Annotated in this window: 182 protein-coding genes, 1 tRNA gene and 3 pseudogenes (1 of these 186 running past the window's edge); 105 read left to right on the top strand and 81 right to left on the bottom strand. The window is 73.7% G+C overall.

Translation table 11 applies throughout. The features are described 5' to 3' along the window. The 3 genes from B124_RS08615 to B124_RS08625 all read right to left on the bottom strand — a co-directional run. A protein-coding gene (locus tag B124_RS08615; protein WP_496502099.1) for an NHL repeat-containing protein crosses the window boundary here: on the bottom strand, window positions 1-786 show its 5' portion. The gene continues 243 nt to the left of window position 1, outside the view; 786 of the gene's 1,029 nt are visible here — the first part of the coding sequence; the start codon lies at window positions 784-786; the stop codon falls past the left edge of the window. A 54-nt stretch (window positions 787-840) separates the two neighbouring features. Continuing rightward, complete coding sequence (locus tag B124_RS08620) at window positions 841-2,166, bottom strand: helix-turn-helix domain-containing protein (RefSeq protein ID WP_496502100.1); 1,326 nt, start codon at window positions 2,164-2,166, stop codon at window positions 841-843. 337 nt (window positions 2,167-2,503) lie between these two features. After that, window positions 2,504-4,162: an acyl-CoA dehydrogenase family protein gene (locus B124_RS08625; RefSeq protein WP_496502101.1), complete on the bottom strand. Its 1,659-nt coding sequence runs from the start codon at window positions 4,160-4,162 to the stop codon at window positions 2,504-2,506. 18 nt (window positions 4,163-4,180) lie between these two features. Here B124_RS08625 and B124_RS08630 point away from each other — a divergent pair, with 18 nt between their 5' ends. Then, window positions 4,181-5,407: a YihY/virulence factor BrkB family protein gene (locus B124_RS08630; protein ID WP_496502102.1), complete on the top strand. Its 1,227-nt coding sequence runs from the start codon at window positions 4,181-4,183 to the stop codon at window positions 5,405-5,407. A 142-nt stretch (window positions 5,408-5,549) separates the two neighbouring features. On the opposite strand, the gene polX is transcribed toward B124_RS08630, so the two are convergent. Further along, complete coding sequence (gene polX / locus B124_RS08635) at window positions 5,550-7,292, bottom strand: DNA polymerase/3'-5' exonuclease PolX (RefSeq protein WP_496502103.1); 1,743 nt, start codon at window positions 7,290-7,292, stop codon at window positions 5,550-5,552. A gap of 280 nt (window positions 7,293-7,572) precedes the next feature. Between polX and rsgA the strand changes: the two genes are divergently transcribed. The 3 genes from rsgA (at window position 7,573) to B124_RS08650 (ending at window position 10,737) form a co-directional block, all read left to right on the top strand. Continuing rightward, window positions 7,573-8,691 (top strand): ribosome small subunit-dependent GTPase A, encoded by a 1,119-nt coding sequence (gene rsgA, locus B124_RS08640; protein WP_496502104.1) that lies wholly within the window; start codon window positions 7,573-7,575, stop codon window positions 8,689-8,691. A gap of 176 nt (window positions 8,692-8,867) precedes the next feature. Continuing rightward, the gene (locus B124_RS08645) at window positions 8,868-9,437 is read left to right on the top strand and encodes a TetR/AcrR family transcriptional regulator (protein WP_496502105.1); all 570 of its coding nucleotides are present in this window, start codon (window positions 8,868-8,870) and stop codon (window positions 9,435-9,437) included. Between the two features lie 94 nt (window positions 9,438-9,531). Beyond that, window positions 9,532-10,737 (top strand): GDSL-type esterase/lipase family protein, encoded by a 1,206-nt coding sequence (locus B124_RS08650; RefSeq protein WP_496502106.1) that lies wholly within the window; start codon window positions 9,532-9,534, stop codon window positions 10,735-10,737. 105 nt (window positions 10,738-10,842) lie between these two features. Here B124_RS08650 and B124_RS08655 read toward each other — a convergent pair whose 3' ends face one another. Continuing rightward, a complete protein-coding gene (locus B124_RS08655) occupies window positions 10,843-11,844 on the bottom strand; it encodes a helix-turn-helix domain-containing protein (protein ID WP_496502107.1) in 1,002 nt (333 codons plus the stop codon). Window positions 11,845-13,594: 1,750 nt separating this feature from the next. Here B124_RS08655 and B124_RS08660 point away from each other — a divergent pair. After that, on the top strand, window positions 13,595-14,677 hold the full coding sequence (locus tag B124_RS08660; protein ID WP_496502108.1) for a protein phosphatase 2C domain-containing protein: 1,083 nt from the start codon (window positions 13,595-13,597) through the stop codon (window positions 14,675-14,677). 37 nt (window positions 14,678-14,714) lie between these two features. On the opposite strand, the gene B124_RS08665 is transcribed toward B124_RS08660, so the two are convergent. The 3 genes from B124_RS08665 to B124_RS08675 all read right to left on the bottom strand — a co-directional run bounded on the left by B124_RS08665 (window position 14,715) and on the right by B124_RS08675 (window position 20,015). Beyond that, the gene (locus B124_RS08665) at window positions 14,715-17,849 is read right to left on the bottom strand and encodes an alpha-mannosidase (protein WP_496502109.1); all 3,135 of its coding nucleotides are present in this window, start codon (window positions 17,847-17,849) and stop codon (window positions 14,715-14,717) included. A 94-nt stretch (window positions 17,850-17,943) separates the two neighbouring features. Continuing rightward, entirely contained in the window at window positions 17,944-19,008 is a 1,065-nt protein-coding gene (locus tag B124_RS08670; protein ID WP_496502110.1) for a DUF2637 domain-containing protein, read from the bottom strand. 113 nt (window positions 19,009-19,121) lie between these two features. Then, complete coding sequence (locus B124_RS08675; protein WP_496502111.1) at window positions 19,122-20,015, bottom strand: (2Fe-2S)-binding protein; 894 nt, start codon at window positions 20,013-20,015, stop codon at window positions 19,122-19,124. A gap of 184 nt (window positions 20,016-20,199) precedes the next feature. Between B124_RS08675 and B124_RS08680 the strand changes: the two genes are divergently transcribed. Then, window positions 20,200-20,796: a GntR family transcriptional regulator gene (locus B124_RS08680; RefSeq protein ID WP_496502112.1), complete on the top strand. Its 597-nt coding sequence runs from the start codon at window positions 20,200-20,202 to the stop codon at window positions 20,794-20,796. A 75-nt stretch (window positions 20,797-20,871) separates the two neighbouring features. On the opposite strand, the gene B124_RS08685 is transcribed toward B124_RS08680, so the two are convergent. Both B124_RS08685 and B124_RS08690 read right to left on the bottom strand, forming a co-directional pair. After that, window positions 20,872-21,843, bottom strand: a complete 972-nt coding sequence (locus tag B124_RS08685; RefSeq protein ID WP_496502113.1) for an acetylxylan esterase — start codon at window positions 21,841-21,843, stop codon at window positions 20,872-20,874. 196 nt (window positions 21,844-22,039) lie between these two features. Continuing rightward, the gene (locus B124_RS08690) at window positions 22,040-23,038 is read right to left on the bottom strand and encodes a LacI family DNA-binding transcriptional regulator (protein WP_496502114.1); all 999 of its coding nucleotides are present in this window, start codon (window positions 23,036-23,038) and stop codon (window positions 22,040-22,042) included. A 139-nt stretch (window positions 23,039-23,177) separates the two neighbouring features. On the opposite strand from B124_RS08690, the gene B124_RS08695 reads away from it, so the two are divergent. The 3 genes from B124_RS08695 to B124_RS08705 are packed head-to-tail and all read left to right on the top strand — an operon-like array spanning window position 23,178 to window position 27,097. Next, window positions 23,178-23,930, top strand: a complete 753-nt coding sequence (locus tag B124_RS08695; RefSeq protein ID WP_496502115.1) for a sugar phosphate isomerase/epimerase family protein — start codon at window positions 23,178-23,180, stop codon at window positions 23,928-23,930. Continuing rightward, entirely contained in the window at window positions 23,927-25,036 is a 1,110-nt protein-coding gene (locus B124_RS08700; RefSeq protein WP_496502116.1) for a Gfo/Idh/MocA family protein, read from the top strand. The genes B124_RS08695 and B124_RS08700 overlap by 4 nt, the downstream gene beginning before the upstream one ends. A 33-nt stretch (window positions 25,037-25,069) precedes the next feature. Beyond that, window positions 25,070-27,097 (top strand): FAD-dependent oxidoreductase, encoded by a 2,028-nt coding sequence (locus tag B124_RS08705; protein ID WP_496502117.1) that lies wholly within the window; start codon window positions 25,070-25,072, stop codon window positions 27,095-27,097. Window positions 27,098-27,165: 68 nt separating this feature from the next. Here B124_RS08705 and B124_RS08710 read toward each other — a convergent pair whose 3' ends face one another. The 3 genes from B124_RS08710 to B124_RS08720 form a co-directional block, all read right to left on the bottom strand. Beyond that, the gene (locus B124_RS08710) at window positions 27,166-28,101 is read right to left on the bottom strand and encodes a LysR family transcriptional regulator (RefSeq protein WP_496502118.1); all 936 of its coding nucleotides are present in this window, start codon (window positions 28,099-28,101) and stop codon (window positions 27,166-27,168) included. A gap of 126 nt (window positions 28,102-28,227) precedes the next feature. Next, window positions 28,228-29,010, bottom strand: coding sequence for a hypothetical protein (locus B124_RS08715; RefSeq protein WP_496502119.1), 783 nt, complete (start codon window positions 29,008-29,010; stop codon window positions 28,228-28,230). 195 nt (window positions 29,011-29,205) lie between these two features. After that, complete coding sequence (locus tag B124_RS08720; protein WP_496502120.1) at window positions 29,206-30,882, bottom strand: PucR family transcriptional regulator; 1,677 nt, start codon at window positions 30,880-30,882, stop codon at window positions 29,206-29,208. A gap of 270 nt (window positions 30,883-31,152) precedes the next feature. Here B124_RS08720 and B124_RS08725 point away from each other — a divergent pair, with 270 nt between their 5' ends. From B124_RS08725 to B124_RS08740, 4 genes are all read left to right on the top strand, one after another. Continuing rightward, window positions 31,153-32,052, top strand: a complete 900-nt coding sequence (locus B124_RS08725; RefSeq protein ID WP_496502121.1) for an FAD binding domain-containing protein — start codon at window positions 31,153-31,155, stop codon at window positions 32,050-32,052. Continuing rightward, window positions 32,052-32,522 carry a (2Fe-2S)-binding protein gene (locus B124_RS08730; protein ID WP_496502122.1) on the top strand — a complete coding sequence of 157 codons (471 nt, stop codon included), beginning with the start codon at window positions 32,052-32,054 and terminating at the stop codon, window positions 32,520-32,522. The genes B124_RS08725 and B124_RS08730 overlap by 1 nt, the downstream gene beginning before the upstream one ends. Beyond that, on the top strand, window positions 32,522-34,912 hold the full coding sequence (locus B124_RS08735) for a xanthine dehydrogenase family protein molybdopterin-binding subunit (protein ID WP_496502123.1): 2,391 nt from the start codon (window positions 32,522-32,524) through the stop codon (window positions 34,910-34,912). Before B124_RS08730 ends, B124_RS08735 begins: the two co-directional genes overlap by 1 nt. Before the next feature lie 64 nt (window positions 34,913-34,976). Further along, a complete protein-coding gene (locus B124_RS08740) occupies window positions 34,977-36,155 on the top strand; it encodes an XdhC family protein (RefSeq protein WP_496502124.1) in 1,179 nt (392 codons plus the stop codon). A gap of 23 nt (window positions 36,156-36,178) precedes the next feature. Here the strand turns inward: B124_RS08740 and B124_RS08745 are convergent, their stop codons facing one another. Further along, window positions 36,179-37,411, bottom strand: coding sequence for an endonuclease/exonuclease/phosphatase family protein (locus tag B124_RS08745; protein ID WP_496502125.1), 1,233 nt, complete (start codon window positions 37,409-37,411; stop codon window positions 36,179-36,181). Between the two features lie 124 nt (window positions 37,412-37,535). Between B124_RS08745 and B124_RS08750 the strand changes: the two genes are divergently transcribed. Further along, window positions 37,536-38,648 carry a winged helix DNA-binding domain-containing protein gene (locus B124_RS08750; protein WP_496502126.1) on the top strand — a complete coding sequence of 371 codons (1,113 nt, stop codon included), beginning with the start codon at window positions 37,536-37,538 and terminating at the stop codon, window positions 38,646-38,648. Between the two features lie 19 nt (window positions 38,649-38,667). On the opposite strand, the gene B124_RS08755 is transcribed toward B124_RS08750, so the two are convergent. Then, window positions 38,668-39,039 carry an SAV_915 family protein gene (locus B124_RS08755; protein WP_496502127.1) on the bottom strand — a complete coding sequence of 124 codons (372 nt, stop codon included), beginning with the start codon at window positions 39,037-39,039 and terminating at the stop codon, window positions 38,668-38,670. Between the two features lie 214 nt (window positions 39,040-39,253). Next, window positions 39,254-40,420, bottom strand: a complete 1,167-nt coding sequence (locus B124_RS08760) for a methyltransferase (RefSeq protein WP_496502128.1) — start codon at window positions 40,418-40,420, stop codon at window positions 39,254-39,256. Between the two features lie 233 nt (window positions 40,421-40,653). Between B124_RS08760 and B124_RS08765 the strand changes: the two genes are divergently transcribed. Continuing rightward, on the top strand, window positions 40,654-41,004 hold the full coding sequence (locus B124_RS08765; protein WP_496502129.1) for a VOC family protein: 351 nt from the start codon (window positions 40,654-40,656) through the stop codon (window positions 41,002-41,004). 89 nt (window positions 41,005-41,093) lie between these two features. Here the strand turns inward: B124_RS08765 and B124_RS08770 are convergent, their stop codons facing one another. Then, window positions 41,094-41,948: a helix-turn-helix transcriptional regulator gene (locus B124_RS08770; protein ID WP_496502130.1), complete on the bottom strand. Its 855-nt coding sequence runs from the start codon at window positions 41,946-41,948 to the stop codon at window positions 41,094-41,096. Window positions 41,949-42,078: 130 nt separating this feature from the next. Between B124_RS08770 and B124_RS08775 the strand changes: the two genes are divergently transcribed. The 3 genes from B124_RS08775 to B124_RS08785 are packed head-to-tail and all read left to right on the top strand — an operon-like array spanning window position 42,079 to window position 46,143. Continuing rightward, complete coding sequence (locus B124_RS08775; RefSeq protein WP_496502131.1) at window positions 42,079-43,752, top strand: AMP-binding protein; 1,674 nt, start codon at window positions 42,079-42,081, stop codon at window positions 43,750-43,752. Further along, window positions 43,749-45,365, top strand: a complete 1,617-nt coding sequence (locus B124_RS08780) for an AMP-binding protein (protein WP_496502132.1) — start codon at window positions 43,749-43,751, stop codon at window positions 45,363-45,365. Before B124_RS08775 ends, B124_RS08780 begins: the two co-directional genes overlap by 4 nt. A 28-nt stretch (window positions 45,366-45,393) precedes the next feature. Next, window positions 45,394-46,143, top strand: a complete 750-nt coding sequence (locus tag B124_RS08785; protein WP_496502133.1) for an MBL fold metallo-hydrolase — start codon at window positions 45,394-45,396, stop codon at window positions 46,141-46,143. Window positions 46,144-46,150: 7 nt separating this feature from the next. Here the strand turns inward: B124_RS08785 and B124_RS08790 are convergent, their stop codons facing one another. The 5 genes from B124_RS08790 to B124_RS08810 all read right to left on the bottom strand — a co-directional run bounded on the left by B124_RS08790 (window position 46,151) and on the right by B124_RS08810 (window position 51,889). Then, on the bottom strand, window positions 46,151-47,155 hold the full coding sequence (locus B124_RS08790) for an MsnO8 family LLM class oxidoreductase (RefSeq protein WP_496502134.1): 1,005 nt from the start codon (window positions 47,153-47,155) through the stop codon (window positions 46,151-46,153). Window positions 47,156-47,179: 24 nt separating this feature from the next. Beyond that, window positions 47,180-47,806 carry a response regulator gene (locus tag B124_RS08795; RefSeq protein WP_496502277.1) on the bottom strand — a complete coding sequence of 209 codons (627 nt, stop codon included), beginning with the start codon at window positions 47,804-47,806 and terminating at the stop codon, window positions 47,180-47,182. Between the two features lie 409 nt (window positions 47,807-48,215). Beyond that, window positions 48,216-49,880, bottom strand: a complete 1,665-nt coding sequence (locus B124_RS08800; RefSeq protein ID WP_496502135.1) for a sensor histidine kinase — start codon at window positions 49,878-49,880, stop codon at window positions 48,216-48,218. Window positions 49,881-50,031: 151 nt separating this feature from the next. Then, entirely contained in the window at window positions 50,032-50,796 is a 765-nt protein-coding gene (locus tag B124_RS08805) for a hypothetical protein (RefSeq protein ID WP_496502136.1), read from the bottom strand. 178 nt (window positions 50,797-50,974) lie between these two features. Further along, complete coding sequence (locus B124_RS08810; protein WP_496502137.1) at window positions 50,975-51,889, bottom strand: 2-hydroxy-3-oxopropionate reductase; 915 nt, start codon at window positions 51,887-51,889, stop codon at window positions 50,975-50,977. A 420-nt stretch (window positions 51,890-52,309) separates the two neighbouring features. Between B124_RS08810 and B124_RS08815 the strand changes: the two genes are divergently transcribed. Both B124_RS08815 and B124_RS08820 read left to right on the top strand, forming a co-directional pair. Next, window positions 52,310-53,296 (top strand): sensor histidine kinase, encoded by a 987-nt coding sequence (locus B124_RS08815; protein ID WP_496502138.1) that lies wholly within the window; start codon window positions 52,310-52,312, stop codon window positions 53,294-53,296. Next, a complete protein-coding gene (locus B124_RS08820; RefSeq protein ID WP_496502139.1) occupies window positions 53,293-53,955 on the top strand; it encodes a response regulator in 663 nt (220 codons plus the stop codon). Before B124_RS08815 ends, B124_RS08820 begins: the two co-directional genes overlap by 4 nt. Window positions 53,956-53,965: 10 nt before the next feature. Here the strand turns inward: B124_RS08820 and B124_RS08825 are convergent, their stop codons facing one another. Together B124_RS08825 and B124_RS08830 are read right to left on the bottom strand one after the other, a co-directional pair. Beyond that, window positions 53,966-54,634, bottom strand: a complete 669-nt coding sequence (locus tag B124_RS08825; RefSeq protein WP_496502140.1) for a response regulator — start codon at window positions 54,632-54,634, stop codon at window positions 53,966-53,968. A 354-nt stretch (window positions 54,635-54,988) separates the two neighbouring features. After that, the gene (locus tag B124_RS08830; RefSeq protein ID WP_496502141.1) at window positions 54,989-56,122 is read right to left on the bottom strand and encodes an FAD-dependent monooxygenase; all 1,134 of its coding nucleotides are present in this window, start codon (window positions 56,120-56,122) and stop codon (window positions 54,989-54,991) included. Window positions 56,123-56,243: 121 nt separating this feature from the next. Here B124_RS08830 and B124_RS08835 point away from each other — a divergent pair, with 121 nt between their 5' ends. From B124_RS08835 to B124_RS08860, 6 genes are read left to right on the top strand one after another with little or no spacing between them, the layout of a single operon-like run. Next, entirely contained in the window at window positions 56,244-56,516 is a 273-nt protein-coding gene (locus tag B124_RS08835) for a hypothetical protein (RefSeq protein WP_496502142.1), read from the top strand. Beyond that, window positions 56,513-56,902 (top strand): helix-turn-helix domain-containing protein, encoded by a 390-nt coding sequence (locus tag B124_RS08840; RefSeq protein WP_496502143.1) that lies wholly within the window; start codon window positions 56,513-56,515, stop codon window positions 56,900-56,902. Before B124_RS08835 ends, B124_RS08840 begins: the two co-directional genes overlap by 4 nt. A 55-nt stretch (window positions 56,903-56,957) precedes the next feature. After that, window positions 56,958-57,470, top strand: coding sequence for a 2-oxo-4-hydroxy-4-carboxy-5-ureidoimidazoline decarboxylase (uraD, locus tag B124_RS08845; RefSeq protein ID WP_496502144.1), 513 nt, complete (start codon window positions 56,958-56,960; stop codon window positions 57,468-57,470). A 2-nt stretch (window positions 57,471-57,472) separates the two neighbouring features. Beyond that, complete coding sequence (locus B124_RS08850; RefSeq protein WP_496502145.1) at window positions 57,473-57,901, top strand: hydroxyisourate hydrolase; 429 nt, start codon at window positions 57,473-57,475, stop codon at window positions 57,899-57,901. Between the two features lie 3 nt (window positions 57,902-57,904). After that, window positions 57,905-58,972: a factor-independent urate hydroxylase gene (gene pucL, locus B124_RS08855; protein ID WP_496502146.1), complete on the top strand. Its 1,068-nt coding sequence runs from the start codon at window positions 57,905-57,907 to the stop codon at window positions 58,970-58,972. A gap of 42 nt (window positions 58,973-59,014) precedes the next feature. After that, window positions 59,015-60,391, top strand: a complete 1,377-nt coding sequence (locus tag B124_RS08860; RefSeq protein WP_496502147.1) for an 8-oxoguanine deaminase — start codon at window positions 59,015-59,017, stop codon at window positions 60,389-60,391. A 392-nt stretch (window positions 60,392-60,783) separates the two neighbouring features. Here B124_RS08860 and B124_RS08865 read toward each other — a convergent pair whose 3' ends face one another. The 4 genes from B124_RS08865 to B124_RS08880 form a co-directional block, all read right to left on the bottom strand. Next, entirely contained in the window at window positions 60,784-61,578 is a 795-nt protein-coding gene (locus B124_RS08865; protein ID WP_496502148.1) for an SIS domain-containing protein, read from the bottom strand. 82 nt (window positions 61,579-61,660) lie between these two features. After that, complete coding sequence (gene aceB / locus B124_RS08870) at window positions 61,661-63,262, bottom strand: malate synthase A (RefSeq protein WP_496502149.1); 1,602 nt, start codon at window positions 63,260-63,262, stop codon at window positions 61,661-61,663. 178 nt (window positions 63,263-63,440) lie between these two features. After that, on the bottom strand, window positions 63,441-64,082 hold the full coding sequence (locus B124_RS08875; protein ID WP_496502150.1) for a nucleotidyltransferase family protein: 642 nt from the start codon (window positions 64,080-64,082) through the stop codon (window positions 63,441-63,443). After that, window positions 64,079-64,672 (bottom strand): HAD family hydrolase, encoded by a 594-nt coding sequence (locus tag B124_RS08880; RefSeq protein WP_496502151.1) that lies wholly within the window; start codon window positions 64,670-64,672, stop codon window positions 64,079-64,081. The genes B124_RS08875 and B124_RS08880 overlap by 4 nt, the downstream gene beginning before the upstream one ends. A 173-nt stretch (window positions 64,673-64,845) precedes the next feature. Between B124_RS08880 and B124_RS08885 the strand changes: the two are divergent. Beyond that, a pseudogene (locus tag B124_RS08885) lies at window positions 64,846-65,483 on the top strand (HAD family hydrolase). A gap of 101 nt (window positions 65,484-65,584) precedes the next feature. After that, the gene (locus tag B124_RS08890) at window positions 65,585-65,959 is read left to right on the top strand and encodes a helix-turn-helix domain-containing protein (RefSeq protein ID WP_496502152.1); all 375 of its coding nucleotides are present in this window, start codon (window positions 65,585-65,587) and stop codon (window positions 65,957-65,959) included. A 125-nt stretch (window positions 65,960-66,084) separates the two neighbouring features. Here B124_RS08890 and B124_RS08895 read toward each other — a convergent pair whose 3' ends face one another. Further along, entirely contained in the window at window positions 66,085-66,864 is a 780-nt protein-coding gene (locus B124_RS08895) for an IclR family transcriptional regulator (protein WP_496502153.1), read from the bottom strand. A gap of 173 nt (window positions 66,865-67,037) precedes the next feature. Here B124_RS08895 and allB point away from each other — a divergent pair, with 173 nt between their 5' ends. Continuing rightward, on the top strand, window positions 67,038-68,399 hold the full coding sequence (allB, locus tag B124_RS08900) for an allantoinase AllB (RefSeq protein WP_496502154.1): 1,362 nt from the start codon (window positions 67,038-67,040) through the stop codon (window positions 68,397-68,399). Next, complete coding sequence (gene alc, locus B124_RS08905; RefSeq protein WP_496502155.1) at window positions 68,396-69,472, top strand: allantoicase; 1,077 nt, start codon at window positions 68,396-68,398, stop codon at window positions 69,470-69,472. The genes allB and alc overlap by 4 nt, the downstream gene beginning before the upstream one ends. A 231-nt stretch (window positions 69,473-69,703) precedes the next feature. Here the strand turns inward: alc and B124_RS08910 are convergent, their stop codons facing one another. Next, entirely contained in the window at window positions 69,704-72,415 is a 2,712-nt protein-coding gene (locus tag B124_RS08910; protein ID WP_496502156.1) for a glycoside hydrolase family 84 protein, read from the bottom strand. Window positions 72,416-72,589: 174 nt separating this feature from the next. Here B124_RS08910 and B124_RS08915 point away from each other — a divergent pair, with 174 nt between their 5' ends. Together B124_RS08915 and B124_RS08920 are read left to right on the top strand one after the other, a co-directional pair. Further along, complete coding sequence (locus B124_RS08915) at window positions 72,590-73,561, top strand: sugar kinase (RefSeq protein WP_496502157.1); 972 nt, start codon at window positions 72,590-72,592, stop codon at window positions 73,559-73,561. 94 nt (window positions 73,562-73,655) lie between these two features. Continuing rightward, a complete protein-coding gene (locus B124_RS08920; RefSeq protein ID WP_496502158.1) occupies window positions 73,656-74,276 on the top strand; it encodes a bifunctional 4-hydroxy-2-oxoglutarate aldolase/2-dehydro-3-deoxy-phosphogluconate aldolase in 621 nt (206 codons plus the stop codon). 71 nt (window positions 74,277-74,347) lie between these two features. Here B124_RS08920 and B124_RS08925 read toward each other — a convergent pair whose 3' ends face one another. Then, window positions 74,348-75,355, bottom strand: coding sequence for a Gfo/Idh/MocA family protein (locus tag B124_RS08925; RefSeq protein WP_496502159.1), 1,008 nt, complete (start codon window positions 75,353-75,355; stop codon window positions 74,348-74,350). A 98-nt stretch (window positions 75,356-75,453) separates the two neighbouring features. On the opposite strand from B124_RS08925, the gene B124_RS08930 reads away from it, so the two are divergent. The 8 genes from B124_RS08930 to B124_RS08965 all read left to right on the top strand — a co-directional run bounded on the left by B124_RS08930 (window position 75,454) and on the right by B124_RS08965 (window position 82,889). Continuing rightward, window positions 75,454-76,218 carry a GntR family transcriptional regulator gene (locus tag B124_RS08930; protein ID WP_496502160.1) on the top strand — a complete coding sequence of 255 codons (765 nt, stop codon included), beginning with the start codon at window positions 75,454-75,456 and terminating at the stop codon, window positions 76,216-76,218. A 170-nt stretch (window positions 76,219-76,388) separates the two neighbouring features. Next, window positions 76,389-77,390: a sugar ABC transporter substrate-binding protein gene (locus B124_RS08935; protein WP_496502161.1), complete on the top strand. Its 1,002-nt coding sequence runs from the start codon at window positions 76,389-76,391 to the stop codon at window positions 77,388-77,390. A gap of 136 nt (window positions 77,391-77,526) precedes the next feature. Then, entirely contained in the window at window positions 77,527-78,573 is a 1,047-nt protein-coding gene (locus B124_RS08940) for an ABC transporter permease (protein ID WP_496502162.1), read from the top strand. A 47-nt stretch (window positions 78,574-78,620) separates the two neighbouring features. Further along, entirely contained in the window at window positions 78,621-79,427 is an 807-nt protein-coding gene (locus B124_RS08945; RefSeq protein WP_496502278.1) for an ATP-binding cassette domain-containing protein, read from the top strand. Between the two features lie 177 nt (window positions 79,428-79,604). Next, window positions 79,605-80,726 carry an ROK family glucokinase gene (locus tag B124_RS08950; protein WP_496502163.1) on the top strand — a complete coding sequence of 374 codons (1,122 nt, stop codon included), beginning with the start codon at window positions 79,605-79,607 and terminating at the stop codon, window positions 80,724-80,726. 65 nt (window positions 80,727-80,791) lie between these two features. Further along, on the top strand, window positions 80,792-81,334 hold the full coding sequence (locus tag B124_RS08955) for a hypothetical protein (protein ID WP_496502164.1): 543 nt from the start codon (window positions 80,792-80,794) through the stop codon (window positions 81,332-81,334). A gap of 32 nt (window positions 81,335-81,366) precedes the next feature. Further along, on the top strand, window positions 81,367-82,011 hold the full coding sequence (locus B124_RS08960; protein WP_496502165.1) for an MBL fold metallo-hydrolase: 645 nt from the start codon (window positions 81,367-81,369) through the stop codon (window positions 82,009-82,011). An 80-nt stretch (window positions 82,012-82,091) separates the two neighbouring features. Beyond that, window positions 82,092-82,889, top strand: a complete 798-nt coding sequence (locus tag B124_RS08965) for an exodeoxyribonuclease III (RefSeq protein WP_496502279.1) — start codon at window positions 82,092-82,094, stop codon at window positions 82,887-82,889. On the opposite strand, the gene B124_RS08970 is transcribed toward B124_RS08965, so the two are convergent. Then, window positions 82,886-84,700, bottom strand: coding sequence for an SGNH/GDSL hydrolase family protein (locus B124_RS08970; protein WP_496502166.1), 1,815 nt, complete (start codon window positions 84,698-84,700; stop codon window positions 82,886-82,888). The genes B124_RS08965 and B124_RS08970 overlap by 4 nt on opposite strands. Before the next feature lie 177 nt (window positions 84,701-84,877). Between B124_RS08970 and B124_RS08975 the strand changes: the two genes are divergently transcribed. Further along, the gene (locus B124_RS08975; RefSeq protein ID WP_496502167.1) at window positions 84,878-85,324 is read left to right on the top strand and encodes a DUF6278 family protein; all 447 of its coding nucleotides are present in this window, start codon (window positions 84,878-84,880) and stop codon (window positions 85,322-85,324) included. A gap of 147 nt (window positions 85,325-85,471) precedes the next feature. On the opposite strand, the gene B124_RS08980 is transcribed toward B124_RS08975, so the two are convergent. Together B124_RS08980 and B124_RS08985 are read right to left on the bottom strand one after the other, a co-directional pair. Continuing rightward, window positions 85,472-86,218, bottom strand: coding sequence for a GntR family transcriptional regulator (locus B124_RS08980; protein ID WP_496502168.1), 747 nt, complete (start codon window positions 86,216-86,218; stop codon window positions 85,472-85,474). 178 nt (window positions 86,219-86,396) lie between these two features. Continuing rightward, window positions 86,397-87,140 (bottom strand): hypothetical protein, encoded by a 744-nt coding sequence (locus tag B124_RS08985; protein WP_496502169.1) that lies wholly within the window; start codon window positions 87,138-87,140, stop codon window positions 86,397-86,399. Window positions 87,141-87,289: 149 nt separating this feature from the next. Here B124_RS08985 and B124_RS08990 point away from each other — a divergent pair, with 149 nt between their 5' ends. From B124_RS08990 to B124_RS09015, 6 genes are all read left to right on the top strand, one after another. Then, a complete protein-coding gene (locus B124_RS08990) occupies window positions 87,290-88,870 on the top strand; it encodes a hypothetical protein (protein WP_496502170.1) in 1,581 nt (526 codons plus the stop codon). A gap of 119 nt (window positions 88,871-88,989) precedes the next feature. Next, window positions 88,990-89,832 (top strand): nitrilase-related carbon-nitrogen hydrolase, encoded by an 843-nt coding sequence (locus tag B124_RS08995; RefSeq protein WP_496502171.1) that lies wholly within the window; start codon window positions 88,990-88,992, stop codon window positions 89,830-89,832. Between the two features lie 65 nt (window positions 89,833-89,897). Next, a complete protein-coding gene (locus tag B124_RS09000) occupies window positions 89,898-91,130 on the top strand; it encodes an aspartate aminotransferase family protein (RefSeq protein ID WP_496502280.1) in 1,233 nt (410 codons plus the stop codon). A gap of 207 nt (window positions 91,131-91,337) precedes the next feature. Then, complete coding sequence (gene hydA / locus B124_RS09005) at window positions 91,338-92,738, top strand: dihydropyrimidinase (RefSeq protein ID WP_496502172.1); 1,401 nt, start codon at window positions 91,338-91,340, stop codon at window positions 92,736-92,738. Window positions 92,739-92,789: 51 nt separating this feature from the next. Then, on the top strand, window positions 92,790-93,809 hold the full coding sequence (locus B124_RS09010) for a TIGR03842 family LLM class F420-dependent oxidoreductase (RefSeq protein WP_496502173.1): 1,020 nt from the start codon (window positions 92,790-92,792) through the stop codon (window positions 93,807-93,809). 10 nt (window positions 93,810-93,819) lie between these two features. Further along, entirely contained in the window at window positions 93,820-95,391 is a 1,572-nt protein-coding gene (locus B124_RS09015; protein ID WP_496502174.1) for an NCS1 family nucleobase:cation symporter-1, read from the top strand. Here B124_RS09015 and B124_RS09020 read toward each other — a convergent pair. Further along, on the bottom strand, window positions 95,382-96,650 hold the full coding sequence (locus B124_RS09020) for a sulfatase family protein (protein WP_496502175.1): 1,269 nt from the start codon (window positions 96,648-96,650) through the stop codon (window positions 95,382-95,384). The two genes, B124_RS09015 and B124_RS09020, sit on opposite strands and share 10 nt — an antisense overlap. A 365-nt stretch (window positions 96,651-97,015) precedes the next feature. Further along, window positions 97,016-98,188, bottom strand: a complete 1,173-nt coding sequence (locus tag B124_RS09025; RefSeq protein ID WP_496502176.1) for an epoxide hydrolase family protein — start codon at window positions 98,186-98,188, stop codon at window positions 97,016-97,018. Between the two features lie 238 nt (window positions 98,189-98,426). Here B124_RS09025 and B124_RS09030 point away from each other — a divergent pair, with 238 nt between their 5' ends. The 6 genes from B124_RS09030 to B124_RS09055 all read left to right on the top strand — a co-directional run bounded on the left by B124_RS09030 (window position 98,427) and on the right by B124_RS09055 (window position 104,899). Next, complete coding sequence (locus B124_RS09030) at window positions 98,427-98,990, top strand: Uma2 family endonuclease (protein ID WP_496502177.1); 564 nt, start codon at window positions 98,427-98,429, stop codon at window positions 98,988-98,990. 135 nt (window positions 98,991-99,125) lie between these two features. After that, window positions 99,126-99,986 (top strand): inositol monophosphatase family protein, encoded by an 861-nt coding sequence (locus B124_RS09035; RefSeq protein ID WP_496502178.1) that lies wholly within the window; start codon window positions 99,126-99,128, stop codon window positions 99,984-99,986. Window positions 99,987-100,079: 93 nt separating this feature from the next. Further along, a complete protein-coding gene (locus tag B124_RS09040) occupies window positions 100,080-101,495 on the top strand; it encodes a phytoene desaturase family protein (RefSeq protein WP_496502179.1) in 1,416 nt (471 codons plus the stop codon). A 125-nt stretch (window positions 101,496-101,620) separates the two neighbouring features. Beyond that, entirely contained in the window at window positions 101,621-103,120 is a 1,500-nt protein-coding gene (locus tag B124_RS09045; RefSeq protein WP_496502180.1) for an AlkA N-terminal domain-containing protein, read from the top strand. Window positions 103,121-103,125: 5 nt separating this feature from the next. Then, complete coding sequence (locus B124_RS09050) at window positions 103,126-103,611, top strand: methylated-DNA--[protein]-cysteine S-methyltransferase (protein WP_496502181.1); 486 nt, start codon at window positions 103,126-103,128, stop codon at window positions 103,609-103,611. 160 nt (window positions 103,612-103,771) lie between these two features. Next, window positions 103,772-104,899, top strand: a complete 1,128-nt coding sequence (locus tag B124_RS09055) for a glycerate kinase family protein (RefSeq protein ID WP_496502281.1) — start codon at window positions 103,772-103,774, stop codon at window positions 104,897-104,899. 948 nt (window positions 104,900-105,847) lie between these two features. On the opposite strand, the gene pssA is transcribed toward B124_RS09055, so the two are convergent. The 9 genes from pssA to B124_RS09100 all read right to left on the bottom strand — a co-directional run bounded on the left by pssA (window position 105,848) and on the right by B124_RS09100 (window position 116,893). Next, window positions 105,848-106,696, bottom strand: coding sequence for a CDP-diacylglycerol--serine O-phosphatidyltransferase (gene pssA / locus B124_RS09060; RefSeq protein ID WP_496502182.1), 849 nt, complete (start codon window positions 106,694-106,696; stop codon window positions 105,848-105,850). After that, window positions 106,683-107,336, bottom strand: a complete 654-nt coding sequence (locus tag B124_RS09065) for a phosphatidylserine decarboxylase (protein ID WP_496502183.1) — start codon at window positions 107,334-107,336, stop codon at window positions 106,683-106,685. Before B124_RS09065 ends, pssA begins: the two co-directional genes overlap by 14 nt. Window positions 107,337-107,505: 169 nt before the next feature. Continuing rightward, window positions 107,506-108,723, bottom strand: coding sequence for an acyl-CoA dehydrogenase family protein (locus B124_RS09070; RefSeq protein ID WP_496502184.1), 1,218 nt, complete (start codon window positions 108,721-108,723; stop codon window positions 107,506-107,508). Continuing rightward, the gene (locus tag B124_RS09075; protein WP_496502185.1) at window positions 108,723-109,250 is read right to left on the bottom strand and encodes a MaoC family dehydratase; all 528 of its coding nucleotides are present in this window, start codon (window positions 109,248-109,250) and stop codon (window positions 108,723-108,725) included. Before B124_RS09075 ends, B124_RS09070 begins: the two co-directional genes overlap by 1 nt. Before the next feature lies 1 nt (window position 109,251). Then, on the bottom strand, window positions 109,252-110,226 hold the full coding sequence (locus B124_RS09080) for an HpcH/HpaI aldolase/citrate lyase family protein (protein ID WP_496502186.1): 975 nt from the start codon (window positions 110,224-110,226) through the stop codon (window positions 109,252-109,254). A 115-nt stretch (window positions 110,227-110,341) separates the two neighbouring features. After that, the gene (locus B124_RS09085; RefSeq protein ID WP_496502187.1) at window positions 110,342-112,399 is read right to left on the bottom strand and encodes a protein meaA; all 2,058 of its coding nucleotides are present in this window, start codon (window positions 112,397-112,399) and stop codon (window positions 110,342-110,344) included. Next, window positions 112,399-113,817: a crotonyl-CoA carboxylase/reductase gene (ccrA, locus tag B124_RS09090; RefSeq protein WP_496502188.1), complete on the bottom strand. Its 1,419-nt coding sequence runs from the start codon at window positions 113,815-113,817 to the stop codon at window positions 112,399-112,401. Before ccrA ends, B124_RS09085 begins: the two co-directional genes overlap by 1 nt. A gap of 368 nt (window positions 113,818-114,185) precedes the next feature. Continuing rightward, window positions 114,186-114,983: a TetR family transcriptional regulator gene (locus tag B124_RS09095; protein ID WP_496502189.1), complete on the bottom strand. Its 798-nt coding sequence runs from the start codon at window positions 114,981-114,983 to the stop codon at window positions 114,186-114,188. Window positions 114,984-115,066: 83 nt separating this feature from the next. Beyond that, on the bottom strand, window positions 115,067-116,893 hold the full coding sequence (locus B124_RS09100; protein WP_496502190.1) for a 3-hydroxyacyl-CoA dehydrogenase family protein: 1,827 nt from the start codon (window positions 116,891-116,893) through the stop codon (window positions 115,067-115,069). A gap of 440 nt (window positions 116,894-117,333) precedes the next feature. Between B124_RS09100 and B124_RS09105 the strand changes: the two genes are divergently transcribed. Further along, window positions 117,334-117,945 carry a HEAT repeat domain-containing protein gene (locus tag B124_RS09105; RefSeq protein ID WP_496502191.1) on the top strand — a complete coding sequence of 204 codons (612 nt, stop codon included), beginning with the start codon at window positions 117,334-117,336 and terminating at the stop codon, window positions 117,943-117,945. Between the two features lie 104 nt (window positions 117,946-118,049). On the opposite strand, the gene B124_RS09110 is transcribed toward B124_RS09105, so the two are convergent. Beyond that, window positions 118,050-119,141, bottom strand: a complete 1,092-nt coding sequence (locus B124_RS09110) for an Rv2578c family radical SAM protein (RefSeq protein WP_496502192.1) — start codon at window positions 119,139-119,141, stop codon at window positions 118,050-118,052. A 310-nt stretch (window positions 119,142-119,451) separates the two neighbouring features. Between B124_RS09110 and B124_RS09115 the strand changes: the two genes are divergently transcribed. The 5 genes from B124_RS09115 to B124_RS09135 all read left to right on the top strand — a co-directional run bounded on the left by B124_RS09115 (window position 119,452) and on the right by B124_RS09135 (window position 128,038). Further along, on the top strand, window positions 119,452-121,947 hold the full coding sequence (locus B124_RS09115) for an MFS transporter (protein ID WP_496502282.1): 2,496 nt from the start codon (window positions 119,452-119,454) through the stop codon (window positions 121,945-121,947). 259 nt (window positions 121,948-122,206) lie between these two features. Continuing rightward, entirely contained in the window at window positions 122,207-123,040 is an 834-nt protein-coding gene (locus B124_RS09120) for a M55 family metallopeptidase (RefSeq protein ID WP_496502193.1), read from the top strand. Then, window positions 123,033-124,385: a M20/M25/M40 family metallo-hydrolase gene (locus tag B124_RS09125; RefSeq protein ID WP_496502194.1), complete on the top strand. Its 1,353-nt coding sequence runs from the start codon at window positions 123,033-123,035 to the stop codon at window positions 124,383-124,385. The genes B124_RS09120 and B124_RS09125 overlap by 8 nt, the downstream gene beginning before the upstream one ends. 102 nt (window positions 124,386-124,487) lie before the next feature. Continuing rightward, window positions 124,488-127,481, top strand: coding sequence for a prolyl oligopeptidase family serine peptidase (locus B124_RS09130; RefSeq protein WP_496502195.1), 2,994 nt, complete (start codon window positions 124,488-124,490; stop codon window positions 127,479-127,481). A gap of 44 nt (window positions 127,482-127,525) precedes the next feature. Continuing rightward, the gene (locus tag B124_RS09135) at window positions 127,526-128,038 is read left to right on the top strand and encodes a DinB family protein (protein ID WP_496502283.1); all 513 of its coding nucleotides are present in this window, start codon (window positions 127,526-127,528) and stop codon (window positions 128,036-128,038) included. A 39-nt stretch (window positions 128,039-128,077) separates the two neighbouring features. On the opposite strand, the gene B124_RS09140 is transcribed toward B124_RS09135, so the two are convergent. Beyond that, window positions 128,078-128,956: a LysR family transcriptional regulator gene (locus B124_RS09140; protein WP_496502196.1), complete on the bottom strand. Its 879-nt coding sequence runs from the start codon at window positions 128,954-128,956 to the stop codon at window positions 128,078-128,080. A gap of 73 nt (window positions 128,957-129,029) precedes the next feature. On the opposite strand from B124_RS09140, the gene B124_RS09145 reads away from it, so the two are divergent. From B124_RS09145 to B124_RS09160, 4 genes are read left to right on the top strand one after another with little or no spacing between them, the layout of a single operon-like run. Further along, the gene (locus tag B124_RS09145; protein WP_496502197.1) at window positions 129,030-130,556 is read left to right on the top strand and encodes a pyridoxal phosphate-dependent decarboxylase family protein; all 1,527 of its coding nucleotides are present in this window, start codon (window positions 129,030-129,032) and stop codon (window positions 130,554-130,556) included. 10 nt (window positions 130,557-130,566) lie between these two features. Continuing rightward, entirely contained in the window at window positions 130,567-131,085 is a 519-nt protein-coding gene (locus B124_RS09150; protein WP_496502198.1) for an endonuclease domain-containing protein, read from the top strand. A gap of 7 nt (window positions 131,086-131,092) precedes the next feature. After that, window positions 131,093-131,464, top strand: coding sequence for a glyoxalase superfamily protein (locus B124_RS09155; RefSeq protein ID WP_496502199.1), 372 nt, complete (start codon window positions 131,093-131,095; stop codon window positions 131,462-131,464). A gap of 26 nt (window positions 131,465-131,490) precedes the next feature. Next, window positions 131,491-132,060, top strand: a complete 570-nt coding sequence (locus B124_RS09160) for a GNAT family N-acetyltransferase (RefSeq protein ID WP_496502200.1) — start codon at window positions 131,491-131,493, stop codon at window positions 132,058-132,060. 3 nt (window positions 132,061-132,063) lie between these two features. On the opposite strand, the gene B124_RS09165 is transcribed toward B124_RS09160, so the two are convergent. Further along, window positions 132,064-132,408 (bottom strand): VOC family protein, encoded by a 345-nt coding sequence (locus B124_RS09165; RefSeq protein WP_496502201.1) that lies wholly within the window; start codon window positions 132,406-132,408, stop codon window positions 132,064-132,066. Window positions 132,409-132,485: 77 nt separating this feature from the next. Continuing rightward, window positions 132,486-133,286 (bottom strand): methyltransferase domain-containing protein, encoded by an 801-nt coding sequence (locus tag B124_RS09170; protein ID WP_496502202.1) that lies wholly within the window; start codon window positions 133,284-133,286, stop codon window positions 132,486-132,488. A gap of 163 nt (window positions 133,287-133,449) precedes the next feature. Here B124_RS09170 and B124_RS09175 point away from each other — a divergent pair, with 163 nt between their 5' ends. From B124_RS09175 to B124_RS09185, 3 genes are all read left to right on the top strand, one after another. After that, complete coding sequence (locus tag B124_RS09175) at window positions 133,450-133,692, top strand: DUF6158 family protein (protein WP_496502203.1); 243 nt, start codon at window positions 133,450-133,452, stop codon at window positions 133,690-133,692. A 201-nt stretch (window positions 133,693-133,893) separates the two neighbouring features. Continuing rightward, a complete protein-coding gene (locus B124_RS09180; RefSeq protein WP_496502204.1) occupies window positions 133,894-135,237 on the top strand; it encodes an aminotransferase class I/II-fold pyridoxal phosphate-dependent enzyme in 1,344 nt (447 codons plus the stop codon). Further along, entirely contained in the window at window positions 135,234-136,265 is a 1,032-nt protein-coding gene (locus tag B124_RS09185) for an MBL fold metallo-hydrolase (protein WP_496502205.1), read from the top strand. Before B124_RS09180 ends, B124_RS09185 begins: the two co-directional genes overlap by 4 nt. Window positions 136,266-136,324: 59 nt before the next feature. Here the strand turns inward: B124_RS09185 and B124_RS09190 are convergent, their stop codons facing one another. Both B124_RS09190 and B124_RS09195 read right to left on the bottom strand, forming a co-directional pair. Further along, window positions 136,325-136,966 (bottom strand): DedA family protein, encoded by a 642-nt coding sequence (locus tag B124_RS09190; protein ID WP_496502284.1) that lies wholly within the window; start codon window positions 136,964-136,966, stop codon window positions 136,325-136,327. Window positions 136,967-136,968: 2 nt separating this feature from the next. After that, entirely contained in the window at window positions 136,969-137,751 is a 783-nt protein-coding gene (locus tag B124_RS09195; RefSeq protein ID WP_496502206.1) for an MBL fold metallo-hydrolase, read from the bottom strand. Between the two features lie 446 nt (window positions 137,752-138,197). Here B124_RS09195 and B124_RS09200 point away from each other — a divergent pair, with 446 nt between their 5' ends. Then, complete coding sequence (locus tag B124_RS09200) at window positions 138,198-140,411, top strand: phage holin family protein (RefSeq protein WP_496502285.1); 2,214 nt, start codon at window positions 138,198-138,200, stop codon at window positions 140,409-140,411. Window positions 140,412-140,447: 36 nt separating this feature from the next. On the opposite strand, the gene B124_RS09205 is transcribed toward B124_RS09200, so the two are convergent. Further along, entirely contained in the window at window positions 140,448-141,953 is a 1,506-nt protein-coding gene (locus tag B124_RS09205) for a S1 family peptidase (protein ID WP_496502207.1), read from the bottom strand. 191 nt (window positions 141,954-142,144) lie between these two features. Further along, a complete protein-coding gene (locus B124_RS09210) occupies window positions 142,145-142,345 on the bottom strand; it encodes a hypothetical protein (protein ID WP_496502208.1) in 201 nt (66 codons plus the stop codon). 174 nt (window positions 142,346-142,519) lie between these two features. Here B124_RS09210 and B124_RS09215 point away from each other — a divergent pair, with 174 nt between their 5' ends. Then, window positions 142,520-142,945: a hypothetical protein gene (locus tag B124_RS09215; protein WP_496502209.1), complete on the top strand. Its 426-nt coding sequence runs from the start codon at window positions 142,520-142,522 to the stop codon at window positions 142,943-142,945. Window positions 142,946-142,948: 3 nt separating this feature from the next. Here the strand turns inward: B124_RS09215 and B124_RS09220 are convergent, their stop codons facing one another. The 3 genes from B124_RS09220 to B124_RS09230 form a co-directional block, all read right to left on the bottom strand. After that, on the bottom strand, window positions 142,949-144,919 hold the full coding sequence (locus tag B124_RS09220) for a sulfatase family protein (protein WP_496502210.1): 1,971 nt from the start codon (window positions 144,917-144,919) through the stop codon (window positions 142,949-142,951). 326 nt (window positions 144,920-145,245) lie between these two features. Next, window positions 145,246-147,357, bottom strand: a complete 2,112-nt coding sequence (locus B124_RS09225) for a sulfatase family protein (RefSeq protein WP_496502211.1) — start codon at window positions 147,355-147,357, stop codon at window positions 145,246-145,248. Between the two features lie 148 nt (window positions 147,358-147,505). Beyond that, a complete protein-coding gene (locus B124_RS09230; RefSeq protein WP_496502212.1) occupies window positions 147,506-148,351 on the bottom strand; it encodes a helix-turn-helix domain-containing protein in 846 nt (281 codons plus the stop codon). Window positions 148,352-148,417: 66 nt separating this feature from the next. Between B124_RS09230 and B124_RS09235 the strand changes: the two genes are divergently transcribed. Further along, the gene (locus tag B124_RS09235; protein ID WP_496502213.1) at window positions 148,418-148,726 is read left to right on the top strand and encodes a 4a-hydroxytetrahydrobiopterin dehydratase; all 309 of its coding nucleotides are present in this window, start codon (window positions 148,418-148,420) and stop codon (window positions 148,724-148,726) included. A 15-nt stretch (window positions 148,727-148,741) separates the two neighbouring features. Here B124_RS09235 and B124_RS09240 read toward each other — a convergent pair whose 3' ends face one another. From B124_RS09240 to B124_RS09255, 4 genes are all read right to left on the bottom strand, one after another. After that, entirely contained in the window at window positions 148,742-149,467 is a 726-nt protein-coding gene (locus tag B124_RS09240) for a tyrosine-protein phosphatase (RefSeq protein WP_496502214.1), read from the bottom strand. Window positions 149,468-149,558: 91 nt separating this feature from the next. Beyond that, on the bottom strand, window positions 149,559-150,386 hold the full coding sequence (locus B124_RS09245) for an aldo/keto reductase (RefSeq protein WP_496502215.1): 828 nt from the start codon (window positions 150,384-150,386) through the stop codon (window positions 149,559-149,561). A 119-nt stretch (window positions 150,387-150,505) separates the two neighbouring features. Continuing rightward, window positions 150,506-152,329, bottom strand: coding sequence for an AMP-dependent synthetase/ligase (locus B124_RS09250; RefSeq protein WP_496502216.1), 1,824 nt, complete (start codon window positions 152,327-152,329; stop codon window positions 150,506-150,508). A gap of 328 nt (window positions 152,330-152,657) precedes the next feature. Continuing rightward, the gene (locus tag B124_RS09255) at window positions 152,658-153,518 is read right to left on the bottom strand and encodes an NAD-dependent epimerase/dehydratase family protein (protein WP_496502217.1); all 861 of its coding nucleotides are present in this window, start codon (window positions 153,516-153,518) and stop codon (window positions 152,658-152,660) included. Window positions 153,519-153,688: 170 nt separating this feature from the next. Between B124_RS09255 and B124_RS09260 the strand changes: the two genes are divergently transcribed. Continuing rightward, a complete protein-coding gene (locus B124_RS09260; protein ID WP_496502218.1) occupies window positions 153,689-154,528 on the top strand; it encodes a helix-turn-helix transcriptional regulator in 840 nt (279 codons plus the stop codon). Here the strand turns inward: B124_RS09260 and B124_RS09265 are convergent. Continuing rightward, complete coding sequence (locus B124_RS09265) at window positions 154,518-155,963, bottom strand: lipase maturation factor family protein (RefSeq protein WP_496502219.1); 1,446 nt, start codon at window positions 155,961-155,963, stop codon at window positions 154,518-154,520. The two genes, B124_RS09260 and B124_RS09265, sit on opposite strands and share 11 nt — an antisense overlap. A gap of 202 nt (window positions 155,964-156,165) precedes the next feature. On the opposite strand from B124_RS09265, the gene B124_RS09270 reads away from it, so the two are divergent. Next, on the top strand, window positions 156,166-156,747 hold the full coding sequence (locus tag B124_RS09270; RefSeq protein ID WP_496502220.1) for a M23 family metallopeptidase: 582 nt from the start codon (window positions 156,166-156,168) through the stop codon (window positions 156,745-156,747). 54 nt (window positions 156,748-156,801) lie between these two features. Here B124_RS09270 and B124_RS09275 read toward each other — a convergent pair whose 3' ends face one another. After that, complete coding sequence (locus B124_RS09275; RefSeq protein WP_496502221.1) at window positions 156,802-159,771, bottom strand: AfsR/SARP family transcriptional regulator; 2,970 nt, start codon at window positions 159,769-159,771, stop codon at window positions 156,802-156,804. Window positions 159,772-160,003: 232 nt separating this feature from the next. On the opposite strand from B124_RS09275, the gene B124_RS09280 reads away from it, so the two are divergent. Then, window positions 160,004-161,383 (top strand): SMI1/KNR4 family protein, encoded by a 1,380-nt coding sequence (locus B124_RS09280; protein WP_496502222.1) that lies wholly within the window; start codon window positions 160,004-160,006, stop codon window positions 161,381-161,383. Window positions 161,384-161,451: 68 nt separating this feature from the next. Here the strand turns inward: B124_RS09280 and B124_RS09285 are convergent, their stop codons facing one another. Continuing rightward, the gene (locus tag B124_RS09285; protein ID WP_496502223.1) at window positions 161,452-162,399 is read right to left on the bottom strand and encodes a sigma-70 family RNA polymerase sigma factor; all 948 of its coding nucleotides are present in this window, start codon (window positions 162,397-162,399) and stop codon (window positions 161,452-161,454) included. Window positions 162,400-162,662: 263 nt separating this feature from the next. On the opposite strand from B124_RS09285, the gene B124_RS09290 reads away from it, so the two are divergent. Continuing rightward, the gene (locus B124_RS09290) at window positions 162,663-162,992 is read left to right on the top strand and encodes a hypothetical protein (RefSeq protein WP_496502224.1); all 330 of its coding nucleotides are present in this window, start codon (window positions 162,663-162,665) and stop codon (window positions 162,990-162,992) included. A gap of 149 nt (window positions 162,993-163,141) precedes the next feature. Here the strand turns inward: B124_RS09290 and B124_RS09295 are convergent, their stop codons facing one another. From B124_RS09295 to fdhD, 3 genes are all read right to left on the bottom strand, one after another. Beyond that, window positions 163,142-164,008 carry a thioesterase family protein gene (locus B124_RS09295; protein ID WP_496502225.1) on the bottom strand — a complete coding sequence of 289 codons (867 nt, stop codon included), beginning with the start codon at window positions 164,006-164,008 and terminating at the stop codon, window positions 163,142-163,144. Continuing rightward, complete coding sequence (locus B124_RS09300; RefSeq protein ID WP_496502226.1) at window positions 164,005-164,619, bottom strand: TetR/AcrR family transcriptional regulator; 615 nt, start codon at window positions 164,617-164,619, stop codon at window positions 164,005-164,007. Before B124_RS09300 ends, B124_RS09295 begins: the two co-directional genes overlap by 4 nt. Window positions 164,620-164,699: 80 nt before the next feature. Continuing rightward, on the bottom strand, window positions 164,700-165,530 hold the full coding sequence (gene fdhD, locus B124_RS09305; RefSeq protein WP_496502227.1) for a formate dehydrogenase accessory sulfurtransferase FdhD: 831 nt from the start codon (window positions 165,528-165,530) through the stop codon (window positions 164,700-164,702). Window positions 165,531-165,728: 198 nt separating this feature from the next. Here fdhD and B124_RS09310 point away from each other — a divergent pair, with 198 nt between their 5' ends. The 17 genes and pseudogenes from B124_RS09310 to B124_RS09390 all read left to right on the top strand — a co-directional run. Continuing rightward, window positions 165,729-166,910 carry an ROK family transcriptional regulator gene (locus tag B124_RS09310; RefSeq protein WP_496502228.1) on the top strand — a complete coding sequence of 394 codons (1,182 nt, stop codon included), beginning with the start codon at window positions 165,729-165,731 and terminating at the stop codon, window positions 166,908-166,910. Between the two features lie 354 nt (window positions 166,911-167,264). Next, window positions 167,265-168,800 carry a sugar ABC transporter ATP-binding protein gene (locus B124_RS09315; protein ID WP_496502229.1) on the top strand — a complete coding sequence of 512 codons (1,536 nt, stop codon included), beginning with the start codon at window positions 167,265-167,267 and terminating at the stop codon, window positions 168,798-168,800. Next, on the top strand, window positions 168,801-169,823 hold the full coding sequence (locus B124_RS09320) for an ABC transporter permease (protein ID WP_496502230.1): 1,023 nt from the start codon (window positions 168,801-168,803) through the stop codon (window positions 169,821-169,823). 14 nt (window positions 169,824-169,837) lie between these two features. Beyond that, window positions 169,838-170,884, top strand: coding sequence for a substrate-binding domain-containing protein (locus tag B124_RS09325; RefSeq protein ID WP_496502231.1), 1,047 nt, complete (start codon window positions 169,838-169,840; stop codon window positions 170,882-170,884). A gap of 88 nt (window positions 170,885-170,972) precedes the next feature. Further along, window positions 170,973-172,178: a Gfo/Idh/MocA family protein gene (locus tag B124_RS09330; protein WP_496502232.1), complete on the top strand. Its 1,206-nt coding sequence runs from the start codon at window positions 170,973-170,975 to the stop codon at window positions 172,176-172,178. A 58-nt stretch (window positions 172,179-172,236) separates the two neighbouring features. Further along, a complete protein-coding gene (locus B124_RS09335) occupies window positions 172,237-173,238 on the top strand; it encodes a sugar phosphate isomerase/epimerase family protein (RefSeq protein ID WP_496502233.1) in 1,002 nt (333 codons plus the stop codon). Window positions 173,239-173,438: 200 nt separating this feature from the next. After that, window positions 173,439-175,898, top strand: coding sequence for a PQQ-dependent sugar dehydrogenase (locus B124_RS09340; protein WP_496502234.1), 2,460 nt, complete (start codon window positions 173,439-173,441; stop codon window positions 175,896-175,898). Window positions 175,899-175,966: 68 nt separating this feature from the next. Next, window positions 175,967-177,295 carry a ThuA domain-containing protein gene (locus tag B124_RS09345; RefSeq protein WP_496502235.1) on the top strand — a complete coding sequence of 443 codons (1,329 nt, stop codon included), beginning with the start codon at window positions 175,967-175,969 and terminating at the stop codon, window positions 177,293-177,295. Window positions 177,296-177,378: 83 nt separating this feature from the next. Then, complete coding sequence (locus B124_RS09350) at window positions 177,379-178,530, top strand: inositol-3-phosphate synthase (protein ID WP_496502236.1); 1,152 nt, start codon at window positions 177,379-177,381, stop codon at window positions 178,528-178,530. After that, window positions 178,527-180,134 carry an SCO3242 family prenyltransferase gene (locus B124_RS09355; protein ID WP_496502237.1) on the top strand — a complete coding sequence of 536 codons (1,608 nt, stop codon included), beginning with the start codon at window positions 178,527-178,529 and terminating at the stop codon, window positions 180,132-180,134. Before B124_RS09350 ends, B124_RS09355 begins: the two co-directional genes overlap by 4 nt. After that, the gene (locus B124_RS09360) at window positions 180,131-181,003 is read left to right on the top strand and encodes a sugar phosphate isomerase/epimerase family protein (RefSeq protein ID WP_496502238.1); all 873 of its coding nucleotides are present in this window, start codon (window positions 180,131-180,133) and stop codon (window positions 181,001-181,003) included. Before B124_RS09355 ends, B124_RS09360 begins: the two co-directional genes overlap by 4 nt. Before the next feature lie 127 nt (window positions 181,004-181,130). Beyond that, window positions 181,131-181,814, top strand: coding sequence for an EboA domain-containing protein (locus B124_RS09365; protein WP_496502239.1), 684 nt, complete (start codon window positions 181,131-181,133; stop codon window positions 181,812-181,814). Further along, window positions 181,814-182,671, top strand: coding sequence for a TatD family hydrolase (locus B124_RS09370; RefSeq protein ID WP_496502240.1), 858 nt, complete (start codon window positions 181,814-181,816; stop codon window positions 182,669-182,671). Before B124_RS09365 ends, B124_RS09370 begins: the two co-directional genes overlap by 1 nt. A gap of 3 nt (window positions 182,672-182,674) precedes the next feature. Further along, window positions 182,675-183,853 (top strand): metabolite traffic protein EboE, encoded by a 1,179-nt coding sequence (gene eboE / locus B124_RS09375; protein WP_496502241.1) that lies wholly within the window; start codon window positions 182,675-182,677, stop codon window positions 183,851-183,853. A 197-nt stretch (window positions 183,854-184,050) separates the two neighbouring features. Then, complete coding sequence (locus B124_RS09380) at window positions 184,051-185,439, top strand: alkaline phosphatase family protein (RefSeq protein ID WP_496502242.1); 1,389 nt, start codon at window positions 184,051-184,053, stop codon at window positions 185,437-185,439. Between the two features lie 206 nt (window positions 185,440-185,645). Then, window positions 185,646-185,729: transfer RNA gene (locus B124_RS09385), tRNA-Leu, on the top strand. Window positions 185,730-186,192: 463 nt separating this feature from the next. Next, window positions 186,193-186,360 (top strand): annotated as a pseudogene (locus B124_RS09390) (3-keto-alpha-glucoside-1,2-lyase-like domain-containing protein); the annotation flags it as partial. A 236-nt stretch (window positions 186,361-186,596) separates the two neighbouring features. On the opposite strand, the gene B124_RS09395 reads toward B124_RS09390, so the two are convergent. Beyond that, complete coding sequence (locus B124_RS09395) at window positions 186,597-186,962, bottom strand: hypothetical protein (protein WP_496502286.1); 366 nt, start codon at window positions 186,960-186,962, stop codon at window positions 186,597-186,599. A 908-nt stretch (window positions 186,963-187,870) separates the two neighbouring features. Here B124_RS09395 and B124_RS09400 point away from each other — a divergent pair. From B124_RS09400 to B124_RS09415, 4 genes are read left to right on the top strand one after another with little or no spacing between them, the layout of a single operon-like run. Further along, window positions 187,871-188,080, top strand: a complete 210-nt coding sequence (locus B124_RS09400; protein WP_496502243.1) for a DUF5988 family protein — start codon at window positions 187,871-187,873, stop codon at window positions 188,078-188,080. A gap of 40 nt (window positions 188,081-188,120) precedes the next feature. After that, complete coding sequence (locus tag B124_RS09405; RefSeq protein ID WP_496502244.1) at window positions 188,121-189,434, top strand: beta-ketoacyl synthase N-terminal-like domain-containing protein; 1,314 nt, start codon at window positions 188,121-188,123, stop codon at window positions 189,432-189,434. 15 nt (window positions 189,435-189,449) lie between these two features. Further along, on the top strand, window positions 189,450-195,971 hold the full coding sequence (locus B124_RS09410) for an SDR family NAD(P)-dependent oxidoreductase (RefSeq protein WP_496502245.1): 6,522 nt from the start codon (window positions 189,450-189,452) through the stop codon (window positions 195,969-195,971). A 29-nt stretch (window positions 195,972-196,000) separates the two neighbouring features. Further along, window positions 196,001-196,243, top strand: coding sequence for a hypothetical protein (locus B124_RS09415; RefSeq protein ID WP_496502246.1), 243 nt, complete (start codon window positions 196,001-196,003; stop codon window positions 196,241-196,243). A gap of 98 nt (window positions 196,244-196,341) precedes the next feature. Here B124_RS09415 and B124_RS09420 read toward each other — a convergent pair whose 3' ends face one another. Continuing rightward, on the bottom strand, window positions 196,342-197,820 hold the full coding sequence (locus B124_RS09420) for an NsdA family TPR-like regulatory protein (protein ID WP_496502247.1): 1,479 nt from the start codon (window positions 197,818-197,820) through the stop codon (window positions 196,342-196,344). A 1,830-nt stretch (window positions 197,821-199,650) separates the two neighbouring features. Here B124_RS09420 and B124_RS09425 point away from each other — a divergent pair. After that, window positions 199,651-199,995, top strand: coding sequence for a hypothetical protein (locus tag B124_RS09425; RefSeq protein ID WP_496502248.1), 345 nt, complete (start codon window positions 199,651-199,653; stop codon window positions 199,993-199,995). A 97-nt stretch (window positions 199,996-200,092) separates the two neighbouring features. Here B124_RS09425 and B124_RS09430 read toward each other — a convergent pair whose 3' ends face one another. Continuing rightward, window positions 200,093-201,193 carry a glycosyltransferase family 4 protein gene (locus B124_RS09430; protein ID WP_496502249.1) on the bottom strand — a complete coding sequence of 367 codons (1,101 nt, stop codon included), beginning with the start codon at window positions 201,191-201,193 and terminating at the stop codon, window positions 200,093-200,095. A 117-nt stretch (window positions 201,194-201,310) separates the two neighbouring features. Between B124_RS09430 and asnB the strand changes: the two genes are divergently transcribed. From asnB to B124_RS09450, 4 genes are read left to right on the top strand one after another with little or no spacing between them, the layout of a single operon-like run. Next, on the top strand, window positions 201,311-203,212 hold the full coding sequence (asnB, locus tag B124_RS09435) for an asparagine synthase (glutamine-hydrolyzing) (protein WP_496502250.1): 1,902 nt from the start codon (window positions 201,311-201,313) through the stop codon (window positions 203,210-203,212). Between the two features lie 6 nt (window positions 203,213-203,218). Continuing rightward, the gene (locus tag B124_RS09440; RefSeq protein WP_496502251.1) at window positions 203,219-204,376 is read left to right on the top strand and encodes a glycosyltransferase; all 1,158 of its coding nucleotides are present in this window, start codon (window positions 203,219-203,221) and stop codon (window positions 204,374-204,376) included. Beyond that, window positions 204,352-205,236 (top strand): FkbM family methyltransferase, encoded by an 885-nt coding sequence (locus B124_RS09445; protein WP_496502252.1) that lies wholly within the window; start codon window positions 204,352-204,354, stop codon window positions 205,234-205,236. Before B124_RS09440 ends, B124_RS09445 begins: the two co-directional genes overlap by 25 nt. A gap of 13 nt (window positions 205,237-205,249) precedes the next feature. Further along, on the top strand, window positions 205,250-206,227 hold the full coding sequence (locus B124_RS09450; protein WP_496502253.1) for an NAD-dependent epimerase/dehydratase family protein: 978 nt from the start codon (window positions 205,250-205,252) through the stop codon (window positions 206,225-206,227). 67 nt (window positions 206,228-206,294) lie between these two features. Here B124_RS09450 and B124_RS09455 read toward each other — a convergent pair whose 3' ends face one another. From B124_RS09455 to B124_RS09480, 6 genes are read right to left on the bottom strand one after another with little or no spacing between them, the layout of a single operon-like run. Then, the gene (locus B124_RS09455; protein ID WP_496502254.1) at window positions 206,295-207,494 is read right to left on the bottom strand and encodes a glycosyltransferase family 4 protein; all 1,200 of its coding nucleotides are present in this window, start codon (window positions 207,492-207,494) and stop codon (window positions 206,295-206,297) included. Window positions 207,495-207,498: 4 nt separating this feature from the next. Next, window positions 207,499-208,341, bottom strand: coding sequence for a class I SAM-dependent methyltransferase (locus B124_RS09460; protein WP_496502255.1), 843 nt, complete (start codon window positions 208,339-208,341; stop codon window positions 207,499-207,501). A gap of 21 nt (window positions 208,342-208,362) precedes the next feature. Beyond that, window positions 208,363-209,487, bottom strand: coding sequence for a glycosyltransferase (locus B124_RS09465; protein ID WP_496502256.1), 1,125 nt, complete (start codon window positions 209,485-209,487; stop codon window positions 208,363-208,365). Between the two features lie 32 nt (window positions 209,488-209,519). Continuing rightward, window positions 209,520-210,218 (bottom strand): WbqC family protein, encoded by a 699-nt coding sequence (locus B124_RS09470; protein ID WP_496502257.1) that lies wholly within the window; start codon window positions 210,216-210,218, stop codon window positions 209,520-209,522. A gap of 13 nt (window positions 210,219-210,231) precedes the next feature. Beyond that, a complete protein-coding gene (locus B124_RS09475) occupies window positions 210,232-210,900 on the bottom strand; it encodes a PIG-L deacetylase family protein (RefSeq protein WP_496502258.1) in 669 nt (222 codons plus the stop codon). Window positions 210,901-210,912: 12 nt separating this feature from the next. Continuing rightward, window positions 210,913-211,416, bottom strand: coding sequence for a GNAT family N-acetyltransferase (locus B124_RS09480; protein ID WP_496502259.1), 504 nt, complete (start codon window positions 211,414-211,416; stop codon window positions 210,913-210,915). Between the two features lie 179 nt (window positions 211,417-211,595). Between B124_RS09480 and B124_RS09485 the strand changes: the two genes are divergently transcribed. Further along, entirely contained in the window at window positions 211,596-212,987 is a 1,392-nt protein-coding gene (locus B124_RS09485; RefSeq protein WP_496502260.1) for an O-antigen ligase family protein, read from the top strand. Here B124_RS09485 and B124_RS09490 read toward each other — a convergent pair. After that, window positions 212,914-214,368 carry a polysaccharide biosynthesis protein gene (locus B124_RS09490; protein ID WP_496502261.1) on the bottom strand — a complete coding sequence of 485 codons (1,455 nt, stop codon included), beginning with the start codon at window positions 214,366-214,368 and terminating at the stop codon, window positions 212,914-212,916. The two genes, B124_RS09485 and B124_RS09490, sit on opposite strands and share 74 nt — an antisense overlap. 3 nt (window positions 214,369-214,371) lie before the next feature. Next, window positions 214,372-215,655 carry a nucleotide sugar dehydrogenase gene (locus B124_RS09495; protein ID WP_496502262.1) on the bottom strand — a complete coding sequence of 428 codons (1,284 nt, stop codon included), beginning with the start codon at window positions 215,653-215,655 and terminating at the stop codon, window positions 214,372-214,374. A 219-nt stretch (window positions 215,656-215,874) separates the two neighbouring features. On the opposite strand from B124_RS09495, the gene B124_RS09500 reads away from it, so the two are divergent. Next, window positions 215,875-216,939, top strand: a complete 1,065-nt coding sequence (locus tag B124_RS09500; protein WP_496502263.1) for an NAD-dependent epimerase/dehydratase family protein — start codon at window positions 215,875-215,877, stop codon at window positions 216,937-216,939. 53 nt (window positions 216,940-216,992) lie between these two features. Beyond that, window positions 216,993-217,589, top strand: a pseudogene (locus B124_RS09505) (glycosyltransferase family 4 protein); the annotation flags it as partial. Between the two features lie 322 nt (window positions 217,590-217,911). On the opposite strand, the gene B124_RS09510 reads toward B124_RS09505, so the two are convergent. After that, a complete protein-coding gene (locus tag B124_RS09510; RefSeq protein ID WP_496502264.1) occupies window positions 217,912-218,961 on the bottom strand; it encodes an NAD-dependent epimerase/dehydratase family protein in 1,050 nt (349 codons plus the stop codon). Continuing rightward, window positions 218,958-220,148, bottom strand: coding sequence for a glycosyltransferase (locus B124_RS09515; protein ID WP_496502265.1), 1,191 nt, complete (start codon window positions 220,146-220,148; stop codon window positions 218,958-218,960). Before B124_RS09515 ends, B124_RS09510 begins: the two co-directional genes overlap by 4 nt. A 136-nt stretch (window positions 220,149-220,284) precedes the next feature. On the opposite strand from B124_RS09515, the gene B124_RS09520 reads away from it, so the two are divergent. Further along, window positions 220,285-220,905, top strand: a complete 621-nt coding sequence (locus B124_RS09520) for an arsenate reductase/protein-tyrosine-phosphatase family protein (protein WP_496502266.1) — start codon at window positions 220,285-220,287, stop codon at window positions 220,903-220,905. Here B124_RS09520 and B124_RS09525 read toward each other — a convergent pair. Together B124_RS09525 and B124_RS09530 are read right to left on the bottom strand one after the other, a co-directional pair. After that, the gene (locus tag B124_RS09525) at window positions 220,887-222,704 is read right to left on the bottom strand and encodes a DUF4012 domain-containing protein (RefSeq protein WP_496502267.1); all 1,818 of its coding nucleotides are present in this window, start codon (window positions 222,702-222,704) and stop codon (window positions 220,887-220,889) included. The two genes, B124_RS09520 and B124_RS09525, sit on opposite strands and share 19 nt — an antisense overlap. A gap of 64 nt (window positions 222,705-222,768) precedes the next feature. Then, complete coding sequence (locus tag B124_RS09530) at window positions 222,769-223,320, bottom strand: hypothetical protein (protein ID WP_496502268.1); 552 nt, start codon at window positions 223,318-223,320, stop codon at window positions 222,769-222,771. 225 nt (window positions 223,321-223,545) lie between these two features. Here B124_RS09530 and B124_RS09535 point away from each other — a divergent pair, with 225 nt between their 5' ends. Next, window positions 223,546-225,000 carry a tyrosine-protein kinase domain-containing protein gene (locus B124_RS09535; RefSeq protein WP_496502269.1) on the top strand — a complete coding sequence of 485 codons (1,455 nt, stop codon included), beginning with the start codon at window positions 223,546-223,548 and terminating at the stop codon, window positions 224,998-225,000. A gap of 55 nt (window positions 225,001-225,055) precedes the next feature. Further along, a partial coding sequence (locus tag B124_RS09540) for a transposase (protein WP_496502270.1) occupies window positions 225,056-225,291 on the top strand: 236 nt, incomplete at its 3' end.

Below are 225,291 nucleotides of genomic sequence, written 5' to 3' on the forward strand. Positions count from 1 at the left end.
GACCGGGGGCGGGCCCTGTTCGGCGACGTAGAGGCGGGTGTCGGGGCCCGTGCCTGTGGCGCACACGGCCACCGCCTTGTGGGCGTGCCAGGTGGTGCGGAACTCGCCGGTGCGGGAGAAGACCTGGACGCGGTGGTTCTCGCGGTCGCAGACGACGACGGTGCCGTCGCCGTCGGCGGCGTCCGTGAGGGTCAGCGCGTGCGGGAGGCTGAAGCTGCCCGGGTCGGTGCCGGGGGTGCCCCAGGAGGCGAGGTGGCGGCCGGTGGCGTCGTAGTGGTGGACGCGGGAGTTGCCGTAGCCGTCGGTGATGAAGACGTCGCCGGTGCGCGGGCATATCGCCACGTCCGTGGGGCGGTTGAAGGGCTCGCCGCTCTGGAAGCCGCTGGGCTCGCCCGTGCCGAGGGTCAGCAGGGTGGTGCCGGTGCGGTCGGCCTTGGTGATGGTGTTGCCGACGTCGTCGACGAGCCAGAGGTGGTCCTCGTGGTCGACGGTGACCGCGTGCGGGCGGGTGAAGCGGCAGCCGCGCCAGCGCGGCTGGGTGTTGCCGTACGGGTCCTCGTACAGCTCGGTGCCGAGGTGCGGGGTGTCGTTGCCCCACATGTCGACAACGTTGCCATCCGGGTCGAAGACGAGCACCGGCATGTTGCCGCGGTTGAAGACGTAGACGCGGTCGGCCGAGTCGACGGCCACGGAGGTGGCTTCCCTGAGCCAGATCCCGTGCGGGATCCTCGCCCAGAGGGGGACGGGTTCGTAGACGGTGTCACTGGTCGCGGGCCCGACGGGCATCGCTTCCTCCCCTGCAGACGCGTGGGCCGGTGATCCTAACCCGCGCCGGTGAACTCAGCGGCGGGCGGCCAGGACCGCCGGGGCCGTGGACCGGGGGAGCAGGTCGGCGGGGCGGGCCGGGAGCAGGAGCTGGACGTCGATCTCGTCGGAGAAACGATACGGCCTGTGCGCCAGCAGCCCGCTGAACTTCCGGCGCAGCCGGGACAGCTCCGCCCGTACCGTCACCGTGCGCCCGGGGTCGCCGAAGAGCGCGTCGGCCAGCGCCGTGGAACTGAACCCGTCGCGGTGCACCGCCAGCAGGTACAGCAGCTCCGCGTGGCGCGGGCTCACCTGCTGCGACCACCGCCCCGCGCCGCCCTGCACCGCCAGGCTCGGCGACGCCGGCCGGGTCAGGTCCACGACCACCCGCGTCGGGGCCGTCGCGGACTCCTCCGGTTCGACCTGTACCAGCCACCCGCCGCCCGGCAGCGGCTCCAGCGCACACCGCCCCAGCCCCGGCAGCACGCACGGGCCGGCCGCCGGCGGCTTCGGCAGCGCCACCCGCTCCGGCGGCACCATCCCGGTGGCCCCCGCCGCCCAGCCGTGCTCGTCCACGGCCAGCGCCCGGCCCCCGATACCGGCCAGGACCGGCGCCGCGACCGCCCGCAGCCGCCCCAGCGCCGTCCAGTGCCGGTCGCGCAACTCGCCCTCCGCGACCCGGCCGACGGCGGTGACGAACGCCAGCGAGATCGTCGGCATCGTGCGCGCCGGGCCGGTCACGTTGACCACGCCCAGCAGCCGCCCGTCGCGCGGGTCGGTCAGCGGCGCGGCGGCGCAGCTCCACGTACGGCACGTGCGCAGGAAGTGCTCGTCGCCGTAGACGCCCACCGGGCGGCCCGTCGCCAGGGCGGTGCCGATGCCGTTGGTGCCCGCGGAGTCCTCGCTCCAGCTCGCGCCCTCCGCCAGCCCGATCCGGCTCACCGCCTTGAGCATCGCGCGCTCCCCGTCGCGCCAGAGCACCACGCCGTCGGCGTCGGTGACCACGACGACGTGCTCGGGCACGGTCTCCCCGCCCGGGATCAGCCCGTCGCGCAGCACCTCGCGCAGGACGCCGACACCCGCCGTACGCCGCCGCCACTCCAGCTCCACGCCGCCCACCCGCCGCGGCCGGCCGCCCTCGCGGTCCAGGCCGCGCTCCGCCGCGCGGCGCCAGGAATCGCCGATCACCTCGCGCGGGCCGTCGGCGGCCGGCGCCAGCTCCGGCAGGGGGACGGCGTACGCCTCGGCGGCGCGTCCGCCCGGGCCGGTCAGCGCGCGGCCCCAGCCGGCCCGCGGGCCGCGTGCCCGGCCCGGTTGCCGGTGCCCCAGCCCGCCGTCGCCCGCATTCGCGCTTTCCGGCACAACACTCCCCGCTGGCCTGTCCGTTCAGCCGGTCCTGGTCAATGGTGCCCGCGCCAGTGCCCCCGCGCCCACCTCTTGGACGAAACCGATTACACCGCAGTGGCGACCTGCAACGGTGTGCAACCTTTGCGCACACGCGTGCGGGAGGAGTTGAGTGGCCGGGGGGTGTTGAGCGGAGGGGTGCCGAGTCGGCGCGGCACCGCTTCCCGGCGCCCTGTCACAGCGGGAGGTCACCTCGCCACCCTGCGGGAGGGCCTTCCGCTGTCGCATCCGCGCACTCCCAGGCCGCGCCCCCTCAGCCGGGCACCTTCAGGCCGCGCACCTTCAGCCGGGCACCTCAGCCGGCGGGCACCGGCCGGGCCCGGTCCACCACCGCGCGCAGGTCCAGCCCGTGCGGCAGCGTCCCCAGCGCCGCGCCCCACTCGCCGCCCAGCCGCGAGGCGCAGAAGGCGTCCGCGACCGCCGCCGGCGCGTGCCGTACGAGCAGCGCCCCCTGCAGCACCAGCGCCAGCCGCTCCGCCAGACGGCGCGCCCGCGTCTCGACGCCCTCCAGGTCCGCCAGCCCGGTCAGCAGGTCCTTGACCGCCCGGTCCAGCCGGTGGTCCGCGCCCCGCGCCCGGCCGATCTCGGTGAGCACCGCGTCCACCGCCCGCGGCTCCCGCCGCAGTGCGCGCAGCAGGTCGAGCGCCTGTACGTTGCCCGAGCCCTCCCAGATCGAGTTCAGCGGCGCCTCGCGCAGCAGCCGTGGCATCCCCGACTCCTCCACGTACCCGTTGCCGCCCAGACACTCCAGCGCCTCCGCCGCCACCGGCGTGCACCGCTTGGTCACCCAGTACTTCGCCGCCGGCACCGCAAGGCGCAGGAACGCCCGCTCGTCGTCCGTGCCCGCGTCGTACGCGGCGGCCAGCCGCAGCGCCAGCGCCGTCGCGGCCTCCGACTCCAGCGCCAGGTCCGCCAGCACGTTGCGCATCAGCGGCTTGTCGGCGAGCGCCCCGCCGAACGCCGCGCGGTACGTGCAGTGGTGCACCGCCTGCGCCACCGCCTGCCGCATCACGGCAGCCGCGGCCGTCGCGCAGTCGACCCGGGTGGCGGCGACCATCTCGATGATCGCCGGGATGCCCCGGCCCTCCTCGCCGACCCGCCAGGCGAGCGTCGTACCGTCGAACTCGACCTCCGCGGAGGCGTTCGAGCGGTTGCCCAGCTTGTCCTTGAGCCGCTGGAGCAGAATGGTGTTGCGGCTGCCGTCCGGCAGCATGCGCGGCAGCAGGAAGCAGGTCAGCCCGCCGGCGCCGGAGCCGCCCGACGGCACCTGCGCGAGCACCAGGAAGGCGTCCGACATCGGCGCCGAGCAGAACCACTTGTGACCCGTCAGGGCGTACGCGCCGTCCCCGGCCGGCTCCGCCCGCGTGGTGTTGGCCCGTACGTCCGAGCCGCCCTGCTTCTCCGTCATCCCCATCCCGGTGATCGCGCCCGCCTTCGCGGCGGCGGGCGTCAGCCCCGGTTCGTACACCCGCGAGGTCAGCAGCGGCTCCCACACCGCGGCCAGCTCCGGCTGCGCGCGCAGCGCCGGCACCGCGGCGTGCGTCATCGACAGCGGGCACCCGTGCCCCGCCTCGGCCTGCGTCCACACCAGGAACCCGGCCGCCCGCCGCACATGCCCGTCCGGGCGGTTCCAGGCGTCGGTCAGCCCGGCGGCCACGCCGCGCTCCATCAGCCGGTGCCAGGAGGGGTGGAAGGCGACCTCGTCGAGGCGGTGGCCGTAGCGGTCGTGGGTGTGCAGCACGGGCGGCGAGGCGTTCGCCTCGACGCCCCACCGCTGCACCTCGGCGGAGCCCGCCGCCCGCCCGAGCGCGGTCAGCTCCGCGCGCGCCTCGCCGTGCCGCTCGGGCGCGACGTACCGCTCGACCGCCTCGGTGAGGGCCGCGTCCGCCGTGTAGACGTCGTAGCCGACCAGGGGTGGTGCCTGATTCGTCACCGTGTGAGTACCTGCTGTCATGACAGCTACGGTAGGCAGGTGGGAGCAGAACGGGAAACGGGTGCGGAACAGGGCGGACGGGGCGGACCCCGCAGCCGGCTGCGCCAGGCCCGCGCCCTGTACCAGAACCTGCCCAAGCGCCGGGTCGCCTGGCTCCTGCTGAAGGACACGGTCAACACCTGCATGCAGCACCGCGTGATCGGCCTCGCCGCCGAGGCCGCGTTCTTCAGCCTGCTGTCGCTGCCGCCGCTGCTCCTCGGCCTCCTCGGTCTGCTGGGCTACTTCGACCAGTGGCTCATCGACGTCGAGACCATCCGGCACAACATCATCGACGCCTCCGACGCGGTCCTGACGGACAAGGGCGTCGACGAGATAGTCCGCCCGCTGCTCGACGACGTCACCCGCGGCGGGCGCCCGGACCTCATCTCGTTCGGCTTCGCGCTGGCGCTGTGGTCGGGCTCGCGCGCCGTGAACGTCTTCATCGACACCATCACCATCATGTACGGGCTCGAAGGCCACCGCGGCATCGTCAGGACCCGGCTGCTGGCGTTCGGGCTGTACCTCGTCGCGCTGGTCCTCGGCGTGGTCGCGCTGCCGCTGATGGTGGCGGGGCCGGACGCGGTGGTGCAGTTGCTCCCGTGGAGCGAGACGGCCGTACGGGTGCTGTACTGGCCGGTCGTCGTGGTGCTGTCCGTCGCCTTTCTGACGACGCTCTACCACGCGGCCGTCCCCGTGCGCTCGCCGTGGCGCGAGGATCTGCCGGGGGCGCTGGTGGCGCTCGGCATGTGGCTGCTGGGCAGCGTGCTGCTGCGGCTCTACCTGCTCAACGCCGTGGAGGGCCCGACGATCTACGGGTCGCTGGCCGCGCCCGTCGCGGTGCTGCTGTGGTTCGGCGTCTCGGCGTTCGCGGTGCTGGTCGGCGCGGCGGTGAACGCCGCCTTCGACCGCGTCTGGCCGTCGGTCGCCACCGCCACCGGCCGGGCCGAGACCGCCCGCGCCCGGCAGGAGGCGGCGGCCAGGCTGGTCGCCGAGGCCTCGGCGGAGCGGCAGGCCCGCCTCCGCGGCCTCGACGGGGACGCCTCGGCGGCGGAGCGGGAGGAGGCGGAGGCGGAGCCGGCGCGGGCGGAGGAAGAGGAGGAGGCGGCGGAGGAGGCCCGGCGCTCCCGGGCCAGGGACCGGCCGGCCGCCCCCGCGGAGCGGGACGAGCAGGAGGGGCGGGAGGTCCCGGCCGGCCGGGAGGAGGGGGAGCGGCACGAGGTCCCGTGAGTACGGGGCCATCCCTCGCACGCCCGGGGGCGGCCCGCCTGGGTCCGTACGGGGGTCGCCGCGAACGCGTGCCGCCCGCCCCGACCCCCGCCGGACCCGCCCACCTGCCCCGCCCACCTGGCCGCACCGCCCGGCCGCCGCCTCAGGCGGCCCGCCCGCGCAGGAAGCGGCGCAGCCGCGCCAGCGGCCACGTGTTGATCACGTCCTCCGGCGTCAGCCACCCCCGCTGCGCGATGCCCACCCCGTAGCGCATGTTCGCCAGGTCCGTCACCGCGTGCGCGTCGCTGTCCACGGCGAACTTCACGCCGTGGCTCCGCGCCCGCAGGATCAGCTCGTCCGGCAGGTCGAGCCGGTCGGGGTGCGCGTTGACCTCCAGCGCCGTGCCCGTACGGGCGCAGGCCGCGAAGACCGCGTCCCAGTCCGCGTCCACCGCCGGCCGCTTGCCGGCCTTGCGCGCGGTGGGATGGCCGATGATGTGCACGTGCGGGTTCTCCACCGCCGCGAGGAAGCGGCGGGTCATCTCGTCCCTGGGCTGGGTGAAGTGGGAGTGGACCGAGGCCACGCACACGTCGAACGTCTCCAGGAACTCGCCGGGCCAGTCGACCGAGCCGTCCGGCGCGATGTTCAGCTCCGTGCCGTGCAGCAGCCGCAGCCCGCCGGTGCGCCGCCGGCTGCGCGCGTCCAGCCGTGCCACGGTCTCGCGCTGGGCGAGCATCTTCTCCCTCGTCATGCGCTGCATGCGCAGCTCGGGGGCGTGGTCGGTGATCGCGTAGTAGGCGTAGCCGCGCTCGCGGGCGGCGTCGACCATCGCCTCCAGCGTGTCGACGCCGTCGGTGAGGTCGGTGTGGGTGTGCAGGTCGCCGCGCAGGCCGTGCTCCGTCACCAGCTCCGGCAGCGCGCCGCGGGCGGCGGCCTCGATCTCGCCGCGGTCCTCGCGCAGCGGCGGCGGGATCCAGGGCAGGCCCAGGCGGGCGTAGACGTCCTCTTCGGTCTCGACCCGGACGGGCCGGCCGCTGCGGGCGTGGACGAGCCCGTACTCCGACAGCTTCAGCTTCTTGCGCACGGCGATCTCGCGGAGGCGGATGTTGTGCTGCTTGGAGCCGGTGAAGTACTGAAGTGCCGCGCCCCACGCGCCCGGCGGCACCACCCGCAGGTCGACCTGGACGCCGCCGGTGGTGCGGATGCTCGTCTTCGTCTCGCCGGTGCCGATGACCTCGCCGGTCAGCGGGAGCCCGGTGAACGCCGCCATCAGCGGCGCGGAGTCGTCCGCGGCGGCGAGGACGTCGAGGTCGCCGACGGTGCCGCGGCGCCGGCGCAGCGAGCCCGCGTACGCGCAGCGCTCGCAGCCCGCCACCGCGGACAGCCGCGCGACGATGTCGTCGGCCAGCTCCTGCGCGGTGTCGACGGGGATCCGGCCGGTGGCCGAACGCAGCAGGTCGATGCCGTGGAGGAGCTTCTCCTCGCTCTTCGGCCCGAAGCCCTTCAGACCGCGCAGCCGGTGCTCGCCGATGGCCGCGGCCAGCTCGTCCACGGAGGCCACGCCCAGCTCCTCGTACAGGACCAGCGCGCGCTTGGGGCCCAGGGCGGGGATCGCGATCAGCTCCCGGACCCCGGCCGGGATCCGCGCGCGGGCCTCGTCGATCGCCGCCACCCGGCCCGTACGCAGGTACTCGCCGACCTTGCCGGCGATCGAGGCGCCCACGCCGGGGATCGCCTTGAGCGCCTTGGCGTCCAGCCCGGCCACGTCGGCGGAGTGGCCGGCGACCGCGCGGGCGGCGCGCTCGTAGGCGCGCGTCTTGAAGGCGTCGCCTCCGGTGATGGACAGCAGGTCGGCGTACTCCTGGAGGAGCGCGGCGACCTCCTCGTTGGACGCCACGTCGGTCACCTCGGTCCACGTCGCGGAGGGTGCGGGGGTACGGGCGCGGCGCCGGCGCCCGGCGACGTTCCCGTGCCGACCAGCATGCCGCCGATCGCTGCCGGCCGCCCTGCGAGCGCAGCGGGCGCCCCGGGAAAACCCCTGGCGTGACACGTGCGCGGTTGCATACGCTTTCAGCGCACCACGTGACCGGTATCGACCAGGGAGGTGAGGGCCATGACCGAAGCCGTCAGGGGCGCAGTCCCCGCAGGACAGCCGCACGCCCGCTCCTTTCTGAAGGGTCGCTCCGTTGACACACCTCCCCGTACCCCGCCGCCTGATCGCCTACGGCTGGGATGAGACCGCCGCCGACGCCTTCGCGCCGTACGAGTCCGAGGGGCTGATCCCCGCCCGTATCGCGCGGGTGGACCGAGGCTCCTGCATCGCCCTCACCGACGCGGGACCCGTCCGCGCCAGCACCGCCCGCCTGGCCGCCGCCGACCGGGTCGCCGGCCGCACCGCCGACCTCACCCGGCTGCCCTGCACCGGCGACTGGGCCGCGCTCGAACCAGGCGAACGGTTCGCCGTACGGGCCCTGCTGCCGCGCCGCACGGCCTTTCTGCGCTCGGCGTCGTCCAAACGCTCCGAGGGCCAGGTCCTCGCCGCCAACGTCGACCACGCCGTCATCGCCGTCTCGCTGGCGGTGACGCGCGCCGCCGACACCGAACCGGCACGCCTGGAGCGGCTGCTGTCCCTCGCCTGGTCCAGCGGCGCGCAGCCTCTGGTCGCGCTCACCAAGGCCGACTTGGTCGACGACCCGGTCGTCCTCGGCCACCTCGTCGCCGACACCGAGGAGGTCGCGCCGGGCACCCCCGTCCTCGCGGTCAGCGCCGCCACCGGCGCCGGCGTCAGCCAGTTGGCTGCCGCGCTGTCCACCGGCACCTCCGTGCTGCTCGGCGCCTCCGGCGCCGGGAAGTCCACGCTGGCCAACGCCCTGCTCGGCGCGGACGCCCAGCGGGTCCACGAGGTCCGCGACGCGGACGGCAAGGGCCGGCACACCACCGTCTCCCGCGACCTGCTGCCCCTGCCCGGCGGCGGCGTCCTCATCGACACCCCGGGCCTGCGCGGCGTCGGCCTGTGGGAGGCCGACGACGGGCTGGGCCGGGTCTTCGCCGAGATCGAGGAGCTGGCCGCGCGCTGCCGCTTCCACGACTGCACGCACACCGCGGAGCCGGGCTGCGCGGTCGTCGAGGCACTGGAGCACGGCGGGCTGCACCCGCGCCGCCTGGACAGCTACCGCAGGCTCCAGCGGGAGAACGCCCGTATCGCGGCGCGCACGGACCTGCGGGTGCAGGCGGACCGGCGGCGGGAGTGGAAGCGCCGGGACGCGGCGGAGCGCGAGGCGCGGGCGCGTAAGGGGAAGGGCTGAGGCGGGGCGCCGCCAGCGGGAGCCGCGTCCACGAGGGCTGCCGCGTGACCCGCGGTCGGGGAGACCGAATCAGCTGACCTTCAAGATCGGGCTCATTGTCTCGTCAGTTTGCGTCTGCCTATAGTCTTTAGGTAAATAGATACCAGCTATAGGTAGACCGAGGGTGGGTGATGGTTGTGGCGCGGGCAGGGCTGAGCGCCGAGCGGCTGACGCACGCCGGTGCGGAACTTGCCGACGAGGCCGGTTTCGGCCAGGTGACTCTGTCGGCGCTCGCCCGGCGTTTCGACGTGAAGGTCGCGAGCCTGTACTCGCACCTGAAAAACTCCCACGAGCTCAAGACCCGGATCGCGTTGCTCGCGCTGGAAGAACTGGCCGACCGGGTCGCCGACGCCGTGGCCGGGCGTGCGGGCAAGGTCGCGCTGAGGGCCTTCGCCAACGCCTACCGGGACTACGCCCGAGCGCATCCCGGCCGGTACGAAGCAGCCCGGTACCGGCTCGATCCGCAGACGGCCGCGGCCAGCGCCGGTATCCGGCACGCGCAGATGACCCGGGCGATCCTGCGCGGGTACGACCTGGCGGAGCCGGACCAGACACACGCGGTCCGCATGCTGGGCAGCGTCTTCCACGGTTACGTGAGCCTGGAAGCGGCCGGTGGCTTCAGCCACACGGACGTCGACCCGGAGGACTCGTGGGCCTGGACCCTGGACTCCCTCGACGCCGCACTGCGGGCCCGGTCCACCTCCTGACCAGCGGCGCGCCGCTCTTCCCGCGATTCGCGCGCACCGACGCGATCCGCCACCCCTTCCCAGCACCAGTTCCCAGCACCGAAGGCTTGCGGCAATGAGCACAGAACAGAAACTGATCACCACCCCCCTCACCGCCGACTTCCTGCGCGGACACCTTGACGTGGAAGAGACCGCGCACGGTCTCCTGCCGCACCGGCTGCCCGCCTGGGCGCGCCGCCAGCTCCCCGACGACCGGCTGGCCGTGGCCGAGGCCCAGCCCTCCGGTGTCCGGCTGGCCTTCCGTACCCGCGCCACCGGCATCCAACTGGACACGCTGCCCACCAAGCGTGTGTACCTGGGCTTCCCGCCCCCGCCGGACGGCGTGTACGACCTGCTGGCCGACGGCCGGCTCACCGCACAGGCCACCGTGAACGGCGGAAACCTGCGCACGATCACCGACATGCAGACCCAGACCGCGGAATTCGCCGAGGGACCGCCGGGCACCGCCCACTTCACAGGGCTCCCCGCGGGTGAGAAGGACATCGAGATCTGGCTTCCGCACACGGAGATCACCGAGGTGATCGCCCTGCGCACCGACGCCCCCGTCGAGCCGGCCCCGGCCAGCGGACGCCGGGTGTGGATGCACCACGGCAGTTCCATCAGCCACGGCTCGAACGCCGTCTTCCCGAGCACCATCTGGCCTGCCCTGGCCGCGTCCGCGGGCGGCGTGGAACTGATCAATCTCGGATTCGGCGGCAGCGCGCTGGTGGACCCGTTCACCGCGCGTGCGATGCGCGACACCCCCGCCGACCTGATCAGCGTCAAGCTCGGCATCAACGTCGTCAACAGCGATGCCATGCGCCTGCGCGCCTTCGCCCCGGCCGTCCACGGCTTCCTCGACACCATCCGCGAGGGCCACCCGACGACACCCCTGTTCCTCGTGTCGCCGATTCTGTGCCCGACCCACGAGAACACCCCAGGCCCTCTCATGCCGGACCTCGAAAGCGGAACCCTCCGGTTCAAGGCCACCGGCGATCCGGCCGAGACCGCCGCCGGACGGCTGACCCTCACGGTCATCCGCGACGTACTTGCCGACATCGTCAAGGGGCGGGCCGCCGAGGACCCGAACCTTCACTACCTCGACGGACTCGACCTCTACGGCGAGGGCGACCACGCCGAGTTCCCGCTGCCGGACGGGCTCCACCCCAGCCCTGAAGGACACCGCCGCATCGGCGAGAACTTCGCGAAGCTCGTGTTCGCGAATCCGGGGCCGCCCGCGGCAGCCGCTCCACGCGGCGAAACCGCTCCTCGAAGGGTCTGACCGCCTCGCCCACCCGGCGGCCGGCCTTCGCCGGGCGGGCGGCTCGATGCGGTCGCTGCGGCAGCGGGCCGCCGCCGACGACGGGCGCGAGAGCGGCCCGAACGGTCACCGCTCCGGGGCCGGTTCCGTGACCCAGCCGCGTTCGTGGGCGTACCAGCCCAGTTGCAGCCGCGTGTGCACCCCGGCGATCTCCATCAGCCGCTTCACCCGCCGCTGTACGGTCCGCAGCCCCAGGTCCAGTTGCTTGGCGGCGCTCGCGTCCGTGAGGCCCGCCAGCAGCAGGCCGAGGATCTGCAGGTCAACCGCGTCCGGCCCGTCCGGTGGCTGCTCCGCCACCGCCGCCCCGCCGGCGTTCAGCCGAAGGGGCAGCGCCTGCCGCCACAGGCTCTCGAAGAGGCCCGTCAGCGACTCCAGCAGCCCGCTCGCGTGCACCACGAGCGCGGCGGGCTCGCCGGCCTCGGCGAACATCGGCACCATCGCGGTCGCCCCGTCGGCGATCACCAGCTTCGTCGGCACCACGTCCGCGACCCGCAGCTCCTCGTTCCGGCGCAGCGCCTCCGCCGCCTCTGCCACCGTGCCCGGGGTCAGCAGCCGGGAGCGCTCCAGCACCACCCGGAACCGCACGCCGCGGCCCGCGGCCTTCTCCTCCGCGGTGTTGTCCTGGCTGCGTACGGCCAGCGGCTCCCGCGTGACCAGCGCGCACACCTCCTGCTCGGCGCCGAGCTGAAGCTGCAGGAACCGGTGCGCCACCGCCCCCGCGCCGGTCACCACCTCGACCAGGTCGTGGACATCGGCCGGCTCGCCGGCCTCCGCGCGGTACTCCTCCGCGAGCAGCGCGGCGGCCAGCTCGGCGCGCTCCAGCTCGTGCCGCTGCTGGATCAGCAGCGCCCCCAGCGCGACCGACGGCGGCGCCGCCACCCAGCGCCCCGGCCGCGCCGACGACTGCGCCGCCAGCCCGTGCTGCTCCAACCGCCGCAGCGTACGCACCGCTTCCGGCTCGGGCAGCGTCAACCGCCGCGCCAGCTCGGGGACGTCGGCGGCGCCGAGCGCGACCAGCGCGCGGTAGGCCGACTCCTGCACGTCGTCGAGTCCGATGGCACCGAGCACCTGCACATCCTGACCGCACCGGTGGGTCGGTTGGAAGGCCCTTGCCGTGATCTTGCGGGTACGGCCCTTGTGGCGGAGGGCGGCGGGGAACAATAGGAATATGGATCGCCAGGGGGAGGCGGCGGGGGATCGCCGCACCGAGGACGAGTGGTGGCACGACCTGTACGACGAGGGGGCGCCGGACACGGGCCCGCAGGGCGCGGGGGACACCCTCGACGACCGCTTCGCGTCGGTGGCGCGGGCGGTGGACGAGGCGCTGCCTTCTGCGCCGGGTGCGGCGGGGGTGTCGCGGAGGCCGGCGGCCGAACCGTACGACCAGATGCAGGACCCCGACTACCCGCCGCCGCCCGCCTCCGGGGCCGCCCCGCCGCCGTCGGTGGCGGGGGTCCCGGGCTTCACGGAGCGCGCCCCGGCGGCGGGCCGGGACTGGGCGGACGACGTGTTCGCGGGCCTGCGGGAGGACCGGGGACCGGCACCGGCGCCCTCCGGGCCGGAAGCGGAGTCCGCCGGGGCGGAGGCGGAGTCCGCCGGGGCAGAAGCGGAGCCCGCCCGGGCGGAGGCGGAAGAGGCCGGGCCGTGGTGGGAGTCGGCAGTCCGCGACCCACGAAGGGCCGAGGCGGGTTCGCCGAGCGCGCGGGAGACGACGGAACGCGCCCCGGTGGATGGCGCGTTGCCGGGCTTGGGGGAGCCTGCGGATCGCGGGGCTGGGGGCTCCGGGCCGCGTGGTTCGTGGAGCGAAGGGTTGGCTGGTTCGGTCGGAGCCGTCGAACGCATCCCGGGGGAAGGGGCGTTGCCGGGCCCGCGGGAACTGGCGGAGCCGGCTCGGGGGGAATCCACGCCCGTGCCGGGGGAGTCCGTGGATTCTGCCCCGGCGGACGGGCTGTTGTCCGGTTCGGTGGATGCCCCGGAGTCTGCGCCGCCAGGCGCAGGGCAACCGGCGGAGCCTGCCGCCCCGGAGACCGAGTTGTCCGGTTCGTGGGAGGTCGGCCGTTCCGATGCGCTGGAAGCCGCGTCGGCCGCGCCCGCGGATTCCGCGGAGGCCGGCGAACCCGCTGAGGTGTCGCCCGTACCGGTGCCTCCTTCGTCCGCCCACACCGTGCCGTCTGCCGCCGCGGAGGTGGCGGAGTCCCGCTCCGGCGAGGCTGTGCCCTCCGCGCCGGCCCCACACGCCCCCGAGGCGCCGAAGCCATCCGCACCCGCGTCCTCTGCCCCCGCGGCGTCGCCCGATCCACTGCCGTTTGTTTCGGACCAGCCGGAGTCGTCGGTGCCGCCTGCGCGCGTGCCTCCAACTCCGGCCCCGCCCGCGGCCTCTGCGTTCAGCCCCGGGGGGCCGGGGGAGGCGGGTGCGGGGGACACGGCGTTTCCCGCTCCAGCGCCGGGCCGGGCGCCGTCCGGCCCCGTGCCTTCCGCCTCGCGCGGGCCGGGGCCGTCGGCACCTCCGGTGCCGGTGCCTCCGGCCCCGCCGGAGCGTCCTGCCTCCGGGCAGGCCGGTGCCGGCCAGCCGGTGTCGCCCGAACCCGGCGCCCCGCGTCCGGCGCCCCCTGCAGCCGGTGGCCCCGCGGGCGGTGACCCTGCCGACGGTGAACCCGGGGCCAGCGAACTCGCACCCCGTGACCCCGCCGCAGGCGACCCCGCAGCCGGTGGCCCCGCGGCCAGCGAACCCGCACCCCGTGAGCCCGCACCCCGTGAGCCCGCACCCCGTGAGCCCGCCGCAGGCGAACCCGCGTCTGCCACCATGCGGTTGCGGCACGTGTCCGTCACCGACACCCTCACCGACGCCGACTGGGCCGCCCGGCACGGCGCGTCCTACGTCGGCGGTGCCCCGCCCACCTACGAGGCCGAGCCCACCACCGTGACCGAGGTGGCGCCCGGGGCGCTGCACGAGCTGGTGCCCGACACCGTGCTCGACGGGGCGCGGTACGGGTCCTTCACGCTGCGGACCGCCGCCACCCGTGGCGACAGCCCCCGTTACCGCGGCGAGCAGCGCCGCGACGCTCTCCTCACCGCCCGTTTCGGCGGTGGTGACGACGCGCTGGTGTTCGTCGCCGTCGCCACCGGGGCGCGGGGCGTGCCCCGTACGGACCGGGCCGCCGTGTCGCTTGTGCGTTGGATGGGCGAGGCCGTCGGCAGGAGCCGGGCGCGGCTGTCCGAGGACATACGGACCGGGCGGCGTGCCGCGCTGAAGGGCGGGCTGCACCGGCTGGCCGGGCGGACGTACGGGCTGATGCGCGCGCAGGCCGAGGAGCTCGGGGCGGATCCCGGCGGGTACACCGCCGGGCTGCGCTGCCTGCTGCTGTCCACCGACCCCGGCTGCCGTACCCGGGTGTTCTTCGGCACCGGCACCGGCGGGCTCTTCCGGCTGCGCGGCGGCGAGTGGCAGGACCTGGAGCCCGCCGCCCTGGACGAGGAGCCCCGGCGCGAGGAGCCCCGGCACGGGGAGCACCGGCGGAAGGACGCGCAGCAGGGCGCGCCGCAGGAGGTCCGGCCCGCCGATCCGCGGCTCACCGTCGACCTCGGCGTCCAGCCCCAGCGCTCCGTCCCCGCCGGCCCTCCGCCGCCCGGCTTCGGCGCGCTCGTGGACACCCCCGACCCGGGCGAGCCCGCGCCCTTCGCCTTCCGGGCGACCGAGGGCCGGCCCGGCGACGTCCTGCTGCTGTGCAGCCCCGGGTTCGCCGAGCCGATGCGCGGCGCGCCCGGTCTTGCGGCCGAGTTGGGGGAGCGGTGGGGCGGCGCGGCGGAGCCGCCCGGGCTCGCGGCGTTCCTGGCGGACGTCCAACTGCGCGCCAAGGGCTTCGCCGACGACCGCTCCGCCGCCGCCCTCTGGGAGAGCTGAGCGCGGCGGGGCCCGGCGAGCCGGGCCCCGCCGCGTCTCACCGTACGGGCCGCATCCGCAGCGTGAGGATCTGGAACGGGCGCAGCCGCAGCTCCACGGAGCCGTCCGCCCCCGCCACCGCGTCCGGCGACTCGAGCGGGCGCTCCAGCAGATCCGTCACCCGTACGTCCGCCGCCGCGAACGACGTCGTCAGCGTCCCCGACGCCCGCCCCCCGCGCGACTCGTACACCCGGATCACCACGTCCCCGCTGCGGTCCTCCGCCGGCTTCACCGACTCCACCGTGATCGCCGGGTCGCTCACCGACACCAGCGGCGCCCGCGCGGCCGTGCGCGCCGCGCGCAGCGGCAGGTTCAGCGCCAGGCCCTCCGCCACCGCCGCGCCGACGTCCGCGCCCGGCAGCAGCGCGTAGCGGTAGCGGTGGACGCCGAGGTCCGTCTCGGGGTCCGGGAACTTCGGCGCCCGCAGGATCGTCAGCCGCACCGTCGTGCCGAGGCCCGCCTCGTGCGGCTCCCGCGTCACGTCGTGGCCGTACGTGGCGTCGTTGAGCACCGCCACGCCGTACCCCGGCTCGCCCACGTGCAGCCAGCGGTGCGCGCAGATCTCGAACTTCGCCGCGTCCCAGCTCGTGTTGGCGTGCGTCGGCCGGTGCACGTGCCCGAACTGGATCTCGGACGTGGACCGTTCCGCGTGCACGTCCAGCGGGAACGCGGCCTTCAGCACCTTCTCCTCCTCCCGCCAGTCGACCTCGGTGGTGAAGTCCACCCGCCCGCTGTCCGCCGCCAGGCTGATGTCCTGCACGATCCGCGACCGGCCGGTGGTACGCACGACCCGCACGGCGGCGCGCAGCGGCCCCGACTCGGTGACCTCCACCGACTCCGCGGCCACGAGGTCGGTGCGGGTGCGCCGGTAGAACTTGTCGATGTCCCAGGCGTCCCACTGGTTGGGGTGGTCGGGGTGGAGCTGGAGCAGGTTGGCGCGGGCGCCCGGCGCCAGCACCTCGCGGCCGGCGGTCAGGTCGCGTACGGAGGTCAGCAGCCCGTCGCCGTCGACGACGACCCGCAGCAGCCCGTTGTCCAGCACGACGTCCGTGCCCTCGGCGACCGCCGACACCCCGGTGCCGGCCGCTGCACCCGCTGCCTCCGCCGTGCCCGCGCCCAGCCCTGGCGCGCTCACCCGCGCCAGGGACCGGCCGTCGCCCAGCGGCTGCGTCACCGCGTCCTGCGGCAGCGCCGCCGCCTGACCGGCGGCCAGCTCCACGACCTCGCCCCGGTCGTACGGCGAGGCGTTCAGCACGGCGAGCCCGTCGCCGCCCAGCGCGGCCACCGCCGCCGCCGTGATCCCCGCCAGCTCCTCGGCCACCGCCGCGTACGTCTGCGCCGCCTCCCGGTGCACCCACGCGATCGACGACCCCGGCAGGATGTCGTGGAACTGGTGCAGCATCACCGTCTTCCAGAGCCGGTCCAGCTCCTCGTACGGGTACGCGTACGCCGGGTCCGCCAGCGCCGCCGCGGTCGCCCACAGCTCCGCCTCGCGCAGCAGGTGCTCGCTGCGCCGGTTGCCGTGCTTGGTGTCGGCCTGGCTGGTGTACGTGCCGCGGTGGAACTCCAGGTACAGCTCCCCGGACCACACCGGCGCCGCCGCCCCGTACTCCTCCTCCGCTGCCGCGAAGAACTCCGCGGGCTTCGCCACCGCCACCCGCGGCGAGCCCTCCAGCGACCGCAGCCGGCGCGCCTTCTCCAGCATCTCCCGCGTCGGCCCGCCGCCCCCGTCGCCGTACCCGAACGGCACCAGCGACATGCTCGCCCGCCCCTTGTCGGCGAAGTTGCGCTCGGCGTGCGACAGTTCGGCGGCGTGCATGGTGGCGTTGTACGTGTCGACGGGCGGGAAGTGGGTGAAGACCCGGGTGCCGTCGATGCCCTCCCACCAGAAGGTGTGGTGCGGCATCTTGTTGGTCTGGTTCCACGACAGCTTCTGGGTGAGGAACCAGCGGATCCCCGCCAGCCGCGCGAGCTGCGGGAACGCCGCGGTGTAGCCGAAGGAGTCCGGCAGCCACACCTCCTGGGTGTCCACGCCGAACTCCTCGGCGAAGAACCGCTTGCCGTGGATGAGCTGCCGCGCCAGCGCCTCGCCGCCCGGCATGTTGGCGTCGGACTCCACCCACATCGAGCCGACCGGCACGAACTGGCCGGTGCGCACGGCGGCGCGGATGCGCTCGTAGACGTGCGGCTGATGCTGCTTGACCCAGGCGTACTGCTGCGCCTGCGAGGCGGCGAAGACCAGCTCCGGGTAGTCCCCGGACAGCGCCAGCTCGGTGACGTTCGCGAACGTCCGCGACGCCTTGCGCACCGTCTCGCGCAGCGGCCACAGCCAGGCGGAGTCGATGTGCGCGTGGCCGGTGGCGTACGCCCGGTGGGCGCTGGCCGCCGCGGGCTGCGCCAGCGCGGGCGCCAGCACCTCGCGGGCGGCGGCGGCCGTGCCGGGCACGTCGTGCAGGTCGAGGACGTCGAGCATGCGGTCCAGGGTGTGCAGGATGTCGTGCCGGCGGCTGCGGTCCACCGGCAGCTCGTGCATCAGCTCGGCGAGCACCTCGATGTCGAGGATCAGGTGCCACACGTCCTCGTTGAGCACGGCCAGGTCGGCGGAGCGGAAGGTGTACAGCGGCGCGTCGCCCGCGGTGCGCACCTCGCCGAGCAGGGTGGGCGTGAAGTCCTGCAGCACCGCGGGGTTCGCCGCGGCCTCCAGCAGCAGCCGTACGGGCTCGCCGCCGGCCGCGGGGGAGGCGACCGGCACGTGCCGGTTGCGCGGGTGCACGCCCTTGACGGGTGCCCCGGCCGAGTCGTACACCATCCCCTCGGCCTGGAACCCGGGCATCTCGGTGCCGAACCCGGGGTCGATCACCGCCTCGACGCGCCGGCCCGCCCAGCCGGCCGGCACGGTGCCGGTCAGCCGGAACCAACTGGTCGACCACGGCGGCCCCCACGGGGTGCCGACGGCGAAGGGCTCGTACTCCTCCGGGGGGATCTTCAGCGCCTCGTCCGCCGGCACCGGCTCGCCGGGACGGTGCCACACCGACAGCTCCAGGGGGACGCGTTCGGTGTACTGGGCGGGTCGGATGAACTGGCGCAGCGCGCGGTCCAGCCGGCCCTCTGCCAGCAGTCGGTCGTCGTGCATCGCGGCTCCTCACAGTCGTCGCTGTGGTCTGCCTAACGTGCGCGCGGCCGACCCGGCAAGAGGACCCGCCACCTCGAATCGTCTCCGCAGCACGTCAGCGGAGCTGATTCTCCATGGCTGTGAGCTTCTGCTCCAGGGTGTCGAGCGGGGCCGCCAGCTCGTCGTCCCGGACACCGGCCGCAGCGGCGGGCTCAGCGGCGGCGCGCCCGGCCGGCTGCCCGCCGCCGGCCGCGGGCCTGTTCTCCCGCGCCGTACGGGACCGCCGCGGCAGGTGCGCCGCCCCCGCGACCGGCTCCGCGCCCGGTTCGGTGACCGGCTCCGGCGTCAGCGCCGCCGGCCGCTCGGCGCGCGGCGCGGTCAGCTCGCCGGGGGCCAGCGCGCGGTGATGCTTGCCCAGCGCCTTCAGCCGGGCCCGCTCCAGCCGGGCCTGCTCGCGCTCCTCGGCCCGCCGGCGCGCCTCGTCCCGGCTGTCACGCCGCACCTCGTCGACCGCCTCGTCCAGCGTGCGCACGCCTTCGAGCAGCATCAGCGACCAGGCCCTGAACGTCTCCCGCGGCGCCCGCAGCCAGCGTACGAACCGGATCTGCGGCAGCGGCCGGGGCACGAGGCCCTGCTCGCGCAGCGCCGCCCTGCGGGTCTGCTTCAGCGCCCGGTCGAAGAGCACCGCCGCCGACAGCGACATGCCCGCGAAGAACTGCGGCGCGCCCGCGTGCCCCGTACCGCGGGGCGCGTGCACCCAGTTGAACCAGGCCGCCGCGCCCGCGAACCCCCACACCAGCAGCCGGGAGCCGAGCGCCGCGTCGCCGTTGCTGGCCTCGCGGACGGCGATGACCGAGCAGAACATCGCGGCGCCGTCCAGCCCGAAGGGCACCAGGTACTCCCAGCCGCCGGACAGGCCCAGGTTCTGCCGGCCGAAGCCGACCAGGCCGTGGAAGGAGAGCGCGGCGGCGACCGCGGCGCAGCAGAAGAGCAGCACGTACGCGAGCGTGCCGTACATCGCCTCCTTGCGGCGGCGGCGCTGTTCGCCCGCCTCCCAGGAGTCCGCCGGCTCGCCGGCCCTCTGCCGGCCGCGCGCCACCACGGCCACGGCCGCGAGCACGCCGAGCAGCAGCACTGCGGCCGGGAGGGCCCAGGTCAGTGATATCCCCTTGAATGCCATCGGATGCCCCTTGCCTCGCCAGACGACGGGTGACTCGGGCACCGATACTTCGCGGAATCGCCGCGCGATTCCGGAGGAAACGAAATCACCCACTCAAAGGGGTGGCGTACGTGCTATGAGCTTGCGACGAGCCGGGCGACGCGCTCCGTGTCGCAGGTGCGCGGACAGGTGACGCAGGTGTCCTCGGGCCGCAGCGTGTAGTACATGCAGCAGCTCGCCCGGTCCCGGGTGGCCAGGGACTGCCCGTCGGGGCCCGTGAGGCTGCGGAAGGCCGCGCCGCCGGCGTACGGGGCCGTGGCCGGGCCGCTGCCGGGCAGGAGCCGCGCGGTCTCGGCCATCGCGCGCTCCTCCTCGCCCAGGAGGCTGCCCAGATACCACAGGCCCTCGACGATCTCGTCCGTCGCCGTCCCCCACAGGGCCCGCGGGCCGCGGCGCATCCGCGGCCCGAACGCGGCGAGCAGCGGCTCCAGATGCTGCGCCACGGCCGCCCGCACCTCGGCGCGCAGCGCCTCCTCGCCGGCGACGACGCGGGCGCCGGGCCGGCCCGCGGCCGGGTCGTCCGGCAGGCAGGCGAACCCGCCGGTGCGGACGGCGAGGCGCATGCGGCTGCCGTCGGCGTTGCGGCGCAGCGCCACGCCGTCCAGCGGGATGCGGGGCACGCGGCGCAGCAGGAACCAGGGGAGGGTGACCAGCAGGCAGGCGGACCAGGCGTAGCGGTGCAGGCCGAAGCTGGCGACGACGTCGGCGCGGGCATCCTCGCCGTACGTACGGCGGACCTGCTCGGCGTCCCAGGCGAGGAAGTCGTCGAGGGCGGGTCCTGCGGCGGCGAGGTCCGCGGCGGCCACCCAGCCGGAGGCGGTGGGCAGCGGGTCCGCGGGGCCGAGTTCGGTGACGGCCAGGAACGGCAGGACCTCGGTGAGCCGGGTGTACGCCGCGGTGAGGGGGGTGCCGGCGAACGGGGCGGACGGGGCGTCGTCAAGCGGCTGGGGCACTGCGGGCGCTGACATCGGTGCGGTGACCACCCTGGGCTCGGCGGGCATGGCGTGTTCTCGACCCGTCGGCGGGTTGAGGTAAGGCTAACCTTAACCCGCTTGATCGGGGAACAGGCAAGAGGCACCGGGTTACGGTGGGGCGCGAGCGTCGCCCAGGGGGCGCACTTCTGTCACGAAGCGGGAAGAAGCGGGAGAATCAGTGGAGCACGCGCCGCACACGCCGGCGGTTCCGGGCCGGCCGCGCACCCCGGCCCGGGTGGGCCGCCACTCCGTACGCGGCCAGGTGCTCGACGCGCTGCGCGCCGCGGTGCACGGCGGCGACCTGCGGCCCGGCGAGGTGTACTCGGCGCCCGTGCTCGGCGAACGGTTCGGCGTCTCGGCGACGCCGGTGCGCGAGGCCATGCAGCAACTCGCCGCGGAGGGCGCGGTGGAGATACTGCCGAACCGCGGCTTCCGGGTCCTCGCGCCCAGCGACCGCGACCTGGCCGAGCTGGCGGAGGTGCGGGCCATGCTCCTCGTACCGCTGCTGCACCGGCTGGCGGCCGGGCTGCCGCCGGAGCGCTGGGTGACGCTGAGCCGGCTGGCGGCGGACGACGCGGAGTTCCACGAGGCGCTGGTGGCGCTCTCCGGCAACCGCCAGTTGGTCCGCGTCGCGGGCGAGCTGCGGGCCAGGGCGCGGCGCCCGGCCGCGCCGCAGGCCCGCCGGCAGGCGCTGGCCGACGCGCTGACGGCGGGGGACACGACGGCGGCCGAGGCGGTGCTGCGCGAGCTGCTGGGCGCCCCGGAGCGGCCCTGACGGAGGCGTACGGGGCCGGTGCCCCGTACGCCCCAGGCCCCTGACGCCCCTGACGCCCCTGACGACCGCGGCCCGTTACGCCCGGAGCCAGGCGAGCGAGGTGACCCGGTGGTCGTTCCCGCCGCCCTCGTGGCCGTTCCACGGGTAGACCTCGATGTCCTTCGGCCCGCCCCAGTGGTTGTACGAGGCGAAGACCGTCGACGGCGGGCAGACCTCGTCCATCAGCGCCACCGAGTACAGCGCCGGCATCCGCGCCCGGGAGGCGAAGTTGAGCCCGTCGAAGTACGACAGCGTCCGGAACACCTGCTCCTCCGCGCCCCGCTGGGTCGCCAGGTACAGGACCAGCTCCTGGTACGGGTTCTTGTCGGTGATCGTGACCGCCCGGCGGAAGTGGTTGAGGAACGGCACGTCGATCATCGCCGCCCGCACCCCCGGGTGCAGCCCCGCGACCGCGGTGGCGATCGCGCCGCCCTGGCTGCCGCCGCTGACCGCTATCCGCTCGCCGTCCACCGCCGGATGCGCGGCGGCGGCGTCCACGGCGCACACGGCGTCGGTGAAGACGCGGCGGTAGTAGTACTCCTCGGGGTCGAGCACGCCGCGCGTCATGAAGCCGGGCGTCTGCGCGTTGCCCGTGCCGTACGGGTCGGGGGTGGCGCCGGCGTTGTTGCGGTGGGCGGCGCCCTGGCCGCGGGTGTCCACGACGAAGACGGCGCGGCCGGCGGCGGGCCAGAACAGGTGGTCGTGCGGCAGCCCGCGCCCGCCGCCGTAGCCGATGTAGTGGATGACGCACGGCACGGGCCCGTCGGCCCCCCGCGGCACGACGAGCCAGGCGGAGATCGGGTGGCCGCCCCAGCCGGCGAAGGACACGTCGTACGCGTCGACCGCCGTGAGGCCCGTCGGGTACGGGCGGAACTCCGGCGCCTGGCCGGCCGCGGCGGACGTGGCCTCGGCGAGGGTGCGCGTCCAGAAGTCGTCGAAGTCGGCGGGCTCCTCGCGCTCGGGGCGGTAGTCGCGCAGCTCGGCGAGGGGCAGGTCGAACAGGGCCATGCGGATGCTCCAGTCGGTCGTGACGGCGGTGCCGGCGGCGGGTGCGGGTGCCGGACGGGGCGTGGGGGAGGGGGCTCGGTGCGTACGGGAGGGGGCGGGACGGGACGCCGGTATCCGGAGTGTCCGGCGCGTACGGGACGTACGGGACGTACGGGACGTACGGAGACGGTGTGCGGGGCCGGGGCGCGGCCCCGGGTCAGCGGGCCGGCGGCGGGCCGGTGGACGCGCGGACCGTCAGCGTCGTCGCCAGCTCCACCTGCTCGGGCTGCGCCGCCCCGCCGTCGCCGTGCAGCCGGAGCATCCGGAACGCCGTCGCCGCCATCGCCTCCAGCGGCTGGACGACGGTGGTCAGCGGCGGCGCCGCCCACGCGGCGACCGGGGTGCCGTCGAACCCGGTGACGCTCATGTCCGCCGATGCCCGCAACCCCCGTTCGGCCAGCGCCTGCAGCACGCCGAACGCCTGCCCGTCGTTCGCCGCGACCACCGCGGTCGGCGGCTCGGGCAGGTCCAGGAGCGCCAGCGCCTCAGCGCGGCCGTCGGGTGCGAAGAAGTCGGCGTAGCGGATCAGCGACTCCTCGACCGGCAGCCCGGCCTCCAGCAGCGCGGCGCGGTAGCCGCCGCAGCGGGCGCGGGCGGACCAGACCGTCTGCGGCCCGGTGATCGTGGCGATACGGCGGTGGCCCAGCTCGATGAGGTGCCGGGTCGCGGCGAGGCCGCCCTGCCAGTTCGTACAGCCCACGGAGCGTACGCCCGCGCCCGGTTCGGCCGGCGGGTCGATGACGACCAGCGGGATGCGCTTGGCCGCCAGCCGCGCGCGGGTCTCCGGCGCCGGCACTTGGTGGACGAGCAGGACGCCGTCGCTGCCGCGCGCCATGATGCGCTCCAGGGTCTGGCGCAGGACGTCGTCGCTGTCGGGCACGCTGTCGATGACGATCCGGCAGCCGGCCTCCGCGCCCGCATCGACCGCGCCGGTGACCAGCGCGTCCGCCCACGGGCTGTTGAGGCTGCCGATGACGAGGTCGACGAGGCCGGCGCCGCGGGAGGGCCGGTAGCCGTGGTCGGCGAGCAGCCGGGCGATCCGCTCGCGGGTGGCGGGGGCGACGTCGGTGCGGGCGTGCAGGACCTTGGAGACGGTCGACACCGAGACCCCGGCGCGGGCGGCGATGTCGCTGAGCGTGGCTTGTTCGGGGGGCATGGTCAGCGTCCTTTTCGAAAACTCCGGTCAGCCTGACTGTCGACTTCCCGCCTTGTCAAGGGTGTTGACGAGGGTCACGCTGGCTTCTAGCGTCAACAACCGAGCGAAAAATTGTCGAAAACAACTGCCGGAGGAGATCATGAGCCCGTCCCTGGGCGTGCAGCTCTATTCCGTTCGCGACGAGATAGCCGACGACCGCCCCGGCACGTTCGCCGCGCTGGCCGGCTTCGGCTACCGCCAGGTCGAGTGCCACGACGTGGTGACCGACCCCGAGGCGCTCAGGGCCGACCTGGACGCGGCGGGTCTGACGGCCCCTTCCGTGCACGGGCACGTGCTCGCCGAGCCCGAGCGGGCCGAAGCCGCCTTCGCCGGCGCGCGTACGGTCGGCGCCGACACCCTCTTCGTGCCGTACCAGCCGCCGGAGCGGTTCGCGGACGCCGACGGGGTACGCGCCGTGGCCGGCGAGCTGGCCGAGGCCGCGAAGCGCGCCGCCGGCCACGGTCTCGCGCTCGGCTACCACAACCACGAGTTCGAGCTGGCCCAGCACGTCGACGGCGTCCCCGCGCTGGAGCTGCTGGCCTCCCTGCTCGACGGGCTCGACGCCCCCGTGCAGTTCGAGGTCGACACGTACTGGGCGGCGGTCGGCGGCCAGGACGTGCCCGCGCTGCTCGGCCGCCTCGGTGACCGCGTCACGCACCTGCACATCAAGGACGGGCCCCTCACCAAGGACGACCCGATGACCGCGGTCGGCGCCGGCCGCATGCCCGTCGAGGACGTGCTCGCCGCCGGCGCGGGGGCCCGCCGGCACATCGTCGAACTCGACCGCTGCGCCACCGACATGCTCACCGCCGTCCGCGAGAGCTTCGACTGGCTGGAAGGCAAGCGCCGATGAGCGCCGGGGAGCCCCTGGGCATCGCCGTGGTCGGCTGCGGCACGATCAGCGACCAGTACCTGACGAACCTCACCGCCTTTCCCGACCTGCGCGTGCTGTACTGCGCCGACCTCGACACCGAACGGGCCGCGGCGCAGGCCGCCGCCTACGGCGTACCGGCGCACGGGACCACGGAGGAGGCGCTCGCCCACCCCGGTGTCGAGCTGGTCGTCAACCTCACCGTCCCCGTCGCCCACCACGACGTCGCGGCGGCGGCGATCGACGCCGGCAAGCACGTGTGGAACGAGAAGCCGCTGACCCTCGATCCCGCCTCCGGCGCCGATCTGGTCGCCCGCGCCGCCGCGGCCGGCGTGCGGCTCGGCTGCGCCCCGGACACGTTCCTCGGCGCCGGGCTCCAGACGGCGCGCCGGCTGCTCGACGACGGCGCGATCGGGGAGCCGCTGAGCGGTCTGGCGCTGATGCAGACCCCGGGCCCGGAGTCCTGGCACCCCAGCCCCGAGTTCTACTTCCTGCGCGGCGGCGGGCCGCTGTTCGACATGGGCCCGTACTACCTGACGTGCCTGGCCACGCTCTTCGGCCCGGCCGAGCGGGTCGCGGCGGTGTCCCGCAAGGCGCGCGAGACGCGGGTGATCGGCTCCGGGCCGAAGGCCGGCGCCGAGTTCCCGGTCGAGGTGCCCACCCATGTCGCGGCGCTCCTCGACTACGCCGCGGGCCAGACCGCGTCGCTGGTGGTCAGCTTCGACTCCCCGCTGAACCGGCAGGGCTTCGTGGAGATCACCGGCACCGAGGCCACCCTCGCGCTGCCCGACCCCAACCACTTCGACGGCACGCTGCGGCTGCGTCCCACGGGCTCGGCGGAGTGGACGGAGGTCGAGGCGGCGGGGGCGACCGCGGGGCGCGGCATGGGCGTGCTCGACATGGCCCGCGGGCTGGCCGCCGGCGAGCCGCACCGCGCCTCCGGGGAGCTGGCGCAGCACGTCCTTGAGACCATGGCGGCGGTCGAGAAGTCCGCGAGCACCGGGGAGTTCGTGCCCGTCGGAGGCGAGGGCTTCACTGTGCCGGCGGCGCTGCCGGCCGACTGGGATCCGGGCGTACGGATGCGTTGACGACCCGTCGGGGCGCGGGCACACTCCGGAGTCATGGCTGAGAAAGCGCTTTCCAGACGTGGTTTGCTCGCCGCGGGCGGCGCGGGTCTCGCGCTGCCCGCCCTGGGCTCCCGGGCGTACGCCGCCGCCGTGGACCGCGGCCCGGTCCGGGCCGACCTGGTGGTCTACGGCGGCACCTCGGCCGGCGTGATCGCCGCCGTGCAGATGCGCCGGATGGGCGGCACCGCCGTGGTGCTGGAGCCCACCCGGCACATCGGCGGCCTCACCACCAGCGGCCTCGGCGCCACCGACACCGGCAACACCACCGCCATCGGCGGCCTGGCCCTGGAGTTCTACCGCCGCGTGTACGCCAAGTACCACGGCACGCCCGTCACCGACGACTCCCCGGCCCGGTACACCTTCGAACCGCACGTCGCCGCCGAGGTCTTCGCCGACCTGCTCGCCGAGCACGACGTGCCCGTGGTGACCGGGGCCCGGCTGCGCTCCGTCGACCGCCGCGGCGGCCGGATCCGCCTGCTCGCCACCGACGACGGCCGCGCCTACGCGGGCGGGGTGTTCATGGACGCGACGTACGAGGGCGACCTGATGGCCCGCGCCGGCGTCGACTTCACCACCGGCCGCGAGGGCAACGCCGCGTACGACGAGACGCTCAACGGCGTCCAGCACCGCGACAAGCACCAGTTCCTCCACCCCGTCGACCCCTACGTCACCCCCGGCAGCCCCGCCAGCGGCCTGCTGCCCGGCGTGGCCGCCGACCCGCTCGCGCCCGACGGCACCGCCGACGACGCGATCCAGGCGTACTGCTTCCGCATGTGCCTCACCCAGGCCGCCGACCGCATCCCCTTCCCGAAGCCCGCCGGCTACGACCCGATGCGCTACGAACTGCTCCTGCGCTACGTCCAGGCCGGCTGGCGCGGCCCGTTCTACACCACCACCCAGATGGGCGGCGGCAAGACCGACTCCAACAACAACGGCGCGTTCTCCACCGACAACATCGGCCTCAACTACGGCTATCCGGCCGGCACCCACGCCGAGCGCGCCCGTATCCACGCCGAACACGTCGACTACCAGCAGGGCCTGATGTGGTTCCTCGCCAACGACCCTCGGCTGCCGGAGTCCGTGCGCACCCAGACCGCCGCCTGGGGGCTGCCGCGCGACGAGTTCACCGACTACGGCGGCTGGCCGCCGCTGCTGTACGTCCGCGAGGCGCGCCGCATGGTCTCCGCGTACGTCATGACCGAGCACGACTGCCGCGGCACCGTGCGCGCCGCGGACTCCGTGGGACTCGCCTCGTACACGATGGACTCGCACAACTGCCGCCGCCTCGTCGTGGACGGCGTGGCGCGCAACGAGGGCGACGTGCAGGTCGGGGTGCGGGCGCCGTACGGGATCAGCTACCGCTCGCTGACGCCGAAGGCCTCGCAGTGCACCAACCTGCTGGTGCCCGTGGCGCTCTCCGCCTCGCACATCGCGTACGGATCCATCCGCATGGAGCCCGTCTTCATGATCCTCGGGCAGTCCGCGGCGACCGCCGCGCGGATGGCCCTGGACCGCGGCGGCGTGGTCCAGCAGGTGCCGGTCGCCGCGCTGCAGGCGCGGCTGCGCGCGGACGGGCAGTTCCTGGAGTGGCCGCCGGCCGAGCCCGGCGCGATCGTCGTCGACAACGTCTCCGCCACCGGCGTCACCTCCGGCGGCACCTGGGTGACCAGCACATCGACCGCCGGCTACTACGGCTCGGACTACGTCCACGACGACAACACCGGCAAGGGGGCCACCTGGATGCGCTTCCGGCCGGAGCTGCCGGACGCCGGGGCCTGGGACGTCGCCTTGTGGTGGACCGCGTACAGCAACCGGGCGACGAATGTGCCGGTGGACGTGGAGCACGCCGGCGGCACCCAGACCTACACCGTCGACCAGCGCTCGGGCGGCGGGAAGTGGGTGGTGCTGGGGCGGCACACGTTCGCCGCGGGGACGGCGGGGAGCGTGCGGATACGCAACGACGCCACCGACGGCTACGTGGTCGCGGACGCGGTGCGCTTCACGCCGGCGGGACAGCAGTAGCCCGCGACGGCAGCGGCCGGGACGAGTGCAGCGGCAGCACGCAGTAGTTACTGCGCGCGGGCGCCGGTTCAGCGGGACCAGGCCGGCGCCCACGTCCTGGCGTCCTCGGGCGCGTCCCGCGAGCGGCGGGCGGCGAGGTGCTCGCGGAGCAGGGCGAGTGCGGGGTGCGCGTTGTCGGCGTGCCAGTGCAGCAGGTGCGGGTAGACGGGGGTGGGGCCGAGCAGCGGGATGCGGCACAGGTCGTAGTCGACGGGCCAGACCAGCGGGGTCCGCTCGCTGAGGAAGGTGGCCACCGTCGCGGACTCGGCGATCGTGTCGAGGAGGTTCTCGACACCGAAGTCGGGGCCCACCGCGTCGAGTTGGAAGCCGAACTCCGCGGCCATGTCGTCGTAGTACGCGGCCCACTCGGTGCCCGGCGCGTTGCCCGGCATCCAGATGCGGCGCCCGGCGAGCTGCGCGGGGGTGACCGAGCGGGCCCGGGCGAACTCGTGCGCGGGGCCGGTGACCAACTGCACCGGTTCGTACGTCGGGTGCCCGACGGCGATGTCGTCGGGCAGCTCCCGGCCGGGCGGCGGCAGGGTGCGGAACGTCGCGTCGATGGTCCCGTCGCGTACGGCGTCCACCGCCCGCCCGCCGCCGTAGAGCGTGACGACGTCCAGCTCCACCTCCGGGTGGGCGCGGTAGAAGTCGCGCACCAGCCCGGCGGTCGCGACCCGCCGCCCGACGACGTCCACGCGCAGCGCCCGGCTCCCGGGCCGCACCGAGGCCGCGGCCCGCTCCGCGGCCTGGAGCAGGGCGCGGGCGTGCGGCAGGAACGCCTGGCCGTCGACGGTGAGCTTCGCACCCCGCGGGGTACGGGTGAACAGCCGCACCCCCAGGCCCTTCTCCAGCCCGGCGATGCGCTTGGAGACGGCCTGCTGGGTCAGCATCAGCTCGGCCGCCGCCTCCCGGAACTGGCCGGTGTCGGCGGCGGCGGTGAAGGTGCGTACGGCATCGAGGTCCACGCCCGGAACCCTAGCCGCAGCCGCGGCCCCGCCTCGGCAGCCACCCGAAGCGGAACCGGCCCGATACGAGCCGGGAAACGCGGCCGGGAAACGACTCTGCCCCTGTGCCCACCGTCCCGCGCCGCCTCAGTCCTCCGCCTCCGGGACCTGCCGCGGCGCTTCGCCCAACTGCTCCGCCAGCCACGACGGCACCCCGTCCAGCAGCCGCACCAGCCGCGTCGCCTCCGCCCGCAGCCGGGCCGCCTCCGGCTCCGGCTCGACGTCGGCCAGCGCCATCAGCGCCGGTGCCGTACCGACCAGATACCCCAGCTCCTCGCGCAGCCGCAGCGACTCGCGGAAGCCGTGCCGCGCCTGTGCCAGGTCGCCGTCGTCGGCCGCGAGCGCGGCCAGATGGCGCCAGGTGAACGAGCACAGCAGCAGGTCTTCCTGGTCCAGCGCGCCGGCGTGGGCGCGGCGGAACGCCGCCAGCGCCGCCGTCGCGTTCTTCGTCAGGTGCTGGGCGACGAGACCGCGCCGGAAGTCCAGCATCGGCCGGTATGGCGACGTGGGCGGCAGCAGCGCGGCGGCGCGGCCGAGCGCCGCGCGGGCCTCGTCGGAGCGGTCGCGCTCCTGGTACAGGGTGGAGGCGTACGCGAGGTAGCCCCGCTCGCACGCCGTGACGCCGCGGTTCTCCCCGTCCGTCGACAGCGCTTCCGCGTTCCGTACCGCGTCCTCGGCGCGCTCCCAGCCGGCGGCCGTGAACATGCACTGCTCGACGAGCAGCGCCGCGCGCCGCCGCGCCGCCTCGGCGTCGGTCCCGGCGGCGTCGTCGAGGAGCGCCGCGGCGTCGTCCCAGCAGCCGCGCGAACGCAGCCGCCAGATCGCCCGTTCCAGCGGATCCTCCGAAAGAGCCGTTTCCGACCGTGCCATGGCGGTATCCGCCACTCTTGCCTCCCCAACGCGCCGTCGAGCCAAGGAACAACGCAGCCCAGTGTGAGTCGAATCTCAGCACGAAGTCTGCCCTGGACCAAGGGCCTGCGTGAACGACTTCACAAGATCTTGCCCAAGGGATTACCACGGACGGGCGTGCGGCCGGGGGTGAACGCGCCCTGCGGGCGGCGGGGTTCACCGCATGCGCAGTGCGAGGAAGAAGTCGAGTTTGTCCTCCAGCCGGGCCAGATCCCGGCCGGTGAGCTGCTCGATCCGGCCCACCCGGTAGCGCAGCGTGTTGACGTGCAGGTGGAGGCGGGCCGCGCAGCGGGTCCAGGAGCCGTCGCAGTCGAGGAACGCCTCCAGGGTCTGCACCAGGCCGGCCCGGTGGCGCTGGTCGTACGCGTGCAGCGGGTCGAGCAGCCGGGCGGTGAACGCGCGGCGTACGTCGTCGGGGACGAAGGGCAGCAGCAGGACGTGCGAGGCCAGTTCCTCGTGGCCCGCGGCGCACACGCTGCCCGGCCGGGCGGCGGCGACCCGGCGCGCGTGCCGGGCCTCCTCCAGGGCGCCGCGCAGGCCCTCCGAGGAGTGCACGGCGGCGCTGACGCCGAGGGTGAGCCGGCCGTCGTCGGCCAGCCCGCGGGCCAGCGGCTCCTGTACGGCCGCGCGCAGCGCCGCGGCGCGCAGCCCGCCGTCCGCCGCGGCCCGCGGCGCCGGCGCCGGCAGCGGCACCAGCGCCACCGCCTCGTCGCCGGTGTGGGCCACCGAGACCCCGTCGGCCGGGTCCCGGTCCGGGCCCGCGAGCATCTCCTCCAGCAGCGCCTGCGCCACCGGTCCGCCGGGGATCCCCGGCTGCCCGTACGGGACCTGCCACTCGACCCGCGCCACCACCACCTGCCACCGGGGCGCCGCCCCGGCCCCCGGCAGCAGCACCGGCACCGCCACCCGCAGCCGGGCGTCGATCTCCGCGGGCTGCGCCCCGGCCTGCACCAGCTCCAGCACCTCCTGCGCCAGCCGCCGCCGCACCGTCCGCGCGGCGTCGCGCCGCTCCCGCTCCACGGCGATCAACTGCGTGACGCCGTGCACCAGGTCCAGCCGCTCCGGCGGCCACTCCCCGGCGTCCGCCGCCACCGCCAGCAGCCAGTCGGACAGCGCCGTCTCGCGCAGGTCCCGCCCGCCGCCGACGGGGAAGAGCGAGTACGTCACGTCCCCGCCCGCCGCCGGCAGCGTCACCCGGTGCGGCCCCGGCCGGCCGGCGCGCAGCGCCCCGAGGTGCGCGGCGGCCAGTTGTGTCCGCAGCGGTGCCGGCAGCCGGCCCCCGGCGGCCCCGGAGGCGGTGCCGGCGATCTGCCTGCCGGTGGGGGAGAGCACCCAGGCGTGCAGATCCAGGTCGGAGCCGAGGAGGTCGAGCACGACGTCGGGCCCGCCGCCGGCGGGCCCGGACGACATCAGCCGGCGGTGCCGCTCGACGACGGCCGCCAGGTCGCCGGCCCGCTCGCCGGAGACCTGCCGTACGACGTGCTCGGTGATGGTGGCGAACGCGACGTCCTCGCTCACCGCGAAGAGCGGCAGCCGGTGCCGTGCGCACGCCCGCACCAGGTCCTCCGGCACCCCCGCCCCCGACAGCTCCGCCTCGCCCGCGGCGAGCCCGGCGACGCCGGCCGCGGCCAGGATCCGGACGAAGGGCTCCGAGTCCTGCGGGCCGTGGCGCCAGGTGAGCCCGGTGAGCACCAGCTCACCGCCCGACAGGTAGCGGCTGGGGTCCGTCAGGTCGGTGGTCATCACGCCCCGCACCGTGCGGTCCAGCTCGTCCTCGCCGCCGAGCAGGGTGAGGCCCAGCGCCTCGGAGTCCAGAAGTGCCCGCAGCCTCATGCGCGTTCCCTTGCTGTCGGTCGTGCGTCGGCCCGCCCGCCCTCCCGTGCGCGCGGCCGGGCGTTGTGGGATGTCCCGCAGGGGGACGTCCCGCAGGGTGAAGCAGCCCAGGCCCTTCGTTCGAATCTACAAGAAGCGGGTTCTGGCCTGCCCCTTGCTTCATGGTTTCCGTGACTGCACCCGGACGGCGGCGATTTTGTGTACTTGAACCGCGTTCCGTCAACAGCTCAAGAACGCACTCGCACTTTCGAGGGAAAGCCGAGAGGATCCATGGACTTCCTGCGCCCCGCCCGCTGGGCGGAAGCGCTCGCCGCGAAGGCCGAGCACCCCGGGGCCGTGCCGATCGCGGGCGGCACGGACCTCATGGTCGAGATCAACTTCGACCACCGCCGCCCGCAGCACCTGCTCGACCTCAACCGCATCGGCGAGTTGCAGGAGTGGGAGACGGGCGCCGAGAGCGTGCGGCTGGGGGCCTCGGTGCCGTACGCGCGCATCGTGGCCCGGCTCGCCGGGGCGCTGCCCGGGCTGGCGCGGGCGGCGCACACCGTGGCGTCCCCGCAGATCCGCAACCGCGGCAGCGTCGGCGGCAACCTCGGCACCGCCTCCCCGGCCGGCGACGCGCACCCGGCGCTGCTGGCCGCGGGCGCGGAGGTGGAGGTGGAGTCCGTACGGGGCAGCAGGCGGATCCCCGTCGAGGAGTTCTTCACCGGCGTCAAGCGCAACGCGCTCGCGCCCGACGAGCTGATCAAGTGGGTGCACGTCAAGAAGGCCACGGGACCCCAGGAGTTCTCCAAGGCCGGCACCCGCAACGCGATGGTGATCGCCGTGTGCGCCTTCGGCATCGCCCTGCACCCCGACACCCGCACGGTCCGTACCGGCATCGGCTCGGCCGCGCCCACGCCCGTGCGCGCCACCACCGCCGAGGAGTTCCTGACCGCCGAGCTGGCCGAGGGCGGCTTCTGGGACAGCGGCCGGACCCTGCCCCCGGCCCTCTCGCGGCAGTTCGCCGAGCTGGCGGCGGGCGCCTGCAGCCCCATCGACGACGTGCGCGGCAGCGCGCGCTACCGCCGACACGCGGTCGGCGTCATGGCCCGCCGCACGCTCGGCTGGACGTGGGAGTCGTACCGCCGGGGCCAGACAGGGCCCGCCCGGGGGAAAGGAGCCGCGTGATGCGGGTGACGTTCACCGTCAACGGCCGCGAGCAGCAGGCCGACGACGTCTGGGAGGGCGAGAGCCTGCTGTACGTGCTGCGCGAGCGCATGGGCCTGCCGGGCTCGAAGAACGCCTGCGAGCAGGGCGAGTGCGGCTCGTGCACGGTACGCCTGGACGGCGTGCCGGTGTGCGCCTGCCTGGTCGCCGCCGGGCAGGCCGAGGGCCGCGAGGTCGTCACCGTCGAGGGCCTGGCCGAGGAGGGCCTGTCGGCGGTCCAGCAGGCGTTCGTCGACGCCGGCGCCGTCCAGTGCGGGTTCTGCACCCCGGGCCTGCTGGTCGCCGCGGACGACCTGCTGGAGCAGAATCCGTCGCCGTCGGACGCCGACATCCGCGAGGGCCTGTCGGGCAACCTGTGCCGCTGCACCGGCTACGAGACGATCCTCGACGCGGTCCGGCTCGCCGCCGCCCGCCTGGGCGAGGGGGCCTGATGCCTGACGTCACCCGCACCCCGGCAGGACTGGCCCAGGGCTCGCGGACCGCCGGCGGCATCGGCGAGTCCGAGCTGCGCCCGGACGGCACGCTGAAGGTCACCGGGGAGTTCGCGTACTCCTCCGACCTGTGGCACGAGGACATGATCTGGGGCCACACGCTGCGCTCCCCGCACGCGCACGCCGAGATCGTCTCGATCGACACCTCCGCCGCCCTCGCCCAGGCCGGGGTCTACGCCGTGCTCACCTACGACGACCTGCCGGCGGAGCAGAAGAATTACGGTCTGGAGATCGCCGACACCCCCGCGCTCGCCGCCGGCCGGGTGCGGCACCACGGCGAGCCGGTCGCGCTGGTCGCCGCCGACCACCCCGAGACCGCCCGCCGGGCCGCCGCGAAGATCCGCGTCGAATGGCGGGAGCTGCCGCTCGTCACCGGCGAGGAGTCCGCGCTCGCCCCCGGCGCGCCGGTGCTGCACCCCGGCCGCACCGACGCTCACGCGCCGCACGTACCGCACCCGAACGTCGTCCACCGCCAGCCGATCGTCCGCGGCGACGTCGCCGCGGCGGCGCGGCGGGCCGCCCACGTCGTCACCGGCGAGTACGAGTTCGGCATGCAGGACCAGGCGTTCCTGGGCCCGGAGTCCGGCCTCGCGGTGCCCGCGGAGGACGGCGGCGTCGACCTGTACGTCGCCACCCAGTGGCTGCACGCCGACCGGCGGCAGATCGCGCCGGTGCTCGGGCTGCCGGAGGACAAGGTGCGGATGACGCTCTCCGGCGTCGGCGGCGCCTTCGGCGGGCGCGAGGACCTGTCGATGCAGATCCACGCCTGCCTGCTGGCGCTGCGCACCGGCAAGCCGGTGAAGATGGTCTACGACCGCTTCGAGTCGTTCTTCGGCCACGTGCACCGCCACCCGGCCAGGATCCGCTACGAGCACGGCGTCACCGCCGAAGGACGGATCACCCACGCCCGCTGCCGCATCGTCCTCGACGGCGGCGCGTACGCCTCCTCCACCCCGGCGGTCGTCGGCAACGCCGCGTCGCTGTCCATCGGCCCGTACGTCGTCGAGGACGTCGAGATCGAGGCCGTCGGGCTCTACACCAACAACCCGCCCTGCGGCGCGATGCGCGGCTTCGGCGCGGTCCAGGCGTGCTTCGCGTACGAGGCGCAGATGGACCGGCTCGCGGCGGCCGTCGGCCTGGACCCGGTGGCGTTCCGGCAGTTGAACGCCATGGCGGAGGGCTCGCGGCTGCCGACCGGGCAGCGGGTCGACTCCCCGGCGCCGGTCGCGGAGCTCCTGCGCCGCGTCCAGGCCCGGCCGCTGCCGCCGGAGCGGCAGTGGGAGAGCGCCGGGGGCGCCGTGGACGTACGGGCGCTGCCCGGCGGGCTGTCCAACACCACGCACGGCGAGGGCGTCGTACGCGGTGTCGGCTACGCCGTCGGCATCAAGAACGTCGGCTTCTCCGAGGGCTTCGACGACTTCTCCACCGCCCGGGTGCGGCTGGAGGCCGTCGGCGGCGAGCCGGTGGCCACCGTGCACACCGCGGCGGCCGAGGTCGGCCAGGGCGGCGTCACCGTACAGGCGCAGATCGCCCGCACCGAACTGGGCGTCGCCCAGGTGGTCATCGCCCCGGCCGACACCCGGGTCGGCTCCGCCGGCTCCACCTCCGCCTCCCGGCAGACGTACATGACCGGCGGCGCGGTCCGCAACGCCTGCGCGGCGGTGCGCGAGCAGGTCCTCGCCCTCGGCCGGCGCAAGCTCGGCACGCACCACCCGGCGTGGGCGACGGCGGAACTGCTGCTGGAAGGCGGCAAGGTGGTCACCGACGGCGGCGAGGTCCTCGCCGATCTGGCCGACGTGCTCGACGGCGAGCCGCCCGTGGACGTCGAACTGCCCTTCAGGCACCGGCCCACCGAGCCGTTCGACCTCACCACCGGCCAGGGCTTCGGCCACGTCCAGTACTCCTTCGCCGCCCACCGGGCGGTCGTCGAGGTCGACACCGAACTCGGCCTGGTCAAGGTCGTCGAGCTGGCCTGCGCCCAGGACGTCGGCAAGGCCCTCAACCCGCTGTCCGTCGTCGGGCAGATCCAGGGCGGCACGACGCAGGGGCTGGGCGTGGCGGTGATGGAGGAGATCGTGGTCGACCCCGGGACGGCGCTGGTGCGCAATTCCTCGTTCACCGACTATCTGATCCCGACCATCCTCGACACCCCTGCCATCCCCGTCGACGTGCTCGAACTGGCCGACCCGCACGCCCCGTACGGCCTGCGGGGCGTGGGCGAGGCGTCCACGCTCTCGGCGACCCCGGCGGTGCTCGCCGCCATCCGCCAGGCCACCGGCCTGGCCCTGACCAGGACTCCCGTACGGCCGGAACACCTCACCGGCACCTGAGCGGGCGCCACCGCGGCGGACGGGTGTCACATAGGACCAGCGGCCCTGTGAGGAGCTGATCAGCATGCTGGACATCGCTGCCGACCTCGCCCGGTGGTGCGCGGAAGGGCGGTCCTTCGCCGTCGCCACCGTCGTGGGCACCACCGGCTCCGCCCCGCGCGGCGCGGGCGCGGCGCTGGCCGTGGACGCCGAGGGCACGGCGGTCGGCAGCGTGTCCGGCGGGTGCGTCGAGGGCGCGGTGTACGAGCTGTGCCGGGAGGTCGCCGACAGCGGCGAGGCGGTGCTGGAGACGTTCGGCTACTCCGACGAGGACGCCTTCGCGGTGGGGCTCACCTGCGGCGGGGAGATTGACATACTCGTCATGCCGGTCCCGGCCGGCGGTGTGCTGCGCACGGCACTGACCGCCGCCGCCGGCGGCGAGGCCGCGGCGGTCGCCCGGGTGGTCGCGGGCCCGGCCGCGCTGGTGGGGCAGGCGCTGCTGGTACGCCCCGACGGCACGTACGAGGGCCGCTTCACCGGCCCGCTTGCGGACCTGCCCGACTGGGACGGCACCGCGCTGGAGCGCACCGCCGCCGCCGAGGCCGCCGCGCTGCTCGACGCGGGGCGTACGGACACGGTGGCGGTCGGCGCGGCGGGCGCGCGCTGCGGGGAGCCGGTGACGCTGCTGGTGGAGGTGAGCGTTCCGGCGCCGCGGATGGTGGTCTTCGGCGCGATCGACTTCGCGCACGCGCTGGTGCGCATCGGCAAGTTCCTCGGCTACCACGTCACCCTCTGCGACGCCCGCCCCGTCTTCGCCACCGCCCGCCGCTTCCCCGAGGCGGACGAGGTGGCGGTGCGCTGGCCGCACGAGTACCTGGCGGACGCGGTGGCCGCGGGGGAGCTGGACGGGCGCACGGTGCTGTGCGTGCTCACGCACGACCCCAAGTTCGACGTGCCGCTGCTGACGGACGCGCTGCGGCTGCCGGTGGCGTACGTCGGCGCGATGGGCTCGCGCCGTACGCACCTGGACCGCAACCGGCGGCTGCGCGAGGCGGGCGTCACCGACCTCGAACTGGCCCGCCTGCACTCGCCGATCGGCCTCGACCTCGGCGCCCGCTCGCCGGAGGAGGTCGCGGTCTCCATCGCCGGGGAGATCGTCGCGGCGCGGCGGGGCGGCACGGGGGTGCCGCTGACGGGGGCGCACACGCCGATCCACGGGGAGCGGGAGGCGGCGGGCGTGCGGCGGGCCGGGGACGTGACCTGAGCCGGGGCCGTACCGGCGACGGCTCAGCGCAACTGCAGCTCCACGAGCACCGCGCGGTGGTCGGTGCCGGCCAGCTCCGGGAACTCGATGCCCGCGGGGCTCAGCCGGTCGCTCACCAGGACGTGGTCGATCTGGACGCCGAAGAAGGGCGCCGCCGACGCCGGCCAGGTGGGGGTGCGGGAGCGGCCGAGCAGCATGGCGCTGTCGCGGAGGCCGGTGTCCAGTATGTCGCGGAACGCCTCGTGGTCCTGCGAGGCGTTGAAGTCGCCGCCGAAGACGGTGGGCACCTCCCCGCGCGCCGCGGCGGCGTCGTGAAGCCGCCCCAGCTCGCCGCGCCAGGCGTCCATGGACCCGGGCGTCGGCGGCATCGGATGCACGACCTGGAGCCGCACCCGCTCGCCGGCGATCCGCGCGGTGGCCGCCGGCATCGACAGCTCGCCGCGCACGCCGGGCTCCCGGGTCAGCGGGTACCTGCTGAGGACGGCGGACCCCTCGGCGGGATCACCGGCGTCGATGACGCGGTGCGGGTACGCGGCACGCAGCGCCGGGCTGCGCAGGACGGCGACGCAGCGGGCGTCGCACTCCTGCACCAGGGCGATGTCCGGCTCGTGCGCGCGCAGCGCGTCGCGCAGGGCACCGGTGGCGTCGCCGAACTTGAGGTTGGCGGTGAGGAGGCGGAACTCGGCCCTGGGCGGGGAGGAGGGCGGATCGGCGGCGGACTGGTAGGGCCGTACGAACCAGGCGGTGGCGGCGACCACGACGAGCGCCCACACGGTGCCGGTGCGGCTGCGGGCGGCGGCCATGAGGACGAGCCCGGCGCCTCCGGGCACGAGCAGCCAGGGCAGGAAGGCGGCGAACTGCGGCAGGGGAGTCACGCCGTCACCCCCGCCGACGCGGAACGCGAGCACACCCGAGACGGCCAGGAGGGGCAGCCCCCCGGCAAGAGCGAAAACAACCCGCCACCGCCGCGCCGGCCGCCGGGTGGCACCCCCGGCCCCCCGCGGCCGACCGGCCCCCACAGCGACGCCCGGCTCCCCGGCCTCCGCCGCCCCGTCCGCGTTCCCGGCCTCCGCCGGCCCGTCCGCGTTCCCGGCCTCCGCCGGCCCGGACCCGGCGGCTGTGTCCTGGCGCGCGGCGCCCGCGGTGCCCCGCGGCCGATCGGCCCTCGGGGTGACGCCTGGCTCTCCGGCCTCCGCCGGCTCCGCCTCGCCTCCGGCGCGTGCCGCGCTCTCGCGTCGTCCGTCGAGCGTCCCCACCGTCTCCCCTGTCGTCGCCTCCGTGCCCGATCCTCCCTCAGTCCGTCCCGGGCCCCGCACCGACGTCCCGCACCGGGCTACTTGCGGACAGAAACTGACCGCAACGGTCCGTAGCGTGTGCGGCATGACAGCGACCAGGGGGCCCGTCACCCTCTCCACCCGCAGCCTCAACCGCGCCCTCCTGGCCCGGCAACTGCTGCTCGCCCGCGTCGACATGCCCCTCACCGACGCCGTAGCCCATCTGCTCGGGCTCCAGGCCCAGGCGCCCCGGCCGCCGTACCACGCGCTCGCCGCCCGGCTGCGCGGCTTCGACCCGGCCGCGCTGTCCGCGCTGCTGGAGAGCCGGGAGGTCGTCCGGCTCGTCACCCTGCGCTCCACCGTCCACCTGCACACCCCCGCCGACGCGCTGACTCTCCGCCCCTTCAGCACTCCCGCCCTGGAGCGCGAGCTGAAGACCTTCCGCGACCGGCTCGCGGGCGTCGACCTCGACCGGCTCGTGGCGCGGACCCGGGAGCTCGCCGAGCCCGGGCCCGTCTCGCTGCGTGACATCGGCGAGGAGCTGCGGCGCGAGTGGCCGGAGCACGACCTGCTCGCGCTGAAAGCCGCCGCGCGTATCCGGGTCCCCCTCGTCCAGGTGCCGCCGCGCGGGCTGTGGGGGAGGGGCGGGCAGGTCGTGCACGCCACCGTCCGGTTCTGGCTGGGCGCGGAGCCGGCGGCCGACCCGGACGTCGAGCGCCTCGTGCTGCGCTATCTCGCCGCCTTCGGGCCCGCGTCCGTACGGGATATGCAGGCGTGGTGCGGGGTGACGCGGCTGCGGCCGTACTTCGAGGCGCTGCGGGCGCGGCTGCGTACGTTCCGCGACGAGCGCGGGACGGAGCTGTTCGACCTGCCCGACGCGCCGCGGCCGGCGGCGGAGACCCCGGCGCCCGTGCGGTTCCTGGGGGAGTTCGACAACCTCACGCTCGCGCACGCGGACCGCACCCGCGTCGTGTCGGACGAGTTCCGCCGCCGCACCTACCGGCGGGACCACGCCTTCGGCAGCTTCCTCGTCGACGGCTTCGTCCGCGGGCTGTGGCGGGTGACGCAGGACGATGGCACGGTGACGATGCACCTGGAGACGTTCGCGCCGCTGACGAGCGGTGAGCGGGCGGAGGTCGAGGCGGAGGCGGCGGGAGTGCTGGAGCTGCTGGTGCCGGGTGGGGGGCAGGAGCTGCGGATCGAGGCGGCGCGCAGGTAGCGCCGCAGCGGCCGGGGTGTCAGTGGGTCGCCGGCTGCGGGGCCGCCGACGCGGGCGGCGGCGTGCGGCGCTGCTGCGGGGGCTCCGCCGCGGCCTGCGGGCCCGGGCGGTGGGCGTACGGCCGGCGGGCGGTGAGCAGGGGGTCGACGGTGATCCGGTCGGCGCCCAGCGGTGCGGTCAGCGCGCGCAGCGCCGGCTCCCCGAGGCGTACCCACTTCTGCTCCCGCCCGAGCGCGCGGACCAGCGCGGCCTGACTGGTGAAGGCCACCGCCGTGCGCGTGCCCAGCGGCGTACGGAACATCCGCAGCCGCATCCCGCTCCTGCCGTCCAGCACGGGAACGAACAACCGGTGTCGGGTCTGCGGAGCGAGGGCGGGGCCGGAGGTGTCCACGCTACGACGGTACGGGGCCCGGCCCCGGCTGGCACCTGTGTTCCGTCATGCGAGACAGCACCATGCGAACCACCTGGAACAACGGCCGGTCAGAGCCGTCAGCGGGGCGACCCGGCGCGCTGCGCGGTGTCCACATGCCGGACGAACGGCCCGGCTTCCGGCCACGGGGGCCCGCCGTTCGCCGTCCGTTCACCCGGCGGTCTCCCGTACCCGCTCACTCCGCCACCGTCAGCCGCCACAGCGACGTCACCTCCGCCGCCCGCGCCGCGTGCAGCGGGTCCGAGGTGTCCGTCGCCCTGCGGTGGCGGGGGCGCGTGTCGAGGCGGGACGCCACCCGCAGGCCGGCCGCTTCGATCATGGCCAGCAGCTCCGCGCGGCTGCGCAGCCCCAGGTGCTCGGCCAGGTCGGACAGTACGAGCCAGCCCTCGCCGCCCGGCTCCAGATGCGCCGCGAGGCCGGTGAGGAAGCCGCGGAGCATGCCGCCGCCCGGGTCGTATACCGCGTGCTCCAGCGAGGAGGTGGGCTTGGCGGGCAGCCAGGGCGGATTGCAGACGATCAGCGGTGCGCGCCCCGGCGGGAACAGGTCCGCCTCCACCACCTCGACCTGCCCGGTCAGGCCGAGCCGGCCGACGTTGTCGCGCGCGCAGGCCAGCGCGCGCCGGTCCGTGTCCGTGGCGACGACCGTCTCCACCCCGCGGCGCGCCAGCACCGCCGCGAGCACCCCCGTGCCGGTGCCCACGTCGAACGCCAGCGACTTCGCCGGCAGCGGGGCCTCGGCCACCAGGTCGACGTACTCGCCGCGCACCGGCGAGAACACCCCGTAGTGCGGGTGCACGCGGGCGCCCAGCGCCGGTATGTCCACGCCCTTGCGGCGCCACTCGTGTGCCCCTACTGCGCCGAGCAGCTCGCGCAGCGAGACCGCGCCGGGCTCGGTCACAGGACCGTACGCCGCGGCCACCGCGCCGGCCACGTCGGGCGCCCGGCGCAGCGGCACGACCGGGCCCTGCGGGCCGGGTTCGAGGGGGACGAGCAGCATGCCCAGGAGGCGCGCCCGGTGGCCCTGGGCCTGCCGGTGCCGGTGGAAGGCGTCCGCAGGGCCGGTCGCCCGGCCGCCCGCCGGTGCGGCCGGCCGCCGGCCCCGGCGGGCAGAGCGGCGGTCGATGCGGCGGCCCAGCGCGGCGAGGAGCTGGCGTCCGCCGTGGTAGTCGCCCTGCCACAGGACGGTCGTGCCCTCGCACACCAGCCGGTACGCGATGTCGGCGCACATCCGGTCGTCCGCGGGCACCACCCGCCGCGGCGGCGGGGTGCCGCCCGCGGCGTACCAGCGGGCGGTCTGCGCGCGCCCGTCCGCGATCCAGCTCAGGTTGGGGTGTTCGGCCACGGTTCCATTTTCCCGCCTGGCCGCCGCGACGTCGCCCTCGGGGAGGCCCGTGCTGCCGTGCGCCCCTGACGCACAGGGGCCGCCGCCCCCGCACGGCGGTGCGCGGCATGCCGGACGTGTGCGCCCCCGACGCCCCCCGGCGCTCCCCGGCGTTCCCGATGCGCGTCCCCCGACGCGCGCGCCCCGCCCGCGCGCGGGCGGCGGTGTCACCGGCGGCCGGTAGTCTCCGCGGCATGGGCATCAGGCGGGTCGTACCCGACATCAAGACCGGCTCCTTCGAGGCCAGCCGCGAGTTCTACCAGCGGCTGGGCTTCGAGGAGGTGATGAACCTGGGGTGGGTGATGGCGCTGGCCGCGCCCGGCAATCCCACCGCGCAGCTCATCTTTATGGACAAGGACGCCTCCGCCCCGGTGGAGCCGGACATGAGCATCGAGGTGACCGACGTCGACGCGGCGCACGAGGCGATGCGCGGCGCGGGTGCGGAGATCGTGCATCCGCTGACCGACGAGGAGTGGGGGGTGCGGCGGTTCTTCGTCCGCGACCCCAGCGGCCGGGTGGTGAACGTCGTCGCGCACCGGGAATGACGCCTCCCGCTTGCGGGGGGCGTCTGGAGCCGCAGCCCCCCGCTTGCGGGGGGCGTCTGGAGCCGCAGCCTCCCGCCTCCGGGCCGCGGCTAGGGCAGCAGCCCCGCCCGGCGGGCGGCGGTGACCGCCTCCAGCCGGGTGTGCGCGCCGAGCTTGCGCATCGCCGAGCGCAGGTAGCTCTTGACCGTCTCCGGCCGCAGCCCCAGCCGCTCGCCGGCCGCCGCGTTCGTCGCGCCGGTCGCCACGCACGCCAGCACGTCCAGCTCGCGCGGCGCCAGCACCGCCCGGTCCGGTCCGGCGGCGGACGGCGGTGCGATGGCGACGGCCGCCGAGGCCAGCCGGTCGCAGAGCGCCAGCAGTTCCGCGCGCAGCTCGTCGTCGCCTATACGCGGCGCCAGCGTGCGCAGGTCGCGGTGGGCGGTGCGGACGTTCTCCCAGGCCGCGGGGTCCGCCGCTCGCTGCGCGGTGGGCGTGGCGACGGCGAGCAGCCGGCGGGCCTCGTCGCGTACGGCGAGGGTCTGCTCCAGGTGGCGCGCCGTCTCCACCGCGGCGGTCAGCGACCGGTCGCCCAGCGGCAGCGAGTCGCGCAGCGCGCCGTAGAGCACGGCCCGCACCCGGCCGCGTACGACCACGGGCACGGCCAGCACCGAGCGCAGCCCTTCGGCGCCCACCGGGCCGTCGTACTCGTGGCTGATGGCGCGGGACGACGCGTAGTCGGTGACCGCGCAGGGCCGGGAGAAGGCGATGGCCTTGCCGCCCAGGCCGTTGCCCGTGGCCACCCCGAGTCCCTGCAGGGACAGCGTCACCGTCCCGCTCAGCTCACTGATCCGCAGCTTGCGCCCGCCGTCCGTGATCAGCCCGCCGAAGGCGACGGGCACGCGGCCGCTCCGGCGCAGCCGGGCCAGTGCGCCGCGCACCTCCGCTGCGTCCACGGTCTCCGGCATGTCGCTTGCTCCCTGGTGCTGACGGGGGATCGCCGGCGTGGCCGGCGCAGGGCACCCCCGTATGGGGGTAGTGAGGCGTACGTCACTCGCAGCACGATGCTAGCGAGCCGCCGCCGTACGAGGAGGACATGTGACGGCAACGAATCCGACCGAGGAGTTCCGGTCCGCACGGGACTTCCTGCTGGAGCACGGGGAGGACTACGCCGCTGCCCGCGCCGGCTTCTCCTGGCCCAGGCCGGAGCGCTTCAACTGGGCTCTCGACTGGTTCGACGCCATCGCCGAGGGCAACGGGCGCACGGCCCTCCACATCGTGGAGGAGGACGGCAGCGAGACGAAGCTGAGTTTCACCCGCATGAGTGAGCGCTCGAACCGCGTCGCGAACTGGCTGCGCACCCAGGGCGTGCGTGCCGGCGACCGGATCGTCGTCATGCTCGGCAACCAGGCCGAGCTGTGGGAGACCGCGCTCGCCGCGATGAAGCTGCGCGCCGTCGTCATCCCCGCCACGCCGCTGCTCGGCCCGGCCGACCTCGCCGACCGCATCGAGCGCGGCGGGGCCCGCCACGTGCTCGTACGCGCCGCCGACGAGGGCAAGTTCGCCGAAGTGCCCGGCGACTACACCCGCATCTCCGTCGGCGGCAGCGGGGCCGGCTGGCTCCCGTACGAGGACGCGTACGAGGCCCCCGCCGCCTTCGGGCCCGACGGCCCGACGGCCGCCGACGACACCCTGATGCTGTACTTCACCTCCGGCACCACGGCGCTGCCCAAGCTCGTCGAGCACACCCATGTCTCGTACCCGGTCGGCCACCTGGCGACGATGTACTGGATCGGCATCCGCCCCGGCGACGTGCACCTGAACATCTCCTCGCCCGGCTGGGCCAAGCACGCCTGGTCCAACCTCTTCGCGCCCTGGAACGCCGAGGCGACCGTCTTCCTGTACAACTACACGCGCTTCGACGCCGGGGCGCTGCTGGGCGCCATGGCCCGCGGCGGCGTGACAACTTTCTGCGCCCCGCCCACCGTCTGGCGCATGCTCGTGCAGTCCGACCTGGGCGCGCTTGCCACCCCGCCGCGCGAGGCCGTCGCCGCAGGTGAGCCCCTCAACCCGGAGGTCATCGAGGCCGTGCGGCGGGCCTGGAAGCTGACTATCCGCGACGGCTTCGGGCAGACCGAGACCGCGGTGCAGATCGCCAACTCCCCCGGGCAGCGCGTCAAGCTGGGTTCCATGGGCCGTCCCACTCCCGGATACGACGTCGTGCTCCTGGACCCCGTCAGCGGCAAGCCCGCCGACGAGGGCGAGATCTGCCTCGACCTGGCCGCGCGCCCGGTGGGCCTGATGACGGGCTACGAGGGCGATCCCGCCCGCACCGCCGAGGCCATGGCCGACGGCTACTACCGCACCGGCGACATCGGCACCCGCGACGAGGAGGGGTACATCACCTACATCGGGCGCGCCGACGACGTCTTCAAGGCCAGCGACTACAAGATCAGCCCCTTCGAGCTGGAGAGCGCGCTACTGGAGCACGAGGCGGTCGCCGAGGCCGCGGTCGTGCCCGCCCCCGACCCGCTGCGGCTCGCCGTGCCCAAGGCGTACATCGTGCTCGCCGCGGGCTGGGAGCCGGGCGCCGCCGCGGCGCAGGCGATCTTCGCGCACTCCCGTGCCGTGCTCGCCCCGTACAAGCGCATCCGGCGGCTGGAGTTCGCCGACCTGCCCAAGACCGTCTCCGGCAAGATCCGCCGCGTGCAACTGCGCGAGGCGACCGCCGCCGGATCCGCCGACGAGTACCGCGAGGAGGACCACACATGACCGCAGAGCCGTCCTACACCAGCGGCACCGGCACCACCGCGCTGCTGGGCGACACCATCGGTGCCAACCTGGACCGGGCCATCGCCGCCCACCCCGACCGTGAGGCCCTGGTCGACGTGGCCTCCGGACGCCGCTGGACCTACGCGGAGTTCGGTGCCGCCGTCGACGAGGTGGCGCGCGGGCTGCTCGCCCGCGGCGTCGCCAAGGGCGAGCGCGTCGGCGTCTGGGCGGTCAACTGCCCGGAGTGGGTGCTCGTGCAGTACGCCTCGGCCCGGATCGGGGCGGTGATGGTCACCATCAACCCCGCCTACCGGGTGCACGAGCTGGAGTACGTGCTCAACCAGGCCGGCATCTCCCTGCTCGTCGCCTCCCTGGAGCACAAGACCAGCGACTACCGGCGGATGGTCGAGCAGGTGCGCGGCAGTTGCCCGGCCCTGCGCAACGTCTTCTACATCGGCCACGCCGGCTGGGGCCGGCTGATCGAGGCCGGCCGCACGGTGCCCCCGGAGCGGGTCCGCGAGCGCGAGGCGCTGCTGTCCTGCGACGACCCGGTCAACATCCAGTACACCTCCGGCACCACCGGCTTCGCCAAGGGCGCGACGCTGTCGCACCACAGCATCCTCAACAACGGCTTCTTCGTCGGCGAGACGCTGGGCTACACCGAGGAGGACCGGGTCTGCCTGCCCGTGCCCTTCTACCACTGCTTCGGCATGGTGATGGGCAACCTTGCGGCCACCAGCCACGGCGCCTGCATGGTCATCCCGGGCCCCTCCTTCGACCCCGCCGCCACCCTCGCGGCCGTCGAACAGGAGCGCTGCACCTCGCTGTACGGGGTGCCCACCATGTTCGTCGCCGAGCTGGCCCTGCCCGACTTCGCGCTGTACGACCTGACGTCGCTGCGCACCGGGATCATGGCCGGCTCGCCGTGCCCGGTCGAGGTGATGAAGCGGGTGGTCAGCGAGATGCACATGGCGGAGGTGACCATCTGCTACGGCATGACCGAGACCTCGCCCGTCTCCACCCAGACCCGGCGCGAGGACGACCTGGAGCGCCGCACCGCCACCGTCGGCCGGGTGCTGCCGCACATCGAGGTCAAGGTCGTCGACCCGGTCACCGGCGTCACCATGCCCCGCGGCACCGCCGGCGAGCTGTGCACCCGCGGCTACAGCGTCATGCAGGGCTACTGGGAGCAGCCGGAGCGCACCGCCGAGGTGATCGACGCCGGCCGCTGGATGCACACCGGCGACCTGGCGCGGATGCGCGACGACGGCTGCGTGGAGATCGTCGGCCGGATCAAGGACATGATCATAAGGGGCGGGGAGAACGTCTACCCGCGCGAGATCGAGGAGTTCCTGCACACCCACCCCAAGATCGCCGACGTGCAGGTGGTGGGCGTGCCGGACGACAAGTACGGCGAGGAGATCCTCGCCTGCGTGATCCTCAGCGATCCGCAGCACGTGCTGTCCCGGCGCGAGCTGGCCCACTACTGCGAGAACCGGCTCGCGCACTACAAGATCCCGCGGCATCTGCGGATCATGGCGGAGTTCCCGATGACGGTCAGCGGAAAGGTGCGGAAGGTTGAGCTGCGGGAGCAGTTCAGTGCTGCGGAATAGCGGCGGTCCGCGGGTCCTTGGCACTGCCATGACGATCTTGCACTACGTCGGCGGCCCCACCGCGCTGCTCCGGCTCGGTGGCGTCCGGCTGCTGACGGACCCGACGTTCGACCCGCCCGGCGCGTACCCGGTCGGCGACCGGCGGCTGGTGAAGACCGCGGGCCCGGCGCTCGCGCCGGCCGACCTCGGCCCGATCGACGCGGTGCTGCTCTCGCACGACCAGCACCCGGACAACCTCGACCGGGCCGGGCGCGCGTGCGCCGCCGCCGCGCCGCTGGTGCTGTCCACGGCGTCGGCGGCGAAGCGTCTTGGCGGGCCGGTGCGGGCCCTGCCGGCGTGGGAGTCGTACGCGGTCGGGCCGGTCCGGGTCACCGCTGTGCCCGCGCGTCCGGGACCGCCCGGCAGCGAGCATCTGACCGGCGAGGTCACCGGCTTCGTACTGACCGGCGACGGCCTGCCCACGGTCTACGTCAGCGGCGACAACGCCTCGCTCGCGGTGGTCCGCACCATCGCCGCCCGGCTGGGCCCGGTGGACATCGCCGTGCTCTTCGCCGGCGCCGCGCGCAACCCGCTGCTCGGCACCACGCACGCCACGCTGACCAGCGAGCACGCCGCCGCCGCGGCGGCGGCGCTCGGGGCGCACGACGTGGTGCCGCTGCACTTCGAGCACTGGGAGCACGTCACCCAGGGCGCCGGCTCGCTCGTCACCGCCTTCGAGGCGGCTGGCCTCGGACACCGGCTGCGGCTGCCCCGGCCGGGGGAGGCGGTGGAGCTGTAGGCCGCGGTCAACCCGTCGCGGGCGCCGGGAGCTTCAGCCCGGCCAGCCGCCGGAAGGACTCCAGCCGGGCGTCGTCGTCGGGGGTGTGCAGGGAGATCAGCAGCTCGTCGGCGCCGCTGCGGGCGGCCAGGTCGCCGAGGGCGGCGGCCACCTGCGCGCCGGTGCCCCACACCTGCGACTGCCGGGCCTCGTCGAGATAGCGGGCCTCGCGGTCGGTGAGCGTACGGGCCCGTATCCGGGCCGCGTGCTCCAGCGGCGGGAACTCCCCGCGGGTGCGCGACCGGACCGTCGCCCACGCCTCCGGCAGCAGCAGCTCTGCGGCCTGCTCCGCGGTGTCGGCCACCGCGGCGGCGAGCGCCACGACGACGTACGGCTTCGCCTGCTGCGCCGAGGGCCGGAACGCCTCGCGGTAGCGCCCGACGGCCCGCAGCATCTTCTCCGGGCGCCGCCCCGCGCCGATCACCAGCGGCAGTCCGTGCGCGGCGGCGATGTCGGCACCGCCCTCCACGGCCAGCACGTACGCCGGCACCCGCAGCCCCTCCGCCGGTACGGCGTGCACCCCCGGATACGCGGGCTGCGTGCCCTCGAACCACCGCAGCAGCTCCGCCAGCGCCGCCCCGAAGTCCGCCGCGTCCGCCGTGCCGTGGCCCAGCGCGCGCCGGATGCCGTCGGTGAACCCCAGGGAGCGCCCGAGGCCCATGTCGATCCGGTCCGGGAAGAGCGAGCCCAGCACCCCGAACTGCTCGGCGACGACCAGCGGCCGGTGGTTGGGCAGCATCACGCCGCCGGTGCCGACCCGGATCCGGGAGGTGGCGGCGGCGACGGCCGCGGCCAGCACGGTCGGCGCGGAGCCGGCGACGCCGGGGACGCTGTGGTGTTCTGAGACCCAGAAGCGGTGGAAGCCGGACTCCTCCGCCTGCTGCGCGAAGCGGACGGTGCGGCGCAGCGCGTCGGCCGGGTCCTGGCCGGTGTGCCGCAGGGACCGGTCGAGCACGGAGAGCGGGATGTCCATGATCCGTACAACACCGCGGACGGCTCAGGATTCCCCGGCCGGTCCCCCGGTGGACTCCCCGGCGTCGTGGACGAGAAGGGCGATCTGCACCCGGTTGTTGAGGCCGAGCTTGGTGAGGATGCGTGAGACGTGGGTCTTCACGGTGGGCACGCTCAGGTACAGCTCGGCGGCGATCTCCGCGTTGGACCGGCCGCGGCCGACCGCCAGGGCGACCTCCCGCTCGCGCTCGCCCAGCGCGGCAAGCCGGCGGCGGGCGCGCTGGGCGGCCTGCCCGGGCCCGGTGCCGCCGGGGCCGGAGACCTGGTCGATGAGCTGCTGGAGCACCGCGGGCGACAGCGCGGGCTCGCCGGCGGCGACCTTGCGTACGGCCGCGACGATCTCCCGCGGCGGGGTGTCTTTGAGTACGAAGCCGGCGGCGCCCGCGCGCAGGGCCCGCAGCACGTGCTCGTCGGTGTGGAACGTCGTCAGCACCAGCACCTCCGGCGGCTGTGCGCGCCGCCGCAGCGCCTCCGTCGCGGCGAGCCCGTCGAGCCGGGGCATGCGGATGTCCATGAGGACGACGTCGGGGGAGTGTGCGGCCACGAGCGCCGGCACCTCGCTGCCGTCCGCGGCCTCGCCCACGACGTCGATGTCGCCGGCCCCGCCGAGCATGAGCCGCAGCCCGGCCCGTACGAGGGGGTCGTCGTCGACGAGGAGCACGGTGACGCGGGCGGCGGGGTCAGCGGGGCCGGCAGGGTCGGCGGGGTCGGCGCTCTGGTCGGGCACGCGCCCACCCTAACCGGGCGGCGCCCGGGGCCCGTTCCGCGGGGGACGCGGCTCGTGTGCCGGTCGGCAGGGCGGTCGGTGCGGCGTTTTCGGGGAGTGGGAGAGGTCCGTGCCGGAGCTGGTGGCGGGGGCTGGCGCGGGGTTCCGCGGCGGGTGGCTGCATGGGGAGCCGGGCGCGCAGGCGGAAGCTGTCCGCGTCCGGGGTGTGCGCCAGCGGTCCCCCGGTCGGCGTGGCGTGCTGGGGAGGCGGCTGGGCTCCTGACCGTCAACGGTGGTGCGGGGCGGGGGCGTGAGGTCATTCCGTGCCGGACGGGCGGCCGTAGGGGAGCCAGGCGTGCAGGTGGAAACCGTCGGCGTCGGCCCCGTGTGCCAGTCGGCCGCCGGCCAGTGCCGCGCGTTCGGTGAGCCCGATCAGGCCCTGCCCGGCGCCGGGGATGGGGCCCGCGGCACCGGGGGCACCCGCGGCAGCGCGGGCTGCGGTGCCGTTCGGAGAGCCGCCGGGTCCCGGGTCCGCGGCGGGCACGCTCGCGACGGCGCCGGACCCGCCGCCCGACGGCTTCGCCGCGGGCGCGGGCGCCGACGGGCCGGTGCCGGCGACAGCGGTACCCCGTCCGGCCGCCGTGTGCGCACCTGCCGCGGGGCGGCCGTTCCGGGGCGGGACGACGCCCCGCCCGGCGCCCGGGCCGCTGCCCCGTACCCTCCGGCCGCTCTCGACAGCACCCGGGTCCCACCTGCCTGCAACGAAGCCACCTGCCGCGGGGACGCCGTTCTCGGTCGCGTCCGGGCACTGCCCGCCTGCCCTGAGCCCGCCGGACCAGGGGCCTGACCGTGCATCCGCCCGCACGGTCAGGGCCCGGCCGCCGCTGTGGCCGGCGTCCGGCTCGCCGTCCCCGCCGGGCAGCGGGTTGCTCACCGCCACCGTCAGCCCCGTCTCCGCGCTGCCCGCCAGCGTCACCGTCACCTCCGTGCCCGCCGCGTGCTTGCGGGCGTTCGTCAGCCCCTCCTGCACGATGCGGTACGCGGTGCGCCCCGTCGCCGCCGCTACCGCCTCCGGTGCGGCGATGTCCAGCGCGTACGCGATCCGCATGCCCGCCTCGCCGGCCTCGGCCACCAGCCGGTCCACGTCCCGCAGCGTCGGCTGCGGACGCCCGGCGCCCGCGCCCGCCCCCGCCCCCGCCCCCGCGCCGGAGTCCGCGCCCGCGGGGGCGCGCAGCACGCCGATCACGTCCCGCAGGTCCTGCAGCGCCTCGTGGGCGCTGTCGCGGATCACGCCCGCCGCGCGGGCGACCTCCGCGGGCGGGGCGCCCGGGTTGAACTCCAGCGCCCCCGCGTGCACGCTCAGCAGCGACAGCCGGTGCGCCAGCACGTCGTGCATCTCCCGCGCGATCTCCTCCCGAGCCCGCCGCTGCGCCTGCTCCGCGCGCAGCGCCGCGTCGGCCTCGGCCTGCTCGGCGCGTTCCCGCAGCGAGGCGACGAGCTGGCGGCGGGAGCGCAGGAACAGGCCCCAGACCATGGCCGCAGTGACCAGCGAGAAGTACGCCACCCCGGTGCCGGTCCGCGGATCCTGCGGGTCGGGGGTGGCGGCGAGGAACCCCACGAGGCGGGCGAAGACGAGGGCCGCGACCCAGCCGGTGGTACGCAGCGGGCGGTGCGCCGCGACGGTGAAGAGCGCCACCAGCGTCGGGCCGATGAAGAAGTGGCCGAAGGAGTCGGCGACGAGCATCGCCACCGCGAGCGGCAGCGCCCAGCGGCGGCGCAGCAGCAGCGCCAGGCAGGCCACGCCGGCGGCCACCGCCTCGGCGAAGAGCAGGTTCTCCGAGGCGCCGGCGCCGTCCTCCGGCAGCACCGAGTCGGCGGACAGGAACGAGAAGGCCCCGGCGAAGAGGACGAGGACTGCGTCGGCGAGCCGGTCCCGCCGGGTGCTGCCGGCGGCACGGGGCTTCGGGGCGGTACGCGGCATACCGGCCAATCTACGGTCGTCCGCCGGGCGCGGTGCTCCCCGCGGACGGCGTCGAGACCTTCGTACGACCGCGGCGGCCCGGCCGCATACTTTGGTCGCCGGCACCCATGCCCCCGGCCCCGGCCCCGGTCGCCTGCCCCGGGCCGCCTCGTCAGCCGCGGCGCGCGGCGCCCGTGCGGATCAGCTCGTCCCCCGGGTCGTTGACCGGCTGCGGGGTGCCGGTGAGGTCCATCACGTACAGCGGGAGGCGCAGTTCGTCGGCCCGGCTGCGGGCGTCGCGGGTATAGCCGGCGAGGGAGAAGAACACGGCGAGCGCCGAGGAGTTCAGGCCGCTGAGCCACACGCACTCGACGTGCCGCAGCGCGGTGGGCGTCGTGGTCGGGTCGACGTGGGCGACCACGCCCGCGCCGCGCACGTCGACGCCGGAGGCGGGCCGGTCCTCGTTCTTCACCAGGTCCGTGAAGCCCAGCCAGCGCAGGTACTGCGCGGCGGCCGTGACCGCGTCGCCGGCGTTGCGGATCGTCACCGGCCGGAACGCCGGCCGCGGCGCCGCCGCCGGGCGGGGCGCGGAATCGGGCGCGGCCGGCGCGGACGGCGCCAGCGGACCCAGCGGACCCGGCGGACCCGGCGGCGCCGGCCGGGGGCGGCGGGACTGCGCGGGGGCCACCGGCAGCCGTACCACCGTGCCGCAGTCGCAGGCCAGTTCCGGGCGCGGCCACTCGTCGCGCCGGTCGCAGACCGGACAGCGCACCGTCACCCACGAGTCCCGCCACGTGCGGTGCTTCAGCTCCACCGGCACCCCGCCGCGCAGCAGCGGCAGCGTCAGCGGGGCGCCGCAGGCGCAGGGGAACGTGCTCGGGGTGTACGCGTGCTCGCGCCGGCAGGCCGGGCAGCGCACCGGCACGCTCTCTGCCATGGAAAGTGCTCCTGGTTCGGGGCTGACTGGTGGTCGTACGTGGTGCGTGGACGTGCGGGGGCGTACGTGGTCGTGCACTCCAGCATCCCCCACGCATCCGGCTCTTGACGCCGACTTGTCCATCGCCGGGCGCCACTCCCGTACCGCCCCGCGCCCGCACCGGCGCCCGGCTTGCGGATCAGACCTCGCGGCCGGAGAGCCGCTCCACGCCGCGCAGCAGCGCGGAGTGGTCCAGGCCGCCGTCGCCCTGCTCGCGCAGCGCGGCGAAGAGCTGCGCGACGACCGTGCCGACCGGCAGCGCGGCGCCGACGTTCCGGGCGGCGGCGGTGACGATCCCCATGTCCTTGTGGTGCAGGTCGACGCGGAAGCCGGGCCGGAAGTCGCGGTCCAGGAAGTTGTCCTTCTTGCGGGCCAGCACGGTGGAGCCGGCCAGGCCGCCGCCGAGCACCTCGAGCGCGGCCCGCGGGTCCACGCCCGACTTCTCCAGGAAGACCACGGCCTCGGCGCACGCCTGGATGTTGGCCGCGACGACGAGCTGGTTCGCGGCCTTGACCGTCTGGCCGGCGCCGTGCGGCCCGCAGTGCACGATCGTCGTGCCCAGCGCCTCGAAGACCGGCCGGGCCCGCTCGAAGTCGGCCCGCTCGCCGCCGACCATGAGGGACAGCACCGCCTCGACGGCCCCTGCCTCGCCGCCCGAGACCGGGGCGTCGAGCACCCGGATCCCGTACTCGGCGGCGTTCCTGGCCAGTTCCACGGAGGTCTGCGGGGTGATCGAGGACATGTCGATGAGGAGCGCCCCGCTCCGGGCGTTCGCCAGGATGCCTTCGGCCCCGTACGCGACGGCCTCGACCTCCGGGGACGCGGGGACCATCGTGATGATCACGTCCGCGTCCGCGACCGCCTCGGCGATCGAGCCGGCGATGGTGCCGCCGGCCTTCGCCAGCCGGTCGAGCTTGGCCTGCGTGCGGGTGTGGCCGGTGACCGGGAAGCCGGCCGCGATCAGGTTCTCGGACATGGGGGAGCCCATGATGCCGAGGCCGATCCAGGCGATCGCGGGGCGGTCGGCCCGGCGGGGTGCGGGGTCGTTGGTCATGGGGTGGTCCTGCCTTTCACGGGTGTTGCTCTGGCCGGGGGCGCGGGGGGCGGGGGTGGACCCGTGTGACCGTCGTACCCTGCGCGCGCGAGCCGGTCCAGCAACACGGCCGGCGGCAGCGCGCCGGTGCCCGGGTGCCGCGGCCGGCCGGCAACGGGCCGGGGCGGACCAGGGGTCACCGAACGTGCTGCCGCGCCTATCGTGCGTGAGGATGACCTACTTGAGAAGGAGGCGCATGGCACCCTGTGCCCCTTATGGTCCTTGCCGGACTCTGCGGCGCGCCGCGGCTGCCACGCGTCGGCAGCGCGGCCACCGCCGATCTCCGTCCGGGCCCGCGGACCCCGGGCCCTGAACCCGGGGGATGGTGACACCCACAGGCAGCGGGGGGGAAGCGATGGTGACACGGTGCAGAGTCATGCCGTGGCGGAGGAGCGCCCCGAGCCGGGCGCCCAGGCCGCGTTGCGATTATTCGCCGCACGCATACGCGACGACGTGCGGCCGGCGGAGGCGGCCACGCTGGCCTGCGAGCTGGCGGTCGCCCACCTCGGCGCCGCCGGTGCCGCCCTGCGCACGCTGCGGCGCGGCGCCGCGGCCGGCTGCCGGGCCCGGGCCGGCGAGTCCGCGGCCCCGGCGGTGCGCCGGCCGCTGGTCCACCAGGGCGAGGTCTACGGGGTGTTCAGTTGCTACGCGCCGCCGCGCGGCTGCGACCTGGACACGTACCTGGAGCAACTGTCCCCGATGGTCGCCGCGCTGGTGCTGCGCGAGGAGCTGCGCCGCCGCGGCGACCAGGTCGTCGCCGCCCGTGAGGCCGAGCGCCACCGGCTCCGCCGCGATCTGCACGACGGCCTCGGCGGCAACCTCGCCAGCATCCGGCTGCGGCTGGAGGCGGCGGCCGAACTGCTCGCGCACGAGCCCAGGGGCCGCCGGCTCGTCGCCGACGCCGCCCGCACGGCCGCCGGCATCAACGCCGAGATCCGCTCGGTCATCGACGACCTGCGCCCGCCCGACCTGGCCGAGTCCGGCCTCGCCGGCGCGCTCGTCCGCCTCGCCGACCGCCACGACGGCACGGGCGCCCGGGTACGGGCCCGGGTGCCGCGGCGGCTGCGCGCGCTGCACCCCGCGGTGGAGGTCGCCGCGTACCGTATCGCCGCCGAGGGGCTGACCAACGCGCTGCGGCACGCCGCGGCCCGCAGCGTCCAGCTCGGGGTGTGGACCTCGGCCACCGCGCTGCGCCTGGATATCGCCGACGACGGCCCGGGACGTCCGCCGCGGCGCCCCCTGGGCCTGGGCATCGCGTCGATGGCCCGGCGCGCGGAGGAGGTGGGCGGCACGCTGCGGATCCTGCCGCGCACGGACCTGCCGCACGGGACGCTGGTGCGCGCGCTGCTGCCGGGAGGGCCGGCATGAGCGTGGTGCGGGTGTACGTCGTGGACGACCACCCGGTCTTCCGGGACGGGGTGCGGGTGGCGCTGGAGAACGTGCCGGACCTCCAGGTCGCGGGCGAGTCGGGCGCGGGGGAGGAGGCGCTGGCGGCGCTGGCGGAGCCGGACGCGCGTATCGACGTCGTGCTGATGGACCTCCATCTGCCGGGCTGCTCGGGGGTGGAGGCGACCCGGCGGCTCAACACCCCCGGCCGCGGCGGGCCGTCGCCTCGGGTGCTGGTGATGTCGGCGTCGGTGGAGGACGACGCGGTGGTCGCGGCGCTGCGCGCGGGCGCGTACGGCTACCTGGACAAGGGCGCGTCGCGGGCGGAACTGCTGGGCGCGCTGCGGTGCGTGGCCGCGGGCGGCGCCGTCTTCAGCCCGGCCGTGGCCCAGCGGCTGAGCCGCTACTTCTCCGCGCTGCACACGGTGCCGGCGGGAGGGGCGTTTCCGCAGTTGACGCAGCGGGAGCGGGAGGTGCTCGACTTGATCGCGCGCAACTGCAACAACCGGAGCATCGCGCGGGAGCTGGTGCTGTCGGAGAAGACGGTACGCAACCACATCTCGAATATCTTCACGAAGCTCGGCGTCAAGGACCGGATCGCGGCGATGCTGCGCGCCCGGGAGGCCGGGCTGGGGGAGTGACCCGGGCCGGTCAGCGGCGGGAGGGGGTCACCAGGCCGGTTTCGTAGGCGGTGATGACCAGTTGGATACGGTCCCGGGCGTCCAGCTTCGTCAGCAGGTGGCTCACGTGCGACTTCACCGTCGGCAGGCTGAGCCCCAGCCGCTCGGCTATCTCGCCGTTCGCCAGCCCGCGGGCCACCAGCACCAGCACCTCCTGCTCCCGCACCGTCACCCTCGTCAGATCCCGCGGCAGGTCCGGCAGCGGCTCCGGCAGCCTGCTGAAGTGGCGGATCAGCCGCTGCGTCACCGACGGCGCCAGCAGCGCCTGCCCGCGGGCCACGACGCGGATCGCACGCAGCAGCTCCGCCGGCGGGGTGTCCTTGAGCAGGAAGCCGCTCGCGCCTGCGCGCAGCGCCCCGTACACGTACTCGTCGAGGTCGAACATCGTCAGGATCAGCACCCGCACCCCGGCCGTCGCGGGGGAGCCGCAGATCTGCCGCGTCGCCTCGATGCCGTCGGTCTCCGGCATCCGTACGTCCATCAGCACCACGTCCGGCTGCTCCGCCGCCGCCAGCGCGACCGCCTCCGCCCCGGTCGCCGCCTCGCCCACCACGCTGAGCCCGGGCGCCGTCTCGACCAGCACCCGGAAGCTGCCGCGCAGCAGCGCCTGGTCGTCGGCGACCACGACTCGGATCGACATGTGCACACGCCCCGTCCCTGGCCCCCTGCCGGCGTGACGATACCCGGCGGTGCGTCACCACTTCGTCACGGGGGGTGCAACTCAGGCCGGAGACAAGCCCCTTCCCCCGCCACGCGAAACGGGGGAAGGGGCCCGTACAGGCCGCGAGTGCCACGAGGCCGCGCGCCGTCTCGGACCGGCGTGCGGGTGTGGCGGGCCGGAGGCGGGCGGGGCGGGGATGCGAGGCCCAGTCGCACCGCCCGCCGGACCGCCGCCCGCCGGCCGCTCGCGGCCGGACGGCCCGGTGCCGACCGCCGGGCCGTCCGCCCCGGCGCCCCGCCCCCCACGACGGAGCACCGGAGTTCTGATATGCCGTCAGGTCGGCAGGTGTTCCTCGATGTCGTAGACCTGTGCCCAGGTGACGTCCGGCACGGCGGCCGGCCGGAAGGCGTTCGCGCGCGAGCCGAGCTGCACCCGGGCCGTGTGCGGCAGCCGCAGGGCCTCGTACCGGCGCAGGGCCTGCACGGGAGCGGGGGCCGTGGCCAGGTGGTGCGCGAGGGCCACGGCGTCCTCCAGACACTGGCTGACGCCCTGCCCGTGGTACGGCAGCATCGGGTGCGCGGCGTCGCCGAGGAGCGTGACGCGCCCGCTGCCCCAGCGCTTGAGCGGCGCGTGGTCGTACGGCGTCCACGATCGCACCCCGCCGGCCGCGGCCGTGATCGCCTTGACGTCCGGCGCCCAGCCGCCGAAGTCCGCCGCCAGCCCGGCAGCGTCCAAAGCGGTGCGGCCCCGGGCCGGTTGCTGCGGGAGCGTACGGCTCCGGGACGGCACCACGGCGACGAAGCCGAGCTGCTCGCCCTGCGCCACCGGCGCACCCACCACGCGGGCCTGGGGGCCGAGCCAGACCGTGACCCGGTCGCGGGCCACCCCCGGCACGTCGTCGGCGGGCAGCGCACCGCTGTAGGCGGTGGTGCCGTGGTAGACGCGCCGGGGCGTGCCGACCAGCCGGGAGCGCACCAGCGAGCGCATGCCGTCGGCGCCCACCAGCACGTCGGCCGTCGCGGTCCCCCCGTCCGCGAACTGCAGCTCCACGCCGTCCGCCGACTGACGGAACCCGGACAGCCGGCGGCCCAGCCGGATGCGCTCCTGCGGCAGGCGGGCCAGGAGCAGGTCGTACAGCTCGTCGGTGAGCAGCGTGCAGTACGGGGCCGCGAAGGCACCCGGGCCCAGTCTGCCGAGCGGCTGCCGCCAGGTGAGCGAGCCGTCGCTCCACTCGCGGAACTCCAGCGCGACCGGCTGCACGGCGAGCGCGAGCAACTGGGCGCCCAGGCCCCAACGCTGCAGGACGCGGCTGCCGTTGGGCGCCAGATGCAGCGCCGTCTCGTCCTCCGGCAGCCGGGGCCGCTGTTCGTAGACGACGGCCTCCAGGCCCTGCCGGACGAGCGCCGCCGCGGCGGCGAGCCCGCCGAGCCCGGCGCCGGCGACGGCCACCCGCAGGGTCCTTGTCATGGATTACCTCCCGGAATCACGCGGCTACGCTAGGCAACCCGCTGTCCCGGGCGCCTGGGAGCGGGGCCCCGGCGCCGCCCGGCCGGCGCGGCGCCGTGACCGGCGCACGTATGCTGCTCGGATGCGACTGAGGGTGGAGTTCACGACCGAACCCTTCGACCTGGAGGAGCCCCCGCCGCACGCGGTGGCGGCCCGGGACCTGGTGGAGTCGGCGGGGCTCGACGCCGTGGACGTCGGCCCGTTCGGCACCAGCGGGGAGGGCGGTGCCGAGGTGGTGCTCGACGCGGTGGACGAACTGCTGCGCAGATCGCTGGCGTCCGGGGCCACCCGTATCTCGCTGCAGGTGAGCGTCGTCGGAGACGCGCCGGAGGGGCCGGGGAAGGACAGCGTATGACGGTGCCCGCGGACCACCCGTTCGTCGCCGCGGTCAAGCCGCTCGTCGACGCGATGGGCGGGGAACTCCTCCCGCCCGAGGCGGCGGAGGGCGACGACGTCGTGCTGTCCTGGGAGGGCCGCGAGACGGTGGCGGTCCGGCTGCCGCATCTGGCGCACTCGCTTGACCACATGCTCGTGGAGCTGCAGCGCCGGCACGGGGTGCCGCTCGCGCAGCTCGACCGCAGGACGAAGCAGCAGGTCGTACGGGCCTTGGAGACCCGCGGCGCGTTCTTCGTACGGCACGGGGTGGAGACGGTGGCCGGCGCGCTGGGCGTCAGCAGGTTCACCATCTACAACTATCTGAACCGGGAAGGCCGGCAGGGGCCGCCGCCGCACGACGGCTGACCCGGTAATTCAACAAACTGTTGACGTGGTCCGCCGGGGCTCCTAACTTGCGGCTGTGACTTCCCGTGTGCCGCCGGGCCTCGCCCGGCTCAACTCCGCCGGAGAACAGGCCGTCACCGCGCTGCTGCGCGAGGTGTGCGCGGCCGGCCCCTGGATCGCGGCCGTCGCCGCCGGCCGCCCCTACCCGGACCCCGCCCGCCTGTACGCCGCCGCCGACGCGGCGCTCGCCGCGCTCGACGACGCCGCGCTGGCCGAGGCGCTGGCCGGGCACCCGCCCATCGGCCGGCCGACGCCGGGCGACCCGGCCGCGGCGCGCGAGCAGCGCGGCATGGCGGGGGCGCCGGAGGAGCTGCGGGCCGAGCTGGCGGAGCTGAACCTCGCGTACCAGGAGCGGTTCGGGCACGTCTTCCTGATCTGCGCGACGGGCCTGCGCGCCGGGCGGATGCGCGACGCGCTGCGCGCGCGCCTCGGCAACGCGCCGGAGCGGGAGAGGCAGATCGCGCGCGGCGAGCTGGGCAAGATCAACCGGATCCGGCTGACCCGCCTCGTCGAAGCAGAAGGAGCCTGACCATGAGCGTCGGCGCCACGTCCGTCTCCACGCACATCCTGGACACCAGCGTCGGCCGCCCCGCCGTGGGCGTCGCGGTCGAACTCTCCGTCGCGGCCGGCGGAACCGGCGGCGGCGGGGACAGCGGCGGGGACGGCGACCGGGGCACCGGCGGCTGGACCGTCCACGGCGCCTCCGTCACCGACGCCGACGGCCGCGTCCGGGACCTCCCGGCGCTGCCGGCGGGCACCACCCGCGTACGGCTGGTCTTCGCCACCGGCCCGTACCTCAGCGCACCGGCAGCCGGCAACGGGCCGGACGCCCCGGCGCACCGGGACAGCGGCGCGTTCTTCCCGGAGGTGGCGGTCGTCTTCGCCGTCGGCCCCGGGGAGCACTACCACGTGCCGCTGCTGCTCACCCCGTTCGGCTACTCCGTATACCGAGGGAGCTAGCAGATGGCAGACCGCCCCCAGCCCGCCCGCGCCGCGGTGCTCGGCCGCAACCAGTACGGCAAGGCCGAGACCCGCGTCGTCAAGGTCACCCGCGACGGCGGCACCCACCACGTCCGCGACCTCAACGTCTCCGTCGCCCTGGCCGGCGACCTGGACGAGGTCCACTACCGCGGCACCAACGCCCACGTACTCCCCACCGACACCGTCAAGAACACCGTGTACGCCTTCGCCAGGAGCCACGGCATCGCGTCCCCCGAGGCGTTCGCCGTCCACCTCGCCCGGCACTTCACCGACACCCGGGAGCCGGTCCACCGCGCCCGCATCCGCGTCGAGGAGTACGCCTGGGACCGGATCGACGCCCTCTCCCCCACCGGCTACGCCCTCTCCCCCACCGGCTACGCCCTCTCCCCCACCGGCTACGCCCTCTCCCCCACCGGCTACGCCCTCTCCCCCACCGGCTACGCCCTCACTGGCGGGGGCACCCCCACTGGCGGGGGCACCCCCACTGGCCACTCCTTCGTACGCCGCGGCCGGGAGACCCGCCTCGCCCAGGTCACCTTCGACGGCGAGCGCTTCGAAGTCCTCGGCGGGCTCAGGGGCCTGGTCGTCATGAACACCACCGACTCGGAGTTCTGGGGCTACGCCAAGGACGCGTACACGACGCTGAAGGAGGACTACGACCGCGTCCTGGCCACCGAGGTCTCCGCGTGGTGGCGGCACCGCTGGACGGGCGCCGCCGGCGAACAGCCGCCCGCCTGGGACGAGTCGTACGAGCAGACCGCGCACCACCTGCTGGCCGCCTTCGCCGACACCTACTCGCTCTCGCTCCAGCAGAGCCTGTACGCCATGGGCGCCCGGGTCGTCGAACACCGCCCGGAGATCGAGGAGATCCGCTTCTCCCTGCCCAACAAGCACCACTTCCGCGTCGACCTGGAACCCTTCGGGCTGACGAACGACGCCGCAGAAGGCGCGGTCTACTTCGCCGCCGACCGCCCGTACGGTCTGATAGAGGCGACCGTCCTGCGCCCCGGCGCGGACGCCCGGATCCCCGACGACATGACCAACCTCTGACCGCCGGCCCCCGTCCGGCCGGTCCAGGAAGCCGAGGAACCCATGGCAGCACGCCGCATCGTCGTCGAGAACTGCGCGATCGCCACCGTGGACGCCGCCGGCACGGAGCACGCCTCCGGGCACGTCGTCGTCGCCGGCAACCGGATCGAGTCGGTGGGCGCGGGCCCGGCACCGGCCGGACTCGACGGCGTCACACGCAGGATCGACGCCACCGGCCACCTGGCCACCCCCGGACTCGTCAACACCCACCACCACTTCTACCAGTGGCTCACCCGCGGCCTCGCCCAGGACGCCAACCTCTTCGACTGGCTCGTCGCCCTCTACCCGACCTGGGCGCGCATCGACGAGCCGATGTGCCACGCCGCGGCGCAGGGCTCACTCGCCATGCTCGCCCGCGGCGGTGTGACCACCGCGACGGACCACCACTACGTCTACCCCCGCGGCGCCGGCGACCTCGCCGGCGCCATCATCCGCGCCGCCCGCGAGACCGGCGTCCGCTTCACCTTCGCCCGCGGCTCCATGGACCTCGGCGAGACCGCCGGCGGCCTCCCGCCGGACTTCGCCGTCGAGACCCTGGACGGCGCGCTGACGGCCACCGAGGCGGTCATCGACGAGCACCACGACCCGTCGTACGACGCGATGGTCCAGGTCGCGGCGGCGCCCTGCTCGCCGTTCTCCATCTCCACGGAACTGCTGCGCCAGGGCGCGGAGCTGGGGAGGCGCAAGGGCGTACGGCTGCACACGCACGGCAGCGAGACGGTGGAGGAGGAGAAGTTCTGCCACGAGCGGTTCGGCATGGGCCCGACGGCCTACTTCGAGTCCACCGGCTGGCTCGGCGGCGACGTGTGGATGGCCCACTGCGTCCACATGACCGACGCCGACATCGCCGCCTTCGCCCGCACGGGCACGGGCGTCGCCCACTGCCCGTCGTCCAACGCCCGCCTGGCCGCGGGCATCGCCCGCGTCCCGGACATGCTGGCGGCGGGCGTCCCGGTCGGCCTGGGCGTGGACGGCAGCGCGTCGAACGAGTCCGGCGAACTGCACACGGAGCTGCGCAACGCGCTGCTGATCAACCGGCTGGGCGCGCACCGGGAGAAGGCCCTGACGGCCCGCCAGGCACTCCGCCTCGGCACGTACGGCGGCGCACAGGTCCTGGGCCGCGCGGACGCGATCGGCTCCCTGGAGCCGGGCAAGCTGGCGGACCTGGTGCTGTGGAAACTCGACGGCCTGGCCCACGCGTCGATCGCGGACCCGGTGGCGGCGCTGGTCATGGGCGCGCCGGCGCCGGTGACGCTGTCGCTGGTCGACGGGAAGCCGGTGGTGGAGGAGGGCAGGCTGGTCACGGTCGACGAGGAGTCGGTGGCGCGGGCGACGAGGGACCAGGCGAGAAGACTGGCGCGGGTGACGGCGGAGGGCTGAGGGGGAGAGGCAGGACCACCGCACGGCGCGGCTCCCGGGGGGTTCGGAGGCGGAGCCCGGAGGGCCAGGGGTAGGGGGGCGGAGCCCTTCAGGAGGGGGCTGGGGGCGGGAGCCCGTGGTGGGGTTCGCGGCGGAGCCACCGGGCTTGGGCCGGGGGCCCGCCTCAGGAGCCGAGGGGGTTGGGGGCGCAGCCCCGGGGGGTTCGGGGGCGGAGCCACCGGGCTTGGGCCGGGGGCCCGCCTCAGGAGCCCAGGGGGTAGGGGGCGCAGCCCCCAGGGGGTTCGGGGGTGGAGCCCCCCCGGGGTTTGGGGCGGAGCCCCGGCGGGGGTCTCGGGGGCGCAGCCCTCGAGTTTCGGGAAGGGGCGGGTCAGGGGAACACCCCCCGCCACCCCCTACAGCTCCGGGATCCGCCCCCCGTACCGCGTGAAGTTGCGCCGATTCGCCTCATCCCCGCCCGGCACATTCGCACTCACCCACCGCGGCAACTCCACCCCCCGCCCCGCCGCCCGCTCATCCAGCTCCGCCAGCAGCAGCGCCCACACATACGCCCCCAGCACCGTCGACACCGCCGCCGTGTGCGGCGCCCCCACCGGGTGCACCACGTCGCCCGGCGGTACGCACGTGTCCAGCACCACCGCCGCGTGGTCCGCCAGCCGCGTGCTGGCCCGCGCCGTCGCGCTCGCGGACGCCGGCATCGACGTCACCGCGACCACCGGCACCCCGCGAGCCGTGCACTCCTGCGCTATCTCCACCGGATACGGGTTGCGGCCACTGGTGGAGAAGACCACCATCACGTCGTCCGGCCCCGGCTTCACCCGATCCACCATCGCCCGCCCCGAGCCCGGCCGCCGCTCCGCGGCGGTGCTGGCCGTCGCCCCGTTCAGCGGCAGGATCTCCGGGTCCCACACGGGGCGTACGCAGGCCAGGCCGCCCGCCCGGTAGAACGTCTCGCAGACCATCGCCAGCGAGTGCCCGGCCCCGGCCGCGTACACCAGGCCGCCCGCGGCGACGGCGTCGAGGATCAGCGTGGCGGCGCCCGCGACCGCCGCGCCGGAGGTCCGGTCGAGGTCGTCGAGCAGGCCGCGGAAGCGGCCGGCGACGGCGGCACGTGCGGTGCCGGGGGCGCCGCCCGAGTCGGAGGCGCCGGCGGAGTCGGGGGAGTTGTGCTCGGTCGTCTCGTCGGTCATGGGCAGCATGCGACCACGTACCGCCCCCACTGCGCCAGAGGGGGCCCGCGGGCGGCCCGCGGCCCGCGGCGCCCCGCGCGCGTCAGTCCAGCAGCTCGTACGCCGGCAGCGTCAGGAAGTCCGCGTAGTCCGCGTCCAGCGCGACCCGCAGCAGCAGGTCGTGCGCCTGCTGCCACCGCCCCGCCGCGAACGCCTCCGCCCCCAGCTCCGTCCGCAGGCCCGCGAGGTCCTCCGCCGCGATCTGCCGCACCAGCTCAGGGGTCACCCGCCGGCCGTCGTCGAAGACGACGCCCGCGTTGATCCACTGCCAGATCTGCGAGCGGGAGATCTCCGCGGTGGCGGCGTCCTCCATGAGGTTGAAGATGGCCACCGCGCCCAGCCCCCGCAGCCACGCCTCGATGTAACGGATGCCCACCTGCACGGCGTTGACCAGGCCCGGGTACGTCGGCCGCGTGTCCAGCGAGTCGACCGCGATGAGGTCGGCGGCGGCCACGGACACGTCCTCGCGCAGCCGGTCCTTCTGGTGCGGCCGGTCGCCGAGCACCGCGTCGAACGACTCCATGGCGATCGGCACCAGGTCCGGGTGCGCGACCCACGAGCCGTCGAAGCCGTCGCGCGCCTCGCGGTCCTTGTCGGCCTTGACCTTCTGGAAGGCGGCCTCGTTCACCTCCGGGTCCCGGCGGGAGGGGATGAAGGCGGCCATGCCGCCGATCGCGTGCGCGCCGCGCTTGTGGCAGGTGCGTACCAGCAGCTCGGTGTACGCGCGCATGAACGGGGCCGTCATCGTCACGGCGTTGCGGTCGGGCAGCACGAACTTCTCCCCGCCGTCGCGGAAGTTCTTCACGATCGAGAAGAGGTAGTCCCAGCGTCCAGCGTTGAGGCCGGAGGCGTGGTCGCGCAGCTCGTAGAGGATCTCCTCCATCTCGTACGAGGCGGTGATGGTCTCGATCAGGACGGTGGCCCGCACGGTGCCCTGCGGGATGCCGCAGTAGTCCTGGGCGAAGACGAACACCTCGTTCCAGAGGCGGGCTTCGAGGTGCGACTCGGTCTTCGGCAGGTAGAAGTACGGGCCCTTGCCGAGGTCGAGCAGCCGCCGGGCGTTGTGGAAGAAGTACAGCCCGAAGTCGACCAGCGCGCCCGGCACGGGGCGGCCGTCCACGGTGAGGTGCCGCTCGTCGAGGTGCCAGCCGCGCGGCCGGGTGACGACGGTCGCCAGTTCCGCGGCCGGCTTCAGGGCGTAGGACTTGCCGGAGGCCGGGTCGGTGAAGTCGATGCGGCGCTCATAGGCGTCGGTCAGGTTCGCCTGGCCGCCGATGACGTTCTCCCAGGTGGGCGCGGAGGCGTCCTCGAAGTCGGCGAGCCAGACCTTCGCGCCGGAGTTGAGGGCGTTGATCGTCATCTTGCGGTCGGTGGGACCGGTGATCTCCACCCGGCGGTCCTGGAGCGCGGGCGGGGCGGGGGCGACGCGCCAGGTGCCGTCGGCGCGGACGGCGGCGGTCTCGGGGAGGAAGTCGAGGGTGGCGGTGCGCGCGATGGCGGCGCGGCGTTCGGCGCGGCGGGCGAGGAGTTCGTCGCGGCGGGGGTTGAACCTGCGGTGGAGTGCGGCGAGGAAGGCGAGGGCGGCGTCGGTGAGGACGTCGTCCTGGCGGGGCGCGGGTTCGGCGGCGGCGACGACTGCGGACATGGCTGTCCATACCTTTCGTCTGGGCGGCACGGGTGCCGGGCGCAGCGGAACGGGCGTGGGCGGCCGGAAGCGGATGCCGCACCCTTCTGGTCTGTGGAGAATAGTTTCCTTATCCCGGAAGTTCAACGGCCTGTTGAGGTCGCCCGGGCCTGCGCTACGGGCCGGGTGGCGCGCAGCGTCAGCCCGCCCACGGCTCGTCGAGCAGCGCCAGGTCCGCGGGTGTGTCGACGTCGTCGGGTGCGGCCACGTCGCCGCACTCCACCAGCACCAGTGTGCCGCGGCGCGCCGCGCGGGCCAGCAGGTCGCGGGCGCCCCGGTCGCCGGTGGCGCCCGCGGCGGCCTCCGGCCAGCGCTGGCGGGCCAGCAGCACGGGGTGGCCGCGTACCCCGTCGTACGTGGCCGCCGCCAGCTCGGCGCCCCGCTCGGTGTACGCGGCGGTCAGCCGGGCGACCGCGGCGGGCCCGATGCGCGGCTGGTCGACGAGCAGCACCACCGCCGCCGCGGCGGACGTGGGCTCCAGCGACGCCAGCCCGGCCCGCAGTGACGAGCCCATGCCCGACTCCCAGTCGGGGTTCAGCACCGGTACGCAGCCGGTCAGCCGCGCCCCGGCCCGTACCGCATCCGCCGCCGCCCCCAGCACCACGTGCACCGGCGTGCAGCCCGCCGCCCGCAGCACGCCGGCCGCCTGCTCCACCAGCGGCCGGCCGGCGGGCCCGGCAGGCAGCAGCGCCTTGGGTCGCCCCCCGAGCCGCCGCCCCCCGCCCGCGGCGAGCAGGAGCCCGGCGACGGGGGATTCAGCGGTGCCGATCTTCCCGTTCATCTGAATTTCCCGTTTCGAATCGGTTCCTGACGCATTGCTGGCTCTACTGGTTCGGCATCGCCCGGAGGGCGCGGTGCCCTCGCGGCGGCCGGCCGGGTCGGTGCCGCGGTCGCCCATGGGCGGGACAGCGCCGACGCCTTGCGGCTGTTGCGGCCGGGCATCGACATCGACGCCGAGTACGCCGCCCGGGAATGCCGGTCCAGTCCGAAGACCTGCAATTTGATCTCGGCGACGGCACGGACATTGCCCGTGACGACCGACTGTGTGAGCGTGGCGTCGTCGGCGAGGGCGTCAAGGGCCGTGGCGGCGCCGGCGAGTGCGTGGCCCCGCTCGCGTAGATCGCCAGCGCGCTTCAGGTGCTGCTCGGTGAGGGCGCGTGCGAAGCGCTCGAAGGTGCTTCGATCGGTGGTAAGGCCGTGCAGGCGTGCGGTCTCGCGGAAGATGACCGACTCGGTGATGCCGTCGACCTTCGCCTGCCTCTCCATCGCCTGACCGGTGACCTCGTAGAACGCGGTAGCGGACAGTTCACGGCCGACACCGCCGGTGTCGATCAGAGTGTGGTCGATGTCCCACAGGACCAGCCGCGCCATGGGCGCCTCCTCCAACTGCGGTGACCTGCCTGGCTCAACATCTCACGGGTTCGGGCGCTACGGTGCCGGGGAATCAATCCGCCGTCATCCGCTGGTGCCGACGCGAAGCTGGCGGTGGGAGGTGAGGGCCGTGCACCCGCCCGGTCTGTGCCGGAGCCCAGGCTGCGCCTGTGATGGAGACGATCGTCCTCGACGTCGGGGAGACCCTGGTCCGTGACGACCGCCACTGGGCGGGATAGGCCGACTGGCTCGGCGTCCCTCGGCACACCATGTCTGCGCTCGTCGGCGCCGCGGTCGCAGCCGGCCGCGACAACGCCGATGCGCTGCGCCTGCTGCGCCCCGGCATCGACGCGATGCCGAGCGCGTTGCCCGCGAGGAGGCCGGCCGCGGCGAGCAGCTTGCAGAGGAGGACCTCTACCCGGATGTACGCGGAGCACTCCGCGGCCTGCGCAAGCTCGGCGTGCGCGTGATCGTCGCCGGGAACCAGACGATCCGGGCGGGTAAGCTGCTGCGAGCGCTCGACCTGCCGGCCGATCTCATCATCACGTCCGGGGAGTGGGGTGTCGCCAAGCCCGCCGCAGCGTTCTTCGACCGCGTGCTGGAGGTAGCGCAGGCAGAGCCGAGAGAGACGGCGTATGTCGGTGACCACCCGCGCAACGACCTGTTCCCAGCGAAGCGGGCGGGCATGCGGGCGGCTCATCTGCGGCGCGGCCCGTGGGGGCACTGGTGGGCGGATAATCCCGAGGCGGTGCGCGCTGCGGACTGGCGCATCGGCACCCTCACCGAGCTTACGGCGATCATCTCGGACTGATGTGCGAAACGGCCTGCTGGTCACCCGGGCAGGCCGTTTCGCGTATCCGCACGTGTGGGTGTGGGCAGCGTTCGCCGCGGTAGCGCGAATGGAGTTCGGTTATGCCCGCGTCGACGGCGCGCGCGGTGGGCGGCAGGGTGAAGACAGCCCGCCTCGCGCGCAGAATGACCCAACGTGACCTGTCCGCGATCTCCGGGGTGTCCCACGGGATGGTCCGCGCGGTAGAACGCGGAGGTCGCATGCCCAGTGACGCGGTTGTTGAGGCCCTCGCAGCCGCGTTGGGCGTCGATCCGATGCGGCTGCTGCGGGATCCCGGCCGTGCCGCGGACCGTATCCACGAGTCCCTGGCCCTGGTGTCCGGCATCATCACGTCCTTCGACTGTCCCGACGGCGGGGCAACCCGGCCGCTGGACCAGCTCCACCAGCACGTCGCCGAGCTGGCCAACCGCCTGCCGTCACCCAACCCGCCCCGGTGAACGCCGCCGTGACAAACACGCGGTAACCCGCCCTCGAAACCGGGTCAAATCGCCTACGTGGCCCGAGTTTTGCTCAACCAGACGCACCCCGCCGCCCCACTACAACCCCGTCGTCGGAGCCGCGGTCAGTCCGCGTCCGCGAGGGTCGCCGACAGTTCCCGGGCGACCTTCTTCAGCACCGGCACGATCCGCGCCGTCGCCTCCTCCGTCACCCGGCCCGCGGGCCCGGAGATCGAGATCGCCGCCGCCGTCGGTGCTTCCGGCACCGCGACGGCCAGGCAGCGCACGCCCATCTCCTGCTCGTTGTCGTCCACCGCGTAGCCGTCCGCGCGGACGGCGGCAAGTGCCGTCAGGAAGGCGTCCGGTGAGGTGATCGTCTTCTCCGTCGCCGGACGCATGCCGGTACGGGCCAGCAGGGCCCGTACCTCCTCGTCCGGCAGGTGCGCCAGCAGCGCCTTGCCGACCCCTGTCGAGTGCGGCAGCACCCGCCGGCCGACTTCCGTGAACATCCGCATCGAGTGCCGCGACGGCACCTGGGCCACGTACACGGCCTCGTCCCCGTCGAGCAGCGCCATGTTCGCCGTCTCGCCGGTCTCCTCCACCAGCCGCGCCAGGTGCGGGCGCGCCCAGGTGCCCAGCGGCCGGGACGCGCTCTCGCCGAGCCGGATCAGCCGTGGGCCCAGCGCGTAGCGACGGTTGGGCTGCTGGCGTACGTAGCCGGTGGCAACAAGGGTGCGCATGAGGCGGTGGATGGTCGGCAGCGGCAGCCCGCTGCTGCCGGCCAGCTCGCTCAGCCCCACCTCGCCGCCCGCGTCGGCCATCCGCTCCAGCAGGTCGAAGGCGCGCTCCAGGGACTGGACGCCGCCACCGGCGGGCGGCCTGGGCTCATCGGGGCTGCGGGCCACGTTCGCGGTTCCTTCCGTACGGGTGCGACCGCAGCTTAACCGCCCGGAATCCGGCTTTCAGCATGTGGAATCCGTCAAATCGCCCGGCGGGCCGCCCTTGACGAGGCGGGCACCTGCGGCGACAGTGCATTTCAACAGAACGTTGAAGCTGGGGGCCGCCGAGAGGGGACCGGGTGCCGGACGTCGAACTGCTGCTGCGCGCCCGCCGCGTCGTCACCCCCGAAGGCGAGCGGCCCGCCGCCGTCGCGGTCGCCGGCGGCCGGATCGCCGCCGTGCTGCCGTACGACACGGCCCTGCCGCCCGGCGCCCGCGCCGAGGACTGCGGCGGCGACGCGCTGCTGCCCGGCCTCGTCGACACCCACGTCCACGTCAACGACCCCGGCCGCAGCGAGTGGGAGGGCTTTGCCACCGCCACCCGGGCCGCCGCCGCGGGCGGCGTCACCACCCTGATCGACATGCCGCTCAACAGCCTGCCGCCCACCACCACCGCCCGCGCGCTCGACGTCAAGCGGGCCGTGGCCGGGCCCCGGGCGCACATCGACGTCGGCTTCTGGGGCGGGGCCGTCCCCGGCAACACCGCCGACTTCGAAGCGCTGCACGCCGCCGGCGTCTTCGGCTTCAAGTGCTTCCTCTCCCCGTCCGGCGTCGAGGAGTTCCCCCCGCTCGCCGGTGCCGACGTGGAAAGCGCCGCCGCCGAGGCCGCCCGCCTCGGGGCGCTGCTCGTCGTCCACGCCGAGGACCCCGGCGTACTCGACGGCGCCCCGCCGGCCGCCGGCCGCGGCTACGCCGGCTTCCTCGCCTCCCGCCCGCGCGCCGCCGAGGACCGGGCCGTCGCCCGGGTCGTCGCGCTCGCCGAGCGGCACGGCACCCGCGTCCACGTACTCCACCTTTCCTCCGCCGGCGCGCTGCCCGCCCTGGCCGCCGCCCGCCGCGCCGGCCTGCCCGTCACCGCCGAGACCTGCCCGCACTTCCTCACCCTCACGGCGGAGGAGATCCCCGACGGCGCCACCGAGTTCAAGTGCTGCCCGCCCATCCGCGAGGCCGGCAACCGGGACCTGCTGTGGGCCGCCCTCGCCGACGGCACGATCGACTGCGTCGTCTCCGACCACTCCCCGGCCACCGCCGAGCTGAAGACCGGCGACTTCGCCACCGCCTGGGGCGGCATCTCCTCGCTCCAACTCGGCCTGCCCGCCGTGTGGACCGAGGCCCGCCGCCGCGGCCACGGTCTCGCCGACGTCGCCCGCTGGATGGCCGCGGGCCCCGCCCGGCTCGCCGGACTCGCCGCCAAGGGCGCCATCGAGCCCGGCCGCGACGCGGACTTCGCCGTCCTCGACCCCGACGCCGCCTTCACCGTCGACCCGGCGGGCCTGGAGCACAGGAACCCCGTCACCGCCTACGCGGGCCGGCGGCTGCACGGCGTCGTACGCGCCACCTGGCTGCGCGGGCGCCGCGTCCACCACGCCGGCACCCACACCGCACCCCGCGGCCGGCTCCTCGGCCGCGCCGACCGGGACGAAAGGCAGCAGCGCGCATGACCGCCGAGATCCCCCGCTTCACCGGTGCCGCCGCCCCGTACGCCGGCGGCGACCCCTACGCCGACTACCGCGCCGCCGACTTCGCGTTCGCCGGCCTGCCGGACCTCGCCGACCGGCGCCTGGGCGGTGCGGTGATCGCCGCGAACGACGAGTTCTTCGCCCCGCGCGAGAACCTGCTGCGGCCGGAGCGGGCGGAGTTCGACCCGGCGGCGTTCGGCCACAAGGGCAAGGTCATGGACGGCTGGGAGACCAGGCGCCGCCGCGGCACCGGCCCCGACGCCCCGCACCCGGCCGCGGACGACCACGACTGGGCGCTGGTACGCCTCGGCGCCCCGGGCGTCGTACGCGGCATCGTCGTCGACACCGCCCACTTCCGCGGCAACCACCCGCAGTCCGTGAGCGTCGAGGGCGCGGAGGTCCCCGGCACACCGTCCGTGGCCGCGCTGCTCGCGGCGGACGTGCGGTGGACCGAACTGGTGCCCCGCACGGCGGTCGGCGGCCACGCCGCGAACGGCTTCGCCGTCACCGGCGGGCGCCGCCTGACGCATCTGCGGCTGCGCCAGCACCCCGACGGCGGCATCGCGCGCCTGCGCGTCCACGGCGAGGTCGTTCCGGACCCGGCGTGGCTGGCGGCGCTCGGCACCTTCGACCTCGTCGCGCTGGAGCACGGCGGCCGGGTCGAGGACGCCTCGGACCGCTTCTACTCCCCGCCCCTCAACACCATCCGCCCGGGCCGGTCCCGGCAGATGGACGACGGCTGGGAGACGCGGCGCCGCCGGGACACCGGCCACGACTGGATCCGCTACGCGCTCGCGGGCCGCGGTGAGATCCGCGCGGTGGAGATAGACACGGCGTATCTGAAGGGCAACGCGGCGGGCTGGGCGGCGGTGTCGGTACGGGACGGGACCGCGGGCGAGTGGACCGAGATCCTGCCCCGCACCCGGCTGCAGCCGGACACCAACCACCGCTTCGTGCTCGCCGCCCCGGCGGTGGGCACCCACGCGCGCCTCGACATCCTCCCGGACGGGGGGATCTCACGCCTGCGCCTGCACGGGAGCCTCGCGCAGGGGTAGGGAGCGGAACGCCGCGTTGCGGCACGGCGGTTGCGACACGCGCGGGTGCCGCCGCCCGGCGGCGGGTCGCGCGGACCTGCGGTCGCGGACCTGTGGTCGCGGACCTGTGGTCGCGGACCTGTGGTCGCGGACCTGTGGTCGCGCGTTCGCCGAGGACGGAACCCGGCGAACGCGGCGGCCTCTGCGGCGGTCTCCGGCCCCATCCCCCGGCCCGCCGCCAAGGGGACGGGCTCAGCCTCCGACCACCCCCACATCCGTGATCTCCGGGACCGCCCCGCCGGCCGACCACGCGAGCCGCACCTCCGCCGCCGTCCCGCCCGGCACGCGGAGTTCGGTGTACGGGCCGGAGAGCCGGCCCGCGTCGTGCCACGCGCCGCCGGGCTCGTTGCGTATCTGCACCGCCGCGCCCGCGTCCGCCGCGGACTGCGGGCGGAGCACGATCAGGGACTCCGCCGCGCGCGGTTCGGCGAAGCGGATCTCCAGCGCCTCGCCGGCCTCGGGCGCGCGGGCGGCGCGGTAGACGGTGGCGATGTTGCCGTCCGCGGCGGCGGCCAGGGAGCTGCCCTCGGCGGCCGGCGGGCCGCCGGCCGTCGCCGAGGAGCCGCCGGCGACGGTGAACTCCCGTACCACCAGCCAGTTGCTCTGCGCCGCGGTCGACCTGGCGCGTACGTACCGCGCCGTGGTGCCCTCCGGTGCCGTCGCCTCGACGTCCGGCGTACCGGAGAAGGCGGCCAGCTCCGTCCACGTCTCGCCGTCGGCGGAGTACTCCAGCACGCCCTGGTGGAGGTAGTCGTCCGGGCTGTTCGACTTGGCCATCGCCAGCGAGACGGTGCCGATCTCCCGCTCACCGAGCAGGTCCACGCTCACCCACGAGTCCACGCCGGGACTGCCGTTGCTCCAGAAGAACGTCGAGTCGTCGCCGTCCGTCATCCGCTCCACGGTGTTGCTCTGGTACGTGCTGAGGTTCGTCGCGCCCTTCGGCCGCTCGGGCAGCCCGAGCGTGCGGTCGTGCTCCGCGGCGGCGTCGGCGACGAAGGCGTCGAGCACGCCGTCGCCGACGACGACCGGCACCTCGTTCCCGCCGAGTCCGGTGTAGATGTGCGACTTCGCCTGCGCCACCAGTTCGGGCAGCCGCTGCCGGAGCCGCCAGGCGCGGTCGCCGTCGCCGTCGCGGGCGGCCTCGGCCATCTGCAGGGCGGTGCGGGTGGCGGTGCCCCAGTCGCGGGTGGCGTCCAGCCAGGGGCCGGACTCCTCGACGAACGCGCGGTCCGGGAGCCGGTCGCGCAGCACGCCCGGCGCGGCCTCCAGCGCGGCCAGCGTCCGGTCCAGCGCGTCCCCGGCGCCGCCGTCCCAGTACGCGGCGATGGCCGCCGCCAGCTCCGGCGCCTGGTCGGGGTTGAGCGCGGAGCCGTACGAGGCGTCGGCGAAGGCCCGGAGCGCATCAGTCGTCCGCTTGTCGCCGCCCGCGAGTTCGGCGAGCGCCCCGGTCCAGGACTCCCGCGGGTCGTAGGCGGCGTCGTTCCAGGCGAAGTCGGCGACCGTGTACAGCGCGATCTTCGACGCGGCGGCCTGGTTCATGGGGTTGGCGGTGATCCCGGCCAGCTCGCCCGGCAGCCCCTTCTCCCGGCCGTTGAACGGGCCGAGCAGCAGCCGCTGCTGGGCGTAGTCGTTGACCGGGTAGTTGTCCCAGGTCAGGATCGGGTGGCCGAAGACCTCGCGGGCGTCACGGGCCTGCGCGACGGTCATCTCGGGCGCGACGACGCCGATGCCGGTCCACTCCACCAGCACGTCGTCGTCCAACTGCTCGGCGAGCGCCGTCTTGTACGGGGACGGGGTGGTGTTGTAGTACTCCGTCGGCACCATCTGCAGTTGCTCGGCGCCGTCGTGGGCGCGGACGAACTCGCGGTTGACGCGGTTGAGCAGGTGCGCCTGGGCTGCGCCCGCGGCGCCGCCGCCGGTGCCGAACTGCTCCTCGTCGGCGGCGCAGTTCCAGTCGGTGTAGCTGATGTCGTCGAGCGGGACGGCGAAGGTCCGCACGCCGATGTCCCACAGCGTCTGGAACTTGTCGTTCAGCGCTTGGACGTCCGCGTCGGAGCTGTAGCAGACGGACAGGCCGGGGGAGAGGGCGTAGGTGAACTCGACGTGGTTGGCGCGGGCGCGCTCGACCAGCTCGGCGATGCGGGCGAGTTCCTCCGCCGGGTACGGCTCGCGCCAGCGCTCGCGGAGATACGGGTCGTCCTTGGGCGAGTAGACGTAGATGTTCATCTTGCGCTCGCCGTAGAACGAGAGCTGGTCCAGGCGCTGTTCGTGGGACCAGGGGACGCCGTAGAAGCCCTCGATGGCGCCGCGCCAGCCGGTGCCCGGCCAGTCGCGGACGGCGGTGCCGGCGACGCGGGTGCCGGGGGAGTCGCGGTGGGGGAGGAGCTGGCGCAGGCTCTGGGCGGCGTAGAACGTGCCGGTGTCGTCGATGCCGGCCAGGACGATGCTGCCGTCGCCGTCGCCCGGCTCGGGGGTGCCGGCGGCCAGGACGTAGCCGTCGGCGGGCAGCCCGTCGGGGCCCTGGACGCCGAGGGCGTCGAGGGCGGCGGCGGAGCCGGGGGTGGCGCGGGGGCCGCCGAGGTAGACGGTGAGCCCGGGGCTGTCCTCGGGGGCGGTCGCGGTGCGTTCGACGTTCTGTGCCCCGGCGTCGCGGAGCGCCTGCTCGGCGACCGCGAACGCGGCCTCGTCACCGTCGTCACCGTCAGCCCCGGTGACGACGGTGACGGCGCTGGTCACGGTGATGCTGTCGCCGCGCTCCGCCGACTCGCGCGGGGTGGGGCTGATGTCGCCGGCCTGGACCGGTCGCGGTGGCGGTGGCGCGCCGGCGGCCGGCGAGACGGCGAGCGGGCTGAGCACCAGGGCCAGGAGTACGGCGCCGGCGACGGCCGGGCGGGGGACGGGCATGCGGAACCTCCGGAATCTCGGGGGTGTAGTGCACACGTCACACGGCGCCGAGTGTCGCCCCGGCCGCGCTGCGGGGCAATGGACTAAACCACTTCTCCTTTTAGACTCCCGTCGCGCCCGTTGATCGGGATAACGTGCGGAGAGCGAACGCGCCCCACCACCGTGGAGGAACTGATGGCGGAATCCGCACCGGAGGTGCTGACGTGCGGCGAGGCCATGCTGCTGATGCTGGCCGAGCCCGGGATGCCGCTGGCGCGTGCCGTGAACTTCCGCCGGGCCATCGCCGGTGCGGAGTCGAACGTCGCCGCCGGGCTCGCCCGGCTCGGCCACCGGGCGCGCTGGTTCGGCCGCGTCGGCGCGGACCCCGCGGGTGAGGCCGTCCTGGCCCAACTCCGCACGGACGGCGTGGACGTCTCGTACGCGGACATCGACCCCGAGGCGCCCACCGGCCTGCTGCTCCGCGACAGCCACCCGCAGCGCGCCATCGACGTGCAGTACTACCGCGCCGGCTCCGCCGCCTCCCGCCTCGCCCCCGAGCACATCAGCCCCGAGATCGTCGAGGGCGTGCGGGTGCTGCACGTCTCCGGCATCACGCCGATCCTCTCCCCGTCCGCCGCCGAGGCGACGGTCAAGCTGATCGAACTCGCCCGCGCGGCCGGCGCGTTGGTCTCCTTCGACCCCAACGTCCGCCGCAAGCTCGCCGGGCCCGAGCGCTGGGCCGAGGTCGCAGGACCGCTGCTCGCCGCGGCAGACCTGCTGCTCACCGGCGACGACGAGCTCGAAATGCTCACCGGCGAGCCCGCCGACGACGCCGCCGCCCGGCTGCTGCGCGGCCGTACGGACACCGTCGTGATCAAGCGCGCCGACCACACCGCCACCGCGCTCACCGCCGCCGGCGAGCGCGTCGACCAGCCGCCGTACGACGTGCGGCTCGCCGACCCCGTCGGCGCGGGCGACGCGTTCGCCACCGGGTTCCTGTCCGCCCGGCTGCGGGGCCTGCCGCCGGACCGCGCGCTCGCCGAGGGCGCCTGCGTCGCCGCCCTCGTCATCCAGACCGTGACCGACACCGACGGGCTGCCGACCGCCGCCGCGCGCGACGGCGCGCTCGCCGCGTTCACCGCCGGCGGCGACTCCGTCCACCGCTGAGCGCACGGCCCGTACGAGCCGTACGGCCCCGCACCACCGCCCCGCGCACCACCGCACCGCGCACCACTTAAGAGAGAACCGCCGGAGGAGCACCGTGTACCGCTGGGAGATCACTCAGGCCGCGCTGGCGCAGCGGGTCGTCGCCATCGTCCGCAGCGACACCTACGACGCTGCCGCCGCCACCGCCGACTCGCTGCTGTCGGCCGGCATCACCAGCCTGGAGATATCGCTGACCACGCCCGGCGCGCTGGAACTGGTCGACGCGCTGAGCGACGAGGCCGGCACGGAGGCGGTCATCGGCGCGGGCACGGTCCTGGACGCCGCCTCGGCGCGGCTGGCCGTCGACGCCGGCGCCCGCTACCTCGTCGCACCCAACCTCGACGCCGACGTGGTCGCCACCGCGCACCGCTACGGCATCCCGGTCTTCGCCGGCGTCGCCACGCCCACCGAGGTGGTACGGGCGCTGGAGCTGGGCGTGGACGTCATGAAGCTCTTCCCGGCCTCGGCGCACGAGCCGGGCTGGGTCAGGGACGTACGGGCCGCGCTGCCGCAGGCCGCGGTGCTGCCCACCGGCGGGATCCCGATCGCCGGCGCGGCCGACTGGATCGCGGCGGGCGCGGTGGGCGTCGGGATGGGCTCGGCGCTGTCCGGCGGCGACCGCGAGGAGGTCGCCAGGCACGCGGCCGACCTCCTGGCCCGCCTCGCGGCGGCCTGACCCGGCCGGCACGCTCGCGGGCGGCCGACGGGGGCGACGGGCGACCGGGCCGCGCCGGGGGCGCACGGGCCCTACGGCGCCTCGGCGATCTCCGCCACCCGCACCGGGCGGTGCTCCCGGCGCGACAGCTCGCACGCCTCCACCACGTGCAGCGCCGCCAGCGCCTCCGCCCCGTCGCACGGGTTGGCCAGCTCGCCGCGGACCACCCGGACGAACGCCGCGAGCTCCGCCTCGTACGCCGGCGCGAAGCGTTCCAGGAAGCCCTGCCACGGCTTGCCGCCCGGCGCCGGCGCGCCCGGCTCGACGGAGGTCAGCGGCGTCCGCTCGGCCAGCCCCACCGCGATCTGGTCGCGCTCCCCGGCCAGCTCCATCCGCACGTCGTAGCCCGCGCCGTTGACGCGGGTGGCCGTCGCGGTGGCCAGCGTGCCGTCGTCCAGGGTGAGCAGCGCCGCCGCGGTGTCGACGTCGTCCGCCTCGCGGAACATCGCAGGACCCGCGTCCGAGCCCGCCGCGTACACCTCGGTGACCTCCCGGCCCGTCACCCACCGCAGCGCGTCGACGTCGTGGATCACGCAGTCCCGGTACAGCCCGCCGGACAGCGGCAGGTACGCGGCCGGCGGCGGCGCCGGGTCGGAGGTGGCGGTCCGTACGGTGTGCAGCCGCCCCAGGCGCCCGCCGCGCACCGCCTCGCGGGCCGCGGTGTACCCCGCGTCGAAGCGGCGCATGAAACCCATCTGGAGCACGATCCCGGCCGCCGCCACCTCGGCCAGCGCCGCCCGGGTGCCCGCCAGGTCGAGGGCGACCGGCTTCTCGCAGAACACCGGCAGCCCGGCGCGCGCCGCCGCGCCCAGCAGCTCCGCGTGCGCGGCGGTGGCGGCGGCGATCACCACCGCGTCCGCCCCCGCGGCCAGCGCGTCGGCGGGCGTGGCGACCGCCTCCGCGTCCGTACGCGCCGCGACCTCGGCGGCCCGCCGGGGATCCGCGTCGGTCACGACGAGGGAGGTGACGTCCGGGTGCCGCCGCAGCGCGGCGGCGTGGAAGGCGCCGATCCTGCCGGTGCCGAGGAGTGCGATGCGCATGGCCTCAAAATCTCCTGTGGCCAGCGCGATTGTCAATTGTCAGGACAACCTGACGTGAAGCCTTCCGGTGGCCCTCCCCGACCGTTACGCTCCGGAGCGTGACGAAGCGCGGCACAGGCCCCGTCCCCGCCCTCCGGCTCGGTGTGGACCGCAGCAGCCCGGTCCCGCTGTACTTCCAGTTGGCGCAGCAACTGGAAGCGGCGATAGAGCAGGGGGCGCTGACACCCGGCAGTCTGCTCGGCAACGAGATCGAGCTGGCGGCCCGGCTCGGCCTGTCCCGGCCCACCGTGCGGCAGGCCATCCAGTCGCTGGTCGACAAGGGGCTGCTGGTGCGCCGCCGGGGCATCGGCACCCAGGTCGTGCACAGCCAGGTGCGCCGCCCGCTCGGCCTGACCAGCCTGTACGACGACCTGGAGGCCGCCGGCCAGCGCCCCGCCACCCGGGTGCTGGGGGTGGCCGAGGTGCAGGCCACCGCGGACGTCGCCGCGGCCCTCGGGATCGCCGAGGGCACGGACGTCGTCCGGGTGGACCGGCTGCGGCTGACCCACGGCGAGCCCGTCGCGGTGCTCTGCAACCACCTGCCCGCCGAGCTGGTCCCGCTACGCGCCGACGAGCTGGAGGCGACGGGTCTGTACCGGGTGCTGCGGCGCGCCGGGATCGCGCTGCACAGCGCCCGCCAGCGGGTCGGCGCGCGCCCCGCGACGGCCGCGGAGGCGGAGCGGCTGGGCGAGGAGGAGGGGGCGGCGGTGCTGACGATGGAGCGGTTCACGTACGACGACACGGGGCGCGGGGTGGAGTTCGGTTCGCACCTGTACCGGGCCTCGCGGTACAGCTTCGAGTTCCAGCTGCTGGACCGGGGCTGAGGGGACGGGCACCCCGCGGGGTGACTCATGGGTAGCCGCGGGTCAGAATGATCGGACAAGGCAAGGCATTGACTCGGTCGCTGCCCCCGGCTAGAACACCTCCAGCCGCCACGCAGGCGGCCGGGGACGACCTGGGAAGAAAGGCGGGTATCCAGATGGCGCTCAGCCGTATGGCCCGTAGCACGCGTGTGTTCGCTGCGGCGGCGCTGACCACCCTGCTGGCGGTTGCCGCAGCGGGCTGCAGTGACTCCGGCGGCAAGGACGCCGAGGAGGGTGACGGCGGCGGGGGCGGCGGCGGTGGCGTGAACACGCCGCGCATGGAGATAGCGATGGTCACCCACTCCGCGCCCGGTGACACCTTCTGGGACATCGTCCAGAGCGGCTCCAAGCAGGCCGCCGCCAAGGACAACGTCGAGTTCCTCTACGCCAACAGCGAGAAGGACGACGAGCAGGCGCGGCTGGTCCAGACGTTCGTCGACAAGAAGGTCGACGGCATCATCGTCACCCTCGCCAAGCCGGAGGCGATGAAGAGCGCGGTGCAGGCCGCGGTGGACGCCGGCATCCCCGTGGTGACGATCAACTCCGGCGCCGAGTTCTCCGAGGAGTACGGGGCCCTGAGCCACATCGGCCAGGAGGAGTCGGTCGCCGGCGAGGCGGTCGGCGAGGAGCTGAACGAGCGCGGCCGTAAAAAGGCCGTCTGCGTCATCCACGAGCAGGGCAACGTCGGCCTGGAGCAGCGCTGCGCCGGTGTGAAGGAGACCTTCTCCGGCTCGGTGGAGAACCTGACCGTGGACGGCGCGAGCAAGCCCGCCGTGCTCTCGGGGATCCAGGCGAAGCTGGAGGCGGACGGCAGCGTCGACTCGGTCGTCACGCTCAACGCGGACGTCGCCGCCTCGGCGGCGGAGGCCAAGGACGCCGCGGGCAGCGAGGCCGAGGTCGCGACCTTCGACCTGAACGCCGCCGTCGCCGAGGCGCTGGAGAGCAAGCAGCTCACCTTCGCCGTGGACCAGCAGCCCTATCTGCAGGGCTACCTGGCGGTCGACGAGCTGTGGCTGTACGAGACGAACGGCAACGTCATCGGCGGCGGCCAGACCGTGCTGACCGGTCCGGCCATCGTCACCGAGGAGGACGCCCCCGAGCTGAAGAAGTTCACGGAGCGCGGCACCCGGTGAGCCCGCGGTACGTCCCCCGCCCGGCCCCGCGGCGCCGGGCGGGGACGGCCGCTGCCGGCCGGATCCGAGCAAGGAGTCCCATGAGCAGGCCCAGCCCGCGCAGACAGCCACTGAACAGGACGAAGCGGGGAACCCGATGACCACCACCCTCAAGGCGGATGCCAAGGCGCCGGACGAACGCCTGCTGCACGCCTCCCCGCTGCACCGGCTCCTCGGCCGGCCCGAGCTGGGCTCGGTGATCGGCGCCGTCGCCGTCTTCCTCTTCTTCGCGCTCATCGCGGACAGCTTCCTGTCCAGCCTCGACACCGTGCTGTACGCGGCGTCGACCATCGGCATCATGGCGGTGCCCGTGGCGCTGCTGATGATCGGCGGCGAGTTCGACCTGTCGGCGGGCGTGCTGGTCACCTCCGCGGCGCTGACGTCCACGATGTTCGCGTACGAGATGACCGCCAACGTCTGGGTGGGCGTCTTCGTCTCCCTGCTGGTCACCCTCGCCATCGGCTTCTTCAACGGCTTCATGCTGGTCCGTACCGGGCTGCCGAGCTTCATCATCACGCTGGGCACTTACCTGATGCTGTGGGGCGCCAACATCGGCCTCACCAAGAGGATCCAGGGCACGGTCTCCACGAACGCCATCGACGACATGCAGGGCTTCGAGTCGGCGCGGGTGCTCTTCGCCTCGTCCCTCGACATCGGCTCGTTCAAGCTGCGGGTGACGATCCTGTGGTGGATCGGGCTGGTCGCCGTGGCCACCTGGATCCTGCTGCGCACCCGCTGGGGCAACTGGATCTTCGCGGTCGGCGGCGGCAAGGACGCGGCCCGCGCGGTCGGCGTCCCCGTACAGCACACCAAGATCGGCCTCTACCTCGGCGTCGCGGTCGCGGCCTGGATCTCCGGGCAGCACCTGCTGTTCTCGTTCTCCGGTGTGGTGCAGTCCGCGGAGGGCCGCGGCCTGGAGCTGCACTACATCGCCGCCGCCGTGATCGGCGGCTGCCTGCTGACCGGCGGCTACGGCTCGGCGATCGGCGCCGCGATCGGCGCGCTGATCTTCGGCATGGCCAAGCAGGGCATCGTGTACGCCCAGTGGGACTCGGACTGGTTCTGGTTCTTCCTCGGCGCGATGCTGCTGCTCGCCACGATCCTCAACTCCTGGGTACGCAAGCGCGCGGAGGCGGCCAGATGACCAAGGCCACGGACGGTACGGACACGGACAGCACGGGCACGGACAGCATGGGCACGGACAGCGCGGGCACGGGCGGGCCGCTGGTGGAGCTGGCGGACGTCTGCAAGTACTACGGCAACATCCGCGCCCTCGAAGACGTCTCCCTCCAAGTGCATCCCGGCGAGATCACCTGCGTGCTCGGCGACAACGGCGCGGGCAAGTCCACCCTCATCAAGATCATCTCCGGGCTGCACCAGCACGACAGCGGCAGCTTCCGCATCGAGGGCCGGGACTCGCGGCTGGCGAACCCGCGCGAGGCGCTGGACCGGGGCATCGCCACGGTCTACCAGGACCTCGCCGTGGTGCCGCTGATGCCCGTGTGGCGCAATTTCTTCCTCGGCTCCGAGCCGACGCTCGGCCGCGGCCCGCTGCGCCGGCTCGACGTGCCGAAGATGCGCGCCACCACCCACGCCGAGCTGCTGCGCATGGGCATCGACCTGCGGGACGTCGACCAGCCCATCGGCACCCTGTCCGGCGGCGAGCGGCAGTCCGTGGCGATCGCGCGGGCGATCTACTTCGGCGCCAAGGTGCTGGTCCTGGACGAGCCGACCGCGGCGCTGGGCGTCAAGCAGTCCGGCGTGGTGCTGAAGTACGTCGCCGCCGCCCGCGACCAGGGCCTCGGCGTGGTGCTGATCACCCACAACCCGCACCACGCCTATCTCGTCGGCGACCGGTTCATCCTGCTCAAGCGCGGGGTCATGGCCGGCAGCCACGCCCGCGAGGACATCACCCTGGACGAGCTGACCCGGCAGATGGCCGGCGGCAGCGAGCTGGAACAGCTCAGCCACGAGCTGCAGCGGCGGAACGCGAGCTGACCTGGCCCGCCGCCGTATGCCCCCTTTGCCACCCGCTGACCGCACCGCCGTGCGGGGGAGGGGGCCCGTGAGGCAGAATCGGCACACGTCAGCGACTCCCGACAGGGGAAGGGGCCACCCCTTGCGACCACCCGCACCCACCGAGCCGACTCCCCGGCCCGGGCGAGGGGACCGCCCGTGAGTGCCGCCGAGAGGACACCGCACCGCGCCGCGGCCCGCGCGACCGTGCTGCGCAGCGTGAGTCACCGCGAGCGGCGCTCGCACCTGACCGCGCCCCGGGTGCCCACCGTCGGCATCGACATCGGCGGCACCAAGGTCGCCGCCGGCGTCGTCGACGCCGACGGGCACGTCCTAGAGCGCGCGACCACCGAGACACCCGACAAGTCCAAGAGCCCCAAAGTCGTCGAGGACGTGATCGTCGAGCTGGTCCTCGACCTCTCCGAGCGCCACGACGTGCACGCCGTCGGCATCGGCGCCGCCGGCTGGATCGACGCCGACCGCAGCCGGGTGCTCTTCGCCCCGCACCTGTCCTGGCGGAACGAGCCGCTGCGCGACGCGCTCTCCGAGCGGCTGCGGGTGCCCGTGATGGTCGACAACGACGCCAACGCCGCCGCCTGGGCGGAGTGGCGCTTCGGCGCGGGCCGCGGCGAGGACTACCTCGTCATGATCACCCTGGGCACCGGCATCGGCGGCGCCATCCTGGAGGACGGCCAGGTCAAGCGCGGCAAGTACGGCGTGGCCGGCGAGTTCGGCCATATGCAGGTGGTACCCGGCGGGCACCGCTGCCCGTGCGGCAACCGCGGCTGCTGGGAGCAGTACAGCTCCGGCAACGCGCTGGTCCGCGAGGCCCGCGAGCTGGCCGCGGCCGAGTCCCCGGTCGCGTACGGGATCATCGACCGCGTCAAGGGCAACATCGGCGACATCACCGGCCCGCTCATCACCGAGCTCGCCCGCGAGGGCGACGCGATGTGCATAGAGCTGCTGGAGGACATCGGCCAGTGGCTCGGCGTCGGCATCGCCAACCTCGCCGCCGCGCTCGACCCCTCCTGCTTCGTCATCGGCGGCGGTGTCAGCGCCGCCGACGACCTGCTCATCAAGCCCGCCCAGGACGCCTTCGCCCGCAGCCTCACCGGCCGCGGCTACCGGCCGGAGGCGCGCATCGTACGCGCCCGCCTCGGCAACGACGCCGGGCTCGTCGGCGCCGCGGACCTGGCCCGGCTGGTGGCCCGCAGGTTCCGCCGCACCAACCGGCGGCGCGTCGAGCGCTACGAGCGGTTCGCGCAGGTGGTCGGCAAGTGACCCTGCAGGACTCGGGCGAGCGTTCCGGGTACGGGCACGGGCCCGATCCCGCACACAATGGACACGTGCCCCACCGCCCCCCGCGCCGCGTCCCCCGCTCCTGGAAGGCGTATCTCGCCATCGCCCTGCTCGTCGGCTTCCCGCTGGTCTTCGGCTGGAACTCCACCCAGCTGAGCCGCGAGAGCGGGCGGGAGAAGGCCGAGCGCGCCGCGTACACCGAGATGCAGCCCGGCTGGCCGCCGCGGCTGCTGCGGCGCATCTACCAGGTGCCCGTCCCCGGCGGCGCCGAGTACATCCGCTGGTACGAGCAGAACGCGCTGCACGACAGCGCCCTGTACGTCGACTTCACCGGGTCGCAGGAGGCGCTGGACCTGTATCTGGAGACGACGTTCTCGCGTACGGACGTCAGGCCCCTGCCCAGACTGCGGGACGGCTTCAACCCCATCACTCCCGCGCAGGCCGAGGTCGCCGGCTGGGACTTCACCGAAGGGGACTGGTCGGGGCTGAAGCTCACGCAGTCCGGCGAACTCCCGGACGTGTCCATCGCCGTCAACACCGCGGACCCCGAGAACCTCGTGGTGCGTACCGTGTCCACGACGGAGTACTGACCGTGCCGTCCGAAGGAGCTGTCACCGGCATCATGGAATTGACGAAGAAGGGGCACTCCTGCGTCCGGCTGGCCAAGGACGGGGCGGTGCTCGTCATCGACCCCGGCGGGTTCAGCGAGGCGGACGCCGCGGTCGGCGCGGACGCGCTGCTCGTCACGCACGAGCACCCGGACCACTTCGACGAGGGCCGGCTGCGCGCCGCGCTCGACGCCAACCCGGCGGCGCAGTTGTGGACGCTGCGCAGCGTGGCGGAGCAGGTCTCCGCGGCGTTCCCCGGGCGGGTGCACACCGTCGGCGAGGGCGATGTGATCACCGCCGCCGGCTTCGAGGTCGAGGTGCACGGCCAACTCCACGCCGTGATCCACCCGGACATCCCGCGGATCACCAACGTCGGCTATGTCGTGGACGGTGCCGTCTTCCACCCGGGCGACGCGCTGACCGTCCCGGACCGGGACGTCGAGACCCTGCTGGTGCCGGTGATGGCGCCGTGGAACAAGCTCGCCGAGATCGTCGACTACGTCCGCGAGGTCACCCCCCGCCGCGCCGTCGACGTCCACGACGCCCTGCTCTCCGCCGTCGCGCCGCCGCTCTACAACCGCATGCTGGGCCCGGAAGGACCGGGCATCGGCGGCGCGGAGCACATCCGGCTCGAACGGGACGAGAGCCTGCCGGTGTAGCCCGGGGCCCGCCCGGAGCCCCGGGGGGCGGATCCCCGGGGCCCGTTGTCAGAGGCGCGGGATAGGTTGTCGGCATGGCTGTGCGCATCGCTACGTGGAACGTCAACGGGATCAATCCCCGGCTGCCCCGCATCCTGCAGTGGCTTGAGGAGACCGCGCCCGACGTGGTGTGTTTCCAGGAGCTGAAGTGCACCGAGGAGGCGTTCCCGGGCGCCGAGCTGGCGGAGCTGGGGTACGAGGCGGCGATCCGCGCCGACGGCCGGTGGAACGGCGTGGCGGTCGTCTCCCGCGCCGGCCTCGCCGACGTCACGGCGGACCTGCCGGACCAGCCGCCGTACGAGGGCGTGACCGAGCCCCGCGCGCTGGGCGCGACCTGCGGTCCGGTGCGCGTCTGGTCGCTGTACGTGCCCAACGGCCGCGACCTCGGGCACGCGCACTACGCGTACAAGCTCCGCTGGCTTGAGGCGCTGCGCGCCATGGCCGCCGAGGAGGCCGCGGGCGGGCGCCCGTACGCCCTCCTCGGCGACTACAACGTGGCGCCCAAGGACGAGGACGTCTGGGACATCTCCCTCTTCGACGGGCACACGCACGTCAGCGAGGCCGAGCGGACCGCGCTCGTCGAGCTGCAGAAGTCCGCCGGCCTCAGCGAGGTCTACCCGCGCGCGCTGAAGTACGACATCCCCTTCACCTTCTGGGACTACCGCCAGCTCGGCTTCCAGAAGAACAAGGGCATGCGCATCGACCACGTCTACGGCAACGCGCCGTTCACCGCCGCCGTCACCGACTCCTACGTCGACCGGGAGGCGCGGCGGCCGGGCAAGGAGAAGAACCCGTCCGACCACGCCCCCGTCGTCGTCGACCTCGACCTCGACCTCTAGCCGTTCTGCGCCCCGGGCACGAGCAGCCTCAGGTCGATCGAGTCGGCCGCCGCCTTCAGACCCGTGGGCCCCGGGTGCAGGTGGTCGCCGCTGTCGTACGCGGGCAGCAGCCGCTGCGGGCGCTCCGGGTCCCGCAGCACGGCGTCGAAGTCGAGCACCGCGTCGAAGCCGGCCCCGTCGGCGTTCGCGCGGATGAAGTCGTTGACCGCGGTGCGCCGGGCGTCGACCTCGGGGCTGCAGTCGCTCCAGCCCTCGCACGGTGCGATGGTCGCGACCACCACGCGCAGCCCCCGGGCGTGCGCGCGCTCGGAGATGCTGCGCAGCCCGGCGATCACCTGGTCCGCGCTGCTGCCCGAGCGGACGTCGTTGATGCCCTCGAAGACCACGACGGTACGGGCCGAGGTCTGCGCCAGCACGTCGCGCTCCAGCCGGTTCTGGGCGCTGACCCCGCCGACGTCGGTGCTCACGCCGTCGCCTTTGTACCGGTCGGTGACGATGCGGTTCGCCGAGATGCCCTGGTTGAGCACGCCGTAGCGGGGCACGTCGTCCTGGGCGCGCAGCCGGGCGGCGAGCGCGTCGGGCCAGCGCTGGTTGGTGCCGGCGACGGAGTCCTCCCCGTCGGTGATGGAGTCGCCGAGCGCGACGACGGAGCCGGGGCCGCCGCGCACGTCGACGCCGGTGAGGAACGGCCAGGTGCCGAGGGTGCCGGTGAAGGCGCCGGGGCCGGGGTCGGCGGCGTGGTCGCCGCTGCCGTCGGCGCTGATGTACGAGGTCTGCATGGCCAGCGAGTGCACCGGCGCGGCGCTGACGGTCTCCGGCAGATGGATGCTGACCAGCAGGTTCGACCCGGGCGGCACGGTGAAGCGGGCCGGGTCGCTGACCGCCTGGGCGCCGGCGGCGAGGGTGGTGCCCTCCTTGCCGCCGAACGTCAGCGGCACCGGCCGGCCGGCGGTGGCGGCGCCGTCGCCCTGCACGGCGACGCTGGCGTGCCCGATCCGTACCGGCGACGCGGCGAAGGTGTTGGCCAGCCGTACGCGCGTGCTCTCGCCGCCCGCGCTGGCGTGCACCACGAGCCGCAGCGTGCGGTCGGTCCACGGCCCCATGGCGGTGTAGCCGGAGGTGGCGGCGGACCAGCTCCCGGTCCAGCCGGTGGCTTCCGCCCGTACGGAGGCGGCGAAGACGTGCAGGTCGGACTCCGGGCCCGGGTCGTCGGGCAGGGTGAGCGAGGATATCTGCTTGCCGCGGGTGACGGGCACGGTCACCGCGTACAGCCTGGTGGCCTCGGCCCGCGGCCCGTCGGGGGTGTTGAGGCGCGGCAGGGCCAGGGCCTTGGTGGTGAGCGGCCCCGAGCGCCAGTCCGGCGCGGTCAGGCGGTACGTGCTGGAACTGCCGTCCTCGTAGCGCACGGTGCCGGTGCCGGAGACCCCGCCGCCGGGGCCGTCGGCCGAGGAGCCGGCGACGAGCAGGGAGACGGCGTTGCCGGTGCCGCGCAGCGCGACGGACTGGCCGTCGGCGACAACGTTGTCAGGCGCGCCGCCCCCGTAGCCGGGCAGCCGCAGCCCGGCCGCGTCGACGGACAGTTTGAGCCCGGGGGTCCAGCCGGCGGCGGCCAGGTCCTGGGCGGAGAGGGAGTTGCCAGCGCCGTCGAAGTCCGCGGCGCCGGGGTCGGCGTCGTCGCTGACGGCGGTGTTGTCGAAGAGCGCGGCCAACGGCTGTGGCGCGCGGGGCCGTTCGGCGGCCTGGGCGGCCACCGGCACGGCGGTGGCCGCGAGTGCGAGCAGGGTAGCGGTGGTGACGAGGCGAATCCGCAAGGTGGCCCTCCGGGTCCCGGTGAGGCGTCTTGAGTCGTCCAGTTGTCTCAGGGGGGCGCCATGAAACTAGAGAGGCACCAGTGAACGGTCAAGATGGCCTGCCGGGAAACACCTGGTGAGCGAATCGGATCCGCGCGCCTGTGGTGCTCCCGCCTGCCCGGATGCGAGGGTGGGAGCATGAACATCTCCTTCCTCGACAACTGGCGCAGACGGCACGGCTCCGGACGGGAGCAGCGCACGTCGCACGTGGAGACGCCGGTCGATCAGGAGGGCGTCACCGAGCTGCTCAGCGAGTGCGAACTGCTGCGCGTCCAGGCCGAGTCGGCGGGCGTCGAGCTGGACGACACCCCGCGGTCGCTGGAGGAGCTGGACCAACTGCTGCCGGGCTGGCGGGACGACCCGGAGATCACGCCGTGGCTGGGCAGCGACGCGGGGCTCTACCTGGGCACGGTGATCGTGCGGACGATCGCGGGTGCGCAGTGGGTGCTCGATCCGGAGGATGGCGCTCCGGTGGTGCGGCTGTCGTCGGGGCGGGAGATGGACGTGCTGGAGATCGGCGCGGAGTGGGCGGCGACCGGGGCGCCGGAGCTGTCCCAGATGTACGCCGAGGTCGCGGAGGGCTGAGCCCGCCCCGCGGCCGGCGGGCGTACGGGCACCTTCACATTCACAATCGCGTACACACTTTCGGGTACGGAGTGCGGCGCCGCGCGCCGCCGTTGACGCTCGCGGGCCCGGGACCCCGGGTCCCGGCGCCGCGTGCGGGGCGGCCGGTCAGCCCGTGAACGTGATGTCGTACGCCAGCCGCCAGCGGTCCGCCCGCACCACCGCCTCGGAGGTCTCCACCGCCCGGCCGTGCTCGTCGTAGTGGGTGCGCTCCACCGTCGTTACGCACTGCCCCGGCGCGCAGCCCAGCGCCTCCGCCTCCGCCGTCGTCGCCGACCGCGAGCCGACCAGCTCCGCGGCCCGTACCACCCGGATCCCGATCGCCGCGAACCGGCCGCGCACGCCGCGCCGGGCGTACGGGCCGCGCTCGGGGAAGACCACGTCCGTGCCGTCGGTGAGCGCCAGCGGCTCCCAGCTCACGGCCAACTGCACCGGCTTGCGGTCGGCGAGGTACTCGTAGTGCGTGCACATGACCCGGTCGCCCGCCGGGATCCCGAGCCGGCCCGCCGCCTCCCGCGGCGCGGGCGTGGGCGTGGAGACCGCCTCCCAGGTCAGCGCCACGCCCGGGGGCAGCAGCCGGGCGGCGAAGGGGGAGTCGACGGCGCCCGTGCTGCGCAGCAGGCTGCCCACGGGGGTGCGGTCGGCGACGAAGACGCCGCGGCCGAACTGCCCCTGGGCGTAGCCGGCGGCCTTCAGCACCCGCACCGCCCGGTCCACCGTCTGGTCGCTCGCCGCATACGCGCGTTTGAGCTGGGAGCGCGAGGGGATCTGCGCCCCCACGGGCAGCTCGCCGCCGTCGATCCGCTCGCGCAGATCGTCGGCGATGCGCTGGTACACCGGCCTGGTGTCGCCCATACCCGGGGGCTCCTCTCCCGCAACTCGCCCGACAGGCTAGGTACTCAGGGAGTGAGTGCGTACCTAGGTGCTATCCGGCGGGTAATGCCGTTCGCCGCCCTCCGGGCGGGCTTCCCTTCCCGGCGCCACCCTTCCCGGCGGGCCTCCTTCCCCGGCGCGCACCGCGGGCGGCGCGGGGTCAGGACTTGCCGTGCTTCCCCGACGTCGGGGGGAGCGGCGACTGCGCCTGCTTGGTCACGTCCCCGACGAGTTCCACCACATCGGGTCCGTACGACTGCGAGTTGACGACCTTCAGCAGCAGCACGAAGGAGTTGGTGCCGTACTTCCGGTTCAGCCGGCTCTCGTTCTTCACCAGATAGCGCATCGCCGCCTGGTTGGTGATGGAGCGCTGGCCGCAGGAGAGGAACACCGGCCTGGCCTCCTGGCCGGCGGACAGCCGGGCGAGGAGCACGTGTTCGCTGACGCCGTTCTCCAGCCGGTAGCGCTCGGTGCCCACCGCGAACGCGCCGCGGTCGGGGCCCGGCTCGGGGTCGGTGTTGACCCGTATGCCCGGCAGCAGCGACTGCATGTGCGCGGCCATGCGGCGGTTGGATATCGGGGTGCCGACGCAGAACTCGGTGCGGTCGCCGAACGCCTGCTGCGCCGTGTCCTGCGCGACGACCTGCGCGTGCGCCCCGCAGGACTTGATCACGGCGGACAGCTCCAGCAGAGCGAGCGCGTCGTGCTTGGCCACGCTCCAGTCCCCGCCGCCGGCGTCCCGGTTCACCACCACCAGGGCCTCGGAGTTGCGCGGCAGCCCGAAGAAGCGCTCCCGGCGCCGGTGGCGGCGCCCGCCGAGGGAGCCGCGCGCGTACCACCCGAGCGCGGCGCCGACCACGAGGCCGGCGGCGGCCGAGACGAGGATGAGGATGGGTTCGCTCATGACGGGGCATGCTAGCGGTCGCCCGTATCGCTGTTCGAGGCCGCCGCCCATCGGGTTCCGTTTACCGCGACCGCAAAGCCCTCGTAGCGCGGACGAAATAAAGCGGGTGTCGAATGCCCGCCGTGGCGGAACAGGGACTGCCGCCGGAAATGGCGGAATTCGCGCGACTCATACGGCAGATCACGGGATGGCTGGACGAAGAGTCCGGCTGGTACGGAGTCTTCAGCCGCGGCGATCCCGACGGGCTGCGGGCCTGCCTGGACGGCTCCGCTCTGCCCCCGTGGGACGTCGTCGAGTCGCTGCTGCACGACCTGGCCGGGCAAGGCGACCGGCGCGCGGCGGACGCGGCGCTGCCGCGCGCCCGCGCGCTGCACCGCGCCGCCGTCGCCGCCCACGACGCCCGGTACCCCGACGGCGCCGCGTTGACCGCGGTGCTCCGCGCCCGGCTCGCGGAGCACCGCACGGCGGAGGACGCGGCCGAGCGGCTGCGGCACCGGCTGGCGACGGAGCGGGACCTCTGGACGGCGGAGCGGCTGGAGAACGAGCTGGCCTGGGCGTACGATGACGCCGCCCGCGCGGCGGCCCGCTGTGCGGAACTGCGCGACCGGATCGAGGCGGTGCAGGCCGCGGGGCGGGCGCCCGCCCCGCCGCCCCCGGCGGCTCTCCGGGGCGCCCGGTTCGCGGGCGCGGCGCCGGCGCCGCCGCCGGTGCTGCCTGCCGTGGGCGGCGCGTACGAGGGCGGTGTGGACGGGGCCGGGCCGCCGGACGCCACCGGGAGCGGCACGGCGCACGGCACCGGGGCCACTGGACCACCGTCCGCTTCCGGCGACGCCGACGGGGCCACCGGCGGGGCTCCGCCCGGCCCGCCCGCGGCGTCCGCACCCCGGGGCGCGCGCTTCTCGGGATTTGGCACCGGGGAGGCGCCCGGCCTGCCCGCGGCGTCCGCACCCCGGGGCGCGCGCTTCTCGGGATTTGGCACCGGGGAGGCGCCCGGCCTGCCCGCGGCCGGGACGGCCCCGGAGCCTCCGGCCGCGTCGACGGCACCGGGTGCCGCCGTCGCCCCTGACCTGCCGGCCCCCCGCGGCGCCCGGTTCGCCGGGACCGGGACCGGCGCCGGTCCCGGCCGCGTCGGGCGGCGCCGGAAGGAGGCCGCGGCCGCCGAACGCGCCGCCGCCGACCGGCGGGCCGCCGCGCGCCGGCTCGCCGGCGAGGCCGCCGCCACCGTCGCCGCGCTGCGCGACGAGGGCCGCACCGGCGAGGCGTACGCCCGCCTCAGCGCCGCCGCGGCGGGCCCGCCCGAGGCGCTGCCCGCCCTCGCCGCGGAGCTGGAGCGCACCGCCGGCACCGCCGAGGTGGCGACCCTGCTGTGGGAGGCAGCCGCGCTGCCCCCCGAGCGGCTGACCGGAGCCGCCGACGCCTTCGCCGCCGCCGGCCGGGCCCGCGAGGCGCTGCAGCTCGTCCGGCACGCCGCCGCCCGGCCCGTACCCGAGCTGGCCGCGATCCTCGCCGCGCTCCACCGGGCCGGCCGCGACCGGGAGTCGGAGGAGCTGCTCGACGCCTTCGCCGGCGCCCGCAGCACCGACGAGGCCGTCGCGCTGGCCTCGGCCGACCCCGGCCGGCTCGTGCCGCTGTTGCTGCGCGCCGCCCGCCGCGGCCCCGCCCAGCGGTACCGCCGGCTCGCCCACGCGCTGCGCTCCGCGGGCCTGCCCGGCGCGCCCGACTCGGCCTGACCCGGCCCGCAGCCGTTCGGTGCGCCGCTCTTGCCAGCGACTCCGCGGCGACTTACTTTCAGACATCTGCCCCGGCTTCTACGTGCGTAGAGCCCCCGGCGTCCCGTCCGAGGAGCAGCATGGCCAACGTTGTACGCGCCGCACTCGTCCAGGCGACGTGGACCGGCGACACCGAGTCGATGATCGCGAAGCACGAGGAGCACGCGAGGACCGCCGCCGCCCGCGGTGCCCGCATCATCGGCTTCCAGGAGGTCTTCAACGCCCCCTACTTCTGCCAGGTGCAGGAGCCCGAGCACTACCGCTGGGCCGAGCCCGTGCCGGACGGACCCACCGTCGTGCGCATGCAGGCGCTCGCCCGCGAGACCGGCATGGTCGTGGTGGTCCCCGTCTTCGAGATCGAGCAGTCCGGCTTCTACTACAACACCGCCGTCGTCATCGACGCCGACGGCACGGTGCTCGGCAAGTACCGCAAGCACCACATCCCGCAGGTCAAGGGCTTCTGGGAGAAGTACTACTTCAAGCCGGGCAACGCCGGCTGGCCGGTCTTCGACACCGCCGTCGGCAAGGTCGGGGTCTACATCTGCTACGACCGGCACTTCCCGGAGGGCTGGCGCGCCCTCGGCCTGGCCGGCGCCCAGCTCGTCTACAACCCCTCCGCGACCTCCCGCGGGCTGTCGGCGTACCTGTGGCAACTGGAGCAGCCCGCGGCGGCCGTCGCCAACGAGTACTTCATCGCCGCCATCAACCGCGTCGGCGTCGAGGAGTACGGCGACAACGACTTCTACGGCACGAGCTACTTCGTCGACCCCCGCGGCCAGTTCGTCGGCGACGTCGCGAGCGACAAGGAGGAGGAACTGGTGGTGCGCGACCTGGACTTCGGCATGATCGAGGAGGTCCGGCAGCAGTGGGCCTTCTACCGGGACCGCCGCCCGGACGCGTACGAGGACCTGGTGCAGCCGTGAGCGCGCACGACGGCGGCGTACACCGCGACCTGCTCGCCCGGCACCGGGCCGTCCTGCCCGACTGGATGGCGCTCTACTACGCCGACCCCATCGAGATCACCCACGGCGAGGGCCGGCACGTCTGGGACGCCGAGGGCAACCGCTACCTCGACTTCTTCGGCGGCATCCTCACCACCATGACCGCCCACGCCCTCCCCGAGGTCACCAAGGCGGTCGCCGAGCAGGCCGGCCGCATCCTGCACACCTCCACGCTCTACCTCAACCGCCCCATGGTGGAGCTGGCCGAGCGCATCGCGCAGTTGTCCGGCATCCCCGACGCGCGGGTGTTCTTCACCACCTCCGGCACCGAGGCCAACGACACGGCGCTGCTGCTGGCGAGCACGTACCGCGGCTCCAACCAGGTGCTGGCCATGCGCAACAGCTACCACGGCCGCTCCTTCACCGCGGTCGGCATCACCGGCAACCGCGCCTGGTCGCCGACCAGCCTCTCCCCGCTGCAGACCCTCTACGTCCACGGCGGCATCCGCGGCAGCGGCCCCTTCGCGCACCTCGACGACGCCGCGTTCGTCGACGCCTGCGTCGCCGACCTGCGCGACATGCTCTCCCAGACCCGCGGCGTCGCCGCCCTCATCGCCGAGCCCATCCAGGGCGTCGGCGGCTTCACCTCCCCGCCCGACGGCCTGTACGCGGCGTTCCGCGAGGTGCTCGCCGAGGAGGGCATCCTGTGGATCACGGACGAGGTGCAGTCCGGCTGGGGCCGCACCGGCGACCACTTCTGGGGCTGGCAGGCACACGCCGGCAACGGCCCGCCCGACATGCTCACCTTCGCCAAGGGCATCGGCAACGGCGCCTCCATCGGCGGCGTCGTCGCCCGCGCCGAGATCATGAACTGCCTGGACGCCAACTCCCTGTCCACCTTCGGCGGCAGCCCGGTCACCATGGCCGCGGGCCTGGCCAACCTCGGCTACGTCCTGGAGCACGACCTCCAGGGCAACGCCCGCCGCGTCGGCGGGCTGCTCATCGAGCGGCTGCGGGCCGCCACGGCGGGCCTCGCCTCGGTGCGTGAGGTACGCGGCCGGGGCCTGATGATCGGCATCGAGCTGGCCACCCCCGGGCACGCCGCGGCGGTGCTGGAGCACGCCCGCGCCGGCGGACTGCTCGTCGGCCGCGGCAAGTTCGGCGAGACGCTGCGCATCGCGCCGCCGCTGTCGCTGACCGTCGCCGAGGCGGAGGAGGGGGCGGCCGTCCTCGAACGCGCCCTGCACGCCGCCGACGCGGAGACCGCCGGCGGCGGATGAGAGGGCACCCCGGCCGCGGGACCGGCTGCCGCCCGCGCGGCCGGTCCCGAACCCGGTCGGCGCCCCGCCCGCGGCACGCGGGTCCTGCCCGCCGGCTGCCGCGGTGTTGCCGACCGCGGTGCCATGCTTCTACCGTCTTCGCACGCAACAGGACTCTACGGGTGTAGACCCCTGGTGACATCGCATCACCGGAAGGGAGCGCAGGTCGTGAGCCGCACAGTCATCACCGGCGGGCTGGTCATCACCGCCGCCGACGAGATCCACGCCGACGTGCTCGTCGAGGACGGCCGCGTCGTCGCCCTCGCCGCGCACGGCAGCGACGCCGCCGCCGGCTGGCGTGCCGGCGCCACCGAGATCGACGCCGCCGGCAAGTACGTCATCCCGGGCGGGGTCGACGCCCACACGCACATGGAGATGCCCTTCGGCGGCACCTTCGCCTCGGACACGTTCGAGACGGGCACCCGCGCCGCCGCCTGGGGCGGCACGACGACCATCGTGGACTTCGCCATCCAGCAGCAGGGCAAGGCGCTGCGCGAGGGCCTGGACGCCTGGCACGCCAAGGCCGACGCCCAGTGCAGCGTCGACTACGCCTTCCACATGATCCTCTCCGACGTCAACGAGCGCACCCTCAAGCAGATGGACGGCCTGGTCGAGGAGGGCGTGACCTCCTTCAAGCTGTTCATGGCCTACCCGGGCGTCTTCTACAGCGACGACGGCCAGATCCTGCGCGCCATGCAGCGCGCCGCCGGCAACGGCGGGCTGATCATGATGCACGCCGAGAACGGCATCGCCATCGACGTCCTCGTCGAACAGGCCCTGCAGGCCGGCCGGACCGACCCGCGCTACCACGGCGAGGTGCGCAAGGCCCTGCTGGAGTCCGAGGCCACCCACCGCGCCATCCAGCTCGCCCGGGTCGCCGGCAGCCCGCTGTACGTCGTGCACGTCTCCGCCGAGGAGGCCCTCGCCGAGCTGGCCCGCGCCCGCGACCTCGGCCTGCCGGTCTTCGGCGAGACCTGCCCGCAGTACCTGTTCCTGTCCACCGACAACCTCGCGGAACCGGACTTCGAGGGCGCCAAGTACGTCTGCTCCACCCCGCTGCGCCCCCGCGAGCACCAGGCCGCCCTCTGGCGCGGGCTGCGCACCGACGACCTCCAGGTCGTCTCCACCGACCACTGCCCCTTCTGCTTCACGGACCAGAAGGAAATGGGCCGCGGCGACTTCTCCAAGATCCCCAACGGGATGCCGGGCGTGGAGAACCGGATGGACCTCCTCCACCAGGCCGTGCTCGACGGGCACCTCACCCGCCGCCGCTGGATCGACATCGCCTGCGCCACCCCCGCGCGGATGTTCGGCCTCTACCCCCGCAAGGGCACCATCGCCCCCGGCTCCGACGCCGACATCGTCATCTACGACCCCGCGCCCCCCCAGACGCTCTCCGCCGCCACCCACCACATGAACGTCGACTACTCGGCGTACGAGGGCAAGGAGATCACCGGCCGGGTCGAGACCGTGCTCTCCCGCGGCGAAGCGGTCGTCAAGGCACGCGAGTTCACCGGCCACGCGGGACACGGCCAGTACATCCCGCGCGGCACCTGCCAGTTCCTGTAGAAACCAGCCACCAGACCCACATCTCCGGCATCGTTCCCAAAGGGGGCCGAAGTGGATTTCGGACTCGTGCTGCAGACCGACCCGCCCGCATCCGCCGTCGTCGGCCTCATGCGCCGCGCCGAGCGCAACGGCTTCCGCTACGGCTGGACGTTCGACTCCACCGTCCTGTGGCAGGAGCCCTACGTCATCTACAGCCGCATCCTGGAGCACACCGACCGGCTCACCGTCGGCCCCATGGTCACCAACCCGGGCACCCGCGCCTGGGAGGTCACCGCCTCCTCCTTCGCCACCCTCAACGAGATGTACGGCAACCGCACCGTCTGCGGCATCGGCCGCGGCGACTCCGCCATGCGCGTCGCCGGCCGCCCGCCGGGCACCCTGGCCCGCCTCGGCGACGCCATCCGCGCCATCCGCGACCTCGCCGAGGGCCGCGAGGCCGTCGTCGACCGCGAGTCCGGCACCACGCTGAAGCTGCCGTGGGTCGAGAACGGCCGGCTGCCGGTGTGGATGGCGGCGTACGGGCCGAAGGCGCTGGCGCTCGCCGGGCAGGTCGCGGACGGCTTCATCCTGCAACTGTCCGACGTCTACCTCACGGAGTTCATGGTCAAGGCCGTCCGCACCGCCGCCGCCCAGGCCGGCCGCGACCCGGACGACCTGACGATCTGCGTCGCCGCCCCCGCGTACGTCACGGACGGCACCCCCGAGGCGCTGGCGCACGCGCGCGAGCAGTGCCGCTGGTTCGGCGGCATGGTCGGCAACCACGTCGCCGACCTCGTCGACCGCTACGGCGAGCACTCCGACGTCGTCCCCGAGGCGCTGACCGCGTACGTCAAGCAGCGCCAGGGCTACGACTACTCCCACCACGGCCGCGCCGGAAACCCCTCCACCGACTTCGTCCCCGACGACATCGTGGACCGCTTCTGCATCCTGGGCCCGGTCGAGGCCCATCTGGAGAAGCTGCGCCGGCTGCGGGAGCTGGGCGTGGACCAGTTCGCGATCTACGCGATGCACGACGCGAAGGAGTCCACCATCGACGCGTACGGGAAGCACGTCATCCCGGCGCTGGACTGAAGGAGCGGCCATGGCCTCCGACGCCGCCTCACCCCCGTACCCCGGACCTCCGCCCGCCGACGGCCGGGTGGAGCTGTCCCCCGCCGACGACATCGCCGGCAGCCCCTACGCCAACGGCGACCTGCTCCCCGTCCCGGCCGCCAAGCGCACCTGGACCACGTACAACTTCGCCGCCCTGTGGATCGGCATGTCGGTCAACGTGCCGACCTGGACCCTGGCCGCCGGGCTCGTCGCGCTGGGCATGGACTGGAAGCAGGCCGTCCTCACCATCGCCCTGGCGAACGTCATCGTGCTGCTGCCGATGCTGCTGACCGGGCACGCGGGCCCGAAGTACGGGATCCCCTTCCCCGTCCTGGCCCGCTCGTCCTTCGGCGTGGTCGGCGCCAACCTGCCCGCGCTGCTGCGCGGCGTCGTCGCCTGCGCCTGGTTCGGCATCCAGACCTGGATCGGCGGCCAGGCGATCTACTTCCTGGCCGGGAAGATCTTCGGGGCCGGCAGTTGGTGGGCCGACGCCGGCTCGTGGGGCGGCTATCCGTGGCCGCAGTGGCTGTGCTTCGTCCTCTTCTGGCTCATCGAGGTAGCGATCATCCTCTTCGGCATGGAGGGGGTGAAGAAGCTGGAGAACTGGGCCGCCCCGCTGATGCTCGCGGGCGCGGTCGCGCTGCTGATATGGATCGCCGACCAGGCCGGCGGCTTCGGCCCGCTCCTCGACGAGCCGTCGCAACTGGGCTGGGGCGCCGACTTCTGGACGAAGTTCTTCCCCGCGCTCATGGGCATGATCGGCTTCTGGTCGACGCTGTCGCTGAACATCCCGGACTTCACCCGCTTCGGCGCCGGCCAGCGCGCGCAGATATGGGGCCAGTCGCTCGGACTGCCCACCACGATGGCCGCGTTCGCGCTGCTGTCCGTGCTGGTCACCTCGGGCTCGCAGGCGGTGTACGGCAAGCCGATCTGGGAGCCGGCGGAGCTGGCCGCGCGCATGGACTCCAAACTGGGCGTCGCCTTCGCCCTGTTCGTCATCCTGCTCGCCACGCTGACGACGAACGTCGCGGCCAACCTGGTCTCTCCCGCGTACGACCTGTCCAACCTGGCGCCGAAGGCCATCAGCTTCCGCACCGGATCGCTGATCGCCTGCGCCGCGGGCATGCTGATGTTCCCCTGGGAACTGATCGCCAACCCGGACATCTACATCTTCGTCTGGCTCGGCACCTACGGCGGCCTGCTGGGCGCCGTCGCCGGCGTCCTGATCGCCGACTACTGGCTCGTCCGCCGCACGGTGCTCGACCTGCCCGGCCTGTACCGCCGCGACGGCGCGTACTGGTACGCGGGCGGCTGGAACTGGCGCGGCGTCGTGGCCTTCGCGGCCGGCGGCCTGCTCGCCGTCGGCGGCTCCCACACGGACGCGGGCGCGTCCGGCCCGTACCCCGAGGACGGGCTGATCCCGTTCCTCAAGCCGCTGGCGGACTACGGCTGGGCGGTGGGCCTGGGCGCGTCGCTGATCCTGTACACCCTGCTGATGTCCGGCGTGCGGGAGAAGGCGGTCACAACCGGGCCCGGGTGGGCGCGGGGGAGTCAACCGTAGTACTCGACGGTGTCCCAGAAGCCGGTCCGCGGGTCGGCGGCGCGCGGGTCGTCGGTTCGGAGCATCCAGTCCTGCAGTTGCTCCGAGAGCCGGGTCTTCACCGCGGCACGTTCGGGGTGCTCCGCGAGGTTTTCCAGGCTGTGCGGATCGGATTCGAGGTCGTAGAGCTCCTCCTTGGGCCGCTTGCCGGTGGCCAGATGAAATGCCTTGGCGAATTCCGGCCGGTGCCGGTTCTCCAGGAGCTGTGTCTTGGTGGGGCCCGCGTCGATGTCGGCGAAGATCCCACGGTCGGGCGAGGGGGGCTGCGGGTCGCCGGCAGGCCAGCGCTCCGGGAAGAAGTTGCGGATATACAGCCACCTGGGCGTCCGCAGGGCACGGACGGGGTACGAGAGATTCCCTTCCCGGGCGAAGGAGTGCCGCTCGCGCTCGATGACGACGAACTCGCGCTCGGCGGCTGTGCCCGAGAGCGCCGGCAGCAGCGACTGCCCCGTCATCGCCGGCGGCGTGGGCAGCTCGGCGGCGTGGAGGAAGGTGGGAGCGAGATCACTCAGCACCGTCAGGCGGTCGACCACTGTTCCCGGGGCGACCCGGCCCGGCCAGCGGATCGCGAGCGGCACGCGGCTACCGGCGTCGTAGGTGTTGCACTTGCCCCGTGGCCAGGGCCAGCCGTGGTCTCCGGTCATCACCACGATCGTGTTCTCGGCGAGCCCACGCTCGTCCAGCAGCTTCAGGGCATCGCCGACCTGGCGGTCGAAGCGTTGCACTTCGGCCAGGTAGTTGACGGCGTCGGCGCGGATCTCCGGCGTGTCCGGGAGATACGGCGGAATGTCCACGGAGCCCGGGTCGATGCCGGACTGCTCGCCCAGCGCGGGGTCGTACGGCCGGTGTGGATCGGAGGAGCCGAACCAGAAGCAGAACGGCGTCCCCTCCGGCTGCTGTTGGAGAAACTCGCCGAACGACGGGAAGGCCGGGCCCGCCGGGTCGTGCGGCCACTGCGGAAACACGCCGGGGCCGTAGCCCTTGCGTATTCGCCCGATACGGTACCCCGCCCGCCCGAGGAGGTCCGGGTACACATCGAAGGTGGCCGGGAGCTCGGACCACAGGTTCGCTCCCGCCCCGAGGCGGTGCGGCGCCTGGCCGGTGAGGATCGCGTTCCGTGACGCCGTGCACGAGGGGGCCGCGCAGAACGCGCGTGTGAACAGCGCGCCTTCTGCGGCGAGCCGGTCGAACGTCGGCGTCAGCGCAGAGGTGGACGCCACGGGGGCAAACTCCGGGTAACCCTCAGGCCAAACGCGAACAAATCGCCCACTGGACCCGAGTTTCGCTCCTCTACGCGCACCCGCACCCCCTCAAGCGCGCCGACCGCCATCCGAACCACCTCGATGAACACTGCCGTGGCAAACTCGCGGTAACCCACCCCCAAAACCGGGCCAAATCGCCCATGCAGCCCGACTTTTGCCTACCGGCGCGCACCCAACCGCCCCGGGAGGGGCCACGATCGCCTTCGAGTCACGCTTCGGGTCTGGCGGTTCGGGGGCAGCGCCGTTTTCTTCCGAGGCCGGTGGATTTTGGCGGGGCGCCGGGCCCGGTCAGGTGATGGCCGGGCGCCGGCGCTCCGCCGTGTTCACCGGTGGGCGGCCAGCACGGCCGCCAGGCCCTCCTGCGTATCCCTGACGAAGTACTCGGGAACCTCCAGCGCCGGGAAGTGCCCCCCGCGGTCGGCCACCTGCCACCGGACGATCTGCCGGTACCGCTCCTGCGCCCAGGGGCGCGGGCACTTCTCGACGTCGTGGGGGTATCCGGTGATCGCTGACGGCACGTCGACGCGGAGTGCGGGGTCCAGCGCGTTGTGGCTCTCGTAGTAGATGCGGGCCGCCGACGCGCCGGTCCGCGTCAGCCAGTACAGGGTGACGTCGTCGAGGATGCGGTCCCTGGAGATCGTCTCGAACGGGCTGTCCTCGGTGTCCGACCACTCGGCGAACTTGTCGAGGATCCAGGCGAGCAGCCCGACCGGTGAGTCGACGAGCGAGTAGCCGATAGTCTGCGGCCGGGTCGCCTGCTGCTTCGCGTACGCCGCGCGGTTGCGCCAGAAGTCGCGGGTCTCCTCGGCCCACCGGCGCTCGACCGCCGTCAGCCCGTCCGTCGTCAGCCCGGGCGGTCCCTCCGCGAACGTCGTGTGGATGCCGAGGACGTGTGCCGGGAACCTGCCGCCGAGGACGGTGGTGATGTTGCCTCCCCAGTCGCCGCCGTGGGCCGCGAACTCGTCGTAGCCGAGCCGTCCCATCAGCTCCACCCAGGCCGCCGCGATCTTCTCGGTTCCCCACCCGGTGGTGGCCGGCCTGTCGCTGTAGCCGAAGCCCGGCAGCGAGGGAGCAACGACGTGGAACGCCGGCGCGTCCGGGTCCTCCGGGTCCGCCAGCTCCTCGATGACGTCGATGAACCGGACGACGCTGTCCGGCCAGCCGTGCGTCATGATCAGGGGGGTGGCGTCCGTGCGCGCGGACCGGCGGTGCAGGAAGTGGATTCCCAGACCGTCGATGGTCGTACGGAACTGGCCGATCCGGTCCAGGCGCTCTTCGAACGGCCGCCAGTCGTACCCGGTGCGCCAGTAGTCCACGACATCGACGAGGTCGGCGAGCGGAACGCCCTGCTCCCAGCGGCGCGGCCCTGCCGCGGCGCCGTAGACCGTCTCGGCCTCCGGCAGCCGCGCCGCGGCCAGTCGTGCCCGCAGCTCGTCGAGGTCGGCGTCGCTTGCGCGGGCTTCGAATGCCTGCACGTCGCTGGTCGTACGGGGCACGAGACCTCCTGGCAGTCGCGGAACCGGCTAAAACGGTTCTCACAGTAGTCGTCGCCCGGGAAGTCGTACCCGGCCTCCTTCATCCCGGTGAGAATCATGCCTCCTCTGGTTGGTCGCGTGTTCGGAGTCTCACTCGTGGCGGCGAAAGCCCGCGTCAGCAGGTGAGTGCGCCCGTATGCTGGGCGTGTACCGCCTGCCGGCACCCACGGCTGCCGAGCGGGCGAGGAGGTGAAGGGACATGAGCGTTGCCAGCGACCACACGGGGCCCTGGACCGTCGCCGACGTCCTTGCCCTGCCCGAAGACCGCACCATGCGCTACGAACTGCTCGGGGAGTCCCTCGTCATGTCCCCCGCACCCGGCATCCGCCACCAGCGGGCTTCGCTCCGGCTCGCTATGATCCTCCATGCGGCGGCCACGGCTGCCAAGGCGCCGGTCGAGGTACTGGAAACCATCAACGTCGTACTACCCTCCGGTCTCGTCGTCCCTGACCTCGTAGTGACCGACGCCGGCGCGACCGCCGATGACGGCGTCAGCGTCGATGCCGACGGTGTGCAGCTTGTGGCCGAGCTTGTCTCTCCCGGCAACCGCACCATGGACCGCAAGTTCAAGCCCATGCTCTACGCCGAGGCCGCCATCCCGCACTTCTGGCGACTTGAGTTCGACCCGGCGCCCATGCTCGTCGTCTACGAGCTGGAAGGCGGCCGGTACGTGGAGCGGACGACCGCGCTCGCGGGCGCGACCACACACCTGAACGACCCGTTCCCGGTCGACATCGATCCAGCCGGACTCTCCCGCCAGTAGGTGCTGCCTGACGGCCACGCCGACGGCAACCGGACCAGCCTTCGACCGTTCGGGGGCAGATTCTTCCGGAATCCGCAGAATGGTGCATCCTCTCCGCATTCCCGGTCCGGGGTCGCCGCATGGTTCGATGGACATATGATCGAAGACTTCGTGGTGTCCGCCGACGCCCTCGACCGGGTCGAGGACGCCCTGCGCAAGGCGGCGGCCGAAGAGGTCATGCCCCGCTTCCGCCAGCTCGGCGCGGACGAGATCATGCAGAAGGACGGCCCCCACGACCTCGTCACCGTCGCCGACCAGGCCGCGGAGCTGCACCTGGAGCGCGCGCTGACCGCGCTGCTGCCCGGGTCCGTGCTCGTCGGCGAGGAGGGCACGCACGCCGACCCCGGGCGGCTCGGCGCGCTGCGCGGGGACGCGCCCGTGTGGATCGTGGACCCCGTGGACGGCACCGGGCAGTTCGTCCGCGGCGAGCCCGGCTTCTGCATGCTGGTCGCCCTCGCGCACCGCGGCGAGGTGCTCGCCTCCTGGACGTACCTGCCGGCCAAGGACGTCATGGCCGTCGCCCGCCGCGGCGGCGGCGCGCACCTCGCCGGCGGCGGGGAGCTGCACAGCGGTGCGCCCGAGCCCGGGCACGAGCTGCTGGTCTCCGTCTCCCACCACGACTTCACCACCGACGCCGAAAAGCGCGCCCTGGCCCGTCTCGACGTGCCCGGGGTACGGGCCCGGCCCTGCGGCTCCGCCGGCCACGCCTATCTGGCCGTCGCCTGCGGCGAGATCGACGCCGTCGCGTTCTCCTGGGAGCTGCCCTGGGACCACGCCGCGGGCCTGCTGCTCGTCACCGAGGCGGGCGGCGCCAGCGGTACGGTCGCGGGGGAGGCGTTCCGCGTGGCCGGCGGCAACGCCCTTCCGTTCACCGCGGCGCGGGACGCCGGGACGGCACGTCATATCCTTGCCCTGCTGGCCGGACCGGACCGCGGCGCACCCGGGGCGGCGCCCTAGGCTTCCGCGGGAGGAGGCCCGGCCGGTGCCCGGCCCCGGATGTCCTCTACAGGGCCCTGGCCGCAGTCAGCGACGACGGGAGTGGCGAGGCGGATGACGACGCTGGTCGACGTGGTGGTCGTAGGCGCGGGGCCCAACGGGCTGACCGCCGCCGTCGAACTCGCCCGCCGCGGTTTCACGGTCGAGGTCTTCGAGGCCCGCGACACCATCGGCGGCGGCGCGAGCACCGCCGAGCTGACCCTGCCGGGCTTCCGGCACGACCCCTGCTCGGCCGCCCACCCCTTCGGCATCGGCTCCCCGGTCTTCAGCGAACTCCCGCTGGCCGACCACGGCTTGGCGTGGGTGCACAGCGAACTGCCCATGGCGCACCCGTTCCCCGACGGCTCCGCGGCCGTGCTCTCCCGCTCCGTGAGCGAGACGGCCCGCTCGCTCGGCAGCCGCGACGCCGGCGTCTACCGGCGGCTGGTCGAGCCGTTCCTCGGCAAGTGGGAGACGCTGTCCTGGGACTTCTTCACCGCCTCGCTGCGCTCCGTGCCCCGCGACCCCGTCACCCTGCTGCGGCTCGGGCAGCTCGCCATGCCCGCGTCGCTGCTGAACCGCCGCTTCCACGGCGAGCACGCCCGCGGCATGATCGCCGGCCTCGCCGCGCACGCCATCGCGCCGCTGCACACGCCGATCACCGCGGCCATGGCGCTGACCTTCGCGCTCGCCGGCCACGCCGTCGGCTGGCCGGTGGCCCGCGGCGGCTCGCAGGCCATCTCCGACGCGCTCGCGGCGTACCTGCGCGAGCTGGGCGGCCAGATCCACACCGGGGTCGAGGTCAAGCGGCTGGACGAGCTGCCGCCGGCGCGCGCATACGTCTTCGACACGACGCCGACCGCGCTGGCCCGCATCGCCGGCCTCGGCGGCGCGTACGACGGCTTCCGCTACGGCCCCTCCGTCTTCAAGATCGACTACGCCCTGGACGGGCCCATGCCGTGGACCTCCGAGGAGGCGCGGCGCGCCACGACCGTGCACATCGGGCCCACCGAGGGCGAGATCGGCGCGGCCCTCGACGCCGCCGTGCACGGCGTGCCACCCACCGTGCCGTTCCTCATCACCTGCCAGCCCACCATCGCCGACCACACCCGCGCGCCCGAGGGCAAGCACACCTTCTGGGTCTACGGCCACGTCCCCAACAGCTGGGACGGCGACGCCACCGACGCCATCGAACGGCAACTGGAGCGCTTCGCGCCCGGCTTCCGCGACCTCGTGCTGGCCCGCGCCACCGCCGGACCGCCCCAACTGGCCGCGCGCAACGCCAACTACGTCGGCGGCGACATCGCCGCCGGCGCGTTCTCCGGCATGCAGACCCTCCTGCGGCCCCGGCTCGCCCGGGTGCCGTGGGCCACGGTCCACCCGCGCGTCTTCCTGTGCTCCTCGTCCACCTACCCCGGGCCCGGGGTGCACGGGATGGGCGGCCACAACGCGGCCCGCGCGGTCTTCCGGACCCTGACGCGGTCCCGCTGACCCGGCCCCGCTGACCCGGCCCCGCTGGCGCCGGGCCCGGGAGCGGGCCGCGGGCGGCGCACCCCCCGAGGCTCATGTCGGATTCTCGCTAGCTTTCGGCCCCCGCGGTGCCCGAGTCTTGAGTCATGTTCACCGACACGGAGCGCTGCGTACGGGCCGTCCAGTCCAAGGACGCCCGCTTCGACGGCTGGTTCTTCACCGGGGTGCTGACCACCGGCATCTACTGCCGGCCAAGCTGCCCGGTCGTGCCGCCCAAGCCGCAGAACATGCGCTTCTACCCCAGCGCCGCCGCCGCCCAGCAGGCCGGCTTCCGCGCCTGCAAGCGGTGCCGCCCCGACACCAGCCCCGGCTCCCCGGAGTGGAACCACCGGGCCGACCTCACCGCCCGCGCCATGCGGCTCATCGCCGACGGCGTCGTCGACCGCGACGGCGTCGCCGGACTCGCCGCCCGGCTCGGCTACAGCACCCGGCAGGTCGAACGCCAGCTCCGCGCCGAACTCGGCGCCGGCCCGCTCGCGCTCGCCCGCGCCCAGCGCGCCCAGACCGCGCGCGTCCTCATCGAGACCTCACCGCTGCCCATGGGCGACATCGCCTTCGCTGCCGGCTTCTCCTCCATCCGCACCTTCAACGACACCGTCCAGGAGGTCTTCGCCCTCGCCCCCACCGAGCTGCGCCGCCGCGCCGCCCGCAGCCGCGCCGGCACGGACAGGACCGGCAGCACCCACCCCGGCGTCCTCACCCTCCGGCTGCCCTACCGGCAGCCGCTCACCCCCGACAACCTCTTCGGCCACCTCGTCGCCACCGCCGTACCCGGTGTCGAGGAGTGGCGCGGCGGTGCGTACCGGCGCACGCTGCGGCTCCCCTGCGGGCACGGCATCGCCGCGCTCACCCCCGGCCCTGAGCACGTCACGGCCCGGCTCGCCCTCACCGATCAGCGGGACCTGGCCATCGCCATCAGCCGCTGCCGCCGGCTGCTCGACCTCGACGCCGACCCCGTCGCCGTGGACGGGCAACTGGCCCGCGACCCCCAGCTCGCCGAGCTGATCGCCAAGGCGCCCGGGCGGCGGGTGCCGCGCACCACGGACGGCGCCGAGTTCGCCGTACGGGCCGTCCTCGGCCAGCAGGTCTCCACCGCCGCCGCCCGCACCCACGCCGGCCGGCTGGTCACCGCGTACGGCACCGAGATCGAGGACGCAGAAGGCGGACTCACCCACCTCTTCCCCGAACCCGGCGCCCTCGCCGCGCTCGACCCCGCCACCCTGGCCATGCCGCGCAGCCGGCGCACCACCCTGGCCGCGCTCGTCGCCGCACTCGCCGACGGCGGCCTCGACCTCGGCGGCGGCAGCGACTGGCAGGAAGCCCGCCGGCGGCTCGCCGAGCTGCCCGGCATCGGGCCCTGGACCGTCGAGGTCGTCGCCATGCGCGCCCTCGGCGACCCCGACGCCTTCCCGGCCACCGACCTCGGCGTCCGCAAGGCCGCCGCCGGACTCGGCCTGCCCGGCAGCCCCGCGGCCCTCATCCGCCACTCGGCCGCCTGGCGGCCCTGGCGGGCGTACGCCGTGCAGTACCTCTGGGCGGCGCCGCCCGCCGGCGACCACCCGATCAACCTGATGCCCACGGAGTGAAGGACATGCGAACGCACACCACCATCGACAGCCCCGTAGGCCCCCTCACCCTCGTCGCCGAGGACGACGACCTCGCCGGGCTCTACATGACCGACCAGCGCCACCGCCCCGCCGACGAGACCTTCGGCACCCCCGCCGACCCCGCAGAACCGCCGTTCGCGGCGGCGAGCGCGCAGCTCACCGCGTACTTCGCGGGCGAACGCACCGACTTCGACGTGCCGCTGCGGCTGGCCGGCACGCCGTTCCAGCAGCGCGTGTGGGAGCAACTGCGGCAGATCCCGTACGGCGAGACGATCTCCTACGGCGAACTCGCCGAGCGCGTCGGCAACCCCGCCGCCTCCCGCGCCGTCGGCATGGCCAACGGGCGCAACCCGGTCGGGATCATCGTCCCCTGCCACCGCGTCGTCGGCGCCAACGGCAGCCTCACCGGCTACGGCGGCGGGATCGAGCGCAAGAAGCAGCTCCTGGCGCTGGAGCAGGGGGAGGGCTGAGCGCCTGCCGCGCCGTACGGGCCCGGGAGCGGCGGACGCGCCGCCCCCGGGCCTCCCGCCGTGGTGACGTACGCAGGTGGGCACGGGGGCGGGCGTCCGGATAGGGTCGCACCGGCGTGACCAGGACCAGAGCGAGGGGCGAGAAGTGACGCAGCCAGCAGTGACCCGGGTGCTGATCGCGGCCGACAAGTTCAAGGGCTCCCTCACCGCGGCACAGGTCGCCGAGCGGGTGACCGCCGGCCTGCGCAACGTCGCGCCGGACCTCGCCGTCGAAGCGCTGCCCGTCGCGGACGGCGGCGACGGCACCGTGGCCGCGGCGCTGGCCGCGGGCTTCGAACGCCGCGAAGCGCGGGTCACCGGGCCGCTCGGCGACCCCGTCACCGCGGCGTACGCGCTGCGTGAGGGCACCGCCGTCGTCGAGATGGCCGAAGCCTCCGGGCTGCAACTGCTGCCCGCAGGCCACTTCGCGCCGCGCACCGCCACCACGTACGGCAGCGGCGAACTCCTGCGCGCGGCGCTCGACGCCGGGGCCCGGACCATCGTCTTCGGCGTCGGCGGCAGCGCGACCACCGACGGCGGCGCGGGCATGCTCGCGGCGCTGGGCGCGGTCTTCCTCGACGCCGACGGGGCGCCGGCCGGGCCCGGCGGCGGGCCGCTGGCGGGGCTGGCGCGGGCGGACCTGAGCGGCATCGACCCGCGGTTCGCCACCGTGGAACTGATCCTCGCCAGCGACGTCGACAACCCGCTGACGGGGCCGACGGGCGCGCCGGCGGTCTACGGGCCGCAGAAGGGCGCGAGCGCGGCGGACGTCGCCGCGCTGGACGCCGCCCTGGAGCGGTACGCGGAGGTGCTGGAGAAGGCCGTGGGCCCGCGGGCGGCGGAGCTGGCGCGGCAGCCGGGTGCGGGTGCGGCGGGCGGCATCGGCTACGGGGCGCTCGTCGGCCTCGGCGCGGTCTTCCGGCCCGGGATCGAGGTGCTGCTCGACGTCCTCGGCTTCGAGGCGGCGGTGGCGCGGGTGGACCTCGTGATCACGGGGGAGGGCTCGCTGGACCGGCAGACGCTGCACGGCAAGGCCCCCGCGGGGGTGGCGGCGGCGGCCCGGGCGGCGGGGAAGCGGGTGGTGGCGGTGTGCGGCGGGCTGTCGATCGACGAGGCGGCGCTGCGGGCCGCGGGGATCGAGCGGGCGTATGCGCTGTCGGCGCTGGAGCCGGACGTGGGGCGGTCGATGCGGAACGCGGGCCCGCTGCTGGAGTCGGTGGCGGAGGCCGTGGCCCGCGACTACGTGTGAGGGGTGGGGGTTGTCCCCGTCCCCGCCCCTTCCCGAAACTCGGGGCTGCGCCCCGAGACCCGCCGGGGGGGCTCCGCCCCCGGCCCCCGCCTGGGCTGCGCCCCGGACCCCGCGGGGCTGCGCCCCGGACCCGCCTGGGCTCCGCCCCTGCACCCCCGGGGCTCCGCCCCCAACCCCGCACGGGACTCCGCCCCGGACCCCGGTGTGCCAAGCCCGTCACGTACGTCCGGGCCGCCGCGCGGTACAGCAGTGCCGCCGGCTCCGCGGGTACCGTGCGGCGTTTGCGACGAGCACCGTGTGCACCGGCGCAAGCTCCTTCGCTCCGCTTTCGCGCCCTGTCACGGGCGATCGGGCGAGGCCAGTCTGCTCTTAGCGAAGGCGGTTTGAGGCGCTGGTTCTCCCACAGGAATGTGCCTGTCGCCTTCGGTTTCGACGGCTTCCGGCATACGCGTTCAGGAGTGGAGGGCTATGAAGACGGCACAAGCGGCGGCCCGTTCGGGGGGGGCACGAGGTCTGGTGGTCGGCGTCGCCGCCGCAGTGGCGGCCTTGGGCGCTGGCCCGGTGGCGGCCCAGCCACCCGTGTTGCCTGCCTACGAGTGCGAGGATGGCGCCGGGGGGCTCGCGGTGGCCGCTGGCGTTCGCTGCCAGGCGTTGAACGGCGCCCCGGAGCAGGGCATCGTCCAAGGGGCCTTCGTTATCGCGTTCCCGACCGGCTCCTGGACATGTCACTTCGGGATGGCCGCTATGCCGGTGACAGTCACCGGACGCGGCTGCACCTGAGCCGATCCCTTGCCAGGGCGACGGGTCCGTGACTCCGACCCCGATCCAGGGCGGGCAGGCCGGAAAAGCCGTCGCGTCCGGGGGCCGTCCCCCGGACGCGACGGTGCGGTCCGTTCCCGGCGGTCGTTCTCGTCCGCTACGGGCCCCGCGGCCCGCGGCGGGCCCGGCTCAGCCCTGCGCGGCGGCCCGCGCCTCGCGGCGGCCGACGCGGAAGGTGTTCACCCGGCGGGCGGTGGCGAAGAGCGGGATCGTGGCGGCCGTCACTATCTGCAGCGCGCAGCCCGTCTGGAGCAGCAGCTGACCGTTCGGCGCGTCGAAGGCCCACGCGCCCAGGCAGGTCATGCTGACGAAGATCCACACGAGGGTGGCCACCGCGAGCCGGCCGCGCGGCTTGGGGTACTCCACCCGGCTCACCATCAGCCAGGCCACCCCGATGATCGCCAGCAGCGTCGGCACGAACGGCAGCTCCAGCAGCATCACCGAGATCACCGTCAGCGCCCCGAAGGGGCTCGGCATGCCCTGGAAGACGCCGTCCCGCACGGTCACGCAGGAGAACCGGGCTAGCCGCAGCACCACCGCCAGGACCACCGCGACCGCGGCCACCGTGGAGACCCGCTGGTGCGCGTCGTCGGCGACCATGCCGTAGACCAGCACGAAGTACGCGGGCGCCAGCCCGAAGCTGATCAGGTCGGAGAGGTTGTCCAGCTCCGCGCCCATCGCGGAGCTGCGCAGCTTGCGCGCCACCAGGCCGTCGAAGAGGTCGAAGACCGAGGCGAGCAGCATCAGGATCACGGCGGTGGCGGCGCTGTGCCGGGCGATGCCGCCGGCGTCCTCGCCCATCAGGTGCGGGACCAGCACGCCGGTGGTGGTGAAGTAGACGGCGAGGAAACCGCAGGTCGCGTTCGCCAGCGTGAGGGTGTCGGCGATCGACAGCCGCGTCGACAGCGGCATGTCGTCGTCGTCCTCGTCGACCTCGGGGACCCAGCCGGCCTTCGTCTCCGGATCAATCACGGTCAAGGCGCGTCACCCCCGCCGTGGTGGCCTGGCCGACGTCCACGCCGGGCGCGATGCCCTGCGGCAGGTACACGTCGACGCGGGAGCCGAAGCGGATCAGCCCGATGCGCTCGCCCTGCTCGACCTTGGTGCCGCGCGTCACGTACGGCACGATGCGGCGGGCGACCGCGCCGGCGATCTGGACCATCTCGACGTCGCCGAGCTCGGTGTCCAGATGCCACACCACGCGCTCGTTGTTGTCGCTCTCCTTGTTGAACGCGGGGACGTAGCTGCCGGGCACGTGCTCGACGGAGCTGACGGTGCCCGCCAGCGGCGCGCGGTTCACGTGCACGTTCAGCGGGCTCATGAAGACCGCGACCCGGGTGCGGCCGTCGGGCCACGGCGTGATGCTCTGCACCACGCCGTCGGCGGGGGAGATGACCCGGGCCGCGGTGATCTCGCGGTCGGGGTCGCGGAAGAACCACAGCATGCCCGCCGCCAGCGCGGCGGGGGGCACGGCGGCCAGCTTGTGGGGCCGGCGTCCGGAGCGGCGGGCGCGGGCGATGCTGAGGGCGGCGGTGGCCAAGGTCGGCAGGAGCCACGGCGATGCGCCGCGCGCCAGGCGGATCCGGCGGCGCGGAACGTTATCTGGGCTGTGGGGCATGTTTGACCTTCGTAGCGGGAGGGGGCCGCGGCGATGGGGGGACGGCGGCTTGTCGGGGATGCTATCGGTTGGCACCGGCAACTCGGCAAGCCGAAGCGAGCTTTCGCCCGCGGGGACCGAAGTGCCCGGTTGCCACGCCACCCCTGCCGCCTCCCCCTGAAGCAGTCCGTCAGCCCTGGGACCCGTACTCCTCCAGCAGTCGCCGTCCAATGATCATTTTCTGGATCTCGGCGGTTCCTTCACCAATGAGAAGCATCGGCGCCTCCCGGTAGAGGCGTTCGATCTCGTACTCCTTGGAGAAGCCGTAGCCGCCGTGGATGCGGAACGCGTCTTCCACGACTTCCTTGCAGTACTCCGAGGCGAGATATTTGGCCATCCCCGCCTCCAGGTCGTTACGTTCTCCGGTGTCCTTTTTGCGTGCCGCTCGCACCATCATCGCATGGGCGGCCTCGACCTTGGTAGCCATCTCGGCCAGTTTGAACTGGATTGCCTGGTGGCGGGCGATCTGGCGGCCGAAGGTCCGCCGCTGCTGGGCGTAGCCGACGCCGAGTTCGAAGGCGCGCTGGGCGACGCCGCAGCCGCGCGCGGCGACGTTCACCCGGCCCACCTCGACCCCGTCCATCATCTGGTAGAAACCCCGGCCGGCCCCCTCGGGGCCGCCGAGCACCCGGCCGGCCGGGACGCGCAGCCCGTCCATGATCAACTCGGTGGTGTCGACGCCCTTGTAGCCCATCTTGTCGATCTTGCCGGGGATGGTCAGCCCCGGCTTCACCGTGCCGAACCCCGGCTCCTTCTCCACCAGGAACGTCGTCATCGACCGGTGCGCGGGCGCATCAGGCCCGTGGCCCTCGTCCGTCCGGCAGAGCACCGCGACCAGCGACGACGTGCCGCCGTTGGTCAGCCACATCTTCTGGCCGGTGAGCAGGTAGTCGCCGCTGTCCGCATCCCGTACGCCCTTGGACGTGATCGCCGCCACGTCCGAGCCGAGCCCCGGCTCCGACATCGAGAACGCGCCGCGCACCTCGCCGGCGGCCATCCGGGGCAGGAAGTGCTCCCGCTGCTCCCGGGTGCCGTGCTGCTTGATCATGTACGCCACGATGAAGTGCGTGTTGATGATCCCCGACACGCTCATCCAGCCGCGGGCGATCTCCTCCACGCACAGCGCGTACGTGAGCAGTGACTCGCCGAGCCCGCCGTACTCCTCCGGGATCATGAGGCTGAAAACACCCAGGTCCTTCAGGCCCTCGACGATCTGTGCGGGATACTCGTCCCGGTGCTCCAGCTCGGTGGCCACCGGCAGGATCTCCTTGTCGGTGAAGTCGCGGACCGTGGCGACGATCTCGCGCTGGACCTCCGTCAGCCCCTCCGTCTGCGCCAGCCGCCCCATCACCGCTCCCCGCCGCGCTCGCCCGGCTCGACGGGTTCGGGGCGGCCCGGCTGCTCGCCGCCGCGCTCTTTCACGTACGCCGCCGTGGGCACCATCACCTTGCGCCGGAAGACGCAGACCAGGGTGCCGTCCTGCTTGTGGCCGCGGGTCTCGACGTACACGATGCCGCGGTCGTCCTTCGACTTCGACGGCCACTTGTCCAGGACGGTCGTCTCGCCGTAGACCGTGTCCCCGTGGAAGGTGGGCGCCACGTGCTTCAGCGACTCCACCTCCAGGTTGGCGATGGCCTTGCCGGAGACGTCCGGCACGGACATGCCGAGCAGCAGGGAGTACACGTAGTTGCCGACGACGACGTTGCGGCCGAAGTCGGTGGTCTCACCGGCGTAGTGCGCGTCGAGGTGCAGCGGGTGGTGGTTCATGGTCAGCAGGCAGAAGAGATGGTCGTCGTACTCGGTGACGGTCTTGCCCGGCCAGTGCTTGTACACCGCGCCCGGCTCGAACTCCTCGTAGGTGCGTCCGAACTGCATGTCAGCCCTCCGGCGGGGTGAAGGAGGTGGTGCGGGTCAGGCCGGCGGCGCGGCCCTTGCCCGAGACGACCAGGGCCATCTTGCGGCTCGCCTCGTCGATCATCTCGTCGCCGAGCATCGCCGAGCCCTTTCTGCCGCCCTCCTCGGAGGTGAAGTACTCGTACGCGTCCAGGATCAGCTCGGCGTGGTCGTAGTCCTCCTGGGACGGCGAGAAGACCTCGTTGGCCGCCTCCACCTGGCCCGGGTGCAGCACCCACTTGCCGTCGAAGCCGAGGGCGGCGGCGCGGCCGGCGACCTCGCGGAAGCCGTCGACGTTGCGGATCTGCAGGTACGGGCCGTCGATCGCCTGGAGGCCGTGGCTGCGGGCGGCCATCAGGATCCGCATGAGGATGTAGTGGTACGCGTCGGCGGGGTAACCGGGCGGCTGCTCGCCGACGACCAGGGACTTCATGTTGATCGACGCCATGAAGTCGGCGGGCCCGAAGACGATCGTCTCCAGCCGCGGCGAGGCGGCGGCGATGTCGTCGACGTTCACCAGCCCCTTGGCGTTCTCGATCTGCGCCTCGATGCCGATCCGGCCGGCCTCGAAGCCCATCGTCTTCTCGATCTGGGTGAGCAGCAGGTCCAGGGCGGTGATCTGGCCGGCGTCCTGGACCTTCGGCAGCATGATGCAGTCCAGGTTCTGCCCCGCGCCCTCGACGACCGTGACGACGTCCCGGTATGTCCAGTGCGTCGTCCAGTCGTTGACCCGTACCGCCCGGGTCTTGCCGCTCCAGTCGCCCTCGTTGAGGAACTTCACGATGGTGTGCCGCGCGTCCGGCTTCGCCAGCGGCGCGCAGGCGTCCTCCAGGTCCAGGAACACCTGGTCGGCCGGCAGCCCCTGCGCCTTCTCCAGGAACCGAGGGTTGGATCCCGGGACGGCGAGACAGGAACGCCGCGGGCGCAGGCGGTCGGTCGGGTGGTGGGCGGGGGTCATGCGGTGGCCTCCTGGGGGTCGGGCTTGTTCGCGAGCCCCGCTGCGCGGAGCGCGTTCGGTTCTGCCGCCGGTACAGCGCGGCGGACACGCTGTCGCCGCTGCTGCCGGGCGGCGGTCATGCAGGGGTCTCCCGGGGGTCGAGCTTGTTCGCGAGCCGGATCTCCTCGACGATACGGCCGATGATCTGCGTGATTCCGAAGTCCTTCGGGGTGAACACGGCCGCCACCCCGGCGGCGCGCAGCGCCTCGGCGTCCGCCGCGGGGATGATGCCGCCGACGACGACGGGCACGTCGCCGGCGCCGGCGCGGCGCAGCCGGTCCAGCACGTCGGGGACGAGTTCGGCGTGTGCGCCGGAGAGGATGGACAGGCCGACGCAGTGCACGTCCTCGGCGACCGCGGCGGTGGCGATCTGCTCGGGTGTCAGCCGGATGCCCTGGTAGACGACCTCGAAGCCGGCGTCCCGGGCGCGTACGGCGATCTGCTCGGCGCCGTTGCTGTGCCCGTCGAGGCCCGGCTTGCCGACGAGCAGCCGCAGCCGGCCGCTGCCCAGCTCCGCGGCGGTGCGCGCGGCCCGGTCCCGTACGGCGGTGAGCGCGGCTGCGGTACCCGTTTCGCCCGCTGTTCTGCCGTCCGTTCTGCCGTCCGTGTCCGCCGGGACGGCGACGGGCGCGCCGCCGACGCCCGTGGGGGCGCGGAACTCGCCGAAGACGTCGCGCAGCGCCCAGGCCCACTCGCCGGTGGTGACGCCGGCGCGGGCGCACTCCAGCGACGCGGGCATGAGGTTGGCCGTGCCGGCCGCTGCGGCCTTCAGCGCCGACAGCGCCCGCTGCGCGCGCGGCTCGTCGCGGGACAGGCGCCACTCGTGCATCGCGGCGACGACGCGCGCCTCCACGTCCGCATCGACGGTCATGACGGCGGTGTCGACGTCCGCGGTGAGCGGGCTGGGCTCCGTCTCCGTATGGCAGTTGACGCCGACGATCTTCTCCTCGCCCGACTCGATCCGGGCCCGCCGCTCGGCGTGCGAGGCCACGAGCTGCGCCTTGAGGTAGCCGGACGCCACGGCCGCGACGGCGCCGCCCAACTGCTCGATGTGCGCCATCTCGGCGGTCGCCCCCTCGACCAGCTCGGCCACCCGCGCCTCCACCACGTGGCTGCCGTCGAAGAGGTCGGGGTGCTCCAGCAGGTCGCTCTCGTACGCCAGCACCTGCTGGATGCGCAGGCTCCACTGCTGGTCCCACGGGCGCGGCAGGCCCAGCGCCTCGTTCCAGGCGGGCAGTTGCACGGCGCGGGCGCGGGCGTCCTTCGACAGCGTCACGGCCAGCATCTCCAGCACGATGCGCTGCACGTTGTTCTCCGGCTGCGCCTCGGTCAGGCCGAGGGAGTTGACCTGCACGCCATAGCGGAAGCGGCGCTGCCGGGGGTCCTCGATGCCGTAGCGCTCGCGGGTGAGGGTGTCCCAGACGCGGCTGAACGCCCGCATCTTGCACATCTCCTCGACGAACCGGACCCCGGCGTTGACGAAGAAGGAGATCCGGCCGACGACATCGCCCATCCGCTCCGCCGGCACCTGGCCGGAGTCGCGGACCGCGTCCAGGACGGCGGTCGCGGTGGCCATCGCGTACGCGATCTCCTGCACCGGCGTCGCGCCCGCCTCCTGCAGGTGGTAGCTGCAGATGTTGACGGGGTTCCACTTCGGCATCCTGCCGACGGTGTACGCGATGGTGTCGGTGGTCAGCCGCAGCGAGGGCCCGGGCGGGAAGACGTACGTGCCGCGGGAGAGGTACTCCTTGACGATGTCGTTCTGCGTGGTGCCCGCGAGCCGCGCGATCCCCGCGTCGTCCAGGCCCTGCTCCTCGGCGACCACCTGGTAGAGCGCCAGCAGCCACATCGCGGTGGCGTTGATGGTCATGGACGTGTTCGTCCGCTCCAGCGGGATGCCCGCGAAGAGGCGGCGCATGTCGCCCAGGTGCGAAACGGGCACCCCGACGCGGCCGACCTCGCCGCGCGCGAGCACGTGGTCGGGGTCGTAGCCGGTCTGGGTGGGCAGGTCGAAGGCGACCGAAAGCCCGGTCTGGCCCTTGGCCAGATTGCGCCGGTACAGCTCGTTGGACGCCTCGGCGGTGGAGTGGCCGGCGTAGGTGCGCATCAGCCAGGGCCGGTCCTTGACCGCCATCACGCGTTCCCCGCGTGCGCGACGGCCCGCTGGTGCCTGCCGCGGCGGCCGTGCTCCGCGGCCGGCGGCGGTTCGGGCGCGGGGTCGCTGCGGAAGAGCCGGATCGCGTCGATGTGCGCGGCGCGCTTCTCCTCGTCGCGTACGCCCAGGCCCTCGGCCGGGGCGAGGCAGAGCACGCCGACCTTGCCCTGGTGCAGGTTGCGGTGGACGTCGTACGCCGCCTGGCCGGTCCGGGCCAGCGGGTAGGTCTTCGACAGGGTGGGGTGGATCCGGCCCTTGTCGACAAGGCGATTCGCCTCCCATGCCTCGCGGTAGTTGGCGAAGTGCGAGCCGACGATGCGCTTCAGCGACATCCACAGGTAGCGGTTGTCGTACTCGTGTACGAAACCGGAGGTGGAGGCGCAGGTGACGATGGTGCCGCCGCGGCGGGTGACGTAGACGGAGGCGCCGAAGGTCTCCCGGCCGGGGTGCTCGAAGACGATGTCGACGTCCTCGCCGCCGGTCAGCTCGCGGATGCGCGCGCCGAAGCGCTTCCACTCGCGCGGGTCCTGCTGGTGCTCGTCGCGCCAGAAGCGGTAGTCCTCGCCGCGGCGGTCGATGATGGCCCCGGCGCCCATCCGGCGGCAGATCTCCGCCTTCTCGGGGCTGGAGACCACGCAGATGGGCGTGGCGCCGCCGGCGAGTGCGAACTGCGTGGCGTACGAGCCGAGTCCGCCGCTCGCGCCCCAGATGAGCACGTTGTCGCCCTGCTTCATCGCGGCGCCGTTCCTGGAGACGAGCTGGCGGTACGCGGTGGAGTTGACCAGTCCGGGAGAGGCGGCCTCCTCCCAGGTCAGGTGGGCCGCCTTGGGCATGAGCTGGTTGGACTTCACCAGTGCGAGCTCCGCGAGGCCGCCGAAGTTGGTCTCGAAGCCCCAGATGCGCTGCTCGGGGTCGAGCATCGTGTCGTCGTGGCCGTCGGCGCTCTCCAGCTCCACCGACAGGCAGTGCGCCACCACCTCGTCGCCCGGCCGCCAGGCGACGACGCCGGGTCCGGTGCGCAGGACGACGCCGGCGAGGTCGGAGCCGATGACGTGGTACGGCAGGTCGTGGCGCTTGGCGAGGGGGGAGAGGCGGCCGTAGCGCTCCAGGAAGGCAAAGGTGGACAGGGGCTCGAAGATCGAGCTCCACACCGAGTTGTAGTTCACGGAGCTGGCCATGACCGCCACCAGGGCCTCGCCGGGGCCGAGTTCCGGCACCGGGACTTCGTCCAGGTGCAGCGACTTGCGCGGGTCCTTCTGCCGGGTGGTGAGGCCGTCGAACATCTCCGCCTCGTCCTTGTGCACCGTCACGGCCCGGTAGGACTCGGGCAGGGGCAGGGAGGCGAAGTCGGCGGCGGTGCTGTCGGGTGCCTGAATCGCGGCGAGTATCTCGTTCATGGTGCTGCCTCCGGCGAAGCGTGTCGGGGACGCTTGAGGGACGTCGGGGGTGAGAGCTGTGGTGCGTGCTGCGGTTCGGCGCCGGCGGTGACGCCGGTGTGCGCGGTACGGGCGCGGTGGCGCCCGGGTGCCTGTGACGAGGCGTGGGCCGGGTCGCGAGCCGGGGCTCGCGGGGACAGCCGGCGCGCGCTCGGGTGTCGTGCGCCGGTCACCCGGATATCCCGTACCGTATGGCACGGCGTGCCAGACGACAAGACACTCGGTGCCAACAATTTCTCTCACATGTGGTCACCAGTGCACGGATGAGCGCACGAAGGCTCCCCGGCCGGACCCGGCCGGGGAGCCTATGGAGGGGGTGAACCCGCAGGTCAGCTAGTCTTCAGCGCCTTCTCGATGGTGCGCATGACCTGGCTCAGCGGCGCGTCCGTACGGGCGACCGCGACGAGCACATCCGCACCGTCGCCGCCGGCCGTGACGACCGCCGGAGCGCCCGCTGTGCCCGCTGTGCCTGTCTCGGCGCTGCCCAGGAACGCCGGCTGGCCGGCGCCGGTGAACCGGGCCCGTACCACCGCGAAGGCGCGGTCGAGCTGGCCCTGCACGTCGCCCTCGGCGCCCGCGCGCAGCCAGCGGCGCAGCACGTGGTTGTGCGCGGTGACCACGGCCGTTGCCGCGACCTCGGCGAGCAGCGGGCCGTCGTCGCCGTCCTGGTGCGCGCCCTCGTCGAAGTGGCCCAGCAGATAGCGGGTGAACAGCCGCTCGTAGCGGGAGACCGAGGCGATCTCGCGCTCGCGCAGCGTCGGCACCTCCCGGGTCAGGCGGTAGCGCTCGACGGAGACCGCGGGCTGGGCCGCGTACATCCGCATGACCTCCCGGATGCCGCGGCAGACGGTGTCCAGCGGGTACTCGTGCGGCGGCGCGGCGTCCAGGACGGCCTTCACCCGCTCCAGGGTGTCGTCGTGGTCGGGGAAGATCGCCTCTTCCTTGGAGCGGAAGTGGCGGAAGAAGGTGCGGCGGGCGACGCCCGCCGCGGCGGCGATCTCGTCCACTGTCGTCGCCTCGTAGCCCTTGGTCGCGAAGAGCTCCATCGCGGCAGCCGCGATGTCGCGGCGCATCTTCAGGCGCTGGGTGCTGGAGGTCGAGCGGCTGGGCTTCGCAGGCTGGGACATGTAAGGAACGTACTCCATGCGTGGCCCCCGGAACGCGGGCAATTCCAAGGGAAGGCGGCGGTCCGGGGGCGGGCGGCCGGGGCTCAGCGCGCGGCGGCGGCGTACTCGCGGAAGCCGCGGCCCGTCTTGCGGCCGAGGCAGCCCGCGGCGACCAGGTGCTCCAGCAGCGGGGCGGGGGCGAGGCCGGGGTCGCGGAACTCGCGGTGCAGCCCCCGCTCGATGGCAAGCGAGACATCCAGGCCGACGACGTCGAGCAGTTCGAAGGGGCCCATGGGGTAGCCGCCGCCGAGCTTCATCGCCGCATCGATGTCGTCGGGCGAGGCGTAGTGCTCCTGGACCATCTTCACCGCGTTGTTCAGATACGGGAACAGCAGCGCGTTGACGATGAAGCCGGCCCGGTCGCCGCAGTCCACCGCGTGCTTGCCCAGCCGGGCGCAGACCGCGCGGACGGTGGCGTGCGCGTCGTCCGCGGTACGGACCGTGCGCACCACCTCGACGAGCTTCATCACCTGCGCCGGGTTGAAGAAGTGCATGCCGATCACGTCCTGGGGGCGCGAGGTGGCGGCGGCGCAGGCGACGACGGGCAGCGAGGACGTGGTGGTGGCCAGCACCGCGCCCGGCGCGGCGACCTTGTCCAGCGCGGCGAACAACTGCCGCTTGACCGCCAGGTCCTCGGCCACGGCCTCCACGACCAGACCGGCGCCGGTCAGCGCGTCCAGGGACCCGGCGGGGGAGATCCGGGCCAGCGCGGCGTCGCGGTCCGCGGGGCTGAGGCGGCCCCTGGCGGCGGAGCGGTCCAGCGACGCGGCGATGCGGGCCCGGGCCGCCGCCGCCTTCTCCGCGCTGCGGGCGGCGAGCGTGACCGCGTACCCCGCCCTGGCGCAGACCTCCGCGATGCCGCTCGCCATCGTGCCGGAGCCGGCGACCCCGATCTCCTCGACCGGCCGCGGCGGCACGCCGGAGCCCGCGGCGGCGCCGGGCGGGGCGTCCGGCACGACGGTGCCGCTGCCGGGGGCGTCGTACGCGTAGAAGCCGCGGCCCGCCTTGCGGCCGGTCAGGCCCGCGGCCGTCAACTGGCCGAGGACGGGCGCGGGGGCGTGCAGCCGGTCCCGCGACGCGGCGTACATGGCCTCCAGCACCGTGCGGGCGGTGTCGACGCCGATCAGGTCGAGCAGCTCCAGCGGGCCCATCGGCAGCCCGCAGCCGAGCTTCATCGCCGCGTCGATGTCCTCGCGGGTGGCGTACCGCGACTCATACATCGCCGCGGCCTGGTTGAGATAGCCGAAGAGCAGCCCGTCGGCGATGAAACCGGGCCGGTCGCCCACCGCGACGGGCTCCTTGCCCAACTCCTGCACCAGCGCGGTGACCTGCCGGACCGCGAGCGGCTCGGTGAGCACGGAGGAGACCACCTCCACCAGCCGCATCGCCTGGACCGGGGTGAAGAAGTGCAGGCCGAGGACGCGCTCGGGGCGGGCGGAGGCGGCGGCGAGGCGGGTGACGGACAGGGCGTTGGTGCCGGTGGCGAGCACCGTGCCGGGGCGGACGACGCGGTCCAGCTCCGCGATGACCTGCTGCTTGAGCTCGTACGACTCGGGCACCACCTCGATGACCAGGTCCGCCTCCGCGGCGGCGCGCAGGTCGGGGAAGGTCCGCAGCCGGGCCAGGACACCGGCGCGGTCGTCCGCGGCGAGCCGGCCGCGGGCGACGGCGCGGTCCGTGCCGCGCTCCAGCGCGCCGACGCAGGCGCGGGCCGCGGCCTCGCTGACGTCGATGCCGATGACCTCACGGCCGGAGCGGGCCAGCACCTCGCACAGGCCGGTGCCCATCGTGCCGAGGCCGACGACGGCCACGGTGGGGAAGACGGCGGGGGAGGGTTTCGAGGGGGACAGGGGGAGAGGGCTGCGGTCCATCGCGGGACTCCAGTCGTGACGCGGGTGAAAACGCTGGTAAAGACGCTGGTAAAGGGGCCGGGCCGCGCGCACGGCGGCGGGACCGGGGCACGGGGGCCCGCGGCGGGGAACAGCGCGGCGGCGGGCGCGCGGGGACGAGGCCCGCGGCCGGCCCTGTCCCGGGGCCGGGCGTCCTCGCCACGGGCGCAAGGGTGCCCGTCGCGCGTGCTGTCAGTTGCCGAACCGATTCAGCTCTCGGCGGCTGCGTCACCAGACCGCCCGAGCAGGGGTGCTGCTCGTCCCCGAAGCTTAACTCGTGAGTAACCATGGGCGCCAGGGGGTGAATCAGGGAATGTACCCAGCAGCCGGGGCACACATGGAGTGAACCCCGATCGACGAGCCCGTCACCGACCGGTGCCGGGTACGTACCCTGAGTGCCGGCGAGGGCAGGGGGCCGAGGCATGGACCAGGAGTATCTGGTGCTCACCGAACGCATCCGCGGCAGGCTGGAGGACCCGCCGGCGCGTGCACGGTTCGAGCACATGACCGCGCTCGCGCGGCAGGGCACGACCACCGCCCACGAAGAGCTGGCGCGCGTGCTGGAGCTGCCGGGCGAGCCGCTGTGGACCCGGGAGCTGGCGGCCTTCGTGCTGGGCACGGCGGGGGACCGGCGGGCGTTCGAGACGCTGGTGCTGCTGCTCAACTACCGCGATCCGGTACGGGCGGAGAGCGCCGCGTGCGCGCTGGCCCGGCTCGGCGACCCGCGTACGGCGCGGGCGGCGGCGGCGCTGGCGACGAACCCGCTGCGCACCGCGTACGCGCTGCACGCCATCCGGCTGCTGGTCCGGCTGCGGGCGCCGGAGTCGGCGCCGTCGCTGATCAGCACGCTCCAGCGGCTGGTGCGCGAGCCGCAGCACCACTGGCCGATCGCCACGGCCTGCGTCGAGGGGCTGGGCGAGCTGGGCGACCCGCGCGCGATCCCGGCGCTCTCCGAGGCGCTGGGCTTCCCGCAGTTATGGCGCGCGGCCACGGCGGCGATCACCCGCATCGGCCCGCGCACCCCGTCGCGGTGAGGCGGCGCCCCGCGGCGGGGCGGGCCGCGGGCGCGGGCGGCGCGGGCGGCACGGGCGCGGGCGCGGCGGTACGGGGCCGGGGCGTGCCGCCGGGACCGGCGGCGTCAGAGCAGCGTCAACTGCGTGTTCTGCGGGGCCGCCGGCTGCCCGCCGGGCTCCTCCGCGGGCTCGATGCGGCGCGCGGTGCCGGGGGCCGACGGGCCTATGCCCAGCTCCGTCGCGTACTCGTGCACCTGCCGGGTGATCTGGCGCTGGTACCACTTCGGCGCGTACGACCCGCCCGCGTACATCGTGCGGTACCGGCGGACCAGATGCGGGTGATGGTGCTCCAGCCAGGCCATGAACCACTCCCGCGCGCCCGGCCGCAGATGCAGCACCAGCGGCGTCACCGAGGTGGCCCCCGCCTGCGCCACCGCCCGCACCGTGGCGCGCAGTTGCCCGGGGGAGTCGCTGAGGAACGGGACCACCGGCGCCATCAGCACCCCGCAGCCGATGCCGTGCTCCGCGAGCGTGCGCACCACGTCGAGCCGGCGCTGCGGCGCGGGCGTCCCCGGCTCGACGGTCCGCCACAGCTCCTCGTCCAGGAAGCCCACGGAGACCGCGACCCCGACCTGCGTGACCTCGGCCGACTGCTTGAGCAGCGGCAGGTCGCGGAGGATGAGCGTGCCCTTGGTGAGGATCGAGTACGGGTTGGCGAAGTCCCGCAGCGCGGCGAGGATGCCGGGCATCAGCCGGTAGCGCCCCTCGGCCCGCTGGTAGCAGTCGACGTTCGTGCCCATGGCGATGTGCTCGCCGCGCCACCGGCGGCTCGCCAGCTCGCGGCGCAGCAGCTCCGGGGCGTTGACCTTCACCACGATCTGCGAGTCGAAGCCGCGGCCGGTGTCGAGGTCCAGATAGCCGTGCGTCTTGCGGGCGAAGCAGTAGACGCAGGCGTGACTGCAGCCTCTGTACGGGTTCACGGTCCAGTCGAAGGCCATCCGCGACGCCCCCGGCACCCTGTTGACGATCGAGCGCGCCCGCACCTCGTGGAACGTGATGCCGCGGAACTCGGGGGTGTCGAACGTGCGGCTGACGACGGCCGCCGTGCCGAAGAGGGCCTGCGGCGCGGCGCCCCCCGTGGCCGCGCCGCCGCCGTCGGCGGCGTTGTCGGCGTCGGCGGCGTTGTCGGCGTCGTCGGTCAGATTTTCCCAGCGCATCGGCACCTCCCGTTGATCTGACGCCGAGAATAGAACACACGTTCCCTTCGCGTCGAGTCCCCGATCGGGTGATCCCGGCGGGCGCCGTACGGGACGTTCCCCCGCGCTGCCTCACCGGTTCGGGTGGTTCCCCGCCGTGCCCCCCGCGCGCCCCCGGCACCGCCCTGCCGCCCCGAAAGCCGCTGATGAGCGACCGATGGGCGCGCCGGGCAGCCGAGTTGGCGCGCCGCCCCGCGGCCGTGCGGGGGAGTGAACCGCGTTTGCCCCCGGATCTTGGGCGGTGCGAGAAATGGTGCGGCGCAGGCGGACGATGGGGAGCTGGCAGGTGGGGACGACCCTGGTGAACGACGAGCCGGTCACCGCGCCCGCGGCGGCCGGCCCGGCGGCGGGCCCGCCGGAGCCGGCTGGGCCGCCGGGACGTACCGGAGAGGGCGGACCTCCGGCCGGACCCGGCCCGGCGGACGGCTGCGGCGACGGCGGCGCGCTGAGCCCCCGGCGCGTACGCCTGGTTGTGCTGGCCCTGATGTTCGCGCTGCTGCTCGCCACGCTGGAGCAGATGATCGTGGCCACTGCCCTGCCGAAGATCGTCGGCGAACTGCACGGCCTGGACCGGATGTCCTGGGCGATCACCGCCTATCTGCTCACCGCCACCATCGGGCTGCCGATCTACGGCAAGCTCGGCGACCTCTTCGGCCGCAAGGGCGTCTTCCAGTTCGCCATCGTGGTGTTCGTCATCGGCTCCGGTCTCGCCGGGGCCGCGCGCGGCATGGACCAGCTCATCGCCTTCCGCGCCGTCCAGGGCCTGGGCGCGGGCGGCCTCATGATCGGCGTGCAGGCGATCATCGCGGACATCGTCCCGTCCCGTGACCGCGGCCGGTACATGGGCCTGATCGGCGCCGCCTTCGGTCTCGCCTCGGTCGCCGGACCGCTGCTCGGCGGGTTCTTCACCGACGAGCTGTCCTGGCGCTGGTGCTTCTACTTCAACGTGCCCTTCGGCCTGCTCACCCTGCTGGTGACCGGCCTGGTGCTGAAGCTGCCCAAGCCCGCCGCCCGGCCCCGCCTCGACGTCCTCGGCGCGCTGTTCCTCGCCGCCGCCTCCACCTGCCTGGTGCTGCTGACCAGTTGGGGCGGCCTGGAGTACGACTGGACCTCCGACGTCATCCTCGGCCTCGGCGCCGGCGCCGTCGGCTCCGCCCTCCTGCTGCTCGTCATCGAGCGCTTCGCCGTCGAACCCGTCATGCCGCTGCGGCTCTTCCGCGACAGCATCTTCAACGTCACCTCCCTGGTCGGGGTGGCGACCGGGGCGGCGATGTTCGCCGCGGCCAGCTATCTGCCGTCCTTCCTGCAGATGGTCGAAGGCGCCAGCGCCACCGCGTCCGGACTGCTGATGCTGCCGATGATGATCGGCACCGTCGTCGCCTCCCTCGTCTCCGGCCAGCTCATCACCCGCACCGGCCGCTACCGCCCCTACCCGGTACTCGGCTGCGCCCTCGGCGCCGTCGGCATGTGGCTGCTCTCCCGCCTGGACGAGAACACCTCGCAGCTTTCGTACAGCATCTGGATGGCCGTCCTCGGCATCGGCCTCGGCCTTGTCCTGCCCGCGCTCATCCTCGCCGTGCAGAACGCCGTACGCCCCGCCGACCTGGGCGTCGCGACCAGTGCGCACAACTACTTCCGGCAGATCGGCGGGTCGGTCGGCGCGGCCGTCTTCGGCACGGTCTTCTTCGACCGCCTCGCCGGCGAACTGGCCCTCGCCCTCCCCCCGCCGCCCCCCGGTGCCTCGCTGCCCGACCCGGAGTCGATCACCCCCGAGGCCGTCCACGCGCTCGACGCCGAGCTGCGCGACGGCTACGTCCGCGCCTACGCCGAGGCCATGCCGGGCATCTTCCTGTACCTGGTGCCCGTGCTCGTCGTCGGCCTGCTGCTGGCGTTCCTGCTGAAGGAGAGACCACTGGTGTCCCAGAACCTCCCGGGGCCCGGCCCCGCCATGGACGAGTACCCGGTCGACTCCCCCGTGCCCGCCGCCCGCGGCGCCGTCCCGGCGGGCGCCGGCGTGCCGGTCTGCGGCAGCGTGCAGCACCAGGACGGCACCACCGTGCCGCGTGCGGCGCTCACGCTCATCGACGGCGCGGGCCGCCAGGTGGGGCGCGACGCCAGCCGCGAGGACGGCAGGTACGTGCTGCCCACCCCCGGCTCCGGCTCATACGTCCTGGTGGCCGCGGCCGGCGGGCACCAGCCGCAGGCCGTCACGGTCATCGTGGGGGACCGGCCGGTCGAGCTGGACCTCGTGCTCGGCGGCGCCGGCCGCATCAGCGGCACCGTCGCGGCGGCGGACGGCACGCCGCTGGGCAACGTCGTCGTGACGCTCACCGACGCGCGCGGGGAGGTCGTCGCCTCGGCGCGCAGCGGCCACGACGGCGCGTACGCCATCGGCGAGCTGGTCGCCGGCGAGTACACCCTCGCGGCCACCGCGCCGGGCTTTAGGCCCGCGGCGCTGCCGGTCTCGGTGCAGGCGGCGCGGGAGACCCGGCGGGACGTCGAGCTGGCCGGCGGCGCGGTGCTGCGCGGCACGGTGCGCGCGTACGGCGGCCGGCCGGTGGAGGACGCCCGGGTCACGCTGCTCGACGCCGCCGGCAACGTCGTCGACACCGGCACCACGGGGCCGGACGGCGTGTTCCGGTTCGTCGACCTGTCGGCGGGCGAGTACACGGTCATCGCCGCGGGGTACCCGCCGGTGGCCACGGTGCTGCGGGTGGAGGGCGGCGGGCGTACGGAGCGGGACCTCCAGCTCGGACACGGCGACTGACGGCGATTCACGTCGGCTGACGGGGACTGACGGCGACTGACGGCGGAGCGGTGCCCGGCCGCCCCGCCCTCCCCGGGACGCCGTCGCCGGGGGTGCGCCGCCGGCCGTCGCGACCGGCCCTGCTCCGGCTGGAGCAGGGCCGGGACTGGCATCGAAGTGGCTGGTCGCAGGGCGTTCCAGGGGAGTTGGGGAGGTCTAGACCTCTGTACGTATCCACAGGGGTTTCACCGCTTCGTCCGACCGCGTACCGTGGCTCGTCATGAAGGTCTTGATCAGCGCCGACATGGAGGGGGCCACCGGCGTCACGTGGCCCGCCGACGTGCTTCCCGGCGGCCCGCAGTGGGAGCGCTGCCGGCCCATGTTCACATCCGACGTCAACGCCGCCATCGAGGGCTTCTTCGCCGGCGGCGCCGACGAGGTGCTGGTCAACGAGGCGCATTGGACGATGCGCAATCTGCTGCTGGAGCGGCTCGACGACCGCGCCCAGATGCTCACCGGGCGGCACAAGTCGCTGTCCATGGTCGAGGGCGTCCAGCACGGCGACGTCGACGGCATCGCCTTCGTGGGCTATCACACGGGCGCCGGCGCCGAAGGGGTCCTCGCCCACACCTACCTGGCCAACTCGGTCACCGGCGTCTGGCTCAACGGCGTGCGGGCCAGCGAGGGCCTGCTGAACGCGCACGTGGTCGCCGAGTTCGGCGTCCCGGTGGTGCTCGTCACCGGCGACGACAAGACCGTCGAGGACGCCAAGGGCTACGCGCCCGCGGCCCCCGGCGTCGCCGTCAAGGACTACGTCTCGCGGTACGCCGCGGTGTGCCGCACCCCCGCCCGTACCGCGGCGGACATCCGGGCGGCGGCCACCGAGGCCGCGGCGCTGGCGGTGCGGACGGAGCCGGTGCGCGGCGGGCCGTTCACGGTGGAGCTGGAGTTCGACGCGGAGCACCTGGCCGGCGCGGCCACGGTGGTGCCGGGCGTGACGCCGGCCGGTGAGCGGCGCGTGGCGTACACGACGGAGACCATGTACGAGGGCATCCGCTGCTTCAAGGCGGTCACCACGCTCGTCTCGGCCGCCGTGGAGGAGCAGTATGGCTGACCCGACCCCGCACGGCCCCGGGCCGGATGACGCCGCGCTGGACGAGGTGGTGGGCTTCACCTCCGACCTGATCCGCATCGACACCGTGAACCACGGCGGCGGCGACGGCGTGGAGCGCCAGGCCGCGGAGTACGTCGCGGAGCGGCTCGCCGGCGCCGGCATCGAGCCCACCCTGCTGGAGAAGGCCCCGGACCGGACGAACGTCGTCGCCCGCATCGAGGGCACAGAACCCGGCGCCCCCGCCCTGCTCGTCCACGGCCACCTCGACGTGGTGCCGGCCGAGCCCGCCGACTGGACCGTCCACCCGTTCTCCGGCGAGATCCGCGACGGCGTGGTCTGGGGCCGCGGCGCCATCGACATGAAGAACATGGACGCGATGGTCCTCGCGGTCGTACGGGCCTGGGCCCGCGCCGGCGTCCGCCCCCGCCGCGACATCGTGCTCGCCTTCACCGCCGACGAGGAGGCCAGCGCCGAGTACGGGTCGGACTATCTGGCCGAGGAGCACGCCGCGCTCTTCGACGGCTGCACCGAAGGCATCAGCGAGTCCGGCGCCTTCACCTTCCACGGCGGCAACGGCCTGCGTCTCTACCCCGTCGCGGCCGGCGAGCGCGGCACGGCCTGGCTGCGGCTGACCGCCCGCGGCCGGGCCGGCCACGGCTCGAAGGTCAACGCCGACAACGCCGTCACCCGCCTGGCCGCCGCCGTCGGCCGCATCGGCGAGCACCGCTGGCCCCTGCGGCTGACGCCCACCGTCCGCGCGGCGCTCGTCGAGACGGCCGCGGTGTACGGCATCGAGGTCCGCCCCGAAGAGCTCGACGACCCCGGCTTCGACGTGGACGCGCTGCTCGGCAAGCTCGGCCCGGCCGCCGCCCTCGTCGCCCCCACCGTGCGCAACAGCTCCAACCCCACCGTCCTCGACGCCGGCTACAAGGTGAACGTCATCCCCGGCGGCGCCACCGCCCAGGTCGACGGCCGGATGGTCGCCGGCGGCGAGGAGGAGTTCGCCCGTACGCTCGACGAGCTGACCGGACCGTATGTCGACTGGGAGTTCAGCCACCGCGAGGTGCCGCTCACCGCCCCCGTCGACGCGCCTCTGTACGCCGCGATGCGCGCCTCACTCCAGCGCTTCGACCCCGACGCCCACGTCGTGCCGTACTGCATGTCGGGCGGCACCGACGCCAAGCAGTTCTCCCGCCTCGGCATCACCGGCTACGGCTTCTCGCCGCTGAAGCTTCCCGCCGGCTTCGACTACCAGGAGCTGTTCCACGGCGTGGACGAGCGGGTGCCGGTGGAGGCGCTGCACTTCGGCGTGCGCGTGCTGGACGACTTCCTCAGATCGGCCTGACCCCGCCCCGGCACCCCGCGTGAGAAGCCGGCAACCACCAGCGAGCGCGGCCGGCGAGCCCGCCGGCGCCCCGACCCCCAGCGGAAAGAGACGACGCCGCCCGTGACCACCGCCCCGTACGGCACCTGGCCGTCCCCCCTGACCGCCGCCCTCGCCGCGACCCACGATGGCCGCCCGGAGTATCTGGACACCGTCGGCGACGAGGTGTGGTGGACCGCTCCGCGTCCGCGTGAGGGCGGGCGGCGGGCGCTGGTGCGGCTGCGCCCGGACGGCACCGAGGAGTCGGTGCTGCCCCCGCCGTGGAACGTGCGCAACAGGGTCATCGAGTACGGCGGCCGGCCCTGGGCCGGCGCGCCGCGCGCCACCGGCGGCCCGCTGATCGTCTTCACCCACTTCACCGACCAGCGGCTGTACGCGTACGAGCCCGATGCCGGCGGCGAGCCCCGCCCGCTCACGCCCGTCTCCGCCGTCGGCGGCGGGCTGCGCTGGTGCGACGCCGTCGTGCTGCCGGAGCGCGGCGAGGTGTGGTGCGTGCTGGAGGAGTTCACCGGGCAGGCCCCCACCGACGTACGCCGGGTGCTCGCCGCCGTGCCGCTGGACGGCTCGGCGTCCGCCGACCGCGCCGCGGTGCGCGAGCTGACCGACGACCGGCACCGCTTCGTCACCGGCCCCCGCCTCTCCCCGGACGGCCGGCAGGCCGCCTGGATCGCCTGGGACCACCCCCAGATGCCCTGGGACGGCACGGAACTGCGCGTCGCCGACGTCACCGGCGACGGCCGGCTGGCCGGGGTCACGACGGTGCTCGGCGCCCAGACCGGCTCCGAGGCGGAGTCCGTCGCGCAGGCCGAGTGGCTGCCGGACGGCACGCTGGTGGCCGCCACCGACCGCAGCGGCTGGTGGAACCTGCACCGGGTCGACCCCGCCACCGCCGTGACCAGCGAACTCTGCCCGCTGCCCGAGGAGTTCGCGGACGGGCTGTGGAAGGTCGGGCTGCGCTGGTTCGCCGTCCTCGACAGCGGCCTCGTCGCCACCCTGCACGGCACCGGCGGCACCCGCCTCGGCGTCCTCGACCCCGCCACCGGCGAGCTGGCCGACGTGCCGGGCCCCTGGTCGAACTGGGCGGCGGCGCTCGCCGTCGCCGGCGAACGGGTCTTCGGTCTGGCCGCGAGCCCCGTCACCGGGTACGAGGTCGTCGAGCTGGACACCGCCACCGGCCACACCCGCGTCGCCGGCAACGCCCACGGCGACGCGGTCGACGCGGCCTTTCTGCCGCGGCCCGTCTCCCGCACCTTCACGGGCCCCGGCGGGCGCGAGGTGCACGCCCACGTCTACCCGCCGCACCACCCGGAGTTCACCGGCCCCGAGGACGAGCTGCCGCCGTACGTGATCTGGGCGCACGGCGGCCCCACCGGGCACGTACCGCTCGTGCTCGACCTGGAGATCGCCTACTTCACCTCGCGCGGCATCGGCGTCGCCGAGGTCAACTACGGCGGCTCCACCGGCTACGGCCGCGCCTACCGCGAGCGGCTGCGCGAGCAGTGGGGCGTCGTGGACGTCGAGGACTGCGCCGCGGTCGCCCGCGCGCTGGCCGACGAGGGCACCGCCGACGCCGCCCGGCTGGCGGTCCGCGGCGGCAGCGCGGGCGGCTGGACGACCGCCGCGTCCCTCACCTCGCCGCTGGCCGAAGGGCTGTACGCGTGCGGCACGATCATCTATCCGATCCTCGACCTGGCCGGCTGGGCCACGGACGAGACGCACGACTTCGAGTCGCGCTATCTGGAGTCGCTGGTCGGCCCGTTCGCGGAGGTGCCCCAGCGGTACCGCGAGCGCTCCCCGGTCCACCACGCCGACCGGATCACCGCGCCGTTCCTGCTGCTGCAGGGGCTGGACGACGTGATCTGCCCGCCGGTGCAGTGCGAGCGCTTCCTCGAGGCGGTCGCCGGGCGGGGCGTGCCGCACGCGTACCTCACCTTCGAGGGCGAGGGCCACGGCTTCCGGCGCGCTGACACCCTGATCAGGGCGCTGGAGGCCGAGCTGTCGCTGTACGCGCAGACGTTCGGTTTCGCGGCGCCGGACGTGCCGGCCGTGGACTTGGGCGCGCCCGTGCCCCCGGCCGCCCAGCCCGCCGCCGGGTCTCCCGCCGGGTCCGCCACTCCGGCCACCGGCTCCGCCGTCGCGCTCGCACGCCCCCGCCGGCTGCGACCCGGCGACCGGGTCGCGGTCGTCGCGCCCAGCAGCGGGTTCCCCCGCAAGGACCTGGACGCCGGCATCGAGGTGCTGCGCGGCTGGGGCCTGGACGTGGTCGTTCACCCCACCGCGTACGGCGAGCACGACACCCTGTCCTACCTCGCCGCCGACGACGCCGCCCGCGCCCGCGACTTCGAGCGCGCCTGGTGCGACCCCGAGGTCGCCGCCGTCTTCTCCGGCAGGGGCGGCAACGGCGCGCCCCGCATGCTCGACCACGTCGACTGGGCCGCCCTGCGCGCCGCGGGACCGAAGGTCTACCTGGGCTTCAGCGACGCCACCGCCCTGCACGAGGCCGTCGCCACCCACCTCGGCGTGGCCACCCTGCACGGCCCGATGCCCGCCTGGGCCCCGTTCACCGAGGACGACACCACCCGCGAGCACCTGCGCCGCACCCTCTTCGAGCCGGCGACCGTGCGGCGTCTGACCTCCCCCGGCGCCCGCGCCCTCGTCCCCGGCCGCGCCCGCGGTGTCACCCTCGGCGGCTGCCTCAGCCTGCTGGCCGCCGGCCTCGGCACCCCCGGCGCCCGCGCCGGCGCCGCCGGCGGCATCCTGCTCATCGAGGACCTCGACGAGGAGGACTACCGCATCGACCGCACCCTCACCCAGCTCCGCCGCAGCGGCTGGCTGACCGGTGTCGTCGGCGTCGTCTGCGGCACCTGGGAGGACTGCGGCCCGTACGCGGACATCCGCGCCGTGCTCGCCGACCGGCTCGGCGACCTGGGCGTGCCGGTGCTGGAGGGGCTGGACTTCGGCCACGGCGTCCCCGCCCTCACCGTCCCCCTCGGCGTCCCCGCCGTCCTCGACGCGGACGCCGGCACCCTCACCCTCGACACCCCGGGGCTGGCGTGAGCGGCTTCGCCCGCGCCGCCGCCCCGCCGCCGGACCGGTCGCGGATGCCGATCGACGAACCGGCCCCCGGCTCCCGTTCCGACCCGCGGGAGCTGCTGGACGCGTACCTCGACCACTACCGCGCCGAGGTGCTGCGCAAGCTCGACGGCCTCGCCGAGGAGGAGCTGCGCTCCAGCCGGGTTGCCTCCGGCTGGACGCCGCTGGAGCTGCTGGTCCATCTGACGTGGGTGGAGCGCCGCTGGTTCGAGTGGGGCTTCGCGGCCCGGCCGCTGCCGGACCCGTGGGGCGACCGCGGACCGGAGGACCGCTGGACGGTCCCGGCCGGCGCCTCCGCTCGTGAGCTGAAGGACGCCTTCCGGTCGGCGTGTGCCCGCTCCCGGGAGATCGTCGCCGGCGTCCCGCTGGACCGCACGGCCGCGGCCGGCGGGCGCTTCGCGAGCGCGGAGCAGGCACCGTCGCTGGCGCTGATCCTCTTCCACGTGCTGCAGGAGTACGCGCGCCACGCCGGCCACCTCGACATCGCACGGGAGCTGGCCGACGGCGTCACCGGCGAGTGACGGGGGCAGCGCCGGCGGTGACGCGGTGGCCCGGTGCGGTCAGCCGGTGCCGAGCAGGGCCGTGCGCAGCGCCCGTACGGGGGCGGTGGCGGCGTCCTGTGCACGGTGGGCCAGGGCGAGGGTCAGCTCCCAGCGCGGCAGGTCGGCGACGGGCAACTCGACGAGCGTGCCGGCGGAAAGGTCCGGACCGACCGTCGAGCGGGTCAGCACCCCGACGTGGCTCCCGCGGCGGGCCAGGCTCGCGACGGTCTCGGCGGGCGAGACGGGGTACAGCCGGGTCGACGGCACGGGCGCCGCGCGCAGCAGGTCGAGGAAGCGCGCCGCGCCGTCGCCCCATGTCGTACAGGCCACCGGGTGCGCCGCCAGGTCCCGGATCCGCAGCGGGCCGCCGCCGGTGGCCAGCGGGTGCCCGGGGCAGGTGACGCAGACGACCGGGTCCGTCAGGAACGGCTCCACGGTCAGCGTGTGCGGGTACGGGCCGGGCACCACGAACCCGACGTCGACGGTGTCGTCGTCCAGGCCGCGCACCACCTCCTCGCTGTGCGCGTCCGTACAGGTGACGTCGACGTCCAGCGGCGCAAGCGCGTCGAGCACCCGCGGCACCACGCTCGGCGCGAAGGTGGCGTGCAGGGCGACCCGCACCCGCGGCCGGTCGCGCTCGGCCCGTACCACCGCGACCGCCTCCCCGGCGAGCGCCAGGCACCGCTCGGCGTAGGGCAGCAGCCGCTCGCCGGCCGCGGTGAGCCGCACCCCCCGGCCGCCGCGGACGAACAGCGGGCGGCCCAGGTCCCGTTCGAGCCGGGCCATCCGCTCGCTGACCGCGGGCTGGCTCAGCCGCAGCCGCGCCGCGCCCCGGCCGAAGCTGCCGGCCGCGGCCACCGACCGGAACACCCGCAGATCCTCCAACGACAGCGCCACAGGAAAAGCCTATGTCTTGTCATCGGAAAGAGGCCCCTTCCCTGTCGCCGGGCCCCTTGTGAAGATCGGCCCCATGCACGTACCCATGCACGACGACGACCTGACCGCGGCGACGCTCGCCGTCGAGCACCGGCGTCTGGGCGCCGCCGCGACGCGGCTGGTCGCCGACTACGCCGCCGGGCTCGACGACCTCCCCGTCTGCTCCGGCGCCACCGCGGCAGACCTGCGCGAGCGCTTCGCCGAGCCGCTGCCCGAGCGGGGTGCGGACCCGGTGGAGCTGCTCGAAGCGCTCGCCCGCGACGTCGTCGCCGACGCCACCCACATCTCCAGCCCGCGCTACTTCGGGCTGTTCAACCCGGCGCCGCTGCCCGTCGCCGTCTGGACCGACGCGCTGTGCTCCGCCCTCAACCAGAACGCCGCCGCCTGGCGGCAGTCGCCGACCGCCACGGCGCTGGAGGAGCGCGTGCTGCGCTGGCTGTGCGACCTGCTCGGCTACGGCGACGGCGCGTTCGGCACGCTCACCAGCGGCGGTTCTGAGGCGAACCTCATCGGGCTGAAGTGCGCCCGGGACGCGGCGGCCGGGTCCGCCGCCACCGCGGGGCTCGGCGAGGCGCAGTTGCGTGTGTACGCCTCGGAACAGGCGCACTTCTCGCTGGTCAAGGGCGTGGACGTGCTCGGGATCGGCCGGGAGAACCTGCGTCGTATCGGCACCGACGCGCGCTTCCGCGTCCGCGTCGCCGAGCTGCGCGCCGCCGTCGAGCGGGACCTCGCCGCGGGGCTGCGGCCCGCCTGCGTCGTCGGCGTGGCGGGCACCACGTCCACCGGCGCCGTCGACCCGCTGGCCGAACTCGCCGAGGTGGCCGCGGAGTACGGGCTGTGGTTCCACGTCGACGCGGCGTACGGCGGGGCGCTGGCGTTCTCCCCGGAGCACCGCGGGCTGCTGCAGGGCGTGGCGCGGGCGGACTCGACGACGCTGGACCCGCACAAGTGGATGTTCGTGCCGTTCTCCTGCGGTGCGCTGCTGACCCGCGGCGGCGCGCGGGTGCTGCGGGACGCGTTCGACACCGATCCGGCGTACCTGGACGACCGCCGGGGCGCGGAGGGGCCGCCGGCGGACGGCGCCCCGGATGACGGCCCGCTCGACTTCTTCCGGCTCGGGCAGCTCGGTACCCGGCGCGCCAACGCGCTCAAGCTGTGGGCCGCGCTCGCCGGCCTCGGCCGCGACGGCTACCGGCGCATCGTCGAGCGGCAGGTGGACCTCACCCGGTACCTCGCCGCGGAGCTGGCCGCCGCCGACGGCTTCGAGCCGGTCGGCGACGTGCAGACCGCGGTGTGCTGCGTGCGCTACCTGCCCGCGGCGGTACGCCGGGCGCCGGCCGGGACGCGGGACGCGGTGCAGCGCGCGCTCCAGCAGCGCCTTGAGCGCGGCGGGCGGGCGTGGGTGGCGACCACGGTGCTCGACGGGCGGCGGGCGCTGCGGATCAACGTCAACGGGTTCCTCACCCGCCGGGAGCACGTGGCCGAACTCGTCGCGCTGCTGCGGGCGGAGGGCCCGCGGGCGGCGGCCGAGGTCGGTGGCGATGTCAGTGCCGGGCCGTAGCGTTGCGGACATGAGCAGCCTGCCGCGGCCGGACAGTGAGGTCCCCGCCTGTCACGAGTGGATGCCGCCCGCCCCGGCGCCCGCGGGGCCGGGCGGTGCGCTCGGGGCGATACGGCGGTGGCAGGACGGCCGGTGTGCGGTCTGCGGGCTGCGGTCCGCCCGGCTCGTCATCGACCACCATCACGTCTCCGGGCTGGTCCGCGGCCTGCTCTGCGAGTCGTGCAACGTCGCCGAGGGCCGCCGCACGTCGTACTACGCCGAGCCGTACGCCTCGTACCGCCGTCGGCCGCCCGCGCTGATCGTCGGCCTCACCGAGCGCTACCCCCACTGGCGCCCGAACGCCTACCACTACGTCCTCGGCGACCCTCCCGACGACCCCGCGCTCGCCGCCCGCGTGCTGGACCACCTCATCCGCCACCCGCCCCGGCGCCCCACCGGACGCCCGGTCGAGATCCCCGGGCTGCCCGGCCACTACCTGGTGGGAGACGGGATGCGCCGTCTCGCCGAGCGGCTGGCGGCGGGGGCATAGTGGAGACATGACAGTCCTCTTCCGGCGTACCGTACCGGTCTTCCGCATCTTCGACATCGCGAAGGCCCGCGAGTTCTACGTCGACTACCTGGGCTTCACGGTCGACTGGGAGCACAGGTTCTCCGACGGCTTCCCGCTGTACATGCAGGTCTCCCGCGGCGATCTCACGCTCCACCTGAGCGAGCACCACGGCGACGCCAGCCCCGGCGCCACCGCCTACGTGGAAGTCGACGGCGCGGGGGAGCTGCACGCCGAGCTGAAGGCCAAGGACTACCCGTATCTCAAGCCCGGGCTCGAAGAGGACGCCGCCATCGGCACGATCCTGGAGCTGACCGACCCCTTCGGCAACCGGCTCCGGTTCGTCCAGCCGAATCCCTGACCAGCGCCGGGGCGTAGACTCTCCCGGTGCCCGAGAACGACGTCACCGCAGCCGGCGCCCGTACCGCGATCCGCCCTCCGCGCCCCGCGGACGAGCAGGAGTTCCTGGACCGCGCGCGGGCCAGCGCAGAGCTTCACCGCCCGTGGCTGTCCCCGCCCGCCACCCCCGCCGCCTACCGCGCCTACCTGGAGCGGCTCACCGAGCCGCAGACCGAGGAGTTCCTCGTCTGCGAGCGGGAGTCCGGCGCCATCGCCGGCTTCGTCAACATCAACGCCATCGTGCGCCGCGCGTTCTGCAGCGGCGCCCTCGGCTACGGGGCCTTCGTCCCGTACGCCGGCCGCGGCCTGATGTCCGAGGGCCTCGGCCTCGTGATGCGCCACGCCTTCACCCATCTCGGCCTGCACCGCCTGGAGATCAACGTCCAGCCGGGCAACGCGGCCTCCATCGCGCTGGCCAAGCGCGCGGGCTTCCGGCTGGAGGGCTTCTCGCCGGACTACCTGTTCATCGACGGCGCCTGGCGCGACCACGAACGCTGGGCGCTGACCGTCGAGATGACCGGTATCCAGGTCGCTCCCGGGAGCGGCGCCCCGCGGTAGCGGTCAGCGGCGGTCGACGTACTCGAAGATGCTGCCGTCGGGGTGGCGCGCCACCATGTTGCGCCCGATCGGCGTCTCCGAGGGGCCCGCGACGATCTCGGCGCCGACCGAGCGGAGCGTCGCGTACGCCTCCGCCACGTCCTTGACCGCCAGCGTCGCGGTGATTCTGCGCAGCACGTCCAGGGTCTGCGGCGGGCCGGACATCAGCAGGAAGCAGCCGACCGCCGCGACGGAGACGCCCGCCTGCGAGAAGCGCTGTGCCTGTTCGCCGGTCAGCGTCTCGTACGTGGCGACGGCGGACTCCAGGTCGTCCACGCAGATGCGCAGTGAGGTGCCGAGGATCTCCATGGGGAGAGTCTAGGGGCGGCGAACCCCGCGGCGGTGCCGGGCCGTTGGAGCGGCTACGGGCCGGCTCCCCCGCGCCGTCACGGCACCCGGCAGAGCACCTCGCCGTGCAGCACCGCGAACCACGCGCCGTCCGCCGCGCCCCACTCCCGCCAGCCGGCCGCGATCCGCGCCAGCGCCGCCGCGTCCGCGTGCCCGCCGTCGAGGGCGAGGCGGGCGTACGACGAGGCCGTCGTGCGGTCGGCCCACGACCCGCTCCACCACGCGCGCTCCGGCTCCGAGGCGTAGCACCACGTGCTCGCCGACGCCGTGACGTCCTCGAACCCCGCCTCGCGGGCCCACGCCAGCAGCCGCCGCCCCGCGTCCGGCTCGCCGCCGGAGGAGCGGGCCACCCGGCGGTAGGTGTCCAGCCAGTCGTCGAGGGCGGGCACGTCGGGGTACCAGGTCATCGCCGCGTAGTCCGCGTCGCGCGCGGCGACGAGACCGCCGGGCCGGCACACCCGCCGCATCTCCGCCAGCGCCCGCACCGGGTGGGCGAGGTGCTGGAGCACCTGGTGGGCGTGGACCACGTCGAACGAGTCGTCCGGGAAGTCCAGCGCCTCGGCGTCGGCGACGGCGAACTCCACGTTCGTCACGCCCCGTTCGGCCGCCGCCGCACGCGCCTCCGCGAGGATCCCGGGCTGCGCGTCCACGGCCGTCACGCGGCCGTGCGGCACGAGGGCGGCGAGGTCGGCGGTGATCGTGCCGGGTCCGCAGCCGAGGTCGAGGACGTGCATGTGCGGGCGCAGTTCGCCGGTCAGGTACGCCGCCGAGTTGGCGGCCGTGCGCCAGCGGTGCGAGCGGAGCACCGAGTCGTGGTGTCCATGCGGGTAAACGGCCATGTGCGGCAGCGTAGCCCCGGTCTCGTATGACGAGAAGTATCGTCTCGCGATACGGGCAGTAGATGCGTGCCCCGTGACTGGCCGGGTGCCGCCCGGGTAGCAGCGGGACCGGGATTGCCCGATCCTGGGAGACGGAGACAGCCGGCGCGAAGGAGAGCCGCAGATGGGCGAGAGCGACCGGCGCCGGGGCGGTATCGCCCCCGCGCGGCTGACCGACCAGCAGTTGATCAGGGAGCTGGAGACCATCCACCGCACCCGCCACGACACGCTGCTGCACGGCTCGGCGGCGGCACTGGCCGTGCACAACACCCGCATGGCGCAGCTCGAAGGCGAGTACCTGAGCCGGCACCCCGAGCGGGCCGTCGCCCTCGGCCGCACCCGTGCGGGCGCGCGCGAGCGGGGCTGAGGGACCGCAGCGGCGCCGAGGCGGTGAGCGGGGCGCACGGGCCGGCCGCGCAGGCGGTGCACGCCGTGCGTCCCGCCCGGAGCGCACCTCACCTGACCAGGCGCGCAGCGCATCGCGCCGGCAGCCGCACGATCTGGGACAGTGGGAGAGATCCGCACTCTTGTGAGCGCCCGAAGGGCGCGTGACGGCGGGAGGTGGCGCATGCAGCAAGCCGTCCCCGACGCCGGTCTGCCGCCGCCCGCGGAACTCGTCGACGGCTTCGCCCGTGCCGCCACCGCCGCCCCCGGGCCGCCCGGCGGCGGGCCCGGGGTCCGCGCCGCCGCGGCGGGCTACTGGCACCGCCGCGGCCTGGTCACCGACCCCGGGCAGACCGCCGCCGCCCCCGGCGGGGCAGCGCTGCTCCTCGCCCTGGTCGCCGCGGTCGGCGGTGAGGTGCTGCTGCCCCGCCCCTCGGCGTCCTGGTACGCGCCGCAGCCGGGGATCCTCGGCCACACCGTGCACCGCGTGCCCACCACCGCCGAGTCCGGCGGCGCCCCCGATCCGGTCGCGCTGCTGGAGACCGTGCGCCGGGTACGGGCCGAAGGCGGCGATCCGCGGCTGCTGCTGCTCTCCGTCGCCGACGACCCCACCGGGACCGTGCCGCCGCCGGAGCTGGTGCACGAGGCGTGCGAGGCCGCGGCCGGGGAGGGGCTGCTCGTCGTCAGCGACGAGACGTACCGCGACACGCTGCACGACCCGCACGCCACCGTGCTCGTCAGCCCCGCCGAGATGCTGCCAGACGACGTCGTCGTACTCGTCGACCTCGGCGGCTCGCTCACCCCGCCCGGCTGGCCCGCCGCCGTCGCCCGCCTTCCCGCCACCCGGGCGGGCGGTACGCTCCAGACCGCCGCGCTGGCCGTGCTCGGCAGCGCCGTGCCCCCGCTGCCGCCGCCCGTCGAGGCCGCCGCCGCGGCGGCGCTGGCCGAGCCGCCCGCCGTCACCGGCCGGCTGGCCGCCGGGATCCGGCTGCACGCGGTGCTCACCGAGGCCGTACGCGACGTGCTGACCGCCGCGGGCGCGCTGGTCCGCCCGCCGCAGGCCGGCTACCACGTGTACGCGGACCTCGAAGCGCTCCGCCCGGAGCTGGCCCGCGGCGGCGTCGTGGACGCCGTGGACCTGGAGTCCGCCGTCGTCCGCGGCCTGGGCTCCGGCGTCCGCGCCCGCGCGGTCGGCGGCGCGCAGCGCTTCGGCGACGACCTGACCGCGCTGCGGCTGCGGGTGGCGACGGCGCCGCTGCTCGGCGATGCCGGCGGGGCGCACGCCGCCGCCCTCGCCTCGGCCCACGCCCGGCCGCCCGCCGCCGCCGCGACCACCCTGACGCCCGCCGTACCGGCCGCGGAAGCCCCTGCGCTGCAAACCCCCGCCGGGGAAGTCCCCGCCGGCGGAGTCCCGGCCGGCGGAGCCCCGGCCGTCGAGCCGCCGGACCCCGCCCGATGGCCGCAGGTGGCCGAGGCGTTGAGATCCCTCGGATCAGCCCTCACCGAGCTGACAGGAGCCCGCCGTTGACCAGCCAGTCACAGCGGACGGGAGCCGCCAGCCCCGCCGCGCCGACCGAGCGCTCCGCCCCGAAGCCGCGCCCCCTCGGCGAGATCCGCCGCTGGCCGCGGTCCTTCACCGACCGCCTCAACGCTCCCCTCCCCGGCATCGGCATGCTCGCCCGGCTGGCCCGCACCCGCCAGTTCCGCCCCGCTCCCCGGGCCCTCGAAGAGATCCCCGACCTGCCCTTCGAACCCGGCCCGCTGCCCGCGGCGGGCCCGGCCACCATCGCCGTCACCTGGGCCGGGCACGCCAGTTGGGTGCTGCGCATCGGCGGCCTGACCGTGCTCACCGACCCGCTGTGGTCCCGGCGGATCCTCGCCACCCCTGCCCGCGTCACCCCCGTCGGCGTGCGCTGGGAGGACCTGCCGCCCGTGGACGCCGTCGTCCTCTCCCACAACCACTACGACCACCTCGACCGCCCCACCCTGAAGCGACTGCCGCCCACCACCCCGCTGTTCGTGCCCGCCGGGCTGGCCCGCTGGTGCCGCCGGCGCGGCTTCACCCGGGTCACCGAGCTGGACTGGTGGGAGGCCGCGGAGCTGCCCGCGCCCGGCGGACCCGTGCGCTTCGACTTCGTACCGGCGCACCACTGGAGCAAGCGCACGCTGACCGACACCTGCCGCACGCTGTGGGGCGGCTGGGTCCTCACCGACGGCTCCGGCCGGCGCGTCTACTTCGCCGGCGACACCGGCTACGGCCACTTCTTCGAGGAGATCGGCCACCGCCTGCCGGGCATCGCCGTCGCGCTGCTGCCCATCGGCGCGTACGCGCCCCGCTGGATGCTGGGGCCGGTGCACATGGACCCCGAGGAGGCGGTGCGCGCCTGCGGGGACACGGGCGCGCGGCGGCTGGCGCCGATGCACTTCGGCACGTTCCTGCTGTCGGCGGAGCCGCCGCTGGAGCCGCTCACGCGGGTGCGGGCGGCGTGGGAGCGCACGGGCAGGCCGCGGGCGGACCTGTGGGACCTGCCGGTGGGGGCGTCGCGGGTGCTGTGAAGGCGGTACGGGCCGGGCGGCGCGTACCCCGGCCGCGTGGCTGCCTGGGCGCGTACCGGCTACGCGCCCCGCGCGCGGCCGTCGCCGCGCACCCGGCGCCACACCGGCGGCGCCACGCTGATCAGCACCGTCAGCCCCACCGCCGCCGCCACCCCCTGCCACGGCTCGGGGAACAGCGAACCGCCGAGGATGCCGATCAACTGGTACGTGGCCGCCCACGCCAGACAGGCGGGGAAGTTGCCGCGGACGAACGTGCGCAGGGGCATCCGCGCCAGCAGGCACGCCAGCATCACCGGGATCCGCCCGGCGGGCAGCAGCCGCGACAGCACCAGCACGGAGATCCGGTGCCGCTCCAGCTTCCGCTGCGCGCTCGCCAGTTGCCCGGGGGCGACCCGCTCGCGCAGCCGGTCCAGCCAGCGCGACCCGTTGCGCGAGCGCACGCCGCGCCCGCCCAGCCAGTACAGGGCCACGTCGCCGAGGAAAGCGGCGGTCGAGGCGGTGGCGAACACCAGCAGGAGCGCGTACGGAGCCTCCTGGTGGAACGCGACGACGGCGGCGGAGCTGACCACGGCGCCCGTCGGCACCACGGGCACCAGCGACCCCACGAGCACGAGGAGGAACAGCGACGGATAGCCCACCGCCTGCTGCGCGTGGGCCACGTCGCGGCCGGCGGCGAGCAGCGCGGGCGTCGCGTTCGGCACCCTCAACGGGCCGCCTCCAGCCGCATGCCCTCGCCGTGCCGCAGCCGGTGCACCGCCACCTCGGGGGCCAGCGCCGCGGCCCGGCGGACGAAGTCGTGGCCGGGGGCGTGGAACTCGTGCGGGCGGACCGCGTCCATGCCGATCGGCCAGTACGTGCCGTAGTGCACCGGCACCGCCGCGCGCGGCGCCAGTTCCGCCAGCGCCTCGGCGGCGCGGCCGGGGTCGAGGTGCCCGTGGCCGAGGAACGGCCCCCAGCCGCCGACGGGCAGCAGCGCCACGTCGCACGCGCCCACGGCGCGGGCCATGCCGTCGAAGAGGCCGGTGTCGCCGGCGAAGTAGGTGCGGGCCTCGCCCTCGAAGACGTAGCCCAGCGCGGGGGCGGTACGCGTCCCGTACGGCCAGCGGCGGCCGTCGTGCGCGGCGGGCACGGCGCGGATCGTCAGCGGCCCGGCGGCGACCTCGTCCCCCGGGCGCACCTCGGTCACCGGCAGCCCCCGCGAGGCGGCGAGCCGCCCGAGACCGGGCACCGCGGCCCGCGCCCCGTGCGGCACCACGAGCCGGGTGCCGGACGCCAGCCGGGCCAGGGACGGCAGGTGGAGGTGGTCGGAGTGCAGGTGGGAGACGACCACGACATCGGCGATCGCGGCCGACGGCGGCGGCAGCGCGCCGCGGCGCCGCCGCAGGTGCATCAGCCGCCCCGCGAACAGCGGGTCGGTCAGCACCCGCACCCCCGAGTCCCGCACGGTCACGGTGGCATGTCCCCACCACGTGATCTCGACCGGCAACGCCCGCTCCCTCCGCCACCACCTGCCCCGGCCCCACCGAGGGTACGGCGTCCTGCGCGCACGGCGGGGCGCCGCGGGGCCGGGCGGAACCGCCCGCCGCGCGGCTGTGGAAGGCTGGTACGACAGGAGCGGAGGTGAGGCAGCGCATGGCAGAGCCGCGGAAGTCGCCCGGCGAGGACACGGGACCGGGCGGGGGGCCCGTGTCCGCGGAGAACGCGGAGAACGCGGAGAACGCGGAGAACGCGGAGAACGCGGAACCCGGATCCCGCACGGACGCCGGACCTCCGTCCCCTGCCGGGCCGGACCCCGGGTCACCCGCGGACCCCGCCGCCGGCTCGCGCGCGGGCCTGACGGCCCTGCGGGCCGCGACCACGCGCAAGGGTCGGCGCGCCGCTGCCCGCGGCCTGGGCCGGATCGTCGTCGTGTGGGCTGTCAGCACGGTGACGATGCTCATCCTCGCCGCCGCCCTGCCCGACTTCCGGCTCCAGTCGCCCGACGGCGACAGCGCCACCCACATCGCCGTCACCGCCGCCGCCGGCGCCGGCGCCTTCGGCGTGCTCTCCGCGCTGGTGTGGCCTCTGCTCGTACGGGCCCTGCTGCTGGTCCCCGCGTTCGTGCTCGGCCTGCTCGTCTTCTTCCTCAACGGCTCCCTGCTGCTGATCGCGCTCAGCCTCAACCCCACCGGCCGCGGCGAGGCCAACCCGGAGACCGCCGTCGTCGTCGCCGCGGTGATGTCAGCCGCGTCCTCCGCCACCAGCACGGCGCTCACCGTCCGCGACGACGGCGCGTACCGCCGCCGGCTCGCCCGGCTCGCGTACCGCCGCGGCGCCCCCGCGGTCTCCCCGGACGCCGGCCCCGGCACCCCTGGCACCCCTGGGATCGTATTCCTCCAGCTCGACGGCGTCGGCCACGACGTGCTGCACGCCGCGCTGCAGGAGCGCGAGCGCGCCGGCGGGCGCAGCCTCGGCGGGCAGCGGCTGCTCGCCCACCGGCTGCCGCCGGTGATGGAGACCGTCGCCTCCTGGCACGGCACCAGCCACCGGCTCATTCCCTGGCGCACCGACTGGTCCAGCCAGACCGGGGCCAGCCAGCTCGGCATCCTGCACGGCACCAACGAGGACGTGCCCGCGTTCCGCTGGTACGAGAAGGAGACCGGCGAGGTGCGGGTGTGCAGCCACCCCTCCACCGCGCTGGAGCTGGAGCGCCGGGCCACCGCCCGCGCCGCCCGCGCCGGCGATGCCGCCGATTCCGCCGATTCCGCGGAGGACGCCGATTCCGCGGAAGACGCCGACAGCGCCGGTGCCGCCCGCGCCGCCGGCTCCGCCGGTGAGCAGGCCACCGCGCCCCGCGGGCTGCTGGCCACCGGCGCACCCGGGGACACCGCCAGCCGCGGGAACCTGTTCACCGGCGGCGCCACCCAGCTCGCCCTGGTGCTGTCCGTCGCCGTCCGGCGCAAGAAGAAGACCCGCTCCCGCGCCGGGTACTTCGCCTACTTCTCCGACCCCGCCAACGCCTCCCGCACCTTCGCCTCCTTCGTCGCCGAGGCCGGCCGCGAGGTGTTCCAGTCGCTGCGCTCCCGGCTGCGCCGGGAGACGCCGCGCGTCGGCCGCGGCGGGCTGTACCCTTTCGTCCGCGCCTTCGCCACCGTCGTCTCCCGGGACGTCGTCGTGGCCGCCGTCATAGGCGACATGCTCGCGGGGCGCACGGCGGTCTACGCCGACCTCGTCGCGTACGACGAAGTGGCCCACTACGCGGGTCCGCACCACCGCGACACCCACCAGGTGCTGCGCCGCCTCGACCGCTCCGTCGCGCTCATCGCCAAGGCCGCCGAGCACGCCCCGCGCCCGTACCGCATCGTGCTGCTGTCGGACCACGGCCAGAGCCACGGCCCGACGTTCGCCGCGACGTACGGCCTGACGCTGCAGGATCTGGTACGCGCCGGCTGCGGGCTGCCCGTCTCGCGGCGGAGGGGCAGGACCGGGAGCGGCGCCGAGGCGCGCACCGCCGCCCGCGCCGCGCTGCGCCGGCCGGAGCGCCCCGAGGACGTGCACGGCGGCGGCCGGCGCGGTCTGGAGCCCGTGGTGCTCGGCTCCGGGAACCTGGGCCTGGTGTCCTTCCCCGAACTGCCCGGCAGGGCCAGCCGGGAGACGATCGAGCGCCGCCACCCGGCGCTGCTGCCGGCGCTGACGGAACACCCCGGGGTGGGCTTCGTGCTGGTGCACTCCGAGGAGCACGGGCCGGTGGTCCTCGGCGCGGACGGCGCGGAGCACCACCTGCAGACCGGCAAGGTCGTCGGCATCGACCCGCTGCTGCCGTTCGGGCCCGGCGCCGCCGGGACGGTGCTGCGCACCGCGCACTTCCCGCACGCCGCGGACCTCATGGTCAACTCCGCGTACGACCCGGAGACGGACACCGTGCACGCCTTCGAGGACCAGGTCGGCTCGCACGGCGGCCTCGGCGGCGAGCAGAGCCGGGCGTTCCTGCTCTGGCCGGAGGGGCTGACGCCGCCGGTGCCGCCGGGGGAGACGCTGGCGGGTGCGGAGTCGGTGCATCACGTGCTGCGCCGCTGGATAGGCGAGTGCGGCGGCCCGGTGGTGCGCAGGGCCGCCGCCGCGGAGGTGCACCCGCCCGCCGCCGGGGACCGGCAGCGGGCGGGCTGAGCACGTCGGTTCTGAGCAGGTCGGCTCCAGCGTGCGCTACGGCGTGCTGATGCCGAGCGTGTACGAGCCGGAGCCGCTGTAGGCGTGGATCTCCCAGCGGTAGTAGCCGGCCGTGCCGTTGTAGCTGACGTCCTCGTTCTCGGTCGGGCTGATCCCCTCGGCCACGTCGACCCAGTTGTACCCGTTCCACTTCTGCAGGTAGAGGTCGAAGTCGGTGCCGCTGGGGCCGCGCAGGCAGCCGACGTGGGTGCCGGAGCTGGTGGACTGGTAGTACGTGCCGTCCGGCTCGAAGCTGGACTGGTTGCTGCTCAGCGAACCCTGGTACTGCTCCTCGGCGGCGTCGCAGCCGGTGGGCGGCGGCTCTTCGCCGCCGTCGCCGGTGACGAGGGTCAGGCCGTAGTTGCTGAGGATGGGGTTGACCGGGAAGTAGAACGTCGTACCGCCGGAGGTGCAGTTGCCGGAACCGCCGGAGGTGACGCCCTGCGCCTGGTCGCCGGAGATGTACGAGCCGCCGGAGTCACCGGGCTCGGCGCACACGCTGGTGCGGGTCACGCCGTTGATGGTGCCCTCCGGGTAGGTCACCGAGGTGTTGTGCTGCTGGATCGTGCCGCAGTGCCAGCCGGTCGTCGAACCGGAGCGGCAGATCGAGGAGTTCACGGGGGCCTGGGTGGAGCCCTCGACGGTGACGTTGGCGCCGCCGGAGCCCTTGACGTACGGCGTCGGGGTCCAGTTGCTGTTGGTGGCCACCCACGCCATGTCGCTGCCGGGGAACACGGAGCCCTGGAAGGTGCCCTGCGCGACCTGGTTGTAGCCGGTGGTGGAGGCGCCGGCGTCACCGCAGTGGCCGGCGGTGACGAAGCCGTTCTGGCTGCCGCGGGTGACGCTGAAACCGACGGAGCAGCGGCTGGAGTTGTTGATGTAGTACGCGTCGCCGCCGCGTATGTCGTACAGCGGGCGCGGGTTGTCGGTGGCCTTCACCACGCGGACGAGGTCGCGGTCGACACCGGCCGCCTTCAGGAACGCGGCGGTGGCGGACCGGTCGGCGCTCTGCACGACGACCTCGTTGCGCATCACGTCGACCGCCCAGACGGGCGTGGCGCGGGGGGTGTCGCGCTGCGCGGCGCGGTCCAGCAGGCCCATGGCGGCGTCGAGTTCGGCCACGCTGTGCTCGACGAGTTCGGCGGTGGCCCCGCCGCGCTCGATGGCGTCCAGCGCCGCGGCGTCGGTGGTCGCCACGACGAGTTCGGCGGACTCGCCTGTCAGCCAGGAACCGCCGAAGCGGCCGTCGAGGCTCTTGCGCAGGGTGTTCTCGGCCGGGAGTGCCGCCGCCTCGCGGGCGAGCCGTTCCCCGGCCTGGGCGGGGGAGAGCCCGAGGTCCCGCTGCATCGCCTTGAGCATCCCCGGGGGTACGTCGGGGGCGGCGACCGCGGCGGGCTCTTCCGGGATGGGGGTACCGCCGGCCGATGTGGCCGGGACCAGTGCAATGGCGAGGGATGCGAGCAAGGCGGTGGCGCCCGCGCCCAGGGACCATCTTCGGTGCATGGGTACTCCTCGTGTGTCGGGGGTGACTGCACAGTAGCCGCAGTTTCGCTCGTCGTGAACCTGTCAAAACGAGCCTCTTTCGGTCCGCCGGTCCCGGAGTGCGGACATCCCGGCCGCGCCGCGCACCGCCGCCGGGCGCCCCGCCGGGACTGCCGGTGCCCGCGGCCGAGTGCCCGGCGGGGCCCGCCGGTTCAGCCCGCCGTGCCGTACCCGGGGTGGGTGGCCAGCCACTTCGCGTAGACCGGGTTGCGCCGCGCCGCCTCCGCGTGCGCCGCCCGCGCGTACATCACCACCGCCGGCGCCGTGCCCGCCGCCGGCGACTCCGGGTGCCAGCCGATGAGGTGCCGCCAGCTCAGCGTTTCAGGAGGGGGGAGACCCGTTCGGCATCTCAACGTCGAAGGACAGGGCCGTGCCCGGCACCGAGAGCAGCACCGGTGCTTACCCCGCAGGTAATCGACTCGCGGGGCGGCGGCGGGCACCGTAGGGGCAGCGGAGCCCGGACCGGCGCACTCCGGCCCGGGTTCCGGCTCTGACCAGTGCCGATGTCGACCGGAGGGTGATCCGCCATGTCCGCAGCCGTCTCCCCGACCACCGCCGCCGCACCGCAGCTCACGCTCCGCCGCTGGCTGGGCCTCGACGCCCTCGTCACCGGCGCCAACGGGCTGGCGTACCTGGCACTGTCCGGTCCCGTCTCCGACCTGCTGGGCGTGGACCGCGGGCTGCTGCTCGTGCTGGGCGCGGTGCTCGCCGTCTACGCCCTCGACGTCGCCTGGATCGCCCGCAGGCCCGGGCCGCCGGCGCGGCTGGTGGCGCTGGTGGTCGACGTCAACGTCGCGTGGGCGGTGGCGAGCGCCGTCGTCCTCGCCACCGGCGCCCTCGGCCCGACGACCGCCGGGAAGGTGTGGATCCCGCTGCAGGCGGCGGTGGTGCTGGGCTTCGCCGTCATGCAGTACAGCCTGCTGCGCGGCGTCCGGGCCGCGGCCGGGCGCTGACCGTCAGCGCACCAGCAGCGCCACGATCCGCCAGTTCGTCGACTCCGGCCCGCTGATGCGCAGTTCCGTCACGCGGCCGGAGTCGCCGCCGTCGAGGACGAACTCCTCCCACTGGTACGCGCCGGCCGGGATCTGCGGGCCCGGTGCGAGCACCTCGGTGCCGTCCGCCTCGATGATGATCCCGGTGGTGGCGTACCCGTCGTCGCCGCGCAGCACGGCCACCGTGCTCCGGCCCGCCGGCAGCCGGAGCCGCAGCAGCGCCGCGGGCTGGTTGTTGACCATGTCGCGGCGCAGCACGTCCGGGGCGCTGCGGTCGCGGGACATGGGGGTCTCGGCCCCGCCCGCCCAGCCGTAGTCGGCGGTCTCCGCCCAGGAGGAGTCCGGGGTCAGCGCGCGGTAGGAGGGCGTGACCGGCGAGCCGGCCGGGCCGGCGTCGAGGGCGAGGGCGACGTCGTCGCCGTGCGGCACGGCGTACACGAGCGCCGGCTCGCCCGGCACCGTCCGCCCGTCCACCTCGGCCCGCGGCGCCAGTGCGTAGGTGTCCAGCCGGCCCGCGGGGGCGGCGACCGCGGCGGGCGGCGTGACCTCGACCTCGAGCACCGGGTCGGTGTCGAGGTCCACGACCTGCCGCACGGTCGTCGTGGCCCAGCCGTCGGGTGCCGCCAGCGACACCGTGACCTCCGCGACGGGATCGCCGCCGGGCTTCAGCGCACGGGTCAGCCGCACCCGTACGGCCTGCGGGCGCTGGGCGAACAGCGGCAGGTCGGCGGTGAGTTCCACCGCCGGGCGCTGCTCCCTGGCGATGTCCTCCTCCAGCGCCGTCAGGAACTCCGTCAGCCGGGCGGTCACCTCCGGCTGCCGCGCCGTCAGGTTCACCGACTCGCGCACGTCCGCGTCGAGGTCGTACAGCTCCGGCAGGTAGCGCTGGTCCGAGCCGCGCCGCCGCACGTGCAGCTTCCAGCGGCCGTCGCGTACGGCTGCGGCCCGCTCGCCGAGGAAGAACGGCACCGGCGGGCGCCCGTGCAGGCTGGCGCCGCGCAGCATCGTGGTGAGGTCGGTGCCGTCCAGCGCCACGTCCGGCTCCGGTTCGACACCGGCGAGGGAGCACACCGTCGGCAGCAGGTCGAGGAACGAGACCACGTCGTCCGACTCCCGGCCGCGCGGCACGGTGCCCGTCCAGCGGGCGATGAACGGCACCCGCACCCCGCCCTCGAAGACCTCGAACTTCCGGGACCGCAGCCCGCCCGACGAGCCCTCGAACCAGGGGCCGTTGTCGCCGGCGACGACGATCAGCGTCTCCCGGTCGAGACCGCGCTCGGCCAGCGCGTCGAAGAGGCGGCCGAGGTGGTGGTCGGCGGATTCGACGGCGTCGCCGTAGAGGCCGCCGCGGGAGTGGCCGTCGAAGTCGGGCTCCACGGCGAGCGGCAGGTGGGGCATGGTCTCGGCGAGGTAGATGAAGAAGGGCCGGTCGCCGGCGCGGTCGATGACGCCGATCGCCTCGTCGGTGAACCGCCGCGTCAGCGTCGCCAGGTCGGCGTCGTTGTGCAGGGTCTCCACGATCTGCTCGTCGCGCCAGACCTCGGTGGGGTACGTGTCCGCCGTGTACATGGCGTCCACGCCGAAGAAGGAGTCGAAGCCGTGCCGCGCCGGGTGGTGGGCGTCGAGCCGGCCGAGGTGCCACTTGCCGATCGCGGCGGTGACGTAGCCCGCGGTGCGCAGGTATTCGGGGAGGGTCCTCTCCGTCGTGCCCAGCCCGTGCGGGTCGTCCCGGCTCAGCACGTCCGGGATGCCGGTGCGCGGCGGTACGCGGCCGGTGAGCAGGGCGGCGCGCGACGGGCTGCAGGTGGGGGCGCCGCAGTAGCCCTGGGTGAAGCGGGTGCCCTGGCGGGCGAGCCCGTCCAGCCGCGGGGTGCGGATCAGCGGGTGGCCGTAGCAGCCGAGGTCGCCGTAGCCCAGGTCGTCCAGGAGGACCACGATGACGTTCGGTCCACGGCCCGGTGTCCGGGCGGGCCGGGCTGCCGCGGTCTGCAGGCGGGGCCCGCCGACCGGGGCCGATAACGCGCTCGCACCGAGCGTCACCGCGGATCCTGCGAGGACGTCACGACGGCTGACCAAGACGGACTCCCTTCGGATGCCGGTGCGTTGGGGGAGCCCGGCCGCTTGCCGCTGATACTCGAACTTTGACAGTTCAGCGTCAAATAAGGGAATATTACAAGCTTATGAAGGGGTGTGGGAGAGGGCTCCCGGGCGTACGGGGCCGCCCCCCGGCGACGCAGCCGCCCTCCGGCGACGCAGCCGCGTCAGTGCACCACCAGCGCCACGAGCGTCCACCTGTTGCCCCCGGTGCCGCTCAGCCCCAGCTCGATCGTCCGGCCGTCCTCCCCGCCGTCGAGGATGAACTCCTCCCACCGGTACGCCCCCGCCGGCAGCCGCGGGCCCGGCTCGATCACCGTCTCGCCGTCCGCCGCCACCGCGAAGCCGTGCGTGGCCCGCTTGTCGTTGCCGCGCAGCAGCGAGATCCGGCGCCGGCCCGCGGCCAGCCGCAGCCGCAGGACCGCCGGCGCGCGGTCGCGGACCATGCCGCGGCGCAGCGGATCGGGGCCTTTGTGGGCGCGGGACTGCGGCGGGGCGGAGACCCAGCCGAAGCCGGCGGCCCGGTCCCAGGCGGTGGCCGGGGTCAGGTGGCGGTACGAGGGCAGCGCCGGGTCGCCGTCCGGTCCTGCGTCGAGCGCGAGGGCCGCGTCGCGGCCGTGCGGTACGGCGTGCACCTGCACGTCGGCGCCCGTCACGGTCCGCCCGTCGAGGACCACCCGGGGCGCCAGCCGGTGGCCGCGCAGCCGCCCGGCGGGGGCGCCGGCCGAGGGCGGCGGGGTGACGTCGATCTCCACCACGGGGGAGTGGGAGAGGTCGACGGCCTTGCGCACGGTCGTCGCCGTCCAGCCGTCCGGCACCTCGACCGTCACCGCGGCTTCGGCCCGGCTGCCGCCGTCCGGCCGCAGCGCGCGCGACAGCCGTACCCGCAGGGTGTTGGCGCGGCCCGCGAACAGCAGGGGCCCCGCGGTGAGCGCCACCGGCGGGCGGCGCTCCGCGGCCACGTCCTCCTCCAGGCGGGCCAGGTACTTCTGCAGCCGCTCGGTGACCTCCGGACGGCGCGCGGCCAGGTTCGCCACCTCGCGGGGGTCGGCCTCCAGGTCGAACAGCTCGGGCAGGTAGCGCTGGTTTTGGCCGTACCGCCGCACGTGCAGCTTCCAGCGGCCGTCGCGTACCGCCGCGGCGCGCTTGCCGAGGAAGAACGGCACCGGCGGGCGTTCGCGCAGCCGCTCGCCGCGCAGCACCGCGCGCAGGTCGGTGCCGTCGAGCCGCACGGCGGGGTCGGGTGCCACGCCGGCGAGGCCGCAGAGCGTCGGCAGCACGTCGAGGAACGACACCACCTGGTGCGACTCCCGGCCGCGCGGCACGGTGCCCGTCCAGCGCATGAGGAACGGCACCCGCACCCCGCCCTCGTAGCAGCCGGACTTGCGCCCGCGCAGCCCACCCGTGGAGCCCTCGAACCAGGGGCCGTTGTCGCTGGCGACGATGACCAGGGTGTCCCGGTCGAGACCGCGCTCGGCCAGCGCGCGGAAGAGGCGGCCGAGGTGGTGGTCGACGGACTCGACGGCGTCGCCGTAGAGGCCGCCGCGGGAGCGGCCCTCGAACTCCGGCTCCACGGCGAGCGGCAGGTGCGGCATGGTCTCGGCGAGGTAGATGAAGAACGGCCGGTCGCCGGCGCGGTCCATGACGCCGATCGCCTCGTCGGTGAACCGGCGCGTCATGGTCGCCAGGTCGGCGTCGCTGTGCAGCGCCCCCACCGGGGCGTCATTGCGCCAGACCTCGGCGGGGTAGGAGTGCTCGGAGAACATCGCGTCCACGCCGAAGTACGAGTCGAAGCCGTGCCGCGACGGGTGGTTCTCGTCGAGCCGGCCGAGGTGCCACTTGCCGATGGCGGCCGTGTGGTAGCCCGCCTCGCGCAGATAGCCGGGGAGCGTCTTCTCCACGGCCCGCAGCCCCTTCGAGTCGTCCCGGCTGAGCACGTTGCGCACGCCGGTGCGCGGCGGTACGCGGCCGGTGAGCAGCGCGGCGCGCGACGGGCTGCAGGTGGGGGCGCCGCTGTAGCCCTGGGTGAAGCGGGTGCCCTGGCGGGCGAGCCGGTCCAGGTGCGGGGTGTCGATCAACGACGAGCCGTAGCAGCCGAGATCGCCGTAGCCCAGGTCGTCCAGGACGACCAGCACGACGTTCGGGCCGCGGCCCGGCGGCCGGGTCGGGTCGGGGTCGGCGACCGCCGCCCGCGCGTGGGGGGCGCCGGCGGACAGCGGTAAGGCGGTCGCACCGACCGCGACCGCGGAGGTGGCGAGGACTTCGCGACGGCTGGCCATGACGGCTCCCTTCGGGCGCCGGCGCGCTGGAAGGGACCGGCAGTCGTTGCCGCCGATCTTGCGTGACGACGGACCTTCCGTCAAATAAAGGCCCGTTAAAGGTTTATGAAAGCCCGTGGGTGGGAACTGCCGTGCGCCGTCGGGCGGGTCAGGAACCGAGCTGCTGGCGCAGGTACTTCGTCGTCTCCGGATCCGCGGGCAGCAGCGTCTCCAGCGCCAGCTCCGAAACCGTCACGTCCATGGGCGTGTTGAAGGTGGAGATGGTGGAGACGAACGACAGCAGATGCCCGTCGTGCGCGACCCGCAGCGGCAGCGCGAACGGGGCCCGCCCGCCGACCTCCTCGACCTCCTCGGTGCCCGCCTCCGGCGCGAGCGGATAGGCCGCCACCTCGTCGTACAGCTCCTTCAGCGCGGGCGAGCGCACCAGCGAGAGCTGGCGGTCCATCTGGTGCAGCAGGTGGGCGCGCCACTGCGGCAGGTTACGGATCTTCTTCGCCAGCCCGTCGGGGTGCAGCGTCAGCCGCATGGCGTTCAGCGGCGGGCGCAGCAGTTCCTCCGGCACCTCGTCGAGGACCAGCAGGATGCCGCGGTTGGCGGCCACCACGTTGTACGCCCCGTCCACCACCAGCGCCGGGAACGGCTCGTGCGCGGCGACGAGCTGTTCGACGCCCTGGCGCAGTTCGGCCATCGCCGGGTCGTCCAGCGGCGTCTCGGGGTAGTGCGGCGCGTAGCCGGCGGCGAGCAGCAGCGTGTTGCGTTCACGTACGGGCAGGTCCAGGTGCTCGGCGAGCTTGAGCACCATCGCCCGGCTCGGCCGGGACCGGCCGGTCTCCACGAAGCTGATGTGGCGCGCCGAGGAGTCCGCGCGCAGCGCCAGCTCCAACTGGCTCAGCCCGCGGCGCTCCCGCCAGCCGCGCAGCAGGGCGCCGGCGGAGTCGCCGGCGCGGGGCGTGTCGTCCGTGCGGGGGGTGCCGGGCAGGCCGGAGGTCGTCATGCTACGAACGTAACCGAGCGGCGCGTACTGTCGGCCGGGAACCCCCGCCGCGAAGGGAGCCCTCGCATGGCCGTCGAACCCCTTTCCCCCCAGGACACCGAGAACCGGCTGGCCAGGCTGCCGGACTGGTCGGTGGCCGAGGGCGAGCTGCTGTCGCGCACGTACCGCTTCGGCTCCCATCCGGCCGCCGCGGCGATGGTCGCGGACGTCTCCCGGATCCAGGAGGAGCTGGGCCATCACGCGACGCTCACCCTCGGCTACGACACCCTCGGCGTCGCCGTCAACACCCACAGCGTGGGCGGCCGGGTCACCGATCTCGACTTCGACCTCGCCCGCCGGATCGAGGCCGTCGCCCCCGCGCACGGCGCGATCTGACTCCCCGGCCCTCTCTCAGGCCGCGGTGAGCAGCCGCTCCCGCACCAGCGCGACCGCCGCCTCGGGCAGCCCGGCCTTGACCAGGTACGCCGCCGCGTCGAAGCCGGCGTGCGTGTCGGTGATGACCTGCGTGGCCGTACGCCCCGAGCGGGCCTGGATCCCGGCGATCTCCAGCGTCTGGTCCGGGTATCCCAGGGCGGCTGCGGCCCGCCGGTGGTTGGGCCCGCTGAGCAGGTAGTCGGCGGCGATGTCCGCCGCGGCCACCCCGGCGAGCGCCAGCAGGACGAACGAGGCGAAGCCGGTACGGTCCCGGCCGGCCGTGCAGTGCACCACGACGCCGCCCGGCGGCGCCGCGGCGACCTCGCGCACGACCGACACCGCCACCTTCGGGACGTACTCCAGATACGGGGCCCAGGTCAGCGGGGTCCCTTCGAGGTGGCCCCACTCCCGCCACCAGCGCACATTGCCCGCCAGCTCGTCCACGGGCACCCGCACAAGACCGATCTCCTCCGGGCGCGGCAGCCGCGGGCGGTGGTCGGTGTCGTTGCGCAGGTCGATCACGGTGCGTATGCCGTGGCCGGCGACGGCGGCCCAGCCCGCCTCGGTCAGCCCGTCCAGGTTGTCGGCGCGCACCAGCGCGCCGCGCCGGGTGCGGCGGCCACCGGCCGCGGGCAGGCCGCCGAGGTCGCGTACGTTGAAGCAGCCGTCCCAGTCGAGCTCACGTCCGGCCCGCGCAGCCATCTGACTCCCCCTCGATGATCGACTTCCGGTCGCCCCCTCAGACGCAGTTGCGGGTGCAACGGTTCCGAGCGGGACGACCGGCGCGCGGGAGTCAGTTCACGTCGTCGGGGTCGTCGCCGATGCGGTTGCCCGCGTCCAGGCCCGCGACCGCGGCCATGTCGGCGTCGTCCAGCTCGAAGCCGAAGACGTCGATGTTCTCCCGGATCCGCGACGGGGTGACGGACTTGGGGATGACCACATTGCCCAGTTGCAGATGCCAGCGCAGCGCGATCTGCGCGGGGCTGCGGCCGTGCTTGTCGCCCAGTTGCCGCAGCACGGGGTCGTCCAGCAGCCCCTTGCCCTGGCCCAGCGGCGACCACGCCTCGGTGGCGATGCCGTGCGCGGCGTGGAAGGCGCGCATGTCGGCCTGGGCGAAGTCCGGGTGCAGCTCGATCTGGTTCAGCGCGGGCGTGACGTTGCCCTCGTCCAGGAGGCGCTGGAGATGGGAGGGCTGGAAGTTGGAGACGCCGACGGCGCGGGCGCGCCCGTCCGCGTAGATCTTCTCCAGGGCCCGCCAGGTGTCCGGGTATGCGTCCCTGGCCGGCGCCGGCCAGTGGATCAGATACAGGTCGACGTGGTCCAGGCCCAGCCGGCGCAGCGACTCGTCGAACGCGCGCAGGGCGGCGTCGTAGCCCTGGTCGTCGTTCCACAGCTTGGTGGTGACGAACAGCTCCTCGCGCGGGATGCCGGACGCGGCCAGGGCCTTGCCCGTGCCCTCCTCGTTCCCGTATATGGCGGCGGTGTCGATGCTGCGGTAACCGGCGTCGAGCGCGGTGCGCACGGCGGTCTCCGCCTCCGCGTCGGGCACCTGCCACACACCGAAGCCGAGCTGCGGCATCGCGACGCCGTTGTTGAGGGTGATGGTCGGAACGTTGCTCACGTGGGATGTGTCTCTCTTTGTCGGTAGTCTGTCGAGAATCTCGTACAGGCTGTTCGCCCTCCCGACGCTAACCTCGATCACCCGCCGCGGCATTCCCTTGAACTCCATCCGGGACGGGCCTATGTCTGGTAGAGGGCCTCGACCTCGTTCGCGTACGCCTTCTCGATCGCCTTCCGCTTCAGCTTCAGCGACGGCGTCAGCAGCCCGTGCTCCTCGGTGAACTGCACGGCCAGGATCCGGAAGGTACGGATCGACTCGGGCGGCGACACGTGGGTGTTCGCCGCGACCACCGCCCGCCGGATCTCGGCCTCCAGCTCCCCGTCCCGGACCAGCTCGGACGGCGTCATCGACGGCCGGCCGCGCATGAGCTGCCAGTGCGAGACCCCGTCCGGGTCCAGGGTGACCAGCGCGGCGACGTACGGCCGGTCGTTGCCGACCGCCAGGCACTGCGAGACCAGCGGATGCGCCCGCACCCGCTCCTCCAGCGGCACCGGCGAGACGCTCTTGCCGTTCGACGTGACCAGCAGCTCCTTCTTCCGGCCGGTGATCGTCAGATAGCCGTCCTCGTCGAGGCTGCCCAGGTCGCCGGTGGCCAGCCAGCCGTCGCGCAGCGCGTGCGCGGCGCCGGGGCGGTCGCCGACGTAGCCGGAGAAGACCTGCGGGCCGTGCAGCCAGACCTCGCCGTCGGGGGCGAGGTAGACGGTGATGCCGGGGATGGGGATGCCGACCGTGCCGTAGCGGGGGCGCTCGGGCGGGTTGGCGACCGCGGCGGCGGTGGTCTCCGTCAGCCCGTAGCCCTCGATGACGGTGATGCCCGCGCCGGCGAAGAACAGCCCGAGCCGGCGCTGCATCGCCGAGCCGCCGGAGAAGACGTAGCGCGCCCGGCCGCCGAGCGCCGCGCGCAACTTGGCGTAGACCAGCCTGTCGAACACCTGGTGCTCAAGACGCAGCGCCGGACTCGGCCCGCGGCCGGTGTCGAAGGACCACTCCTCACGTGCCTGGGCGTGCCGGACGGCGACGTCGGCGGCCTTGTCGAAGACCGCGAGCCGGCCCTCGGCCTCGGCCTTGCGGCGGGCGGCGGCGTAGATCTTCTCGAAGATGTGCGGTACGGCCAGGATGAGGCTGGGCCGGAACGCCTTGAGGTCCGCGAGCAGCACCGGCGCCGAGGGGTCCGGCTGGTGGCCGAGCTTGACCCCGCCGCGGACGGCGGTGACCTGGATCATCCGGCCGAAGACATGGGCGAGGGGGAGGAAGAGCAGCGTGGCGGCGGGCTCGCCCTGGTGCGGGCGGAAGAGGGCCTCGTAGCGCAGCAGGATGTTGTCGGCCTCGGCCATGAAGTTGGCGTGGGTCAGCTCGCAGCCGCGGGGCAGACCTGTGGTGCCGGAGGTGTAGATCACGGTGGCGGGGGAGTCCGGGGTGACGGCGAGGCGGTGCCGCTCGACCACGTCGTCGTCGAGGTGCGCGCCGGCGGCGGTCAGCTCCTCGACGGCGCCCTCGTCGATCTGCCAGAGCATCGTGAGCCGGGGCAGCTTGTCGATCACCGAGCCGACGGTCATCGCGTGGTCCGCGTGCTCGACGACGCAGGCCACGGCGCCGGCGTCGTGGAGCATCCAGTACGCCTGGTCGGGGGCGGAGGTCGGGTAGACCGGCACGGCCTGGGCGCCGATCGACCAGAGCGCGAAGTCGAACTGGGTCCACTCGTAGCGGGTCCTGCACATGATCCCCACCCGGTCGCCGAAGCGCAGCCCCGCGGCCAGCAGCCCCTTGGCGAGGGCGCGCACCTCGTCGCGGAACTCCCCGATCGTCACGTCCCGCCAGTGGCCGTCGACCTTGCGGGCGAAGGCGATCTGCCCGGGGTCCTGCGCGGCCCGCTGGAAGACCGCGTCCGCCAGCCCCCCCGACTTCGGCGCGTCTGCCAGGGGAGGCACGGTGAACTCGCGCAACGCTTTTCTCTCCTCAGACGGTGGGGCGCCCGGCGCGGTGACGGTACCGGAGAAGCCCGCTGGTCTGCGGCTCTTCATCACCTCTGCACGGAACCTCTGCGAGGGGCGCACGTCCCGGCTCGTCGGGGGACGAGTGGTCGCTCCAGCATGGCGCGGCGCGCCGTGGTCCGGGGCGGGGACGGAGAAAGTGCACGCGCGGGAGGAGTGGCGCGGGAGGAGTGGCGCGGGAGGAGTGGCGCGGGAGGAGTGGCACGGGAGGAAGCGGGGCCCGGTCCGTACACCGCGGGCGGCGGTCTGGTACGAACCGGGCGCTGCGCGGCGGCGTCCCCTACAGCACACCCGCGTCCCGGGCGGTCCACAGCGACGGATACAGCGGCCGGAAGCCCAGCTCGTCGCGGATGCGGCGGGTGGAGACCACGCCGTGCCACGGATCGGCCACCGGGCGGTCCGCCATGCCCTCCGGGACCTCCGCGCCGACGAGCTGCAGCACCTCCACCGCGCTGACCGGCGCGTCGTCGGCGACGTTGTAGATCCGCCCGCCGGCGCCCGGGGCGCACAGCACCCGCCACAACGCCTGGGCCACGTCCGCGTGGTGCACCATCTGCAGCCGCTGGTGTGCCGCGAAGCTCAGCGTCCAGCGCAGCGCCTCCTCGATGTGCGGGTCCCCCTCGCCGTAGACGAACGCCAGCCGCGCGACGCGCACGTCCATGCCGCGCTCGCGGTGCAGCGCCAGCAGACCCCGCTCCGCCTCGGTCTTCGCCCGCGGGTACGCGCCCTGCAGCAGGCCGTCCGCCCGCGGCTCGTCGGTCTCCACCGCGGGCCGGCCGCGCCCGGCCCCGTAGACGAGGTTGGTGCTGGTGAAGACGAAGCGCTCCACGCCCTCCGCCGCGGCCTGCTCGCCCAGCGCCAGCGTCGCGTCCCGGTTGACCGCGTACGCCTCCTCGTCCGGCACGTCGCGGAACGCCGCCGCGACATGCACCACCGTCCGTGCCCCGGCCAGCGCCTTGCGCCGGTCGGCCGGTTCGCGCAGGTCGCCGACGACGACGTCCGCGCCGAGCCGGGCGAAGGGCGCGGCCCGCTCGGCGTCGCGCACCAGCAGCCGCACCCCGCCGCCGCCCGTCCACTGCAGCAGCCGCGGCACGAACCGCTGCCCGACCTTGCCCGTCGCTCCCGTCACCAGCACGCTCATGATCTCTCCGGTCCCGGGCCGCGGACGCGGCCCCTCGTCGCCGGGGTCCCGCGGGTGCGGCCCCTCGTCGCCGCCAGCCTGCGGCCGGGCCGCGCCGGGCGGGAGAGACGGATGTATCCGGGGACCGGCCGTCCCTGGCTGCGCGCCGGCGGGCGAGGCACGCTGGGGGCGTGGACAGAACCGAGCTGGCCGACTTCCTGCGGCGGTGCCGCGCGCGCCTCACCCCCGCGGACGTGGGCCTGCCGCAAGGCCCCCGGCGCCGCACACCGGGGCTGCGGCGCGAGGAGGTGGCGCAGCTCGCCGGCATGTCCACCGACCACTACACCCGCCTTGAGCAGGCGCGCGGCTCCCGCCCGTCGCGGCAGATGCTCGCGGCCGTCGCCCGCGGCCTCCGGCTGAGCGACGACGAGCGCGACCACCTCTTCCACCTCGCGGGCAAGGAGCCGCCCCGCGCCCGGGACGCCACCGAGCACGTGCGCCCCGGCCTGCTGCTGGTCCTGGACCGGCTCACCGACACCCCCGCCCAGGTCGTCAGCGACCGCGGCGACGTGCTGGCGCAGAACGCCATGTCGCGGGCGCTGAGCGGGGACGCCGCCGCCCGCCCCGGGGACGGGCGCAACCTCGTCTGGCGCTACTTCACCGAGCCGGACGCCCGCGAGTTCCTGCCGCCCGAGGACCGCGACCACGCCGCCCGCGCCACGGTCGCCGACCTGCGCGCCACCCTCGCCCGGCGGCCGGACGACGCCCGGGTGGCCGGTCTGGTCCGGCGGCTGCGGGCGCGCAGCGCGGAGTTCGCGGCGCTGTGGGAGGCGCACGACGTGGGGGTGCGGCGCCGGGACACCAAGCGGTTCGTCCACCCGGTGGTCGGGCTGCTGGAGCTGGACTGCGAGGTGCTGCTGAGCCCGGAGCACGACCAGCGTCTCGTGGTCTACACGGCGCGGCCGGGCAGCGAGTCGTACGAACGGCTGGAGCTGCTGCGGGTGGTGGGGCTGCAGCAGCTCACGGGCTGAGTACGCCCCGCTTCCGGGCGGACACGGGCGGGGCGTACTCGCGTACGAACTCCCGCCGCCACCAGGCGCCGGTGCGGCGCAGCTCGGCCCAGTCGGTGTACTCGTACCGGAACAGCCGGGCGCGTACGCTGCCGGGCGGGTCCGCCGGGAAGGGGTTGCGGCTCAGCAGCCGGAGCGTGTCGCGGTCGCCGTCGAGCAGCCGGTGCAGGAAGGTGCCGAACCACCGCTCCGCGTACGCGGGGGAGAGCGCGGCGAACCACATCAGCCAGTCGAGCCGCAGATGGTACGGCGCGAACTGCCGCGGCAGCCGCCGCAGATCACCGGGCTTGCCCTTGAACCCGTACTCCCGCCACTCGCTCGCCGCGGTCGGCCGCGTGTCCGCCGTGCCCTCGACGACGATCTCGTGCCGTACGCGGGTGATGCTGCCGAAGGCGCCGTAGGTGTTGACGAGGTGGAGGGAGTTGAACGAGGCGTTCATGCGCTGCCGCCGGGAGAGGAGGTTGCGGGCGGGCCACCAGCTCAGCACGAGCACGAGGGCGGTCGCGGCGAAGACGACGACGGTGAACCAGACCGGCGTGCCGCCGGACTCGGGCGGCCCGGGCAGCGGGGTGTGATCGGCGACGAGCCGCCCGTCGATCGCGGTGACGGCGATGACGATGGTGATCCAGTTGAGCCAGGCGAAGTTGCCGGAGAGCACCAGCCAGAGCTGGGTGACGACGATGGGGACGGCGGCCCAGGTGGCGACGGGCTGGGGGGTGAACAGCAGGACGGGCAGGACGAGCTGGGCGACGTGGTTGGCGGCGGTCTCGACGCGGTGGAGGGGCCGGGGCAGGTGGTGGAAGAACCAGCTCAGCGGCCCGGGCATCGGCTGTGTCTCGTGGTGGTAGTAGAGGCAGGTCAGATTCCGCCAGCACCGGTCGCCGCGCATCTTGATCAGCCCGGCCCCGAACTCGACCCGGAACAGCAGCCAGCGCAGCAGGAAGAGCACGAGCACCGGCGGCCCTACGGTGTCGTTGCCGAGGAAGACCGCGAGGAAGCCGGCCTCCAGCAGCAGCGACTCCCACCCGAACGAGTACCACGCCTGACCCACGTTGACGATCGACAGATACAGCGCCCACAACACCGCCCACAGCAGCATCGCCCCCCACAGCGGCACCGCATCCGCCGCCCCGGCGGCCACCGCGGCGGCGAGCACGGCACCGCCCCAGGCGACGGCGGCGAAGAGCCGGTCGGAGTAGCGCCACTGGAACAGGCTCGGCGCCTGCCAGAACGGCACCCGGTCGGTGAACCGCGGCACGGGAAGCATGCCGTGCGCGCCGATGAGCGGCCGGAACTGCCGCGCCGCGGCGACGAAGGCGACGACGTACAGCAGGGCGAGGCCACGCTGGAACACCAGCCGGCTCAGCCAGTACCCGTCCGCGGAAAACCAGTCCACGACGCCATGCGTACCACCGACTCCGCCGCGGTCACACCCCGCCGCGCCGCCGCGCCGCGGTCACGGCCGACGCGTTCGGCGTTCGCGTCCGCTCCGCCGCCGCGGCCCTGCCGGCGACCGTACGCGCACCGCCCGCCCCCTGTGTATCCGCTTTGTATCGGCGCCCCCTTCAATCACCGGGTCAGCGACGAAGGGGATAACCATGCGCAGACGTTTGCACCGACTGTTCGCCGCGGTGAGCGTGGCCGCCGCCGTGGCTGTCGCGATGCCGGCCGCCGTCGCGGCGCCCCAGGCCGGCACGTCGTCAGAGACGGCGACGCCCCTGGCCCGGCCCGGCTTCAGGATGCCGTTCATCTGCGGCCAGACCTGGCGCGGCAACAACTGGAACGGGCACAACCCGGCGCACTCCATCGACTGGAACCACTACGACGCCAACGGCAACCCCGACGACTTCGGCCGCCGCGTGCTCGCCAGCGCGGGCGGCACGGTCGTCGACTCGTACTACTCCACCGGCACCGGCTACGGCAACACCATCGTCATCGCCCACGGCGACGGCTGGCGGACCCGGTACGCGCACCTGAAGGAGCGCAGCGTCGGGGTCGGCGCGCACGTGAACCGCGGTCAGGTGATCGGCAAGGTCGGTGCCTCGTCCGCGACCTCCACCATCTCCCCCCACCTGCACTACGAGCAGATCCACAACGGCTCCGTCGTCGTCTCGGTCGTCCAGGGCATCACCTGGTACGACTACCTCGACCGGCGGCTGAAGAGCACGAACGGCTGCTGACGCGCCCACCTGGAGCGAATGCGGCCGGTTACCGCCGCATTCGCTCTACGCGCGTCATCCCTGGCCGGCGTGCAGCGACCGCAGCTTCGCGTGCACCACCTCGGCCCGGTCGTGCGCCTCCAGCCGCCGCCAGGTGGACAGGGAGTGGTGGAAGTAGTGCCGGGCGGTCTGCACCCGGCCCGTCGCGTGGTGCAGCTCACCGAGCAGGCAGGCGAGACTCGCCTCCGCGCGCCGGTCGCCCAACTGCCGCTGTACGGCGAGCGCGTCGGCCAGCAGTGCCGACGCCTCGCCCGCGTTGCCGCGGCGCAGGCACAGTTCGCCGATGCTCTCCTGCACGTAGGCGGCGCAGTGCGTGTCGGCGAGGTCGCCGAAGATGTCCAGGGCCCGCTCCAGCTCCGCCTGCGCCAGGTCCGCGTCGCCGCGCAGGTCGTGCAGCACGGCGATGCGGCGGCGTACCTGCGCCTCGCGGTGGCGGTCGCCGAGGTCCCGGGCCAGCTCCAGCGCCCCGTCCAGCCACGACGCCGCGGCCCGCGGATTCCCGCGCTCCAGCCATACGGAGGCGATCGCGTTGCGCGCGACCGCCTCGCCGTGCCGGTCGCCGGTCTCCCGGAACCCGCCCAGCGCGTCGGTGAACGTCGCCAGCGCGGCGTCGAGGTCGCCCAGGGTCCGGTGTACGGATCCCTCCCCGGCCGCCGCGACCGCCTCGCCGGCCCGGTGGCCGACCGCCCGGAAGACCGCGCGGGCCCAGACGAAGGAGTCGCGTGCGTCGGCGTAGCGGTCGCGGTAGAGGTGCAGTTGGCCGATGTTGCGGAGCAGCGCCGCGGCCCGCGCGTCCGACGGGGCCGGGATCGCGTCGAGCACCAGTTGGTGCGTGCGCAGCCAGTCGCCGTAGTAGCCGCGCAGGTCGAAGAAGCTCGCCAGCTCCAGCGCGAGGTCGGCGGCCTGCGTGACGCGGCCGAGCCGCAGCGCGGACTCCACCGTGGCGACGAGGACCCGGCGCTCGGTCTCGAACCACTCGACGGGCCTGGCCCGCACGGCCCGGGTGATCTCGGCGTCCGGCCCTTCCGCCCCGCCCGTATGCGCTGCCGCCGCCCCGAACACGCCGAGGAACCGCGTGGGCATCGCCGCGTTCGCGGCGCGCGCGAGTGCGGTCAGGGCGTCGACGATACGGAGCTGCTGCCGCCGGCGCACCGTGAACGTGTCGGCGTCGGCCAGCTCGCGCGCGTAGCAGCGCAGCAGGTCGTGCATGCGGTAGCGCGGCAGCCCGAGCCCGTCGGTCCCCACGGCCTCGATCAGGTGCCGGTCGGCCAGGGTGGCCAGCGCTTCGGCGGCGGCGCCGTCGCCGTGGGCAGCGGCGCCGCCGCCCATGGCGACGGCGACGAGCCAGCCGCCCACCGGCCCGGCCGGCAGCCGGCCGAAGGCCCGGAAGGCCGTGGCCGCGGCCTCCGGCAGGTGCCGGTAGCTCAGCTCCGCGCTCGCCCGCACCTCCAGCTCGCCCGCCTGCAACTGGTCGAGCCGCCCGCGCTCGTCCTGCAGCAGGTCGGCCAGTGTCGCCGCGGTCCAGGACTGCCGGCTCGCCAGCCGCGACCCGGCGATCCGTACGGCCAGCGGCAGCGAGCCGCACCCGGCGAGCACCCGGTCCGCGCCGGCCGCGTCGGTGACCAGCCGGTCCGGTCCGGCGACCGTGCCGAGCAGGGCGCGGGCCTCGTCCTGCTTCAGCCCGCCGAGCGAGAAGTGGTGCGCCGGCAGGTCGGGCATCCGCCGGCGGGAGCTGACGAGCACCGCCGAGCCTCCGGTGCCGGGCAGCAGGGGGCGTACCTGGGCGCCGTCGGCCGCGTCGTCAAGCACGACGAGGAAGCGCCGCTGCGCCAGGCGCGAGCGGAGCAGCGCGGCCCGTTCGCTCTGCTCGGCGGGGATGGTGCTGTCGACGACACCGAGGCCGCGCAGCATCTCGGCCAGCACGTCGGTGGGGTCGCGCGGCCGGTCGCTCAGCCCGCCGAGGTCGACGAAGAGCTGGCCGTCGGGGAACGCCGCCCGGGCCCGGTGCGCCACATGCACGGTCAGCGCGGACTTTCCCGACCCCGGCGGCCCCGACATCGCCACGACGACCGGCCGCCGGTCGGCCGCCGACAGCAGCTTCTCCAGCGCGGCGATCTCCGCCGTCCGGCCGGTGAAGTCCGGTACGTCCATGGGTAACTGGCACACGGCAATCGGGGTCCCCCCGCCAGTGAGGGCGTAGCCGGTGGGGGAGGCCGCCACCGCGCGGCTCCGCCCGGCGTACCCGTTGACCTCCTCGCCGACGGCCCGCAGCGGCCGGCTCGGCTCGGTGCCGAGTTCGGCGGCGAGGATGTGCTCGGCGTCGGCGTAGGCGGAGCGCGCCTCGCTCGTACGGCCCGAGTCGTGCAGCGCGCGTACGAGCATCCGCCACAGGTCCTCCCGCAGCGGATCCTCGGTGAGCCGGGCGCGCAGCTCAGCGAGGAGCAGCGCGTAGTCCCGCAGCCGCAGCCGGACCCCGAGGCACTCGTCGACCGCGGTCGCCCGCAGCTCCTCCAGCCTGGTGACGCCGGGATCCCAGACCACGCTGGCCGGTACGTCCTGCAGCACGCCGCCGCGCCAGAGGCCGAGCGCCGTCTCGTACTCGTGCAGCGCTGCGACGTCGTCACCCCGGTCGCGGGCCGCGCGGGCCCGGTCCAGGCGCCGCTCGAAGAGCAGCATGTCGACGTCGTCGGGCGCGACGTCGAAGGCGTAGCCGGACGGCTCCGTCCGCAGCCCCGCGGCGGAGATCCCCGCGGCGGACAGCGCCCGGCGCAGATTGCGCACGTACGTACGCACGTTGGCCACGGCCGACGGGGGCGCCCCGCCCGGCCACAGCACCTCCGTGAGCACGTCCACGGAGACGAAGCGGCCGGGCTGCAGCAGCAGCGTGGCGAGCGCCGCCCGCGGCTTCGGCCCCCCGATCCGGACCGGGACACCTCCCGCCCACACACGCAGCGGCCCCAGGAGTCCGAACGTCGGCTCCCTCATCCACGTACCTCCGTGTCGGCGGCCTGTCCTCGGCGCCGCGCTTCCCCGGAACCGGAAGGTGCGTAGCCGACGGCCTCGACAGTCATGGACATGACCCAGCGTGTCAACCCCGCCCCAGCTCACCGGCAGGAGCGCCGGTCGCCGCGGGCGGCCGGGGCAGCGGGGACGGGACTGTCGGTGGCGGACGGCATAATCCCCACCGCCCTGATCACCGACCTGCCGGAGGGTTCTGTTGTCCTCGCTGCATGACTTCGCCACCTGGGAGCCCCTGTTGCGGCTCCTGCGGACCGCCCATGCGGAGACCCTCGCGGTGCCGGGCGGCTACGTGGCGGGGAGTATCGGGCAGGGCTCGTGGAGCGTGCCTGTGCCACAGCGGGTCCCGCAGCTGGGACGCGCGCTGCTGGTGTCGGACATGCAGGAGGAGTTCGACGCGGTCGGCCGGGTACAGAGTGCGCTGACAGCGGCGGGGGTGTCCCACGTCGCGTTCACCGCGGAGATCCCGCCGAGCGGGAAGGCTGTGCTGCATCTGTTCGACCCCAGCCCCGCCGCGGATCCCGGCCTCGGGAACGCTCACCCGGGGGCGCTGCTCCTGGTCGAGGGGGCGCTGCCCGAGCCGTGGCGCCGCCTGCCCGAGGCCGTGCCCGGGGCGCGGCGGGCTCCGTCTGTGGATCTGGCGCTGCTGGAACGGACGTTGCGCGAGCGGATACCCGGGGCGATCGGCGCCACCGAGGCGGAGATCGCCGCGACGGAGGCCCGGCTGGGAGTGGCTCTGCCCGAGGAGGTCAAGGTGCTCTACGGAGTGACTCGGGCACGGTGGACGGACTGGGGTGAGGGCTACGAGGCGGCGCAGCGTGTCTTCGACGCGGTCGGCTTCGAGCTGGACTCCCTGGACAAGGTGTCCATCGCCGGCAGAACGTGCCGTTCGTTCCGCTGGGAGCATGCGGCGCTGGAGGCGGCTGTCACCGGGCCGGACGCCGCCGTGCAGGACCTGGTCGGCTCGCCCGGATGGATCGTCATCGGCGACACCGGCGGCGGGGATCAGGTCGCCGTCGACCTGACGCCGGGTCCGCGCGGCCACACCGGGCAGATCATCGTGCTCGACCATGAACAGAGCGTCGGCGCCGGGTTGTTCGCCGAGTCCCTCACCGACCTGGTCCAGGATCCGGAACGGGACTGGTACGCCGGGCATCAACGCGGCCTTCCCCAGGTGGCGATGGTCAACCACGTGAGCGTCAGGAGCGTGGCGGCCGCGGCCCACCCCGAACTGGAAGTGCTGAGCCTCGGCGTCTGGAACGGCGAGCCGCTCAGCCTTGCGCCCGTTGCCGGGCTGCCCCGCCTGCGTACCCTCTCCTGCTACCCCGGGACGCTCGCCGACCCCCTGGAGATCGTCGGGCTGACGGGGCTGGAGTTCCTGGAACTTGCGCCGGAGGACTGGCGCGTCCTGCTCGACGCCGATGCCGTCCCGCGCAGCCTGTCGGCCGCCGCAGTCAAGGCGTACGGCGACCGGGATCCGCGGGCGATCGTCGCCCTGGCGAACGAGATCCTCGCCCTCTGGGACCGCCCCCCGATCCCCGGGACCATGGTCCACGGCGACCTCGGCCCCCTGCCGTAGCGATCGTCACCGAAGTGCTGAGTGCTTCAGCCGGCGGGACGGCCGGGCGGACGGCCCGGCCGGACCGGCTACGCCCCCCGGTCGACCGGCAGCCCGAACGACGGGAACAGGTCCGGGCGGTGGAACGCCAGGATCGCCGCGATGCCCCCTGCCGTCAGCGTCAGCACCTGTACGTACCGCGCGTGGAACACCCCGTCTTCTCCCCGGGTGTACATCGCGAACGCGGGCTGGCCGTTCGCCGACGTCTCCACCATCGTCCGCATCTCCGCGCCGGGCAGCAGCTTCGCCGCCAGCAGCCGCAGTACGTCCTCGCGGCCCAGGAACCACGTCGGCCGCGGCGGCATCTCCCACCGGACGTCCCGGGTCAGCAGGCCCTCCAGCGCGGTCAGGTCCGCCTGCTCGAACGCCTTGGCGTACTGGTCGAGCAGCGCCCGCCGCGCGGGCGCGGCCGGTTCGCTCAACTGGTCTTCCGCGGGTGCCACCTTGGCCAGCTCGGCGCGTGCCCGCTGGAGCGAGCTGTTGACGGCCGCGGTCGTCGTCTCGAACAGCTCGGCCACCTCCGCCGCCGGCCAGGCGAGCACGTCCCGGAGGATCAGTACCGCGCGCTGGCGCGGAGGCAGGTGCTGCAGCGCGGCGACCAGCGCCAGCCGCAGACTCTGCCGGGTCCCCACCACCTGCGCCGGGTCGGAGCTCAGCAGGTGGTCGGGGAAGGGTTCGAGCCAGGCCGTCGCCAGCTCCGGCGGGGCGAGGGCGTCCGGGTCGGTGCCGGGGGCGCCCAGCGCCGAGGGCACCAGGCGGCGGCTGCTGTGCCGCAGGGCGTTCAGGCTGAGCCGGGTGGCGATCCGGTAGAGCCACGTCCTGACCGAGGAGCGCCGCTCGAAGTCCGCGAAGCCCTTCCAGGCGCGCAGGTACGTCTCCTGCACCACGTCCTCCGCGTCGTGCAGCGACCCGAGCATGCGGTAGCAGTGCGCGACCAACTCGCCCCGGTACCGGGCGAACTCGCTCTCCAGGTTCATCGCAGCTCCTCCGCCACCACCGGCCGGGCGCCCGCACGCGCGGCACCGGTGATCGAGGCCGGGCGCGGCATCCAGCGCTGCGCGGCGGTCGTCCGCTCCTTGCTGCTCACGAGAGATCCTCCAGAAAGTCGCCGTCACTGGTACTGACAGCGGCGAGGGCTTCATGTCATCGCGGCGATGAGCCGCGGGCGTCCGCGTTGTCTGTATCAGTGACAGCCGGCCGGCCGAGGGCCGTGGGCGGCGAACCGATCGAGGAGAGCCCGATGAGCACAGCAGTGATCCGCTACCAGACCAAGCCGGAGTGCGCTGAGGAGAACCAGCGCCTGATCGAGGGCGTCTTCGCCGAGCTGGCGGGTGCGGCGCCGGCCGGGTTGCGGTACAGCAGCTTCCGGCTCGCGGACGGGGTCACCTTCGTCCACGTCGTGGCCGGCGAAGGGCTGCCCGGACTGGCCTCCTTCCAGGAGTTCCAGCGCGAGCTGGGTGACCGGCTGGCCGGCGGCGTCACCCGCGAGGACGCCGCGTTGCTCGGCTCGTACGCCGGGGCGGTGGGCGCGGGGGCGGTGGACGCCGGGCTGGCGGTGGACGCCGGCTGACGGCGGGCCCGCGGCGGGGGGTGGGGCCGGCGGCGGGGGTGGGGGGCCGGCGCCCGTAGCCGCCGGTCTTGGCGAGGCCGTACCGGAGCCGGCCCGGCAGGCGCCGCCCGCCGGGCCGGACAGCCATCCCGGCCCCGCGGGCGGCCGGGTCAGGACTGCCGCGGCATGCGGGCCAGTTGGCGGGACTGGGCCACCAGGCGGTCCTCCGAGTCCCAGATCTCCGCGTCCTCCTCCATCAAGCCGCCCGCGACGTTGCGCGTCGTGTGGATCAACCGCAGCCACCCCGGCGCCGGGGTGGCGCGGACGTGGGCGGTGAGTTCCAGCGTCGGGGCCCAGCCGGGCAGGCCCAGGTCGAAGGTCACCGGGGGGAGGAGGTCGACCGCCGTCAGGAGCAGCAGGGGGTCCGGGTCGCGGACCTCGGGGAGCCGGAACCAGCCCTTCATCTCGCCCTTCCCGGACGGGGCGCCGACCGCCCAGCCCACGCATGACGGGTCCAGCCGGACGTCGGCGCGGCTGAGCATCGGGGACTCCGCGCGGAACTCCGGCGGCGCCGCTTCGCTGCCTATGCACTGCTCCACCGGCGCGAGCGCGGGCGGCTTCGCGGAGGTCCTGACGTCGTCGGGCTGGCCGGCGAGGGCGCCGTACGCCGCCAGGACGCGCAGCCGGGGCACCGGGGCGGCGGCCGGATCCTCCTGCTGGAGCAGCTCCGCGCCGCCGTGGGAGACGGAGTTGCCCCGGCGGATGGTCTCGGTGCGGACCACCGCAGGGCCCGCGGTGGCGGTGGAGAGGTAGTACGCGGAGACGGACAGCGGGTCCGGGTGGCCGGCGTGGCCGTCGCGGGGGGCGCCGAGTGCGGCGGACAGCGCGCGGGCGGCCACCGTCAGCAGCACGCCGCCGTTGATGCCCTGGCCGATCTTCCACGCGCCGGGCAGGTCCGTGTCGTACGCACCGGGCTCGCCAATGCGCGCGTGGACGGCGGTCTCCTGGTCGAAGTCCGGGGGAGGGGTGGTGGTCATGGCGTGGTTCGCTTTCGTCGTGCGGTGGGTGGGCCGATCTCGAACGCCTCGCAGAGGCTGTCGAGAACGTCGTCGATGGTCGCCGCGCCGGTGGCCAGCGGCAGGGAGCCCCAGGACCACAGCTCGGCGGTGCCGTGCAGAGCCGACCACAGGGCGCCGGTGAGCAGCCGCGGGTCGGCGTCGGCCCGCCAGCCCTCGGCCTGCCGCGCCTCGACGAGGCGGACGAGGTTCTCGAAGCCGCCGAGCGAGGCGCGGCCCAGCTCGCGGTCGTGCTGGTCGAGCAGGTCGCGGCGGAACATCAGCGCGAACATCTCGGGCCGGGCCACGGCGTACTCCACGTACGCGCCCGCGCCCGTGCGCAGCCGCAGCGCCGGGCTCGCGTCCGGCGGCAGCTTCGCCAGCGCCTCGCCGGCCCAGTCCCGCAGCTCGTGGAATCCCTGGGTGGCCACGGCCGACAGCAGCGCCGCGCGGTGCGGGAAGTGCTTGAGCGGGGCGCCGTGCGAGACGCCGCAGCGCCGGGCGATGGCGCGCAGGGTCAGGGCGTCGACGCCTCGCTCGTCGAGCAGTTCGAGCGCGGCCTGGAGCAGGCGGGCGCGGGTGTCCGCGGGCATGGTGGACAGTGTCTACCACGAGGTGGACACTGTCCACCTCCGTCCGGGCAGCCGCCGGGCGTCAGCCGAGCGGCCGGGCGTCAGCCGAGCGCGATCCGGTGTTCGCCCGCGTACACGTTCATGGTGTCGCCCCGCAGGAACCCGACCAGCGTCATCCCCGTCTCGGCGGCGAGGTCGACGGCCAGGGAAGAGGGCGCGGAGACCGCGGCCAGGACCGGGATGCCGGCCATCGCCGCCTTCTGTGCCAGTTCGAAGGAGGCGCGGCCGGAGACCATCAGCACGGTGTCGGACAGCGGCAGCCGGTCTTGTTGCAGGGCGCGGCCGACGAGCTTGTCGACGGCGTTGTGGCGGCCCACGTCCTCGCGCAGGTCGATCAAATCCCCGGCGGGCGTGAACAGGGCGGCGGCGTGCAGGCCGCCGGTGCGGTCGAAGACCCGCTGCCCGGCCCGTAGCCGCTCAGGCAGCGCAGCCAGTACATCGGGGGTGAGCTGGAAGTCGCCGTCGGCGATCGGCCAGCGGGTCGTCGTGCGGACCGCGTCCAGGCTCGCCTTCCCGCACAGCCCGCACGACGACGTCGTGTAGACGTGCCGCTCCAGCGTGACCTCCGGCACCGCCACTCCCGCGGCCGGCCGCACGTCGACGACGTTGTACGAGTTCCCGCCCTCGCCGTCGACCGCTCCCGCGCAGTACGTGATCCCGGCCAGCTCCCCGCCCTGCGCCAGCACGCCCTCGCTGACCAGGAACCCCGCCGCCAGCGCGAAGTCGTCCCCCGGCGTGCGCATCGTGACCGCCAGCGCCCGGCCGCCCAGCCGGATCTCCAGCGGCTCCTCCGCCGCCAGCGTGTCCGCCCGCCGGTCCACCCGGCCTCCGCGCACCCGCACCACCGGACGCCGCACCGTCACCCGACCCATCCGGTCAGCGTACGCCGCCGACTGTGCCGCCGACTGTGAGGCATCTTTGTCCTGGAGGTGGAGAAAGTAGATACCGATTCCTGCAGAACTTCTTCCCTCGGTGGCCGAGCACTGCTAGGTTCCCCGTGGAAAGTGGAAAACCGACGACGGCGTACGAGAAACGACGTACACGAGGCCGGGAGGGGTGACGTGCGGCGTATGACAGCTCGGCCCGCGAACGCGCATCAGGCGCGACTGCTCCGCCTGTTGCGTGACGGCGGCCCGAACTCCCGGGCGCAGCTCGGCGACCAGGTGGAACTGTCCCGCTCTAAGCTGGCGGTCGAGATCGACCGGCTGCTGCAGACCGGGCTCGTGGTCGCCGACGGCCTCGCCGCCTCCCGGGGCGGACGCAGGTCGCACAACATCCGCCTCGCGCCCTCGCTGCGTTTCCTCGGCGTCGACATCGGCGCCACCTCCATCGACGTGGCGGTCACCAACGCCGAGTTGGAGGTGCTCGGCCATCTGACCCAGCCCATGGACGTGCGCGAGGGCCCGGTCGCGGTCTTCGAGCAGGTGCTGGCGATGGCGGCCAAACTGCGCGCCTCCGGGGTCGCGGAGGGCTTCGACGGCGCCGGCATCGGCGTCCCGGGCCCCGTCCGCTTCCCCGAGGGCGTGCCGGTCGCGCCGCCGATCATGCCCGGCTGGGACGGGTTCCCGGTCCGCGAGGCACTCAGCCAGGAACTGGGCTGCCCGGTCATGGTCGACAACGACGTGAACATCATGGCCCAGGGCGAGCAGCACGCCGGCGTCGCCCGGGCCGTACGCGACTTCCTCTACGTCAAGATCGGCACCGGCATCGGCTGCGGCATCCTCGTCGGCGGCGAGGTCTACCGCGGTACGAACGGCAGCGCCGGCGACATCGGCCACATCCAGGTGGAGGTGGACGGGCGCCCGTGCGCCTGCGGCAACCGCGGCTGCCTGGAGGCGTACTTCGGCGGCTCGGCCCTCGCCAGGGACGCCGAGAACGCCGCCCGGGAGGGCCGCTCCGCACAGTTGGCCGCCAGGCTGGCGGAGGGCGGCGAACTGGAGGCCAAGGACGTCGCCGTGGCGGCGACGGCCGGCGACGCCGTCGCGCTGGACCTCATCCGCGAGGGCGGCACCCGTACCGGCCAGGTCATCGCGGGCCTGGTCAGCTTCTTCAACCCGGGACTCGTGGTCATCGGCGGCGGGGTGACCGGCCTCGGCCACACGCTGCTCGCCGCCATCCGCACCCAGGTCTACCGCCAGTCACTGCCCCTGGCGACCGGCAACCTGCCCATCGTGCTCGGCGAACTCGGCCCCACCGCGGGCGTGATCGGCGCCGCGCGGCTCACCAGCGACCACCTGTTCTCGCCCGCCTGACACCGGGCGCGGACACCAGCGCACCACCCGTACGGCCCGCACCACCCAGGTCCGGCCACGCACCGCCCGCGCACCACCCCGTACGACCCGCGCACCACCACAGCACCAGCGGCATCACCAGCACCGCCCGTACTGCCTGTTCCAACCGAACCATCGCGTACGCACCGCAGCACCACCGCGGCACCCACGGCCGGCCGGAGCACCACCCGCGCAGGCCCCCGCACCACCCCGCTGCCCTCCGACCCCTCCACCCGCCTTACCCGCACCACCCGGTGAACCCGCCCGTTTGCGCTCCACGCTGCCCAAGCTGCCCCCGCGCAGCCGCAGTTGGAGCACCGCCGAGGAGATCCGTACATGGCGCCCACGTCCGATACGCCGCCCACCCCCGCCACACCCCTGCTCACCATGACGGGGATCACCAAGTCCTTCCCCGGCGTCCGCGCGCTCGACGGCGTCGACCTCGACGTCGTGGCCGGCGAGGTGCACTGCCTGCTCGGCCAGAACGGCGCCGGCAAGTCCACCCTCATCAAGGTCCTGGCCGGCGCCCACCAGCCGGACGAGGGCACCATCGTCTGGCAGGGCGAAGAGACCACGCTGAAGTCGCCCGTGGCCGCCATGCGCCTGGGCATCTCCACCATCTACCAGGAACTCGACCTGGTGCGGCACGTGTCGGTGGCGGAGAACGTCTTCCTGGGCCACGAGCGCTCCGCCGGCGGGTTCATCAAGACCCGCGAGGCGCACACCGCCGCCCAGGACCTGCTGGCCCGGCTCGGCCACCCGGAGATCTCCGCCGCCACCATCGTCGGCAGCCTCTCCGCCGCCGGCCAGCAGGTCGTCTCCATGGCCCGGGCGCTCTCCCACGACGTGAAGCTCATCGTCATGGACGAGCCGTCCGCCGCCCTCGACCCCGACGAGGTCGACAACCTCTTCCGCATCGTCGCCGACCTCACCGCGCAGGGCGTCGCCGTCATCTACATCTCCCACCGGCTGGAGGAGATCCGCCGCATCGGCGACCGCGTCACCGTCCTGAAGGACGGCCGCGCCGTCGCCCGCGGGCTGCCCGCGCAGAGCACGTCGACCGACGAGATCGTCACCCTGATGACCGGCCGGAACGTCGCGCACGTCTTCCCCGACCGGCCGGATGCCCCCGGCGCGGGCAAGCAGCCCGTGCTCGCCCTCGAAGGGCTGGCCAGGCAGGGCGAGTTCGCGCCGGTGGACCTTGAGGTCGCACCCGGCGAGATCGTCGGCCTGGCGGGCCTGGTCGGCTCCGGCCGCTCGGAGATCCTGGAGACCGTCTTCGGCGCGCGCAAGCCGACCGCCGGCCGGGTGCTCGTCGACGGCCGCCCGCTGCGCCCTGGCAGCGTCACCGCCGCCGTCAAGGCGGGCATCGGGCTGGCCCCCGAGGAGCGCAAGGCCCAGGCGCTGCTGATGACGGAGTCCGTCAGCCGCAACGTCTCGATCTCCTCGCTCCCCCGCTTCTCCACCGGCGGCTGGCTCGACCGGTCGGGGGAGCGGGCCGCGGCCCGGGAGGCCGTACGCGACCTCTCGCTGCGCCCCGACAACCCCGACGCCCTCGTCCGCACGCTCTCCGGCGGCAACCAGCAGAAGGCCGTGCTCGCACGGTGGCTGCTGCGCGACTGCCGGGTGCTGCTGCTGGACGAGCCGACCCGCGGCGTGGACGTCGGCGCCCGCGCCGAGCTGTACGCGCTCATCCGCAGGCTCGCCGACGAAGGCGTCGCGGTCCTGCTCGTCTCCAGCGAACTCCCCGAGGTCCTCGGCCTCGCCGACCGGGTCCTCGTACTCCGCGAGGGCCGGGTCGTGCACAGCGCCCCGGCCCGGGATCTCGACGAGCACCGGGTGCTCGACCTCGTCATGGAAGGGACCTCGTAAGTGCTGAGCAAATCGGACTCGCTTCCCGCCCCGGCGCCGGAGAAGCCGAAGGGGAACGGCCATGCCGCCGGCTGGCAGACCTACGTGGACCTGAGACTGGTGGCGCTGCTCGGCGTCCTCGGCGTGCTGGCCGTCGTCGGCGCCGTCACCAAGCCCGACCAGTTCCTGGATGTCGACAACGTCCGGCTCATCCTCGTCCAGTCGTCGGCGATCGGCGTGGTCACCATCGGCATGACGCTGGTGATCATCGGCGGCGGCATCGACCTCTCGGTCGGCGCCATCGTCGCCCTCGCCTCGGTCTGGGCGACCACACAGGCCACCCAGGACTACGGCCTGGCCGGCATGCTCTTCTGCTCCGTCGCCGTGGGCGTCGGCTGCGGGCTCGTCAACGGCGTGCTCATCGCGTTCGGCAACCTGGTGCCCTTCATCGCCACGCTCGCCATGCTCGCGTCCGCGCGCGGCTTCGCCGAGCAGATGAGCGACGGCGGGACGCAGATCGTCGAGGTCGACGCGGTGCTGGACCTCATGGCGGCGGACAACCGCATCCTCGGCATCCCGCCGCTGGTGCTCATATTCCTGGGCGTCGCCGCCCTGGGCTGGGTGGTGCTCAACCGCACCACCTTCGGCCGCCGCACCGTGGCGGTCGGCGGCAACCCCGAGGCCGCCCGGCTCGCCGGCATCGACATCAAGCGGCAGCGGCTGCTGCTGTACGTCGTGTCCGGCCTGTGCTGCGGCATCGCGGCGTTCATGCTCATCGCGCTCAGCGGCTCCGGCCAGAACACCAACGGCAACCTGTACGAACTGGATGCCATCGCCGCCGCGATCATCGGCGGCACCCTGCTCAGCGGCGGCCGGGGCACCATCACCGGCTCGGTGCTGGGCGTGCTCGTCTTCAACACCATCACGAACCTGTTCGCCCTCAACAACGTACAGAGCGCGGTTCAGGACATCGCCAAGGGGGCGATCATCGTCGCCGCCGTCCTTATCCAACACCAGACTTCGCGCAAGTCCTCGACGCAATGAAGGGTCGTAACCACATGCCCGAATCGCCTTTCAGCCGCAGAAACATGCTCTTCGGTGCCGCCGGTGTCTCGGCAGCCGCCTTCATGACCAGTTGCACCAGCAACGACGATGACGATGACAGCAGCTCGGAGCAGCAGCAGGCGAACGTCTCGAACGAGAAGCCCGGCAAGCCCGTCACCATCGGCTTCGCCGGCCCCGAGGCCGACCACGGCTGGCTCAACGCCATCAACGACAACGCGCGCTCGCGCGCGGAGAAATATGAGGACGTCACCCTCGACATCACCGAGGGGTCGAACGACACGGCCACCCAGATCGGCCAGGTCGACTCCCTGATCAACAAGAAGGTCGACGTCCTGGTCATCCTGCCGGCCGACGGCAAGGCGATGACGCAGGCCGGGCTGAAGGCCATGCGCGCCGGTATCCCCGTCGTCAACCTGGACCGGATCTTCGCCAACCCGCAGGCGTACCGCTGCTGGATCGGCGGCGACAACTACGGCATGGGCCTGAACGCCGGCCGGTTCATCGGCGAGCAGTTGAAGGGCAAGGAGAACGCGAAGGTCGTCGAGCTGGCCGGGCTCGACAACCTGGAGCTGACCCAGCAGCGCACGAAGGGGTTCGACGACGCGCTGAAGAACTACCCCAACATCGAGAAGGTGGCCCGGCAGGCCGCCGAGTTCACCGTCGAGTCGGGCCAGCGCAAGATGTCCGACCTGCTCCAGGCCGTGCCGGAGTTCGACGCCATGTGGAACCACGACGACGACCAGGGCGTGGGCGTCAAGCGGGCCATCGACCAGTCGGGCCGCGACGAGTTCATCATGGTCGGCGGCGCCGGCTCCAAGGCGGTGATGGACTCCATCAAGGCGGACGACTCGGTGATCAAGGCCACCGTCCTGTACCCGCCGACGATGGCCGCCTCCGCGATCGACCTCGCGCGCGCCCTCGGCCAGCAGAAGGGGATCTCAGGCATGGCCGAGTTCGAGATCCCGGCGTCGCTCACGCTGTACTCCGCCGTCGTGAGCAAGGACAACATCGACCAGTACCTGCCGACCGGCTTCAACTGACGGCAGCCAGCGCCAGGAGCCGCACGGCCTCCCGATCCCGGAACGACCGCTGCGGCGTGCCGGAAGCAGCCTACTGACAAGGAGTTCTATGTCCCACGACACGACCGCACCCGCGCTCGGCGTCGGCATGGTCGGCTACGCCTTCATGGGGGCGGCCCATTCGCAGGGCTGGCGGACCGCCGCCCGGGTCTTCGACCTTCCGCTGACTCCCGTCATGGCCGCGATCTGCGGCCGGGACGAGGAGCAGGTGGCCACCGCGGCCCGCAAGCTGGGCTGGGCCGCCGCGGAGACCGACTGGCGCCAACTCCTGGCCCGGGACGACGTGCAGCTCGTCGATGTCTGCACGCCGGGCGACAGCCACGCGGAGATCGCCATCGCCGCGCTGGAGGCGGGCAAGCACGTGCTGTGCGAGAAGCCGCTGGCCAACACCGTGGCCGAGGCCGAGGCGATGGTGGACGCCGCGGCCCGCGCGCGGGAGCGCGGGCAGCTCGCGATGGTCGGCTTCAACTACCGCCGGGTGCCGGCACTGGCGTACGCGCGTGAGCTGATCGCCGGCGGGCGGCTGGGTGCGCTGCGGCACGTGCGTGTGACGTACCTGCAGGACTGGCTCGTCGACCCGGAGTTCCCGCTGGCCTGGCGGATGCAGCGGGAGAAGGCGGGCTCGGGGGCGCTCGGCGACCTCGGCGCGCACATCGTCGACCTGGCGCAGTTCCTGACGGGGGAGACACTGGTGGGCGTCTCGGCGCAGACCGAGACGTTCGTCAAGGAGCGACCGCTGCCGTCCGCGGCGGCGGGGCTCTCCGGCGCGGCGGCCGGCAGCGGTGAGCGCGGTCCGGTGACGGTGGACGACGCCGCCCTGTTCACCGGCCGGATGGCCTCGGGGGCGCTGGCGTCCTTCGAGGTCAGCCGGATGGCCTCGGGCCGTAAGAACGCCCTGTCGGTGGAGCTGAACGGCGAGTCCGGCTCGCTCAGCTTCGACCTGGAGCGGCTGAACGAGCTGCAGTTGCACGACCACGCGGAGCCGGCGGAGACCGCCGGTTTCCGGCGGGTCCTGATCACCGAGCCGCAGCACCCGTACCTGGAGGCGTGGTGGCCGCCCGGCCACGGCCTCGGGTACGAGCACACCTTCGTGCACCAGGCCCGCGACCTCGTCCAGGCCATCGCCGCCGGCGCACAGCCCGCGCCGTCCTTCGCGGACGGGCTGCAGGTGCAGCGGGTGCTGGCGGCCGTGGAGGAGAGCGCACAGAAGAACGCCGTCTACACGCCCGTAGCACAGGCCGACCAAGCTTCCTGACCCGACCCCGGATCAGCCGACGACCCCGGAGGCACTCCGGAGAAAGAGGCAGCACACGATGCCCCGGTCCTTCACCTTGTTCACCGGCCAGTGGGCGGACCTCCCCCTGGAGGAGGTCTGCCGGCTGGCCCGCGACTTCGGCTACGACGGCCTCGAACTCGCCTGCTGGGGCGACCACTTCGAGGTGGACAAGGCCCTGAGCGAGCCCGGCTATCTCGACGGCCGCCACCAACTGCTGGAGAAGTACGGCCTGAAGTGCTGGGCGATCTCCAACCACCTGGTGGGCCAGGCGGTCTGCGACCACCCCATCGACGAGCGCCACCAGGCCATCCTGCCGGCCCGGATCTGGGGCGACGGCGAGCCCGAGGGCGTCCGGCAGCGGGCCGCCGCGGAGATCGCCGACACCGCGCGGGCGGCGGCGGCCTTCGGCGTCGACACCGTCATCGGCTTCACCGGCTCGTCGATCTGGCATCTGGTGGCGATGTTCCCGCCGGTGCCGCCGCACATGATCGAGCGCGGCTACCAGGACTTCGCCGACCGCTGGAACCCGATCCTCGACGTGTTCGACGCCGAGGGCGTGCGCTTCGCGCACGAGGTGCACCCGTCCGAGATCGCGTACGACTACTGGACGACGCACCAGGCGATGGAGGCGGTCGGCCACCGGCCCGCCTTCGGGCTGAACTTCGACCCCAGCCACTTCGTCTGGCAGGACCTGGACCCGGTGGGGTTCCTGTGGGACTTCAAGGACCGCATCTACCACGTGGACTGCAAGGAGGCCCGCAAGCGGCTCGACGGCCGCAACGGCCGGCTCGGCTCGCACCTGCCCTGGGGCGACCCGCGCCGCGGCTGGGACTTCGTCTCGGCCGGCCACGGCGACGTGCCGTGGGAGGACGTCTTCCGGATGCTCCGCTCGATCGGCTACGAGGGGCCGGTCTCGGTGGAGTGGGAGGACGCCGGTATGGACCGGCTGCAGGGCGCCCCCGAGGCGCTGCGGGCGCTGAAGGCCCTGGACTTCGAGCCTCCGCAGACGTCGTTCGACGCCGCCTTCGGCGGCGACTGACCGCCGCCGGAGGCGGGGAGCACAGCCCGGCGGCGGCACCTGCCGCCGGGCGGCTCCGGCATGTCCCGGCGATGACTTTGTCCCTATCAAGGATGAAGATAACTGAAGTCCTGTCAAAGGGCTTCTCTCTCCTGCAAAAGGCGGTTACGTTCCTGGAATGTCCCTGACATAAACCCCCCACTCTCGGCAGGAGAGATCAGGTGCACACCAGAAAGATCCGGAGAACCATCGGGAGGACGGCGGCGGCCCTGCTGGCCGTGCCAGCCCTCGTGCTGAGCACGTCCGCCACCGGCGCCGCCCACCCGGGCGAAGAGCACCCGGCCCCGGCGGCGGCGGAGTTCCAGCAGGTGACGCTCGCCAAGGGCGAGCCGGAGATGGGCGAGCCCATGTCGCTGGCCGTGCTGCCCGACCGGTCGGTCCTGCACACCGCGCGCGACGGCACGGTACGGCTGACGGACGCGGGCGGTACGACCAAGGTCGCCGGCAAGCTCGCCGTGTACAACCACGACGAGGAGGGGCTGCAGGGCGTCGGGGTCGATCCCGGCTTCGAGCAGAACCGGTTCGTCTACCTCTACTACGCCCCGCCGCTGGACACCCCCGCGGGCGACGCCCCCGAGACGGGCACCGCCGACGACTTCGCGCCCTTCGACGGCGTGAACCGGCTCTCCCGCTTCGTGCTCAAGGACGACGGCACGCTCGACACCGGCAGCGAGCAGGCGGTCCTGGACGTGCCCGCCTCCCGCGGGCTGTGCTGCCACGTGGGCGGTGACATCGACTTCGACGCCGAGGGGAATCTGTATCTGTCGACCGGTGACGACACCAATCCGTTCGCGTCGGACGGTTACACGCCGATCGACGAGCGGGCGGACCGGAACCCGGCGTTCGACGCGCAGCGGTCCGCGGGCAACACCAATGACCTGCGGGGCAAGGTGCTGCGGATCAAGGTCAACGCGGACGGCTCGTACGACATCCCGGCCGGCAACCTCTTCGCGCCCGGCACGGACAAGACGCGTCCCGAGATCTACGCGATGGGCTTCCGCAACCCGTTCCGGATGAGCGTCGACAACGCCACCGGCACCGTCTACCTCGGCGACTACGGCCCCGACGCCGGCACCGCCTCCGACACCCGCGGCCCGGGCGGGCAGGTCGAGTTCGCCCGCATCACCGAGCCGGGCAACTTCGGCTGGCCGTACTGCACCGGCGACAACGACGCCTACGTCGACTACGACTTCGCCTCCGGCGCCTCCGGCGGCGCGTTCGACTGCGGCGCTCCGGTCAACAACTCGCCGCACAACACCGGCCTGACCGACCTGCCCCCCGCCCAAGCCGCGTGGATCCCCTACGACGGCAACTCCGTCCCCGAGTTCGGAGGTGGCTCCGAGTCCCCGATGGGCGGCCCGGTCTACCGCCAGGCCGAGGTCGACCCCGACTCGCCCGTCGCCTTCCCCGCCGAGTACGAAGGGAACTTCTTCGCCGGCGAGTTCGGCCGCGCCTGGATCAAGCGCATCGAGCAGGGCGACGACGGCACCGTCTCCGCCATCAACGACTTCCCCTGGTCCGGCACCCAGGTCATGGACATGGACTTCGGCCCCGACGGCGCCCTCTACGTCCTCGACTACGGCACCGGCTACTTCGGCGGCGACGAGAACTCCGCCCTCTACCGCATCGAGAACATGACCGGCGGCGCCTCCCCGGTCGCCGAGGCCAGCGCCGACCGCACCTCCGGACAGGCGCCCCTGGCCGTGCAGTTCTCCTCCGCGGGCACCACCGACCCCGACAGCACCGACCTGACGTACGCCTGGGACTTCGGCGACGGCGCCACCTCCGACGAGGCCGACCCCGCGCACACGTACGCCGGGAACGGCACGTACAACGTCACCCTCACCGCCACCGACCCCGACGGCCTCACCGGCAGCGCCAACGTGCAGATCACCGTCGGCAACACCGCGCCCACGGTGACGCTCGGCCTGCCCCAGGACGGCCAGTCCTTCTCTTTCGGCGACGACGTGCCCTTCGAGGTCACCGTCACCGACCCGGAGGACGAGACCGTCGACTGCGCCAGGGTCCGCGTCGCCTACATCCTCGGCCACGACTCCCACGGCCACGAGATGACCAGCGCCAACGGCTGCAGCGGCACGCTGAAGACGGCCGCGGACGGCGAGCACGACCCCAACGCCAACCTCTACGGCGGCCTCACCGCCACGTACACCGACGGCGGAGGCGGCGGCCAGGGCGCCCTGACCGGGACCGACCAGGCCAAGCTGCAGCCCAAGCACCGCCAGGCCGAGCACTACGACAGCTCCGAGGGCGTCGCGCCGCAGAACAAGCCCGCGGCCAACGGCGGCAAGACGGTCGGCGACATCCACGCCGGCGACTGGATCGCCTTCATGCCCTGGGTCCTGTCCGACGCCACCGAGCTGACCGCCCGGATCTCCTCCGCCGGGGCCGGCGGCACCCTCGAGGTGCGCGCGGGCGGCCCCGACGGAACGCTCCTCGGCTCCACCGAGGTGCCGGTCACGGGCGGCTGGGACACGTTCCAGGACGTCACGGCGCCCCTGTCGGGCGCCCCGGACGGCACCACCGAGCTCTACCTCGTCTTCACCGGCAGCGGCACCGGTCCGCTGTTCGACGTCGACGACTTCACCCTCACCACCGGATAACCCCCCACCGCCCCGCCGGCTCCGGCCGGCGGGGCGTCCACCCACCGACCACAGCGAAGGAGCGCCCCATGAAAGCTCCCGGACGTATCGCCCTCGCGGCGGCTGCCGTCATGCTGACCACCATGGCCATGAACACCTCCGCCGTCGCGGAGAAGCCGAGGGACAAGGCGGAGGGCGAGCACGTGCTCGTCTTCTCCAAGACCGCGGGCTTCCGCCACGACTCCATCCCCGACGGCATCGCGACCATCCAGCAGCTCGGCGCCGACAACGGCTTCACCGTCGACACCACCGAGGACGCCGGCGCGTTCACGCCCGGCAACCTCCAGCAGTACGACGCCGTCGTCTTCCTCTCCACCACCGGCGACGTGCTCGACGACAGCCAGCAGCGGGCCTTCGAGGACTACGTGCGCGCGGGCGGCGGCTACGTCGGCGTGCACGCCGCGGCCGACACCGAGTACGACTGGCCGTTCTACGGCGGCCTCGTCGGCGCGTACTTCGACTCGCACCCGCAGATCCAGCAGGCCACGGTCAAGGTCGAGGACCACGACCACCCCGCCACCGCCCACCTGGGCGACGAGTGGGTGCGTACCGACGAGTGGTACAACTACCGCACCAACCCGCGCACGCAGGCCCGCGTCCTGGCCACCCTCGACGAGGGCTCGTACAGCGGCGGCAACATGGGCGACGACCACCCCATCTCCTGGTGCCAGACGTACGAGAGCGGCCGGTCCTTCTACACGGGCCTCGGCCACACCAAGGAGTCCTACGCGGAGCCGGAGTTCCGCACGCACCTGCTCGGCGGCATCCAGTACGCCGTCGGGGCGGTCGAATCCGACTGCGGCTCCACCGAAGTTGATTACACTCCGATCTTCGACGGCACGTCCACGGAGGGCTGGAAGCAGGCCGGTCCGGGCTCGTTCCGTCTGGAGGACGGCATCCTGACCTCGGAAGGCGGCATGGGCATGCTGTGGTACGAGGCCAGGGAGTTCAGCTCGTACTCTCTCAAGCTCGACTGGCGGATGGAGGGCGACGACAACTCCGGCGTCTTCGTCGGGTTCCCGCCCTCCGACGACCCCTGGTCGGCCGTGAACAACGGCTATGAGATCCAGATCGACGCCACCGACTCCCCGGACCGGACCACCGGTGCGGTCTACGGGTTCCAGTCCGCCGACATCGCCGCGCGCGACGAGGCGCTCAACCCGCCCGGGGAGTGGAACACTTTCGAACTGCGCGTCGAGGGCGAGCACCTGCAGATCTGGCTCAACGACGTGAAGATCAACGACTTCACCAACACCGACCCCGCCCGCAGCCTTGCGGACGGACATATCGGGATCCAAAACCACGGTGCAGACGACCAGGTGTCGTTCCGCAACATCCGGGTGAAGGATCTCCCGTGAACGCCGTGGGCGGGAGGTCGCAACGCCTCCCGCCCACGGGCGCACCGTGTATCTGAACTGAACACACGTGGGAGGCAGCAGCCGTGACGGTCCACAGACAACACACAGCTCCGCAACCGGCGACTCCGGCGACGGCCGATACCGGCGTCTGGCTCATCGGCGCCCGCGGCTCCGTCGCCACCACCGTGATCACCGGCTGCGCCGCCCTGGCCGCCGGACTCCACCCGCCGACCGGCATGGTCACCGAGACCGGGCCGTTCGCCGACTGCGGGCTGCCGGCCCCCGGCCGGCTGGTCTTCGGCGGCCACGACGTGGTCGGCACCCCGCTGCCCAAGCGGGCGGACGAACTCGCCGCCGCCGGCGTGCTCCCGCACGGGCTGCCCGCCGCCGTCGCCGCCGAACTGGCCGCCGCCGACGACGAGATACGCACCGGCGGCCCGCAGCCCGGCGAGCCGTACGACGAGGACGCGCTGATCGACTCGTACGCCGCCGACATCACCGACTTCGTACGCCGCCGCAACCTCGCCCGCGCCGTCGTCGTCAACGTCGCCTCCACCGAGCCGGTCGCCGCCGGCGACGCGCTGCCCGCCTCCTCCTGCTACGCCGCCGCCGCCCTGCGCGCCGGCTGCTCGTACGTCAACTTCACCCCCTCCACCGGCCTGCACCACCCGCGGCTGCGCGAGCCCGCCGCCGCCTCCGGCCTGCCGTACACCGGCCGCGACGGCAAGACCGGCCAGACGCTGCTGCGTTCGGTGCTGGCGCCGATGTTCCTGCAGCGCGCCCTCGAGGTGCGCGCCTGGTCCGGCACCAACCTCCTCGGCGGCGGCGACGGCGCCAACCTCGCCGGCGACCCGGCCGCCGCGGCGGCCAAGAACGTCGGCAAGGAGCGGGTCCTCGTCGACTCCCTCGGCACCGGCGTCGAGGGCGAGGTGCACATCGACGACGTCCCGGCCCTCGGCGACTGGAAGACCGCCTGGGACCACGTCGTCTTCGACGGCTTCCTCGGCACCCGCATGGTGCTGCAGACCATCTGGCAGGGCTGCGACTCCGCGCTCGCCGCGCCGCTGGTCCTCGACCTCATCCGGATCGTCACCCGCGCCCACGAGGCCGGGATGGCCGGGCCGGTGCCGGGCCTCGGGTTCTTCTTCAAGGACCCGGACGGCGGCCCGCCCGGGCTCGCCGACCAGTGGCGCGAACTGCTGTCGGTCGCGGAGCGGCTGCGGGTGCCGCAGTGAGCGCCGTGCAGCACTGGGGCGCCGCCCTGCCGCACCGCCCGCGGCGCGCCCTCGCCGCGGTGGCGGGCGCCGCCGGGCTCCTCGCGCTGGGCGCGGGGGCCGTGGCCCGGGACCGGCGGCCGGCCCGTAAGCCGGCCCTCGCCGCGCTGGCGGGCGCCGCGGGAGCGCTTGCGCTGGGTACGAGGGCAGCGGGCCGGCGCCCCGGGGGTGCGCCGGTCGTCGCCGCCGTCGTCTCCGGAGCCGTGCTCGGCGCCGGTGCCGCGCGGGTGGCCGCGCGGGTACGGCCGGGCCGTGCCGCTGGCCGGGGGAGCGTGCCTGCGGGCCCCGGGCCCGTCGCCGCCCTGGCCGGGGGAGCGGGGCTGCTCGCCGCCGCCGTCCCCGGCGCCGTGCTCCGCAGGACCCGTACCACCGGGCCCACCGAGCCGGAGGCCCGCAGCGCCCAGGGGCGCGGGCAGGCCGCGTCCACGGCCGCCCGGGTGCGTGCCTGGGCCGAACTCCTGCGCGTCTCCGCGCTGTTCACCGTCCCCGGCGACGCCCTCGCGGGCGCCGCCGCGGCCGGGCTGCGCCCCAACCGCGGCACCGCGCTGGCCATCGGCTCCTCCCTGTGCCTCTACGAGGCGGGCATGGCGCTCAACGACTACGCCGACCGCCACGTCGACGCCGTCGAGCGCCCGCACCGCCCGCTGCCCTCCGGCCGGATCACTCCACGCGCCGCGCTGACGGCTGCCGCCGCCCTGACCGCGGCGAGCCTCGGTCTGGCCGCCGCCGCGGGCCGCCGGCCGCTCGCGCTCGCCACGGCGCTCGCGGGGGCGGTGTGGGCGTACGACCTGAAGCTGAAGAACACCGCCGCGGGCCCCGCCGCGATGGCCGCCGCCCGCACCCTGGACCTGCTCCTGGGCGCGGCGGCCACCCAAGGCCGCGCGGCGCGGAAAGCCGTCCCGGCTGCCCCGGCCGCGCCACCGGCCGTCGGCACCGGCCGCGCCTGGCTCGTGAGCGGCGGCTACGCACACCCCGAAGCCGCGCGCGACGTACCCGCACCCGCCGCTGTGCCGCCGGCCGCCGCCGCGCAGTCCGGCCCGCTCCGCCGGCGCGCCGGCATCGGCGCCGGGCTGGCCGCGGCCGACGGGCCGGTCGCCGCCGCCGTCCTCCTCGGCATCCACACCTACGCGGTCACCGTCGTCTCCCGCCGCGAGGTGGAGGGCGGGTCGACGGCCGTGCCGCTCGCCGGCCTCGTCGTCACCACCGCCGTCGCGCTCACCGTCCGCCGCGGCAACGATCCGTACCCGCCCCCCGGTCCGCCGCCACGGACCGGCACCGCCGTACCGCCGGCCGGCACCTCACCGGCTGGGGGACCCCGGCTGGCGCTCACCCCCGGCGACCTGCTCGCCGGCGCGTACGCCGCCACCGCCGTCCGCCCGTACCTGCACGCCGCGCTCAACCCCAGCCCGCAGCTCACCCAGCGCGCCGTCGGCGGCGGCATCCGCGCCATGATCCCGCTGCAGGCCGCCCTCGCCGCCCGCGCGGGCGCGCCCGCCAGCGCCGCGGCGCTGCTGGCCCTCGTGCCCGTAGCCCGCAGACTCGCGCGGAAGGTGAGCCCCACATGACCCGGCTGCGCCTGGCCTACGGCACCAACGGCCTCACCGACCTGCGGCTGGCCGACGCCGTCGCGCTCCTGGCCGACCTCGGCTACGACGGCATCGCGCTCACTCTCGACCACATGCACCTCGACCCGCTCGCGCCGGACCTGCCCGCCCGCACGGCCACCGTGCGGCGGCTGCTGGCCCGGCACGGGCTCGCGGTGACGATCGAGACCGGCGCCCGCTACGTCCTCGACCCGCGCCGCAAGCACCACCCCACCCTGCTCGACCCCGATCCCGAGGCGCGCGCCGTCCGCTCCCGGCTGCTGCGCACCGCCGTGAACGTCGCCGCCGAGCTGGGTGCCAACGCCGTGCACTGCTTCAGCGGCACCCGCCCGTTCGGGGTGGCGGAGCCCGACGCCTGGAAGCGGCTGGGCGCCGAGCTGGCCCCGGTGCTCCAGGCCGCGGACGCCGCCGGCGTGCCGCTCGCCGTCGAGCCGGAGCCCGGCCATCTGCTCTACGACCTCGCCGGGTTCCACCGGCTGCGCGAGGAGGTGGGCGACGCGCCGGCGCTGGCGCTGACCCTGGACATCGGGCACTGCCAGTGCCTGGAGGAGGCGCTGCCCGCCGACTGCGTACGGGCCGCCGCGCCCTGGCTCGCCCATGTGCAGATCGAGGACATGTGCCGGGGCGTGCACGAGCACCTGCCGTTCGGCGAGGGCGAGATCGGCTTCCCGTCGGTGCTCGAAGCCCTGCAGACCACCGGCTACCAGGGCCTGATCAGCGTCGAGCTGCCCCGGCACTCGCACGCGGGACCCGAGCTGGCGGCCAGCTCCATCCGCTTCCTGCGCGCGGCGGAGGAAGAGGCGCGGGCGAGAGGGACGGTGCCGTGCTGACGGCCTCGTACGCACCCGCCCGAGCCGCCGCCCGGCACGCCGGGACCCGCCCGCCGCGCGCCACACCCGTGACCCGAGTGAAACCCGAGTGAAACCCGAGTGAAACCCGAGTGAAAGGAGCCGCGCAGTGGTGACCCCAGACCCCGACGCACCCGTCCCCGTCGCCGAATCCGTCCCCGTCACCGAACCCGCCGCTGCCTCCGCTCCGGCGACGGCTGACCTGCGCGCCTCCGTCGAAGCCCGGCTCGCGCCCGAGGCCCGCGAGTGGCTCGCCGCCGCGCTCGCCGACGCCGCCGACGGCACCCCGGGTCCCAGCGCCGGACTGCTCGCCTGGGAGGCCCACTTCGCCGCCGCGCGCCGCCGCTGCGGCGCCGGCGCCGCCGACGCCGTACGCGTGCTGATCCTGCACGCCGCCGGCGCCGACGAGCGGGTCGCCACCCGCGTCTACGACCGCGGCGACGCCGCCGAACGCCGGGCCGTGCTGCGCGCGCTGCCGCACCTGGACCTGGGCCCCGGCGCCGTACCGCTGATCGAGGACGCGCTGCGCACCAACGACACCCGGCTGGTCGCCGCCGCCCTCGGCCCGTACGGGGCCGCGCACCTCGGCGGCCACGCCTGGCGGCAGGCCGTCCTCAAGTGCCTGTTCACCGGCGTGCCCGCCGACGAGATCGCGGGCCTGGCCGACCGCGCCGCCGGCGACGGCGAACTCGGCCGCATGCTCACCGACTACGCCCGCGAGCGCACGGCCGCCGGCCGCGCCGTGCCCGCGGACCTCGACCGGATCCTCGCCCTGACCCGCAAGGAGGTGTGATGCGCATCTTCGACCCGCACATCCACATGACGTCCCGCACGACCGATGACTACGCCGCCATGTACGACGCGGGCGTGCGCGCCCTCGTCGAGCCCTCCTTCTGGCTGGGGCAGCCGCGCACCTCCCCCGAGAGCTTCTACGACTACTTCGACTCGCTGCTCGGCTGGGAGCCCTTCCGCGCCGCCCAGTACGGCATCGCCCACCACTGCACGCTCGCCCTCAACCCCAAGGAGGCGGGCGACCCGCGCCTGCTGCCGGTCCTGGACGAGCTGCCGCGCTATCTGCTCAAGGACCGCGTCGTCGCCGTCGGCGAGATCGGCTACGACTCCATGACCCCGGCCGAGGACCACGCGCTCGCCGCCCAACTGGAGCTGGCCGCCGACCACGGGCTGCCGGCCCTGGTGCACACGCCGCACCGCGACAAGGCCGCGGGCCTGGCCCGTACGATCGACGTCGTACGCGAATCCAGGCTGGCGCCCGAGCGCGTGATCCTCGACCACCTCAACGAGACGACGGTGGCCGCGGCCCTGGACAGCGGCTGCTGGGCGGCCTTCTCCGTCTACCCCGACACCAAGATGGACGAGGACCGCATGGTCCGCATCCTGCGCGAGTACGGCACCGCGCGCATGCTCGTCAACTCCGCCGCCGACTGGGGCAAGAGCGACCCGCTCAAGACCCGCAAGACCGCCGACGCCATGCTCGCCGCCGGCTTCACCGACGCCGACGTCGACAAGGTGCTGTGGCAGAACCCGGTGGAGTTCTACGGCCAGAGCGGCCGGCTGGAGCTGGAGCCGGAGAAGCCGGAGGCCGGCGGGGCCACGTACGAAGGGAACTCCATCCTGCGGGGGGGAAGCTGAGCCATGCGCTTCCGACACCCCGACGGCTCCCTCGTCCATCTCGCGTACTGCACCAACGTGCACCCCGCCGAGGACCTCGACGGGGTGATGGCGCAACTGCGCGACCACGCCGAGCCGGTGCGCCGCCGGCTCGGCCGCGACCGGCTGGGCATCGGCCTGTGGCTCGCCCGCGACGCCGTACGCACCCTCGGCTCCGACCCCGCCGCGCTGCGCCGGCTGAAGAAGACGCTCGACGACCGCGGCCTGGAGGCCGTGACCCTCAACGGCTTCCCGTACCAGGGGTTCGGCGACGAGGTCGTCAAGTACCGCGTCTACCGCCCCGACTGGACCGAGCCCGAACGCCTGGACCACACCGCCGAGCTGGCCCGGCTGCTCGCCGCGCTGCTGCCCGACGACGTCACCGAGGGCACCATCTCCACCCTCCCGCTCGCCTGGCGCACCGACTTCGACGACGCCGCCCGCAAGGCGTCGCTGACGGCCCTGGGCACCCTGGCCGCGCGCCTCGACGCCATCGAGGAGCTGACCGGCCGCTCCATCCGCATCGGTCTGGAGCCGGAGCCCGGCTGCACGGTCGAGACCACCGCCGACGCCGTCGCGGCGCTCACCGCGGAGGGCGGGCCGCCCCCCGAGCGCATCGGCGTCTGCGTCGACACCTGCCATCTGGCCACGTCCTTCGAGGACCCCGCCACCGCCATCGCCGGCATCACCGGCGCGGGTCTGCCCATCGTCAAGTCCCAGTTGTCGGCGGCGCTGGTGGCCGACCGGCCGGCGGAGCCGGAGGTACGGACCGCGCTCGCCGCCTTCGCGGAGCCGCGGTTCCTGCACCAGACCCGGATCCGCGCCGCCGACGGCTCCGTACGCGCCACCGACGACCTCGACGAGGCACTGGCCGGCGGCCTCCCCGACGACGGCCCCTGGCGCGCCCACTTCCACGTACCGCTGCACGCGCCGCTGGAGCCGCCGCTGACGGCGACGACGCCGGTGCTCGAAGAGACGCTGGCGCGGCTGGTCGGCGGCCCCGCGCCGCTGACCAGGCACCTGGAGGTGGAGACGTACACCTGGCAGGCTCTGCCGCACCAGCTACGGCCCCGCAGCCGCGGACAGCTCGCCGACGGCATCGCCGCCGAGCTGACCGTGGCCCGGGACCTGCTGGTCTCCCTCGGCCTGAAGGAGCTGCCTTGACGTCCTCCTCCATCCGCAGACGGAGGATTCCAACCCACTGAAGGGAGCAGCGAGTTGAGGTTCGCGGTGCACCGGCCCGGCAACCCAAGCCCTTCCCGCGCAGCAACCGCCCGCCCGGCGGCCGACCGTTTGGCTCTCACGGCAAGATGCACGCTACCAGCGTGCTGCGGCACGCTCGTCACCCGAAGGAGTGGTTGATGCCCGACCCACGAGTACCGAAGCGGCTCGTCGTCATTGACGTGGTCGGCCTCACCCCGCGCCTCCTGGAGCACATGCCCCACCTGCGCGCGCTGGCCGACGCCGGCTCGCACAGCGCGCTGGAGCCACCGCTGCCCGCCGTCACCTGCACCGTGCAGTCGACGCTCCTGACCGGCGAGCCGCCGGCGGGGCACGGGATCGTCGCCAACGGCTGGTACTTCCGCGAGCTGGGCGAGATCTTCCTGTGGCGCCAGCACAACGCGCTCGTCGGCGGCGACAAGCTGTGGGAGGCCGCCCGGCGCGCGTACCCCGGCTACACCGTGGCCAACGTCTGCTGGTGGTACGCGATGGGCATGGACACCGACTACGTCGTCACCCCGCGCCCCGTCTACTACGCCGACGGCCGCAAAGAGCCCGACTGCTACACCCGGCCACCGGAGCTGCGCGACGAACTGACCGCCGCCTTCGGCACGTTCCCCCTCTTCAACTACTGGGGCCCGACGGCGAGCATCGTCTCCTCGCAGTGGATCATCGACGCCTCGCGGCACATCCTCGACGCGTACAGCCCCGACCTCACCCTCGTCTACCTCCCGCACCTCGACTACGACCTGCAGCGCTACGGCCCCGACGACCCGCGCTCGCACGCGGCGGCGCGCGAGCTGGACGACGCCATGGCGCCGCTGCTGGCGGACGCACGGGCGGCGGACGCGGAGACCGTGGTGCTCTCGGAGTACGGCATCACGCAGGCGGCGAAGCCGGTGGACGTCAACCGCGCGCTGCGCAAGGCCGGGCTGCTGGAGGTCTACACGCAGGACGGGATGGAGTACCTGGACCCGTGGGCGTCGCGCGCCTTCGCGGTCTCGGACCACCAGATCGCCCACGTCTACGTCCGCGACCCCGCCGACGTCGAGGCCGTCCGCGAGATCCTCACCAGGCTGCCCGGCGTCGCCGACGTGCTCGCCGAGTCCGGCAAGAAGGCCCACGGCCTGGACCACCCGCGCGCCGGCGAGCTGGTCGCGGTGGCGGAGCCGGACGCCTGGTTCACGTACTACTACTGGCTCGACGACGACCGTGCCCCGGACTTCGCCCAGCTCGTCGAGATCCACCGCAAACCCGGCTACGACCCCGCCGAGCTGTTCATGGACCCGACCGACCCGTACGTACGCCTGCGGGCGGTCTCCGCGATCGCCCGCAAGAAGGCCGGGATGCGCTACCGCCTGGCCGTCGTCCCGCTCGACCCCGCCCCGGTACGCGGCACCCACGGCCGCCTCCCGGACGACGAGCGCGACGGCCCGGTGCTGATCACCACCCGGTCGGGGGCGACCACGGGCCCCGTACCGGCGACGGACGTGAAGTCCCTGCTGCTGTCACTCGCCGGCCTCGACTGACCGCCCCCGCACCACCCACAGCCCGGCCCCCTGCGCCCCGCCCGCCCGGACCGCCCCGGCTCGCCGCCCCACCGGCGGGCCGGGGCCCGGACGTCACCATCGGTAATGCACTGCCACGTTCCGTAGTCAAATACTGGTGCGAACCGCTCCCGAATCCTTGGTATCGTTGGCCTTGTCCGCGGCTCTCTCCGCGGGACGGCGACCTGGTCCGGGTGGCGGAATGGCAGACGCGCTAGCTTGAGGTGCTAGTGCCCGTTAAGGGCGTGGGGGTTCAAGTCCCCCCTCGGACACTCACAGAACCGGCCTGGTAGGCATGTTGGCCAGGTCTTTTTCATGTGGACACCGTTTCGGCCGATGGTGGCCATGGGTCAAGACGATCGCCAGGTAACCCTCTGACCAGCAGCTTTGCCCAGCAATCGGGCGTGGGGGTTTAAGTCGGTCGTTTGTCAGGATTGGCCACGGTTTGTACGCGTGGAGCGCTCTGGAGTTCTTGGGCACCGGACACCTCCTTGGTGTCTGGCTTCACGGCGATCCGTGGGAATGAGGCGGCCCCGGACGTGAGGCGCGCCGCGCGAGCCCGTCCCGGTGGGGCCACCAACTCCGGCGTCACCCTGACCGGTAACGGCGGCATGGGTTTGTACGGGCACTGCGGACCGCAGGTCGCCTCGTACCTGCTGAAGCTCGACTGGAAGCCGGCCGGCGGCGACAACTCAGTCAGATGTCTTCATCGGCTTCCGGCGGTCGAGCACGGCTATGAGATCCAGATCGAGGCCACTGACCGTCCGCGACACCGCGCATAATCCGCCGGGGGAGTGGAACCACTTCGAGGCGCGGGTAGAAGGTGAGCATATGCGTGTCCGCCTCAACGGCGTACTCATGAACGACTTCACCAACACCGATCCGGCCCGCTCACTCGCCGGACACGTCAGTCTGCAGAACTACGGCGCAGGCGATGACGTCTCGTTCCTCAACGTCCGGCTCCTGGAACTGGGCGCCGGCGCCGGGCCGATCCGCGGCGCCTGCGGCACGTGGGTGGACGTGGCGGGGCGTTGCCCGCGGACAGTGCGAAGGTGCAGCCAGACGGTTACCGCGGCGGCCCGGCGCAGCTCCCGGCGGTGGCGGCCGCGAACCGCGGCGGCCACCGCCGGTGCCTCAGGTCAGTGGGGAGGGATACCCTCACAGCCGAACCCGAGCACCGTCACCGGCACGGCGGCCAGCCCGCTGTCACAGGTGAAGCTGCCGTGCGGTGTGTTGATGACGAAGGGGCCGTTGATCACGCCAACCCTCGGCGCGCCCGGCGACCCGGTACAGTCGAAGCCGGTGACGAGACCGAGCGTCTTGATGCCTTCGTCGCAGTCGTATGTCGGGACCTGCTGCTGAGTCGGCTGGACGGCGAGCGCCGTTCCGGTGGCCGAGGCCGCCAGCGCCAGAGTGGCGACGGCGCCGACCGCCATGGCCCGCGCGGAACGCCGGGCCGATCGCATCTTGTTCATCACTTTTTGTTCCTGACTGTGTGAGATCACCCTTGAGTGCAGAACGCGCGAGGGAATTTCCTGCCGGGATGCCGGCACAACGCCCGGTCAGCAGGATCAGACTGGACCCCTCCACATGGCCTCAACAGGGCGCGAGACGGGGGCGAAGACGCGTTTTCGGACGCGCCGGTTGCGGTTCCAACCCCAGACGTTCCGTTTGCCGACTTTCCGGCACCGTTCGCGGGTCGTCCTTACGTGACGAATCGTTCGCACACCCTGATCGCGCCGGTGGTACATCTCGGTGTCGTGCGCTCCACCTTTCGGGTGAGTTCGCCCGCCCATTGTTGCGCTTGAGTTCCTCATATGGAGTATTGGAATCGTCCATCCGATGGACTGCCCACCCTCTCCAGGGAATGCCGAATCGGCATTGCCGCGCGCCATCCTAGTGTTTCCGCTGAAGAATTAGATCTGCCATCTGCGTCCGTTCAAGGCGCCGGCCGGTGCCGATCTCATCCGATCAAGGGACGACCCCTGGCGGGAATGCAGTCATCGCCACGGCAACACATCACGCCAATGCCTCGGCCGTTACGCTCAGCATCGGAGGTGCGATCACGAAAGTCGGCACCGCTATCTCGATCTCGGATGCCCACCTCCCTGACGTCCGCATATCCTAGCCGGGCAATTACCTTAAAAGAGCGCGGTTCTTGTGCTATGGCCTGCTCATCGCCGCGGTGCGCGCGGACGCCACCACCACTGCAGGTCCCCGACCTGGGAAACCCGCCCGCGGCCTGTCCGCTGGGGCCACCTCCCTGGAGGGTATTCGCACTCTTTCTCGCAGATGTCACAAACGCATCCTGTACCACCCAACCGGCCCCTATGCCACCCCCGCAAGCAGCTTATGGCAGCAGGAATTCGGGTAAATATTCTTCAAGATCGGGTATTATCGGAAGGGCAGTCCAGTGCTGTATTCGAAGATTGTCATTCTCGCCGACTGCCCGTTCGTGATTCCACCCTTGCCGTATTCGGACGGGGCTGACCACGAGAGCAAGGTCAAGATTCTCCAGGGGAACGGCTATGAGCACTTCGAATTCTGCGGCGAGTATGCCGAGGTGAGCGGAATTCTCACGCCGATCTATCAATGGCGCAATCGCACCTTCATTGCGGAATAGCCCTACGTCGCCAAGCGCCCGCCCCAGACAAGGAATGCCGATGAACCGACCCAGGAGTTCCCAGGACGTTGTCGTCACCGGAATGGGATTCTGCTTGCCAGGCCACCCCACGCCCACCTTCACCGCCGGCGATCTGTGGCAGGTCGCGTCCCGTGGCGGCACCTTCCTGAGAGCCGCGCCGATGTACTACGGGTCCGTGGAGCTCACCACCGGTATGTTCGCCGAACGCCTCCCGGACATTCCGGAGTTCTTCTCCAGGCACTACACGGCGGCCCACCGCTTCGGCCTGGTCTCACTCGCCGAGGCATGCGCTGACGCCGGATTGGAGCTCCGCTCCGCCGCGCTCGCCGAGGCGGCCATCCTCGTGGGGCGCGGTGGCATCGATGCCAACATCGACAGCTATATGTCGGTGCTGGGGGCCGATCCGGCCAGCACCACCCCGCAGGAGGCGATGGAGCTGTTCGTGGCGGCCGAGCAGGCCATGACGCCCTCCGACGTGTCCCTCGTCCAGGCGGCGCTGACTTGTTCCACCGGCCCGTGCTTCACGATCTCGTGCGGTTGCGCTTCCTCCGCCGTGCAACTCGGCCAGGCACGACGGCTCATCGCCCAGAACGAGGTGGAGGTCGCCGCCGTGACGGGTGTCGACGTCTTCAGCATCGGCCTGATCGAGAATGTCCAGCAGTTGCTGCGCGGTGCGCAGCGTACGTACGACGGTCTGCGCACCGACGGGATGCCGGAGCTGGTCCCGTCCTTCGAAGACCTGATGCGGCCGTACGACCGTCGCGCCCGAAGCATCAACCACGGTGCAGGCTCTGCCACGCTCATCTTGGAGAGCCGCGGGCACGCCGAGCAGCGTGGCGCGCATGTCTACGGCCAGATCCTCGCCACGGCCATGACCCGCGACGGGCTGGCGAATCCGCTGGCCAGTGACGATACGGGCGCTGAACTGGTCAGGGCCGTCCGTGACTGCCTCGGGGAGACGTGGAACCTGTCGCAGATCGGCTACGTGCACGGCGGCAGCGACGGCAACACCGTCGTGACCGCGTTCGAGTGCGCGGCGGTCAGGAAGCTGTACGGCGACTCCTCCGACCTGCTGATGACGTCTCAGGAAGGCATCTTCGGCCACAACGGCTCCGCGGCCGGCTGTCTGGGCGCCGCACTGACGCTGTTGATGATGGAGCACGGCGAGGTGTGCCCGACGGCCAACTGCGAGCAGCCCGCCGAGGGACTTCCCTTCGACCCCGTGCCCGGCACGAAGACCCGCCCAGTCGACTTCGATCACGCGCTCAGCTTCAACTACCAGGTCGGTGGCGTGAAACACGCCATGCTCCTGGGCAGCGCGGACGCAGTGTAGGGAGAGAGGGCAGTCATGGACGACAACCCACACACGGCGGCCCGCGCACGCGACGCGGCTGCCCGGCAGGTCGAATGCGGGGAACTCCCCGACGCCGCGCGGGGAGAACGTGGCGCGGAGATCGCCGTGCTCGGCGCGGGTTGCCGGCTGCCCGGCGACGCCGATTCCCCGGCCGCCCTCTGGCAGCTCCTGGCGGACGGATGCGACGCCGTCGGCGAGCTGCCCCCGGACCGGGCGGAGCTGAGTGCTTGTACGGACGCTCAGCTCCGCCCTTGGGGCGGCTTCCTGCGCAACGTCTCAGGGTTCGACGCCGACTTCTTCGGCGTCTCCGGTCGTGAGGCCGAAGTTCTCGACCCGCAGCACCGGTTGCTGCTGGAGGTGGCATGGGAGGCTCTCGAACACGCCGGGTTCCGCCCCGAGTCACTCAACGGCGTGCCCGTGGGCGTCTTCACCGGCATGAGCTACCACGACTACATGGACGGACTCACGGGCCACCCGCGCGAACTGGAAGGCTCTGTCCTGACCAACGGGCATTGTGTCGCCCCGGGCCGGATCTCCTACCTCCTTGGCCTGCGAGGTCCGTCGCTGTCATTGGACACGGCCTGCTCCTCCTCTCTCGTGGCGCTCCACCTGGCTGCACAGTCGCTCAACGCGGGCGAGTGCGAGCTGGCCCTGGCCGGGGGCGTGTCGCTCATCCTCCAGCCCCGGATCACCCAGTCGTTCGCGCGGATGGGCATGCTCTCGACCACCGGGCACTGCCACGCATTCGACGCCGCCGCCGACGGCTTTGTGCGGGGGGAGGGCTGCGGCGTGGTCGTGCTCAAACGACTCGCCGATGCAGTGCGGGCGGGCGACAGGGTGCTGGCCGTGCTGCGTGGCTCGGCGGTCAACCAGGACGGCGCCTCGGAAGGACTGGCCGCGCCCTCCCCCGAAGCTCAGCGGGCCTTGTACATCCGTGCGCTGTCCGCGGCGGGCGTCGACCCGCGCGACGTCGGCATGGTCGAGACACACGGCACCGGTACCCCGGTCGGCGACCCGGCGGAGTTCGCCAGTCTGGCCGCGGTGTACGGGGAGCGCCGGACCGACGGCGGCCGGTGCGCGCTGACGTCGGTGAAGACCAACCTCGGCCACCTTGAGCCGGCCGCCGGCATCACCGGGCTGATCAAGACCATCGGCAGTCTCGGCCGGGGCCTGATCCCCCCCAACCTCCACTTCACCGACTGGAACCCGGCGTGCCGGCCCGAGGGCACCCGGCTGTTCGTGCCCACCGGGCTTGTCGAATGGCCGGTCCGCTCCGGGGCGCGGCTGGCTTCCGTCTCTTCCTTCGGATTCGCCGGGACCAACGCCCACGCGGTGCTTGAGCAGCCTCCCACCCGCAGGTCACGCAGTGGCCGGGGCAGGCCGAAGCCGGCGGTGCCGGTCCCCGCGTCCTCGCCCGAAGTCTTCCTGGTGCCGGCCGGCTCGACCACAGTGCTGCCGGCCGCCGCGCTCCGCCTGGCCGAGTGGCTGGAGGGCGGCGGTGCGAGCGTGCCGCTGCGGGATATTGCCCACACCCTTGCGATGCGGCGCAGCCCGGGCCGCGGCCGGCTGGGTGTCGTGGCCGATTCACACGACCAGCTCGCGGAGTCGCTGCGGACGTACGCCGCCGGGCAGACGGAGCCGCATGTGGTGACGGGCTCGGTCGGCTCGGGTATCTCCCGCCGCCCGGTGTGGGTCTTCTCCGGGCAGGGCTCCCAATGGGCTGGAATGGGCAGCGGACTGCTCGGCACCGTGCCCGGCTTCGCCTCGGCGCTGGCAGAAGTCGACGAACTCATCAGCGCCGAGGCCGGATTCTCCGTGCTGGAGGTGGTGCGCCAAGGCCAGCCGGTGAGCGGCTGCGGGCGTGTGCAACCGGTGCTCTTCGCACTGCAGATCGCCCTCGCCGCCGCCTGGCGTTGCCACGGTGTGGAACCGGCCGGGGTCATCGGGCACTCGATGGGCGAGGTGGCTGCCGCCGTCGTCGCCGGGGCGCTGTCGCTGCCGGACGGGGTACGGGTCATCTGCCGCCGCTCCACCCTGCTGGAGCGCATCGCCGGCAACGGTGCCATGGCAAGCGTAGAACTGGATGCGGAGACGGTCGAGGCGGAGATCGCCGCAGCCGACGCAGACCCAGACACCCCGACCGGGCAAGTCTCGATCGCAGTGCTCAGCGCCCCCGGGTCCACCGTCGTGGCGGGGGACCCCGCCCGCGTACACCGGATGATGCAGGACTGGCAGGCACGCGGCGTTCCCGCGTCCACCATCTCGGTGGACGTGGCGTCCCACTCGCCTCAGGTGGACCCACTACTCGGTGATCTCCGCGTAGCTCTCGACGGTCTGACACCCGGCTCACCGCGTCTGCCCTTCTACTCGACGGTGCATGACGACCCCAGACAGCAGCCGGTCTTCGACTCCGACTACTGGTGCGAAAACCTGCGCCGCCCAGTGCGGTTCGCCGCCGCGGTAGCCGCCGCAGCCGCCGACCGCCACCCGCTCTACGTGGAGATCTCGCCGCACCCCGTGGTGAGCCGTGCCCTGACCCGCAGCCTCACTGCCCTGACCGATCAGGCGACCGAGCCGGTGGTACTGCCCACGCTGCTCCGAAGGGAAGACGAACTCGCCACGCTACGCGTCCAGTTGGCGGCGCTGCACTGTGCCGGGGGCACCGTGGACTGGTCCGAGCTCTACGCGGACGCACAGCTCGCGGACGTGCCCACCATCACGTTCGACCGCACGCGCCACTTCACCCGGCCGGAGATCCCTCAACCTCGCCCGGAGGCAGGCCCGGCCAGCGCGGACGGCGACCCGCTTCCCGGCAGGCGCACGGAGATTCCCGGAACGCCGCTCCGCCTGTGCTGGCACGGGGACACCGGTATCTCCCGCCTCCCCTGGCTGGCGGATCACCAGGTGTACGGCTCGGTGGCCCTCCCGGGCGCGGTCCACTGCGCTATCGCGCTGACCTGCGCCTGCGATGCGTTCCATGCCGGACCACACGAGGTGGAGATCACCGACCTGCGCTTCCTGGAGCTCCTCCGGCTCACCGAGCGAACTCCCGTCAGCACCACCGTGACACTGACAGACACCGACCACGCCCGGTGTGAAATCTACGCCCGCGGAGAGAAGGACACCTGGGTACTGCAGGCCACGGCTGTGCTGCGCCGCCGCGCCCTTGTGCCGCGTCCCTCGCCCTCGTCGGCCGGCTCCCCTGCCTCCCGGCATCCTCGGCGCCTCGACCCTCGCACCCTCTACGAGAGCCTGCGAGCCCGAGGACTCACCCACGGGCCTGCCTTCGCGGGAGTGACGGAGCTGCGCGGCGCCGAGAACGGGGAGAGCTACGAGGCGCGGGTCGAGGTCCCCCGGGAGGCCAGGCAGTCCGGGCACACGTCGCTGCGCATTCATCCCGTGCTGATCGACCTGTGCGCGCAGCTCGTCGCCACCCGGCTGATCGAGGAGGCCGATTCGGGCACGCTGCTCCCGGTCGGGATGCGGGACCTGCGCGTCTTGGGCGATCCGGCCACCGCGGTGTACTGCCACTCACACATCATCGAGGCGACCGATGACGCCCTCACCGGCGACGTGCGGCTGCTGGACCAGTCGGGCAGGACTGTGCTGTCCATCGACGGCCTCACGTTCACACGACGCTCGGCCACCGACCCCAAGGCGGTGGACGGCTGGTTCAGCGGCATCAGTTGGCACGAGTCCCCGCGCCGCACCCCGTCGCGGGAACTGTCGGCGCCCGGTACGACGCTGATCATCAGCGAGAGCGGGCAGGGTGCCGAGAGTTCCCGTGCGCTGGCCCGCGCCATCGAGTCGGTGGGTGGGAAGGCAGAGGTCTGGGAGCCGCCGCCCGCTCAGGAAGGGCTGCAGAGGCTGGCGGACACACTCGCCGCGCGGCTGGCGACATCGGAGGGGCCGCCCCGAGCAGTAGCGGTGTTGTGCCAGCAGGACGTGGACGGAGAGGCGGAGCAGAATCCGGCGACGGTGGGCCTGCGGCAGGTCAGGCTCCTGCTCGCCGTCGCGCAGGCGATCACAGGTGTGGCGGCCGGGCCGGTGCGCCTCTACGCTGTGACACGGGGCGCTCGCCGGGTGCGCCCCGGCGATATGGCCGATCCGGCCCAGGGAGCGCTGCGCGGCGCGGTACGCGTGCTGGCGCTGGAGCACCCCGAGTTGCAGGCGACTCTGGTCGATGCGGATGCCGGCTCGGGCCCTGGCCGGGACACGGGCAACGGCGGCGATGGCTCCGCCATGCGCGAGCTGGCCCGTGAGCTGATGTCTGATCAGGCGTACGACGCCGAGGACCTTGAGGACGAGGTGGCGTTGCGTGGCGGGGTCCGGCATGTCGCCAGACTGGAGCGGACGCCACTGGCGAATGGCGAGAGAGCCCCCCTCGCCGCGCGCCTCGCGCGCAGCGGCGAGGACGGATTTCGGCTACGTGTGGACCGCCCCGGCGATCTGACGAGCCTGCGGCTGGCCGAGTCACCCCGCATCGCGCCCGGTGCCGGCGAGGTCGAGGTGCGCGTGACCGCCACCGGGCTGAACTTCCGCGACGTCCTGATCGCCCTCGGCCTGCTCCCCGGCGCCGGCGCCGGGGAGACCGGCTCACACGACGGGATCGGTTTCGAATGCGCCGGCGTCGTCACGGCCATCGGCCCCGGCATCGAGCACTTCAGCGTCGGGGACGAGGTACTCGCCGTGAATCTGGAAGGCGGCGCTTTCGCCTCGTTTGTCACCCTGCCGGCCAGAGCCGTCATTTCGATCCCTCCAGGGCTCGGCGCCGTCGCCGCCGCCGGGCTGCCGATCGCCTATCTCACCGCCTGGTACGCGCTGCGCCACGTCGCTCGACTGGCCCCAGGGGAACGCGTGCTGATCCACTCAGCGACTGGCGGTACGGGACTTGCGGCCGTCGCCGTCGCCCGGCGTCTGGGGGCAGAGGTGCTGACCACTGCGGGCAGTGAGGAGAAACGCAGCCATCTGCGGGCTATGGGAATCACCACGGTGATGGATTCCCGAACGCTGGACTTCCGGGACCAGACCCGTGAGGTGACCGGCGGCGAAGGCGTCGACGTGGTGCTGAACTCACTCTCGGGAGCGGCCATCCGGGCTGGCCTGGAGACACTCCGCCCCTTCGGACGCTTCATCGAGCTGGGCGTGCGCGACATCCTCTCCGACGGGCTGCTCGGGCTCTCGCCGCTGCGGCACAACATCACGTTCCGTACGGTCGACCTGATCGAACTTCAGCGATCACAGCCCGACGTGTTCGATACGGTGCTGCGGGAGGTGCTCGGCGAATTCGCGGCGGGCCGGCTCACGCCATTGCACTGCACGACCTTTCCGATCACCGCCGCCTCTGACGTGTTCCGGCTCATGGCGAGCGCGCGCCACCTGGGCAAGCTGGTACTGACCGCGCCTGCGCAGGACGAGACCGTCGCCGTGCTGCCTGCCCGGCCGGTGGCCGTGCGGCGGGACGGTGCCTACATCATCACCGGCGGGCTACGCGGCGTGGGACTGGCCACCGCGCAGTGGCTGGCCCAGCAGGGCGCCCGCCATCTGGTGCTGAACGGGCGTACACCGCCCACCCCCCAGGCCACGGCAACACTGCACGACCTCGCCGTCCACGGCACCGAGATCACGGTCGTGCTGGGCGACATCGCCGAGCAGCACACCGCCGAGCGCCTGGTGGCCGCGGTCGGGGAACAGCCCTGGCCGCTGCGGGGCGTGGTGCACGGCGCCATGGTATTGGCGGATGCCGCCGTCACCACACTGGACGAAGAACGGCTCCAGAGGGCCTGGAAACCGAAGGCCGACGGCGCCTGGCACCTGCACCGGGCCACCGCCTCTCACCGGCTCGACTGGTTCGTGGTCCACTCCTCCATGGCGTCGCTGCTGGGGAATCCCGGCCAGGCCGGGTACGCGGCGGCGAACGCGTGGCTGGATGCCTTCGCGGCCTGGCGAACAGCTCTCGGGCTGCCCACACTGGCGGTCAACTGGGGCCCATGGGGTGAAATCGGGTCAGCGACCGATTTTGCCCGACGCGGATACCAGACCATCCCCACGGAGGCGGGATTCCGGGCGCTGCAGGAACTGCTGGCGCACGGAAGCGTCCAGGCCGGGGTTATCCCCGGAGACCCTGGGACATGGATTCCCCAAGCAGGCCGGAGCAGGGATTTCTTCAGCCTCGTCAGCCCGGACGACGACGCCGGATCGAGCGGGAACGCGGAAAGCCCGGCGGAACTGGTGGAGCGGCTGCGCTCCATGTCTGCGGGACCCGCCCAGCGACACGCGCTGGAGGCGTTTCTGGCCGAGCACATCCGCGCGGTGCTGCGGATCGGCGCCACGAGGATCGATCCGCAGACCCCGCTGCGCAGCCTGGGCTTCGACTCGCTGCTGGCCACCGAGGTGCGGGCGCGCATCGAACCGGTCCTTGGCGTACGACTGGCCGGCGACTTCGTGTGGCGGCACCACACCCTCGCGGCACTCGCCGAAGGATTGTCCGAACGTCTGGGCCTGATTCCCTGCTGAGTGCACCGCGCACGTGACGGGCTCCGGGCATGATCGAGCCGTTCCCGGAGCCCGTCGTCCAGAGCAGACACTCTTCGCCGGACCCTTCGGCGGGCCTCCCCGAGGCCGTCGCATTCATCCCGCCGAAACCTCAGCGGCTCCCGACAGGCGGTTCACACCCTCCGGCCACCCGCACCGGACGCCACAAGCCCGAGTTCAGCCCCCTCCAGATGCATACGGCGCGGGAGATGTACGACTCCGGCGGCTCCACCGTCCAGCGGCTCGTCGGCTGATGAGGCGTCACCCCTCACGCTCCACCGCCGCTCCCACAAGGCTCTGGCACCGCAACGAGCCCTCGCCGCGGTGCCAGAGCCCCGAAAGCGGCTGACCGCTACCTTGAGGCCCGGGTCTGAGCCGGGATTCCGGGGCCGGCAGCGTGCCAGGGGCAGGCCGTCTCCCCGGCCCGCCCCTCCCCTCCTCGTCCCCTGCCCAACGTGACACCGCTGCTGGCTGCCTGTTCCTCGAAAGCCCGCTGCGCTTCGCAGTCTCCGCCGCGACTCAGGGATTGGTGGAAATCGCTCAAGTACTGCATACCGAGGTGAGAACGCAATCCGCCGAGTGACTCCACCGCGCGCAAGGCGTGATGGCACCCTTCGGCCAGTTCGCCGGCCTCGGCCCGTGCGGTAGCGAGCAACAGCAGGGCGACGACACGAAGGCGCACGTCTCGCTGAGGCAGACCATCAAAGGCTGCCTGAGCCCAGCGCGCCGACTCCGCCGGATGGCCCAGGTCGTGATAGCACTGAGCCAGCCAGATGGCCAGCCGCGCAACTGTGAAGTCCGCCATCCACTCGGGCTCGCCGTCCGAGGACGCCTCGTCCAATGTCTTGACAGCAAGGTCCGCGCTCTTCTCGCAGGAGTACGCGTCGCCAAGCAGGGCGTGCCCTCGTGCCTCCACCAGGTGAAACAGCGCGTCCAGGGACGGCGTCGAGTGGTTGCGGGTGCCGCCGCGGGCAGCGAGGGCGAGTGGCAGCACTTCCCGAGGGTGGCCGAGAAACGGCGCGGTAACGGCCATACCGTCGGCCAGCACGTATCCACCAAACGCGCGGTCGCCGGCCGCCTGGGCCAGCCGGAGCGCCTGGATGCAGTAGCGCTGCGCCAGGCTGGGCCAGCCGACGTCCAACGACATGAGGGCGGTGAGCTTGGCGAGTTGGGCAACGGCGGCGAAGAGCCTGCGGCCGGTCGCCTCCGTGTACGTGCCCGTGAGCAGCCCGGAGACGAATGCGTTGAGATAGTGCACACTGAGGGAACGAGTGTGGCCGCCGCCGAAGCTGCGGTCGAGTCTGGACAGCGCGAGGGTGGTCTCCCGTACCGCCTCCACGTCAGTGATATGCACCTGCGAGCCGCCCTCATGGGTGACCTCGGCATCACATGCTGTGATGAGCCAGTCGCGGCTGGGGCCGATCAGGGTGGAGACCGCCACCGCGGGCCCGAAGACCACGCCGCGAGGGTCGGCATCGCAAGACCAGAGCTCGCACGCCATCTGGGTGGCGTCGGCCAGATCTGAAGCAAATGTCAGACCAACGTTGCTCGCCAGATTCTTACCGTACGCCATACCGATTTCGTCCAGCGATACGGTACGGTCAAGTTTCTCACTGAGCACTTCGGTGATGATCACGGCCGTACGAACCCGAGGACGCTGACCACGTACCCACCGACTCACAGAGGTCTTGTCGTGACGCAGATTGAGACCACGCTGATCTCCTCGAATGTTGACTCGGCGAGCGAGTCCGGCATTCGAGATCCCCGCCTCATGCAGCAGGGCCTCAAGTCTCTGATTCGGCTGGTGAGAAATAAGCTTACGGGCAGCCATCTTCATCCTTTCAAAGAACCTCTGAGTGTAATGAACTCCTCTGACACTCAACGAGGAAATTTGACCAAGCAGCCGAATCCCAGACTTCCCTCAATCATTCTCACGCATCGGATTTTACCGTGCAACCGTGCAGGGAGGTGAACCGGCATCGCGGCTGCATGTACCGGCGCGCAAGTAGCATTTGAGAAAGAAACGTTCCATCGCGCACCGCATCCACCTTCTAATTATTTATTCCTTTCAAATGCGGTACCGGCGGGAAGGGGGGATGCAGGGAACGACGAAAGGCGACGCGTTGACAAGCGCCCAAGAGTCCGTCAGCTCGGCACCATCGGCACAGCCCTCTCGGCAATCCCGGCAGGGAGGGATGAACGTGCAGGTCGGGCGTCTCCTGCACGGCATCAGCCGCTACGTGGACCTCGGCTGTGACGACGTCGCCGGCTCATGTTCCTCCGCATCCCATCCCCCCCAGGGGGAACTGAACCAGCCATGCCACGAGATCAGCAACCGACCGATCACGTGTGCGCCGGCAGCTCCACCCGCGCGCCGCACCTGCGCCCCGAGCTGCTGCGCGAGCCGCGTCGGGCGGCCGGTTTCCTCGCCCGTGCAGCCGGCCTGCCATCAGGCCGGAGTCCGCGAGCACCGCCGCAACCCGCGCGCCTGACGCCACTGCCACCAGTAGCCGAGCCGATCACCGCGTTGTCGTCGCCGGCCCGGAACCGCTCGGCCGCCTCAAGTCGTCACTTCTCGCGGAAGGCCCGCCGTTCATCGATCAGCCCGCACGACACCACGCTTTCCACGTCAGAAGGACCCGCAGGCCCCCGAGGGCGGAGCTGGGTGGTCTCCCTCACTCGAGTGCCCGGCTCCGCCCGTCCGCCCGGCCTGGTAGCGGCTCTCCAACGGCGTCGCGCCCGTCCGTCAGCAGCCGCCAGAGTGCGGCGGGGAATCGGAGCCTTCGGCCGCGTCGGGCACACCTCGCTGCCCTTCGGTGAGATCCCGTCGCGAAAGTTCTACCCGCATTGCTGCGATCATCGGTTTGATCCGATTTTGTGCCGAGTGACCTTCAGGTGGTAAAGGATGCATGTACTCTGATGCGACTTTCCGGCTGCGGGAAGGGCGCTCCGCGCGAACGGAACAGCGCTCTCCCCGGGGGAGGGCATCGGGAGCCCCGGCCGGCCGGGGGGCATGGGGTCGGCCGGGGCCGCTTGTGAGTGGCCCTCACACGCCGGCGGAGGCGTCGGCAGGCCCGGCCCTCCAGATGGTGCCCATGGTCGCGCCGTTGGTCGACCTCTTGTTGCGTAAGATGAGTTCGGTCGTCTCCTCTGCTCAAGATTCGAATTCGCGTTTCCGCGATCGGGATGCCTGTGAGGTGTGCGCGCGGTGCCGCCGGAGTCGAGATGGTTTGATAGGAATGAGCCGCGCCAGCCGACGTCTGACACCGGCACCGGCTGACGGGTAATTGACGCTGCCAGTCACCAATTCTCCGGAGCTGATGGCGACTCATCGACCGGACAGTTCCAGTACTCCATACAGGGCCCCGGGCCGCAATAGGTGATGCGCGAACTCATTCGTAAAGCGGAGCGTGTGGCCCGGAAATGTACCACCGGCGCGATCCTGCCACTCCAGGGCATATTCTCGTCACAGTGACCCCTCGCGCCAAACCGCAACTCATACTCCCGTAAACGCATCTTTGCCACCGCACGTGCCTGTTTATGTACATTCAATTAGGGCCAGTCTGATCGTGCTGAATGCGAGTGCCGGCTCCCGGAAGGAAACCGAAGTCTCACATTCGGTACTCAACAGTGATCCCACACGAGCAGGAGTTGACTAGGAATGAAGAGAATGCGAACGGCACGGCGTTCCGCGCGGTGCCTGGCCGTCGGTGCAGTCGCCGCACTGGCGCTGACTGCCACCGCCGCGGGCACGGCGATCGCCGTCCAGCCGGCCCAGGAGGCTCAGCCGGTGCCGACGTACGACTGCGAGGAAGCGGCGGTGGCTGCCGGCCTCGTCTCGGGCTTCGACTGCGACGCGTCGCCCGGCGCCCCGACGCTGGGCACGATCAACGGCCCGTTCGTCATCAATACCCCCTCCAACAGTTGGACCTGCGACGACGGGCTGGCGGTCGTGCCAGTGGTGGTGGCGGGATTCGGCTGTGAGGACCCGGCCGAGGTCCGCTGACCGATGCCGTGGTGGGGGCGGCGGCGTACTGCAGCCGCCCCCACCGTGTAAGCAGACCCGCTGCCCCTTGAGCGGCCGCAGAACCGGATTGGGATATTCAGTGCAGCAACGTCTCGTACCACTCCTCCACTCGGCGGGCCACCCTCGGCCAGTCCAGTGTCTCGGCCGCCTGCCTGCCCAACGTGCCCATCTGCTCCCGCGTGGAGGGTTCGTCAAGCAGCTTGGCTACAGCCGCAGTCAGCCCCGCTGCCGAGCCCGACGCGAAGATGCGGTACGCCGCCGGGTTGGTGACGACCGGGTCGAGGGTGGCGTGGGAGGAGACGATGACCGGCGTGCCGAGGGCGAGTGCCTCCAACGCGGCGGTCGGCACGCCCTCTCCCTTCCCGGCGAGCCTGCGGGAGGCGAGCACGAAGAGCTGCGCCCGCCCGACGAGGTTGTAGACCTCTTCCTGCGGCAGCGCACCGGCCAGCGTCACCCCGGGGCCCGCCGCCGCCAGCCGCGCGAGCCGGTCGCGTTCGGGGCCGTCGCCCGCGATCACCAGCCGAAGTCCGGGGCGGTCGCGGCTCAGCCGGCGGAACGCCGTGATCAGAAGGGCGTGGTCCTTCATCGGATTGAGGGCGCCGACGCTGACGATCAGGCCGGGCTCGCGGGCGGACGCGGGGACGGACGGCGGCATGCGGGAGAGATCGAGTCCGCTGGACATGACGAGGATGCGCCGCGCCTCCACGCCCCGCGCCGTCAGGTCGGCGGCGGTTGCTCCCCCCAGCGCGACGAACCCGGCCGCGTACCCGAACGCGTGCCGGGCCAGCCGGCGGTGGCGTTCGCTGAGCGTCGCGTGGACGGTGACGAACAGAGGAACGCCCAGACGCCGGCACGCCGGTCCCAGCACGAGGAGTTCGACGTGGTCGCCGTGCAGGTGCACCAGGTCCAGGCCGCGCGGACCGCCCGCCACGGCTCGCAGGGCCCGGGCCGCCTCCGCCGCGGTGGCCAGCCTGTCGGACACCGTGGCCAGCACCCGGGACGTGGCAGTCGGCCGCAGCGGTATCCGAGCCGCGCCGTCCGGAACGCATGCCCCGTGCCGGAACGCCAGCGACACCTGGTGCCCGGCGGCGATCTGCTCACGCGTCAGGCGTTCGACGTGCCGCTCCATTCCACCGGGCTCGGGAGGGATCCGGTAGCTCACCCGCGTGATCCTCATACCGCCGCACTATCGCCTGTGACACGGGACAACGTGGCAGCTTCAGTGATTTTCACTCGAAAGTCTTGTTTAAGCGGTAAATAGCTATCTCCGCGGTAGTTGCGAAGGGACGTTTTGATGTGCGGAATCGCAGGTGCGGTCTCGGCCGAGGGCGTCGATCCGCTTCTCAGCCGCCGGATGTGCCGGGTCATCGATCACCGCGGCCCGGACGGGGAGGGCTTCCACGACGAGCCGCATGCCAGCTTGGGCATTCGCCGCTTGGCTGTCATCGACATCGCCACCGGTGACCAGCCTGTCTGCAACGAGGACGGCAGCGTCGTGGCGGTCTTCAACGGCGAGGTGTACAACTTCGCCGAGCTGCGGGCGGAACTCGAAGGCAGCGGCCACCGGTTCACCACCCGCACCGACTCCGAGTGCCTGGTCCACCTCTACGAGCGGTACGGCGAGAACCTGGTGCGCCACCTGCGCGGCATGTTCGCCTTCGCCGTCTGGGACAGCCGCCGGCGCCGCCTCGTGCTCGGCCGCGACCGGTTCGGCAAGAAGCCGCTGTACTACCGCACCACCGGCAAGGGCCTGCGGTTCGCCTCCGAGCTCAAGTCGCTCGCACAGGATGCCGAGATGTCCCGCCGACCGGACCTGCTGGCCCTCCACCACTACCTGACCTTCGGATACGTTCCCGCCCCCTGGTCGATCTGCCAGGGCGTCAGCAAGCTACCCCCCGGCCACGTACTGATCTGGCAGGACGGCACCGCGGTGCTGCGCCGCTACTGGCGGCTCGACTTCACTCCCCGGCGTGCGACGGACGAGCACGAGGAAGCCGACCGGCTGCGCGCGTTGCTGCTGGAGGCCACCCGCATGCGCATGGTCAGCGAACGCCCGCTCGGCGCCTTCCTGTCCGGCGGCATCGACTCATCCGCCGTGGTGGCCGCGATGGCGATGCTGTCGCCCGGTCGCGTCCAGACCTTCAGCATCGGGTTCGCGGAGCCCACCTTCGACGAGCGCGGTTACGCCCGCACGCTGGCCCGCCACTACCACACCGACCACCACGAGGTGGTCCTCACCCCCTCGGCGGGCGAACTCCTGCCCTCGCTCGCCTGGCACTTCGACGAGCCGTTCGCCGACTCCTCGGCGCTGCCCACCTTCTGCCTGGCCCGCATGAGCGGCAAACACGTCACCGTGGTGCTCACCGGGGACGGCGGCGACGAGATGTTCGGCGGGTACCGGCGCTACGCGCTGATGCGCCGGGCCGGCCGGCTGGCCCTCCCGCGTCCGGCGGGGACCTGCCTGGGCCGTCTCGGCGACGGCCTGGCGGCGCACAGCAGACCCCGGTCCCGGGCGCGCGACGTGGCCCGGGTGCTCCAGATGCTGGCCCACCCCGTCAACCGCCGCTACGGGCGCATCGTGTCGTGCTTCACCGCGGAGCAGAAGCGGGCGCTGTACACCGATGCCCTGCGCGACCAGATCGCCGTGGACAGCGAGGGACTGCTCGCCGAGGCGTGGCGTTCCTCCACGGCTACGGGCACCGTCGGGCGGCTGATGGAGGTGGACATCCACACCTACCTGCCCGGCGATCTGCTGACGAAGGTGGACCTCGCCACCATGGCCCACGGGCTGGAGGCCCGCTCGCCGCTGCTCGACCACCGCCTGGCGGAGTGGGCGGCGCCACTCCCCGACGAGCTGCGGGTGCGCGGCGGCCAGACCAAGTACCTGCTGCGCAAAGCGGTCGAGCCGTGGCTGCCGGCCCCCCTCCTGCACCGGCGCAAGGCCGGCTTCGGGGTGCCGCTGGCCGACTGGCTGCGCGGTGAACTGCGGGACTTCACCCACGACCTGCTCACGGATGCGACATCGGTGGCCAGGGGTCTGTTCCGCCCCCAAGCGGTGGGCGCGCTGCTGCGCGAGCACCAGGCAGGCCACGACCACGCCGACCGCATCTGGGCACTCACCCAGCTGGAACAGTGGCATCGCCACTTCGGCCCGGGCCAGGCCCTCCCGTCCAGCAGACCGCTGTGTCAGGGGTGAGCCGGAATGGTACGGGTCTGCGAGGTCATCAAGACGCTCGACGTGGGCGGCGCGGAGGTGCTGCTGGCCGAGCGGCTCCGCCTCGCCCCACAGGACGGCCTGTCGTACGCCGTGGTGTGCCTGCGCGCCCGCACCCGCGGGCTGACCGACCAACTGCGTAGCGCGGGCGTGCCGGTGGTCACCCTGTCCCCGGCGCGGCGTTCCGCCCCCTACCTGCGTCTGGCGTCGACGGTGCGACGGCTCCGGCCGCACGTGGTCAACATCCACTCACCTCTGCCGGCCGGCCTGCTGCGGCCCTGCGTCCGGCTGCTGCCGCACCGCCCCGGGCTGGTGTCGACCATGCACTGCGTCCACCTGCGGCGGCCCACCGCCCTCCTCAACCGGCTGACGATCGGTCTGGACGACATCACGGTGGCCGTCTCCCCACTCGTGGCGGGCGCCCCCACCACCCGGGGCGCCCGGCACCTCGTCAGCAGAGTGCACGGAGTCAATCTCGCCGAGCAGCGGCACTGGGCGCAACGGGCGGCAGCCACCCGCGCGGAATTCGGCGTGCCGGACGGGGCGTTCGCCGTGGTCTGCGTCGCCAACTTCACCTGGATCAAGAACCACTCACTGCTGGTGAGAGCCGCCGACCGGGTGGTGCGCCGGCGACCCGACACCGTGTTCCTCCTGGCCGGCGAGGGCGAACTGCGCACCGCGGTCGCCCGCGATATCGCGCGGCGCGGGCTGGGCGAGCGGGTCCGCATCCTCGGCCAGGTGGCGAATGCCAGACGGCTCGCGGCCTGTGCCGACCTGGTGGTCCTCAGCTCACACCACGAGGCTCTGCCCGTGGTGATCATGGAGGCGCTCGCCGCGGGCGTGCCGGCGGTGTGCACCGCCGTGGGCGGCGTGCCCGACCTGGTGCGCCACGGGCACAACGGCATGCTCACCGAGCCGGAGTCGGCCGAGGCCCTGGCCGCCGGGATTCTTGAGGCGATGAGCCCGGGCACCCACCGCAGGCTGCGGGCGGGGGCCCGTGAGGACGCCGCCGTGGTCGACATGGCCTCGACCGCCGTGTGGTTCGAGGACCTCTACAGGGAGTTGGCCGCCGGCCGCCCACGCGCGTCCCCACCCGTCCAGCCAGGAAACGGAGCCGGCAGATGCCCACCACCGTCCAGGGCATGATCAAGATGATCTGGAACCACCCCGCCAACCGCGGGCGCCGGGTCCGCGCCCTGGCCGCCATGACCGGATGGCAGGCGTACAAGCGGCTCGTCGGGCGGCCGTTCGACCTGAGCGTGTACGGCGGCATGCCGTTCCGCGCGTACCGGGACAGCTCCCAGGTGGGCCGGTTCCTCTACTTCGGCGGGCTGCCGGACTACGAGGAGATGACCTTCATGGCGCGCTTCCTCCGCCCGGGCGACGGCTTCATCGACGGTGGCGCCAACGAGGGCATGTTCACTCTGCTGGCGGCCAAGCTCGTGGGCCCCACCGGGGCGGTGCACGCCTTCGAGGCGGTCCCGGCCTACCTGGACCGCCTCCGGGACAACGTCCGGGCGAGCCAACTGGACTGGGTCACCGTCCACGACGTGGCGATCGGCGCGGAGCCGGGCCGGGTGCCGTTCGTACTGAACGGCGTCGGCTCCCGCATCCGGAGCGAGGCCGACGAGGCCACCGGGCCGGAGGTGAGCGTCCGGCGCCTCGACGACGTGCTGCCCGAGCGGCCGTTCGCCATGGGAAAGCTCGACGTGGAGGGCGCCGAGCACCAGGCCCTCCTCGGCGCCACCCGGCTGATGGCGCGTGGGCAGCCGGCGGTGTGGATGGTCGAGTTCGTGGACCGGTTCCTCGGCCGCTACGGATCCTCCCGCGCGCGGCTCCTCGGATGGCTCGACGGCCAGGGCTACGACCTGGCGCTCTACGACCCGGACCGCAACGAGCTGACGCCGGCATCCCGCGCGCCCGCTCAAGGACCCGATGTGCTGGCCGTCTCGCGGCACCGCATGGACTGGGTGCGGGACCGACTCCAGGTGGGGGCAAGGCAATGAAAGGAACATAGTGATGAGCACGACAAGCCCCGCGCGTCGCATCGAACGCGCGGTCGTCACCGGCGCCGCCGGCTTCATCGGATCCCACTTGGTGGATGCCCTGCTGCGGCGGGGGGTCACCGTCCTCGGCATCGACCGGCGCTCCCCCCAGACCAACGACGCGGCGGCGCAGAACCTCCGCGACGCACTCGGTGAGCCCGCCTTCCGGCTGGCCTCGGGCGACCTGGTCACCGACGAGCTGAAGCGGTGGCTGGAGGGCGCGGACGCCGTCTTCCACCTCGCTGGCCTTCCCGGTGTCCGGCCGTCGTGGGGAGACGCCTTCCGCGAATACCTGGCCTGCAACGTGCTGGCCACACAGCGGCTGATGGAATCCGCCCAGTCGCTCGGCGTACCCCGTCTGGTCCTCGCCTCCTCCTCCAGCGTCTACGGCGACACGGCCGGTACCGGCCCGCTGCGCGAGGACGGCGTCACGGCCCCGAATTCGCCGTACGGCGTCACCAAGCTTGCCGCGGAGCGGCTCGCGCTCGCTTACGCGCTGGCGCCGGGGAGCCCGACCAGCGTGGTCGCGCTGCGCTACTTCACCGTCTACGGTCCCCGGCAGCGGCCGGACATGGCCATCGGGCGCATGCTCAGCGCGGTGCTCACAGGGCAGCCGCTGGTGCTGTACGGGGACGGGCGACAGCGCCGGGACTTCACCTTCGTCACCGACGCCGTCGAGGCGACCATCGCCGCCGGCGTCGCGCCCGCCACCGCCGAAGCGGTCAATGTCGGCGGCGGAGACAGTGTGACGGTGCGCCAGGTGCTGCGGCACGTCGCCGATATCACCGGAAAGGAGGTCCCGGTGACGGCCGACGAGGAGCAGGCGGGTGACGTGCGCACCACCGCCGCCGACCTCTCCAAGGCCCGCACGCTCCTCGCCTACCGGCCCTCGGTAACCCTGCGAGAGGGCGTCGAGCGCCAGTGGGCCTGGCTGTCCTCCCGGACCGGGTAGACGAGGCGGGACCGGTCGCGGCAGGGCCCCGCCCGCTGACCCGGCCGGCCCGCGCGGTGTCCGGCCCTCACAGCAGGTCGTGGAGCATCGCGGCGACGCGCTGAGGGGAGAACTCGCCCTCCGCTCGGGCCCGCAGCCGCCGTCCCAGTGCCCGCCGCTCCGCCGGGGCGGCGGACACCACGGCGCACACGTGGCCCACGAGCACGTCGAGGTCGCCGACCGGCGCCACGTACGGGTAGCCGGCGCCGACGACGTCGGCGGATCCGCCCGCGTCAGTCGTCACCACGGGGGTGGCGGAGGCCATGGCCTCCAGCAGCACGCGCGGAAAACCCTCCTCGTAGCTGGGCATGACCACGCAGTCGGCCGCCGCGTACAACTCGGGCAGGTCCCGATTGGGCACGGCGCCCAGCAGCGACATCCGCCCCCCAAGCGCGGGGTCGGCGGCCTGCCGCGCCAGCCGGGCACGCTCGGGCCCGTCCCCGGCCACGACGAGGCGGACACGGACCCCGGTTGCGGATCCGGCCGCAGACGCGTCCGCCTGGTCCTCGACGGCCGAGCTGACGGCGGCGAGCAGCGGGGCCAGGAGCCGGACGCCCTTCCGGTACGACAGCCGGTGGACGAAGAGCAGGACGAACTCGTCCTCGCCCCACCCCAGCCGGGCGCGGGCCCTCGCCCGTTCCCCCTCGTCCAGCGGCGCGAACCGCTTCGCGTCCACGTCGTTGTACAGCAGCCTCATCCGGTGACGCGGCACCCCCCAGAGTCCGGCCATGAGGGGGACCATCGTCTCCGGACCGGTCACCAGGCAGTGCACCAGTCGTGCGGTCACCCGGTTGACGGCGTCGTGGGCCCGGTCCCCGAGGGTCTTGCGCTGCTCCGGCCCTCGCACGTCGGGCAGGCCGCTGCGCCACAGCAGGATGCGATGGCGGTAGAGCGGGCGGGTGAGAATGAGGACGACCACGAACAGGGTGGAGTAGCGCAGGAAGTACGTGCGATAGCCCGCGCGGGCGCAGCGGTGGATCGTGAGAGCCGTGCCCAGCGCCCGGCCGAGCCGGCCCCGGCCGGGGACGCGCAGCAGCAGGCGCACCCCGGGCAGCCGGGCGGGGGGTGCGCCCCGTTCGACGGCTGCCACGACGTCGATCCGCTCGCCGAGCGCGGCGAGCAGCGCCGGGATGTGCGCGAAGTGCTCGGACTCGGTCTCGGACAGGTGGGGCACGACGTAGACCAGCCGGGGACGCGCCCCCTGCGGAGCCCTCGCCATCCGTCCCATCGGCCTAGCCGACCGGCTGTGGGTTCTCGGCAAGCGGCTGCGGCGCCGCGGCCAGGCGCACCGCACCGCTGATCTTCCTGGAGTCGAAGAGGAATGCGGGGCGTTGGCTCTTGGCCGCGCAGAAGTCGATGAACGCCCTGCTGCAGTTCACGTCGTCGCTCGCGAGCACCCCGCCCGGGGTCATCCGGGGCCACGCCTCGCCGTACTCGAACAACTGCGGCAGGTACATGTGGTCGCTGTCGTGGAAGAACAGGTCGATCTCCCCGATGCGTGCGAGCGCCCGTCTCAGTGAGGTCTCGGGTGTCGCGGCGCCCAGGATGTTCAGCCGCCACCGGGGGTCGTGGGCTACCAGACGGCCGGCGGTGGCGTGGACGTCGAAGCTGTGCAGCACGCCTGCCCCGTTGCGTTCCAGAGCGGCGAGCAGCAGCCAGGAGGAGCGGCCGTCGGCGACCCCGGTCTCCACGACGCATCGCGGCCGAAGCAGCCTGCCGAGACCGTAGAGCGCGGCGCTGGTCTCGGCCTCGACGCCGTGGGTCCTCGGGTAGTACAGCTCCGTTTCGGCGTAGCGGGCAGCCAGTTGCCCGGCGACCTCCCCGTACTCGCCGAGCACCTCGGCAACCTGGCTCGGCTGCCATCCCAGGCTCTCCAGGAACGCGCCCGCCGACGTGGCCATCCGGCCGCCGGAGCGGGTGAAGTCCGCGATGCCCGGCGGGGTGCACCGGCGGATGCCCGCCCCCAGCGCGCGCATCGCCAGATGCCCGCTCAGTACCGAGGTGACCGGCCTCACGCCCGCCTGCCTGACCCATCGGCGGAGCATCGCCGCCCGCCTCGCGGTGTTATTGCTCATGTTCGGGTGTTTCCCTCCGTGTCAGTCTGAAGTGGACGGCGCAGCGGCCACGGAATGGAAGAGAGTGGCCAGCATGGCGATGTTGGTCTCGAAGCCGTACGTCGCGAGGGCGCGGTGACGCACGGCTTCCAGTTGCCCGGCGCTGTAGGGAGATCCGAGAACGCGGCGCACGCCCGCCGCGATGTCCGCCGGCTCGGGGTCGACCAGGGTCACGCTCTCCCAGCCCTCGGTGGCCGCCGGGATGCCGCCGACCGAGGTGGCGATGACGGGAACGCCGGAGGCCGCGGCCTCCATCAGCGTGCGCGGCATCCCCTCGTCCCGCGAGGAGATGACGAAGAGGTCCGCGCCGGCCATCTCCTCGCGCACCTCCGCCACGTCCCGCGCGCCGAGGAACGCCACATGGCCGCTGAGCCCCAGGTGGTGGGCCTGCTGCGCGAGGGGGGCCCGGAGCGGCCCGTCCCCCACGATGTGCAGCCGCAGGCCGGGCAGGGTCGCGACGAGCTGGGCGACGGCTGCGAGCAGCAGGTCGTACCCCTTCGATTGGTGCAGCCGGCCCACCGCCAACAGCCGGGGAGCGGAGGGATCTGCCAGCGGTGGCCGGGCGCGCGGCAGGAGTTGCTCCCAGTCGGGAAGCAGCCGGGAGGGGATCAGGACGGAAGAGATGCCGCGTCGCCGCAGCGCGTCGGCGATCGGCCGGGCGACGACGCGGCGGGCGCTGCTGCGCTGGGCGAACACCACGACGGCCCGGCGCAGCACCGCCCGGCGCCGGCGTCCCAGCGAAGCGACGGGCAGTCCGAGGTAGTCGCCATGCACGTCCATCAGCCAGGGACGCCTGACGCGGCGCGAGACCAGCCACGCGGCAAGCCACCCCCACGGCTCGGCGCCGTTGAGCACCACGACCTCTCCCTGACGGGCGGCGGCGCGCGCGAGCCGCGTGCCGGTCATGACCGCCCAGACCACCCATGCCAGCGAGCGCACGCCTGGCCGGCGCTTCCGCCTGACGACGTGCAACGATTCGCGCCGCATATCCAGCGGCGGACCCGCCCAGACGCAGTGCGCCCGGCCGAGCTGCTTGCCCAGCGCCTCCCAGGTGCTGAAGTCCTTGGAGACGGTGACATTCGGCTGCCGGGCGGCAGAGAACGTCACGACGGTGAGCCTGCGCGGGGGATGCTGGGCGGTCATGGGCGGCTGAGCCTGTAGTGGGACAGCAGCGGGGGCAGCTCGGGCGGTTGCAGCCGAGCCCAGGCGTCGACCGCCGAGAGGCAGGGGACGAACGGCGCCTCGCCCTGGTCGTACGCGGGGTGGTCGAAGTCGAAGAATCTCACGGTGATGCCCTGCTCGGTGAAGGCCGCCACGTCCAGGTACTCGCGTCCGGAGGGGCCCGAGAGGTACTCGTCGGCGCCCACCTCCCGGCACAGGTTGACCAGCAATTCGCTTCGGGTCCCCGGCATCCGGAGCGCGGAGGCGCGCACGCGGGGCACCGTGACACCGAACTGGCCGAGCAGCCAGCCGGCGAGGCCGAGGTTGAGGTCGGCCAGGCGGCCGGCGACAGGTGCCGCGTCGAGCAGCTCCAGCACAGGGCCGATGCGCCTCGCCCCCGGGGTGACGGCGAGCGCCTGCGTCAGCCGTCCCCGGTAGCGCCGCCGCCAGTGCGGCACCTCGGAGATCCGCACCTCGTGGATGGGGGTGCCGAGGGGTGCTGACACGGGAACGGTCAGCCAGGTGGGACGCCCGTCCAGCAAGACCCGGTTGCGGTTCTGGACGTAGTTCTTCCGGTACGGGACCGAGTCGAGCACGATCCACAGATCACAGGCGGCCACCTTGGCGAGGAGGCCGAGCCATGGCAGGTGCTCGGGCTGGTGGATGGTGACCCTCACGATGCTTCTCCCGTCACATCAGGGCTTCCATGCGGGAGATCTCGAATGCCTCGCCGTACCGGGCGCCCATCTCGTAGCCCCGGTAGCGGGAGCGGGCCTCGACGCCCTCGATCCACTTCTCCCCGCCGTACTTCTCGTACTCCGACCGGTGCTGGCGCAAGGCCTGGAGCTTCAGCTCGACGGTGTCGTCGATATTGACGTACAGCTGGGGTCGGAAGCCGACGTAGCTACGCCCGGCGGGCGTGATCGGCTCGTACATGACGATGGAGTTGGAGTACCTGCCGGCGGCGATGGTGGCGAGCGATGTGTTGGCGTGGGACCGGTGCGTGTCGAACGGCCAGTGGGTGAAGACCAGGGTGGGTCTGAAGTCGTCGACCACCTCGTTGATGGCCTCCACCACGGTCGAGTGGTTCTCCACGTCCTTGGCCGGGAACTCCAGGATGTCCAGCCGCTTCACGCCCAGCGTCGCGGCGGCCTCTTTCCCCTCCGCCACCGCCACGCCGGCCTCGCGGCAGCGGCTTCCGTCGTACGCGGTGTAGGCGGAGGTGCTCATCACCAGGAAACGCACCAGCGCCCCGGCCTGGACCAGGCGGGCGGCGGTGCCCGCCGCCGCGAGCTCGATGTCGTCGAGGTGGGCCCCTACGAAGAGGCTCCGCTCGAATGCCGGGTTGCCGCAGAGCATCGTGGCGTCTCCTCACCGTTCTGCCGACGTCCTCGCGGCACGGGCCAGGCCCGGGCGCGCCAGCGCGGCCTTCCCGGCCGGTGTGGTGCCGGTAACACGGAATCCCGCGCGTTCGTAGAGCGAGAGCGCCGGTGTGTTGCGGGGGTCGCAGACGACGGTCACGGTCGCGGGGAACTCGGCGAGGAAACGGTCGAGCATCTGGGAAGCGGTGCCGGTGCCCCAGTGGCCCGGGTCGGTGGCCAACCGGTGGATGTGCGCCCCGTGCTGCTGCCGGGAGGCGATGAGGAACCCGACCGGCCTGCCCCGAACCACGGCGACGAGGCTCAGCTCTCGCTTTCCGGGCAGCGCGCGGGTGAAGTTCTCCGCCCGCCAGGGCTCGTCGTCGTAATGACTGCTGGCGTGGTGGGCCCGTCGTTCCACCTCGACGAGCGCGGGAATGAGATGGTCCGCCACGTGCTCCAGCCGCAGCGGCTCCCGCCGTGGGGGCGCCGCGGCTGAATCTGCCCTGCCGTCCATACGGACTCCCGGAGTTGAATCGTCACCCTCTGTGATCAGAGTGGCACGGCATAGAGCCATATGGGGGATGATGCGGCAGATTCACCCGAAAGGAGTATGTGATCCGCTTGCGGACCCTTCCGTGCACGCTTCACGGCAGACTGAGTGCGGCCGTCGTCGGATGCGCAGGCGGAGGAACCGTGCGACCTCGTGTGATGCGGAGCCCGTCCCGGGATGCCGTCCTGCCGCTGGCCGGCGCGGCGGCTGGCCTGCTCCTGCTCACGTACGGCCTCGCCGCGCACGGCGATCTGGTCTCCGGTCTGCTGGCGTCGCCGGAGTCCAAGACAGCCCAGGCCGGGGGTGACGCGGGGTGGGGGGTGGTGTCCCCCCCGGTCGGGGCGGTCGCGGTCGCCGCCGCTCTGCTGCTGCCGCCCGGCGTGCTGCTGGCGGCGGCCGTCGTGACGGTCCACGGGCTGGGCACCACCGCCCTCATCTCCCCGGTGGTGGGGCCGCTGCTTCTCAGCGACCTGTTGCTGCTGATGTATCTGGTGCGCGTGGGGGCGCTGCCACGCCAGGAGGGTGAGGGAGCGGCGCGCCGGCTCGTCGGCCCGTCCCTGGCGCTCTTCCTGGCCTGGTCCCTCCTGGCCACGGCCATCGCCGGGGCGTCGGCGACGCCCCTGTTGCGGCTCGCTGTCTACGCAGCGGCGTTCATGGCAATGTCGCGTCGCGGTGCCATTGAGCGGCGGGTGGTCTACGGCGTGATCCTCTGCTACGCCCTGGTCAACCTCGCCGGCGGCGTGCTTCAGGGTCAGACCCGGCTGGTAGGCCTGGACATCGGCGATCCGGCGCAGACCGGAATGCTGCTGCTGGCCGCGCTGTGTCCCCTGCTCAGCGGCGAACTCCGTGTCACCGGCCGCTGGGTGGTCGCCGCGGCGCTGCTGGGCGGGATCCTGCTGACGCAGACCCGCGGCGTGTGGTTCGCCGCTGTCGTCATGCTCGTCGTCTGGCGGATGCCGAGGCGGTCGCCGGTCCGGCTCGTCGCCGTCCTCCTGGGCATGGCGGTGCTGGGGTTCGAGATCGTCGACTCGGTGTCCCAGCGTTTCGGACTCAACGGGGACAGCGTCGGATACCGGGTACACAGCATCGTCAACGGGATTCGCGACGGCATGGCCAACCCCGTCTTCGGGAGCGGCTGGGGGGAGGTCTCGTCCATGGATTACCTCAGGGAGCACCTGTCGGACACCCCCGAGGAGGTCCTGCCCTACAACCTGTTCATCAGCGTCTTCGCCTTCACAGGAGTCCCGGGCCTGCTGCTGCTGACGCTGTTCTTGGCTGCGCTGCTGGGCTCACTGCGCGCCACCCGCAGCGACGCCTCCCTGCTGTTCACGGTTGCCGTGCTCGCCATGTCTCTCTCCGAGATGACGTTCTTCGCCGGTTCCATGATGACGCTGCTGTTCTTCGTCTACGCCGGCCTGGCTTTCGGCCAGGAGGACGACGCGCCGTGCGGTGGCGGGCCGCTCAAGGAGAGGAATCCCCCGTCGACCCGTCGCGGCTCGGCTCCGCCGGACCACGCGGCGGGGGCATCGCCCTGACGAGAGACCGCAGAGCCGCGAACCAGCCGGCGGTGCTCAAGACCACCAGGCACAGCGAGCCCCAGGCGAAGGCGGCGGTCACGTCCGCGGCGCCGGACCAGCTCCGGACCGCGACGACCAGCACACCCAGCAGACCCAGGCCCTCAGCCGTCACGAACGCCAGCCGGACACCGGGTCGGCCCAGTGCCGACGGCAGCACCTTCCCCCACACGACCGTGCCCCGCAGCGCGGCCGCGGCCAGCAGCACCACGGCGGGCGTGGCCAAGGCCGCGTACGCCGGGCCGTAGACGAGACCGAGCACCGGACCGGACAGCGGAACCGCGACCACCACGCCGGCTCCGCCCACGGCGGACGTCACCGCGCTGGAGCGGAGCGCGTCACGCATCACCGCCGCGCGGCGCCCGCCGGCGTGTGCCCGCGCCAGGCGCGGATAAAGCTGCGCGGAAACGGGGTTGACGACGCTGGCGAGGAGGCGGCCGGGCGCGGCGACGACCTTGAGGTACGTCACGAGGGTGGGCCCGCCGAGCAGCCCGGCCAGGAGCGAGATGCCGTTCTCGGCGGCCACGGCCACCGACGCGGTCACCGAACTCTTCATCACGAAGGGGACCAGGCCCGCGGGCAGCCGGGCGTCGTCCCCTTCATCGCCTCCCCTGCCGGCTCTCCCACCGGCTCCGCCGCGCGGAACCCCAGAGGCCCGGCGCATGTGGCGGCAGGCATCGGCGGTGAGCAGCACCGTGGCCGCCAGGCCCGAGACCGCGCCTGCCGCCAGATAGCCGGCCGGCCCGGCGGTCAGCAGAGCCAGCAGCGTCACCCCGCACCCGGCCAGGGCCAGCACCACGCGTATCCGGCCGAGCCGGGACAGCCGGTCGGCGAGGGCGTAGCCGGCCGACGCACTGCCCGAGGGGGTGGCCGTGCCCGCGGCCACCACCGCCAGCACCAGGAACGTGCCCAACTGGTCGGGAAGCCGTCCGCAGGCGGCGGCGGCGATCACGACCGCCACGCCGACGACCGTGGCCGCCGCGCCCGTCGCGACGTCTACACGCAGCAACCGGTGGTAGAGCCGGGTACCCCGGCCAGGGTCGCCCCGTTGCGCGGCGGGCACGAAGTGCTGCATGGCGTCCTCCATGCGCGGGTCCCACACCAGAAACCAGACCGTGGCCAAGGACTGCGCGAAGAACACCTGTCCCGCCTCCGCCGGACCGGCGACCCGGACCAGCACGGCGATGGTGGCGAACGACAGCACGGACTCGGCCTGGCCGGCGGCGCTGAGCGAGGCGAATGCGGCGAGGTGGGGCCGGCGTGGCAGCCACGTGCGCGGGATGCCGGCGACTCGCGCCCGCGTGGGACGTACCGGAGCGGTGCCCGAGGATCCGCCGGGCACGTCCTACAGCACCTCGACGTGCTCACCGCGGCGGCACCTGTTGCGGGTGTCGAACACATACGCCCCGGCCCGCTCGACGAGCGCGTAGTCGAAGGCGTCGTGGTCGGTCGCGACCACCACCACGTCGGCCGCGCGGAGTTCGGCCTCGGTCAGCTCGACGCGGCTGATGTCCTGAGGCAGCAGCGCGGGGTCTGTGTGCGGTTCCACGGCGACCACCCGGGCGCCGAGCCCGACCAGGGACCGTGCCAGCACGAGGGCCGGCGACTCGCGGATGTCGCCGGTGTTCTTCTTGTAGGCCAGGCCCAGTTGCAGGACGCGGGAGCCGTTGACCGGCTTGCCGCGCGCGTTCAGTCCCCGGCTGATCCGCGCCACGACGTGGTCGGGCATGGCGCCGTTGATCTCGTTTGCCAGCTGGACAGTCCTGACGTCCTGTCGCAGCAGGCGCCTGACCTGCCAGGACAGATAGCAAGGGTCGATCGGCAGGCAGTGCCCACCCACGCCGGGGCCGGGGCGGAAGGGCATGAATCCGAACGGCTTGGTCGCGGCGGCCTCGATGGCCTCCCAGATGTCGGCATCCAGCGATCTGGAGACCATGGCCAGCTCGTTGACCAGTGCGATGTTGACGTGCCGGAAGGTGTTCTCCAGCAGCTTGCACAGCTCGGCGGTGCGGCAGGAGCCCACCGGCACGGTGCGCTCCACGAGGCGGCTGTAGAAGCGCTCGATGCTGCGCAGCGAGGCGGCATCGATACCGGCGACCACCTTGGGGGTGTTCTCCAGGCGCCAGCGGGAGTTGCCGGGGTCGATCCGTTCAGGGCTGTAGCCGAGGTGGAAGTCGGGCCCGGCCTGCAGGCCGCTGCCGTCCTCCAGCCGCCGCCGCAGCAGGCACTCCGTGGTGCCCGGGTAGGTGGTCGACTCCAGGATCACGGTGGCGCCCGGCGTGATGTGGGGCGCCAGGTTCAGGCCCGCACGCTCGACGTGGCGCAAGTCGGGGACGCCATCGCGCAGCGGCGTCGGCACGCTGATCGTGCATATATCGAAGCCGGCAGCCTTGTCGTGGTCGGTCGTCGGCTGGTAGCGGCCGGTGGCGACCGCGGCTGCCAACCGGGCATCGCTGACATCTTCGACGTACGAATCACCGGACTCCAGGTGCTTGACCCGCAGCGCGTCGGTGTCGAGCCCGATGACGGTGAATCCGCATTCCACGGCGCGTACGGCCAGGGGAAGTCCGACATATCCCTGACCGACGACCACCAGCTTCTGCCGCCTGCCCTGCCTGTCGCTATACACAACAACCCGCCCTCCGAAAATAATACAATGCCACCAATCTCCACCTGTTTTCCTGCGGGTTGTATGCGCGCGAGACGACCCAACTACTCGACAGGGAACCGAGGTTCACTCTTACTAAGTAACCGGGTGCATTTCCGAAAATACCCGGGGGTCATCTCTCCACCAGATGTGACAATTGGGTGACTCGACAATTCCTCAAGAGGGCGGAGTGGCGGCTCTATGAGTTACTGCACGACGTACCTGGTCACGGGCGGGGCCGGCTTCATCGGCTCTCAACTCGTCGATGGCCTGCTGGCGAGGGGCAGGCGGGTGGTGGTACTCGACAACCTCTCCACCGGGCGCGCGGAGAACCTTGCGGCGGCCATGGAACACGGCGGATTCCGGTTCGTTCGTGGCTCCGTGCTCGATGCCCCGCTGGTGGACACGTTGACACAAGAATGTGACGCCGTGGTGCACCTTGCCGCGGCCGTCGGGGTCAAGCTGATCATCGAACAGCCGCTGACGTCGTTCGTCACGAACATCCGAGGCACCGAGACAGTCATCGATGCGGCGCATCGCCACGGCCGCGGGGTTCTGGTGGCGAGCACGTCGGAGGTCTACGGCAAGAACTCACACGGCGCGCTCGACGAGATGGCCGATCGCATCCTTGGCAGCCCGTCGGTCGCCCGGTGGTCGTACAGCACCGCGAAGGCCGTGGACGAGGTACTCGCCAACCTCTACCACCGTGAACGGGGTCTGAAGACCACCATCGTCCGGTTCTTCAACGTCGTCGGCCCCCGGCAGAGCCCGGCCTACGGCATGGTCGTCCCGCGCTTCGCCCGCCAGGCGGTGGCCGGTGCCCCCCTGACCGTCCACGGCACCGGCCGGCAGCGGCGCTGCTTCCTGCACGTTGCCGACGCGGTGGCGGCGCTGCTGCTCCTGCTGGACAACCCGGCGGCGGACGGGGAGACGTTCAACATCGGGGGTGAGGAGGAAATCCCCGTCGGCGAGCTCGCCGAACGGGTGATCGCCCAGGCCGGGAGCGCGTCAGCGGTGCGACAACTCCCCTACGGCGAGGCGTACGGGCCGGGCTTCGAGGATATGGAACGCAGACTGCCGGACACCACGAAGCTGCGCGAGCTGACCGGATGGCGGCCCCGGCACTCCCTGGACGAGGTGATTGGGGCCGCCCTCGCCGAGGCACGAGAGCAGCAGGACAGCACCGAACCGGCGGATGCGCCGGGTGTACCCGGCCCGCGAAGTTCGGCCGCTCCCACGGCCCCGGTCGCGGAGGGCGGAAGATGAGCGCCTCGCTCGCCGCGGCGGCCGCCGGCGCCGCCCTGTTGGGCGTGGTGCTGATGACCGAGCCGCTGCGGCGCCTCGCTCTCCGCCACCATCTGACCGACCGGCCCGGCATCCGGAAAGCGCACACCGCGCCGACGCCGTACCTCGGCGGGGTCGCGGTCGCTGCGGCCACGCTCACCATCGGTGCCGGCACCGCGCTCGCCCGCGACCTGCTCGACCCGTCACTGGGGGTCCTCCTCGGCGCCGCCGCGGCCGTGGCCGTGCTCGGCCTCGTCGACGACGTGCGTCCGCTCAGCCCCGGGCTGCGGCTGTGCGTCGAAATACTGGCGGCGGCGGCGGTGGTGGCGGCGGGTGGCAGTCCCGAGCTCACCGGCTGGGGCGGGATCGACGCGGCCCTGGCCGTGGCGTGGATCGTTTTCACCACCAATGCCGTCAACCTGCTGGACAACACGGACGGCGCAGCCGCGTCGCTGTGCGCGATCAGCGGCGGATTCCTCTGCGGGGCCGCGCTGTCCGGGGGCGAAGAGGGGCTCGTGATGGTGACCTCCGCCCTGGCCGGAGCGTGCCTGGGATTCCTCGGTCACAACTGGCATCCGGCGCGGATATTCCTCGGTGACGCGGGCTCCCTCTTCCTCGGCTTCACCCTGTCCTCGGCCGCTGCCGTGCTCCACGCCGGCGGCGACGGCCCTACCGGGTTCCACGGCGTGTGGCTGGCCACCCTGATCGCCACCGCGGACACCGCCCTTGTCATGCTCTCGCGCCGCATGGCGGGACAACCGCTGCTACGGGGCGGCACCGACCACGCAGCCCACCGGCTGCGCCGCGTGGGACTGACGGTGCCGCGGGCCGTGCTGCTCCTGTGCGGGGTCGCGACGCTCGGCTGTCTCACCGCGCTGGTGCTGACCGGCGCGCCGCCGGGCATCGCGCTCAGCGGCGCCGCCATGGCCGCCGCCACCATCGTCGGCGTGCTGATCACGCTTCCAGCGGTGGGCCCGCTGGCTCCCGGCCGGGCGGACCGTCGGGTGCCGGGGCAGCGCCCGCGCCGGCCGCTCCGTAGCCTGCGTCCGAGGCTCTCGGACCAGGCACGTACCCGGGGAGCTTGCGGAACCACCGCACCGTCTCCGCCAGGCCCGCTTCCAAAGGCTCGGGAGTGACGTCGGGGAACAGCCGCCGCAGCAGGCCGTCGGCCGCCTGGGAGTCGCGAACGTCGCCCGCACGGGCCGCCTCGTACCGGGTCTCCCGGGGCGGCGACCCGACGACGACGGTGAGCTGTTCGACGAGTTGACGGAGCGACACCTGACTGCCGAAGGCGAGGTTCACCGGCCCAGGGCAGCTCACCGATCGTTCCACCGCGTCCGCCAGAACACGGGCGACGGTGCCGACGTAGGTGAAGTCCCGCGTCTGCAGGCCATCACCGAAGATGGTCACCGGCCGCCCGCGCAGCATGGCGTCGATGAACGCCGGGACGACGGCGGCGTAGGCGTGTTGCGCGGGCTGCAGCGGGCCGTAGACGTTGAAGAAGCGAAGCACGAGCACCGGCAGACCGTACGCCGCCCCGTAGGCGAGTGTGTACGCCTCGGTGGCGACCTTGCTGGCGGCGTACGGGCTGAGCGGGAGCGTGGGCAGCGCCTCGTGCTTGGGCAGCTCCGCGGAGTCCCCGTAAACGGACGAGGACGAGGCGGCGACGACGTGCACGCCGCGGCGGCGGCACGCCTCCAGCACCCGCACCGTGCCCGTGGCGTTGGCCTCGTGGCTGGCGAGGGGATCGGCCAGGGAGCGGGGCACGGAGGGGCGGGCGGCCAGGTGGACGACCGCGTCCGCCGACGAGATCACGTCGTCGAGCAGGCGCGCATCCAGGACGCTGCCCTCGACGAACTCGGCGGCGACCCCGTCCAGGTTCGCCGCCGGGCCGGTGCTGAGGTCGTCCAGAACGGTGACGTGATGGTCGTTCCGGCCTGCGGTGAGCCGGCGGCAGAGGTTCGCTCCGATGAATCCTGCTCCGCCGGTGACAACAACGTTCACGTGCGTTCACCCTCTTCTTCTGCTGCGGTCGTGTCTGCCGCGGCGCCGTTCGCCACGGACGGCGGCCACCATCCGTGCGCCACGGCGATCTCGGCGTACAGGCGGTCGGTGTCGGCGATGAGGCGTTCCGCTCCGAACCGGCGCACGGTCCAGGCGCGGGCCCGCCGGCCCATGTCGCGGCGGAGCCCGGGGTCCTCGAGGAGCCGCACGGTATGACGGGCGAGTTCCGCGACGTCCGGCGCGGCCAGCAGCCCGGTTTCGCCGCTCCGCACCACCTCGGCCACACTGCCTACGTCGGTGGCGACCACGGCGACGCCGGCCTGGCCCGCCTCGATGAGGCTGACGGGCATGCCCTCGTTGTCGGAGGTGAGCAGCACCAGGTCCGCCGCCGCGTACACCGTCTCGACGTCCGCGCGCCACCCCAGCGGCTGGAGCAGGTCCTCCGTGCCGGCCTGGCCGGCCAGCGCGTCGGCGAGGTCGCCCTCGCCGCACACCACGAACCGGGCGGCTGGTACGGCCCGCCGCACCTCGCGGGCAACGGCCACGAACCGGTCGGGCCGCTTGATCCGTGTCACACGGCCGACATACGCCACGACAGGGCTGTCCGGCGGCACGCCGAGTTGCCTCCGGGCGTCCGCACGCGACGGGGGCGTGGGCAGTGCGGTCCCCGGCGGCACGACCGCGTACTGCTCCGGCCGTCCGATCCCGGCGGCGATCAGGTCGTCCCGCACCCGCACACCGACGGCCACCAGCCGGTCGGTGTGCCGGGCCAGCCGCCGCTCCACGTGGACGACCATGCCGGTGACGCGGGGCGAGAAGTATCCGTGCAGCAGGTGGCCGTGATATGTGTGCACGCGAGCGGGCACCCGCGCCAGGACTGCGGCGACGCGGCCCAGGGCGCCTGCCTTCGCGGTGTGCGTGTGGACGATGTGCGGCCGGAACCGGCGCATCGCGGCGGTGAGTTCCCGCACCGCACGCAGATCGTCGCCGGGCCGGACCGCCCGGCCCAGCGCGGCCACTCGCCAGACCGGCACGTCGGGGGCGCGGCTGTCGATATGGTCGGCCTCGCCGGGGCCGACCGATCCGGCGAACAACCGCTGCTCGAAGCGAGCCGGGTCGAGACCACGCAGCATGGCGGTGACCTGGACGGCCGGACCACCGACGTTCATGCGGGCGATGACCCGCATCACGCGAAGACGACCAGCATCCGATTGTGGTGCTGCCGTGGCACTCAGCATGTTCCCAGGTAAGCGCACCAAAGCATAGAATCACGCATTCTTCCTTGATATATCCTTCTTATTGATGAATTGGCATACTGGTGCCATGTCAGAACCATTCCGCACCAGCGTCCTCATGGTGTGCACCGGCAACCTGTACCGCTCACCGCTTGCGGCGGGGCTGCTCAGACAGCGGCTGGCCGATCCCGGCCGGGTGCCCATCGGAGTGACCAGCGCGGGCACGGCGGCGGATCCCGGCACGCCGGTGCCACCGGCGGTGACGGCGATCCTCCAGTCCCGGGGCGGAGACCTCGCGGAGCCGGTCGCACGGCGGTTGACCACCGAGCTGGTCGAGCATGCTGACCTGGTGCTGGGCGCCGCTGTTGAGCATCGCGAGGCCGCGGTGCGACTTGCCCCGGCGCGTGCACTACGCCGGGCCTTCACGCTGGGGGAGTTCGTCCTGCTGCTGCGAGAGGAGGACGCGGCGGGGATCGTGGACCCGGCCGCCCGGCTCAGGGCGCTTGTCCGGGCCGCAGCCGCCCGGCGTGGAAGCGTCCGCGGGACGGGCGCCGTACAGGACGTGGCGGACCCCGTCGGTTCGGACGGGTCGGTGTTGCGGGCGTGTGCGGCGCGGATCGAGGAGTCGGTGGAGCGGATCGCCCGTGCCGTGCTGAGCGGTGCAGGCGACGGTGACCGGCGGCCGTCCGGTCACTCGCAGCCCGGATAGGGGTCCACCGTGACCGGCATCGGGGTGACCAGTGGCTGACGCAGCAGCACCGGCGTCCGGTCACCCTCCTCGCCCACTGGCTCCACCAGGTGGAGCGTGAGGACCCGGGTGGACTGTGCGGGCAGTTCGGCATCCATGGTGAGGACCGGGTGGCCGCGTTCGACCCCCTTGTGCACGGTGATCGGGCGGCCGTCCAGCTCGCCCCCGGTGAGAAACGCGCCCGAGGAGGCGTAGTAGGACACGAGCAACCGGTTGTCACCTGGCTGGGTGGGGTAGTGGGGGTCGTCGCCGCGCTGGGTGACGTAGGCAGGGAGTCCTGACCCCGGGGCGTTGTTGCTCAGGGTGATTTTCACGGTGACGGTACGGCCCAGGGCGGAGCAGCGTCCGGGCGTCCAGCGCAGCCGTCTCTCCAGGTAGTAGTCGAGTTTGCCGCCGGCGGCGTTGTTGACGACGAGACCCGCGAATGGTCCGGGGTCCTCCGGCAGGATCCCGCTCACGGTCCTGGTCTCCAGGCGCCGTTGTTCGTCCCGGAGCGCGCTCCACACCTTCAGGCGCTCCTCCCCGAGCACGTCGGCCCCCGCTTCGAGCAGTGAGGGCATGCGCTCACCGTCGTCGAGAGCACCGGTCAGGGCCGCGGCGGCGGTGCGCGCCACGTCGAGGAGGAAGGTCTGGCGCTCCGTGTCGTCCTGGAAGCGGTCGTAAGCGGTCCGCAGGACTAGATCGCGTGCGGTGCCGCCGGTGAGCACTGTGCCGTCCGGCAGCCGGGCCGGGCCCGTCGCCTCAAGCAGGCGCCCGAGGCCGGTGGGGTCGAGCGCGATGACGCCGTCCACCCGCTGGCCGCTGTGCTTCTGCCACGTGGCCGCCCAGATGCGCGCGGCGTTGGGGAAGTGCGGGCTGAGGTTGGAGTTCGCCCACACCCGGGTGGGAGCGGCGGCAGCGTACTGGGCCTCGAATTCGGCACCGAGCTCGATGTCGGGTCGGCTGTCCGACAGTTCGGAGCCCGTGCCGAAGTGCTCGAAACGCAAGACGCCGTGGTCGGCCGTGAACACGGCGAAGGCCCCCGCCATTCCGCCGGTGCCCCGGGATTCGGCGGTGTTCTGGAAGACCACGAAATACCTGCGCGCACCGTCGTCGCCCAGCATGGGGGGAAGGAGGCGGGCCGCCAGGGCGGCGTCGTCGGTCGCGGTGGCGAGGCGATCGACCTGGCGGACCAACTCGTCACGCGCATCGGCGGTGGGCAGCCAGGTACGGCGCGGCAGCGCCTCCACCGCTGCCCGCACCTCCTCGGTTGCCTGCGCCGCCCGTTCCAGGTCCCCGGCTGCGTGCCGAAGCCTGGACGACAGGGCGCCAAGGCCGCCGCCGTGGCGGTTCTCGCCGTCCACATCGGAGGCGAGCCGCACCAGCGGGGGCAGCACGTCCCGCGTCAGCCGGTCGGCCGCGTACGCCGCACCACGAACCGTCTCGGCGGGACCGCCGAGGACCGGCAGGGCGTCGGCGAGGAACCAGGCCGGCCCCGAGGTGAGAGCGCGCGCCTGCGTGGCGTGTCCGGCTGCGGCGCTCAAAGCCGTCCGGGACTCGTCAGGGTTGGCGAAGGCCGACTGTCGCGCCGTCTCCAGTTCGCGCTGCGCGGCGAGGAGTTCGCTGCGGGCCAGCAGCCCGGTGACCACGAGCCAGCCGGCGCCGACCAGCAGCAGACCGGCACAGCCCAGCAGCAGATGCCGGGCCCGGAACCGCCAGCGGTCCCGGGCCCGGCGTCGCGGCGACAGCCGGCTTCGCCAGGGGCGGGGCCTGCCGGTCAACCCCCTGAGGCGCAAGAGCAGGCGCGTCAGTCGACGTGCGGCCATCGCGTCGCCAAGCCGGCGGTCACCGGTTCCCGTTCCTCAGGCGCCGGGCTCCCAGCCACGCTCCGCCACCGAGCGCGACCAAGGCCGCGGCGCCACCCACGTGGCGCGGCCCGATGTTGGCGTCGGCCTTCGCCGGCTCCTGCTCTTCCTGCTCACTTGACTCCCCGGCAGGAGGAAACACGCGCGGGAAGACCAACAGGAGCGCCGACGCCGTGAGGTCGGGGTTCTGCCCCTTGAGCTGAAGTTCATGGAAGCCCACGCCGGTCGACCTGGGAATCGTGACGCTTCCGGACACCCTGCCGAGCGCGTCGGCCTGGAAGGTGCCCAGCGGAGCGCTCGGCCGGTCCCTCAGCACGGCGACCACCTGCTGGTTGGGGTTGAAGCCCTGCGCCGTGAACTGCACCGGGTCACCAGCGACTACGAAGAAGGGGTTGACACTGAGGCTCGGCGGGGTAGGCGGCGGGTAGGTCTGCGCATGCGCGACCTCCGCACCCGTCAGCGGTGCCGTGAAGAGAACGGCAACCACTGCGAGGGCCATGAGGGCGGTGCGCCATACGGATCGTCTGAGCATCTTTCAACGCTCCTAGAGCTGTTCGAAACTGGCGGCGCCCCCCGGCAGTCTTCGATCAGACATCCATCCCCTGTCCTTCCGAAACGCCCTCCTAACGGCTTAGCGAGTTGAATCACCCGAAAGGGTTAATGGGGAGCCACCCCCCTTATAGAAGACATAAGGCATGTGCTCAACTTCCTTCCGAGTAGCGCCCGCGCGTACCGGAGGCGATGGGGGACGAATCCTGTGAACCTGCTTGATCACGTGCCGACCCTGCTCCGCCGATGGCGTGCCATCGTGGTGTTGGGAACGCTGGGCGCGGTGCTCGGGACGCTCGCCACCTCCGCCGCCGTTCCCCAATACCGGGCCACCAGCACCCTCTTCGTGTCGCTCCAGACCACCGAGGACACGGTCACGCTGAACGAAGGCAACAGTTTCGCCCAGGCGCGCGTCCGTTCCTACGCGAAGGCGGTGTCGAGCCCACAGGTGACAGAGCCGGTCGTGGAGGCGCTGGACCTCGACATGACGCCCGCACAACTGGGGGACGTCATCAGCACCGAGGTACCACTCGACACGGTGCTCCTCAGGATCAGCGTCACCGACTCCAAGCCGTCGCGCACCGCCCGGATCAGCAATGCGGTCGCCGACCGGTTCACCGAGGTCATCCCCGAGATCGAACGGCCAGTGGGGTCCAAGTCGTCACCGGTGCGGCTGAGCATCATCGAGCCCGCTGCCGTGCCCACGGCTCCCACCTCCCCCAGCCTTACGCTCAATCTGTCGCTGGGGCTGGTGGGAGGGCTGGCTCTCGGCGTCGGCTTCGCCGTCGCGCGGGAGTCACGCGACTCGTCGGTGCGCAGCCGCCGTGACCTGACCGACTCTCTCAGCGCAGCCCTGCCCGAAGGCGGCGTGCCCCCGGTGCTTGGCAGCATCCCGTATGACGCACGGGCCTCGGAGCATCCCCTCGCCAGCCAGGAGAACGCCTTCGGCCTCCGTGCAGAGGCATTCCGGCGGCTGCGCACCACCCTGCGATTCCTGGACGTGGACCGGACGCCAAAGATCATCGCAGTTTCCAGTGCACTACCCGGCGAGGGGAAAAGCAGCGTCGCGGTCAACCTCGCGGCGGCGCTCTCCGAACTCGGCGCCTCCGTGTGCCTCGTCGATGCCGACCTGCGACGCCCCTGCCTGGCGCGCAGGCTCGGCCTGGTCCAGGACGCAGGGCTCACCACCGTGATGATCGGCCAGGCGACCACGAGCGAAGTGCTGCAGCCCACGGATTCCTTCTCCGTCCTGACAAGCGGAGTAATCCCCCCCAACCCAGCGGAGATGCTGGCTTCCGCCCAGTACCGGGCGGTGCTGAGCGACCTTGCTGAGAGCTTCGATCACGTGGTGGTGGATACCCCGCCGGTGCTCCCGCTGTCCGACGTTCCCGCGATGGCACCGGCGCTGGACGGCTACCTGCTGGTGGTCCGCTACGGGCGGACACGTCGCGGTCAGCTCGCCGACGCCGTCCGCGCACTCCGATGCACCCCCACCGACGTGCTCGGCAGTATCCTCAACATGGCGCCTGCGAAGGGCGAAAGCGATTACTACGGCTACGGATACGCCGCCCCACGGAGAGAGCAGCGACGCCTCCCCATCCCCCTCCGACTCTTGGGCAGACTGCGGCAGCGCCGCTCGGCGGACGGCGCGGTTGGCGCCTAGGTTCTGTTTCTCGGATCTGCTGACAGGGCCTTGTGGGCTGGTCCAGGCTGTGGGAGTGGCTGGACGAGGGTCTTTGACGAACGCGGAGTGGGAGCGGCTGGAGCCGCTCCTGCCTCGTGGCGGGAACCGTGGTGGCCGCTGGAGCGATCATCGCAAGGTGATCGATGGCGTCCTGTTCCGTGTCCGGACGGGAGTTCAGTGGCGTGACCTGCCGGATCGCTTCGGGCCGTGGCAGACGGTGTACAAGCGGCACCGGCGCTGGTCGGCCGACGGCACCTGGGAGCGTCTGCT

The sequence above is a fragment of the Streptomyces sp. CNP082 genome (genome assembly GCF_059570535.1).

Coding starts and splice junctions, on each gene's coding strand:
- B124_RS08625 (WP_496502101.1), bottom strand. CDS start 4,162: ATGACAGCAGGTACTCACACGGTGACGAATCAGGCACCACCCCTGGTC.
- B124_RS08650 (WP_496502106.1), top strand. CDS start 9,532: ATGAGCACAGAACAGAAACTGATCACCACCCCCCTCACCGCCGACTTC.
- B124_RS08665 (WP_496502109.1), bottom strand. CDS start 17,849: ATGCACGACGACCGACTGCTGGCAGAGGGCCGGCTGGACCGCGCGCTG.
- B124_RS08670 (WP_496502110.1), bottom strand. CDS start 19,008: ATGGCATTCAAGGGGATATCACTGACCTGGGCCCTCCCGGCCGCAGTG.
- B124_RS08675 (WP_496502111.1), bottom strand. CDS start 20,015: ATGTCAGCGCCCGCAGTGCCCCAGCCGCTTGACGACGCCCCGTCCGCC.
- B124_RS08685 (WP_496502113.1), bottom strand. CDS start 21,843: ATGGCCCTGTTCGACCTGCCCCTCGCCGAGCTGCGCGACTACCGCCCC.
- B124_RS08690 (WP_496502114.1), bottom strand. CDS start 23,038: ATGCCCCCCGAACAAGCCACGCTCAGCGACATCGCCGCCCGCGCCGGG.
- B124_RS08695 (WP_496502115.1), top strand. CDS start 23,178: ATGAGCCCGTCCCTGGGCGTGCAGCTCTATTCCGTTCGCGACGAGATA.
- B124_RS08700 (WP_496502116.1), top strand. CDS start 23,927: ATGAGCGCCGGGGAGCCCCTGGGCATCGCCGTGGTCGGCTGCGGCACG.
- B124_RS08705 (WP_496502117.1), top strand. CDS start 25,070: ATGGCTGAGAAAGCGCTTTCCAGACGTGGTTTGCTCGCCGCGGGCGGC.
- B124_RS08715 (WP_496502119.1), bottom strand. CDS start 29,010: ATGGCACGGTCGGAAACGGCTCTTTCGGAGGATCCGCTGGAACGGGCG.
- B124_RS08720 (WP_496502120.1), bottom strand. CDS start 30,882: ATGAGGCTGCGGGCACTTCTGGACTCCGAGGCGCTGGGCCTCACCCTG.
- B124_RS08725 (WP_496502121.1), top strand. CDS start 31,153: ATGGACTTCCTGCGCCCCGCCCGCTGGGCGGAAGCGCTCGCCGCGAAG.
- B124_RS08730 (WP_496502122.1), top strand. CDS start 32,052: ATGCGGGTGACGTTCACCGTCAACGGCCGCGAGCAGCAGGCCGACGAC.
- B124_RS08735 (WP_496502123.1), top strand. CDS start 32,522: ATGCCTGACGTCACCCGCACCCCGGCAGGACTGGCCCAGGGCTCGCGG.
- B124_RS08740 (WP_496502124.1), top strand. CDS start 34,977: ATGCTGGACATCGCTGCCGACCTCGCCCGGTGGTGCGCGGAAGGGCGG.
- B124_RS08750 (WP_496502126.1), top strand. CDS start 37,536: ATGACAGCGACCAGGGGGCCCGTCACCCTCTCCACCCGCAGCCTCAAC.
- B124_RS08765 (WP_496502129.1), top strand. CDS start 40,654: ATGGGCATCAGGCGGGTCGTACCCGACATCAAGACCGGCTCCTTCGAG.
- B124_RS08770 (WP_496502130.1), bottom strand. CDS start 41,948: ATGCCGGAGACCGTGGACGCAGCGGAGGTGCGCGGCGCACTGGCCCGG.
- B124_RS08780 (WP_496502132.1), top strand. CDS start 43,749: ATGACCGCAGAGCCGTCCTACACCAGCGGCACCGGCACCACCGCGCTG.
- B124_RS08785 (WP_496502133.1), top strand. CDS start 45,394: ATGACGATCTTGCACTACGTCGGCGGCCCCACCGCGCTGCTCCGGCTC.
- B124_RS08790 (WP_496502134.1), bottom strand. CDS start 47,155: ATGGACATCCCGCTCTCCGTGCTCGACCGGTCCCTGCGGCACACCGGC.
- B124_RS08795 (WP_496502277.1), bottom strand. CDS start 47,806: ATGCTCGGCGGGGCCGGCGACATCGACGTCGTGGGCGAGGCCGCGGAC.
- B124_RS08800 (WP_496502135.1), bottom strand. CDS start 49,880: ATGCCGCGTACCGCCCCGAAGCCCCGTGCCGCCGGCAGCACCCGGCGG.
- B124_RS08805 (WP_496502136.1), bottom strand. CDS start 50,796: ATGGCAGAGAGCGTGCCGGTGCGCTGCCCGGCCTGCCGGCGCGAGCAC.
- B124_RS08810 (WP_496502137.1), bottom strand. CDS start 51,889: ATGACCAACGACCCCGCACCCCGCCGGGCCGACCGCCCCGCGATCGCC.
- B124_RS08820 (WP_496502139.1), top strand. CDS start 53,293: ATGAGCGTGGTGCGGGTGTACGTCGTGGACGACCACCCGGTCTTCCGG.
- B124_RS08825 (WP_496502140.1), bottom strand. CDS start 54,634: ATGTCGATCCGAGTCGTGGTCGCCGACGACCAGGCGCTGCTGCGCGGC.
- B124_RS08830 (WP_496502141.1), bottom strand. CDS start 56,122: ATGACAAGGACCCTGCGGGTGGCCGTCGCCGGCGCCGGGCTCGGCGGG.
- B124_RS08835 (WP_496502142.1), top strand. CDS start 56,244: ATGCGACTGAGGGTGGAGTTCACGACCGAACCCTTCGACCTGGAGGAG.
- B124_RS08840 (WP_496502143.1), top strand. CDS start 56,513: ATGACGGTGCCCGCGGACCACCCGTTCGTCGCCGCGGTCAAGCCGCTC.
- B124_RS08850 (WP_496502145.1), top strand. CDS start 57,473: ATGAGCGTCGGCGCCACGTCCGTCTCCACGCACATCCTGGACACCAGC.
- pucL (WP_496502146.1), top strand. CDS start 57,905: ATGGCAGACCGCCCCCAGCCCGCCCGCGCCGCGGTGCTCGGCCGCAAC.
- B124_RS08860 (WP_496502147.1), top strand. CDS start 59,015: ATGGCAGCACGCCGCATCGTCGTCGAGAACTGCGCGATCGCCACCGTG.
- B124_RS08865 (WP_496502148.1), bottom strand. CDS start 61,578: ATGACCGACGAGACGACCGAGCACAACTCCCCCGACTCCGCCGGCGCC.
- aceB (WP_496502149.1), bottom strand. CDS start 63,262: ATGTCCGCAGTCGTCGCCGCCGCCGAACCCGCGCCCCGCCAGGACGAC.
- B124_RS08875 (WP_496502150.1), bottom strand. CDS start 64,082: ATGAACGGGAAGATCGGCACCGCTGAATCCCCCGTCGCCGGGCTCCTG.
- B124_RS08880 (WP_496502151.1), bottom strand. CDS start 64,672: ATGGCGCGGCTGGTCCTGTGGGACATCGACCACACTCTGATCGACACC.
- B124_RS08890 (WP_496502152.1), top strand. CDS start 65,585: ATGCCCGCGTCGACGGCGCGCGCGGTGGGCGGCAGGGTGAAGACAGCC.
- alc (WP_496502155.1), top strand. CDS start 68,396: ATGACCGCCGAGATCCCCCGCTTCACCGGTGCCGCCGCCCCGTACGCC.
- B124_RS08910 (WP_496502156.1), bottom strand. CDS start 72,415: ATGCCCGTCCCCCGCCCGGCCGTCGCCGGCGCCGTACTCCTGGCCCTG.
- B124_RS08915 (WP_496502157.1), top strand. CDS start 72,590: ATGGCGGAATCCGCACCGGAGGTGCTGACGTGCGGCGAGGCCATGCTG.
- B124_RS08925 (WP_496502159.1), bottom strand. CDS start 75,355: ATGCGCATCGCACTCCTCGGCACCGGCAGGATCGGCGCCTTCCACGCC.
- B124_RS08935 (WP_496502161.1), top strand. CDS start 76,389: ATGGCCCGTAGCACGCGTGTGTTCGCTGCGGCGGCGCTGACCACCCTG.
- B124_RS08940 (WP_496502162.1), top strand. CDS start 77,527: ATGACCACCACCCTCAAGGCGGATGCCAAGGCGCCGGACGAACGCCTG.
- B124_RS08945 (WP_496502278.1), top strand. CDS start 78,621: ATGGGCACGGACAGCGCGGGCACGGGCGGGCCGCTGGTGGAGCTGGCG.
- B124_RS08960 (WP_496502165.1), top strand. CDS start 81,367: ATGGAATTGACGAAGAAGGGGCACTCCTGCGTCCGGCTGGCCAAGGAC.
- B124_RS08975 (WP_496502167.1), top strand. CDS start 84,878: ATGAACATCTCCTTCCTCGACAACTGGCGCAGACGGCACGGCTCCGGA.
- B124_RS08980 (WP_496502168.1), bottom strand. CDS start 86,218: ATGGGCGACACCAGGCCGGTGTACCAGCGCATCGCCGACGATCTGCGC.
- B124_RS08985 (WP_496502169.1), bottom strand. CDS start 87,140: ATGAGCGAACCCATCCTCATCCTCGTCTCGGCCGCCGCCGGCCTCGTG.
- B124_RS08990 (WP_496502170.1), top strand. CDS start 87,290: ATGGCGGAATTCGCGCGACTCATACGGCAGATCACGGGATGGCTGGAC.
- B124_RS08995 (WP_496502171.1), top strand. CDS start 88,990: ATGGCCAACGTTGTACGCGCCGCACTCGTCCAGGCGACGTGGACCGGC.
- B124_RS09000 (WP_496502280.1), top strand. CDS start 89,898: ATGGCGCTCTACTACGCCGACCCCATCGAGATCACCCACGGCGAGGGC.
- B124_RS09015 (WP_496502174.1), top strand. CDS start 93,820: ATGGCCTCCGACGCCGCCTCACCCCCGTACCCCGGACCTCCGCCCGCC.
- B124_RS09030 (WP_496502177.1), top strand. CDS start 98,427: ATGAGCGTTGCCAGCGACCACACGGGGCCCTGGACCGTCGCCGACGTC.
- B124_RS09035 (WP_496502178.1), top strand. CDS start 99,126: ATGATCGAAGACTTCGTGGTGTCCGCCGACGCCCTCGACCGGGTCGAG.
- B124_RS09040 (WP_496502179.1), top strand. CDS start 100,080: ATGACGACGCTGGTCGACGTGGTGGTCGTAGGCGCGGGGCCCAACGGG.
- B124_RS09045 (WP_496502180.1), top strand. CDS start 101,621: ATGTTCACCGACACGGAGCGCTGCGTACGGGCCGTCCAGTCCAAGGAC.
- B124_RS09050 (WP_496502181.1), top strand. CDS start 103,126: ATGCGAACGCACACCACCATCGACAGCCCCGTAGGCCCCCTCACCCTC.
- B124_RS09065 (WP_496502183.1), bottom strand. CDS start 107,336: ATGCCCCACAGCCCAGATAACGTTCCGCGCCGCCGGATCCGCCTGGCG.
- B124_RS09070 (WP_496502184.1), bottom strand. CDS start 108,723: ATGGGGCGGCTGGCGCAGACGGAGGGGCTGACGGAGGTCCAGCGCGAG.
- B124_RS09075 (WP_496502185.1), bottom strand. CDS start 109,250: ATGCAGTTCGGACGCACCTACGAGGAGTTCGAGCCGGGCGCGGTGTAC.
- B124_RS09080 (WP_496502186.1), bottom strand. CDS start 110,226: ATGACCCCCGCCCACCACCCGACCGACCGCCTGCGCCCGCGGCGTTCC.
- B124_RS09085 (WP_496502187.1), bottom strand. CDS start 112,399: ATGGCGGTCAAGGACCGGCCCTGGCTGATGCGCACCTACGCCGGCCAC.
- ccrA (WP_496502188.1), bottom strand. CDS start 113,817: ATGAACGAGATACTCGCCGCGATTCAGGCACCCGACAGCACCGCCGCC.
- B124_RS09095 (WP_496502189.1), bottom strand. CDS start 114,983: ATGTCCCAGCCTGCGAAGCCCAGCCGCTCGACCTCCAGCACCCAGCGC.
- B124_RS09100 (WP_496502190.1), bottom strand. CDS start 116,893: ATGGACCGCAGCCCTCTCCCCCTGTCCCCCTCGAAACCCTCCCCCGCC.
- B124_RS09105 (WP_496502191.1), top strand. CDS start 117,334: ATGGACCAGGAGTATCTGGTGCTCACCGAACGCATCCGCGGCAGGCTG.
- B124_RS09110 (WP_496502192.1), bottom strand. CDS start 119,141: ATGCGCTGGGAAAATCTGACCGACGACGCCGACAACGCCGCCGACGCC.
- B124_RS09115 (WP_496502282.1), top strand. CDS start 119,452: ATGGGGAGCTGGCAGGTGGGGACGACCCTGGTGAACGACGAGCCGGTC.
- B124_RS09120 (WP_496502193.1), top strand. CDS start 122,207: ATGAAGGTCTTGATCAGCGCCGACATGGAGGGGGCCACCGGCGTCACG.
- B124_RS09125 (WP_496502194.1), top strand. CDS start 123,033: ATGGCTGACCCGACCCCGCACGGCCCCGGGCCGGATGACGCCGCGCTG.
- B124_RS09135 (WP_496502283.1), top strand. CDS start 127,526: ATGCCGATCGACGAACCGGCCCCCGGCTCCCGTTCCGACCCGCGGGAG.
- B124_RS09145 (WP_496502197.1), top strand. CDS start 129,030: ATGCACGTACCCATGCACGACGACGACCTGACCGCGGCGACGCTCGCC.
- B124_RS09150 (WP_496502198.1), top strand. CDS start 130,567: ATGAGCAGCCTGCCGCGGCCGGACAGTGAGGTCCCCGCCTGTCACGAG.
- B124_RS09155 (WP_496502199.1), top strand. CDS start 131,093: ATGACAGTCCTCTTCCGGCGTACCGTACCGGTCTTCCGCATCTTCGAC.
- B124_RS09165 (WP_496502201.1), bottom strand. CDS start 132,408: ATGGAGATCCTCGGCACCTCACTGCGCATCTGCGTGGACGACCTGGAG.
- B124_RS09170 (WP_496502202.1), bottom strand. CDS start 133,286: ATGGCCGTTTACCCGCATGGACACCACGACTCGGTGCTCCGCTCGCAC.
- B124_RS09175 (WP_496502203.1), top strand. CDS start 133,450: ATGGGCGAGAGCGACCGGCGCCGGGGCGGTATCGCCCCCGCGCGGCTG.
- B124_RS09180 (WP_496502204.1), top strand. CDS start 133,894: ATGCAGCAAGCCGTCCCCGACGCCGGTCTGCCGCCGCCCGCGGAACTC.
- B124_RS09200 (WP_496502285.1), top strand. CDS start 138,198: ATGCTCATCCTCGCCGCCGCCCTGCCCGACTTCCGGCTCCAGTCGCCC.
- B124_RS09205 (WP_496502207.1), bottom strand. CDS start 141,953: ATGCACCGAAGATGGTCCCTGGGCGCGGGCGCCACCGCCTTGCTCGCA.
- B124_RS09215 (WP_496502209.1), top strand. CDS start 142,520: ATGTCCGCAGCCGTCTCCCCGACCACCGCCGCCGCACCGCAGCTCACG.
- B124_RS09225 (WP_496502211.1), bottom strand. CDS start 147,357: ATGGCCAGCCGTCGCGAAGTCCTCGCCACCTCCGCGGTCGCGGTCGGT.
- B124_RS09230 (WP_496502212.1), bottom strand. CDS start 148,351: ATGACGACCTCCGGCCTGCCCGGCACCCCCCGCACGGACGACACGCCC.
- B124_RS09235 (WP_496502213.1), top strand. CDS start 148,418: ATGGCCGTCGAACCCCTTTCCCCCCAGGACACCGAGAACCGGCTGGCC.
- B124_RS09240 (WP_496502214.1), bottom strand. CDS start 149,467: ATGGCTGCGCGGGCCGGACGTGAGCTCGACTGGGACGGCTGCTTCAAC.
- B124_RS09255 (WP_496502217.1), bottom strand. CDS start 153,518: ATGAGCGTGCTGGTGACGGGAGCGACGGGCAAGGTCGGGCAGCGGTTC.
- B124_RS09270 (WP_496502220.1), top strand. CDS start 156,166: ATGCGCAGACGTTTGCACCGACTGTTCGCCGCGGTGAGCGTGGCCGCC.
- B124_RS09275 (WP_496502221.1), bottom strand. CDS start 159,771: ATGAGGGAGCCGACGTTCGGACTCCTGGGGCCGCTGCGTGTGTGGGCG.
- B124_RS09285 (WP_496502223.1), bottom strand. CDS start 162,399: ATGAACCTGGAGAGCGAGTTCGCCCGGTACCGGGGCGAGTTGGTCGCG.
- B124_RS09290 (WP_496502224.1), top strand. CDS start 162,663: ATGAGCACAGCAGTGATCCGCTACCAGACCAAGCCGGAGTGCGCTGAG.
- B124_RS09295 (WP_496502225.1), bottom strand. CDS start 164,008: ATGACCACCACCCCTCCCCCGGACTTCGACCAGGAGACCGCCGTCCAC.
- B124_RS09300 (WP_496502226.1), bottom strand. CDS start 164,619: ATGCCCGCGGACACCCGCGCCCGCCTGCTCCAGGCCGCGCTCGAACTG.
- fdhD (WP_496502227.1), bottom strand. CDS start 165,530: ATGGGTCGGGTGACGGTGCGGCGTCCGGTGGTGCGGGTGCGCGGAGGC.
- B124_RS09310 (WP_496502228.1), top strand. CDS start 165,729: ATGACAGCTCGGCCCGCGAACGCGCATCAGGCGCGACTGCTCCGCCTG.
- B124_RS09315 (WP_496502229.1), top strand. CDS start 167,265: ATGGCGCCCACGTCCGATACGCCGCCCACCCCCGCCACACCCCTGCTC.
- B124_RS09325 (WP_496502231.1), top strand. CDS start 169,838: ATGCCCGAATCGCCTTTCAGCCGCAGAAACATGCTCTTCGGTGCCGCC.
- B124_RS09330 (WP_496502232.1), top strand. CDS start 170,973: ATGTCCCACGACACGACCGCACCCGCGCTCGGCGTCGGCATGGTCGGC.
- B124_RS09335 (WP_496502233.1), top strand. CDS start 172,237: ATGCCCCGGTCCTTCACCTTGTTCACCGGCCAGTGGGCGGACCTCCCC.
- B124_RS09345 (WP_496502235.1), top strand. CDS start 175,967: ATGAAAGCTCCCGGACGTATCGCCCTCGCGGCGGCTGCCGTCATGCTG.
- B124_RS09360 (WP_496502238.1), top strand. CDS start 180,131: ATGACCCGGCTGCGCCTGGCCTACGGCACCAACGGCCTCACCGACCTG.
- B124_RS09370 (WP_496502240.1), top strand. CDS start 181,814: ATGCGCATCTTCGACCCGCACATCCACATGACGTCCCGCACGACCGAT.
- eboE (WP_496502241.1), top strand. CDS start 182,675: ATGCGCTTCCGACACCCCGACGGCTCCCTCGTCCATCTCGCGTACTGC.
- B124_RS09380 (WP_496502242.1), top strand. CDS start 184,051: ATGCCCGACCCACGAGTACCGAAGCGGCTCGTCGTCATTGACGTGGTC.
- B124_RS09405 (WP_496502244.1), top strand. CDS start 188,121: ATGAACCGACCCAGGAGTTCCCAGGACGTTGTCGTCACCGGAATGGGA.
- B124_RS09410 (WP_496502245.1), top strand. CDS start 189,450: ATGGACGACAACCCACACACGGCGGCCCGCGCACGCGACGCGGCTGCC.
- B124_RS09415 (WP_496502246.1), top strand. CDS start 196,001: ATGATCGAGCCGTTCCCGGAGCCCGTCGTCCAGAGCAGACACTCTTCG.
- B124_RS09420 (WP_496502247.1), bottom strand. CDS start 197,820: ATGGCTGCCCGTAAGCTTATTTCTCACCAGCCGAATCAGAGACTTGAG.
- B124_RS09425 (WP_496502248.1), top strand. CDS start 199,651: ATGAAGAGAATGCGAACGGCACGGCGTTCCGCGCGGTGCCTGGCCGTC.
- B124_RS09430 (WP_496502249.1), bottom strand. CDS start 201,193: ATGAGGATCACGCGGGTGAGCTACCGGATCCCTCCCGAGCCCGGTGGA.
- asnB (WP_496502250.1), top strand. CDS start 201,311: ATGTGCGGAATCGCAGGTGCGGTCTCGGCCGAGGGCGTCGATCCGCTT.
- B124_RS09440 (WP_496502251.1), top strand. CDS start 203,219: ATGGTACGGGTCTGCGAGGTCATCAAGACGCTCGACGTGGGCGGCGCG.
- B124_RS09445 (WP_496502252.1), top strand. CDS start 204,352: ATGCCCACCACCGTCCAGGGCATGATCAAGATGATCTGGAACCACCCC.
- B124_RS09450 (WP_496502253.1), top strand. CDS start 205,250: ATGAGCACGACAAGCCCCGCGCGTCGCATCGAACGCGCGGTCGTCACC.
- B124_RS09455 (WP_496502254.1), bottom strand. CDS start 207,494: ATGGGACGGATGGCGAGGGCTCCGCAGGGGGCGCGTCCCCGGCTGGTC.
- B124_RS09460 (WP_496502255.1), bottom strand. CDS start 208,341: ATGAGCAATAACACCGCGAGGCGGGCGGCGATGCTCCGCCGATGGGTC.
- B124_RS09475 (WP_496502258.1), bottom strand. CDS start 210,900: ATGCTCTGCGGCAACCCGGCATTCGAGCGGAGCCTCTTCGTAGGGGCC.
- B124_RS09480 (WP_496502259.1), bottom strand. CDS start 211,416: ATGGACGGCAGGGCAGATTCAGCCGCGGCGCCCCCACGGCGGGAGCCG.
- B124_RS09500 (WP_496502263.1), top strand. CDS start 215,875: ATGAGTTACTGCACGACGTACCTGGTCACGGGCGGGGCCGGCTTCATC.
- B124_RS09515 (WP_496502265.1), bottom strand. CDS start 220,148: ATGCGGGTCATCGCCCGCATGAACGTCGGTGGTCCGGCCGTCCAGGTC.
- B124_RS09520 (WP_496502266.1), top strand. CDS start 220,285: ATGTCAGAACCATTCCGCACCAGCGTCCTCATGGTGTGCACCGGCAAC.
- B124_RS09530 (WP_496502268.1), bottom strand. CDS start 223,320: ATGCTCAGACGATCCGTATGGCGCACCGCCCTCATGGCCCTCGCAGTG.